The 230,686-nt window shown below is 38.5% G+C and carries 187 protein-coding genes and 1 tRNA gene (2 of these 188 only partly in view); 117 read left to right on the top strand and 71 right to left on the bottom strand.

Annotation, left to right across the window (positions count from 1 at the left end; genetic code table 11):
• Both P0Y49_17390 and P0Y49_17385 read right to left on the bottom strand, forming a co-directional pair.
• Nucleotides 1-1,752 carry the 5' portion of a BamA/TamA family outer membrane protein gene (locus tag P0Y49_17390; protein ID WEK18566.1) on the bottom strand. 570 nt of this gene lie to the left of the window's left edge, so 1,752 of the gene's 2,322 nt are visible here — the first part of the coding sequence; it begins with the start codon at nt 1,750-1,752; its stop codon lies off the left edge, out of view.
• On the bottom strand, nt 1,736-6,850 hold the full coding sequence (locus P0Y49_17385; protein ID WEK18565.1) for a translocation/assembly module TamB: 5,115 nt from the start codon (nt 6,848-6,850) through the stop codon (nt 1,736-1,738). The genes P0Y49_17390 and P0Y49_17385 overlap by 17 nt, the downstream gene beginning before the upstream one ends.
• A gap of 269 nt (nt 6,851-7,119) precedes the next feature.
• On the opposite strand from P0Y49_17385, the gene P0Y49_17380 reads away from it, so the two are divergent.
• Entirely contained in the window at nt 7,120-10,155 is a 3,036-nt protein-coding gene (locus P0Y49_17380; GenBank protein WEK18564.1) for a DNA gyrase/topoisomerase IV subunit A, read from the top strand.
• Between the two features lie 340 nt (nt 10,156-10,495).
• Here the strand turns inward: P0Y49_17380 and P0Y49_17375 are convergent, their stop codons facing one another.
• Nucleotides 10,496-12,823 carry a M1 family metallopeptidase gene (locus P0Y49_17375; GenBank protein WEK18563.1) on the bottom strand — a complete coding sequence of 776 codons (2,328 nt, stop codon included), beginning with the start codon at nt 12,821-12,823 and terminating at the stop codon, nt 10,496-10,498.
• A 24-nt stretch (nt 12,824-12,847) separates the two neighbouring features.
• The gene (locus tag P0Y49_17370; protein WEK18562.1) at nt 12,848-13,435 is read right to left on the bottom strand and encodes a HupE/UreJ family protein; all 588 of its coding nucleotides are present in this window, start codon (nt 13,433-13,435) and stop codon (nt 12,848-12,850) included.
• 65 nt (nt 13,436-13,500) lie between these two features.
• On the opposite strand from P0Y49_17370, the gene P0Y49_17365 reads away from it, so the two are divergent.
• Nucleotides 13,501-13,977 (top strand): hypothetical protein, encoded by a 477-nt coding sequence (locus P0Y49_17365; GenBank protein WEK18561.1) that lies wholly within the window; start codon nt 13,501-13,503, stop codon nt 13,975-13,977.
• Nucleotides 13,978-14,144: 167 nt separating this feature from the next.
• On the opposite strand, the gene P0Y49_17360 is transcribed toward P0Y49_17365, so the two are convergent.
• From P0Y49_17360 to P0Y49_17345, 4 genes are all read right to left on the bottom strand, one after another.
• Nucleotides 14,145-15,194 carry a hypothetical protein gene (locus P0Y49_17360; GenBank protein ID WEK18560.1) on the bottom strand — a complete coding sequence of 350 codons (1,050 nt, stop codon included), beginning with the start codon at nt 15,192-15,194 and terminating at the stop codon, nt 14,145-14,147.
• A gap of 372 nt (nt 15,195-15,566) precedes the next feature.
• Entirely contained in the window at nt 15,567-16,451 is an 885-nt protein-coding gene (locus P0Y49_17355; GenBank protein WEK18559.1) for a class I SAM-dependent methyltransferase, read from the bottom strand.
• 12 nt (nt 16,452-16,463) lie between these two features.
• Entirely contained in the window at nt 16,464-17,216 is a 753-nt protein-coding gene (locus tag P0Y49_17350) for an ABC transporter ATP-binding protein (GenBank protein ID WEK18558.1), read from the bottom strand.
• Nucleotides 17,213-17,947 carry an ABC transporter permease gene (locus tag P0Y49_17345; protein WEK18557.1) on the bottom strand — a complete coding sequence of 245 codons (735 nt, stop codon included), beginning with the start codon at nt 17,945-17,947 and terminating at the stop codon, nt 17,213-17,215. Before P0Y49_17345 ends, P0Y49_17350 begins: the two co-directional genes overlap by 4 nt.
• Nucleotides 17,948-18,126: 179 nt before the next feature.
• On the opposite strand from P0Y49_17345, the gene P0Y49_17340 reads away from it, so the two are divergent.
• From P0Y49_17340 to ispG, 5 genes are read left to right on the top strand one after another with little or no spacing between them, the layout of a single operon-like run.
• On the top strand, nt 18,127-18,816 hold the full coding sequence (locus tag P0Y49_17340) for an SDR family NAD(P)-dependent oxidoreductase (protein WEK18556.1): 690 nt from the start codon (nt 18,127-18,129) through the stop codon (nt 18,814-18,816).
• A gap of 21 nt (nt 18,817-18,837) precedes the next feature.
• Nucleotides 18,838-19,569, top strand: coding sequence for a PspC domain-containing protein (locus tag P0Y49_17335; GenBank protein WEK18555.1), 732 nt, complete (start codon nt 18,838-18,840; stop codon nt 19,567-19,569).
• Between the two features lie 2 nt (nt 19,570-19,571).
• Nucleotides 19,572-20,516 (top strand): DUF5668 domain-containing protein, encoded by a 945-nt coding sequence (locus tag P0Y49_17330; protein WEK18554.1) that lies wholly within the window; start codon nt 19,572-19,574, stop codon nt 20,514-20,516.
• A gap of 10 nt (nt 20,517-20,526) precedes the next feature.
• Nucleotides 20,527-21,144, top strand: a complete 618-nt coding sequence (locus tag P0Y49_17325; GenBank protein WEK18553.1) for an RDD family protein — start codon at nt 20,527-20,529, stop codon at nt 21,142-21,144.
• 49 nt (nt 21,145-21,193) lie between these two features.
• Complete coding sequence (gene ispG, locus P0Y49_17320; protein WEK21807.1) at nt 21,194-23,185, top strand: (E)-4-hydroxy-3-methylbut-2-enyl-diphosphate synthase; 1,992 nt, start codon at nt 21,194-21,196, stop codon at nt 23,183-23,185.
• 6 nt (nt 23,186-23,191) lie between these two features.
• Here ispG and P0Y49_17315 read toward each other — a convergent pair whose 3' ends face one another.
• Nucleotides 23,192-24,208: a DUF2219 family protein gene (locus P0Y49_17315; GenBank protein ID WEK18552.1), complete on the bottom strand. Its 1,017-nt coding sequence runs from the start codon at nt 24,206-24,208 to the stop codon at nt 23,192-23,194.
• 133 nt (nt 24,209-24,341) lie between these two features.
• Between P0Y49_17315 and P0Y49_17310 the strand changes: the two genes are divergently transcribed.
• The 4 genes from P0Y49_17310 to P0Y49_17295 all read left to right on the top strand — a co-directional run bounded on the left by P0Y49_17310 (nt 24,342) and on the right by P0Y49_17295 (nt 27,182).
• Nucleotides 24,342-24,932, top strand: coding sequence for a TetR/AcrR family transcriptional regulator (locus tag P0Y49_17310; GenBank protein WEK18551.1), 591 nt, complete (start codon nt 24,342-24,344; stop codon nt 24,930-24,932).
• 43 nt (nt 24,933-24,975) lie between these two features.
• Complete coding sequence (locus tag P0Y49_17305; protein WEK18550.1) at nt 24,976-25,200, top strand: hypothetical protein; 225 nt, start codon at nt 24,976-24,978, stop codon at nt 25,198-25,200.
• A gap of 34 nt (nt 25,201-25,234) precedes the next feature.
• A complete protein-coding gene (locus P0Y49_17300) occupies nt 25,235-26,467 on the top strand; it encodes an MFS transporter (GenBank protein ID WEK18549.1) in 1,233 nt (410 codons plus the stop codon).
• A gap of 70 nt (nt 26,468-26,537) precedes the next feature.
• Nucleotides 26,538-27,182 (top strand): hypothetical protein, encoded by a 645-nt coding sequence (locus tag P0Y49_17295; protein WEK18548.1) that lies wholly within the window; start codon nt 26,538-26,540, stop codon nt 27,180-27,182.
• On the opposite strand, the gene P0Y49_17290 is transcribed toward P0Y49_17295, so the two are convergent.
• Entirely contained in the window at nt 27,157-27,999 is an 843-nt protein-coding gene (locus P0Y49_17290) for an alpha/beta hydrolase (GenBank protein WEK18547.1), read from the bottom strand. The genes P0Y49_17295 and P0Y49_17290 overlap by 26 nt on opposite strands.
• 173 nt (nt 28,000-28,172) lie before the next feature.
• Here P0Y49_17290 and hemA point away from each other — a divergent pair, with 173 nt between their 5' ends.
• The 14 genes from hemA to P0Y49_17220 all read left to right on the top strand — a co-directional run bounded on the left by hemA (nt 28,173) and on the right by P0Y49_17220 (nt 43,193).
• Complete coding sequence (hemA, locus tag P0Y49_17285) at nt 28,173-29,399, top strand: glutamyl-tRNA reductase (GenBank protein WEK18546.1); 1,227 nt, start codon at nt 28,173-28,175, stop codon at nt 29,397-29,399.
• Nucleotides 29,400-29,424: 25 nt separating this feature from the next.
• Nucleotides 29,425-31,002 (top strand): hydroxymethylbilane synthase, encoded by a 1,578-nt coding sequence (gene hemC / locus P0Y49_17280; GenBank protein WEK18545.1) that lies wholly within the window; start codon nt 29,425-29,427, stop codon nt 31,000-31,002.
• A gap of 33 nt (nt 31,003-31,035) precedes the next feature.
• On the top strand, nt 31,036-32,004 hold the full coding sequence (gene hemB, locus P0Y49_17275; protein WEK18544.1) for a porphobilinogen synthase: 969 nt from the start codon (nt 31,036-31,038) through the stop codon (nt 32,002-32,004).
• A 48-nt stretch (nt 32,005-32,052) separates the two neighbouring features.
• On the top strand, nt 32,053-33,426 hold the full coding sequence (gene hemL, locus P0Y49_17270; protein ID WEK18543.1) for a glutamate-1-semialdehyde 2,1-aminomutase: 1,374 nt from the start codon (nt 32,053-32,055) through the stop codon (nt 33,424-33,426).
• A 35-nt stretch (nt 33,427-33,461) separates the two neighbouring features.
• A complete protein-coding gene (locus tag P0Y49_17265; protein WEK18542.1) occupies nt 33,462-34,328 on the top strand; it encodes a HAMP domain-containing sensor histidine kinase in 867 nt (288 codons plus the stop codon).
• A 2-nt stretch (nt 34,329-34,330) separates the two neighbouring features.
• Entirely contained in the window at nt 34,331-35,035 is a 705-nt protein-coding gene (locus P0Y49_17260; GenBank protein ID WEK18541.1) for a response regulator transcription factor, read from the top strand.
• The gene (locus tag P0Y49_17255) at nt 35,035-35,550 is read left to right on the top strand and encodes a hypothetical protein (GenBank protein WEK18540.1); all 516 of its coding nucleotides are present in this window, start codon (nt 35,035-35,037) and stop codon (nt 35,548-35,550) included. Before P0Y49_17260 ends, P0Y49_17255 begins: the two co-directional genes overlap by 1 nt.
• A gap of 27 nt (nt 35,551-35,577) precedes the next feature.
• Nucleotides 35,578-36,600: a uroporphyrinogen decarboxylase gene (gene hemE, locus P0Y49_17250; protein ID WEK18539.1), complete on the top strand. Its 1,023-nt coding sequence runs from the start codon at nt 35,578-35,580 to the stop codon at nt 36,598-36,600.
• A gap of 5 nt (nt 36,601-36,605) precedes the next feature.
• Nucleotides 36,606-37,154 carry a protoporphyrinogen oxidase HemJ gene (gene hemJ / locus P0Y49_17245; GenBank protein WEK18538.1) on the top strand — a complete coding sequence of 183 codons (549 nt, stop codon included), beginning with the start codon at nt 36,606-36,608 and terminating at the stop codon, nt 37,152-37,154.
• Between the two features lie 117 nt (nt 37,155-37,271).
• Complete coding sequence (locus P0Y49_17240; GenBank protein ID WEK18537.1) at nt 37,272-37,838, top strand: RNA polymerase sigma factor; 567 nt, start codon at nt 37,272-37,274, stop codon at nt 37,836-37,838.
• The gene (locus P0Y49_17235) at nt 37,828-38,535 is read left to right on the top strand and encodes a hypothetical protein (GenBank protein WEK18536.1); all 708 of its coding nucleotides are present in this window, start codon (nt 37,828-37,830) and stop codon (nt 38,533-38,535) included. Before P0Y49_17240 ends, P0Y49_17235 begins: the two co-directional genes overlap by 11 nt.
• A gap of 10 nt (nt 38,536-38,545) precedes the next feature.
• A complete protein-coding gene (locus P0Y49_17230; GenBank protein WEK18535.1) occupies nt 38,546-39,349 on the top strand; it encodes an outer membrane beta-barrel protein in 804 nt (267 codons plus the stop codon).
• 117 nt (nt 39,350-39,466) lie between these two features.
• The gene (locus tag P0Y49_17225) at nt 39,467-40,459 is read left to right on the top strand and encodes an ABC transporter ATP-binding protein (protein ID WEK18534.1); all 993 of its coding nucleotides are present in this window, start codon (nt 39,467-39,469) and stop codon (nt 40,457-40,459) included.
• Between the two features lie 163 nt (nt 40,460-40,622).
• Nucleotides 40,623-43,193, top strand: a complete 2,571-nt coding sequence (locus tag P0Y49_17220) for a DUF5686 family protein (protein ID WEK18533.1) — start codon at nt 40,623-40,625, stop codon at nt 43,191-43,193.
• A 63-nt stretch (nt 43,194-43,256) separates the two neighbouring features.
• Here the strand turns inward: P0Y49_17220 and P0Y49_17215 are convergent, their stop codons facing one another.
• The 5 genes from P0Y49_17215 to P0Y49_17195 form a co-directional block, all read right to left on the bottom strand.
• On the bottom strand, nt 43,257-43,958 hold the full coding sequence (locus tag P0Y49_17215) for a hypothetical protein (GenBank protein ID WEK18532.1): 702 nt from the start codon (nt 43,956-43,958) through the stop codon (nt 43,257-43,259).
• Nucleotides 43,959-43,990: 32 nt separating this feature from the next.
• Complete coding sequence (locus tag P0Y49_17210) at nt 43,991-44,467, bottom strand: DUF4625 domain-containing protein (GenBank protein ID WEK18531.1); 477 nt, start codon at nt 44,465-44,467, stop codon at nt 43,991-43,993.
• Nucleotides 44,468-44,478: 11 nt separating this feature from the next.
• Entirely contained in the window at nt 44,479-44,901 is a 423-nt protein-coding gene (locus tag P0Y49_17205) for a DUF4625 domain-containing protein (GenBank protein WEK18530.1), read from the bottom strand.
• Between the two features lie 62 nt (nt 44,902-44,963).
• Complete coding sequence (locus P0Y49_17200) at nt 44,964-47,195, bottom strand: TonB-dependent receptor (GenBank protein WEK18529.1); 2,232 nt, start codon at nt 47,193-47,195, stop codon at nt 44,964-44,966.
• Between the two features lie 98 nt (nt 47,196-47,293).
• Nucleotides 47,294-47,638 (bottom strand): hypothetical protein, encoded by a 345-nt coding sequence (locus P0Y49_17195; GenBank protein ID WEK18528.1) that lies wholly within the window; start codon nt 47,636-47,638, stop codon nt 47,294-47,296.
• A gap of 162 nt (nt 47,639-47,800) precedes the next feature.
• On the opposite strand from P0Y49_17195, the gene P0Y49_17190 reads away from it, so the two are divergent.
• The 6 genes from P0Y49_17190 to P0Y49_17165 all read left to right on the top strand — a co-directional run bounded on the left by P0Y49_17190 (nt 47,801) and on the right by P0Y49_17165 (nt 51,814).
• Nucleotides 47,801-48,109 carry a GNAT family N-acetyltransferase gene (locus P0Y49_17190; protein WEK18527.1) on the top strand — a complete coding sequence of 103 codons (309 nt, stop codon included), beginning with the start codon at nt 47,801-47,803 and terminating at the stop codon, nt 48,107-48,109.
• Between the two features lie 51 nt (nt 48,110-48,160).
• Nucleotides 48,161-48,916: a hypothetical protein gene (locus P0Y49_17185; protein WEK18526.1), complete on the top strand. Its 756-nt coding sequence runs from the start codon at nt 48,161-48,163 to the stop codon at nt 48,914-48,916.
• Between the two features lie 52 nt (nt 48,917-48,968).
• Nucleotides 48,969-49,247, top strand: coding sequence for a transposase (locus P0Y49_17180; protein ID WEK18525.1), 279 nt, complete (start codon nt 48,969-48,971; stop codon nt 49,245-49,247).
• On the top strand, nt 49,244-50,095 hold the full coding sequence (locus P0Y49_17175; GenBank protein ID WEK18524.1) for an IS3 family transposase: 852 nt from the start codon (nt 49,244-49,246) through the stop codon (nt 50,093-50,095). The genes P0Y49_17180 and P0Y49_17175 overlap by 4 nt, the downstream gene beginning before the upstream one ends.
• A gap of 456 nt (nt 50,096-50,551) precedes the next feature.
• The gene (locus P0Y49_17170; protein WEK18523.1) at nt 50,552-51,322 is read left to right on the top strand and encodes a hypothetical protein; all 771 of its coding nucleotides are present in this window, start codon (nt 50,552-50,554) and stop codon (nt 51,320-51,322) included.
• Nucleotides 51,323-51,475: 153 nt separating this feature from the next.
• Entirely contained in the window at nt 51,476-51,814 is a 339-nt protein-coding gene (locus P0Y49_17165; protein WEK18522.1) for a hypothetical protein, read from the top strand.
• Between the two features lie 46 nt (nt 51,815-51,860).
• Here P0Y49_17165 and P0Y49_17160 read toward each other — a convergent pair whose 3' ends face one another.
• Together P0Y49_17160 and P0Y49_17155 are read right to left on the bottom strand one after the other, a co-directional pair.
• Nucleotides 51,861-52,712: an IS3 family transposase gene (locus P0Y49_17160; protein WEK18521.1), complete on the bottom strand. Its 852-nt coding sequence runs from the start codon at nt 52,710-52,712 to the stop codon at nt 51,861-51,863.
• Entirely contained in the window at nt 52,709-52,987 is a 279-nt protein-coding gene (locus P0Y49_17155; protein ID WEK18520.1) for a transposase, read from the bottom strand. The genes P0Y49_17160 and P0Y49_17155 overlap by 4 nt, the downstream gene beginning before the upstream one ends.
• 57 nt (nt 52,988-53,044) lie before the next feature.
• On the opposite strand from P0Y49_17155, the gene P0Y49_17150 reads away from it, so the two are divergent.
• Nucleotides 53,045-53,623 carry a hypothetical protein gene (locus tag P0Y49_17150; protein WEK18519.1) on the top strand — a complete coding sequence of 193 codons (579 nt, stop codon included), beginning with the start codon at nt 53,045-53,047 and terminating at the stop codon, nt 53,621-53,623.
• Nucleotides 53,624-53,856: 233 nt separating this feature from the next.
• Here P0Y49_17150 and P0Y49_17145 read toward each other — a convergent pair whose 3' ends face one another.
• The 17 genes from P0Y49_17145 to atpD all read right to left on the bottom strand — a co-directional run bounded on the left by P0Y49_17145 (nt 53,857) and on the right by atpD (nt 73,431).
• Complete coding sequence (locus P0Y49_17145; protein ID WEK18518.1) at nt 53,857-54,657, bottom strand: methyltransferase domain-containing protein; 801 nt, start codon at nt 54,655-54,657, stop codon at nt 53,857-53,859.
• Between the two features lie 32 nt (nt 54,658-54,689).
• Nucleotides 54,690-55,106 carry a hypothetical protein gene (locus P0Y49_17140; protein ID WEK18517.1) on the bottom strand — a complete coding sequence of 139 codons (417 nt, stop codon included), beginning with the start codon at nt 55,104-55,106 and terminating at the stop codon, nt 54,690-54,692.
• A gap of 58 nt (nt 55,107-55,164) precedes the next feature.
• Nucleotides 55,165-56,412: a threonine ammonia-lyase IlvA gene (gene ilvA / locus P0Y49_17135; GenBank protein WEK18516.1), complete on the bottom strand. Its 1,248-nt coding sequence runs from the start codon at nt 56,410-56,412 to the stop codon at nt 55,165-55,167.
• Nucleotides 56,413-56,495: 83 nt separating this feature from the next.
• Nucleotides 56,496-57,554: a 3-isopropylmalate dehydrogenase gene (gene leuB / locus P0Y49_17130; protein WEK18515.1), complete on the bottom strand. Its 1,059-nt coding sequence runs from the start codon at nt 57,552-57,554 to the stop codon at nt 56,496-56,498.
• 54 nt (nt 57,555-57,608) lie between these two features.
• Nucleotides 57,609-59,126 (bottom strand): alpha-isopropylmalate synthase regulatory domain-containing protein, encoded by a 1,518-nt coding sequence (locus P0Y49_17125; GenBank protein ID WEK18514.1) that lies wholly within the window; start codon nt 59,124-59,126, stop codon nt 57,609-57,611.
• 22 nt (nt 59,127-59,148) lie between these two features.
• Nucleotides 59,149-59,745, bottom strand: a complete 597-nt coding sequence (gene leuD / locus P0Y49_17120; protein WEK18513.1) for a 3-isopropylmalate dehydratase small subunit — start codon at nt 59,743-59,745, stop codon at nt 59,149-59,151.
• Nucleotides 59,746-59,762: 17 nt separating this feature from the next.
• Nucleotides 59,763-61,190 carry a 3-isopropylmalate dehydratase large subunit gene (gene leuC, locus P0Y49_17115; protein WEK18512.1) on the bottom strand — a complete coding sequence of 476 codons (1,428 nt, stop codon included), beginning with the start codon at nt 61,188-61,190 and terminating at the stop codon, nt 59,763-59,765.
• 43 nt (nt 61,191-61,233) lie between these two features.
• Complete coding sequence (locus P0Y49_17110) at nt 61,234-62,397, bottom strand: 2-isopropylmalate synthase (GenBank protein ID WEK18511.1); 1,164 nt, start codon at nt 62,395-62,397, stop codon at nt 61,234-61,236.
• A gap of 16 nt (nt 62,398-62,413) precedes the next feature.
• On the bottom strand, nt 62,414-63,922 hold the full coding sequence (locus P0Y49_17105) for an ATP-binding cassette domain-containing protein (GenBank protein ID WEK18510.1): 1,509 nt from the start codon (nt 63,920-63,922) through the stop codon (nt 62,414-62,416).
• A 60-nt stretch (nt 63,923-63,982) separates the two neighbouring features.
• A complete protein-coding gene (gene ilvC / locus P0Y49_17100) occupies nt 63,983-65,464 on the bottom strand; it encodes a ketol-acid reductoisomerase (GenBank protein WEK18509.1) in 1,482 nt (493 codons plus the stop codon).
• Nucleotides 65,465-65,504: 40 nt separating this feature from the next.
• On the bottom strand, nt 65,505-65,972 hold the full coding sequence (locus P0Y49_17095) for a DinB family protein (GenBank protein ID WEK18508.1): 468 nt from the start codon (nt 65,970-65,972) through the stop codon (nt 65,505-65,507).
• Between the two features lie 12 nt (nt 65,973-65,984).
• Nucleotides 65,985-66,602 (bottom strand): acetolactate synthase small subunit, encoded by a 618-nt coding sequence (gene ilvN / locus P0Y49_17090; protein ID WEK18507.1) that lies wholly within the window; start codon nt 66,600-66,602, stop codon nt 65,985-65,987.
• A gap of 9 nt (nt 66,603-66,611) precedes the next feature.
• Nucleotides 66,612-68,351 carry a biosynthetic-type acetolactate synthase large subunit gene (ilvB, locus tag P0Y49_17085; GenBank protein WEK18506.1) on the bottom strand — a complete coding sequence of 580 codons (1,740 nt, stop codon included), beginning with the start codon at nt 68,349-68,351 and terminating at the stop codon, nt 66,612-66,614.
• A gap of 35 nt (nt 68,352-68,386) precedes the next feature.
• The gene (gene ilvD / locus P0Y49_17080; protein ID WEK18505.1) at nt 68,387-70,084 is read right to left on the bottom strand and encodes a dihydroxy-acid dehydratase; all 1,698 of its coding nucleotides are present in this window, start codon (nt 70,082-70,084) and stop codon (nt 68,387-68,389) included.
• Between the two features lie 118 nt (nt 70,085-70,202).
• Entirely contained in the window at nt 70,203-71,093 is an 891-nt protein-coding gene (locus tag P0Y49_17075) for a branched-chain amino acid transaminase (GenBank protein WEK18504.1), read from the bottom strand.
• 523 nt (nt 71,094-71,616) lie between these two features.
• Complete coding sequence (gene atpC, locus P0Y49_17070) at nt 71,617-71,859, bottom strand: ATP synthase F1 subunit epsilon (GenBank protein WEK18503.1); 243 nt, start codon at nt 71,857-71,859, stop codon at nt 71,617-71,619.
• A gap of 66 nt (nt 71,860-71,925) precedes the next feature.
• Nucleotides 71,926-73,431, bottom strand: a complete 1,506-nt coding sequence (atpD, locus tag P0Y49_17065) for a F0F1 ATP synthase subunit beta (protein WEK18502.1) — start codon at nt 73,429-73,431, stop codon at nt 71,926-71,928.
• 217 nt (nt 73,432-73,648) lie between these two features.
• Between atpD and P0Y49_17060 the strand changes: the two genes are divergently transcribed.
• From P0Y49_17060 to P0Y49_17050, 3 genes are all read left to right on the top strand, one after another.
• Nucleotides 73,649-74,554 carry an SDR family oxidoreductase gene (locus P0Y49_17060; protein ID WEK18501.1) on the top strand — a complete coding sequence of 302 codons (906 nt, stop codon included), beginning with the start codon at nt 73,649-73,651 and terminating at the stop codon, nt 74,552-74,554.
• Between the two features lie 187 nt (nt 74,555-74,741).
• Complete coding sequence (locus P0Y49_17055; protein WEK18500.1) at nt 74,742-75,206, top strand: redoxin domain-containing protein; 465 nt, start codon at nt 74,742-74,744, stop codon at nt 75,204-75,206.
• 99 nt (nt 75,207-75,305) lie between these two features.
• Nucleotides 75,306-75,382: transfer RNA gene (locus P0Y49_17050), tRNA-Arg, on the top strand.
• 436 nt (nt 75,383-75,818) lie between these two features.
• On the opposite strand, the gene P0Y49_17045 is transcribed toward P0Y49_17050, so the two are convergent.
• Nucleotides 75,819-76,022, bottom strand: coding sequence for a hypothetical protein (locus tag P0Y49_17045; protein ID WEK18499.1), 204 nt, complete (start codon nt 76,020-76,022; stop codon nt 75,819-75,821).
• Between the two features lie 160 nt (nt 76,023-76,182).
• On the opposite strand from P0Y49_17045, the gene P0Y49_17040 reads away from it, so the two are divergent.
• The 25 genes from P0Y49_17040 to P0Y49_16920 all read left to right on the top strand — a co-directional run bounded on the left by P0Y49_17040 (nt 76,183) and on the right by P0Y49_16920 (nt 118,797).
• Nucleotides 76,183-76,695 carry a hypothetical protein gene (locus P0Y49_17040; protein ID WEK18498.1) on the top strand — a complete coding sequence of 171 codons (513 nt, stop codon included), beginning with the start codon at nt 76,183-76,185 and terminating at the stop codon, nt 76,693-76,695.
• Nucleotides 76,619-77,374: a nucleotidyl transferase AbiEii/AbiGii toxin family protein gene (locus tag P0Y49_17035; GenBank protein ID WEK18497.1), complete on the top strand. Its 756-nt coding sequence runs from the start codon at nt 76,619-76,621 to the stop codon at nt 77,372-77,374. The genes P0Y49_17040 and P0Y49_17035 overlap by 77 nt, the downstream gene beginning before the upstream one ends.
• Before the next feature lie 107 nt (nt 77,375-77,481).
• Complete coding sequence (locus tag P0Y49_17030) at nt 77,482-80,382, top strand: DEAD/DEAH box helicase family protein (protein ID WEK18496.1); 2,901 nt, start codon at nt 77,482-77,484, stop codon at nt 80,380-80,382.
• A gap of 485 nt (nt 80,383-80,867) precedes the next feature.
• Nucleotides 80,868-82,040, top strand: coding sequence for a metallophosphoesterase (locus tag P0Y49_17025; GenBank protein WEK18495.1), 1,173 nt, complete (start codon nt 80,868-80,870; stop codon nt 82,038-82,040).
• A gap of 78 nt (nt 82,041-82,118) precedes the next feature.
• Nucleotides 82,119-83,363 (top strand): crosslink repair DNA glycosylase YcaQ family protein, encoded by a 1,245-nt coding sequence (locus P0Y49_17020; GenBank protein WEK18494.1) that lies wholly within the window; start codon nt 82,119-82,121, stop codon nt 83,361-83,363.
• A 241-nt stretch (nt 83,364-83,604) separates the two neighbouring features.
• On the top strand, nt 83,605-88,032 hold the full coding sequence (locus P0Y49_17015) for a two-component regulator propeller domain-containing protein (GenBank protein ID WEK18493.1): 4,428 nt from the start codon (nt 83,605-83,607) through the stop codon (nt 88,030-88,032).
• Nucleotides 88,033-88,246: 214 nt separating this feature from the next.
• Nucleotides 88,247-89,893, top strand: a complete 1,647-nt coding sequence (locus tag P0Y49_17010; protein ID WEK18492.1) for a glycoside hydrolase family 28 protein — start codon at nt 88,247-88,249, stop codon at nt 89,891-89,893.
• Between the two features lie 47 nt (nt 89,894-89,940).
• Complete coding sequence (locus tag P0Y49_17005) at nt 89,941-90,729, top strand: rhamnogalacturonan acetylesterase (GenBank protein WEK18491.1); 789 nt, start codon at nt 89,941-89,943, stop codon at nt 90,727-90,729.
• A gap of 61 nt (nt 90,730-90,790) precedes the next feature.
• A complete protein-coding gene (locus P0Y49_17000) occupies nt 90,791-94,063 on the top strand; it encodes a TonB-dependent receptor (protein ID WEK18490.1) in 3,273 nt (1,090 codons plus the stop codon).
• Nucleotides 94,064-94,081: 18 nt separating this feature from the next.
• Nucleotides 94,082-95,974 (top strand): RagB/SusD family nutrient uptake outer membrane protein, encoded by a 1,893-nt coding sequence (locus P0Y49_16995; protein WEK18489.1) that lies wholly within the window; start codon nt 94,082-94,084, stop codon nt 95,972-95,974.
• A 29-nt stretch (nt 95,975-96,003) separates the two neighbouring features.
• The gene (locus P0Y49_16990; protein WEK18488.1) at nt 96,004-97,689 is read left to right on the top strand and encodes a DUF4957 domain-containing protein; all 1,686 of its coding nucleotides are present in this window, start codon (nt 96,004-96,006) and stop codon (nt 97,687-97,689) included.
• Nucleotides 97,690-97,715: 26 nt separating this feature from the next.
• A complete protein-coding gene (locus tag P0Y49_16985; GenBank protein WEK18487.1) occupies nt 97,716-100,253 on the top strand; it encodes a glycoside hydrolase family 95 protein in 2,538 nt (845 codons plus the stop codon).
• Between the two features lie 48 nt (nt 100,254-100,301).
• Nucleotides 100,302-101,384, top strand: coding sequence for a pectinesterase family protein (locus P0Y49_16980; GenBank protein ID WEK18486.1), 1,083 nt, complete (start codon nt 100,302-100,304; stop codon nt 101,382-101,384).
• A gap of 48 nt (nt 101,385-101,432) precedes the next feature.
• Nucleotides 101,433-102,641 carry a glycosyl hydrolase family 28 protein gene (locus P0Y49_16975; GenBank protein ID WEK18485.1) on the top strand — a complete coding sequence of 403 codons (1,209 nt, stop codon included), beginning with the start codon at nt 101,433-101,435 and terminating at the stop codon, nt 102,639-102,641.
• Nucleotides 102,642-103,023: 382 nt separating this feature from the next.
• Complete coding sequence (locus P0Y49_16970) at nt 103,024-103,425, top strand: hypothetical protein (GenBank protein ID WEK18484.1); 402 nt, start codon at nt 103,024-103,026, stop codon at nt 103,423-103,425.
• A 213-nt stretch (nt 103,426-103,638) separates the two neighbouring features.
• A complete protein-coding gene (locus P0Y49_16965) occupies nt 103,639-104,196 on the top strand; it encodes an RNA polymerase sigma-70 factor (protein WEK18483.1) in 558 nt (185 codons plus the stop codon).
• Between the two features lie 54 nt (nt 104,197-104,250).
• Nucleotides 104,251-105,429, top strand: coding sequence for a FecR domain-containing protein (locus P0Y49_16960; GenBank protein WEK18482.1), 1,179 nt, complete (start codon nt 104,251-104,253; stop codon nt 105,427-105,429).
• A 106-nt stretch (nt 105,430-105,535) separates the two neighbouring features.
• Complete coding sequence (locus P0Y49_16955; GenBank protein ID WEK18481.1) at nt 105,536-108,874, top strand: SusC/RagA family TonB-linked outer membrane protein; 3,339 nt, start codon at nt 105,536-105,538, stop codon at nt 108,872-108,874.
• Nucleotides 108,875-108,902: 28 nt separating this feature from the next.
• Entirely contained in the window at nt 108,903-110,324 is a 1,422-nt protein-coding gene (locus P0Y49_16950) for a RagB/SusD family nutrient uptake outer membrane protein (protein WEK18480.1), read from the top strand.
• Between the two features lie 45 nt (nt 110,325-110,369).
• On the top strand, nt 110,370-111,113 hold the full coding sequence (locus tag P0Y49_16945; GenBank protein ID WEK18479.1) for a DUF4843 domain-containing protein: 744 nt from the start codon (nt 110,370-110,372) through the stop codon (nt 111,111-111,113).
• A 30-nt stretch (nt 111,114-111,143) separates the two neighbouring features.
• Nucleotides 111,144-112,679: a PKD-like family lipoprotein gene (locus P0Y49_16940; protein WEK18478.1), complete on the top strand. Its 1,536-nt coding sequence runs from the start codon at nt 111,144-111,146 to the stop codon at nt 112,677-112,679.
• 92 nt (nt 112,680-112,771) lie between these two features.
• Nucleotides 112,772-113,881: a TlpA disulfide reductase family protein gene (locus P0Y49_16935; GenBank protein ID WEK18477.1), complete on the top strand. Its 1,110-nt coding sequence runs from the start codon at nt 112,772-112,774 to the stop codon at nt 113,879-113,881.
• A 31-nt stretch (nt 113,882-113,912) separates the two neighbouring features.
• Complete coding sequence (locus tag P0Y49_16930; GenBank protein ID WEK18476.1) at nt 113,913-116,054, top strand: S46 family peptidase; 2,142 nt, start codon at nt 113,913-113,915, stop codon at nt 116,052-116,054.
• A gap of 5 nt (nt 116,055-116,059) precedes the next feature.
• The gene (locus P0Y49_16925; GenBank protein WEK18475.1) at nt 116,060-117,442 is read left to right on the top strand and encodes a TlpA disulfide reductase family protein; all 1,383 of its coding nucleotides are present in this window, start codon (nt 116,060-116,062) and stop codon (nt 117,440-117,442) included.
• Nucleotides 117,439-118,797 carry a TlpA disulfide reductase family protein gene (locus tag P0Y49_16920; protein WEK18474.1) on the top strand — a complete coding sequence of 453 codons (1,359 nt, stop codon included), beginning with the start codon at nt 117,439-117,441 and terminating at the stop codon, nt 118,795-118,797. Before P0Y49_16925 ends, P0Y49_16920 begins: the two co-directional genes overlap by 4 nt.
• Before the next feature lie 88 nt (nt 118,798-118,885).
• On the opposite strand, the gene P0Y49_16915 is transcribed toward P0Y49_16920, so the two are convergent.
• Nucleotides 118,886-119,320 (bottom strand): VOC family protein, encoded by a 435-nt coding sequence (locus tag P0Y49_16915; GenBank protein WEK18473.1) that lies wholly within the window; start codon nt 119,318-119,320, stop codon nt 118,886-118,888.
• Nucleotides 119,321-119,432: 112 nt separating this feature from the next.
• Between P0Y49_16915 and P0Y49_16910 the strand changes: the two genes are divergently transcribed.
• Together P0Y49_16910 and P0Y49_16905 are read left to right on the top strand one after the other, a co-directional pair.
• Nucleotides 119,433-120,290 carry an NAD(P)-dependent oxidoreductase gene (locus P0Y49_16910; GenBank protein ID WEK18472.1) on the top strand — a complete coding sequence of 286 codons (858 nt, stop codon included), beginning with the start codon at nt 119,433-119,435 and terminating at the stop codon, nt 120,288-120,290.
• 77 nt (nt 120,291-120,367) lie between these two features.
• Nucleotides 120,368-121,279, top strand: a complete 912-nt coding sequence (locus P0Y49_16905; GenBank protein WEK18471.1) for a DUF6263 family protein — start codon at nt 120,368-120,370, stop codon at nt 121,277-121,279.
• A gap of 17 nt (nt 121,280-121,296) precedes the next feature.
• On the opposite strand, the gene P0Y49_16900 is transcribed toward P0Y49_16905, so the two are convergent.
• Both P0Y49_16900 and P0Y49_16895 read right to left on the bottom strand, forming a co-directional pair.
• A complete protein-coding gene (locus tag P0Y49_16900) occupies nt 121,297-121,767 on the bottom strand; it encodes a DUF6265 family protein (GenBank protein ID WEK18470.1) in 471 nt (156 codons plus the stop codon).
• Between the two features lie 68 nt (nt 121,768-121,835).
• On the bottom strand, nt 121,836-122,633 hold the full coding sequence (locus P0Y49_16895) for a helix-turn-helix domain-containing protein (protein WEK18469.1): 798 nt from the start codon (nt 122,631-122,633) through the stop codon (nt 121,836-121,838).
• Nucleotides 122,634-122,751: 118 nt separating this feature from the next.
• On the opposite strand from P0Y49_16895, the gene P0Y49_16890 reads away from it, so the two are divergent.
• Entirely contained in the window at nt 122,752-123,390 is a 639-nt protein-coding gene (locus tag P0Y49_16890) for a hypothetical protein (protein WEK18468.1), read from the top strand.
• Between the two features lie 84 nt (nt 123,391-123,474).
• Nucleotides 123,475-124,155, top strand: a complete 681-nt coding sequence (locus P0Y49_16885) for a peptidylprolyl isomerase (protein WEK18467.1) — start codon at nt 123,475-123,477, stop codon at nt 124,153-124,155.
• A 40-nt stretch (nt 124,156-124,195) separates the two neighbouring features.
• On the opposite strand, the gene P0Y49_16880 is transcribed toward P0Y49_16885, so the two are convergent.
• The 5 genes from P0Y49_16880 to P0Y49_16860 form a co-directional block, all read right to left on the bottom strand.
• Nucleotides 124,196-124,723 carry a TlpA disulfide reductase family protein gene (locus P0Y49_16880; GenBank protein ID WEK18466.1) on the bottom strand — a complete coding sequence of 176 codons (528 nt, stop codon included), beginning with the start codon at nt 124,721-124,723 and terminating at the stop codon, nt 124,196-124,198.
• A 9-nt stretch (nt 124,724-124,732) separates the two neighbouring features.
• A complete protein-coding gene (locus P0Y49_16875; GenBank protein ID WEK18465.1) occupies nt 124,733-126,277 on the bottom strand; it encodes a SusD/RagB family nutrient-binding outer membrane lipoprotein in 1,545 nt (514 codons plus the stop codon).
• Nucleotides 126,278-126,294: 17 nt separating this feature from the next.
• Nucleotides 126,295-129,798: a SusC/RagA family TonB-linked outer membrane protein gene (locus P0Y49_16870; GenBank protein ID WEK18464.1), complete on the bottom strand. Its 3,504-nt coding sequence runs from the start codon at nt 129,796-129,798 to the stop codon at nt 126,295-126,297.
• 142 nt (nt 129,799-129,940) lie between these two features.
• Nucleotides 129,941-131,053: a FecR domain-containing protein gene (locus P0Y49_16865; GenBank protein ID WEK18463.1), complete on the bottom strand. Its 1,113-nt coding sequence runs from the start codon at nt 131,051-131,053 to the stop codon at nt 129,941-129,943.
• A 77-nt stretch (nt 131,054-131,130) separates the two neighbouring features.
• Nucleotides 131,131-131,709 (bottom strand): RNA polymerase sigma-70 factor, encoded by a 579-nt coding sequence (locus P0Y49_16860; protein ID WEK18462.1) that lies wholly within the window; start codon nt 131,707-131,709, stop codon nt 131,131-131,133.
• Nucleotides 131,710-132,055: 346 nt separating this feature from the next.
• On the opposite strand from P0Y49_16860, the gene P0Y49_16855 reads away from it, so the two are divergent.
• Entirely contained in the window at nt 132,056-132,625 is a 570-nt protein-coding gene (locus P0Y49_16855; GenBank protein ID WEK18461.1) for an adenylate kinase, read from the top strand.
• 74 nt (nt 132,626-132,699) lie between these two features.
• Nucleotides 132,700-133,707 (top strand): GTPase ObgE, encoded by a 1,008-nt coding sequence (gene obgE, locus P0Y49_16850; GenBank protein WEK18460.1) that lies wholly within the window; start codon nt 132,700-132,702, stop codon nt 133,705-133,707.
• Nucleotides 133,708-133,763: 56 nt separating this feature from the next.
• On the opposite strand, the gene P0Y49_16845 is transcribed toward obgE, so the two are convergent.
• The 4 genes from P0Y49_16845 to P0Y49_16830 all read right to left on the bottom strand — a co-directional run bounded on the left by P0Y49_16845 (nt 133,764) and on the right by P0Y49_16830 (nt 137,933).
• The gene (locus tag P0Y49_16845) at nt 133,764-134,192 is read right to left on the bottom strand and encodes an SRPBCC domain-containing protein (protein ID WEK18459.1); all 429 of its coding nucleotides are present in this window, start codon (nt 134,190-134,192) and stop codon (nt 133,764-133,766) included.
• Nucleotides 134,193-134,286: 94 nt separating this feature from the next.
• Nucleotides 134,287-136,452: a peptidase domain-containing ABC transporter gene (locus P0Y49_16840; GenBank protein ID WEK18458.1), complete on the bottom strand. Its 2,166-nt coding sequence runs from the start codon at nt 136,450-136,452 to the stop codon at nt 134,287-134,289.
• Nucleotides 136,453-136,459: 7 nt separating this feature from the next.
• Entirely contained in the window at nt 136,460-137,629 is a 1,170-nt protein-coding gene (locus P0Y49_16835) for an HlyD family efflux transporter periplasmic adaptor subunit (GenBank protein ID WEK18457.1), read from the bottom strand.
• A gap of 67 nt (nt 137,630-137,696) precedes the next feature.
• Entirely contained in the window at nt 137,697-137,933 is a 237-nt protein-coding gene (locus tag P0Y49_16830; protein ID WEK18456.1) for a hypothetical protein, read from the bottom strand.
• Nucleotides 137,934-138,325: 392 nt separating this feature from the next.
• Between P0Y49_16830 and P0Y49_16825 the strand changes: the two genes are divergently transcribed.
• Entirely contained in the window at nt 138,326-141,130 is a 2,805-nt protein-coding gene (locus P0Y49_16825; protein WEK18455.1) for an FAD-binding and (Fe-S)-binding domain-containing protein, read from the top strand.
• A 21-nt stretch (nt 141,131-141,151) separates the two neighbouring features.
• A complete protein-coding gene (locus tag P0Y49_16820; protein ID WEK18454.1) occupies nt 141,152-143,059 on the top strand; it encodes an AAA domain-containing protein in 1,908 nt (635 codons plus the stop codon).
• Here the strand turns inward: P0Y49_16820 and P0Y49_16815 are convergent.
• On the bottom strand, nt 143,029-143,229 hold the full coding sequence (locus P0Y49_16815; protein ID WEK18453.1) for a hypothetical protein: 201 nt from the start codon (nt 143,227-143,229) through the stop codon (nt 143,029-143,031). The genes P0Y49_16820 and P0Y49_16815 overlap by 31 nt on opposite strands.
• A gap of 100 nt (nt 143,230-143,329) precedes the next feature.
• Here P0Y49_16815 and P0Y49_16810 point away from each other — a divergent pair, with 100 nt between their 5' ends.
• Nucleotides 143,330-144,910: a M1 family metallopeptidase gene (locus P0Y49_16810; protein ID WEK18452.1), complete on the top strand. Its 1,581-nt coding sequence runs from the start codon at nt 143,330-143,332 to the stop codon at nt 144,908-144,910.
• 187 nt (nt 144,911-145,097) lie between these two features.
• On the opposite strand, the gene P0Y49_16805 is transcribed toward P0Y49_16810, so the two are convergent.
• Nucleotides 145,098-145,634 carry a hypothetical protein gene (locus tag P0Y49_16805; protein WEK18451.1) on the bottom strand — a complete coding sequence of 179 codons (537 nt, stop codon included), beginning with the start codon at nt 145,632-145,634 and terminating at the stop codon, nt 145,098-145,100.
• A 128-nt stretch (nt 145,635-145,762) separates the two neighbouring features.
• Between P0Y49_16805 and P0Y49_16800 the strand changes: the two genes are divergently transcribed.
• The 19 genes from P0Y49_16800 (at nt 145,763) to P0Y49_16710 (ending at nt 166,836) form a co-directional block, all read left to right on the top strand.
• On the top strand, nt 145,763-146,368 hold the full coding sequence (locus tag P0Y49_16800) for a DUF1269 domain-containing protein (GenBank protein ID WEK18450.1): 606 nt from the start codon (nt 145,763-145,765) through the stop codon (nt 146,366-146,368).
• 56 nt (nt 146,369-146,424) lie between these two features.
• Nucleotides 146,425-147,420 (top strand): type I glyceraldehyde-3-phosphate dehydrogenase, encoded by a 996-nt coding sequence (gap, locus tag P0Y49_16795; GenBank protein WEK18449.1) that lies wholly within the window; start codon nt 146,425-146,427, stop codon nt 147,418-147,420.
• The gene (locus tag P0Y49_16790) at nt 147,413-147,844 is read left to right on the top strand and encodes a GNAT family N-acetyltransferase (GenBank protein WEK18448.1); all 432 of its coding nucleotides are present in this window, start codon (nt 147,413-147,415) and stop codon (nt 147,842-147,844) included. The genes gap (P0Y49_16795) and P0Y49_16790 overlap by 8 nt, the downstream gene beginning before the upstream one ends.
• 44 nt (nt 147,845-147,888) lie before the next feature.
• A complete protein-coding gene (locus P0Y49_16785) occupies nt 147,889-149,082 on the top strand; it encodes a phosphoglycerate kinase (protein ID WEK18447.1) in 1,194 nt (397 codons plus the stop codon).
• 201 nt (nt 149,083-149,283) lie between these two features.
• Nucleotides 149,284-149,757 (top strand): division/cell wall cluster transcriptional repressor MraZ, encoded by a 474-nt coding sequence (mraZ, locus tag P0Y49_16780; protein ID WEK18446.1) that lies wholly within the window; start codon nt 149,284-149,286, stop codon nt 149,755-149,757.
• Entirely contained in the window at nt 149,747-150,652 is a 906-nt protein-coding gene (rsmH, locus tag P0Y49_16775; protein WEK18445.1) for a 16S rRNA (cytosine(1402)-N(4))-methyltransferase RsmH, read from the top strand. The genes mraZ and rsmH overlap by 11 nt, the downstream gene beginning before the upstream one ends.
• Nucleotides 150,649-151,071 (top strand): FtsL-like putative cell division protein, encoded by a 423-nt coding sequence (locus P0Y49_16770; GenBank protein ID WEK18444.1) that lies wholly within the window; start codon nt 150,649-150,651, stop codon nt 151,069-151,071. The genes rsmH and P0Y49_16770 overlap by 4 nt, the downstream gene beginning before the upstream one ends.
• The gene (locus P0Y49_16765) at nt 151,061-153,163 is read left to right on the top strand and encodes a penicillin-binding protein (GenBank protein WEK18443.1); all 2,103 of its coding nucleotides are present in this window, start codon (nt 151,061-151,063) and stop codon (nt 153,161-153,163) included. The genes P0Y49_16770 and P0Y49_16765 overlap by 11 nt, the downstream gene beginning before the upstream one ends.
• Before the next feature lies 1 nt (nt 153,164).
• Nucleotides 153,165-154,619: a UDP-N-acetylmuramoyl-L-alanyl-D-glutamate--2,6-diaminopimelate ligase gene (locus P0Y49_16760; protein WEK18442.1), complete on the top strand. Its 1,455-nt coding sequence runs from the start codon at nt 153,165-153,167 to the stop codon at nt 154,617-154,619.
• The gene (gene mraY, locus P0Y49_16755) at nt 154,619-155,869 is read left to right on the top strand and encodes a phospho-N-acetylmuramoyl-pentapeptide-transferase (GenBank protein ID WEK18441.1); all 1,251 of its coding nucleotides are present in this window, start codon (nt 154,619-154,621) and stop codon (nt 155,867-155,869) included. Before P0Y49_16760 ends, mraY begins: the two co-directional genes overlap by 1 nt.
• Nucleotides 155,869-157,212, top strand: coding sequence for a UDP-N-acetylmuramoyl-L-alanine--D-glutamate ligase (gene murD, locus P0Y49_16750; GenBank protein WEK18440.1), 1,344 nt, complete (start codon nt 155,869-155,871; stop codon nt 157,210-157,212). Before mraY ends, murD begins: the two co-directional genes overlap by 1 nt.
• Nucleotides 157,213-157,214: 2 nt before the next feature.
• Nucleotides 157,215-158,381, top strand: a complete 1,167-nt coding sequence (locus P0Y49_16745) for an FtsW/RodA/SpoVE family cell cycle protein (protein ID WEK18439.1) — start codon at nt 157,215-157,217, stop codon at nt 158,379-158,381.
• 55 nt (nt 158,382-158,436) lie between these two features.
• On the top strand, nt 158,437-159,552 hold the full coding sequence (gene murG, locus P0Y49_16740) for an undecaprenyldiphospho-muramoylpentapeptide beta-N-acetylglucosaminyltransferase (GenBank protein WEK18438.1): 1,116 nt from the start codon (nt 158,437-158,439) through the stop codon (nt 159,550-159,552).
• Entirely contained in the window at nt 159,552-160,907 is a 1,356-nt protein-coding gene (gene murC, locus P0Y49_16735) for a UDP-N-acetylmuramate--L-alanine ligase (protein WEK18437.1), read from the top strand. The genes murG and murC overlap by 1 nt, the downstream gene beginning before the upstream one ends.
• The gene (locus P0Y49_16730; GenBank protein ID WEK18436.1) at nt 160,900-161,841 is read left to right on the top strand and encodes a cell division protein FtsQ; all 942 of its coding nucleotides are present in this window, start codon (nt 160,900-160,902) and stop codon (nt 161,839-161,841) included. Before murC ends, P0Y49_16730 begins: the two co-directional genes overlap by 8 nt.
• Before the next feature lie 24 nt (nt 161,842-161,865).
• Nucleotides 161,866-163,227 carry a cell division protein FtsA gene (ftsA, locus tag P0Y49_16725; GenBank protein WEK18435.1) on the top strand — a complete coding sequence of 454 codons (1,362 nt, stop codon included), beginning with the start codon at nt 161,866-161,868 and terminating at the stop codon, nt 163,225-163,227.
• 129 nt (nt 163,228-163,356) lie between these two features.
• Nucleotides 163,357-164,991, top strand: a complete 1,635-nt coding sequence (gene ftsZ, locus P0Y49_16720; protein WEK18434.1) for a cell division protein FtsZ — start codon at nt 163,357-163,359, stop codon at nt 164,989-164,991.
• Nucleotides 164,992-165,158: 167 nt separating this feature from the next.
• Nucleotides 165,159-166,400: an aminotransferase class I/II-fold pyridoxal phosphate-dependent enzyme gene (locus P0Y49_16715; GenBank protein ID WEK18433.1), complete on the top strand. Its 1,242-nt coding sequence runs from the start codon at nt 165,159-165,161 to the stop codon at nt 166,398-166,400.
• Nucleotides 166,401-166,659: 259 nt separating this feature from the next.
• Nucleotides 166,660-166,836: a histone H1 gene (locus P0Y49_16710; protein WEK18432.1), complete on the top strand. Its 177-nt coding sequence runs from the start codon at nt 166,660-166,662 to the stop codon at nt 166,834-166,836.
• 54 nt (nt 166,837-166,890) lie between these two features.
• On the opposite strand, the gene dapA is transcribed toward P0Y49_16710, so the two are convergent.
• The 3 genes from dapA to P0Y49_16695 are packed head-to-tail and all read right to left on the bottom strand — an operon-like array spanning nt 166,891 to nt 170,530.
• Nucleotides 166,891-167,772 carry a 4-hydroxy-tetrahydrodipicolinate synthase gene (gene dapA / locus P0Y49_16705; protein WEK18431.1) on the bottom strand — a complete coding sequence of 294 codons (882 nt, stop codon included), beginning with the start codon at nt 167,770-167,772 and terminating at the stop codon, nt 166,891-166,893.
• A gap of 10 nt (nt 167,773-167,782) precedes the next feature.
• Nucleotides 167,783-169,795, bottom strand: a complete 2,013-nt coding sequence (gene ligA, locus P0Y49_16700; GenBank protein ID WEK18430.1) for an NAD-dependent DNA ligase LigA — start codon at nt 169,793-169,795, stop codon at nt 167,783-167,785.
• A 54-nt stretch (nt 169,796-169,849) separates the two neighbouring features.
• Nucleotides 169,850-170,530: an ACP phosphodiesterase gene (locus P0Y49_16695; GenBank protein ID WEK18429.1), complete on the bottom strand. Its 681-nt coding sequence runs from the start codon at nt 170,528-170,530 to the stop codon at nt 169,850-169,852.
• A gap of 103 nt (nt 170,531-170,633) precedes the next feature.
• On the opposite strand from P0Y49_16695, the gene tyrS reads away from it, so the two are divergent.
• The 3 genes from tyrS to P0Y49_16680 all read left to right on the top strand — a co-directional run bounded on the left by tyrS (nt 170,634) and on the right by P0Y49_16680 (nt 172,951).
• Nucleotides 170,634-171,923 carry a tyrosine--tRNA ligase gene (gene tyrS, locus P0Y49_16690; GenBank protein WEK18428.1) on the top strand — a complete coding sequence of 430 codons (1,290 nt, stop codon included), beginning with the start codon at nt 170,634-170,636 and terminating at the stop codon, nt 171,921-171,923.
• 96 nt (nt 171,924-172,019) lie between these two features.
• Nucleotides 172,020-172,499 carry a DUF2384 domain-containing protein gene (locus P0Y49_16685; protein WEK18427.1) on the top strand — a complete coding sequence of 160 codons (480 nt, stop codon included), beginning with the start codon at nt 172,020-172,022 and terminating at the stop codon, nt 172,497-172,499.
• Nucleotides 172,499-172,951: an RES family NAD+ phosphorylase gene (locus tag P0Y49_16680; GenBank protein WEK18426.1), complete on the top strand. Its 453-nt coding sequence runs from the start codon at nt 172,499-172,501 to the stop codon at nt 172,949-172,951. The genes P0Y49_16685 and P0Y49_16680 overlap by 1 nt, the downstream gene beginning before the upstream one ends.
• On the opposite strand, the gene P0Y49_16675 is transcribed toward P0Y49_16680, so the two are convergent.
• The 3 genes from P0Y49_16675 to P0Y49_16665 are packed head-to-tail and all read right to left on the bottom strand — an operon-like array spanning nt 172,948 to nt 176,752.
• The gene (locus P0Y49_16675; GenBank protein WEK18425.1) at nt 172,948-173,931 is read right to left on the bottom strand and encodes an acyl transferase; all 984 of its coding nucleotides are present in this window, start codon (nt 173,929-173,931) and stop codon (nt 172,948-172,950) included. The two genes, P0Y49_16680 and P0Y49_16675, sit on opposite strands and share 4 nt — an antisense overlap.
• A gap of 27 nt (nt 173,932-173,958) precedes the next feature.
• On the bottom strand, nt 173,959-174,309 hold the full coding sequence (locus P0Y49_16670) for a hypothetical protein (protein WEK18424.1): 351 nt from the start codon (nt 174,307-174,309) through the stop codon (nt 173,959-173,961).
• Between the two features lie 4 nt (nt 174,310-174,313).
• Nucleotides 174,314-176,752, bottom strand: a complete 2,439-nt coding sequence (locus P0Y49_16665; GenBank protein ID WEK18423.1) for a penicillin acylase family protein — start codon at nt 176,750-176,752, stop codon at nt 174,314-174,316.
• Between the two features lie 190 nt (nt 176,753-176,942).
• On the opposite strand from P0Y49_16665, the gene P0Y49_16660 reads away from it, so the two are divergent.
• The 4 genes from P0Y49_16660 (at nt 176,943) to P0Y49_16645 (ending at nt 185,068) form a co-directional block, all read left to right on the top strand.
• Nucleotides 176,943-179,816 (top strand): TonB-dependent receptor, encoded by a 2,874-nt coding sequence (locus P0Y49_16660; GenBank protein ID WEK18422.1) that lies wholly within the window; start codon nt 176,943-176,945, stop codon nt 179,814-179,816.
• 166 nt (nt 179,817-179,982) lie between these two features.
• Nucleotides 179,983-182,451, top strand: coding sequence for a glycoside hydrolase family 31 protein (locus P0Y49_16655; GenBank protein WEK18421.1), 2,469 nt, complete (start codon nt 179,983-179,985; stop codon nt 182,449-182,451).
• Entirely contained in the window at nt 182,452-184,362 is a 1,911-nt protein-coding gene (glgB, locus tag P0Y49_16650; protein ID WEK18420.1) for a 1,4-alpha-glucan branching protein GlgB, read from the top strand.
• A 52-nt stretch (nt 184,363-184,414) separates the two neighbouring features.
• Nucleotides 184,415-185,068: a Pr6Pr family membrane protein gene (locus P0Y49_16645; protein WEK18419.1), complete on the top strand. Its 654-nt coding sequence runs from the start codon at nt 184,415-184,417 to the stop codon at nt 185,066-185,068.
• A 55-nt stretch (nt 185,069-185,123) separates the two neighbouring features.
• Here the strand turns inward: P0Y49_16645 and dcp are convergent, their stop codons facing one another.
• Nucleotides 185,124-187,268 (bottom strand): peptidyl-dipeptidase Dcp, encoded by a 2,145-nt coding sequence (gene dcp, locus P0Y49_16640; protein WEK18418.1) that lies wholly within the window; start codon nt 187,266-187,268, stop codon nt 185,124-185,126.
• Nucleotides 187,269-187,353: 85 nt separating this feature from the next.
• Complete coding sequence (locus P0Y49_16635; GenBank protein WEK18417.1) at nt 187,354-188,154, bottom strand: hypothetical protein; 801 nt, start codon at nt 188,152-188,154, stop codon at nt 187,354-187,356.
• A gap of 212 nt (nt 188,155-188,366) precedes the next feature.
• On the opposite strand from P0Y49_16635, the gene P0Y49_16630 reads away from it, so the two are divergent.
• From P0Y49_16630 to P0Y49_16600, 7 genes are all read left to right on the top strand, one after another.
• Nucleotides 188,367-188,927, top strand: a complete 561-nt coding sequence (locus tag P0Y49_16630) for an RNA polymerase sigma-70 factor (protein WEK18416.1) — start codon at nt 188,367-188,369, stop codon at nt 188,925-188,927.
• Nucleotides 188,928-189,009: 82 nt separating this feature from the next.
• Nucleotides 189,010-190,251 carry a FecR family protein gene (locus P0Y49_16625; protein WEK18415.1) on the top strand — a complete coding sequence of 414 codons (1,242 nt, stop codon included), beginning with the start codon at nt 189,010-189,012 and terminating at the stop codon, nt 190,249-190,251.
• A gap of 46 nt (nt 190,252-190,297) precedes the next feature.
• The gene (locus P0Y49_16620; GenBank protein ID WEK18414.1) at nt 190,298-191,431 is read left to right on the top strand and encodes a redoxin family protein; all 1,134 of its coding nucleotides are present in this window, start codon (nt 190,298-190,300) and stop codon (nt 191,429-191,431) included.
• Nucleotides 191,432-191,604: 173 nt separating this feature from the next.
• Nucleotides 191,605-195,192: a SusC/RagA family TonB-linked outer membrane protein gene (locus P0Y49_16615; GenBank protein ID WEK18413.1), complete on the top strand. Its 3,588-nt coding sequence runs from the start codon at nt 191,605-191,607 to the stop codon at nt 195,190-195,192.
• A gap of 11 nt (nt 195,193-195,203) precedes the next feature.
• The gene (locus tag P0Y49_16610) at nt 195,204-196,763 is read left to right on the top strand and encodes a RagB/SusD family nutrient uptake outer membrane protein (GenBank protein WEK18412.1); all 1,560 of its coding nucleotides are present in this window, start codon (nt 195,204-195,206) and stop codon (nt 196,761-196,763) included.
• A gap of 193 nt (nt 196,764-196,956) precedes the next feature.
• Nucleotides 196,957-197,136 (top strand): type II toxin-antitoxin system YoeB family toxin, encoded by a 180-nt coding sequence (locus P0Y49_16605; GenBank protein ID WEK18411.1) that lies wholly within the window; start codon nt 196,957-196,959, stop codon nt 197,134-197,136.
• A 101-nt stretch (nt 197,137-197,237) separates the two neighbouring features.
• Nucleotides 197,238-198,014 carry a hypothetical protein gene (locus P0Y49_16600; GenBank protein ID WEK18410.1) on the top strand — a complete coding sequence of 259 codons (777 nt, stop codon included), beginning with the start codon at nt 197,238-197,240 and terminating at the stop codon, nt 198,012-198,014.
• Between the two features lie 213 nt (nt 198,015-198,227).
• Here P0Y49_16600 and gap (P0Y49_16595) read toward each other — a convergent pair whose 3' ends face one another.
• From gap (P0Y49_16595) to P0Y49_16580, 4 genes are all read right to left on the bottom strand, one after another.
• Nucleotides 198,228-199,229 (bottom strand): type I glyceraldehyde-3-phosphate dehydrogenase, encoded by a 1,002-nt coding sequence (gene gap, locus P0Y49_16595; GenBank protein ID WEK18409.1) that lies wholly within the window; start codon nt 199,227-199,229, stop codon nt 198,228-198,230.
• 4 nt (nt 199,230-199,233) lie between these two features.
• Nucleotides 199,234-200,076: a hypothetical protein gene (locus P0Y49_16590; protein WEK18408.1), complete on the bottom strand. Its 843-nt coding sequence runs from the start codon at nt 200,074-200,076 to the stop codon at nt 199,234-199,236.
• A 1-nt stretch (nt 200,077) separates the two neighbouring features.
• The gene (gene pfkA / locus P0Y49_16585) at nt 200,078-201,064 is read right to left on the bottom strand and encodes a 6-phosphofructokinase (protein WEK21806.1); all 987 of its coding nucleotides are present in this window, start codon (nt 201,062-201,064) and stop codon (nt 200,078-200,080) included.
• Nucleotides 201,065-201,220: 156 nt separating this feature from the next.
• The gene (locus tag P0Y49_16580; GenBank protein ID WEK18407.1) at nt 201,221-201,430 is read right to left on the bottom strand and encodes a hypothetical protein; all 210 of its coding nucleotides are present in this window, start codon (nt 201,428-201,430) and stop codon (nt 201,221-201,223) included.
• Nucleotides 201,431-201,652: 222 nt separating this feature from the next.
• Here P0Y49_16580 and P0Y49_16575 point away from each other — a divergent pair, with 222 nt between their 5' ends.
• The 6 genes from P0Y49_16575 (at nt 201,653) to P0Y49_16550 (ending at nt 211,655) form a co-directional block, all read left to right on the top strand.
• Nucleotides 201,653-202,342, top strand: a complete 690-nt coding sequence (locus P0Y49_16575; protein WEK18406.1) for an NUDIX domain-containing protein — start codon at nt 201,653-201,655, stop codon at nt 202,340-202,342.
• Between the two features lie 615 nt (nt 202,343-202,957).
• A complete protein-coding gene (locus tag P0Y49_16570; GenBank protein WEK18405.1) occupies nt 202,958-203,515 on the top strand; it encodes an RNA polymerase sigma-70 factor in 558 nt (185 codons plus the stop codon).
• A 107-nt stretch (nt 203,516-203,622) separates the two neighbouring features.
• Entirely contained in the window at nt 203,623-204,855 is a 1,233-nt protein-coding gene (locus P0Y49_16565) for a DUF4974 domain-containing protein (GenBank protein WEK18404.1), read from the top strand.
• A gap of 264 nt (nt 204,856-205,119) precedes the next feature.
• Nucleotides 205,120-208,701: a SusC/RagA family TonB-linked outer membrane protein gene (locus P0Y49_16560; GenBank protein ID WEK18403.1), complete on the top strand. Its 3,582-nt coding sequence runs from the start codon at nt 205,120-205,122 to the stop codon at nt 208,699-208,701.
• 26 nt (nt 208,702-208,727) lie between these two features.
• A complete protein-coding gene (locus tag P0Y49_16555) occupies nt 208,728-210,077 on the top strand; it encodes a RagB/SusD family nutrient uptake outer membrane protein (GenBank protein ID WEK18402.1) in 1,350 nt (449 codons plus the stop codon).
• 9 nt (nt 210,078-210,086) lie between these two features.
• Entirely contained in the window at nt 210,087-211,655 is a 1,569-nt protein-coding gene (locus P0Y49_16550; GenBank protein ID WEK18401.1) for a TlpA disulfide reductase family protein, read from the top strand.
• A gap of 36 nt (nt 211,656-211,691) precedes the next feature.
• Here P0Y49_16550 and P0Y49_16545 read toward each other — a convergent pair whose 3' ends face one another.
• The 5 genes from P0Y49_16545 to P0Y49_16525 all read right to left on the bottom strand — a co-directional run bounded on the left by P0Y49_16545 (nt 211,692) and on the right by P0Y49_16525 (nt 215,996).
• On the bottom strand, nt 211,692-212,003 hold the full coding sequence (locus tag P0Y49_16545; GenBank protein WEK18400.1) for a hypothetical protein: 312 nt from the start codon (nt 212,001-212,003) through the stop codon (nt 211,692-211,694).
• A 72-nt stretch (nt 212,004-212,075) separates the two neighbouring features.
• On the bottom strand, nt 212,076-212,381 hold the full coding sequence (locus P0Y49_16540) for a hypothetical protein (GenBank protein ID WEK18399.1): 306 nt from the start codon (nt 212,379-212,381) through the stop codon (nt 212,076-212,078).
• Between the two features lie 780 nt (nt 212,382-213,161).
• Nucleotides 213,162-213,632, bottom strand: coding sequence for a hypothetical protein (locus tag P0Y49_16535; GenBank protein WEK18398.1), 471 nt, complete (start codon nt 213,630-213,632; stop codon nt 213,162-213,164).
• Nucleotides 213,633-213,768: 136 nt separating this feature from the next.
• Entirely contained in the window at nt 213,769-214,749 is a 981-nt protein-coding gene (locus P0Y49_16530) for a helix-turn-helix transcriptional regulator (protein ID WEK18397.1), read from the bottom strand.
• A 389-nt stretch (nt 214,750-215,138) separates the two neighbouring features.
• The gene (locus tag P0Y49_16525; GenBank protein ID WEK18396.1) at nt 215,139-215,996 is read right to left on the bottom strand and encodes an N-acetylglucosamine kinase; all 858 of its coding nucleotides are present in this window, start codon (nt 215,994-215,996) and stop codon (nt 215,139-215,141) included.
• A 335-nt stretch (nt 215,997-216,331) separates the two neighbouring features.
• Between P0Y49_16525 and P0Y49_16520 the strand changes: the two genes are divergently transcribed.
• Genes P0Y49_16520 through P0Y49_16510 form a run of 3 tightly spaced genes read left to right on the top strand, consistent with a single transcriptional unit; the run spans nt 216,332 to nt 219,460 of the window.
• A complete protein-coding gene (locus tag P0Y49_16520; protein ID WEK18395.1) occupies nt 216,332-217,366 on the top strand; it encodes a GntG family PLP-dependent aldolase in 1,035 nt (344 codons plus the stop codon).
• A gap of 14 nt (nt 217,367-217,380) precedes the next feature.
• Nucleotides 217,381-218,865 carry an acetyl-CoA carboxylase biotin carboxylase subunit gene (gene accC / locus P0Y49_16515; protein WEK18394.1) on the top strand — a complete coding sequence of 495 codons (1,485 nt, stop codon included), beginning with the start codon at nt 217,381-217,383 and terminating at the stop codon, nt 218,863-218,865.
• A gap of 10 nt (nt 218,866-218,875) precedes the next feature.
• The gene (locus tag P0Y49_16510; GenBank protein ID WEK18393.1) at nt 218,876-219,460 is read left to right on the top strand and encodes a riboflavin synthase; all 585 of its coding nucleotides are present in this window, start codon (nt 218,876-218,878) and stop codon (nt 219,458-219,460) included.
• Here P0Y49_16510 and P0Y49_16505 read toward each other — a convergent pair whose 3' ends face one another.
• The gene (locus tag P0Y49_16505; GenBank protein WEK18392.1) at nt 219,461-220,405 is read right to left on the bottom strand and encodes a tetratricopeptide repeat protein; all 945 of its coding nucleotides are present in this window, start codon (nt 220,403-220,405) and stop codon (nt 219,461-219,463) included.
• Nucleotides 220,406-220,517: 112 nt separating this feature from the next.
• Here P0Y49_16505 and P0Y49_16500 point away from each other — a divergent pair, with 112 nt between their 5' ends.
• Nucleotides 220,518-220,808, top strand: coding sequence for a hypothetical protein (locus P0Y49_16500; GenBank protein ID WEK18391.1), 291 nt, complete (start codon nt 220,518-220,520; stop codon nt 220,806-220,808).
• Here the strand turns inward: P0Y49_16500 and P0Y49_16495 are convergent.
• The gene (locus tag P0Y49_16495; GenBank protein ID WEK18390.1) at nt 220,792-222,558 is read right to left on the bottom strand and encodes a histidine kinase N-terminal 7TM domain-containing protein; all 1,767 of its coding nucleotides are present in this window, start codon (nt 222,556-222,558) and stop codon (nt 220,792-220,794) included. The genes P0Y49_16500 and P0Y49_16495 overlap by 17 nt on opposite strands.
• A 143-nt stretch (nt 222,559-222,701) precedes the next feature.
• On the opposite strand from P0Y49_16495, the gene P0Y49_16490 reads away from it, so the two are divergent.
• Nucleotides 222,702-223,289: a porin family protein gene (locus P0Y49_16490; protein ID WEK18389.1), complete on the top strand. Its 588-nt coding sequence runs from the start codon at nt 222,702-222,704 to the stop codon at nt 223,287-223,289.
• Between the two features lie 168 nt (nt 223,290-223,457).
• Nucleotides 223,458-223,730: a hypothetical protein gene (locus P0Y49_16485; GenBank protein WEK18388.1), complete on the top strand. Its 273-nt coding sequence runs from the start codon at nt 223,458-223,460 to the stop codon at nt 223,728-223,730.
• Nucleotides 223,731-223,739: 9 nt separating this feature from the next.
• Here the strand turns inward: P0Y49_16485 and P0Y49_16480 are convergent, their stop codons facing one another.
• The 3 genes from P0Y49_16480 to P0Y49_16470 all read right to left on the bottom strand — a co-directional run bounded on the left by P0Y49_16480 (nt 223,740) and on the right by P0Y49_16470 (nt 227,283).
• Nucleotides 223,740-224,660, bottom strand: coding sequence for a YihY/virulence factor BrkB family protein (locus P0Y49_16480; protein WEK18387.1), 921 nt, complete (start codon nt 224,658-224,660; stop codon nt 223,740-223,742).
• Nucleotides 224,661-224,782: 122 nt separating this feature from the next.
• Nucleotides 224,783-225,913 (bottom strand): 4-hydroxyphenylpyruvate dioxygenase, encoded by a 1,131-nt coding sequence (gene hppD, locus P0Y49_16475; protein ID WEK18386.1) that lies wholly within the window; start codon nt 225,911-225,913, stop codon nt 224,783-224,785.
• A gap of 203 nt (nt 225,914-226,116) precedes the next feature.
• On the bottom strand, nt 226,117-227,283 hold the full coding sequence (locus P0Y49_16470) for a homogentisate 1,2-dioxygenase (protein ID WEK18385.1): 1,167 nt from the start codon (nt 227,281-227,283) through the stop codon (nt 226,117-226,119).
• Nucleotides 227,284-227,657: 374 nt separating this feature from the next.
• Here P0Y49_16470 and P0Y49_16465 point away from each other — a divergent pair, with 374 nt between their 5' ends.
• The 3 genes from P0Y49_16465 to P0Y49_16455 form a co-directional block, all read left to right on the top strand.
• Nucleotides 227,658-228,989, top strand: a complete 1,332-nt coding sequence (locus tag P0Y49_16465) for an anaerobic C4-dicarboxylate transporter (protein WEK18384.1) — start codon at nt 227,658-227,660, stop codon at nt 228,987-228,989.
• 78 nt (nt 228,990-229,067) lie between these two features.
• On the top strand, nt 229,068-230,063 hold the full coding sequence (locus P0Y49_16460) for a fumarylacetoacetate hydrolase family protein (protein ID WEK18383.1): 996 nt from the start codon (nt 229,068-229,070) through the stop codon (nt 230,061-230,063).
• A gap of 3 nt (nt 230,064-230,066) precedes the next feature.
• On the top strand, nt 230,067-230,686 hold the 5' portion of the coding sequence (locus P0Y49_16455) for a flavin reductase family protein (protein ID WEK18382.1). The gene runs 268 nt beyond the window's last position; only the first 620 of its 888 coding nucleotides appear in the window; its start codon is at nt 230,067-230,069; the stop codon falls past the right edge of the window.

Here is a 230,686-nt window from a genome sequence, read left to right as displayed (position 1 = left end):
ATAATCCCTGAAATCGGCTTCTAAACGTATAAATTGGTTCAGCTCTAAACCGGCAATGACTTTAGCTCCATTAGCATTTTTACCGGCAAATAACCCCCATAGGTTTCCGCCTGTTTCCAGCGTTCCATTAAAATAAATGTTGTTTCTTTTGAAGTCTTCAAATTGATTGTTATAGGTAAAACTATAAGTACTTCCAATAATAAACTGCTTTTCCAGTACATTGATTAGAGCTGGTGTTACCTTTAAAATACTGTCTCTTGTAGCGGAATCTGTTGTTAAGAGTGAAGAAGTCACATAATTGATTGATATTGGGTTAAAAGCATGTTCTTTATATTTGTTTTCATTCCACTTGTAACCATATTGCGTTTTGAAGGAGTTAATGTCATATAATGAACCTCTGTGCAATAGTTGGTATGAAAGTGAGGCTACTGTTTTGGGAATAAAAGCATTGGTGGTATTGATCCCTTTAAAAGGGGTAATAAACCTTGGGAAGGTGAGTTTACTTTCCAGCGTAAAAGAATAAGAGTTTAAAGCGCTGGTTTGCCCACCTACTTGACTTTCAAAACCACCACTTGCACTTATATCCAGCTGTTCTGCTCCTCTGAACACGTTACGGGTAGTTTGGGTAAGCTTCACTTCAGAACCAACGAAGTTTGTTGATTTACTGGTCCCAGTTACTGAGAAAGTAAGGGAATGTTTCTTTAAAGGCGTCAGGTAAATATTTAAATCCAGCTGATCATTTTTAAAGCTGTCGAGTGGTATAAACTCAGCCTTTACAGCCTGAAATGCACCAATGTTAACCATTCGGTTTAGTGATTGATTATGGTCTTTTCTGTTGTACAGCTCACCTTTTTTAAAGAATACCAGGCGATTAAAGAGTGGCGCTTTAAAAGTGTGCTTGGGGTCGTAAATTTTAAAATCCTTATAAATCTCCGGAGTGGATTTTCTTAAAGCACTGTCTCTTCTTAAGGTGTAATTTGGAAAAATATTGATATTATTAATGGTGTATGGTTTTAAACCCGCGTTGGGAGCAACCTCTTTAACCCCCAAACGGATGTCAACCCTGTTTTTACCAATGGTACTGTCGACCTGCAAAATCAAATAATCCTGACTAAAATAAAAATAGCCTTCTTCTTTTAGATCGTTGTCAATGCGAATGCGTTCGTTTTTGAAAACTTCCAGATCGTAATAATTCCCAATTTTTAGTAAGCTTTTACTTTTATTTTTATCGATAATAGTTGCAAGTCCTGCGCTATCTTTAGGAAAAGCAACGCTATTGATTTTGTATCTGTGGCCCGTATTTGCGGTATAAACTACTTTGCCTTTTTTTCCTTTAATCAAGGTGTCGCCGGTGACTTCAGATTGTAAGTACCCCTGACTTACCAGGAAGCTTTTTAATATGGCATTATTGGAAGGGATTTTTACTTCGCTCAATAATACCGGTGGCTCACCCATTTTGGTGCGCAGCCAGTGCCTAAACCCCTTTTTTTTGGTTGTTTCTCCCGCGAGGTTGTAAAACCCCAATTTGTATTTTATACCGAGAAATGATTTATTGGGCTGAGGCCTCGTTTTATCCAGTAGCGCAGCTTTTACTTCGCTTTGGTGATCAATTTTTGTTGTCGAACCAGGATTGATTTTTATTGCTGCCCCCGTATATAGAATCTGCCCCCGCTTCAACCTTTTTGTTGTGCTGCAGGAAGCCCAAATTAAACAGGCAAGTATAAATAAGCAGAGTTTAATTAGTCTTGTCATCTTTAGGCTTTTCTTCTTGTCTTAATCTTTTCTTTTTGGAAAAATTCTGGAATACCTCCCTAAATTTATTGTAATCCACTACCAAGGCAAAACCAATACCGGTTTCTATAATTTGGCCCTCAACTACACCTTCATCCTGATTACGTCTGTATGCCCTTAACCTGTATTTTCCATCTTTAGAGATCAGGTATTCAATATTTATATTACCCGCAATGTTGGTGGTGTTCTGTTGTGCTGTTTGCCCTTCTAACCCAAATGAGCTACCTACGGTTACAATTAACCGATCACTTAATAGCTTTTTGGATAGGCCTATTTCTAGATCGGTCTTGTTTTGGAGTTGTCCGGTAGAATAATCCTCTGTTGAATTAATTCCGAATTTAATATCTACACCCTTTATCAAGTCAGAAGCTAACTTGTTCAACTGATCAGCAAGCAGGTTGCTTACGCTGGAACGTGCAAAATTAGTAACAAGGCCATTACCGCTACCAGCTAGACTTTGGAAAGGATTATCGGCAATAAAACGCTCTAATACCAATAAAGCAAATACCTGCTTATTGAGCTCTCCTTCATCACTATTAACCGATTGAAGCTTGCCATAAACATCCCCGCTCAATGTCCCTCTTTCATTTTCAGGTAAGTCGATTTTGAATTTAATAATTGGCTTTAGCAATTCACCGGTCATCATCAGGTATACCTGGAAGGGCAATTTTGTTTTTGCCTGCGTTCTGGTTGGATCGCCAAGCAGATCTATTGGTGCCGCGTTTATCTCAATCATGGCTGTTAAATCTACATTGGCACTTGTTGGTTCACCAGTCCATACGATGTTGCTGCCTTGTTGAAGTTTAAATTCCCTTTTTACAGGACCCACTGATAGATTATAGCTCCCGCTTGATACATTGTACCTGCCGGTTAAGCTGGTTTTTCCGCTGGGGTCCATCGTAGCAGCAAGCGTTGCTTCACCTTTAACCTTTAAGTTATCCCCATTTTGTGGATCCACTACAACATTCAATTCTGCTCCTGGATCTATAGTAATTGTAGCGCTTAGATTAATTCCTTTGATCGGCGCTTTACTAATTGAATCTGTTACAGTAAGCGTTTTTTTTGCAGGGGGAGCGTTAAAATTAACGAACTGTACAATTCCTTCCTGATTAATAATTGTAGGGTCATCAGGCGGCATGGCGAAGAAGAATTTTGTTTTATCTTCCACCTTTACGGTCATATTTACATCCGGCTGATTTAAGTCACCGCGTACCTTAATTGTACTGGTTAAATAAACAGTGCCATAGATCATGTCGTTGTCTTTGGAGGTCGAATTTAGGGCTCTGAAGTTATTGGTTCTGATGTCCATGTTAAACTTAAAGTTCCGGTAGTTGGTGGTTAGAATTCCACCCGTAATTACAGCTTTCTGGTTTAGCGAATCCAGAATGGTAAACTTATTAAAGTCAATGCCTGTATTGGTAAAACTAATGGTTTCAGCAGGCATCCGGAAGTAAGAGTTCACATAAGCTACATTAAAGCCGGCCTGGTTAAACTTCAAATCACCAAGTACTTTAGGGGCATCAAAAGTGCCCTTAATAGAGAGTTCCCCATTTACTGTCCCGGTTCCGTTTTTAATTTGGCCCATCGATAGGCTTTGAATGGCTTTAAGGTCTATCTTATCGATATTTAAAGTCATATCGAGCGCGCTCTGTGGAGCTGTATAATAAAAGCCACTGACTCTTAGCTCATGTGTTCCCGATAAGGCAATGTTGGTTTCGTAGGCATTTTCTGTATTGTTGTTTACCGCAATACGTAAAGTCCCCAGCATATCTTTTTGATAGCGCAGCCGATCTACAGTTAAGTTGGCTTCAAATTTAGGAGTACCGGTGAGGTCCTTTACATTGACTGTTCCGTTGATAGCTCCACCCACTAAAGCGCTATCTGCTTCAGCAAACCTGGTAAGTGTTTCTATCCTGAAATCTTTAAACTCTACTTTAAGCGGTGCATTAGGTGTATTACTTTCGCTGTTAACGCTAAGTAATTGTCCACCATTGCTCAGGTTAAATTGATTGGCAAGTATCCCGGATGCTCCAAATTGCAAGTAATTTTCAGGAGATACTGCCCATTTTTCGTAGTTCAGGACTACTTTTTGGGGATCAAAGCTAAACCTGAAATCCTTATCAATAGATTTGAAAAGACCACCGAGTATATATTTATCTTTATGCTTACTATCGCGTAAATAAATGTTCAGACTGAGGTCATTGTTTACTGCTGCACCACTAATTTCATTGTTAAAGCAGGATAAGGATGGACTTTGTAAGCTTTTAATAGTGAGTTTATAATTCAGCTTCTGATCGGTATTGTTGATGTTTAAACGTGTGCTGTCTACACGGTAACTGCCATAAACTATTTGTGGAAATACAGCATTCATCACTAAACTATCCTTTTTCGTGTCTAGTAAGCCATTCATGCGGGAAGGGGCAAAGTTGCTCAATCCCGGTACAAGTTTATTTAAGACCTTTGGGTTGTAGAAGTTTACATAAAATCTAAACCTCTGATCAGGAATTTTAGTGACAGTACCAAATTGATAGTATTTATTGATCTGGTTGATCACTGCACTAGCCAAATTGGTGAGCTGGTATTGACCATCTATCTTTGCCCTCAGAAATTCTGATTTTAACGTAAGTAGGTTATGGTCTGCAGAAGCCTCAGCGTGTAAAATGATGGTGTCCACATTGAAACTTTGACCGTCTTTGACCAATTGCAGGCCATTTACTGTAATGTCGCCATTCAGATAATCCGGATCGGCCGTTTGTATATCGGCCTTAATTAAACCCGCCAGTTTAAGTTCTGTAGCACTGAAGTTGAGTTTTTGTAAATCTATCTGTTTCAGATCCACATTGGTTTTTATGGCAGGGTATTTACCCGAGATATCCACATGAGCTGTTAACTCAAAATTGGCGTTACTGTCAGCCATATTGCTTTTCAAATCCAGTTTTTGCTGTTTATAAGTACCGCTTAGGTTTAAATTTCTGTAGGTGTAGTTGTTGTAGTAAGCACTTACCACTTGCCCATTTACTGTAGCGGAAGCCTTTTTAGCATCCAAACCTGTTCCTTTAATATTAGCTTTTACCGTGATCTTACCTAGCTGAGGCTCCATTTTTAACAGGCGTCCTACATTAAAATCGTTTAGATCAATGTCGGCAGTATAACTTTCTTGTCCTTTTGGACCTTTCATATTGGCCAGTAATTTGGCCGACCCCATGTCAGTATTGATGTTGAACCCGGTGTTGAAGTTTGTCATGGAGCCTGTAAACTTACCTGTCGCATCAATCGAATTTGGTAAACTAATGTTAGCAGGTAATGCTTTTTTAGGTATAACAACAAGCAGGTCGCTCTTGGTCAAAGAGAAGCGTTTGATATTCAGGTCAAGCACAGTTTTGTTTACATCAGGTAGGCCTTTTGCCGTTCCGCTTACATCAATATGGGTGCTTTTCAAACCATCCATCTGTAATTTTGGAATGACCAGATTATTCATGTATCCATGAGCCTGGGCATTTATTTTGATCTTTTCATTGCGATAGTTTTCGGGTATTGCATCACTAAAATATGCTGCGTCTTTTAAACCTATGGTCGTATTTTTTACCTGCATATAGATTTTTACCCTTTCAGGATGTTTGGTGAGATCCTCCATCGTGGTATAATCCAGCTGAGTATTGTTTTCAATACTGGTATTGGGTGTCTTCAATACCAGGTTGTTAACTTTTGTCTGCTTTTGGGTATAAGCAACATCGCCTTGTAATTTCGACAATTCGAAACCACTCTTCTCTTTAAAGCTAGCAGACTTTACCTTAACCAGAATGCCGGCATCACTATAGGAAAGCTTTTCTGTTTGGATGCCCAGATTCTTTATATTGAGATGGTTAAAGTCCATTCCTTTAGCGGGCTTTTCAGCCAGGTTATCAAACTTTACATTGTTTTCGGCAAGGCTTAGGTGCTGTGCGATAATGGAAATTCCGGGAGTTGCCGGAGCCGTTCCTGTTTTTCGAGGTGTTTTAACAGGAGGAGCCGGTTTAAATGCAAATGCTATAGCTGATCGATTCAATTTTGCCTCATCTAACTGGTATTTGTTGTGGTTTACATCCGCGATTAGCTGTGTTACGGAGAATTCTTTCAGGTTAACTTGAGCCTGCATATCAGAACCCGCAGTTTTAAAATCAACTTTACTGTCATTGATTTTTGCGTCTTCAATCTGATACTTGTTGTTGGTAAGATCTATAAATAATTTAGTTAGTGCGAGTTGATTTAAGTCGAGGTTTGCACTGGTTTTCGAGATCTTGTCATCAAAGCTTACTTTAACCTTATTGAACGCGAAATCTTGTATTTCAACAAGTGGCAATTTACCCGATTTAGTTTTTGAAGTATCAATGCTGTTTGCGATTTGTGTCTGCAACTGTGTCAATGGTTTTTGCTGCAGGTATTTAACTGAAGTGTTGTTTAGAGAAAGCGTTTTGATTAAATAGTGCTGGTTGTTCAGATCAAAATCTTTAATGTTGGCTTTAAATTCTCCAAGGTTCAGATTCATGTCATTACCGGCAACATCATCACGGTAAACAATGCCAATATCTTCCAGGTTAATTTTACTGACAGAAAATTTTAGGGTTGAGGTGGTGTCTTTTTTAACTTTGGCCTCCGGTTTTGCCTGTTCTGATACGAAAGCGTCTACTAAAAAGGAAAAATTAAATGTTGTATCCGGATTTATACGGGTCACATTTGCTCGTATTTTTTGCAAACCGATATAGTTTATTTCAACTTTGTTATTGAATAGTTCAAATAAGCTAATGTCGACTGCTAGTTTTTGTGCATAGAGTAGGGTGTCGCCTTTTTTATCTTCAATATAAAATTGGTTAAGTACAATGTCGTTAGGCAAGCCTAACTCGACACTTCCTAACCTGATTTCAGTTTTAGTCTTGCCCTTAAGGTAGTTGATGGCTATATCTTTAACAAAATTTTGTACAGCCGGAATTTTTAGGGAAACCATAATCAGTACGAGCAGTAAAAGAATGCTCGCGATAATCCACAGTAAAATTCTAAGACCTTTTTGTATATATTTATTCAATTGAGCTGGATTGAAAGTTTATATTATCCTCAATAATCACCAAAACCATGCCATCAGAGGGAAGTTCAGTGTTGTCGTTATATACTACAATCTATCGAATTAATTGTTCAAAAGTATAAACAAAGTTGTATGTTTTATAACTTTGTAGCCGAAAACAGGTAATTATTCTTCTTTGAGCAAGAATAATATGCCAACTAAGAACTGTTAAAAACTCAGTGCTTAAAATCCCGTTTTCAACCCTTATATTTACAGCAAACAATCCTTTTTTGATGAGCGAAGAAATAGAAAACAACATAAACGAAGAAAACAAACATACCGTAATTCCCATTAATGGACTTTACGAAAACTGGTTCCTCGATTATGCTTCTTATGTAATTCTGGATCGCGCAGTACCACACATCAATGATGGCTTGAAGCCGGTACAGCGACGTATTATGCACTCTCTGAAAGAGATGGATGATGGACGTTTTAATAAAGCAGCCAACGTAATTGGGAACACGATGAAGTACCACCCTCATGGTGATGCCTCTATTGGTGATGCGATGGTGCAAATCGGTCAGAAGGATTTATTGATAGATTGTCAGGGTAACTGGGGAGACCCAATTACAGGCGATAATGCTGCAGCTCCCCGTTATATTGAAGCCCGGTTGTCTAAATTCGCTAACGAAGTAGTATTTAATGGCGATACAACCATCTGGCAATTGAGCTACGATGGTCGTAATAATGAACCGGTTACCTTACCTGTTAAGTTCCCTTTGCTGTTGGCTCAGGGTGCAGAAGGTATTGCCGTGGGTTTGGCTACTAAGGTAATGCCCCACAATTTTGTGGAATTGCTGGATGCTTCTATAGAAGTTTTGCAAGGACAACGTCCTAATATTTTACCCGACTTCTTTACCGGCGGTATGGCCGATTTTTCAGCTTATAACGAGGGTATGCGCGGTGGTCGGATCAGGGTAAGGGCAAAGATTACAGAAAAGGATAAGAAAACATTGGTCATTACCGAAATCCCTTATAGTACAACTACCGGGTCGGTTATCGATAGTATTCTATCTGCCAATGATAAAGGTAAAATTAAGATCAAGAAGATAGAAGACAATACTGCTGCACATGTAGAAATTGTTATCCAGCTTGCTCCCGGTATTTCTCCGGATGTAACTATTGATGCTTTGTATGCTTTTACTTCATGCGAAGTTTCTATCTCTCCAAATACTTGTATCATTAAAGATGAAAAGCCTCAGTTTTTAAGTGTCAATGATATTCTAACCCAGAATGCTTTACACACCAAGGCTTTATTGAAGAAAGAACTGGAAATCAAACTGCATGAACTGCAGGAAAAAATATTCTTTAGTTCTTTGCTAAAGATCTTCATTCAGGAAGGGATGTACAAAAATGCCGAATACGAGAATTCAGCTAATTTTGATACTGTTGTTGAAGTCTTAAACGTATTGTTTGACCCATTTAAGCCGGATCTATATAGAGAGATATTACCTGAAGATTTTAAAAAGCTGATTGATAAACCAATGAGCAGCATTACCCGCTTTGACGTTAAAAAGGCGGATGAGCAGATGAAAGCTTTGTCTGATGAGATTAAAGTAGTTAAGAACCACTTACGTCATCTTACTGAATATACCATTGCCTGGTTTCAGAAATTGAAAGATAAATATGGCAAGGGAAGGGAACGTAAAACAGAAATCCGTTTGTTTGATCGTGTGGAGGCTTCTAAAGTAGCCCTGGCCAATGTGAAGTTATACCTGAATCGTGAAGATGGTTTTATTGGGACAGGTCTCCGTAAAGATGAATTTGTTGCAGATTGCTCTGATATAGATGAGATCATTGTTTTTAGGGAAGACGGAAAGTGTATCATTACCAAAATAGCTGATAAGACCTTTGTGGGTAAAGGAATATTACATGCTCAGGTATTTAAAAAGGGTGATGAACGTACTGTTTACAACATGATCTATAAAGATGGTGCGAGTGGGATTTCTTATATCAAGCGTTTTGCCGTAGTAGGTGTTACACGTGATAAGGAATACGATTTAACAAAAGGCAGTAAAGGCTCTAAAGTGTTGTATTTCACAGCTAATCCGAATGGAGAAGCCGAAGTCGTAACCGTACAGCTTAAACCTCATACCAAATTAAAGAAATTACAGTTCGACCTGGATTTTGCTGAAATTGCAATTAAAGGACGTGGCTCTCAGGGAAATATAGTGTCCAAATATCCGGTTAAAAAGATTTTGCTGAAAAGTAAAGGTGTATCTACTTTATCAGGATTGAAAATCTGGTATGATGACCTGTTGAGAAGACTTAATGTGGATGGCAGAGGTAAATATCTTGGTGAATTTGACGGGGATGATAAGATTTTACAGGTACATAGAGATGGCTGGTATGAACTGAGCACCTTTGAATTGAGCAACCACTTTGATGCAGACTTGATATTGATCCAGAAATTTGATCCGGAAAGACCTTTTGCTGTGGTGCAGTATGAAGGCAAGGCGAAAAATTATTTTATAAAGAGGTTTGTTTTCGAAGCCATTGGGGTTGGTAAAAAACTAAGTCTGATTAGCGAGGAGAATGGTTCCAAATTCTTATACCTGACAAGTAACCCGGCTGCTGTGCTAAGAGTTGATGTGTTGAAGGGTAAAACTCAGATCCCGGAGACGCTTGAGGTTGTACTGTCGGAGTTTATTGACGTGAAGGGAATTAAGGCAAATGGAAACAGGCTTACAGCCCATGATGTTAAAAATATTACCATTTCTAATCATGAAGAGATAGAATTGGAAGCAGATGTAAAAGCAGTTTCTGTAACCTCCGAAGAAGCTACTGATGAATCAGGTGAGGATTCAGGTCAGGATAGTGAAAGTGTAGTTGAGGGAGCTAATGAGGAAATAGAACTCGTTGATCCGGCATTAAGTAAAGATGCGGATGAAGAAGAGCTTCCATTGCCTGAGGCTGAAGGGGAGTCGGCATCTGTTAATGAAGCCCCTGCATTAAAACCTAAGAAGGTTTTTGAAAGTAAGACTCCGGTTAAAACTCATGTCGAAACAGCTGCAACACCAGAGGAAAGTATCGAAGGGTCGGAACAGCCTATAGCCGAAAAACAGGTTCCTGCAGAAGAGGAAAAAACTCCTGCTCCTGCACCGGAGAAACCGAAAAAAGCATGGGGTAGTCCGGTGGCTAAACCAAAAGCTGAACCAAAAAAGGAAGAGCCTGAAAAAGAAGATAAACCTGCAAAGAAAGTGGATTTTGAAATTACCAATCCTGATGATATCAAGATTGATGATAAAGGTCAGTTAGGCTTCTTTTAAATGAATTAGCACTGGGCGGGTTATAGGATAAGATTTGATAATATACCAAAACATTCCTGTTTTGGTATATTATATTTTCTCTTCAAATATACTTAAGTTTCTTAGCGATAATAGTGTCTTACTGGATAGTGATGATGACGGTAATGCACATGGTGGACATGTCTTCTAACTGGTCGGTGGTATACATGGCCTGATCCTATTTTTGCTTTAACGATAACTTGTGCATCGGCGTTGCTAAAACTGCTGGCAGCTACAACAATTAGTGTAATTACTGCAAATTTGAATATTTTCATAACGCATTATATTTAATCATTTATAATACGCACGATAATCGTGCCAGCTAATGTTGTCTGGATTGTTGCATAGGGTTTGGTCCTGTTGATGAACCACGCGGCAGTTGCTGTTGCTTAAACAATTCAAACTTTGATGGCTGGCTTTTTCTTGGCCATGAATTATTGCTTTCATCAATATCCGCAGTTTCACGATAAGGGTCTAGCTGCACCGAAACTACTTCTTTATCTTTAGCAAAAACTTTAGTAACCTTATGCTCATCTTTTCTCCAGATATAAGCAGGGATGCGGTCTACCTCTTTGCTGCCGTCTTTAAAAGTCCATTCAATGATAATAGGCATTACCAGTCCACCTTCATTGGAAAAGTCCAGTTCGTAAAAGTTCTTCTTGCTTTCATAGAGTTTTCGTTCATCAGGAGTTAGGCTGCTTAAGTAATTTTGAAACTCCTGATCAGCAGATTTACTGACATCAAAACGATTAAATTTGTTGTAAAAATCCAACAGGCTGGTATCTTGTTCTACAGCGAATTTAATTCCTTCTTTACGATTGCGTTCTCTTCCAATATTATATAAGTCTTTTTCGTATGCTTTTTTCTTTTCACTATTTTCAGTCTCCTGGTTCATGGTATTCATACGGTAATAACGCACGTCATTAAGCGCAATATCTACCGGATCAGTTCCAAAGAACCAGCCTCTCCAGAACCAATCCAGGTCTACTGCCGAAGCATCCTCAAGCGTTCTGAACAAATCGGCTGGCGTAGGGTGTTTAAAGGCCCATCTTTTTGCATATTCTTTAAATGCATAATCAAAAAGCTCCCTGCCCATTATGGTTTCTCTTAATATGTTTAAAGCGGTAGCCGGTTTAGCATAGGCATTGGGGCCAAAGTTGATGATGTTTTCAGAATTGGTCATGATAGGCTCTAACTGATCCTTTGGCAGCTTCATATAATCCACGATTTTATGTGCCGGTCCACGTTGAGAAGGATAATTATTATCCCATGCCTGTTCAGCCATGTATTGGCAGAAAGTGTTTAGTCCTTCATCCATCCATGACCATTGACGTTCATCAGAATTTACAATCATCGGGAAAAAGTTGTGCCCTACTTCGTGGATGATGACCCCGATCATGCCGTATTTAATGGCTTCCGTATAAGTACCGTCTTTTTCTGCACGGCCATAATTGAAGCAAATCATTGGGTACTCCATTCCGTTGGCAGCTTCTACAGAAATGGCTACGGGGTAGGGGTAAGGAATGGTGTGTTTAGAATATTCTTTTAAAGTATGGGCTACTACTTTAGTGGAGTACTTGTTGTACAACGGATATGCCTCTGGTCCATAATAAGACATAGCCATAATTTTTTTGCCATTGATAGTAGTCGCCATAGCATCCCAAACCAATCTGCGGGATGATACCCAGGCAAAATCCCTAACATTTTCAGCAGAATAAGTCCATGTTTTTTTAGCAGGTGATTTTTTGCTCATTGCTGATTTTACTTCAGCCAGATTTACAATTTCTACAGGTGTCTTTGCGGTTTGCGCAGCATTCCATCTTTTTAAGCTAGCTGGACTTAATACCTGGGTGTAATTCTGACATTCGCCAGTAGCCCCTACAACGTGATCTGCGGGAACCGTCATGTTTACTTTGTAATTACCAAATGCAAGGGCAAATTCGCCACGACCTTCAAACTGTTTGTTCTGCCATCCCTGGAAGTCAGAATAAACTGCCATACGTGGAAACCATTGTGTAATGGTAAAGAGGTAATTGTCATCTTCTGGAAAATACTCATAGCCACCTCTGCCTCCATCAACCATTCGGTTCGCGATCTTATAATTCCAGGTTATTTTAAGCTTATATTTTTGTTTGGGTTGTAATACAAATGGAAGATCGATACGCATCATGGTATTGTTGATGGTATAAGGTATCGCTGTTCCCTTCTCGTCCGTTACTTTTAATATCTGTACACCAAGATCATTCTTTGCGTTGATGATGTCAGACAGATCTTTATAATTCATCTGCGCTGTCATTTTGCTTCTTTCAGTAAGCTTGTTGTCGCTGGTTGCTTTATGTTGGTTCTCATCCAGCTGCACCCATAAATAACTTAAAGGATCAGGGGAGTTGTTGTAATAGGTAATGGTCTCAGCACCATTTAAACGGAGGTTCTTTTCATCAAGATCCGCATTAATTTCATAATCGGCACGTTGTTGCCAATATGCAGGGCCCGGAGCGCCTGATGCAGAACGGTACATATTTGGATCAGATAAGATGGTACCCAATTGTTCAAACTTGTTTCCATGGTTGGAACCAGGGTTGTTTAGATACTGACTGAAGGCATTTGTGCTGAATATAATGGCAATAAAAAACAAGAAGATCTTATTCATTGGGAGTTTGGTGTTTCAAGTTAGTTACGGAAGTAATGCAGGAAGCCTTTCGGCTGCCATTACAAACGATATTCCAAATATAGCCGATGAAAGAAAGAAATTGTAATCCCATCGCTTTATTTTTACAATCCAGATGAGAATAAAGGATACGATTAGAATTCCGATAACGATAATGACCTGACCAAATTCCAATCCGACATTAAAGGCGAACAATTCTGCTGTTATACTAGTACTTTTGCCCAATAGACTTTTTAGGTAATTGGAGAAACCTAATCCATGAATCAAGCCAAAAAGCAACGCCATAGTGTATTTAAACTTTTGACCTTTGGGTTTTTGTCTTTTGCTCACAATGTTTGATATTGCAGTGATCAGAATGGTAACAGGGATCAGAAATTCAATTAAAGGCGTGTTTACACTAATAACTTTAAATATACTTAAAGCCAGCGTGATGCTATGCCCAATGGTAAATGCCGTAACAAGGATCAGGACTTTTTTCCAGTCGGCTAACATATAAGTCCCGCAGAGTGCCATTACAAACAAAATGTGATCATATCCCTGCCAATCTAAAATATGTTGCCAACCTAATTGAAAATAAAGAGGGAAGTCCTGCATCGAATAAATTTGTAAATTAGCTAATTATTATAGCAATATCCTTATTTAGATTAAGAAAAACAACTATGTGGCAATTGTTAATGGTTTTTTGGTTAAATATATTCCACCCTTTTTATGTTAGCGTAACTGAAATTGTGCACAATAAGAATACTGGAACTGTACAGGTTAGCGTCAGAATTTTCTTTGATGATTTTGAAAAAGCGCTGGAAAAAAGGTATAAAACGAAGGTGAATATTTTTAAGCCTGCTGATAAGGAAGAAGTTAATGTATGGGTTGCAGCTTACATCAAAGACCATTTAAAAATCAGTGTTAATGATAAGGCGGTGGATTTAAAATTTCTGGGCTATGAAATAGAAGAGGATGCTGCCTGGTGTTATTTCGAAACGGCACAAGTACCAGTGATTAAGCAGCTTTATGTTAAAGATGATATACTCTTTGAACAGCATACCTCGCAAAGCAATATGATCCACGTTATTGTAGATGGAAAGCGAAAAAGTACCAAGCTGGATAATCCGAAAAGTGAAGCTTTGTTTACCTACTAACCTCTTTGCCATGGAGAGCTTTATCAGGTATTGCTGGGGCATTGCTAATGCCAGGGCCCCAGCAATACCTGATAAAGCTCTCCAGTAAGGCCCCGGCAAGGCCCCCCCAATTATGGGCTATAAAAAGAAACGGCTTCCAATTCAATTTGGAAGCCGTTTCTTTTTCACTATTGGTACTGAATGTAAATCGGTACCGGTTTTAATTTCATTAGATCTTCAGGTGTCATTAATTTGTTTGGCACTTTCTTCAAATCGTTTTTATAGAATAATTTGAATCCTGTAAACTGAACCGGTTCAGAATAGATAAAGTGACGGTACGTACCCATTTTAAGTTCAGGTTCACCCCATCCATCCATGTGCATTACAATTTGAACTTCCGGACGAAGTTTAATATTTTGGTAATTGGTAACCATTTTTTTAGTGAAGCGGTGTACAACAAATACTTTAGGAGGCAGGTTGTATTGCTTTACGATATCAGCCAGGTGCTGAGAAACAAAGTTGATGTCTGCCGCATCGTATGTGCCAATTTTTTTGCCCGGTAGGGTGCCATCTTTCATAGAGAACTCCGGATCAATACCCAAGTGTACAAAAGGAAGGTGTAAGTATTTTTCTATATGAGGTAGCTCGGATTTAATGTTACTTAGCGCAACTTGCAAGTCTAAAAATACAATGGTATTAGGGTGCATTTTAGCAATGGCTAATACCGAATCAATCTGACTGTTGGCCATTCTGTTGATGTATTTCCCATCCTTACCCGGTGTACCACTCGCTACAGCAGCAATATAGTGAAGACCTGCCTGTACGGGTGTAGATGGATCTACCTTCTCCCAATGCTTAATTTCAGTATTTAGCTTACTCCACATTTCTTTAGGAGGATATTCGCCCAAAGCACCCATTTTTTTGGAATGTAAGTTTCCATAAAAAACAACAATACGTTTAAATGGCAGAATTGCACCTGCCAATGGATAAGGTTGGTTTTTTACCGGCCATTTGCCGGTTGTGTCGCCATTAGCTAATTTCAATAATAAGGCGTTATATTTAGCGGTATCAACCGGTTTACGAGTATCCACTTCTTCTGTTTCCACTGCTACAGTATCTCCGGCTGCGGTGATCTTTGTTTTTCCGCTCACTTTTTTTGCGTCGGATGCACAGCTGGTAAATAAAGCCATTGTAGCTGTGCTAATTAAAATAATGCCTGCCAGATGAGGTATTTTCATAGATATGATGTTAGTGTAATAAAAATTATACAAGTATAACAGTATTAAAAGGAATAAAAAAACGGCTGACGGCGTATTCATTAAAATTACTTTAATATTATTTGGAATTATTATAAATAAGTCACTATACTTGCAGTGATGTTTAAAATCATTCTAAATAAGAGAGGCGGCAATAAAAATACAAGGATACTATTTGGTTTAGTTTAGTTGATAAGGATAAGCTTCCGGAGCCTTCCGGAAGCTCCTTTTTTGACAAGAAGCTTAAACCAATAAAAGAAGCTTGACCAGTAAGGGTGTTATTGGGTTTGAGTGTGTTTAAAGAAAGGTGCCGGTTTGAGTATCCGGCACCTTGTTTATATAACTATGCGCTCATTATTTAAAAGAGTTGAACTTGCCAAAAACACCTAGTGGTAATTTAATACCGGAAGTGGCTTGAAGGTAAAGTTCTCCGGTTTCCAGATTTTTAACTTGTGGAAAAGAAGTTTTAATCAGGTTTTCTACAATTACAGATGAGAAGCCTAATGAGTAGGTATTTAAGATTAAAAAATGCTCCTGCTCATCCAGCAATTGTACCACCTCCATCATCATCTCTTGAATATGATCTTCCAGTTTCCATTTTTCTCCATTGGGACCATGTCCAAATGCAGGTGGATCTAAGATGATACCATTGTATTTCTTACCGCGTTTCAATTCTCTTTTTACAAACTTCAAGGCGTCTTCAACTACCCATCTTACATCTTTCAGTTTTGAAAGCTCTTGATTTTCGTTGGCCCAGTTTACAACTTGTTTAATAGAATCTACGTGGGTAGTATCTGCTCCGGCGGCTTTAGCGATTAAAGATGCTGCACCGGTATAGGCAAATAAATTTAATACTTTCGGAACCGGAGTTTTGAACTTTTTGATGGAAGAAGAAATGTAATCCCAGTTTACTGCTTGCTCCGGAAATACCCCAACATGTTTAAAAGAGGTTAGGCCCAGACGCAAATTGATGGTTACCTCATCATTGGTATACTGAACATTCCATCTGTCTGGCAGATTTGCAGAACTCTTGACCCAATCGCCGGAAGTCGCCGAACGACCTTTAAATTTGATATGAGTTTGTTTTTTCCATTCCTGATCTGATAATGTCTTTTTCCAGACAGCCTGTGGCTCTGGTCTGGACAAAATCAAATTGCCAAAACGTTCTAATTTTTCAAAATCACCACAATCAATTAACTCATAATCTTTCCAGTGAGTGGGGGTTAACAGGCTTATCATAAAATGGATATATTAAAATTTTTCTTTTGCAGCCTTCATAAATCGACTGGCAAAAACAAAGTCATTTAGTTCTTGAACATCTGTGTGGGCAATTTCTTTATTTGAACCTTCCCAGAATTTTTTGCCATCGTGAAGGAAAAGTATGTAGTCACCAATACCCATTACCGAGTTCATATCGTGGGTAACTACAACGGTTGTCGTATGATATTCTTCGGTTATTTCCTTTATCAACTCATCAATTACGATGGATGTTTTAGGATCAAGTCCCGAATTTGGTTCATCAACAAATAAATATTTCGGGTTCATGGCAATGGCGCGGGCGATACCCACACGTTTCTTCATCCCTCCCGAAAGTTCGGCCGGAAAAAGGTTGTTCTTACCTTTCAGATTTACTCTTTCCAGACAGAAATTTACCCTTTCCAATTTTTCTTTGCGACTTTGTTCCGTGAACATATTTAAAGGAAACATGATATTCTCCTCAACGGTCATAGAGTCAAACAATGCAGAACCCTGGAAAAGCATTCCGATCTCTTTTCTGATCTGTATCTTTTCTTCGAAATTCATCAGGGTAAAATCCCGGCCATCGTATTCTACACTTCCTTGCTCGGGATGGTGCAGGCCAATCATACACTTTAGCAGCGTAGTTTTCCCTGAACCGGAACCTCCAATAATTAAGTTGGTAACCCCAGCTTCAAATTTACCGGATATGCCTTTAAGGACGTCATTATCACCAAATGATTTGTAGATGTTTTTAATTTCGATCATAGCAATAATTGGGTTACAATGTAATCACATGCTAAAATGGATATACAGCTTATTACAACAGCCCTTGTACTTGCCTGAGCCACTTCCAGGGCCCCACCTTTTACATAAAAACCTTCATAAGCAGGTACCGAAGTAATGATAAAACCGAATACGAATGCTTTAACCAAAGCTACTGTAATGGTATAGGGGTTAAAGTCAGTAGTAATGCCCTGCATATAGTCGGCAGGAGTCACGGCACCGGATAAAGTTCCACCAATATAACCGCCGGTAATACTTAAGAACATAGATATGATTACCAATAGAGGAACCATAGTAATGCCGGCAATAATTTTAGGAAGAATAAGATAGCCTGGAGAATTGATGCCCATAATTTCTAAAGCATCAATTTGCTCGCTTACGCGCATGGTGCCAATTTCTGAAGAAATTGCAGAGCCAATTTTACCCGCCAACACAATCGCACTAATGGTTGGACTAAGCTCTAATATCGTAGAGTCACGATTTACCGAACCTATAATCGTTTTTGGAATAAAGTCACTAACCAACTGGAATGCGATCTGCAATGTCATTACTGCACCAATAAAAGTAGATATGATGGCAATTAACCCTAGTGAGCCAACCCCAATAAAATCCATTTGTTTAAAGATGGCTTGCAGATATATTTTAAATTTTTCAGGTCTTCTAAATACAGCCTTTAATAAAAGGAGATATCTGCCAAAATTGGTGAAATTCATGCAATGAAAAATTAGCTATAGTATTTACGCAATATTAATACAAAGAAACAATAAAAAGTTGAAACCTCATGGGGTTGCTTTTAGAAACCGGCCGAATGGGCTTTTAAGTAAAACTTTTCCCCAAAGTTTTGCTGTGCAGGCCTTTTTTATAATATTGCGGTTTATTAATAGGTATAACAATGAATGCAATCATAACCGGAGGTACCAAAGGTATTGGAAAAGCCATAGCGATTAACCTGGCAGAACATGGATATAACCTTGCAATTTGCGCGAGAAATTCCCAGGAATTGGAGCGATTTGCTGAAGAGCTCAAGTACACTGGAGCAGACATGTTTACTTATCAGGCCGATTGTAGTATAAAAGATGATGTGTATGCATTTTGTAATGCAGTGAAAGAAAAGATGGGCAGGGTAGATGTTTTAGTGAACAATGCGGGGACCTATTTGCCTGGTAGTTTATTGGATGAGACGGATGATATACTTGAAAAACAGCTGAATTTAAATCTGAAAGCGGCCTATTATGTATCGAAGTATTTCGGTAAAATCATGCGGGAACAGCAATCAGGGCATATTTTTAACATTTGTTCTATAGCTGCCAAACAGGTAGTAGAAAATGGAGGTAGTTATTCTGTAACTAAATCGGCCTTGCTTAGTCTTAATGATGTATTGAGGCAGGAACTATCGATACACAATGTAAAGGTAACCGCAATATTGCCGGGGTCTACATTAACATCATCATGGGAAGGAACACAAATTCCAGCTGAACGTTTTGTACAACCAGAGGATATTGCAAAAACTTTATACACCATTTTAAATTTAAGTAAGGGTGTAAACGTTGATGAGGTAGTTTTAAAGCCGCTGCGATTTTAAATTTACAGGAGGGAAATTATCATGGAAAAGAGATTATTTAGAAATGAGCACGACAAGGTGTTGGCAGGCGTATCGTCTGGGATTGCTGAATATATGGAGGTGGATGTCACTATAATCAGGCTGCTTTTTGTGCTTTCGACTATCTTTTTGATGGGGACAGGTATATTGGTTTATATCATTATGTGGATTGTAGTGCCGGTAAACGTTGATCCGAAAGCACGGTTTTCAAAATTTAACGATTATTTTAAAGATCAGAACAACGCATTTCAATCTACAAAACCGTTTGGTGATTCAAAGAGTGGTACAGAAAACGCGGGTCCTTTTCAAAACTGGACATCATCAACAGTAAAGGATGATAGTTTTGAGACCTGGAAGAAATCAGGTGAATTTAAACCATACAAAAAAAATAATGAAACGGGACGTACCGTTGCAGGTTTATTTTTGCTTGTAATTGGTATGTATTTTTTGATGGACGAGTTTAATCTGATTCCTTATGGATTTAGGTTGACTAAATTATGGCCACTGGTTTTTGTAGCGATAGGTGCCAGCTTTATTATTAAAGCAAAAAATAATAACGCCTGGGAAAGCTGGAAAAATCAGAATTATCAAGATCCGATGAATTCGGAACAACCTCCGGTTACACCTGAAAAGCCTGTTGCTCCGGCAAGTCCGATTACTCCTGATGTTACACCGGAACAGAATGCTGGTACAGCAACTGAAAGTAATGATCCATTTACCAAAAAAGACATATAGTTATGAGGCTGGATAGAATAATGTGGGGTATTGTTCTGCTTTTTATTGGCGGCGTACTTCTTTTGGAAAACTTTAATGTAATACATTTTTACTGGCGTAGTATATGGCGTTTCTGGCCAATATTTTTAATCATTGCTGGTGTTAACATCCTTTTTAATAAGAATAAATCGCAGGTGGGCGGAGTGGTGTCTATTGCTATTCTGGTTGCTACTTTGATTTTGTTGTTTTTTAAGGGACAAGAGCCATCTGGCCGGAGAATAACAATTATTGATCATTTTGAAGAGACTAATTCCGATAATAGTGACGATGATGAGGGAACTACCAGTGGGCAACATTTGTTTTTGCCGTATGTTGCTGACTCAATGACTAAAAAGACAGTCTTGAATATTTCGGGTGGAGCAACAACATTTGAACTTAAAGGGCAGACAGATAGCTTGATTTCTGCTGATATAAATAGCAAACGAAATGCTTTTCTGTTAATAAAGAATGAAAGTAGTGACAGTGTTAGTACTTTGAATTTAAAAATGAGAGGTAAGGGTAATTGGAATGCTGGTGGTAATCACGTAGGTGTGAAGCTGAATACCAATCCTGTCTGGGAAGTTCATATGAGTATGGGGGCGGGAGAAGCTGATTTTGACATGTCAGATTATAAAGTAAGGACGTTTAATTTTGATGGTGGTGCTGCTGCTCTGGACGTTAAGTTAGGTGCTTTATTGCCGGTTACTGATGTAAATGTTAAAACAGGTATGGCAGAAGTTAAGGTAGCGATTCCTACAGCTTCTGGTTGTAGAATCAAAGCTAAAACGGGCCTTTCTTCTAAAGAGTTTACGGGTTTCATCAAACTAGATAATAACATTTATGAAACACCGAATTTTAAAACTTCAGCAAACAAGATATTTATCAATTTTGATGGTGGATTGAGTAGCTTTGAAGTGAATAGATACTAGGTTTTTAAGAATGCTTAACGAAAATGTTGAATATACTGTAGTCATTAACGGAAAACCTGAGGGACCATATCAGTTAGAACAGTTAAAAACATTACATATCGAAGCCGGAACTTTTGTTAGAAAGCCGGGGATGGATGATTATAAAGAAGCTCACGAGTTACCTGAACTCCGTGAGCTTTTTGGTTTTACCCATCAGGTTACTGCACCACAATATTTTGCTGCTTTTGATCAGCGTTTGCTGGCCTCGGCGATAGATTATTTCTTTCTGACATTGGCCTACGTTGTTCTGGTGTTGCTGACCTTTATTTTCGTATCCGAAAAATCACAGCGCGTAATGCTCGCGCTTTCCGGTTTACCGCTTATTCCGATAGCTAAATTTATTTATGGGAGCATTGCTGAGGCCTCCGAAAAACAGGGTACGATTGGTAAGCGATTGTTAAATATTAAAGTAACTGATATTTTCGGAAGCAGGATTAGTCTGAAGAATTCATTTGGCCGAAATGCAGCAAAGTTTTTTTCGGTAGCGACTTTGTTTTTTGGCTATTTGTATAGCTTTCTGAATAAAAAACAGCAATGTTTGCACGATGTGCTGGCAAATACATTAGTAATAAAAGACCGGCTGATCTGACATTACAGTTATAAACTTAATCTTTATCTTTGTATCAGATTTACAAATGATGGAAGAAGTAATAGGTCAACATACATTAATAAGTGCTTTAAATGGTGGGTATTGTAATAGTTTAACACAATACTCGAGGTTTTTGACCCGTGAGGTTACCATTGGTGATGTTCCCATGGGTGGCTTAAACCCAATACGTATTCAATCTATGACTACTACAGATACCATGGATACCTTGGGGACTGTAGCGCAAACCATCAGAATGGTAAATTCTGGTTGCGAATATGTGCGCATTACAGCGCCAAGTATGAAAGAGGCAGAAAATCTGGCTAATATTAAAAAGGAGCTTAGATTACGCGGTTATACTGTTCCATTGGTCGCCGATATTCATTTTACACCAAATGCTGCAGAGGCTGCAGCTCGTATTGTTGAAAAGGTAAGGGTAAATCCAGGCAACTATGCCGATAAAAAACGTTTTGAAAATATAGACTATACCCAACAGGCTTACCAGGCTGAACTGGAACGCATATACAAGAAATTTACACCTCTGGTAAAAATCTGTAAAGAGTATGGTACAGCCATGCGTATTGGTACCAATCACGGTTCCTTGTCAGATCGCATCATGAGTCATTATGGTGATACACCTTGTGGGATGGTTGAATCGGCAATGGAGTTTATCCGTATGTGTGAAGATCTTAACTATTATAATCTGGTTATCTCTATGAAGGCGAGCAATACGCAGGTCATGGTGCAGGCTTATCGCTTACTTGTCGAAACCATGGTGAAAGAAGGGATGAATTATCCTTTGCATTTGGGGGTAACAGAGGCTGGTGATGGCGAAGATGGTCGCATTAAATCTGCTGTGGGTATTGGGACTTTGCTGGAAGATGGTTTGGGAGATACCATTCGGGTATCCTTAACAGAAGATCCTGAATTTGAAGCTCCTGTAGCAAAAGCGCTGGCTTTACGTTATGAGAAAAGAACAATTGAGCCGAAGCAAAGTGAACGTCTTAACCCGGAGACAGAAATCTGCTTTGCAGCATTACCTTATAGTCCTTACGAATACAATAGAAGGCAAACTACTGCAGTGCAACATATCGGTGGACATCACCATCCTATAGTGATGCTGGATGTAAGTGCTGAGAACTTAAAAGATCCTTATTTTTTAACTGCTGTAGGTTATAAATATAGTGCCGGACTGGATAAATATAACCTTGCTGATCAGGCTTGTGATTTGGTTTATCTGGGAGACAAGCTACCTTCTTTCTCTTTTCCAGGGAATTTAAAACAGGTATATAACTACAATACCTGGCTTTCTTTGAAGGATAAGCACAATTGTCACCCACTTTTGTCATTAGAAGAATATAAGACTGTAACGCTTAAGGATGAGCAGTTGAATCTGGTTAAAGTGGATGCAGCGGAAGTAACAGAAAATGATCTTTCTATTTTAAAAGATAATGTTGTACTGGTTTTGGAGACTTCTGCGGTACATGGAATGGCTGCACAAAGAAGCTTTTTCATTTTGCTGATGAAACTGAACCTTCAGGTTCCGGTTATTATCAAAAGGACCTATCCGGGAGTAAAAGCCGACGATCTGATGTTATATGCTGCGACTGATATAGGAGCGTTATTTACTGATGGATTGGGGGATGGTATTTGGATAGATGCTGATGCTTCAGTAGGTTTATCTTTAATGAATGCAACTGGTTTTGGGATTCTTCAGGCTACACGCACACGTATTTCCAAAACAGAGTATATTTCTTGCCCAAGTTGTGGGCGTACCTTGTTTGATTTACAGGAAACTACCCAGCTGATCCGTTCTCGGACAGATCATTTAAAAGGTATTAAAATAGGTATTATGGGCTGTATTGTAAATGGCCCCGGGGAAATGGCTGACGCTGATTATGGGTATGTTGGCACTGGACCAGATAAAATTACTTTGTACCGTGGTAAAGAGGTGGTAAAGAAAAATGTGAACACTGCACGAGCATTGGATGACCTGATTGACCTGATTAAAGAAGATGGCAATTGGGTTGATGTAATGGTTTAATAAGTTTTAAAAAACATAATTGAAGGTAAGGTTGCCCCAGGTGATACTATACAAGCCTTTCATCCATGGGGTCGTTGTGGTCTGAAGTGAAGAGATGCTGAAACGGTTGAGCACTAGAACTGGTCCATAAGCATAGCTGGCTATGAAATTGCTGATGGGGTGATAGTATTGCAGGGTAGGAGGTCCTCCATTGTTCCCCGGAACAAGGATGGGGGCCGGGCGGGAGGCATTGAGACCTCCCTGTAATATAGCATTACTAAGCACCAACTGTACTCTGGGTTTGATCACTAAATAAAACTGTATTTTGCTTCTTGTTGCCGAGCGACCGTATTGTGTCATTAACCCTTGGAAATAGGGATTCATTTTTCCAATCCGGATAATGGAATATGCTGAAGCAGCGTTTATTCCTGTTCCTACCTGCACCTGTCCACCTCCAATCACTTCCAGAAAGTTGCCATAGTGCAATAATTGTTTCTCTGCTGTGAAATTCAGGTTCAGTATCAGGCTATTCCCGAATTGATACTTCCATCCCTGTGGTTGTTCATCATCGATGAGATGGTGAATCATTTCCTGAGCTTGGCGGGCCAATGAAGCAGGTCCATTAACGCCAAGAACCAATTCTGTCTGGAAATCATACTTCTGCTTTTCGTTATATGAATAAAGGCTGTGTGTGATAAATGCGCTTCCAGACCATGGATAATCATTTGGTTGGAAATTTGGGTTGATTATCTTATCAGGGGTAAAAATTACTTGTGCCAACCCAAGGCCAAATACATTTAGGCTGCTGTCTCCTGCTTTGGGCATTAAGCGGTCAATGATAAAACGGGAAGGCTTCTTTTTTGTGTAAAAATAGGTAAAACGGGTGCCATCAGTATAAGCTCTGTCGGTACCATGACCATAAAAGTTTATAAAATCATCATCCCAGTAAACTTGCACCATATGCCGAGGGGTTTCTTGCTGTGCAAAGGAGATGTTGACAGCATTAAACCAGAAGAAGAATAGCATGCAAAGAAGCTTTTTCATAAACCGGAGTATTGAAAACTGAACTTATAACCATTGCCTGTTGAAATAGTTTGCTAATGATAAATTATTATTTACAAATAAGTTAAATAAGTGAATGAATATTCATTTATATTTGTTGGGTTATTAAAGTGATATGCGGGTAAGAGATGTAAATAAAGTTGAGCTGGTAAAGCAAAAGGCTATTGAGCTTTTGGTTGAGGTTGGTTTTGAGGGTTTTACTATGAATAAGCTGGCCAGAGCCTGCGGAATTTCTGTAGCTACACTTTACATTTATTATAAGGATAAGGACGATTTGATTTTTAAAATAGGTATAGAAGAGGTGCATCGAATGGGTGCTATTATGCTGGAAGATTTTGATTCTGAAAGTTCTTTTGCTGAGGGGTTGAGACAGCAGTGGAAAAACCGAGCAAAGTGTGTCCTCGAAAATCCATTAACTGCCCAGATGATAGAACAATTGCGTAGTTCTACTTATCAGGAAAAGATTTTTGAAACTTTTGGAGAGATTTTTAAGGAACCTCTCGGAAAGTTTATGCACAATGCGATTGAGAGGGGGGAGATTGCCGCTATGCCTTTGGAAGCTTATTGGAGTGTAGCCTTTGGACCTTTATATAGCCTGCTTCGTTTTCACACTGAAGGAAAAACCTTGAGCGGAAAGCCATTTGTTTTAACAGATGAGGTGCTTTGGAGTGCTTTTGATTTGGTGCTTAAGGGTTTGAAAAAATAAAGGGAGTTTGTTTGTGAACTCATCATAACTAAAACTTAAAACTATGGACATTAATATTGAGGATATCCTGCTTTTTAAAACCAATATACAAACAGAAGATGATAAAAGGTATGTCGGTAAAATTATGGAAGAACATGGGATTGGGCAATGGACAGTAGATGTACATGATGTAGATTGTGTATTACGTATTGTATCTTCACCACTAACACTTGAAGAGGTCATTGCTCTGGTCATGAAAAATGGATATCACTGTGAGGTATTAACTTAAACCAACAATAGGAACTGATTTATCATATTTAATAATGGAACAAACTACAAAAACTACAGCCGAACCTTTCAGTTCTTATCAAATCCTGGTAATTGCTTTGCTGGCTTTATTACAATTTACTATAGTGCTGGATTTTATGGTACTAGCGCCGCTTGGCGATTTTTTAATGAAATCTTTATCCATGACTCCTAAGGGATTTGGATTAGTGGTTTCTTCCTATGCTTTTAGCGCAGGGGCATCAGGTATTCTGGCGGCTGGTTTTGCCGATAAGTTTGACCGTAAAAAGTTGCTTTTATTTTTTTATACGGGATTTATCGTCGGTACGTTGTGCTGTGCCCTATCTACCAGTTATGAGATGCTTTTAGGGGCAAGGATTATAACCGGGCTATTTGGTGGGGTAATTGGCGCGATATCGATGACCATTATTACTGATATTTTTGCTGTTCATCAGCGTGGCAGGGTGATGGGTGTTGTGCAAATGGGATTTGCAGCGAGTCAGGTTTTGGGTATTCCCATAGGCCTTTATCTAGCCAATATATGGGGTTGGCATTCGTCATTTTTAATGATTGTGATTCTGTCTATTATGATTGGGATAACGATTTTGTTTACGGTGAAGCCTATTGACAAGCATCTTGCTTTACAGTCGGATAAGAATCCATTTTTACACTTGTGGCATGCGCTTTCCAATCGTTCTTACCAAACAGGCTTTATTGCGACTGCTTTTATGAGTGTTGGTGGTTTTATGTTAATGCCTTTTGGTAGTGCTTACTTAATCAATAATATTAACATTACACAGCAAGAGCTACCTATGGTATTTATGTTTACCGGTTTGGCTTCTATCGTTATTATGCCTTTAGTCGGGAAATTAAGTGATAAAGTAGATAAGTTTATGTTGTTTACCGGAGGTTCCGTATTAGCTATTATACTTATTTTAATCTATACAAACCTTAGTCCTGTTCCATTATGGGAGGTGGTAGTAATTAATATGGTGTTATTTATGGGGATTATGAGTCGGATGATTCCAGCTACGACACTCACTATGAGTGTTCCTGATGTAAAAGATCGTGGTGCATTTATGAGTGTAAATGCTTCATTACAACAAATGGCAGGCGGGGTAGCTGCATTAAGTGCTGGTTTAATTGTGACACAAGAAACTAAAAGCAGTCCATTGGCGAATTACGATATTTTAGGCATAGTGGTTTCAGTAATGATTGTGGTATGTATATTCTTTGTTTATAGGGTGAGTGAACTTGTAAAGGCGAAGTAATCAAGATATAAGCTTAATAAAACAGAAACATTTTTTGTGGAAAAATGTTATAAGCTTAAAAATCTAGATTATGAAAAAAGTAAATTTTTTTGCTATTCTGCTGATAAGTGGAATACTGTGGTCTTGCAGCCCGGCAACAAGAGTAACCGGATCATGGGTTAGTTCTTCTGCAAGAGGAACAATGTTGAGCGGAAGGACCGTCTTTATCGCTTCGCTGACCAGAAACATGGAAGTCAGGACTAAACTGGAAAATGCGTGGGCATCGCAAGCTGCGGTAAAAGGCGTTAAGGTGGTAAAGAGTACCGAATATTTTAGTCCTGATTATTACCAGAAGTTGCCATCAGAAAGAGAGTTGTTATCCAGAATTCAGAACTCTGGGGCTAACTACATTCTTACGATATCATTGATAAACAAGGAAAGTGAAACCAGATATGTTCCAGGATCGATGGGTTATGCCCCTTATCCGTATTATGGATGGTATGGAGGATTTTATAGCTACTATAACTACTGGCGCCCTATGTTTTATGATCCGGGATATTATGTAACTGATAAAAAGTATTTCCTGGAGACCAATTTGTATAGCATGGATGATAATAAGCTGGTTTGGTCTGCGCAGACAGAAACGGTTAATCCTGCATCAATTGATAACTTTGCAAATAGCTATCCTAAAATCTTGATTAACCAAATGGTTAAAGATGGTCTATTGCCGATGTAGATCGTAAAAATGCCAGGCTTTTTTCAGCAACATCATATAAATGAGGGGGTAATTGATCTGATGTATATGGGTGCGATGCACCATATACATGATTTGCCCCCTCAATCTTTTGAATCTTAGCGTTCAGTTGATTTTGTGCTAATTCTTGTGCTACACTAAACTTAACATTAACGTCGTCGTCGCCATGCAAAATTAACCAGGGGATATGTACACGCTTTGCAGCATTTATGATGTTAAAATGTGTTTTGTGTTTATTGAAGTCCTCCAGTAATGTATTATTTAAAGGCATTTTTTCTTTTGTACGGGCATTCTCTACAAAGATTTTGCCTGTTTGAATCCACTCCTTTTCCTGCTCTTTTTTCCAAAGGCTGGAGAAATCGGAAATGGCAGACCAGGTAATGAGTTTACTGATCCTGTGATCTTTTGCTGCCTGAATAATTGCCAGACCACCGCCTCTGCTATGCCCTATCAGGTAAATGGAAGTAGATGGAAAGGTGGTGTCGACATAATCGATTACTGTTTCCAGATCTGAAAGCTCTTTACTGATGGTATTGCTGGCAAAAGCATCCATATCGGTTACGTCATTTTGATTTTGCGGGGTAACTCCGCTGTGAGACAGGTTGAATTTGAGGTATCTATACCCATTGGAAGCGAAAAATGCCGCTGTTAAGTTGTGTGCCCCCCAATCTTTAAAGCCCTTAAAGCCGTGAATGAAAATTATAGTGTCGGGATTTGTGTTTTTATCGTCATAAGTCCAATCGCCAAGAATCGTTTTTCCTGATGCGCCGCTTAGTGTAAAGTGTTCCTTTTTAATCATATATAGCTACCTGTATGGTGTTTAGACAATATAACAAAATTAAAATATGGATGTTTAGCTACTTGTATTTATTTAAAATCTTTCTAAATAGCTCTTAATTACAGCATAATGACAGTGGAACAGCCTTGTCTTGTTACTTTTGTTTCGCTAAAAACAAACAGGATACTATTATTTTGGAATATTTAAAGATCATTGCTTTCACGCATAAACAGATTGACCTAAAGTCCTTAGGCAAATTGGTAATATGTGAGCAAACATTGGACGATAGGTTGAGAAACATTCAATCAGAGTTAGGTGTTAAGGAAATATTCTATGTAGGAACGTGCAATAGAGTTGAATTTGTATTCACTGCTTCAGATAATTTAGATAAAGATTTTATTCTTCGTTTTTTAACTGTACTGGATATGGGCTTGCCACCACAGTATATGGAGCAGTTTGTTGAAAATGTATCTGTATATGAACAGTTAGAAGCTTTTAATCATCTGTTACGTACTTCTTGCTCATTAGAAAGCTTGGTTGTAGGCGAAAAGGAGATTCTTGCCCAGATTCGTAAGGCTTATGAAGCCTGCCGCATTGCAGGATTTACCGGAGATTATATGCGGATGATTATGAACAGAGTTGTGAAAACAGCGAAGGAAGTTTATACACATACCAATATTTCTAAAAATCCAGTTTCAGTTGTTTCTTTGGCTTACCGTAAGCTGCGTGATCTTAAGATGTGCGCCAACTCGAGGTTACTGATCATTGGTGCGGGTGAAACAAATAAGAATTTAGCTCAATATCTTAAAAAGCATAAGTACTCTAACTTCTCGGTTTTTAACAGAACACTTGAAAATGCAGAAGTACTGGCTAAAGAACTGAATGGTACAGCTTATCCGCTTACAGCGCTTGAAAATTATGATCAGGGATTTGACGTGATTATTACTTGTACAGGAGCTACCGAACCTATTGTTACTGAAGCGCTTTATAGAAAACTGCTGAATGGGGATACCGCTAAAAAGGTAATCGTTGATTTGGCCATTCCTAATGACACCGCTGCTGAAGTGGTTAAAAACTTCCCAATACACTACATCGAGGTTGAATCTTTAAAAGAGACTGCCCGTAAAAATATTCAGGAACGCTATGATGAGCTGGTAAATGCCGAGCACATTATCGATGAAAATATCAAAGATTTTGAATTGGTATTGCGTCAGCGCAAAATTGAAATCGCTATGAGCTGCGTTCCGGAGAAAATTAAGGAAATTAAGCATACTGCTATCAATGGGATCTTTGCCGAGGAGATCAATAATCTGGATGAAAATTCAAGATTAGTATTGGAAAAAGTGATGAATTACATGGAAAAAAAATACATCAGCGTTCCAATGGTAATGGCAAAGGAGATATTGGTAAAGAATAGCTAAATTTGCCAAAAAAATAGCAATCAACGTGAAAAGACTTATTATAGGTACAAGAGGTAGCGACCTGGCTTTATGGCAGGCCAATTTCATTAAAGATAAATTAGCAGCTATCGGTGTTGAGGCTGAATTGAAGATCATTAAAACTCAGGGCGACAAGATTTTAAATCTTAGGTTGGATAAACTTGAGGGTAAAGGTTTCTTTACTAAAGAGCTGGAAGAAGAGCTTTTAGGTGGTACCATCGATATTGCGGTACACTCACATAAAGATTTACCTACCGTACATCCTGCCGGATTAACTATTGCTGCGGTAACTGAGCGCGAAGATCCATCTGAGTTGTTACTGATCCTTAAGGATTGCGTAAACATCACCCATAAATTTTCTTTAAAAACGGGAGCAATGGTTGGAACTTCATCGAACAGACGTAAAGCTCAATTGCTTGCACTTCGCCCGGATTTAAATATTGAAGATTTAAGAGGTAACGTACCTACCCGTATTCAAAAATTAAGGGATGAGGATTATGATGCCATCATGATCGCTAAAGCTGGAGTGAACCGCTTAAACATTGATCTTTCTGAATTTCATGTTGAGGTGATAGATCCTACTGATGTGGTTCCAGCTCCTGCACAAGGTGCGCTTGCGATCCAAATCAGGGAAAATGATAATGAATTGTTCGATACGCTTCAAAAAATACACCATCAGGAAACGGCGGATGAGATTGCTGTAGAACGTAAGGTGTTAAACCTTTTTGAAGGCGGTTGTCACATGCCTTTGGGCTGTTATTGTAAAAAGGAAGAGGGACAATATGAGGTCTGGACTTCAAAGGCAGAGACTGATGAAGACTTCCCTGATCGTTTGTTTTATCGGGTAGGAAATCTGGATGGACTGGCCGAAAAAATTGTAACTAAGTTTAGTGCAGATAGGAAGCTTCCGGCTAAGGTTTTTATTTCCAGAGAAGTTGGCGAGCATAATTATTTTAGAAAAGCACTTGCAAAGCACAATATAGAAATAGATGCGAGATCGTTGATCCGTACTTTTCCAATTGTAACCGTTTTAGATCCGTTTTACTTAAAACATATAGAATGGATCTTCTTTAGCAGTAGAAATAGTGTAGACTATTTCTTTCAGCTGAAACCAATGCTACCTAAGCATGTAAAGTTTGGTGTAGCAGGTAAGGGATCTGAAGATTCATTAAGAAGAATGGGTCATGTGGCTGATTATGTTGGTGAAGGTGGTGATATAGATGAGGTTGCTGAATTGTTTGCTGAGGCTGTTGCGGGAAAAACAGTATTGTTCCCAAGAGCGCAGGATTCATTATTGAGCATTCAAAAAGCGTTAAAGCCAGATACAAAAGTAGTTGATCTGCCGATTTACGAAACGGTTATTGAAGAAAATATAGCTCAGACTTATGCTGAGGTGCTCATATTTACAAGTCCATCAAATGTGGAGGCGTATTTTGTGGATAACCTATTGGATCCAGGGCAAAAGGTAATTGCGATTGGCAATTCTACCGCTAAAAAGTTTGAAGAAATGGGAGTGAAGGTGATTTTACCTTATTCTCCTGATGAAATCGGCTTAGCTGAAGCCGTTTTTGGAATTGATTTGTAAGAAAACAAGGAACAAAGATTAAAGAGTAAAGATATGTTACACCGTCCGCGTAGATTAAGGAAAAATCCTGTTGTGAGAGAGATGATAGCCGAAACACGGTTATCTAAAGACATGTTCATTTATCCATACTTTGTTGTTCCGGGAAAAGACGTTGTTCATCCGTTAGATGCAATGCCGGGTATCAGTCATTTTTCGGAAGATACATTGGTAAGGGATGTAGAGAAGGGATTAAAACTGGGCGTAAACAAGATTATGCTTTTTGGTGTGGGGGATGAGAAAAGTGAAAATGCTGCATCTGCCTATCATGATCATTCTCTGGTTCCTTCAGCTGTACGTTTATTGAAGAAAAACTTTGGTGATGACCTTTATATTGTAACTGATGTTTGTGTGTGTTCTTATACCACACATGGACATTGCGGTATATTAAAGGATGATTACGTTCAAAATGATGAAACTGTTGAGGTTATCGCTAAAATGGCACTTACTCATGTGCAAGCAGGAGCAGATATGTTGGCTCCATCTGATATGATGGATGGACGTGTAGCTGCAATAAGGAGTGTATTGGACGGAGCAGGTCATGCAAATGCTGCGATTATGTCGCATGCTACCAAATTTGCATCAGCTTACTACGGACCATTCAGGGAAGCTGCAGACTGTGCGCCAAGTAAAGGTGACAGAAAGGCTTACCAGATGGATTTTAGAAATGGTAATGAGGCCTTAAGAGAAGCTTTGCTAGACGAAAGTGAAGGTGCTGATGTATTAATGGTAAAACCTGCCTTGGCTTACCTTGATGTTATGCATAACCTAAAGCAGCATACTGATGTGCCGATTGCCTGCTATAATGTATCCGGAGAATATTCGATGGTTAAAGCAGCAGCACAAAGAGGCTGGATAGACGAACAAAAAGTAGTAATGGAAACCATGCATGCTTTTGCGCGTGCAGGGGCAAGCATCATCACGACTTACCACATCAGGGATATTGTAGAAAAGAATTGGATGTAAGTTGTGCTTTGTTGGAAACAATAGGACACACAGAATTGAAATAAGCATATGTTAGAATCTTTAAAAAAAATGTTTTCAGGAAATGAAGGCGATGTACCTGTAAACACAGGTAGTAAGCCGGATATTTCCAGAGAAAAGTCTGCAGAATTATACGAAAAGGCGAAAAACTATTTCCCGGGAGGTGTAAACTCTCCGGTTAGGGCTTTTAAGTCGGTTTATGGCACTCCACTTTTTATTCAAAAAGGGGACGGCTGCTTTGTATGGGATGCAGATGGCAATCAATTTATAGATTTTTGCGGTAGCTGGGGACCATTAATCCTGGGACATAACCATGCAAAGGTAAGGGAAAAGGTTACTGAGGTAATGCAGAATGGCATGAGCTTCGGTGCGCCAACTGCTTTGGAAAATGAACTGGCGGAGCTGATTATTAAAAACAACAAGTTTGTTGAAAAAATACGTTTTACCAGCTCTGGTACAGAAGCCGTAATGTCAGCCATTAGATTGGCACGTGGATATACCGGTAGAGATAAGATTATTAAGTTTGAAGGTTGCTACCACGGTCATAGTGATTCATTATTGGTAAAAGCAGGTTCAGGTTTGGTTACTTTCGGTGAAACTTCATCTGCTGGTGTACCTAAGGCTTTTGCACAGGAAACCATCGTACTACCTTTAAACGATACTGAGGCTTTGAAACAAGCTTTTGATCAGTTTAAGGATCAGGTTGCAGCAGTAATTATTGAAGGTATCCCGGCAAATAATGGTTTATTGATGCAGGATGCTGCTTATATAACCTTCTTACAAGGTATTTGTAAGGAAAATGGAGCTTTATTGATATTTGATGAGGTAATTACCGGTTTTAGGTTAGGTTTTGAAGGTGCTGCGGCTTATTATGGTGTGAAACCTGATATTGTTACTTATGGTAAAATTATCGGTGGTGGTTTGCCTGTAGGTATGTATGGTGCTTCTGCCGAAATTATGGGACATATTTCTCCTGATGGAGGGGTTTACCAGGCGGGAACACTTTCTGGTAACCCTGTAGCCATGGCTGCCGGTATTGCTCAACTGACAGAATTGCTGCGTTCAGGGTTTTATAAAGATCTGAACAATAAAGCTGGCGAATTTGCAGAGAGTATACAGCGTTTTGCAACAGCCAGAAATTACAAAGTAAAGGTGTTTTATGTGGGTTCTATTTTTTGGATTGCTTTTACGGATAAGGACAAGATTCAGACTGCAGATGATATTGACCACAATAGCATGGAGAAATTTAAGATAATGCATAGGGAATTGCTGAACAGGGGCATTTATTTAGGCCCTTCAGGCTATGAGGTAGGTTTTGTTTCTGCTGCACATACAAAAATTGAACTTGAAAAAGCAAAAAGAGCCATTTTTGATAGTCTTGATGTTGTTTTCAGGAACAAGTAAATAATGGTATATTTATACAGTAAATACAGGTAATCTTGAAGAAATCGATCATTATATTTTATTTCATGTTGCTTTATGCAATGGTGCAGCTCATCTCTTGGGGCACATTGGTGGTAAGGCTGGAACCTGCCAGAATGGCAATGGTCATGGGAGAAGGATCGGTATTTTTATTTTTACTATGTATTGGTGCCTATTTTTTACATCAGTCTATTAAAAAAGAAGAGCGTTTACGCGAACAGCAGCAAAACTTTTTATTGTCTGTAACACATGAGCTAAAATCGCCGTTAGCGGCTATAAAGTTATCTATACAAACGATCGTGAAACGTGATCTGGATAAAGCAAGGCAGACTTCTTTGCTGAGTAATTCATTAAAAGATATTGAGCGTTTGGATGATCTGGTGGAGAATATGTTGCTGGCTACCAAGATAGAAAACCGCTCTTATTCCTTCCCTAAGGAGGAATTTGACTTTTCTGAACTGGTAACTAAGATTACAGACAGGCTGCAGGTGCATTCGTGTGGATGTGAGCAGTTGATCACTCCGGTAATTAAACCGGGAATTAAAGTGATGGGCGATCAGTTTGCACTTTCTTCGGTAGTGACGAACCTTGTTGAGAATGCAGTGAAGTATTCTGGACCTTGTGCAGATGTATCTGTTGAATTGATGGAGAAAGATGGTCATCCTTTTTTAAGGGTATCTGACAAAGGGCCAGGTATTCCTGATGCAGAAAAGATGCTTATTTTCGATAAATTTTACCGTGTTGGTGATGAGAATGTCAGAAAATCAAAAGGAACAGGTTTAGGCCTGTTTATTGTTAAGGAAGTATTACAAAGCCACGACGCTGATATCAGCGTTAGAGATAACGTACCGCAAGGTGCTATTTTTGAAATAACATTTAGTTGATTATGCAACAGAAATTAAGAATACTGCTGGTTGAAGATGAAGACCATTTATTAGATGCGATAAAATTAAACCTTGAGCTTGAAGGTTATAAAGTACATGCTGTAAAAGATGGTAAAACGGCCTTAAAGGTTTTTAAGGAAGAGCGTTTTAACCTAATTATCCTGGATGTAATGCTTCCGGAAATGGACGGTTTCCAGGTGTGTGAAACCATCAGATTAGAAAATACTGAAGTACCTATTCTTTTCTTAACTGCTAAAAATACCAGCGAAGATAGAGTAATGGGACTTAAAAAGGGAGCCGATGATTATTTGGTAAAACCTTTTAACCTGGAAGAACTGATCTTAAGAGTAGGCATTCTGGTAAAACGCAGCATGAAAGCTGACGATTTAAAAGAAATAAACTCTTATAAAATTGGTGATAAAACCATTTATTTTAACTCGTTTGAGTTGAAACAGGATGATGGTGTGATTGTGCCTTTAACCAAAAAGGAAACTATGCTTTTGAAATTGCTGATAGAGCGTAAAAATGAAGCTGTATCACGCGAACAGATTTTGGAAACAGTTTGGAATTATGACGTTTATCCATCTACAAGAACGATAGATAACTTCATCTTGACTTTCCGAAAGTATTTTGAGCCAGATCAGAAAAACCCGGTTTATTTTCATTCGATCAGAGGTGTAGGCTATAAATTCACGGATATTCATTAATGTATAATTCAAAAGGCAGGTATGCCCTGATGGCAGTTTTTGCTATCGCGATCCTGGTATGCCTTTTTTATGATCAATATCAGCTGGCAGCTATTGCCGGCTTTTTGTTTGCCTTTGTTTTGTGGAGCCACTTTAAGCACAGTTCTATATTGCTGGCCTCAAAACATTTTAAAAATGGCGACCATGCGCGTGCAGAGCAATTGCTAAATGAGGTGCCTAATGCTGATCGGTTAGCTAAAAACAGACGTGGTTATTACGAGTTTATGCGGGCCAATATTGCTTTAAAAAAGGAGGATTATGAGGCTGCAGAATTTCACTTTCAAATAGCCAGTCGTTTTCCTTTAGGTGGAAAGAATGATAAAGCTTTTGTGATGATTCATTTGGCTAATCTGGCCCTAAGGAAGAAAGATAAAGTACGTAGTGCTGCCTACCTTGAAAAAGCAAAAGAGCTTGCGGTAACACCTAAAGCATTAGATATAATTAGTAAGATAGAGAAAGAAGTAAACAGTTTATAAAAGAAATAGAGGAGAAATTTAGAACAGATGAACACGTTATTTTTAGATGCAGCATTTTCAAAGCAAACAGAACGTCCACCAGTATGGATGATGCGTCAGGCAGGTCGTTTTATGCCAGAGTATTGGGAGATTAAAAATAAATACTCCTTTCTTGAAATGTGCAAAACACCTGAGATTGCTGCTGATGTAACGATGTTGCCGGTTGATTTGTTGAGTATTGATGCTGCTATTTTATTTTCAGATATCCTGGTTACCGGAGAGGCTATGGGTGGAGACCTGAGCTTTACACAAGGCGTTGGGCCAAAGTTTGCAAATCCTGTGCGTACACTGAAAGATGTGGATGCTTTGGAGGTAGATGTATTGGATAGGCTACAATATGTTGCAGATGCAATTAAAGTGATACAGCAACGTTTAAATGGAAGTATTCCACTAATCGGTTTTGCCGGTGCACCGTTTACCGTAATGAGTTACCTGGTTGAGGGTGGTTCATCAAAGGACTTTAAATTAACTAAATTGTTGATGCATAACGAGCCAGAGATTGCGCATAAACTATTGGCTAAAATTGCAAAGGTTACTGCCGATTATTTGAATCTGCAGATTGCTGCCGGTGTTAATGCTATTCAGATTTTTGATAGTTGGGCTTTAGCGCTATCATGGAATGATTATCAGGAATTCTCTCACCGTTACATTCAGGAAATTATTGCCAATCTAAATAGAAAAGACATTCCTGTAATTTCTTTCTGTAAAGGAAGTTCCGTTTTTGCTCCAATTATGGCAACTGCCAAACCGGATGTAATTTCGGTAGACTGGAACGCAGATCTTTTAAATATTAAAAAGAGCCTACCTGCTGGTATTGCTGTGCAGGGAAATCTTGATCCACATATTTTATATGCCAACAAACCTGTCATCAAAAAAGAGATACTTAGATTGTTTGAGCGTATGCGCGGTGAGAATGGCTTTATCTTTAACCTTGGTCATGGTATTATGCCTGATATTCCTTTTGATAACGTAAAATACGCTATAGAGGTAATTAAGGAATTTAAATACTAAGCTTAATGGAGAAATACTATTTATACGTCATGGCTGTTCATATCATCTTTGTGGTAAGTTGGATGGCAGGATTGTTTTATAGTGTGCGTTTATTCATTTATCATACTGAGGCGAATGACAGACCTGAAATTGAACGCAATATCCTTCAAAAGGAATATGAAAAAATAGAGCGTAAGCTCTGGAACATCATTACTACACCTGCTATGCTACTAACCGTACTTGCAGGAGTAGGGATGGTTTGTATACGGCCCTGGTTGTTAACTATGCCCTGGTTCCATGTAAAGCTAGGTTTTGTAGCTGCTTTATTGGTGTATCATTTTATTTGCCAGAATATCATGAGACAGCTAAAGCATGGTAAATGTAAAATTAGTTCTTTTCAACTTCGTTTATGGAATGAGGTAGCTACTATTTTGCTGGTTGCAATTGTATTTACTGTAGTTTTAAAAAGTGCGGTCGACTGGGTTTATGGTCTTATTGGTTTAATTGTTTTTGCGGTTGTGATTATGATGGCTGTAAAATGGTATAAGCATTACCGTAAAAAGCATGATTCCTAAGTAAATCCCAAAATATTATGATAGCTCCTGTTAAGGAGCTATTTTTATTTATAGCTATTTTTTTAACCTCATGCAACCTTTTCAATAATTCCTTCATCTTCTATACATCAAACACAAATGGAATTGACGCAATATAGAATAGATGAACTGCTAAATGGATGCAAAGCCGGTAACCGGCAGATGCAGGAAGCGCTTTATAAACAGACGGCTGCTAAAATGCTGGCTATTTGTATGCGCTATACCAAAGATAAAATGGAGGCTGAAGATGTATTGCAGTTGGCTTATATTAAAGTGTTCGAAAAGATAAAAGAGTATCGAGGTGAGGGTGCTTTTGAAGGATGGATCAGGAGGATTATGGTTAATACGGCAATCGAAAGTTATAGAAAGAATCTGAAAAATATGAACCTGGTACAGATTGAAGAAGCACATGAACAACCTTCTACTAACTTTGATTTTAGCAGGCTTGGCCTTCAAGATCTCATGAGAATTATTCAAAAGCTATCTGATGGCTATCGTATTGTTTTTAATATGTATGCAATTGAAGGTTATACACATAAAGAAATTGCAGCAACGCTTGGTATTTCAGAAGGGGCTAGTAAGTCTCAGTTGTCTAGAGCCAGAGCAATTTTAAGGGAAGAAATTATTAGAATGGAAGACATAAATCATACAGCATATGCGGGATAAAGAAATGGATCAGCTGTTTAAGGATCGGTTTGAAAATGCAGAAATTGAACCTTCTGCTGGGCTTTGGACAAGTATTGAAAAACATCTGGAAATTAAACCTGTTAAAAGGAAGTTTCCTTTATATTGGTTTGCAGCAGCGGCAGCAGTTGCTATTGTTATTATGAGCTTATTGCTTACTAAAGAGGAGAAGATTCAGTTGTATGCGCTGGATCATTTTATTCCCCCTTTAGTGGAAAAGGCCGCACCAATTTCAATTCAGAAAGAATCGGGCACCCAATCTCCACATAGAACTGCCTCAACCAAGCTTACTGTGAAAAATAAAATAGCTGTAGTTAAGGCAATTGATACAGTTCGGGCAACAAATATTAAAAAAGATTTAATGGTGATGCAACCAATAAAGGAGGATATGCATCTTCATGCTGTGGTAGAGAGGTTACAGCCAGTCGTAAATTCAAATACTCTGGTGCTGGCATCTGATCAATCGCTGGTAACGGGTATTGATGAGGTGATCAATGAGAATGATCAGGTTGAGAAAAAAGGGATTAGAAATGTTGGTGACCTGATTAATTTTGTTGTGGATAAACTGGACAAAAGGGAGGAGAAGCTCTTGCAATTTAAAACTGATGACGATGATAATTCTTCACTTATTGCGATTAACATCGGATTTATAAAATTCAATTCAAAGAAACACAAATAAACCAAACAATATGAATAGAATACTTTTTGCAGCACTTTTGGTGAGCGGGCTTACCTGTGCAATGACTGGTAAGGCAATAGCTCAGCAAGACAGCACTTCAAAGAAAAAGATGAAACGTTTTGACATGAGATACGGTATCGGTGTAAGTGTAGGTAAAAAGGATACGGCAAGTACTCCTAATGCTTCTAAAGGACGTTTTATGGGTGGGATTACAATTACCAGGGTAGATTGGGGATTCTCCAGGCTGATTGATAACGGAAGCTTCACTTTGTCACCTAAAAATGATTTTTTGAGTTACAGAGGATCTAAAACCAGTACTTTTTCTTTTGATGTGATTCAATTTGGTTACCGATTTAATCCGAATTTTAAGTTGTATGTGGCAGGTGGTTTCGACTGGACTATGATCCGTTTAAGAAAAGATATTACAATCCAAAGAGGGCAACCGGAGTTAACTTATGTAAATGATGACATTCATTATAGCAAAAATAGATTCTCCAATAGTTATGTACATATTCCTTTGAATTTCGAATTCCGCACGAATGAGAAGCATGGTAGCAAACGCTTTTATTTTGTAGCCGGCCCAGAAGTGAGTTTCCTTTTAAATGGAAAAGTAAAACAAATTAGCGATGAGCATGGTAAGGTTAAAATAAGAGATGATTATCATTTTCAATCTTTCCGTTACGGTGGTACTGCTCGTATTGGCTATGGCAGTATTGGTTTATTCACCAAATATTATTTTAATGATATGTTTGATAGCCCAGAGCAAAAAGGATTGAAGAATATGTCCTTCGGTATTACATTCGGACTACATTAAAACATACACAACCAAATAAACCTAACAGGGTATAAAATACTTTTATGCCCTGTTTTTATAGTCAATAGAGAACTTGATGCAACCTCTTTTTGTACCAAAATATCTATCTTTGCATCTGTGGAAGAACCTATCATTAGCGTTAAAAACTTAACCAAGCAGTACCAAACCGAACAATCATCAGGCGTAAGTCAGGTCAGTTTCGACATCAAAAAAGGAAACATTCTAGCTATTCTTGGCGAAAGTGGAAGTGGAAAGTCGACCCTTTTGAAATGTATTTATGGCTTACTGAAAGTAGATGAGGGGGAGGTTACTTTTAAAGGTAAACGCATTTTTGGGCCTGATGAGCAGCTTATACCCGGGCATAAGGAAATGAAAATGGTTACTCAGGACTTTTCCTTAAACATATATGCCAAGGTATATGACAATATTGCATCCATGCTTTCCAATACCAACGTGCAGGTTAAGCAGGAAAAGACGATGAAGATGATGCAACACTTGCATATTGAACATCTTAAGGATAAGAAAATTACACAATTAAGTGGGGGAGAGCAGCAGCGTGTAGCTATAGCAAAAGCTATGGTAAGTGATACTACCGTATTGTTATTGGACGAGCCCTTTAGTCAGGTTGATGCTTTGCTGAAAAACCAATTACGGGCCGATATCAAAAAAATAGCTGCGGAAACCGGAGTTACCGTCGTTATGGTGTCACATGATCCGGCTGATGGGTTGTTCCTTGCTGATGAGTTACTTATTCTAAAGGATGGCAAGCTGCTACAATTGGGAGACCCCGCTTATATATATAATCATCCTGATCACATTTACACTGCCCAGCTACTGGGTAATGCTGTTGTTTTAAATGCAGCCGATGCTGAGCGACTAGGTTTAGAAGTAAAAAGCGGTAATGCTGTTTTTTATCCGGAATGGGTCGAGTTAAAAAGCTCCTGGAACAGCAAACGTTTTGAGGTTAAAGACGTGTATTACAAAGGTTTTTACGAAGAACTGCTGCTGGAACGTAATGGTGTAGTGATAAGGGCTATCCAGTTAAACCGGGGTGAGCATAAAAAGAACGATCATGTTCAGGCGAATATTACTCGTTTTTTGACTTTGTAAATCAATAAAAATCAGTCTGGTAAAACCTCATTATTCATTTTCGTGTCATAACATTTACTTATAAGCTGTTTCCTGACTTTCTTACTAAAATATTCAGAAGTTGAGTATTAACTTTGCGGCGCTTAATCAGTTTTAAGCGATAAATATTAAAAGTAAAAAGCAGATGTATCAGAAACATCCTCAATCCATAATAGTAAAGTTCATTTTTTCGCTCATTTTAGCTTTGTCTAGCTTACCGGCATTTGCACAAGAAACCTCTGTAAAAGGAACTGTTACCGATGCTACTACTAAAGAAACCATTCCTTATGCATCATTTATTGTTGTGGGGAGCGGTAAAGGGGGACGTACTGATGCCGATGGTAAATACAATATTACAATTGATGGTAATTATACTCAGCTTAAATTTAGTTATGTAGGTTATAAAGCGCAGGTAAAAACGATTAAGCCAAATACTGCTCAGACCATTAATATTCAATTGCAAAGCGAGGCAATGCAAATGAATGAGGTGGTGATAAAGGCAGGTAAAAAGCCAAAATATCGCAATAAAGAGAATCCTGCTGTAGAATTGATTCGTAAGGTAATTGCCAACAAGTCGAAAAACCGCATGGAAAGCTACGACTATGTGACTTACCAAAAGTACGAAAGGATGTTGTTCTCTATGAGCAACCTTTCAGATAAATTTAAGAGTAAAAAGATGTTCCGTAATTACCAGTTCCTATTCCAGGAACAGGACTCAGCTAAAATTGGGGGTAAAAATCTTCTACCTGTTTTTCAACAAGAAAAGCTTTCTGACAATTACTTCCGTAAAAATCCAGAGAAGCTGAAAACGGTTGTGATTGCCGATAAACAGGTTAACTTTGACGAGCGTTTTATTGATAACCAGGGCTTGAGTTCTTATTTCGATAGGATGTATCAGGATATCGATATTTACAATAATAATATTTCTGTTGTGAGTAACCTGTTGTTAAGTCCAATAGCGGATGGTGCTCCTGGTTTCTATAAATTCTTTATTACAGATACAATCAAAACTCATCAACCTCAATTGATAGAGCTTTCATTTACGCCAAGAGGTAAAATGGATCAGTTATTTGAGGGGAAGCTGTATATAACCATGGATGGGAATTATGCTGTTCAAAATGCATATCTTACTGTTAATAAAAACATCAACCTGAATTTTGTAAGGGGACTTGAGGCCAAGCTTGAGTTTGATCAGAATCCTGACAAGCGATATCACCTGAAGAAAAGTAACCTGATAGTTGATTTCGCAATTACTAAAAACAGTAGTTCAGGGTTTACTGGAGAACGTACGGTGACCTATAAGGACTATAAAATCAACATACCACCTGCTGATGATGTTTATAAAGGTGCATCGACTTTGGTAATCGCTCCGGATGCGGCTAATAAGTCTGACGACTTTTGGGTGAACAATAGACCCGAAGCACTAAGCCTTAACAGTGCCAAGGTGTATCGGAATTTAGATACTTTGCAAACTATTCCTTCTTTTAAGCGAACAATGGATATTGTAACACTCTTTTTTGCGGGATATAAAGATTTTGGACCTTTTGAAATGGGACCTGTAAATACTTTTTACAGTTTTAATGGTGTAGAAGGTTTTCGCTTACGTTTAGGGGGGAGAACGACACCAGCTTTAAGTAAAAGATATTATTTTGAAACTTATGCCGCTTATGGGTTTGATGATCAAAAGTGGAAGTATTTCCTGAGTGGAACTTATTCACTAAACAATAAGTCAATCTATGCTTTCCCACAAAATTACCTGAGAGCAAGTTTTCAGCGAGATACAAAGATTCCGGGACAGGAGTTAGAGTTTGTTCAGGAAGACAATTTCCTTTTGTCATTTAAAAGAGGGGATAACAATATGATGTTGTATAATGATTTTTACAGATTGGATTATGTTCATGAATATGAGAATCATTTCTCTTATAGCTTAGGTTTACGCAAATGGAAGCAGAGTCCGGCTGGAGGCCTATATTTTAACAACTCGGACCAAACTCTTTTTTCAAGAACTAATGAGATCAATACTTCTGAGGTTACAATAGGATTGCGGTATGCGCCTCATGAGAAGTTTTATCAGGGAAAAATCTATCGCACACCTTTTGTAGATAAATATCCGATATTTAACCTACGCTATACCGCAGGCTTGAAGGGCGTTTTAGGTGGTGAATACAATTACCATAATTTTATGGCTAGTGCCGAAAAGCGTTTTTATTTGTCGCAATTGGGCTATACAGATGTTACTCTGGAAGGTGGATATAATGTAGGTAAGCTGCCTTTTCCACTATTGTCTATTCATCGCGCCAATCAAACTTATGCTTATCAGTTACAATCCTATAACCTGATGAACTTCCTTGAGTTTGTGAGTGATCATTATGGAAGCATCAACATCGATCAGAATTTTAATGGATTCTTTTTTAACAAGATCCCATTGCTTCAGCAGTTAAAATTAAGAGAGGTGATGTCATTTAAAGCATTGTATGGTGGTTTACGTAATGAGAACAATCCGGATAAAAACCCGGATGCTATGCAGTTTGTGCGTAACCAGGATGGGGTGCCAATTACGCATGGCTTAAGCAGTGTGCCTTATATAGAAGGAAGTGTTGGAGTTGGAAATATTTTTAAAGTACTTAGGGTTGATGCGGTAAAGCGCTTCAATTATTTGGATTACCCTGGTGTTTCCAGCTGGGGATTCCGTGCCAGAGTAAAATTTGATTTTTAATTGTTGTAAAGCAGGGTGGTTAGGTAAAGCTTAACTACCCTGCTTTTTTATGTTAAAATCGGCCTAGTGGCCATGTCCTTCTTCTACATGGATCTCGAACTTTAGTTTCAACAGGTCCTGACCCGCAAACTTTGTTGCGTAGTCATTATGATTCCAGTCGCTTCGGGTAATTGTTGCTTTAACATCTTTATTTAGTTTTCTGAGTATATAGGTGATTTCTTTGGTGGGTCCTTGATTATCATGACCTATAGTGAGATAACTTAGTATTCCTGTAGTTTCATACTGGCCGGTTACTATAGAACCATCTGCATAGTTCTGTTCTTTTGGCTGGAAGACCGCTCCGCTTTCCGTTTTAGAGTCCTTATTCAGGATCAAGTTGCCGCCCACCAGGAATGCTTTGAATTGGTCTGCAGTCGCTTTATCCTGGATAAACTGATTTTGCACTTCCTTCCCGGTATAATCCCAGGCCTTCAGCTCCATTTTATATACTGCATTAGCCTCAAGGTGTAGGTGTCCGTTGGCGGTGGCAATACCTTTTTCATTGAATTTAATCACAACAGGCGCTCCGGCAGTCAGGTCTGTAAGTCCGTGGAAGTGATCTCCGTGCGCTTCAATCGCGGCTCCGGTAACTTCGGTCAGGATGATTTCTGATCGTTCAATACCTTCTTTTACTACCGGGATATCATTGTTTTTTTTACATGAACTTACAAAAAGTACAGCTGCTGTCATCAATGCGATTGCCAGGGATTTAAATTGATTTGTCATCTTTTGAGTTTGATTTTAATGATTAATTATTGTTATTGAATTTTAATGCTTAGGCCTTTGATGATCTGCCAGCCGGCCTTATCAGTCAGTCTGATTAGAAAATGGTAATCACCCGGATCTATATCTGTGGGGACGGTAATTTCTTCTGCGATCACGTAACTTTTTAATCCTGCTGGGATGGTAAAGCTCTTGATCAGTAGAAATGGCTTTACGGGTGTTTTTATGGGGTCAGACTGGCAGTCATTTACCTCAGTGCTATGGCTGTGGTGATCGAAATTATGATGGATGTCAACACTTACTGAGCCCAGTTCTACATTGTCATTAAGACTGGCGCAAAAGATAAATTTTTCACCCCGTTTCACAGAGCTGCATTGCTGAGGAAAACCATTGCTGGTATTAAGATTTATTGTTGGGTATTCCGTATCGATGGTTACTGCGTTCTCTTTCTTACAGCCATTGAACAATAGGAGCACTGCGACAAAGACATAACTTGTTTGAATAAGTTTCATAGGAGGGCTTTTTAATTAGTGATGGTTAGGTCCTCTCTGATTTCAAGCTTAGTCCCGTTTTCATCCAACACCACAAAATAGAAGTCATATTTGCCTTCCGGGGCTTCTGCTGGAATGGTAAAATGCTTGTGTACATTGGTGTTTTTAGTACCACTATATTCTGTCCACACTAATTCAAATTTCCAGTAGCGGGCATATACCTCACCGTTTTTCTGTAAGATTTTTACCTGAACTTCTTTTATTTTATCTGAAGCAATTACATCTGCATTGAAGTGAAAATCTCTTCCTCTTAATGCGAGCTTGTTTCCGGAACCGATTTCTATGTTTGTCGCAGTAGGAATAGCTTTTTCGGGTTCTGCTTCCTTATCTTTTTTACATGCCTGAAAAGCGGTGCCAAAAAGCAGTAAAGCCACTATAATCTTTTTTGTTTTCATGTTTAGTAAAGTGTTTTTGTGTGAAGTTTTAATTGTGTCCATTTGATGATGTTATTATAGATTTATAAGTTTTTGTTCTTTAAAGGAGTGTTAAAAGGGATCTTTAAGGATAGGATAATGTTCCTTCCTTGCTCAGGTAATTCAATAAGCCTATAAAAACTGGTGTGATTGAGGTATCGGGTATTCAGCAGGTTTTGCATTTGCAAACTGAACATCAGCTGCTGATTATAGATACTGATCCTGGTGCCTGCCTGGAGGTTGATGAGGCTATAACCTGGTGTTTTCTTTTCGGGAGGGACAATGTTATTTTGTCTCGCAGTGATCCGGTAGTCTATAGAAAAATAGGAATGTTTAAGAAAGGAATCTGACTCCGGTGACCAGGTTAGATTAAACAAAGCTGAAGCCGGTGGAGAGAAAGGAAGTGTATAACCTTTCTTGTCTCCTGATAGCTGTCTTGCATATAAATATTCGTACAGAAATTCTGTACTAAGGCTTTTCAATACCTTATATTTTACCTGTAACTCACCACCGTATCTAATGACTTTACTTTGAGCATATTGAAAAATCTGATTACCCGCACCATAGTAAAAATCATGGTGAGCTGTAGGATTCAGGTAGATGTAATTTGGAAAATAGTTGTAAAAAGGACTGATTAGCATCGACCAGTGGCCTTCGTTCCAGCCAATACTTAGGTCAAGTTGGTACGACTGCTCAGGCGAAAGCGTAGGATCTCCCTTTTCGTAACTGAAATAGTGATAATTCACCCCATTTGCACCCAGCTCTTTGGCAATTGGCATTCTGAAACTTTTGCCGATATTGGCCTTCAATAGCAATTTCTGACAGTTGTAATTTATACCGGCTGACCATACTATGCTGTTAAAAGAACGGTTCAAATCATCAGCTCTAACCAGCATTTCTGAGGTTGTTGTACCATCTTTTGTCACATCAGAATTAAACCAGTCTGTATATTTAAACATTCTGATCTTTCCATAATCATACCTCAATGCTGCATTTAACAAAACCTGCTCGTTGATTTTGTACTTATCATACACGAATAGTCCTGCAGTGGCCTGGTTGAAAGAAGGAACTAAAAATGTCCAACCGTCAATGGCATTGTCCTGATATTCGGAATTAATGCCTGCAATAAAATGATGTTTTCCAATGATTATTCTATCTTTCAGATTCAGTGTATATACCTGCTTATCAAATTCTCGTTCCAGTTCAGGAGAAATAGATAAATGATCAGGATAAACAGGAGGCATATAGCCATGATTTACATACTGACTTAATTCCTGACGAAAATTTCGTTGGTATCCAACCTCTATCTCCATGTTATGTCCATTTGCCTGATAACTACTGCGATTAATGAGCTTAAAATGGTTTACCTGCTGACTAGGCGTCTGGATATCCCTTGCAGACACATCATGTAATTCGGTGTCTACTCTTCTTGGTTCCAGGCCATGTGCATTGGCGAAAAAACCACTCTTACTATAAATGTTACTGAAGTAAAATACTGATCTGAAATGCTCCTTCATGTAACCAGTACTCAGGTGTAATCCTGTTTCCATGCCGGCAGTATTACGCAAATGCCGTTTGTGTAATCTAACTGCATAATCATAAACGAATACCGTATCCGTGGGTACACTGTAGTCTCCGTAATTCTGATAGGTTATGCGGGAGTCAAAGAACCAGTTTTCTTTTCTTCCAAAGAGATTAACAGAACTTCCATATAGTTTATTATTGCTTTTCCCCAACAGATCAACTGAACCGCCCAGGGTATTTTTCGGTGGGGCATTAGCTGGTTTAACATCAACTACCCCTGCTATAGCATCAGAACCATAGATAAAGGAAGCTGCACCTTTTATCAACTCGATCTCTTCAGCGGCGAACTGATCAATCTCCAGGCCATGATCCGCTCCCCATTGCTGGCCTTCATGTTTTACCCCCTTGTCAGTTACCACTACTCTGTTGAATCCCAATCCACGGATTAGTGGTTTAGATTGACCGGAACCAATGCCTATTGTTTTAATACCTGGCAAACGTTCTAGGGTTTTCATTAAACTTCCGCCCAGGTTGCGTTGTATAAAATCACTGTTAACCGTTACTACATTTAAAGACTCCTCTTCTAGACGTAGCTGCAGCCGTTTGTCTTTAACCACTACTTCTTTTAATTGATGAACGGATGGGGCAGATCTGGTTTTTGATGTCGAATCAGGTACAGAATTTAGAACTTGTCCAAAGGCTGCTTGAAGATTGATCAACAGAAAAAGGAATAATGTATAGAATCTCTTCATTAAATTTTGTAGTTGGGTTTACAGTAATAAATAGGCATAGGAATGCTTGCCCGCTTAAAGCAGGGGTAAATAAGGAAATAGAAAAAGGGAGTTTAAGGTTAGTGGGGTGGGCCTTTGTTTGCGGTGACTTGCGGGGTAAAATCGTAAAACCCTGTCAATACTCGGGTATTGAGTGTGATTGCTTCAGGGCTTGTTATGGTAAGCACTTGTGAATGGGACAAAAGTATCTGCTGTCCCTGAACATGATGGGAATAATCGCAAACAGTACATTTATCTGAGAGCTGGATACGTTCGTTATCTCCGTATAATGCCTCTTGATTTTCATGTACATCGATATGCAGGTGAAAAAGCTGTGCAATTGAAATAAACAGAAATAATGCAATTAACAGATAGGAACCGATCTGCTGCAGTTTTGTCCATAATTGTTTTGCACTTGTGTTCATTATTGCATCAAAGTTGCATTTATATTTTGTGATATGCAATTTTAAATGCAATTAAGTTGCTTTTTTTTGATTAGGGATGGTATGAAGCTTTATTAGCTCCTTTTTTTTATGATTTTATTGAGGTAAATTAGTGCATATAATTAACCCTTAAAACCAGCTGCTATGAATGAGGAATATCTAAAGCTACCATTGCTTAAAAATCAGGTTGATATGCGTTTTGAATTAAAAATAGGTGACTATACCGCATTTATAGATTTTAAAGAGCATGGTAAAAAGATCTGGTTGATCCATACTGAAGCTCCTGAAGAATTAAAAGGCAAAGGGGCTGCAACAGCTATCATAGTGAAAACATTGTCATATATTGAAGATAAAGGTTATAAACTTATTCCTTTATGTCCATTTGTAGCCGCCTATTTGAAAAGGCATCCTGAATGGGAAAGAATTTTAGATGAAAGTGCAAGGCCGTTTTAAAAGAGGATAGGGTAGCCCTGTTAAACTAAGTGAAAGTAGGCCAGACAAATTTTGTTAATTTTAAGTGCTGGATCTTCTGGGTATGTCCATGTCGCAATATATGAAGGCAATGGAATATATTCCATTAAAAATGGAATGGGTTCGGGTGTAGAAGGTTTAAAAATGAATATGAACACAAAAATTATTTTTATAATTTTCATAGGAATATTAAGCATGAAACATGCAGCAAAAAGTCAATCTAAAATAGAGCGTGATTCTAAAAAGGCAAGGGAAATTTTGCTCGACAGTGTAATTAAACATTCTGTCTCATCAGTGATTTTAAAAGAAAAGTACAATGCAGACAGAAAAATATGGCTAGAAACTTCTTTCCCAGAAGAAAAAATTATTTTGAAAAATAACTCGGAGGCAACTTTTCGAACAAGTAACAATGACAAAATAAAGTCCCTTTTAGCAGGTCTTTTTTCAATATCACCAACGGAATTTTTGTTAGGTATGAGAGGGATTGAAGGTGTGATAACAATTAAGGTTGAAAAAGTTTTATGGGTGAAAAAAGATGATATTCCAGAGTTAATTAGACTTGTAAATATTAATATAGTCACTCCGCAAATAAAACAATATAGCTCTATGGAAAGTAGTGGAGACAATGGTTCAAGATATATTAAAACCCCATTAGGAATTAACGCTTTGAATTTGATCCATAATTATTTAAATGGATTATTCCCTTCAGGGGGCACTCCTTCTTATAAATCTATTGTAGATTGGTATAAAAGCGGAAAACCTAAAGAAGAATACAAGTATGAACTATAATACTCCCCAAATATTGGACAGCTGATTAAATTCATAAATTTAACAGTTGAAAATGAAAAAAGAGCGTAGAAAATTCAGTTCTGTTTTCAAGACCAAAGTGGTGCTTGAAGCAATTAAGGAAAGTAGTACCATGCAAGAACTTGCGTCCAAATACAGTCTCCATCCCACACAGATCACCGCGTGGAAGCGTGAATTTCTTGAGAAAGCCGATACGGTGTTTGGTTCAGAGAAACCAGATGAAAAGGAAGAATCTAAAGAGAAGGAACTGTACTCCAAGATTGGCGAACTTCAGATCCAGGTTGATTTCCTAAAAAAAGTCTTGGGGAAATGAGTATGATTGAAAGGCGTAGCCTTATTTCCCCGGAGCACCAGGCGCTGAGTATTGCCAGTCAGTGCAAGCTACTGAACTTGCAGCGCAGCTGCTATTATTTCAAGCCTAAAGGCGAGTCGCTGTTCAACCAGTCGATAATGAATTTGATTGACCGTAAGTTTCTTGACTGCCCGTTTTACGGCGTGGACCGGATGACTGCGTATCTTAACAAAGATTTGGGATGTCATGTGAATAACAAGCGTATACGTCGTCTTTATCGTGTGATGAACCTGCGGACAATTTATCCTAAAAAGAACCTGAGCAAGGCTAATGCGGCACACCATAAATATCCATATTTGCTGAAAGGCTTGAAAATAGATCGGCCGGGCCAGGTTTGGCAGGCTGATATCACTTATATTCCCATGTTCAGAGGCTTCATGTATATGTTTGCCATTATTGATGTGTACAGCCGAAAGATTGTCGGATGGAGCATTTCAAATACCATGACCGTAGAATGGTGCAGAGATGTACTGCTTGAAACCATTGAAGAACATGGTACACCTGGTATATTTAATACGGATCAAGGCTCACAGTTCACCAGTCCGATCTTCACTAAAGCACTTAAAGACAGTAATGTAAGTATATCTATGGATGGCAAGGGAAGAGCCTTGGATAATGTGTTCATTGAGCGATTCTGGAGATCTTTGAAACAGGAGTATATTTATCTTAACCCACCTAACGGTGGTATGGAATTATTCCAGGGTATAAAACGGTATGTGGAATTTTATAACAATGAACGAAGGCATCGGTCAATGGACGATCTTACGCCAAATGAGGTATTCTATCAAAATAATAAAAAAGTGTCCTAAATAATCTTAAGTTTGACCTATAGCTGTCCAGCAAACCGGGAGTACTTCAGAACTATATACCCCGATTACCGGTACGGCGCCATTAATTAGAAAAGATTTTAAGAAAAACTAGGTAACTTCTTATTATATTATTGAGAGGACTAAACTATGTAGTTAAGTATATAACTTCGACATAGTTTAGAAGATAAGTGCTATGTAAGAGCTCGTATTCAATTCTTCAAATATTGAACAACGGATTAAAATCATAAATTTAATACAAAAAAAAGTCAAAATGGTTATGGAGGGATGGTTGGAGCAAGTGGCTACACAGGAAATTCAGGTAGTGGAAGTAGTGCTATTTCTATAATTTATATTTCTCCTTTGGTGATGATCGATGGACATAATCCAGATGGGATTCTAGCAGAGATGGGGCATGAATTAGTTCATGTATATTTAGCCCCATGTAATTAGATAATCATGAAAAAAATACTAATAACATTGTTTTTTAGCATATCGATGTCCTTTATATATGCTCAGGACACCAATCTACCTGTAGAAATCCGTTTGAAATTAATTGAAGAAAATAATGACAAGGGAGTAAAGGAACTCTCTCTTAGTGTTTCTATTATTAATCATTCTGGATTAGATATTTATATTCCAAATTTTAAACTTTATGCAATAGGAGCAGGTATTCATTTTTATCAAAAGGAGGGCGGACTGTGGCGGGAAATTGATATAAATACTCAAAATTATTACAAACCCATTGTTCCACATAGACAAATTGTTGGGAAGGATACGATTATGAGTTATCATGGTAATGGACCAGTTTATTCTGTCAATAATAGTATTACAAAAAAGTATATGAAATATACTTATCAGTTGTCCAGGAATCAGGATAGCATTATCCAGAGTTTTTACAATTCAGCACCAGACCATCATCAGATCGACAAAATATATACCGAAGATAAAAAACCTTTATTTCTTAAGGCAAAGGAAACGCTTAATAATTATTATGTGCGAAATGTGGATTATCTCTTAACAAAAAAGATGGCATATAAGATTGCTTTTAATTCAGAACTCAGGGATAGTCTTAGGTACTTTAGAGAGCCTAGGGTATATTCAGATCGAATAAAAAAGTATGTGGAGCTTAATTTTCCCGAATACATTTATGAGTATAAGCTTTTTTATCCGAAGGAAATTAAATCTAATATAATATATTATACAAATAAAGAGGTTGTAGATAAGTAGACACTTAAGTATTCCCTGCCAGTTAAATATATTTAGAGATTCTACCTAACTTAATAATATAATGAAGATACAGGTCTATCCAGTTGGCGGTCATAGCATAAATCTTCCTACATCGGATTATATCGTAAATGGAGTAAACTGTAACTTATTAACATGAAAAAAATACTATTAATATTCTTTATTGCAGGTAATATATTTACTTTCTGCAAATCCTTCAGTCAGATACCTGTTGAAGCAAAAAAGGTCGAAGAATTAAAAAATGGATGCATAATTGACACCATAATAATCAGGAAGAAGGAAGTCTCTTTTGCAAAGAAAAATAATAATAACTACAAAAGAGATGAACGTGTGATTTTAGCAATGTCCCCTGATTTTGTTAAGGATATTATCAACCCTACAAATATTAAAAGCAAGCGTTATAAAGTTCAGGAAATTCAGGCAAATGTTGCACTGGATACTATCAAGGCAGATATTTTAAAAAAGGTTATGTGAAGTACTCCCGGTTTGCTGGACAGCTATAGGTCAAACTTAAGATTATTTAGGACACTTTTTTATTATTTTGATAGAATACCTCATTTGGCGTAAGATCGTCCATTGACCGATGCCTTCGTTCATTGTTATAAAATTCCACATACCGTTTTATACCCTGGAATAATTCCATACCACCGTTAGGTGGGTTAAGATAAATATACTCCTGTTTCAAAGATCTCCAGAATCGCTCAATGAACACATTATCCAAGGCTCTTCCCTTGCCATCCATAGATATACTTACATTACTGTCTTTAAGTGCTTTAGTGAAGATCGGACTGGTGAACTGTGAGCCTTGATCCGTATTAAATATACCAGGTGTACCATGTTCTTCAATGGTTTCAAGCAGTACATCTCTGCACCATTCTACGGTCATGGTATTTGAAATGCTCCATCCGACAATCTTTCGGCTGTACACATCAATAATGGCAAACATATACATGAAGCCTCTGAACATGGGAATATAAGTGATATCAGCCTGCCAAACCTGGCCCGGCCGATCTATTTTCAAGCCTTTCAGCAAATATGGATATTTATGGTGTGCCGCATTAGCCTTGCTCAGGTTCTTTTTAGGATAAATTGTCCGCAGGTTCATCACACGATAAAGACGACGTATACGCTTGTTATTCACATGACATCCCAAATCTTTGTTAAGATACGCAGTCATCCGGTCCACGCCGTAAAACGGGCAGTCAAGAAACTTACGGTCAATCAAATTCATTATCGACTGGTTGAACAGCGACTCGCCTTTAGGCTTGAAATAATAGCAGCTGCGCTGCAAGTTCAGTAGCTTGCACTGACTGGCAATACTCAGCGCCTGGTGCTCCGGGGAAATAAGGCTACGCCTTTCAATTATACTCATTTCCCCAAGACTTTTTTTAGGAAATCAACCTGGATCTGAAGTTCGCCAATCTTGGAGTACAGTTCCTTCTCTTTAGATTCTTCCTTTTCATCTGGTTTCTCTGAACCAAACACCGTATCGGCTTTCTCAAGAAATTCACGCTTCCACGCGGTGATCTGTGTGGGATGGAGACTGTATTTGGACGCAAGTTCTTGCATGGTACTACTTTCCTTAATTGCTTCAAGCACCACTTTGGTCTTGAAAACAGAACTGAATTTTCTACGCTCTTTTTTCATTTTCAACTGTTAAATTTATGAATTTAATCAGCTGTCCAATATTTGGGGAGTATTATAATGGCCAAGGAAAGCTGGAAAAAGAAACTTCTTAAACATTCCGGAGGAGATTCCCTAAATCTAAAAAAGTATACAATTGTTCACCTTCCAGTATATTATCTGACACCTAATATCGCATTATTTAAAGATGGAGAAAATATTGCAAAATATTATAACCTTGAAACGGGGCGCCTTAAATATGCGATAGTAAAGAATGGGACTTTGTTTGGTTTGATCGATTATTATAATGGTGAAACCAAATTAATTCCAGTTAGTAAAGCTGATTCAATCGGATATAGTGAAATTATAAAATTGGAAAAAACTCCAATTGCATTCAAAAATTTTATTGCCAAGGATCCAAATAATGTTGGTGGGAAGATCGAAATGTTTGGTTATTTATTGGATGATCATATTATATTTTCCATGTACTATGAGCAGGAACGTGGGCAAGAGTTGCCTGAAAAGGTCGATAAAACCACTTTTATAAAAACATATAGAATGGAATTGGCGGAATCTTTTTATTCCAGTGAAAAAGAGTATCCAATTATAAAACAATTCATAGACTCTTCTTATGAGAGCCTGAGGCACTTTAAAAACTGATTTTATCTTGTAAAATCATCTGTTTGTTTTGGTTGTAAATAGATCTTGTATATTAATACTATTAATGTTTTTATGAAATGTATAGTCGTATAAAAAATTATTGTTAATTAAATCTAGGAATTGTCTCATTGTCCATTTGTAGCCGCCTATTTGAAAAGGCATCCTGAATGGGAAAGAATTTTAGATGAAAGCGCAATGCCGTTTTAAAAGAGGATAGGGTAGTTCCATTAAATCTAACCGAAAGTGGCCACCATCAATGTTCGCTTAAATGGATAGAATACTGGCGATTCCTGGAAACGTGTAGCTAATTGTGCTTTATAAACAGTTGTGAAATCAGCTTTTAATCCTTCAGGTAATTTTTCAAGATAAGGGATCAAGGCAGTGCCGGATACCCAATCAAACAAAGCTTCTGCATCTTTTAAAACATGGGGGTAAACCTTTTCAAAAACGGTGACTTCTGAGCCTCCCTGATCGAATAATAGTTTTGCGTAAGCCTCTATGCCCAATACCGGTGATGTCCTTACCCATCCCTTTAGTGCCGTAAAATAGGGCTCTTTAGTTGCAAGTAATTGTAGTGATTCATGGGTGAAATGATGATGATTGGAAGGAACCTGAACCACTAGTTGGCCTCCGGGATTGATCATGGAAATAATTGCGGGCAGCAGAACCTCATGGTGATCAAGCCACTGTAACGCAGCATTTGAAAAAATCAGATCATATTTTAAACCCTGTTTAACTACCTGTTCAATGGTTCGGTGTTCAAAGCGTAATTGTTCGTTTTTAAAAGCTTTAGCTTCTTTTAACATTTCGGCCGAAGCATCAATTCCTAATACCTGTCCTCCGGGTAAATGGTCTGCGAGGTTTCTACTCAGCTCTCCCGTTCCACATCCCAGATCAATGGCGGTTAGATTAGGCTTAACCTTTATCAACGCCAGCAGGTCATAAAATGGAGCAAAGCGTTCCTGCTTAAATTTGTTATATACTTCCGGATTCCAAGGCATAATACGTTTATTATTAATAAGTAGTCGTATCATTTTCTTGAATAACACGACTACTTTTAGCCTGTTTAATTTAAATGCGAAGTGACAATAACTACCCTTACACCAATCGGAGCTGTTGGTCTTGAGGGCCTTAGATTTATGTCTCCACTGGTTTGAATGTCAAAAGTTATAGAGCCTTGTCTGGCAGTATAAGTGTAAGAAACGGCGTCATATACATAAGGTAATTGCTTGTATTCATTTACACTATTGTTTGGATAAAAATATACTGATATACCGTCGTTTTTGAATGTTTGATAATCAATTTCAGGAAAGTTAAGTGTCGTAGTTAACCTTGTTCCATTGTCAACAGATACCCATTGACTAGCATTGATTACAGTTTCTATGGTTTGATTTGGCAGACCTGCATCAATGATGGTGTCCTTCTTGCACGATGCCAGACCAAGCGTGGCTGTGCATAGTAATAATAATATAAGTTTTCTCATGTATTTGTGTGTTTACTATTCTTCTAGCAAATTTATTGCCATAAAATACTGGTTAGCTTTACACCAAATACTCAAACAACATCTGATCGTTATTTAACTCAATAATTTCAAACTTAAATTCCTTCATTCTTTGCACTAAGGCATCATAATCAGCACGATTGGCCAGTTCAATACCTACTAAAGCAGGACCGTTTTCTTTATTCGTTTTTTTAATGAATTCAAACCGTGTAATGTCATCATGAGGTCCTAATATATTATTTACAAATAATTTTAATGCACCTGGTCTTTGCGGAAAACGAACAATAAAATAATGTTTTAGTCCTTCATACAACAAGGATTTCTCCTTGATTTCCTGCATGCGTTCGATATCGTTGTTACCTCCACTGATCACACAAACTACCTTTTTGCCCTTAATTTTATCTCTGTAGGCATCAAGAACAGTTACCGATAATGCACCTGCCGGTTCAACAACAATAGCATCTTCATTGTATAATTTTAATATGGTCGTGCAAACCTTTCCTTCAGGAACCAACAATACATCGTCAAGTGCCTGTGTACAAATTTCATAAGTCAGTTTACCCACGCATTTAACAGAAGCACCATCAACAAAACGATTTATTTCAGGTAAAGTTACAGGGCCACCATGTTCAAATGCTTTTAACATCGATGGAGCACCTTCAGGCTCAACGCCTGCCAATAGTATGTTTGGGTTCTTGCCTTTTAAATAATTTCCTACACCGGCAGAAAGGCCACCACCACCAATAGGCATAATCACCACTTCAACGCCCGGCAAGTCTTCCAATATCTCTACCCCAACAGTGCCTTGCCCTTCAATAATGCTGTAATTGTCAAAAGGAGGGATAAAGGTCATGTTGTGTTTTTGGGTATAAGCCAATGCTTCCTTCAGGCAATCGTCAAAAGTATCACCAACCAACACAAGTTCAACATTACCATTACCAAACATTTCTGTTTGTTTCACCTTTTGCTTTGGGGTAATCTCCGGCATAAATATGACACCTTTTGTGCCTAGTTTATCACAAGAAAAAGCAACACCTTGTGCGTGGTTTCCGGCACTTGCACAAACAATACCCCGACTTAATTCTTCAGGTGTTAGTTGGCTGATCATATTATAAGCTCCACGCAATTTGTAAGAGCGTACAACCTGCAGGTCCTCACGTTTCAGGTATATTTCGCAACCATATTCTTCAGATAATTTGGGATTATAGATAAGGGGAGTATGCTTTACAACATTTGCCAATCGTTTCGAGGCGGCTTCGGAATCTAGTTTTAGATTAATCTGTGTCATTTTTTCTGAAAAATATAACCGCCACCTGTTTCGCAGATGGCGGCTTAAGTTGGTTTATCCAAATATAGGATAAATCAAAAATTTTATATGTTTTTAGCTAACCAATCGCCTACTTCGCTAGCTTTGTAAGCTTTGTTTTTACCCGCTAAATCTTCTGTTACAATACCCTCAGCAAGAGATTTGTTCACAACAGCTCTGATCAATTCAGCCTCTTCTTTTAATCCGAAAGCATCTTCAAACATCATCGCGGCAGACAATACAGTCGCTAAAGGATTAGCAATGTCTTTACCAGCTGCTTGTGGATAAGAACCATGAATTGGCTCAAACAATGAAGTATGAACACCAATAGAAGCAGATGGCATAAGACCCATAGAACCTGAAATCACAGATGCCTCATCAGTTAAAATATCACCAAATAAGTTTTCAGTGATCAATACATCATAAGAATTTGGCCATTGTACCAAACGCATTGCAACTGCATCAACAAACTCATAACTTACCTCAACCTCAGGGAAATCTTTCTCCATGTCCTGTACAGTCTCTCTCCACAAACGTGAAGTTTCCAATACGTTTGCTTTATCTACACAGCAAAGTCTTTTGCTGCGTGCCATCGCCATTTCGAAGCCTAATTTAGCCAAACGCTGAACCTCTGCTCTGGTGTAAGTACAAGTATCAAAAGCAGTGTTGCCATCGTCTTTTCTACCTCTTTCACCGAAATAGATACCACCGGTTAACTCACGAAGAATAATAAGGTCAGTACCTTCAATACGCTCTCTTTTTAATGGAGAATTGTCAATTAAAGATGGGAAAGTAAAGGTTGGACGAACGTTTGCAAATAAACCTAGTTTTTGACGCATTTTCAAAAGACCTTGTTCAGGACGAACAGTAGCTTTAGGATCATTGTCAAAACGAGGATGCCCGATAGCGCCGAAAAGAACAGCATCAGCAGCCATACATATTTCGTGTGTCGAATCCGGGTAAGGCTCGCCAACCGCATCAATTGCAGCTGCACCGGTTATGCCCTCTGTCCAGGTAATTTCGTGGTTAAATTTTTTTGCTACTGCATTTGAGACTTTAACAGCCTGATCAATAACTTCTGGGCCAATTCCATCTCCTGCTAAAAGAGCAATATTAAGTTTCATATTTTTTTAATTATTTTTAATTCTTTTGATAATATTCAGTTGGTCAATTTACCCTTAAATAATGTTCAACATTTTCTGGGTAGCTTTAATGGCACAAACGGTTTGGTCTGAGTCCAGTCCTCTGGTAATAAATATTTTATGGTCGGTTTCCCAGGTGATAATCGTTTCGCACAAGGCATCAGAATTACTTCCGGGAGCGATTCTTACAGCATAATCAACCAGTTTAGGTAATGATCTTTTCTTCTTAGCATAAACCTTGGTAAGAGCGTTCATAAAGGCATTAAACTGCCCGTCACCTTGTGCGTTCTCTTCAAACTTCTCTCCGTCAATTAAAACGGAAATTGTTGCAGATGGACGTAAACCCATCGAATTCATCAATACATAGGATTCAACGATAACCTTTTCCTCATAAAGACTACTGTCCAATACATCCGAAATGATATAAGGCAAATCCTCCTTAGTAACCGTTTCTTTCTTGTCGCCCAATTCAATAACCCGTTGGGTAACTTTCTTCAGGTCTGCATCGTTTAATTTTAGACCTAATTCCTGCAGGTTTTTTTCGATGTTAGCTTTACCCGATGTTTTGCCTAAAGCATAACTGCGTTTTCTACCAAAACGCTCAGGTAGCAGATCATTAAAATATAAATTATTTTTATTGTCTCCGTCAGCATGGATGCCTGCAGTTTGCGTAAACACATGGTCGCCAACAATAGGTTTGTTTGAAGGGATTCTAACACCCGAAAACGTTTCTACCAGCTTGCTTACCTTATAAATAGAAGATTCTTTTAGCTGTACTTCAACCTCAGGTGCAAAATCTTTAATTACAGCAATAGCACTAGCCATTGCAGCATTTCCAGCTCTTTCGCCCATTCCATTTACGGTCAAGTGCAAACCACTTATTCCGGCTTTTATCGCTTCCAATACATTTGCAGTACCCAGGTCATAATCATTATGGGCATGAAAATCAAAATGGATATCCGGATATTTTGATTGCAGATCCGCCACAAACTTAAAGGTTTCACCAGGTGTTAAAATACCCAACGTATCCGGTAGCAATACCCGTTTTACAGGTTGTGTTGCCAGAAAGTCAAGCATCTGAAAAACATATTCCGGAGAATTACGCATTCCATTACTCCAGTCTTCTAAATAAACATTGGTAGCAATATTATGTGTACCAGCCAGATCAACAACATGTTTGATTTCTGCAAAATGTTGTTCTGGTGTTTTTTTAAGCTGATGAGTCAAGTGATTCAGTGAACCTTTGGTTAATAGGTTCTGAACTTTAACACCTGCATTTAACATCCAGTCTACAGAAACACCATTGTCCACAAAAGACAATACTTCTATACGATCTGCATATCCATTGGTTTCTGCCCAGTTTAAAATGGATTTTACAGCCTGGAATTCTCCATCTGATACGCGTGCAGAAGCAATCTCAACTCTATCAACATGGAGTTCTTCCAATAATAACTGGGTTATAGTTAATTTTTCTGAAATGGAAAATGACACGCCCGATGTTTGTTCTCCATCGCGCAGTGTCGTGTCCATTATCTCTATTTTCCTTCTTTCCATGTATAGGTTTTGGTTTGGTTGATTAAAGAGGAAGATGTAAGGCGAATTCCTGAATTTCTGGTTTTATACTTTGCAGATAATCGATGTCATCAAAGCCATTTAACATATTGTCTTTTTTGTAAGCACTGATTTCGAAAGTTTCTTTTTCACCTGTGGCTAAAAGTGTAATGGTTTGCTCAGGTAAGTTTATTTCCAATTCTGTGTTAGGATCAGCTTGAATTGCCGCAAAGATTTTTTCAGAAAACTCTGGACTTACCTGTACCGGTAATACACCAATGTTTAAACAGTTGTTTTTAAAAATATCAGCAAAGAAGCTAGATACAACACATCTGAATCCGTAGTCATAAACCGCCCATGCAGCATGTTCCCTTGATGAACCTGAGCCGAAGTTTTTACCACCAACCAGTATTTTACCACTGTAGATAGGGTTGTTTAATACGAAATCTTTTTTTGGTGTATTGTCCGGATTGTATCTCCAATCGCGGAATAGATTGTCACCAAATCCAACGCGCTCTGTAGCTTTCAAAAAGCGTGCAGGAATCAATTGGTCGGTATCCACGTTTTCGATAGGAAGTGGAACCGCAGTGCTTTTTAGTATATTAAATTTATCGTAAGCCATTTTTAATCTTTTTTGTGTTAGACAAGTACTTCATTAACGCTCTCAACATTCTCAATTAGTGTTCTAGGATCTGTAACCACACCAGTAACAGCAGCTGCGGCAGCAACTAGCGGACTAGCCAGCATAGTTCTTGAACCAGGACCTTGTCTTCCTTCAAAGTTTCTGTTCGAAGTACTTACTGCATATTTACCAGCAGGAACTTTATCGTCGTTCATGGCTAAACAAGCAGAACAACCTGGTTGACGTAAAGTAAAGCCAGCTTCAGTTAAAATATCCAGTAAACCTTCTTCTTTAATTTGTGCCTCAACAATGTGTGATCCCGGAACCAACCAGGCCGTTACATTATCAGCTTTATGACGACCTTTTACCAAGGATGTAAATGCTCTGAAATCTTCAATACGGCCATTTGTACAGCTACCCACAAAAACGAAATCTACTTGCTTGCCGATCATAGAATCACCTTCCGAGAAGCCCATGTAACTTAATGATTTAGCATAAGTTGCAGCACCACCTTCTACCTGGTCGGCATTAGGAATCTCATGAGAAATACCGATACCCATTCCAGGGTTAGTACCATAAGTGATCATTGGCTCAATGCTAGATCCATCAAAAGTCAATTCTTTATCAAATACAGCATCAGCATCAGTTTTTAAGGTTTTGTAATAAGCCAATGCTTTATCCCATGCTTCACCTTTAGGACTAAACTCACGACCTTTTACATAATTGATGGTTGTCTCATCTGGAGCGATCATACCGCCACGTGCACCCATTTCAATACTCAAATTACAAACCGTCATACGGCCTTCCATAGTCATGTTTTCGAAAACATCACCTGCATATTCCACAAAATATCCGGTCGCACCAGAAGTGGTAAGCTGAGAGATAATGAATAGGGCAACATCTTTAGGCGTAACACCTGCACCTAATTTGCCGTTCACATTGATACGCATTTTTTTAGGTTTTGGCTGCATGATACACTGCGTAGAAAGTACCATTTCTACCTCAGAAGTACCAATACCAAAAGCGATAGCACCAAAAGCACCATGCGTAGAAGTATGTGAATCACCGCAAACGATAGTGGCACCAGGTTGGGTGATACCATATTCCGGACCTACAACGTGAACAATACCATTCTTTTGGTGACCTAATCCCCAGTGACTGATACCATACTCATTAGAGTTTGACTCCAATGCTTTTAACTGGTTGGCAGAAAGTGGATCTGCAACCGGCAAATGCTGGTTAATTGTTGGCGTGTTATGATCTGCCGTAGCAAATGTACGCTCTGGGTATAATACTTTAATTCCTCTGCTTTTTAAACCTAAAAAGGCAACAGGGCTGGTCACTTCGTGGATAAGATGGCGATCTATAAAAAGCACATCAGGACCACCTTCTATTTTACGTACAACGTGAGTGTCCCACACCTTATCAAATAATGTCTTGCTCATTTTTTTCTTTTTTATTATAAATTCATGATTGTAAAATGATTGGCTATGCTAATTGTTGCTTGCCCATCATTAACAAAAGATCTTGATCATTAATATCTAATTTATTATCTGCTACAGTAAGAAATTTGTGGTATACATCGCCCAATTCCTCTTTGCTTAAGTTAAAGCCTAAGCGCTCTAAGTGGAATTTTAAAGCATGTCTGCCGCTACGGGCGGTAAGCACAATACTTGCATCCGGAAAACCAACGTCCTCAGGACGAATGATCTCGTAGTTCTCACGGTTCTTTAAGAAACCATCCTGATGGATACCTGAGCTATGTGCAAATGCATTGCTACCTACAATCGCTTTATTAGGCTGTACCGGCATACGCATTTGTGAGCTCACCATACGGCTTAATTCGTAAAAGTTTCTAGTGTTGATATTGGTATGCAAACCTAAAGCAGTGTGCGTTTTTAAAATCATGACAACTTCTTCAATCGACGTATTTCCTGCACGCTCGCCAATACCATTAATGGTACCTTCGATTTGGCGTGCACCATTTTGCAAACCTGCAATTGAGTTCGCTGTTGCTAAGCCTAAATCGTTATGGCAGTGTACAGAGATGATTGCCTGATCAATATTTTTTACGTTCTCTTTCAAAAACTTGATCTTGCTTCCATACTGATCAGGTAAACAATAACCATTTGTATCCGGTATGTTTACCACAGTAGCTCCGGCTGCAATAACTGCCTCTACCATTTGGGCAAGGAAGCGAACATCAGCACGGCCGGCATCTTCTGCATAAAACTCAATATCTTCTACAGATTTCTTGGCATATTTAACGGCTTCAACTGCACGTTCAAGTATCTCTTCTCTTGTACTGTTAAATTTATGTTTAATGTGCATGTCAGACGAACCGATACCGGTGTGGATACGCGGGCGTTTGGCAAATTGTAATGCAGCAACTGCCGAATCAATGTCACCTTTATTTGCACGGGTAAGTGCACAGATGATAGGCTCAGATACAGCTTTCGAAAGCTCTACAACACTTTGGAAATCGCCTGGACTAGAAATAGGAAAACCTGCTTCGATAATGTCAACTCCTAGCGCCTCAAGTTCCTTCGCAATCTCTATTTTCTCTGGGGTTGTCAATTGGCAACCTGGCACTTGCTCACCATCACGTAAGGTGGTGTCAAACACATAAACTCTATTCGGATCGTGTAACATAATTCTTAGTGTTTAGTTAGTACTCAAAATTTTTAATGCGTTCAACGTGTTCAACGTTTTCAACGCGCTCTAATATGTTTTCTACGGATTTTACTTCACCGTTTTCTAATAAAATTCTTTTTTCAATACAGGCTGGCAATTGCGATTCAAAATGGCCGACATAAATTAATGTGGTTCCATTTTTACATAATCCATCTATTAGTCTGTTAAAATGTTTTGTTTGTTGCTGGTCCAAACCTTGACAAGGTTCATCCAGTATCAATAATTCCGGGTTTTTTACAATCGTTCTGGCCAACAAAGCCAGTCGTTGTTTGCCCAGAGGAAGCTCGTTCATCAATGTGTTTTTGTACTCATTGAGCCCCAAATAACCGATCAGTTCGTCTGTTTGTATTTTTTTAGTATATCCCGGATCACAAAACAAACCTGAGCTATTGTAAAATCCGGAGAGAATGCTTTGTGAAACTGTTGCTGAAGGATCGAAGTACCAATGTAATTCAGGAGATATTAAACCGATACGTTCTTTAATCTCCCAGATGCTTTCTCCGCTACCTCTTTTATTTCCAAACAAATGGAAATTATTGGCATAGGCCTGCGGGTGATCTCCACAAATTAAACTCAACAAAGTTGATTTGCCCGAACCATTATGGCCTTGCAATACCCATTTTTCACCGGCTTTAACTTCCCAGTTGATATTTTTTAATACTCGTTTATCACCATAACTGATATTTACATCAATCATTTTGATGATCTCTGCTGAAGAGGGATTAACAATTGTTTCAGTCAAAAAAGCAGGAACAGGATGGTCTAATGTTTCAAGCTCATTCCAGCTCCGTTCATCTGCCGAAATTTCAACAAGCTTACCTTCCTCAATCACTGCAAAACGATCTATGCACGAAGGCAACTCGGTATCGTTGCTGATTAAAATCAACTGTGTTCCGGCTTCAGAAATTTCTTCCAACAAGGAATTTAAGTTTTTGCGGGAAAGTGCATCCAACCCATTGTAGGGAAGGTCTAATATGAGCAGTTGCGGTTTTAACCATAAGGCTTTAACCAACTGTAATTTTTTATGTTCTCCGCTGGATAATTGGATCAGGGTGGAGTATCTCAATTCCGAAAACCCCAATGCAGCTAAGATTCTGTCTACTTCATTAAACTGAAGTGCATTTTTTTTGCCAAAGCTTTCCAACTCAGCATTTACAGTCGCGGTAGTTTCTGTTGACTGCTTATTGTAACGTTGTTGATAATAGAAGTTAGATTGGCCTTCTAAATCTTTAAACTGAAACCAGTTTGCTACATAATATACAGTTGCCGGTAAATTGCTTTGAGGATTAAACTCAATTTTAATGTTACCGTAACTATGGGTTACACCGGCAATAGCCTTTGCCAATGTAGTTTTACCACTTCCGCTTGTTCCACATAATAACCAATTCTCATATCTATTTATGGTCCAATTCAAATCCTGTAACACAGGTTTGTGCTGGTACTTTAAGCTGAGATTGGCGATATGGACGACGGGTTGTGACATTGTGTATTTTTTATAGGAGTAGCTGCATCTGTAAAAATGATGCAGCTACTTATTTTATAATTATGCTGTTTTTATAGATTTCATGGCAGTCATTGCTTTTCTCAATTCAGCACCAACAGTTTCAACCTGATGTGAACGAAGTGCTTCGTTTACTGCAATCAGTGCTCTGTTGTCTATACCAGCATCCTTACCTTCATTAAAGTTTTTACCAACCAGGTCAGTATCAACCTTAGTCATAAAATCAGCTAATAATGGTTTACAAGCCTGGTCAAATAAATAACAGCCATATTCAGCAGTATCAGAAATTACACGGTTCATTTCAAATAATTTCTTGCGTGCGATGGTATTTGCGATCAATGGAGTTTCGTGCAATGACTCATAGTATGCAGACTCAGGTTTGATGCCTGCCTGTACCATGGTTTCGAAAGCCAATTCTACTCCAGCTCTAACAAAAGCTACCATTAAAGTATAGTTATCAAAATATTCTTGTTCCGCAATTTTTACATCACCTGCAGGCGTTTTTTCGAATGCAGTTTCACCGGTTTCTGCACGCCAGGCCAATAGGTTTTTATCACCAGCAGCCCAGTCAGCCATCATGGTGCTGCTAAACTCACCGCTCATGATATCGTCCTGATGTTTTTGGAACAACGGGCGCATGATGTTTTTCAATTCTTCCGAGATTTCAAAAGCTTTAATTTTAGCAGGGTTACTTAACCTGTCCATCATACCGGTTACACCGCCATGTTTAAGGGCTTCAGTAATTACCTCAACACCATATTGAACCAGTTTAGACGCATAACCAGCATCGATACCTTTTTCAACCATTTTGTCAAAAGAAAGGATCGAACCTGTTTGCAATAAACCACATAGAATGGTTTGCTCGCCCATTAAATCAGATTTTACTTCAGCAACAAAAGAAGATCTTAAAACACCGGCTCTATGGCCACCTGTTCCAACACAATAAGCTTTTGCTTGTGCCAAACCTTTTCCTTCAGGATCATTCTCAGGGTGTACAGCAATTAAAGTAGGTACACCAAATCCTCTTACATATTCAGCTCTAACCTCACTTCCCGGACATTTTGGCGCAACCATGATTACGGTAATGTCTTTACGGATTTGCATACCTTCTTCAACAATGTTGAAACCATGAGAGTACAATAAAGTAGCACCTTTTTTCATCAAAGGCATTACTGCAGTTACTACCGCAGTGTGTTGTTTATCCGGAGTAAGGTTAATTACTACATCGGCATTTGGAATTAATTCTTCATAAGTACCTACAGTAAAGTTGTTGTCTGTAGCATTTTTCCATGAATCTCTTTTGCCTTCAATGGCCGCTGCGCGTAAAGCATAAGAAACATCTAAACCACTATCTCTTAAATTTAAACCCTGGTTTAAGCCTTGTGCGCCACAGCCTACAATTACCAGCTTTTTTCCTTTCAATACATTTACGCCATCTAGAAATTCAGCGCTGTCCATGAAATCGCAAACGCCCAATTGGTTAAGTTGTTCTCTAAGAGGTAATGTGTTAAAGTAATTTGACATCTTTTTTATTGTTTTAGATTTTTTTAAGGTTCGTTTATTTTTATTTTTTGGTATTGATCACTTTTTTAATTGCTGAAGCAATTCCATAATGCAGGGCATCATGTACGACAAAGAATTGAACAGCTTCGGCATTGCTTTTTACTTTTACACCATAATCGGTCTTGAAAGCATTATAGTCTACAAACTTGTTACTGTTCAGGTCTTCCTCCAATTGATCGATGGTACTACGCATCAATTCCTTCAGGGTATTTATTTCTTCAGCACCAATGAACTTTTCAGGTTTGGTTCCTTTTGTGTAAGGCAATATATATTGCTTGTCAATTACAGGCGTAACATTTGCCAGTCGGTAGCACAAACCCTGCTGACTGGAAACGATATGACCGAAGTTCCAGATGATGTTATTGTTAAAACCTGCCGGAATTTCGTTCAGTTCCTCAACAGTTGATGTTTCGATCAACCTGATGAAGTTCTCGCGTGTTTTTCTGGTAATATTTAAAAGGTATTTCATCTGATCAAGCGTTTACATGCTAAATACATTCTTTTCTTTATCCAGGAACTCGTTTTCAATCACTTCCTGTCCTGGTTCTCTGCGTTCAAATTCTCTCAATTTAGCATTAAAGCCCTCACTGTCTTTGATAATTGCTACTCTTGCACTCCTTACAAATTCTATCAGCCCATAAGGTTGTAAAACTTCGATCAGTTTATCGGTTTCTTCTCTGTGTCCTGTAGCTTCGAACACGGTATAATCCTTACGGATCACTACCGCACGAGCACCAAACGCCCGAAGCAATCGCTCCACCGGAGCACGTTCAGCAACGATATCTGTTGGTACTTTGTAAAGTGCAAGTTCCTGCCAGATGATGTCTTCGTTGGTATTGTAATACACCTTCAAAACCTCTACTTGTTTTTCTATCTGACGACAAAGCTTACGTACTACTTCTTCAGTTTCGTGAATCACGATATTGAAGCGGTGAATGTGCTCAATCTCAGAAGGGGAGGTGTTTAAGCTTTCAATATTTATTTTTCTTCTTGAAAATATAATGGCAATACGATTTAATATACCGATCTGATTTTCGGTATATGCAGTGATCGTAAATTCCTGCTTTCCATTTAATTCTATATCCTGCGAATTGCTCATGGTCTTTAATTATTTAAGTCTGATTTCACTAACACTGCTACCTTGGGGAACCATTGGGAACACATTGTGTTCCTGGGCAACCATTACTTCTAAAAGGTAGGAGCCTTTATGGTTTAGCATGTCTGTTAAAGCGCTAACCAAGTCATCACGCTCAGAGATTTTTCTGCCGGCGATGTAATAAGAATCGGCCAGCTTTACAAAATCCGGACTGGCGATGTCTACAAACGAATAACGCTTGTCGTGGAATAACTGTTGCCACTGACGAACCATACCTAGGAACCTATTGTTCAGGATCATGATCTTTACATCTATACCACTTTGCATAATGGTACCTAATTCCTGTAAGGTCATCTGAAAACCACCGTCACCAATTACTGCAACAACAGTACGGTCAGGCGCACCAAACTTAGCACCTATAGCCGCAGGTAAGCCAAATCCCATAGTTCCCAATCCACCACTGGTAATGTTGCTGCGGGTATGGTTAAACTTAGCATAACGACAAGCCACCATCTGGTGCTGGCCTACATCAGTTACAATTACCGCTTCACCTTTGGTTAACTCATTCAGTTGGTTGATTACTTCGCCCATGGTCATTTCTCCTGTTCCAGGGTTTAATTCTTTCTGAATGACTGTTTCTTGTTCAGTTTTATCAAAAGCCCTGAATTCAGCCAGCCATTCTGTATGTTGCTTTTCTTCAATCAATGCAGTTAAAAGCGGTAAAGTTTCTTTACAATCTCCCCAAACCGGAACATCAGCTTTTACGTTTTTATCAATTTCTGCAGGGTCAATATCTAAGTGGATTACCTTGGCTTGCTTAGCATATTTGTCTAAACGGCCAGTTACACGGTCGTCAAAACGCATACCTACAGCAATCAATACATCGCAGGCATTGGTTTGTACGTTAGGACCATAGTTACCATGCATGCCCAACATACCAACATTTAAAGGATGATCTGTTGAGATCGCGCCGGCACCTAAAATTGTCCATGCCGCAGGAATGCCACTTTTCTCTACGAAAGTTTTGAACTCTTGCTCTGCATTTCCTAAAGAAACACCTTGTCCGAACAATATAAAAGGCTTTTTGGCTGAATTGATCAATTCGGCGGCCTGCTCAATATATTCTTTTCTGATTAGTGGTTTCGGACGGTAGCTACGTACATGATCGCAAGGGGTATAGCCTTCATAATCGAACATTTGCAACTGCGCATTTTTAGTGATGTCGATCAAGACAGGTCCAGGTCTGCCGCTACGCGCAATGTAGAATGCTTTAGCCAACACACCAGGGATTTCTGTCGCATCTGTAATCTGGTAATTCCATTTGGTTACCGGCGTGGTGATATTGATCACGTCAGTTTCCTGGAAAGCATCAGTACCCAATAAGTGTGCATAAACCTGTCCGGTAATACATACCATAGGTGTACTGTCTATCTGTGCATCTGCCAAACCTGTAACCAGGTTGGTTGCACCCGGACCGCTGGTACCGAATACTACACCAACTTTTCCGGAGGTACGTGCGTAACCTTGACCGGCGTGTGTGCCACCTTGTTCGTGACGTACCAGGATATGTTTTAATTTATCTTTATAATCGTATAATGCATCATAAATTGGCATAATTGCGCCACCGGGATAACCAAAAATGGTATCGGTGCCTTCGGCAATTAATCCTTCCAATAAAGCTACCGAACCTGAAACGTTTACGGTCTTCTTAGGCTCGGTTAAGGTGGTTGCTTCCTCTTGTGCTGTATCCATTGTTTTATTATTAGGTAATGAGGTTTTAAATTAGGTTAATCAGTGTAGGCATCGGTAACACAGCCTTCACTGGCATTGCTTACTTGCTTAATGTATTTGTAGAGTACTCCTTTGGTGACGGGTGGAGGTAACTGTGTCCAGACTACCCGGCGTGTAGCCAGTTGCTCATCTGTCAGGTGAACATTTATTGTATTGTTTACTGCGTCAATGGTAATGATGTCATCATCATGAACCAGGGCTATGTTTCCACCGTCCCATGCTTCAGGGGTGATATGACCTACCACAAAACCGTGCGTTCCACCAGAGAAACGTCCGTCGGTAATCAATGCTACCGATTTACCTAAACCTGCGCCAATAATCAATGAAGTAGGTTTCAGCATCTCCGGCATACCAGGTGCACCTTTAGGACCAACCTGTCTGATCACGACCACATCTCCACTTTTTACTCTTCCGCTCTGGATACCAACCATAAGAGATTTTTCTCCGTCAAAAACACGCGCAGGACCTGTAAATTTCTCTCCCTCTTTGCCGCTGATCTTAGCTACCGAACCTTTAGTTGCAAGGTTTCCATATAACATTTGCAGGTGACCCGTTTCTTTGATTGGATTTTCTATCGGGAAGATGATTTTCTGGGTGTCAAAATCCAGGTCAGCAGCTTCAGCAACGTTTTCTGCTAAAGTTTTACCGGTAACTGTTAAACAATCACCATGTACCAATCCTACTTTTAATAAATATTTTAATACTGCAGGTACACCACCAATTTCGTGCAGGTCTTCCATTAAGTAAGTTCCACTCGGTTTTAAGTCGCCCAATACCGGGGTACTGTCACTAATTCTCTGGAAATCTTCTAATTTTAAATTCAACCCGACAGATTTAGCCATTGCAATTAAGTGCAATACTGCATTGGTAGAACCACCTAAGACCATAACAGTTACAATTGCATTGTGGAATGCCTTTTCAGTCATGATATCAGCAGGAAGGATATTTTGTTCTAACAGAATGCGGATATATTTTCCGGCATCTGTACATTCTTTCTTTTTCTCGTCGCTCGTTGCAGGATAAGAGGAACTGTAAGGCAAACTCATTCCCAAAGCCTCAATTGCCGAAGCCATCGTATTTGCCGTATACATACCACCACATGCACCTGCTCCAGGACAAGCATTTTTGATTACGCCCTGAAAATCTTCTTCTTCTAAATTGCCTGCTAATTTTTGTCCTAAAGCCTCAAATGCAGATACGATATTTAATGAGGCACCTTTATATTTTCCAGAGTGGATACTTCCTCCGTAAACCATAATAGATGGGCGGTTTAAACGTCCCATTGCCATGATTGATCCGGGCATGTTTTTATCACAGCCGGGAATGGTGATCAAACCATCATAATATTGGCCGCCACAAATGGTTTCAATAGAATCTGCAATCACATCTCTTGATACCAGCGAGTAACGCATACCGTCTGTACCATTAGACATACCGTCACTTACGCCAATGGTACCAAAGGTTAAACCCACCATGTCATTGTTCCAGACACCTTTTTTTACAATTTGAGCCAGATCGTTTAAGTGCATATTGCAGGTATTTCCATCATAACCCATGCTGGCAATACCGACTTGCGCTTTATCCATATCTGCTTTGGTCAATCCAATTCCATACAACATCGCCTGTGCTGCTGGTTGTGTCGGGTCTTGTGTAAACGTCTTACTGTATCGGTTAATTTCTGGTGTCTGTGACATATTTTTAGTTCGGTATATTAGGTTCTTATATTTTTATTTGTCTTAGCTCTTTTATCTTTAATCCTTGTTCCTGGCTCCTTAATCTTTGCTCCTTGTTCCTGGCTCTTTTATCCTGGTTCTAAATAATCACTTCGTAGTTCTGTTTTTCTAATACCAGGCATTTATAAGTGCGCTGTATGGTTGCACCAATCGAATCAATCCATCTGACCGGAAACTTATATTCATCAATTGAAGCTATTCCTGCAATTTCAGAAGCTGTACCGCAGAAAAATGCACTATCAGCATGTTTCAGGTCGGTTACAGTTAAGTGCTTTTCTATCACCTCAATATCAAGGACCCGGCATAATTCGATTACCGTTGCGCGAGTTATACCTGGTAAGATGTTACCTAGTGGAGGGGTAAACAATTTTCCATTCTTTTCAATGAAGATATTTGCCCCTGGAGCTTCCGCAATCTTTTGGTTCATGTCCAGCAATAATGCTTCGTCAAAACCTTTGCTCTTTGCTTCGGTTGTAGCTAGTATGGAGTTTACATAATTGCCACTTACTTTAGCTTCTATTTGTGTCGATTTAGGATTGGGTCTTTCGTAACTCGAAATACAAACTTTTAATTGTTCGTGTCCAAGGTAAGCGCCCCATTCCCATGCACAGATCATAATGGATGGTTTTGTTCCACCGATTAATGACATGTTAGGTGCGCAATAAATTAGGGGGCGGATGTAAGCGTTTTTCAAATTATTGATTTCCAATAATTTGTAGGTCTGCTTGATTAGGTCTTTTACATCCCATGGAAAGGGGATATGCATCAATTCTGCAGAGCGCTTTAAGCGTTCATAATGTTCTCTGGCTTTAAAAACCCGGGTTCCATTATGGGTATTGTATGCTCTTATTCCTTCAAATACAGCATAGCCATAGTGTAATGACTGCCCGTAAATATCTGCAGTCGTGTCAGTTGCTTTTTGGAACTGGCCATTTAAGTAAAGCACTGTATTTGAGTTAAAGTATTGCATTTGGTTATAGCTATGTTTTGGTATGATATTGTTTCATTAAAAAAGCGCCACTTTTGGGGGGCGCTTGCGTATATTTTTTTTATTAAATATTCATTTACAGCGCCTTGTCCTTCTGAAGAATCAGAAGAATAATAAGGTTAATAATGACATTAAATAATGCTGTAATTGAAAGGTTCATTTTATTATTTATTTGTTATTGCTTTATAAATCCAATTTAGTTCTTGCTATTTAAACTATCAATAGCTGGGTGAAAATAATTGAAAAAAAATATAATTCTTTTGTTTTAAATAAAGTCAGATTTTAATTTGTTGATATTGCTATTTTTGGTATGTTAATTGGATGCTACTATACCAAATATGATTTCGGTATTCGGTATGGTTGTTATGCGAGCATTGTATTTTTTGTGATTTTCTTCCTAAAACCGAGTGGTCTACCAAAAAAGTTGATGAAAATCATATTTTATTGGATACAAAAAAAGCCCTTTGAAATTTCAAAGGGCTTTACAATATTGTATGATAAAATATTAAGCAACCCCTTCGGCCAAAACAATAATCTTGTTTTTTAAGACCTCAACCACACCACCTTTAATAATAAAGGTATTATCGCCGGTTTTGCTTTTAATAATTACGGGGCCATCCTCCAAAGTAGAAATAATAGGAGCATGGTCGTGCAAAATCTGGAACGAGCCCATTGTTCCCGGTACGGTAACAGCAGTTACCTCTCCTTCAAAAACTTTCTTGTCTGGTGTTAATATTTCTAATGTCATTTGCTTTTAGATAGGAGCGGCGAGGTTTGAATCATTCAGCTCAAACCTCGCCGCTATTTATCAATATTAGTTATTTGCTTCCGCTAATAGTTTTTTACCTTTTTCAATAGCTTCTTCAATGCTACCTACAAGGTTAAATGCTGCTTCTGGATACTCATCAACTTCACCATCCATGATCATGTTAAATCCTTTGATGGTATCTTTAATGTCAACCAATACACCTTTTAATCCTGTAAATTGCTCAGCAACGTGGAAAGGTTGAGATAAGAAACGTTGAACACGGCGTGCGCGTGATACGATTAATTTATCTTCCTCAGATAACTCGTCCATACCTAAGATGGCGATGATATCCTGAAGTTCTTTATAACGTTGTAAAGTTTCTTTTACGCGTTGAGCAGTATTGTAGTGTTCGTCACCTAAAACAGCAGGAGAAAGGATACGTGAAGTAGAATCCAATGGATCCACTGCAGGATAGATACCTAACTCAGCAATTTTACGAGACAATACAGTTGTTGCATCTAAGTGGGCAAATGTTGTAGCCGGAGCAGGGTCAGTTAAATCATCCGCAGGTACATATACAGCTTGTACAGATGTAATTGAACCACGTTTAGTTGAGGTAATACGCTCTTGCATTAAACCCATCTCAGTAGCCAGGGTTGGTTGGTAACCTACCGCAGAAGGCATACGACCTAATAGTGCAGATACCTCAGAACCAGCTTGAGTGAAACGGAAGATATTATCAACGAAGAAAAGGATATCTTTTCCAGCGCCTTCACCTTCACCATCACGGAAATATTCAGCAACTGTTAATCCAGATAATGCTACACGAGCACGTGCACCTGGAGGCTCGTTCATTTGACCGAACACCAATGTTGCTTTAGACTCTTTTAATTTGTCTGTATCAACTTTACTCAAGTCCCATCCACCTTTTTCCATTGAATGCAAGAAATCATCACCATAGTTGATTACCCCAGATTCGATAAACTCACGTAAAAGGTCATTACCTTCACGTGTACGCTCACCCACACCAGCAAATACAGATAAACCAGCATATGCTTTCGCAATGTTGTTTACCAATTCCATGATCAATACGGTTTTACCTACACCCGCACCGCCGAACAAACCGATTTTACCACCTTTAGCATAAGGCTCTAATAAATCGATTACTTTGATACCTGTAAAAAGTACTTCAGTTTCAGTTGATAAATCTTCAAATTTAGGAGGGGCATTGTGAATTGGCCTGCCATCTACTTTATCAACTGCGTTGATACCGTCAATAGCTTCACCAACAACATTGAATAAACGACCTTTAATTTGGTCACCAACAGGCATTTTGATAGGAGATCCAGTATCTAGTACTTTCATTCCGCGAACTAAACCGTCGGTCGAGTCCATAGCGATTGCACGTATGCGGTCTTCACCAAGATGTTGTTGAACTTCTAAAACGACCTTCTGTCCGTTTTCTTTTTCAATCTCTAATGCAGAGAAAATTTGAGGTAAATGAGCATCGTCAGCAAAACTCACGTCAACTACCGGTCCTATAATCTGCGCTATTTTTCCAATGTTAGGCATATATTGTTTTGGGTAAAATTATAAATATCAATTTGTTAAAGGCCCTTTTATAAGCCTACAATTTGGTTTGCAAAGTTAAAATTTTTATACAAGAATTGCATATATAAATAAAAAGTTTTTCAACAGTTTTTAAAATGGTATTTTAGCGAGTACATAAGCAGCATAAAATCGAGGGTTTAGGGCCTTGTATGACTGTTAATTAAGAAATTATAAGCTCATGAAGACAATACTGGTAACAGGTAGTAATGGCCTTTTAGGACAGAAAATAACACAGCGATTACTGGAAACGAACCAGTTTAATCTCATTGCAACTTCAAAAGGGGTTAATCGTTTTCCTGTTAAAGTAGGGTACACTTATGCCGAAATGGATATTCTTGATCCTAAAAATGTTAAGGCAGTTGTAGAAAAATATCAGCCGGATGCAATTATTAACACTGCTGCTATGACCAATGTGGATACTTGTGAGTCTGAAAAGGTATTGGCGCATCAGCTAAATGTTGGAGCTGTGAAAACATTGGTGTCGCTTTGCGAAGAACATAATATTCAGTTGGTGCATTTATCAACGGATTTTATATTTGATGGTGCTAATGGCCCATATGATGAAGTGGCTCCTCCGAATCCTTTAAGCTATTATGGAATTACCAAACTGGAAGCGGAAGAGGTTATCAAAAATTCTACCTGCCGTTGGGCAATCCTTCGTACCATTATAGTATATGGTATTGTGAGTGATATGAGTAGAAGCAATATTGTACTATGGGCTAAGGGGGCGCTTGAAAAGGGTAATCCTATTAATGTGGTTAATGATCAGTGGCGGATGCCAACTCTGGCCGAAGATTTGGCAGATTGTTGCTTACTTGCAGTGGAAAAAGATGCCCGCGGCGTTTACAATGCTTCGGGAAAAGATATGATGAGCATTTCTGAATTGGTTGCCCGTGTAGCCGATTATTGGCATCTGGATAAAACCCTGATTAATGAGGTTAGTGCCGAGACTTTAAATCAAACTGCAAAAAGACCTGCAAGAACAGGTTTCATATTAGATAAGACCATTTCGGAACTGGGCTATAAGCCTCGGAGTTTTGAGGAAGGTTTGGCAATAATTGACCGGCAGCTAAACAGGAGTTAAGGACTGCTCCTCACATGATCCACACATTAGACACACTTCCTTCACAAAAAGGTACCTTTTTGTGGGTTTGGTGTGAAGGAGGTGTGAACAAGGTGTGAAGAAACCTTAATCTTGTGAAGGATCTTTATCAGACTAATTATTATCAGCATACATTTAAAAAATATACTACTAATAAAAATAAACTAATATGGCATTACAAGTTGGCGACAAAGCCCCAGATTTTACATTATTAAATACTGATTTGAAAGAAGTATCTCTGTCAGATTATAAAGGGAAGAAATTGGTTGTACACTTTTTTCCTTTGGCATTTACAGGAGTTTGCACAGCACAACTATGTACAATGAGAGATAGCTTTGGTTATTACCAGGGAATGAATGCTGATGTTGTAGGAATTTCAGTTGATTCTCCTTTTACATTGGCTAAGTTTAAAGAAGAACAGGCTTACCAGTTCCCTTTATTGTCAGATTTCAACAAAGAAATATCACAAGCTTACAGCTCATTTTATGAAGATTTTGTTCTTAATTTAAAGGGAGTATCAAAAAGAGCAGCTTTTGTAATCGATGAAGAAGGAAAAATTATCCATTCGGAGGTTTTAGAGGAGGCGGGTAATATGCCTGATTTTGATGCAATTAAGGAAGTGGTTGAAGCTTAACCTTAATTTTTTAAAGGTAATGCTTAGATTTTTTTGCAAAAAAAGTTTGTAAAATCAATTTGAAGCATTACTTTTGCAGTCCGTTAACGAAACGGAAATGCATTTGTAGCTCAATTGGATAGAGCATCTCACTACGGATGAGAAGGTTTGGGGTTCGAATCCCTACAAGTGCACCACAGAAAGAGGGAATTTCAGCAATGAGATTCCTTCTTTTTTTTATCGATATATCTAGTAATCAGCAATTTGAGAATTTTCTGATTTTTCCAGATTTTGACTGATAAAATTGGGCGAAAATTACAGATTTTTCGGTTAACTTTATCTCAAGTTATTGATTAATAGTGATTTGATGTCTTGCTTGAGTTCAGATAAGCAAGTAATGGTTCGAATTTCTGGGAAGATATGTTAAATGAATTCGAACCAGAAGAAACAATACCTGCATGGTACCTATTTAATCCAAAAAAATGCCTTAAAAATTAGTTGTATTTTCGAAGCTCACGATCTTCTGATAAAATAAAAGTCTAATAAATAGTAGAGATGAGCATATCAAGAATACATGATTATGAACGGTTTGACAGGGTTTTGATTATTTATCTATACTACGGTAATTTTTATTTAGCCTGCAATTACTAGTTCGGCAAAACTCTCTAGTAGGGTCGTGATGTTTTGTGCGTCTATCGGATCAATATTTTGATAATTATCACGTCCAAATTGTAATATTTTCTCATATTCCTTTATATAATTGATTTCAGCGGGTAGATTATTGGAAATCAATTGAGTTTCTGAATGATCCGGAGTGGAGAAATTCTCAAGTTGCAAATTGAAAATAAACTTAACGAGTATCGAAGTAATTATAATGCTTATAGTACAGTAAAGTTGCTCTGAGGATAATTAATGCTAAACTTAAATATCAAATTCTCTTTAACAACATTTTTTAATTCATGATTCATGAATCATGAATTGTTTGTATCTTTATATTATGGTACACAATGGAATGCGGCCTCAAGACTTAGCTGTGCTGATTAAAGTAAGTATTTCGGACAATAATTGGCTCAACAAAGATGTTGCGAAAGCTTTATATATCAGTCCTGCAGAAGTAAGTTATTCATTGCAGAGGTCTGCTATCGCAGGGTTAATAGACCCAAGCAAAAGAAAAGTTATGAAATTGGCATTATTGGAATTTATACAGTATGGACTTCCATATGTTTTTCCGGCTATAAAAGGACCGATTACGGTAGGTATTCCGACAGCATGGTCATCTCCTTATATGTCAAATAAGATAATTTCAAAAGAGCATTTGGTTTGGCCTTATGCAAAGGGTACTGTGCGTGGAGGAAGTATTTTACCATTATATCCTGGTGCTATAGATGCAGCACAATCCGATGAGATCTTATACCATGTATTGACTCTTTTAGATGTTATGCGGATCGGGAAAGTCAGGGAAAAAGAAGTTGCTATACAAGAACTGGAAAGGATTATCAAAAATGCATGAACATATTATCAGAATTAAAGACGTAGCAAAACTATTGGAAGGTCTCGATCGTCCTTTTGTGTTTGTAGGAGGAGCAACTGTAGGATTATATGCGACCTACCCGGATAGGACTGAGGATATAAGGCCTACAGAAGATGTCGATGTCGTTGTCGAACTAATTAGCTACTCAGGATATGCAGAGATTAGTGAGAAAATGATAGCATTGGGTTTTAGTAATGATATAGAATCAGGTGTAATTTGCCGGTTTAAGATTCATGGCCTGACGGTAGATATTATGCCTACTGATCCGAATGTGATTGGCTTTAGTAATCGTTGGTATCCAGATGGATTCAAATTTGCTGAAACGGTAGAACTTGATAGCCAAACAAGGGTTAGTATTTTCAGTGTGCCTTACTTTTTAGCATCAAAATGGGAGGCATTTAAATCACGTGGCAAAAGCAATTTTAGAGCGAGCCACGATTTTGAGGATATGGTCTTTGTTTTTGAACATTGCCATGATCTGGAATTAAAGTTAGTCGATGCACCTCAAGACGTACTTGAATATCTACGCATAGAAGTCGGAAGTATGCTACATAATGATGATTTTATTGAAGGGATTGGTTGCCATATGCAAAATTCATATTATGGTTCGGAGGCTTCTGAGATTATCGATAAACTACGTTCTGTTTTACTAAGATAAATTTGGGTTATTCAATCAAATATAAACAATCTCTATATAGCTCTTTATTTAAAGGTCGGGAAGATGTTTTCGCAATTCACTGGTCAAAAGGAACCAAAAGTGGTTATATGCCTGCTAAGTTATATGATCCCTACTTCAACAAAATTTATAAGAAAAGCACAACGTCAGCTGGTTCAGAAACAATAAATTATCTCCCTCTGACTGATGACCAGATTCAGAGACATCTTGAAGGTGGACAGTTAATAGGATTGTATCCACTTTTACAAGATAATACTTCTTGGTTGATTGCCGCGGATTTTGATAAAAATAGTTGGCTGGAAGACTGTAGAAGTTTCATAGCCATATGTGCAAGCTACAATATCCCTGCCTATCTGGAACGTTCGCGTAGCGGCAAAGGTGGGCATGTTTGGATGTTTTTTACCCAACCATATCCGGCTTTTAAGAGCAGAATAATTGTACTTACTTTATTAGAGAGAGCAGGGATAGTCTCTATTTTTGACAAAAATTCTAGTTTCGACAGGCTTTTCCCCAATCAGGATAAACATTCCGGCAAAGGTTTTGGGAACCTGATTGCTTTGCCTTTGTATAAGAACGCATTGGAATTTGGTAACAGTTGCTTCATTGTGCCTGAAACAGCAATCCCTTATGCAGATCAATGGGAGTTTCTAAGTAACATTAGTCGGATTTCTACTAATGATTTAGACCAAATATTTCTATTACTGACCAACTCCAAAAGTGAAAGTGTAGTTGAACCTGGAAAGCTTGTAATTAAGTTATCAAATACTATTGAAATCAATCGAAATGGAATGAGTACTGCCTTGGCATCTTTCCTGAGGGATGAACTTAATTTTTTTAATGCAGACTTCATCATTAAAAAGAATAGCGGCAGGAATACATTTGGGACAAAGCGATATTTTAAATTTATTGAGGAGGTAAATGAATACGCTATTATTCCAAAAGGTTTTATTAAGAAGTTGTTAGTTTATTGCATTAAAAACAATATTCAATATCAGCTAGATGATCATCGGAAGTTACTTGCTCCTACAAGTTTTTCATTCCATGCTTCTTTACGAGAATATCAGTTACCTGCGGTAGAGGCTGCATCCAAAAAAGATATAGGTATAATAGTTGCACCACCTGGTTCGGGGAAAACTGTTGTTGGGCTTAAAATCATTGCGGATAAACAGCAACCCGCGTTAATAATTGTTCACCGTAATCAACTGGCAGATCAATGGGCAGAGAGAATTGAAGCTTTCCTTGGAATTCCAAAGCAGGATATTGGCCGGATAGGACAAAGTAAAACAAAAATAGGGAAACAGATTACCATTGCAATGATACAAAGCTTAGGTAAAGAATTGCAAAAGCCTGAAGCTGACCAATTGGTTCGCGCCTTCGGAATTATTATTATTGATGAATGTCATCATATTGCTGCGGAGACATTTAAAAATGCGGTATCACTTTTCTATTCTTATTATTTATATGGTCTTACTGCTACACCTTTTCGAAAAAACAGTGATGACAGACTGATTTCAGTACATTTAGGAGAAGTAATTTCAGAAATGAAATCCAGCGACAGGGGAGCATCAGGACAACCTGAGATTATCATAAGGAATACAGCTTTGAACGTAGCATACAATGCCAAAACAGATCGCTTCGAAACACTATCAAATATACTTATTCATGATTCCGAAAGAAATAAGCTGATTTTAAAGGATGTAACTTTTCAATTGAGTACGGGAAAACGAGTGGTTATACTTACCGAGAGAAAAGAGCATATTGAAACCTTACAGCAATATTTAAAACAATCTTTTGAGACAGTTACATTAAGTGGCGACGATTCGGAATCCAGTCGTAATGCTAAATGGAAGATCTTAAAGGCAGGGAATTACCAGGTACTCATTACAACTGGACAATTTTTTGGAGAAGGGTCTGATCTTCATAATGCCCAATGTTTATTTTTAGTCTATCCGTTTTCTTTTGAAGGTAAACTGATCCAATACATTGGTCGGGTTCAGCGTTCTGAACTAACTCCAGTGATTTATGACTATAGAGACATTAAGATTGATTATTTAAATGCGATGTTCCTTAAAAGGAACGTATATTACAAAAAACTGATAAGACATAGAACATTATTTGATGATGTTATTGAGGTAGATGAAGAGGTAAAACCAGTAAGTAATTTAGTAAATCCTTTCAACGATCAAATTATTGAGCGGAATATTAAAGTTGCCATTGAATCACTTGACTTTTTATATGGTGGGGTTGTCTTTTGTGAATTTATAAAGGAGATAGAACAAGAGGTTTCATTTGGTATTGAGAATCTCCATATGCGCCCGGAATTCGATGTGCTGAAGTCGTACTTTGAGAAATTTTTGAATGCCAAAACGATTATCATAGCAATTTGTATAGTTATTGAGGATGGTATTATTGTAGGGAAATCGGCAACATGCGATGATATAAAAAAACTGGATCGTGAGGTTGTAGACAGTGTGCGTTTTCGTTTTGCTGAAAAGAATTTATTTAGGAAGGGTAATCTTCTAGGTAAAAATATTGAAGTATCCCTGCTTAATGCCGGAGATGCTAGCCAGACATTATATGATTCAGGAAACGAATTATTAAATGATGTATTGACCCGGGGAAATTATCGACATAAAATACAGTTAAGATATCTATCAGAACTACATTTAGGTAATGTATTGAAAATAAGATTTGTGTTGAGTCCGTTTGCTTTTGTTTTTTTGATAGCTGGAAAGGAGCACTATCATATCGTTATGGAGACACTCGATACAGATGAGGCTACTTATTTGTGGCATGCACCAAAAGAAATTTCAGAACTCAAAAATATGCTTTATAGTATTGATAAGGATCTTCATAAAATTCGAAATGAGGGTCGATTTGCATTTTTAGAATCAGCCCCAATAAATTTCAGCCGCGTTTTACATGATTACTCTGATGAACGCAAAGGGTTTGTAACATGGAAAGATGACTTAGAGCAACATTTGACTTAATCAAAATATTTTATCACTACTATAGAGACAAATGTCCATAGTAGTGATAAACCGAAGATCGACCATCTCTAGTAGGGATGAGCTTCTAGTTTTATCACTAGTAAAATCATCCCATTAAGATAATATTGAAATTTTAGCAGATCAATCAGTCTTGTATTTCGTAAACCTATTTTTCGCCCAGATTTGTTATAAATTACACTGTTTACTTTCGGTGATGTAAAATGACTGTGAAGTTTTTATGAACATTTAAACTCCGAGCAATTTCCTGCATGTTTTAATCTTTCTTTGTGTACGATTTAGATATATGCAAAAACCTTCACTCATATTTTTATTCTTCTCCATCTATTGTTTTTCTACTAGCGACCCATCTACATACGCTATAAAAGGTATGGTATTGGATGTCGAAAGCAAGAGCAGAGACCAAGAAATATCTAGGGGACATTTCTGCCAATCATTTTATCAAAGAAATTAAAGCCAATTAGCATATGAATAACAAACTATTACTTTCTCTATCTTTTGCCGTAATAACGATCATTTCGGCATGTCATAAAAAAACTGATGAAGTGGCGAAAGAAGACCTTTCCCCGGTGCAGTTTATCCTTACCTCCGATGCACATTATGGAATTACCAGGGCGTCTTTTCGCGGAGCTACAAATGTGGATGCACATGTGGTTAATGCAGCTATGATAACAAAAATGAACACATTGGCAGGTGTTACATTACCTAATGATGGTGGGGTAAATGCAGGCCAGCCTATCGGTGCTGTTGATTATGTGCTGGAGGCGGGAGATATTGCTAACCGTATGGAGACCAGTGCATCGGTACAAACTGCTGCGCAATCATGGGAGCAGTTCCGGATTGATTATCTGACCAATCTTACTTTAAAAAATAAGAAAAACGAAAAGGCAGAGTTGTTTATGGTTCCGGGTAATCATGATGTATCTAATACAATTGGATATTATGCAACCATGGCACCTTTAAAAGATGCGAGTTCTATGGCCCAGATTTATAACCTAATGGTTAAACCCGGTACCCTAAGAACAGCTGCTACATTCAGTTATGCCAATGACCGCATCAATTACTCAAAAGAGATTGCAGGAACACATTTTTGTTTTATCCAAATGTGGCCGGATTCTGCGGTAAGGATTTGGCTGAATAAAGATTTACAAAGTATAGCTAGTACAACTCCTGTAATCATTGTAGCACACGATCAACCTGCTGTGGTATCTAATCACTTTACAAATCCGAACGGAGATCATAGTATTAACAATATAGATAAATTTGATAATGTACTGGATGAACATTTTAAGGATGGGAAATCTGCTTCAAGTGCTGGCTTAATTGAACAACGTGCTTTTGCAACCTTCTTAAAACAACATCCAAATGTTAAGGCTTATTTACATGGTCATGTTCATGAAAGTAAATACTATACCTGGACTGGTCCCGATAATGATGTACAGTTAAGTGCTGTAAGTACGGATTCTCCAATGAAGGGCTTAGCATCTGGACCTGATGAAACTAAACTGAGTTTTCATTTCTGTGCCTTAGACCCTAAGACAGGAATGCTAACCGTTAGAGAATGTATGTGGAATCCAGAACCGGCAAATCCTTCTGCTTCTGTTAAGTGGGGTAGTTCGGTGACCATAAAGCTCAAATAATTTTACTCCGTACTATATTCATTGCTTAGTTTTCTATTTTGTTAATTTTAAATATTAATTCTGAGTATTTTTGTTTTAATGTTGCAACCAACTAACACAGAAGATTTAGTATATGGCAAAACCATAGAATGGGAGAGTCTTACGAAACCGCAAGCGCGGAAGATTATTATTGACGCCGCCGGACTTGCCCGGAAAGCACAGTTCGGGACGGGGATCGAGGCAGTTTATCGAGTGATCGACCATCTTGGGTTTGTGCAGCTGGATACAAATTACGTTGTGGAGCGTGCTCATCACCATGTCATGGCTGCGCGCATACCAGATTATCAAACAGAATGGCTGGCTAACCTTTGCGAAGATGGCCACATTTATGAGTACCTCACTTCGGATGCAGGCTATCTTCCTATGCGCGATTTCCGGTTTTCACTGCCTGTAAAAAAAGCTTTTGAAACGCAAGGCAAACCGCTTACCAGACCGGAAATTAATCTAATGAAGCAGATTCTGGATCGGGTGGAACGGGAAGGCCCTCTTATGGTTGGGGATTTTGAGAACGACCGTTTGGAAGCCAGCTCAGGTTGGTGGGATTGGAGACCCGCCAAGGTTGCACTCGAAAGGCTTTACCTCGACGGAAACCTGATGATCAGTCGCACCAAAGCTTTCCAGAAAGTCTACGACCTGCCGCTCAACCTGGTGCCGCAGGAAACAGACTTAACTATGCCTACAGATGAAGAATATGCCCGTTTCGTTATCCTCCGCACCTTAGCTGCACTCGGTATTGCCTCCGCCAAGGAAATGACCTGGCGCGCCCGTCGAGTGAAAGGCAACTTGGTTAAAAAGGAACTGGAAAAAATGGCTCAGACTGGCAAAGTAAAAATGGTAATCGTCGATGGTCTGAAAGGTCCGTTTTATATGCTCCCAAATCAGGAAATTAACATTAAACTATCCAATGAAGTCTTCATCCTTTCACCTTTCGATATCCTCAATGTGTTCCGTCACCGCTTAAAGGATTTCTTCAATTTTGATTACCAGATCGAATGCTTTGTGCCTGCCCCCAAACGGCAATACGGTTATTTTTCACTACCCGTACTCGCAGGGGAAACTTTTATCGCAAGGATGGACGCCAAAGCCGACCGCAAACAAAAAGTACTGATTGTCCATAACATCCATTTTGAGCCCATTGATATCGAGCAAATCATTCTTGAAAAGTTTGTTCAGGCCTTAAAAGCATTTGTACAATTTAACCAATGCAGGGATATCATCTTCAAGCGATCCAATAATGAAGCTCACCTGGAAGCGATCAGCAAAAGTTTTTCCGGATTAGACTAACCAGGGACCAATATGTAGGAACCCTGCTAATTTATCATGCTTCCACAGTGTCTGGATAGTGCTTGGATGGCTACATCGGAGTTGCTATGTATCATATAGCTAATGTGTTTATATACAGCCTGTTTTTGGGTTTGTCCGAAAACGATTGCACAACTTTAATTGGCCATATCCTTTTTTTATTAATTCATAGTATTTATTCTTGCCGCTTTACCGGATATAATTATATATGTGTCAAGTTCATATGACGCTTAAAGGAAAGGAGCTTTATTGGTTCATTCTATTACTGTTCTTAGCAGTAAGCAGCAGAGCTCAGGTCAAATGTAAAATAGAGCATTATTCAACAGAAGATGGTCTGTCACATGATGGAGTAAGAGTTATAATGAAAGATCGTGATGGTTTTATGTGGTTTGGCACATGGGATGGCATCAACAGGTTTGACGGGCAAAACTTTGTTACCTATAAAACACGCCCGGGTGATAGCTCTAATTTAAAATTAAATAGGATTGACAACATTGTAGAGGACCATGAAGGTTATCTGTGGCTTGAAGTTTACGATAATCAGGTGTATCGGTTTGATAAACGCAATAAAAAGTTCCTTTCTGTGGCGAATATTCTGGCAGAAAAAAAAATAAATAATATCTTATTCAATGGTATTGTAGTTGCAGAAAATGGTTATATATGCCTTACAACAATCAATCAAGATGTATTTGTAGTGAAAAGTACAAATGGAGGTAAGCTCGAGATCAATAGATATGGATCTGACCTGGCACAAGACTTTCAACTTCCTTCAAACCGGATTAATTTTTTACATACTGACCAGCAGCAACATTTGTGGATCGGTACGGAAAATGGCCTGGGTTTACTCCATCTAGATCAATCCGGGACTTATCGGAGTAGCCTCCCTAATGTCGGTTTTGTTAAAGCAGGAGCATATACTTGTATCGCTGAGGATAAACTTCACATCTGGATCGGCACAAATGATGGGTATCTGATCCGTTATGATAAATCATCACGCCAGTTTTCAAAACAAAAAATATCGCAAAACAGATTGAATGAAATGCAAATCGCGAGAAGTGGTAAGCACATTTATATAACTTCAACTAATACTGTGATTACCGCAGATTTGTCAGGTCGGTCAATTTCTAAAGCAACAATGTCTGATGCCGGATTGATGCGATCCATTTATGAAGATAAGTCCGGTTTGTTATGGATTGAACCAGAGAAAAATGGTTTGATCAAATATGCCCCACTCAAGAACACATTTAAATATTTTTTTCAGGAAAATGATGCGAATTTTTTCAATAGCGCAAAAGATTACAAGGTTTTTGAGGACCATACGGGACGGGTTTGGATGTCTATGAAGGGAGGGGGCTTTGGTTATTATAATCCTGTTACTGATGTGGTCGAATATTTTTATAATAAGCCCCGCTCTTCGGATCACAAGTTTTCAAATATTGTTGGCAATAGTTATTTTGACCCTGCAGGTATCCTCTGGCTTAGTACCAGAGACAGGGGAGTGGAAAAGATCATTTTTCAGAAGAATGATTTTAAACATCAGCTGTTGGCAGAAAATACATCAAATAAATCTGACAATGAAGTCCGGGGCGTTTATAGCGATCGGAACAAGCGCCTTTGGATCAGTGTCAAATCTGGCCGTTTACATGTTTATGAACAAGGCAAACAATTAAAAAATATTTTCATCAATGCACCCTCTGGTGGATTTGGTTTAATATATACCTTTTTAGAGGACCGCAATGGTGTAATGTGGCTGGGAACTAAAGGTAATGGACTATTTAGGGCAGTGCCAACAGATAAGGCTGCACTTAAATATAAGCTTACACATTACCGTGCTGATAAAAAAGATATCAATAGCCTGAGCAGTGATTTGATTTATGCTCTGTTGGAAGATAAAGCAGGAAGAATATGGGTAGCTACGTATGAGCACGGAATTAACCTGATCCGTGATGCAGGAGAAAGAGTCCACTTTGTAAATGGTTTCAATTCATTTAAAAACTACCCATCCGGTTCCTTGAAAGTCAGACATTTGGCAGAGGATAAAGCAGGACATATCTTGTTAGCCACAACCAATGGTCTGGTAATTTTTAATCCCGATGGTAAAAAGACAAATGATTATATTTTTAGAACATACGGTAAAATACCTGGCGATCACGAAAGTCTAGGTAACAATGATGTTCAGTACATTTACAGAGACACTAAAAACAGGATATGGCTGGCCACCTCAGGTGGAGGGTTGAATAAGGTTATTGCTTTGTCAGACAGAGGTTTGAAGGTTAAGGTTTTTACCAAAGAAAGCGGACTGCCGAGCGATTATGTATTGAGTATTGTGGAAGACAATGCCCATGACCTATGGCTTGGAACGGAAAATGGTATTTCCAGATTAAACCCTGAGCATCAACGGTTCAGAAACTATGACTCTTATGATGGTCTTCCGGCAACCGGACTGTCGGAAGCTGCCGGTTTAAAACTCCCTAATGGTGACTTGTTTTTTGGTTGCATCAATGGGTACATTACCTTTAATCCTGCTGCTGTTACTGATCAGAAGATTAGCGCAAAAATGGCCCTAACCAATTTTCAGATTAATAATAAGGAAATCAGTCCAAATGAAAAGAGACCCAATTTAAATATTGATATTAATGAGGTTAAGGCAATTGACCTGAAATACAATGAGAATATCATCAGTATTGATTTTACCGTGCTGGATTATCGTTCCAGTAATAAACCGGAATACGCTTACCGCTTAAACGGATTTGATACGGAATGGCAAAGTGTTAAAAAACAGCATAGGGCCACATACACTAATTTGCCTCCGGGGAATTACATGTTTGAAGTAAAAAGCACCAATTCTGATCTGTACAAAAGTATACCTGTTAAAACCCTCGCAATAAATATTGCTCCGCCACCATGGCGAACGGTATGGGCTTATATTTTGTACGTAGTTTTATTCGGGATTTTAATAGGAGTAGCGCGCAGAATCACATTTACAGTGATCAGCTTGCGTAACAAGATTGCATTAGAACAGCGCCTTACGGAACTTAAACTGAACTTCTTTACCAATATTTCTCATGAGCTTAGAACACCTTTAGCCTTGATTGTGAATCCAATTGAAGAGATTTCTCAGCAGGAGAATTTATCTGTAAAAGGACAGGAATACATCCATGTGGTTAAGCGTAATGCGAACCGTATGGTGCGTTTCATTAATCAGTTGTTGTATTTTAGAAAAACGCAAAGCGGGAAGATGAACCTGAAAGTAAGCTATACAGATATCATTGGCTTAGTCAATCATATTGTGGGTTATTTTTCAGAATTAGCAAGAGAAAAGCAAGTTGAGTTACTGGTAAACGCAAAGTTTAAGGAATTATATGCCTGGGTTGATACTGAAAAAATTGATATTGTAATTTATAACCTATTGGCAAATGCGCTCAAATTTACAGCTAAAAATACGGAAGTAAAGATTGAAATTGATCATGACCCTGTTCAATGTCTTTTTACGCTCCAAATTATGGACCAGGGGCCTGGCGTTCCAAATGATAAACTCAAGGATATCTTTGAACTTTACTATGAACTGGACAAAGATCCGGGTAATAATCTGGAGGGTACAGGTATTGGTCTGGCAATTTGTAAAGAGATCGTTGGCCTTCACCATGGTAGAATTGAAGCTTATAATAATCCTGATCGGGGTCTAAGTGTTATGGTGACGCTTAAATCAGGAAAGGAACACTTTAAGAACGGAGAAAATATCGTTGATGGCATTTCTGATCATATAAAAACGTCCTTCCTTAAACCAATGACAGCAGGACCAGTAATTAGCCATTCCGTAAATCAGGGCGATGTAAACCGTCCGGTAGTGCTGGTTGTTGATGATAATGGCGAGCTGAGGAAGTTTCTGGCGGATCAGTTGAACGAGTTTTACCAGGTCCTGGAAGCCAGTGATGGTCAGCAGGGTTTGAATATGGCCTTGAAATTGATTCCGGATCTCATATTGAGTGATGTGATGATGCCAGTGATGGACGGTATACAAATGCTTGACCATTTAAAGATTAATGAAAGCACTAGCCATATTCCAGTGATATTACTAACGGCAAAATCTTCTGTTGAAAACCAAATAGAAGGCCTTAGGTACGGTGCCGATTATTATATCACTAAACCCTTTCAAACGGCATTTATATTGGCTTCAATAGAGAACCTGTTAAAGCAACGTCAAAAGATCTTTGAATCTTTACTGGCTAATAAAAAAACAATTGAATTGAGTCCGGGTGAAATTTTCATCACTTCAAAGGATGAGGTATTCTTAAAGGATATTATAGAAATTGTAGAAAAGGGTATGATTGATCCTGATTTTAGTATAGAGCTTGTTGCAGAATCGATAGGAATGGGGAGAACCACATTCTATAAGAAGTTTAAAAGTCTGACCAATATGGCTCCAATAGAATTTGTCCGTCAGATGCGACTTAAAAGAGCAAAACAACTTTTAGATACTGGTGAACATAACATCTCAGAAATCGCTTATGCTGTTGGCTTCAATAACGCTAAATATTTCAGTAGATGCTTTAAAGAGGACTATGGAATTTCTCCGTCTGAATATTTGAAAGGCAATAAAAATATAAATAAGACGGTTAAAATTGGCTTAAAATCAGGTATTAATGCCTAATTGCGCCAAAAAACAAAATTTACTCCTATTTAGTCAATTTTTACTCCCCCGAATGATGTGGGTTCTCTAGGTTTGTTTTAACGAATAACCAAATACTAAACCATTCGAATGTTTCCTGACCGGGCTGCTGCTCTTTAGATAAAGGCTCGTAAACAATACTGAAATAACATGATGAATTGTGTATTTGGTTAATGAAAAGAAACTAAATAACAGAATGAAATTAATCAGCTTACAATTTTTGTTCACTGTCGTTTTGTTTAACGCCTGCACATTAAGTGCAATCGCACAAACAAAGGTGAACTCTTGGGATAACCTTCCAAAAATCAAACGGCCCGTTTTCAAAACCGATACTTTTAACATTGTCAAGTTTGGCGCAATTGCCGATGGTTATACTTTAAATACCAAAAGTATCAATCAGGCAATTGTTACCTGTAGCAATAAAGGTGGTGGAGTGGTTTTAATTCCATCTGGTTATTGGCTTACCGGGCCTGTTGAATTAAAAAGCAATGTAAACCTGCATTTGGAAAAGAATGCCTTGTTGCAATTTTCCAGTGATTTTAATCAATACCAAATTATAGCCGGGAACTATGAAGGTAAACCTTCAGCGCGAAACCAATCACCAATTATGGGAATCAACCTGGAAAATGTAGCCATAACAGGAGCTGGTACAATTGATGGAAATGGTGACGCCTGGAGAATGGTAGGAAGAGATAAACTCACGGAAGGAGAATGGAAAAAGAAAATAGGATCAGGAGGCTTAATTAGTGGAGATGGAAAAAAATGGTTTCCCAGCGAAAAAACAAAAAAGGCCGATCTGGAGAAACGTTCTGTTGTATTGGAAGCAGGAAAAAGGCTATCCGATTTCGAAGACATTAAAGATTATCTGAGACCCAATCTCATCGTATTTACCAATTGCAGTAAAGTGCTTTTGGAGGGAGTAACTTTTCAGAACTCGCCAGCCTGGAATATACACCCATTGCTATGTACTGATCTCACTTTAAGGAATATCGTAGTGAAAAATCCTGATTATGCACAGAATGGAGATGGAGTGGATGTGGAGTCTTGTAAAAATGTATTGATCGAAGGTTCTGTATTTGATGTTGGGGATGATGCAATCTGTATCAAATCAGGTAAAGATGAAGAGGGAAGAAAAAGAAATATACCTACTGAAAATGTAATTATTCGCAACAATAAAGTATATGCCGGACACGGTGGATTTGTGGTAGGTAGTGAAATGTCTGGGGGAGCCAGAAATATATTTATTTCCGATTGCTCATTCATGGGAACTGACAAAGGCATCCGTTTTAAAACTACCCGAGGGCGTGGTGGTATCGTAGAAAAAATCTACATCAGGAATCTCAACATGGTTAATATCGTAGACGAAGCCATATTTTTCGATATGTATTACTGGACCAAGCCACCAGAAGCCAATCAGAAGCAGGAAGTTCCAAAAGTTAGTATTGAAACCCCTCAGTTTAGAGATATATTTATTGATAATGTCATTTGCAACGGTGCCAATATTGGCGTTTTTATCCGCGGTCTTCCTGAAATGGCAGTGAGAAATATTAAAATGCAAAACCTATTTCTGAATGCCCGTAAAGCCATAGAAATTAAAGATGCAAGCGATATTGAAATCACAAATTCGGTGATCCTGACTAAAGAAAAAATGCCTTTGGTTTACGTAGAAAGTAGCAAAAATATCAGCCTGGATGGCGTTAAGTTTAATCCGGGTGCTGGAGTTTTATTTGATATTAATGGAGATTCTGCAAGCAACATTCAGATCAAAAACTCAGGTCTGGCAAAAGAAGCAATTAAAGCCGTGTTTATGCACGGAGCCAATGAAATATCCTTTAAAAAATAGGAGGCTGAACATCATGATAAAGATTTTCAATATAAATAAATATAAATATGAGCACAACTAAAGTTTTTAAAGGATGCATTTGTTTTGCGTTTTTACTTCTAGCTATAACTGCGTTTAAACCGGCAGAGAGACCTGTACTTTACATCATTGGTGATTCAACTGTGCAAAATAGTGATGGTAATGGAAGAAATGAGTATTGGGGATGGGGAAGTCTGCTGTATCCATATCTGGATTCTAACAGGTTGGCAATCCGTAACCATGCCAAAGCAGGAACAAGTACCCGGACTTTTATTTTGGACGGCCGATGGGATAACATTTTAGTCAGGTTGAAAAAGGGCGATTTTGTAATCATGCAATTTGGGCATAATGATCATGCTGGCGTAGAGGATAGCACCAGACAGAAGGGGTCTTTGCTGGGTGTTGGAGCTGAGACTAAAGAGATTATGAGCATACGGACGCATCAGAAAGAGATTGTACATACCTATGGCTGGTACCTTAGCAAATTTGTAAAAGAAGCAAAGCAAAAAGGAGCCATTCCTGTGATTTGCTCGCTTGTGCCACGCAATAAATGGGAAAATGGCCAGGTGGTAAAGGAAGCTGAATACCCGGAATGGGCAGAATCCGTTGCTAAAAAGGAAGGTGCTTATTTTATCAATCTGAATAAAATTGTGGCAAAACATTGGGTGGATATGGGGGCTAAAGAGGTGAAGTCATTTTTCCCGGTTGATGGCACACATACGAATCTGAAAGGCGCAGAACTGAATGCCAAATGCGTGATTGAAGGATTACGGGAAATAAAAGACTGCCCATTGAACAGTTATCTGAAAAGGAATTGAGTACAGATAAATAGGGTAGACACACTATTAAAAGACAAATCATTAATCAAATAAACCAAATATGAAGAGAATTATACTACTACAATTTCTTTTTCTGCTGTTCTGCATCGATAGTGAGGCACAAAGCCCAAAGCTTCAGATCACAGGAAAAGTACTGGATAACGATACCAAACAAACAATGGTAGGGGTAAGTGTTGCTTTGAAGGGTACTAAGAGCGCAACGATGACTGATAATAATGGTGTTTTTAAGTTAAACATAGCCACCGGTGCCCAGGTTCTTGTTTTTAAATATATTGGCTATGAAACTAAAGAGGTAAACATAAACGGGAGCAGTTCAATTACTGTTCAGTTGTCTCCATCCAGCAATGCCTTGCAGGAAGTTGTGGTTAATGTAGGTTATGGCAAATCGATTTCGAGGGACAAGCTGGCTTCTGCAGTATCAAGTGTGAGCGCCAAGGATCTTGCCGATTTTCCGGTAGGTACTGCTGCTGAAGCCCTTGCAGGCAAACTGGCAGGAGTTTCTGTGAAGGCTACAGAGGGAGCTCCTGGTTCGGATATTCAGATTGTTGTACGTGGCGGAACTTCTCTTACCCAAGACAATGCACCTTTGTACATTGTGGATGGTGTTCCACTGGAAAGAGCATTGTCAATTATTTCACCGAACGAAATAGAAACCATAGACGTGTTAAAAGATGTAGCATCTACTGCAATTTATGGGGCAAGGGGTGCAAACGGTGTGGTGTTGATTACAACTAAATCAGGTAGGAAGGGCCGTACAATCATTTCTTTTGATGCTTTTGCAGGTTCAAGGAATCTGGTAAATGAACTTAAGGTTTTGAGACCTTATGATTTTGTCAATTATCAATATGAGTTGTCTCATCGTCATTATAATGGGTTTGCCATTACAGATACAGCCGCATTAAATGGTTTCGATAGGAATTATGGAAAATGGTCCGATCTGGAAATTTACAAAAGTTTTCCGATGGTAAACTGGCAGGATAAAATCTTTGGAAGAAATGCGCTGTCGAATACACAAATCCTGAATTTAACCGGTGGAACGGATGCTACAACCTATAATTTTACATTAAATAATACAAGTGAGCAGGGGGTAATGTTGAATTCGGGTTTAAAAAGAACTTTTGCTTCGTTTCGTTTTGACAACAAGATTTCAAGTAAGCTAAGGTTAGGATTAAATGTGCGTTATAGCAGGCAAAGAGTTGATGGTGCAGGTACCTCAAATACAGGGAGTTCGTCAAATAACAGGCTGAAGTATTCAGTTCGTTTCCAGCCCTATGAAGGTACCATCAGCTTTGAGGAATATGATCCTAATGCCATTTTTGACAATACCATCAATTTAAGTAATCCTTTAACCTCTGCATTAACAGATGTCAGGAATGCCTATTCAAATGCGCTGATTACAAGTGGACAGGTTGTGTATAGTCCTATACAGCGATTAACCATCAGAAGTGTGGTCGGTTATACTGTTAATGACTCCAAAAATGATAACTTTTCTGGAGTTGCAAACTATTCTGTATCCAGCAGAAATTCATCCAGTCAATATGCAAGTCAACCCTATATCAGTTTGAGTACAAATAACGGGGTGAATATTAGTAACAGCAATACATTAAGTTTTAACCCCAGAATAAATAAAAATAATACTTTAGATATTTTGCTGGGGCAGGAGATTAATCAAAATAATTCCAGATCATTTAATCAAACCATTAAGTATTTTCCTGCGGCAGTTACTGCCGAACAGGCATTTGCAAATATTCAACAGGCAAATCCTCCCGCAGGGGCAATTCAGCCTTCGCCAACTACGGATATAGGTGGTGATCGCTTATTCTCATTTTTTGGACGGATGATGTACTCTTATAAAAGTAAATACAATCTAAACCTCATGTTAAGACGGGACGGATCGTCTAAATTTGGTCCGGAGCATCGTTGGGGAACTTTCCCATCTGCTCAATTCGCCTGGAGAATGTCCGAAGAACAGTTCATGAAAAAGCTTAACCTGTCCTGGCTTGATAACCTTAAATTTAGGGCAAGTTATGGTACTGCCGGAAACAATAGGGTAAGTAGTGATCGTTTATTTGCAACAATTTTTACGACCAGTGCTACCTCAGCGGGTTATGCAGCAACAGACAATTCGCAAACTGCAGGTTTATATTCAGCAAACTTAGCCAATGCAGATCTCAAATGGGAAACCACCATATCCAGAAATATTGGGCTCGATTTTAGTTTGTTTAAGGGGAGGTTTACCACATCAGTTGATGCTTACGTGAATCGCACGAATGACCTCCTTTTGCAGGCTAATGTGCCCCAGTCTATAGGGTACATTCAGCAGTACAAAAATGTCGGTTCTACCCGGAATAAAGGTGTTGAAGTTCAGCTAAGTGGAGTTGTTATAAATCGTAAAAGCTTCACTTATAACAGTAGCTTCAATATTTCAATGAATAAAAATACGATACTCTCTTTACAGGATGGAAGTAAAGGTTATGCAGTATCATCCGGCTGGGGACAAAGTGGAGAAGATTTCTATGTAGAGGTCGGAAAACCTGTGGGACAGTTCTATGGTTATGTGACGGATGGGTTCTATACCCTTGATGATTTCGACCGGGCCAAATCAAATCCTGTGGGCAATAAATGGGTTCTGAAGCCTGGTGTTGCTGATGCCGGAGCCATACTTGGCCAAAGTATTTACCCTGGTGTAATTAAGTTTAAAAAGACAACTGTAGGAGGAGACTCTGTCATTACCACAAAAGATAAAACTGTTTTGGGTAATGTTCAGCCTTTATTTTATGGTGGCTGGAACAACCAGTTTTCTTATAAGGGGTTTGATATGAGTGTGTTTGTGAACTTTTCTTATGGAAACAAAACCTACAATGCAAACACTATAGAATTTAGTTCGGCATATCAGGCGAATGGGAATAACTTACTTGCGAAATTTAAAGACCGATGGAAGTCCTTTGATGATAATGGAGTTTTGATGACTGATTGGGATCAAATTGCTGAGGTAAATAAGAATGCTAAAATTTATATGCCTACCCGAGGCTCATATCAGGTCAATTCAGATGCTATTGAAGACGCTTCCTTTCTAAGAATTTCTAATGTAACCTTAGGCTATTCTATGCCGGCGAGCATTATGCAACGCATCAGGACGATTTCAAAATTAAGGGTATTTGCAACAGTTAACAACTTGCACACTTTTACCAGATATAGTGGTTTTGATCCTGAGGCAAACACGCGAAGAAATAATCCCCTGACACCTGGAGTGGATTACTCAGCTTATCCTAGAAATAGATATATCCTGGCTGGAATCAACCTTATTTTTTGATAATAAATCGTTTAGATCATGAAAAATAATTTTAAAAATATATTGATATTGTTAGCAGCAACCTTGTCGCTAACCTTGTCCTCGTGTAAAAAATATCTCGATTACAACTCACCTTCTAAATTAAATCTGGAGCAAACCTTTGAAGATGTAAATTATACGAACAGTGTAATTATAGGAATTTATACCAAGCTTGCTGGAAGTAATGCTTATGGTAATCAACTTTCGGCTTATTTTGGTCTGGGTGCTGATGATTTCATGTACCGTGGCAATTCAGGTTTTGACGGCGGTGCAGATTATGCCGTTGCTAATTATGGGGTTATTCCGACCAATAACCCTATGTACAATGTTTATACACAAATGTATGATGGTATAGAGCGGGCCAATATTGCTTGTAAATACATACCTGGCTCAAATCTTTATAAAAATGGTTCAGCCGCTGATAAAGCCAAGTTGAAACGTTATTATGGTGAGGCCTTGGCTTTAAGAGCGCAATATTATTACGAATTGATCAGAAATTGGGGTGATGTGCCCGGTACTTTTGTGCCGGCCGCAGATTTGAAAACTCAATATTTAGGAAATACAGACCGCGACAGTACCTATGACCATATCATTAATGATCTTAAGATCGCTGCCGAATTTGTGCCATGGCGTGATGAGTTGCCAGACTATGTAGATTTTCGTTTTACCAAAGGAGCAATTAAAGCATTGAGAGCCAGAATTGCATTAGCCAGAGGCGGTTATTCACTTAGAAATGATAGCAGAATCATGGAGCGCCGTCCTGATTATCAAAAATACTATCAAATTGCATTTGAAGAGTGCAGAGACATTATTGACTCCAAAAAACATGCTTTAAATCCTGTGTACGAGAATATTTTCAAAACATTGCACACTTCACCAGCCAGGTATGATGATCAACATGAACTGATGTTGGAGGTAGCCATGTGGGGTCAGATAAATGACAGTAATATTGGCAGTGCTTTTGGTCTTAATTTTTCAGATTCTCCTTCCTGGGGTAGTGCTGGTGGTCGTAGTATAGCAGTCATGACGTATTTTTATGAATTTGAAAATGGGAAGGATGTAAGAAGAGATGTTACCATGTCTACTTACAAAGTGATAGGTGATGCAGCGACCGGTTTTGCAGTTGATCGTAAAGACCCCATTAGTGCGATCAACATGAATATTGCCAAATTTAGAAAATCCTGGACTGCCTTTAATGGTACAGTAACAGGGACCTATGGTGTTAACTGGCCACTTATTCGCTATGCAGACGTATTGTTGATGTATGCGGAGGCAGGAAATGAACTGGGACTTAGTGGCAATATCACGCCAATGGAAGCCTTGCAACAGGTACAAAAGAGGGCCTATGGTACCAATGCAATTCCAGTAACACCAAGCGATAAAACTGGATTTTTTGAAGCGATCGTGAAGGAACGTTTGCTGGAATTTGGCGGGGAGGGCATCAGGAAGTACGACCTGATCAGGTGGAATATGCTGGCAAGCAAAATAGCAGAAACAAGAGCAAAGATTGCTCAATTTGCTTCCAAAGCCCCTACGGCAAATAATCCTTACAATAATGCACCTGAATATATCTATTCTAATAAAACAACGTTTACGAACGGAAATCTTAACACTGAAGCTGCTTCTATAAGTCTTTATGGTGGCGTACCCAATGTGGTTTATTTTACACCAACCTCGGTTACTACGGCCCCATCAAGTCATCCGGACAGAAAGTATTGGCGCCAGGAGGCAGGTTCTTATGATGCCTCAGGTGTGCTGACCTCAACATTTCTGAACGATCCTAATACCGGATACGTTTGTAAATTTAAGGCGAATAGTAAAGAATTACTCCCTTACTCAGATCGTGTGATTTCCGAACACAGGGGTGCTATAGTTCAGAATTTTGGTTATTAACAGAACAGTTAACTATTTATTCAATTGTGATGAATTTTATATCTAAATACAAAAAAATAGCCCAATGGTCAGTGCTGTTATTGGTGATTTGTTTTACGGCTTGTAAAAAGCCGATGGGCGGGATCGAAGATCCGTCTTTAAACCGTGCATTTACGCCTTCAGGTCTCAGCGTAAGGGCAGTCAAAGACTCTGCTATATTTAAGTGGAATATGCCGGTGTATGGAAGTGGAAAAGCTTTGAAATATACGCTGGAATTGGCTAAAGATTCTTTATTCTCCAATATTGATTACAGTGTGGTTACCGATACCACTGGAGCTGTAATATTAGATCCGGAAATTGCGCTTAACACCCGTTATTTTTACCGGATCAAGGTCAACGAATATAAGGGGACGGCACCATCCATGTACCTGAGTTCTTTAACTGCTTTCCGTTTAACGGGACAGCAGTATTTCCGGGTGATCCGGGATTTCGAAATCACAGAAAATACAGCGTTATTTCACTGGTATCAAAATGCAAATACTGCTGGTTTGACTAAAATAGTGCTCACGCCAGGACTCACAAATCCCAGCCCAATTACAACGGAAATTACAAGTACTGATATTGCCGCCGGAATGAAAACCATTACTGGACTTAGCCCGGATACAAAATATACGGTACAGCTTTTCGCTGGGAACAAGAGTAAAGGTATTTTAAATATTACAACTGCTAAACCAGTCACTTTTACCACAATACTTTCCCCGACTGATAATTTAGCAACAGCCATAACCGCGGCCGCAAATGGAGATGTGATTGGATTAAACCCGGGAACATATAACCTTACCGGTATTACTTATATTACTCAAAAGTCTATTACTATCCGGTCGGTAGCAAATAATCCTGCAACCACAATAATCAAATCACGTGAAATCAATCTTGTTGGAGACTCGGCTGGAGTTTCTTTGGCAGGTATTGAATTTGACGGGAATTATTCAGGAACTACTTATGGAACAGCATTTATGCAACTCATGGGAACTCAGGCTACGACTGGTGCAAAAGCTGCATTCAAAGCTGTTAAAATTGAAAATTGTGTGATTCACGATTATCTGAGGTGTATATTTAGAGGTAATTACGGTACAGCAGCCAATGATCAAAAAATTGAAAGTGTATCGATAAATAACTCCAGAATTTACAATGTCGATCAGACCAATGTTCAGGGGTACTATATGTTCTCTCTTGAAAAGCTCTTAATCAGTAAACTGAGTTTTACCAAGTCAACATTCTATAATTTAGGGCAGGGAATGATCAATATGGGGACGAACCTGACCAGTACGGTTGTCCCGGCGATTAGCTTGGATTATTGTACTTTTAACAATTTTGGAGGTAACAGTAAGTATGCTTTTATTGATGCCAATGCAAATAAAATCGTATTTACTTTCAATAATAGTATTGTAGCCAATACGCCATTATCAGGTAGTATCCAGGCTGCTGCCTTTAGGGCCAGTGCTACTGGTAATGTCTTAACATTTTCCAATAACAATTATTTTAACCTGAGATTAACAGCAGGAGGTCCGACAATAACTTTAACAGGGCTCACCCAAGCCAATGACATCAGTATTGATCTGGGATGGACGGCCGCTACCACTAACTTTAAACTGGTAGAGTTACCTGAATTTAACAAAGTGTTTTCAGCCAGTTCTAACGGTAGTACTGTTGGTGATCCCCGTTGGGCCTATTAATTTTTAACCATATTAACGGATACTTTATGTACAAAAAACATTTTACGGCACTATTATTTGTATTTAACATATATTTCTCAGTGTATGCTCAAAATGATCTTAAGCTTTGGTATGACAAGCCTTCAAAATCATGGACAGATGCCTTACCACTTGGGAACGGTCGTTTGGGTGCCATGGTTTATGGTATTCCGCAATCGGATACTATACAAGTTAATGAGGATACTTTTTGGTCTGGTAGTCCTTATCAAAACACAAATCCAAATGCCAAAACTAAGCTGAAAGAAATTCAGAAATTTATTGATGGAGGAAATTATATAGCGGCTCAAAAGCTTTCCTTAGAGAATATTATTGCCGATCGTAAAATTACATCTCATGGACAAGTTTATCAATCCATTGGTAATTTGGTACTAACCTTTCCAGGTCATGAAAATTACACTAAATATTATCGGGAACTGGATTTGAATACCGCGATTGCAACGACACAATATACTGTGGATGGTGTTGAATATAAACGGGAAACCTTCACTTCTTTAGTGGATCAATTGATTATCATACGGCTTACTGCTAATAAGAGTGGTAGTATTAGCTTTAATACATCATTTGTCGGGCCTTTGAAAAAAAATATGGTGCAAACAGTTAGCATGGTTCCTAAAGAAGGGAGCAATGTCATGATTGTTACCGGGAAATGTGCAAGGGAAAAGGAAGAAAATATACCAAATCTGTTAAATTTCAATAGTCAGATTAAAGTAGTTAACGATGGAGGTTCACTGGCAACCACAAGTAATTCTATTGTAATTAGCAAAGCAAATACCGTGACAATATATATATCCGTAGCGACCAATTTTGAGAATTATAAGGATATATCCGGGAACGCTGCTGAAAAAGCGAAAAGCTATTTTAATAAGTTCTCAAAGAGTTATGAAAAAGCAAAGTCAGATCATATTGCAGCTTATCAAAAACAATTTCAGCGTGTTCAGCTCTATTTAGGGCAAACTAAGCAAATTATGAAGCCAACTGATCAGCGCATTATGGATTTCTCTACTACTGATGATCCCTCTTTGGCTGCTCTGTATTTTCAATTTGGCAGATACCTGCTCATTTCTTCTTCTCAGCCAGGTACACAACCTGCCAATCTACAGGGAATATGGAATCCAAATGCAGGTCAATATCCAGCCTGGGACAGTAAATACACTACTAACATCAATGTAGAAATGAATTATTGGCCTGCGGAAGTGACCAACTTAAGTGAATGCCACGAACCTTTTATTCAGCTGATCAAAGATGTGAGTGAAACAGGCAAAAGATCTGCCTCTGAAATGTATGGGGCAAGGGGATGGACGCTTCATCACAATACAGACTTATGGAGAATGACCGGGGCAGTGGATGCCACTGCAGGAATTTGGCCAACATGTAACGCTTGGTTTGCTGCACATTTGTGGGAAAAATACTTGTTTTCGGGGGATAAAGCCTATTTAAAAGAAATTTACCCCATCTTAAAGAGTGCCTGTGAATTCTACCAGGATTTCCTGGTCAAAGATACTAAAACCGGATATATGGTCGTGTCTCCATCTATATCACCGGAACATACTCCAGGCAGGGAGACGTATGAGTATACTAAACCTGATGGGTCGATTGCTAAAGAACGTACTTTGACTTTCTCTGGTATTACAATGGATAATCAAATGATTTTTGATTTGTTGAGCAATACCATTGATGCAGCTAAAGTGTTAAATATGGACAATGAATTCAGCGCTAGTTTATCAAAATTACGTGCTCAGCTTCCACCAATGCAAATTGGACAATACACGCAATTACAGGAATGGCTGGAGGATTGGGATAAAAAAACAGATGCGCATCGGCACGTATCCCACCTTTGGGGTGTGTATCCGGGCCGTGAAATTTCTCCTTATGCAAATCCCGAATTGTTTGAAGCTTCCAGAAATTCATTGATTGGCCGTGGAGATGCTAGCCGCGGTTGGTCCATGGGATGGAAAGTATGCTTATGGGCGAGGTTTCTTGATGGAAACCATGCGTATAAATTGATCCAGAATCAGTTAAAACTCAAGCCAGCCTCTGCTACACTTAAAGATCCGGATGGTGGTACTTATACCAATATGTTTGATGCCCATCCGCCATTCCAGATCGATGGTAATTTCGGGTGTACCGCTGGAATTGCTGAAATGCTTCTTCAAAGTCACGATGGGGCAGTTAGTTTATTGCCTGCCCTGCCGGATGCCTGGGCAAATGGCAGTATAAAAGGCCTTCGGGCGAGAGGCGGTTTTGAAGTCGAAAATATGGAATGGAAAGATGGCAAGCTATCCTCAGTTACAATCAAATCAACCCTCGGTGGTAAATTGCGTTTGCGTAGCAATAACAAACTTAGCGCTAATGATTTGAAATTGGTTCAGGGAGAGAACTCAAACCCATTCTTTAAACGTCAGCCGGCTGTGAAACCTTTAATTTCCGGTAAAGCATCATTAAAAGGTCCTCATATTAAGGAGGTGTTTGAGTATGATTTGAATACAACTATTGGGGGAATTTATACATTTCGGAATGTTAACTGATGTAAGTTATAAATTAAATGACTAGATAAAATAATAATGAATTATAACATGAAGCAATTGCGAAGTAATAAATTAAGCGTTTTGGTTTTTATTGGCCTTTTTATTAGTGTTCAGGTCAAAGCCACACAGAAATTGCCTAAAGCTGATATCGTTGTGGCTCTGGATGGGAGTGGGCAGTATAAATCCATTCAGGAAGCAATTAATGCGGTGCCTGACAATAGCACAAAAAGAACTATAATGCTTATTAAAAATGGAATTTACAACACGGAGAAGCTAATCGTTCCAGCCAGTAAGGTTAACCTTACGATTTTGGGGGAGTCTCGCGAAAAGACAGTAGTAAGTTATCATCTTTATGACTGTAAGAGTGAGGAATCTGGGAATAAATGTCCTGCCGAGGCCTGGGCATTGTGGAAAGATAATAAGGAGCTGATTCGGACTTCTGCTACATTAACTGTATTAGCCAACAATTTTATAGCGGAGAACCTTACGATATCAAATACTGCTGGTCCGGTTGGACAAGCTCTGGCATTAACCTTACGTGGAGACCGACTGATCTTTAACAATTGTAATATCCTTGGTTATCAGGATACAATTTTACTGGGCAAAGACGGTATGCTGAATTATTTTGTTGGGTGTCTTATTCTGGGCCGTACTGACTACATTTATGGCGGGGGTATTGGTTATTTTCAGTCATGCGAAATTCGTAGTTATGGCGGAGGATGGGTTACAGCACCTTCTACACCAGAAAATCAGTTTTACGGATATATTTTTAATCAATGTAATTTTACATACGCTGCCAATAGTCCAAGGAAAGGAGACGACGGTGCTAAAATCGCAATCGGTCGTCCGTGGCACAATTATCCCAAGGTAGCGATCCTGAACTCAGAAATGTGTGAACAAATGCATCCGGAGGGTTGGCCGACTACATGGAATATGGCCTATGCTGCCACTAGCGATAAACTTCATTTGTACGAATATAATAACACTGGGAAAGGTGCTGATATGAGCGCAAGGGTAAAATGGGCTGGACTTCGAAGTATGACTGCTGAGGAGCCTAAAAATTATTCAATGGAATCTGTCTTCGGGGGATGGAATCCAATCCAGAGTATTACGGTAAAAATCAAGAAATAATTTAGGATGAAAAATATCTTTTTAATCATATTTTTATTGACATATGCTATGGCAAAAGGTCAATATAACCAGTTGCCAGTTATACCTTCTATAGTCTATAATGTAAAAGATTTGGGAGCAGTTGGTGACAACAAAACGTTGAATACAATCGCTATTCAAAAGGCATTAGATAAAGCTAGGGAAACGGGTGGAAAAGTACTGATCCCTACTGGAGTGTATTTATGTGGACCATTGAGCATGTATGGCAAAACTGAGCTTGAAATAGCCAGGGGTGCTGTACTTAGGTTAAGAAATGACGTAGATGATTTTCCTGTTAGTGATGGACGATATCAGAATTTGATAACCATTGCCAAAGCTACAGATGTAAAAATATCAGGTGCTGGAACTATTGATGGGCAAGGCAAAATCTGGTGGGATAAAACCATCTCAAAAGCACTGACATTAAGACGACCGCAAATGTTATTTATTGAAGGTACTCAACGAATTGAGATAACAGGTGTTACATTTTTAAACTCTCCTAATACTCATGTTTCCATTAAAGGATGTACCAATGTATTTATCCATGACATTGTTGTACAGGCCCCGGAAAACTCAAAAAATACAGACGGCATTAATATTTCGGCAAAAAATTGTACGATCGAACATTGCATCATCAATACTGGCGATGATAATATCGCGATTAATTTTGGCAACAGACAACAAGCACAAGGAGATCCGGAAGTTAAAAATATGGTCATCAGGAACTGTACGTTTGGTTACGGACATGGCTTATCCATTGGAAGTTTTACTTCCGGCGGTTTAAGCAATTTGCAGGTCAGTAACTGTACATTTGATGGGACAACCTCAGGCATACGGATCAAAACAGCACGTCTCCGCGGTGGGGTAATTGATCAGATTAGTTATGAAAATATCAAAATAAAGAACTCAAAATATCCAATCTTCATTTCCGAATATTATCCAAAAGAACCTGCCAGCCCCGCTGCAGATCTTATAACCGAAGTCGGCGAATATAACCCGGTGTATAAAAACATCCGGTTAAAAAATATTGAGATCAGTAATGCACAGGAGGGACTGATCCTCTGGGGCATTCCCGAATCGCCTATTCAAAATGTTGAATTTGAAAACGTAACGATTTCTGCAAAGCATGGAGCACAAATCTATAATGCAAAAGGGATTACATTTACAAAATCGTCCCTAACAATTGAGAATGGGGAACGTATCCGCGTTTATAATGCCGAGTTCAAGGGACTTAAATAGTTCAATATACTTTGTTGTTTTTTACTACACTGTTGTCTTATCCGCCTGAGTTGGACAAGTTTTAGGTAAGCGTTGAATAAGGGTTGGTTAAGCCTGGGGGTATACCAAGGCTTAACCAACCCTTACCCAATGCATACCCAAAGGTTAAGGAACGTCGAATGGGCAGGGTGTCTTATCCGTAGTTTCAAGGTCAGCGCATTTAAATTCGGTTAAATTGTCCTTTTTAAGCACGCCTTTGGGACCATGATCAAGTTGCTTTTGGGACCGGTGAATTCAAAAGTTGATTAGAATTTAGTACCTTTGGCAGCATTGGATTAAAGCCTTAGAGAGATCTAAGGCTTTTTTGCTTTCAAACGATTTTGTGAGTTTTTTAAATACAATTATGATTAAATTATTTGTAGTGGGTTATCCATTAGATATAAAAGAAGCCGAGCTAAGGGATATATTTAGTATTCATGGTGCGGTACACAGCATAGAGTTGCTGACTGATAAAGTGACACACAGACATAAAGGTTTTGGTTTTGTCGAAATGGAAGAACAAGCAGATGCTGACAGAGCTATTGCTGCTGTAAATGGTATGGTGTTAAGAGGCCGGAAAATTCGTGTTAAACTAGCTGATGAGGATAGAGCAGAGCGACCAAGAACGTTTAAAACCAATCACTTCTCTTCTCAAGAATTACAAGGAAATGCAAGTGTTTCCGAACCATTTAAAAGTAAGCGTCCTAGAAAGTTAGTGTCAAATACATTCAGAGCTGAGGATTATTCTTCTATGAAAGCTAAATAGGTCTTTCATTCCCGCGAAGATGCCTTGCTTAACCGTTTATCTATGTAGGTTTGGTATGCTTATTAAGCAGTTTGTTTAGTTTGCATAATAGTAAGTTTTTTGTTCAAAAAACAGGAGCTGGTTTCGCTTTTTTGGAATGTTTTTCTTTCAAACTGCTAAAATATTGTTATCATTGGTTTTCGGAGTACCAACTCTAACCGACTATACCAATTCATGGACCACGATAGCCTTCAAATAGAAGTCCCAGATATTGAAAAATTTGAGGGATTATTTAATAGTAACCATCAGTTTCTGTGTATGGTTGCGCATAAAATAGTCCAGGATGATTTTGTGGCTGAGGATCTGGTTCAGGAATTCTTTATGAAATATTGGGAAGCACGGGATAGTATCCATTTTACAACAAGTTTTGGAGCTTTTGCTTATAGGTCAGTTAAGAATAGCTGCATTGATTATTTGCGTAAGCAAAATGTGGCCGACAAGCGTTTTGCTCAGATTCCTATAGAAGATTTTGAAGAAGAATCAACGGATCAAGAAATACCGGAAAAAGATAAACGGCTACAGCGAATTTTGCAGTTGCTGGATAAACTGCCTGCAGAACGGAGAAAAGTATTTGAACTTCATGCATTAGAGGGGTTAAGTTATAAACAGATTGCTGATAGGCTAGGTATTTCTGTTAATACCGTTAAAACACAATTAAGAAGAGCATATTCAACTTTGCGCGGGAAAGCAATTTTAGCTGTCGTTTTGGGTCATTTGCTGAAAAATTTATAATAATTTAATAATTCTGTCACCCATATTTAATGCGCTTACGTCATAGCGTTGAATATGGATCAAAATAATAAACATATCAATTGGGATGATTTACTGACTGACCTTGAAAATGATCAATCAGATGGGAAATTATTGACATCCGAAGAACAAGAATTATTGACTGAACTTTTGGCTATTAAAGCCGAGGCTTCTGATGTACTTGAAAATTATAAGGATTATCATACTAAGGAGCATTGGCAAGAAATGAAAATGCGAATTGATGCCCAGGAGTACCAAAGAATCCATAGAAAGCGCTTTAAACTTTGGCTACGTATTGCAGCGGCCGCAGTGATCTTATTGGTTTTGGGCGTTGGAATGTTTTACTTTAATAAACCTCAACAGGAGGAACCAATCTTAGCTGCTCTTAACGATACTACGTTAATTAAGCAGGGAGCTACACTTACATTAGCAAATGGTAAGAAAATAAAGCTATCAAGTGAGACAGCAGGCGAATTGGCCAAAGAAGCGGGTGTTACCATTACCAAAACTGAAGATGGGCAACTGAATTATGAGATCCAAAACTCTGGATCAGACAATAACAGAATCAATACCCTGTCAACCTCACGTGGTGAAACTTATATTGTTACTTTACCAGATAAATCAAAAGTATGGCTTAATGCCGCATCTAGCTTAACATATTCAGTCTCCTTAAATGATAATGGCAAACGTTTGGTTAAGCTTAAAGGCGAAGCGTATTTTGAGGTTTCAAAGGATAAAGCACATCCTTTTATCGTGAAAACGGATAAGCAAGAAGTAGAGGTATTAGGGACTTCATTTAATATTAATGCTTATTCGAGCAAAATTCAGACTACGCTTGTAGCGGGGAGAGTTAGTGTGGATATAGAGGGGGAAGGAAAACAATTGATATTGATCCCTGGACAACAGGCCAATTTTGACAAAATAGGAGGTAGTCTTGAAAAAAGGGAGGTAGATGTTTTTCCTTATGTAGCCTGGAAAGACGGACTATTTGTTTATCAAAATGTAAAAATGGTAGAATTGATGGACGACTTAGGAAGGCAATACGATTATGAAATTGTATTTAAAAATCAAAGTCTTAAGGATTTACATTTCACAGGTAGGGCAGATAAATCAGAATCTATACAAAGTATACTAGATATCATAGCAATAACATCAGACTTAAAATTTACAATTAAAGGAAGGAGCATTATAGTAGAAAGATCGACTCAAAGATAAAAAATTACGGGTGATGTGCGACCACCCCCCGTTTTAGGTAAGTTTTCATAAATCATTGCTTCAGCCAAGCATCTGGGATTTATTATGTCCAACCAAACCAAAACTAATGAAAAATAATTACGAAAAAGTAACCAGAATAAAAAATAAATTAATAGGTGTTTTCAGGGAAATAGGGTTAAGTATTTTATTTTTAGCCTTTTCAATAAACGCTATAGCGCAATCAACGCCGAAAGTAAATTTGAACGTTAAGAATGTTGAAATTTCTAAAGCCTTCGATGCCCTTCAAAAACAGGTAAAGCTCCATATATTTTACAACCATGAGCATCTAAATGCTTTAGCTAAAGTTTCTTTAACGGTAGTAGACCAGCCGCTAGATAAAGTGCTCGGACAGTTACTGGATAACACAGGTTTAACATTTGTCTTTCGTGACAATACAGTAGTTATCGGTCCTAAAGATGAAAAGGCAGGTAATGCTAACTCAAAAACGAAATTAATATCCGGTGAAATTACCGATGATCGTAAACAACCTTTGCCTGGAGTTACAGTAAAAGACCTCAGTTCAGGTAAAGGGACTAATACTGATGAGCGCGGTCAATTTAAATTGAATGTGGCCGATAATGCGGTGCTAATGATCAGCAGCATCGGTATGGAACCTCAACGTATTGCTGTTGCGGGAAAAACTTTCTTAAAAGTTGTGATGGAGGAAAGTAACAATACGATTAATGAAGTCGTAGTAACGGGTATACCTTTTACCCGTAAAGCAGAAAGCTTTACGGGATCATTTACAACATTTACGGCAAAGGAGTTGCAAAGGGTAGGTTCACAGAATATTTTTCAGAGTTTGAAAAATCTTGAACCTTCTTTGAATCTTATCACAGATTTCGCTAATGGTTCCGATCCGAACAGATTACCTGATATGCAGATCAGAGGATCGTCCTCATTTCCAGATTTAAAAGGTGAATATGCTACAAGGCCAAATCAACCACTATTTATTGTGGATGGTTTTGAAATGACTATAGATAAAATTTCAGATTTACCCTTGGTAAGGATAGCGTCTGTGACCATTTTAAAAGATGCATCAGCTAAAGCTTTGTATGGATCAAGAGCGGCAAATGGTGTGATTGTGATCGAAATGGTAAAAGCTAAGCCGGGAGAACTAAGAATCAATTATACTGGAACTTTTGGTATAGAAAATCCTGACTTGAGTAGTTATAACTTATCAAACGCATTTGAAAAATTGTCTTTAGAAAAACAGTTAGGCGCTTATGATCGTCTTCAACCGATTGTTGGTTTAATAGCTGATAGCTTATACTATAACAACTTAAAAGAAGTACAAAGTGGCGTCAATACAGATTGGTTAGCACAACCTGTGCAAGTGGGCAGGACAAGTAAACATGCACTAAGTTTGGATGCAGGAGATGAACGTTTAATGGTTGCGCTTTCGTTCTTTACGAATAACACTCAAGGTGTGATGAAGGGAAGTGAAAGAAATAATTATGGGGGCTCATTCTCTTTGACTTATCGCTATAAAAATGTCCTTTTCAGAAATCAGTTTCAGTTAAACAATGTAAAAGCTATAAATTCTCCATATGGCAGTTTTTCTGACTATGCTAAATTGAATCCGTATTGGAGACCTTATAATGAAGACGGTTCAGTGCGTAAATTTTTAGGGATAGGACCGGTTTCATCCGAAATGGTTTACAACCCAATGTATAATGCTACATTCAATTCCAAAAATACTACTGAGTATACCAATTTCACTAATAATACACATATAGAATGGGCAGCGACCAAGGACATTAAGGTGATTGGTAGGGTAGGAGTAAGTAGTACCGTAAATGGTTCTGAGCTTTTTTATCCAGGAGGTAATACTAAGTTTATCAGTCTTACTGGAGACAATGCATTTTTAAAAGGAACCTATGATAAAGGGAATGGTAAGGCATCTATGGTATCTGGTGACTTAAATATAAACTATTCTAAAGTATGGGGTCTCCATTCGTTATTTACGAATATTGGTGCAATTCTTAGAGAAGACAATTCTGAAAATTATCTTTATTCGGCCATTGGTTTTCCTAATGATAGAATGAATAATATCATTTTTGCCAAACAATATGCCTTAAATAGTAAGCCTTTTGGGAGTGAGTCTCTCAGTAGAGAATTGGGCACTTTAGCTGCTGTTAACTATTCTTATGATGGTAGGTACGCTGCAGATTTATCAATTCGTTACGGTACTTCATCTCAATTTGGAACCAACAGCCGTTGGGGTGCTTTCTGGTCAGCGGGTGCGGCATGGAACATCTATAAAGAAAAATTCTTTGATGTAGAATGGATCAACTTATTAAAATTAAGGGGTTCATTAGGAAATACAGGTTCGCAGAACTTCAATTCGTATCAGGCCATGTTGTTGTACAATTACTTTGTAGACAACTCTTATCAAGGAATGCTTGGTGCTTATTTGAATGGATTGGCTAATAATGATTTGAAATGGCAGCAACGTATGGACTACAATATAGGTATTGAGTCTGAACTGATGAATCATTTATCCTTACGTTTTGAAGTTTATAAAGGAATAACAAATAATCTTTTAACGGATATTACTACACCACCATCACTTGGTTTTGGTACTTACAAGGCTAATCTAGGTCAGCTGGTTAATCAAGGTTTCGAATTTAGAGTGAATTACAAAATGTTTGCAAATAGTGGTAATAGACAATCACTGAATCTATTTGCTACAGGTGCATCTAATACCAACAAAATTGTTAAAATTTCGAACTCGCTTCAAAGTTTAACAAATGAACAGGATCAACTATCGAAAACTAGTAATAAACCATTGGTTAGATTTGAGGAAGGTCAGTCATTAGATGCAATTTGGGCGGTACGCTCAAATGGTATTGATCCCGCCACAGGAAAAGAGATTTTTGTGAAGAAAAATGGTACGCTTACGGATATCTGGGATGCAAATGACAAAGTTGTTGTTGGTATTAATCAGCCTAAAATTACTGGAACCCTTGGGGCCAACTTTGATTATAAAGGATTTAGTGTAGGGGTAGTTGGCCTTTATAGGATGGGTGGCCAAGTTTACAACCAAACCTTGGTTGATAAAGTGGAAAATGCCTTGTTAAATTTCAATGTTGATAAGCGTGCCTATTATGATAGCTGGAAAAAACCGGGTGATAATGCATTGTATAAAAACATTGGAGTAAGAAATGCGGCTACTCTTGCCACTTCACGCTTTGTACAAGACCTAAGTGAATTCAGCATTTCATCTGTAAGTGTAGGATACGATTTTTATCGTTACGCATTTGTTAAAAAGTTAAAACTACAGAGTTTACAGGTTATGCTTAACCTAAACGACGTTTATCAGTTCAGCACAGTACGTATTGAGCGTGGTACAACTTATCCGTTTGCCCGTTATGGTACATTAACCTTAAATGCGAACTTTTAATAGATTGATTAACCTAAAAGAATTTGAAATGAGAAACAAAATATATGCAAGCTTATTGATGCTTTTCGTAATGATTGCTTGCACTTCTTGTAAAAAATGGCTTGATGTACAACCGCGTACAAAAATAAAATCAGAAGTGTTATTGGAAACGGAACAAGGGTACAAAGATGCATTAATAGGCTGTTATTCGATCATGAAAACTGAACCACTTTATGGTCGCGAATTGACTTTTGGTTTTATGGATGCAACAGCGGCACAGTATGACTTATTTAATAACACCAGGTATAAGGATTTGTCGACAACCAACTTTACTTATCAACCGATAACACTACGTCCAATAGTGGATAATATGTGGAACACCATGTACAATGTGATTGCAAATGTGAATAACATTTTAGATCATATTGATGAAAGTAAAGCTTTGTTTACCGATAACAATTATGGGATCATTAAAGGAGAAGCATTGGCAATGAGGGCATTTATCCATCTTGATTTGATGCGACTTTTTGCATCAACTGATTTAACTAGAACGGCAATTCCTTATTTGAAAACACTTTCTACTAATGTTAGACCACGTTTAACGGGTAATGAGGTGATGGATTTAATTTTGCAGGATTTAAATGACGCAGCAATTAATCTTAATGTAGACCCAATTAAGAAGGGCTTAAAAAATTCAACCGATGAGTTTCTGAACAAACGTCACCAGCGTTTAAATTATTTTGCTGTAAAAGGAATTGCTGCAAGAGCTTACTTGTGGAAGGGCGATAAAATAAATGCCTTGGCTAATGCAATGGAGGTAATCAATAAAGGTGATCAGATTTTCCCTTGGATAAAAACTGCAAATATCACGGCTAGCTTAGAAAAGGACAGAGATTATACCTTCTCAACTGAAAACCTTTTTGCGCTCAATGTATATGATTTAAAGACGATTGGTAATACCTGGATATATGCAGCCTTCCCTTTTAATCAACTTCAAAAAAGCTCCTTCAATTACAGCAATATGTTTGAAAGTGCTACCGTAGGGGCTAATGATATCCGTTATTTGTATACTTCAAAATTGGTAGCTGGAAATTATTATATCAATAAATTTTATCAGCCTGATGGGTATAATGTCGCTTACGCTGCGATGATTCCATTGGTTCGTCGCTCTGAAATGAATTATATCGCGGCTGAATGTAATATTGGTATTGACAATAACGCTGCAATAGACTTCTTAAATCTGGTTAGAACCAAACGGGGGATTAGCACAGCATTGGTATATACCTTAACACCTGCACAGATTCAGGCAGAAATATTAAAAGAGTATAGGAAAGAATTCCAGGGGGAAGGACAGTTGTTTGCCTATTGTAAAAGACTGAAACTTCCTACATTCCCAAATGCATTTACGACTTTAACTGATAAGCAGTTGATTCTACCATTACCAGATGCTGAAATTGAATTTGGTAAGTAATTGGGTTTTTATTTCAAATTGTTAAACTATTTAAAAAATATTCAAATGAAAGCAATAGTTAAAGTTTGCTCCTTGGTTTTTTCATTGGGTTTTCTTTTAAGCTCCTGTTCTGAAAAAAATATAGCGGGTTATGAGAATGACCCAAGGATCTTTTTTCAGATACCTGGAACGGGGAGTGTGGCCTTACGTGATTCTATTATTTACTCTTTTCCGGCACATCCTACTGTTAAAGATCAGGATACGCTGTGGTTCAATGCCTGCATTATGGGTAATGCCGCTGCGGTAGATCGTCAAGTTGGGATTAAAATAAATACAGATAAGTCGACCGCAGTAGAAGGTTTGAACTTTAAAATTGACAGCAAAATAATGCCTGCCAATGCATTTAAAGTACGTATCCCAATTGTAATTTATAGAACCGGTTTGCTTAATAAATCGGTTCGTCTTCAAGTAGAGGTACAAGAAAGTAAGGATTTCAAAATAGGTTATGAACGTTATAATAAAGCAGTTTTTATCTGGGGGGATAAGTTCTTAAAACCAGATATCTGGGACACTTCGAATTATAGATCCGCATTTGGCACTTTTACTGAAACCAGATATGCATTTATCCTGAAAGCTTGTAACACCGTAGAACTTCCTGATCCAATGAATTTGGTGATGCTCGGCTATTATAACGCCTTGGTTAGACAAGCATTAATTGATTACAACAATACACCTGGTAATACACCATTAACTGATGAACTTGGAACTGTAGGGTTTGCAATATGGACCGGAGTTGGTGGTGCGGGATAATTGTTTTTAGTACTTTAATCTGAAATTGATATGAAAAGATATTATAATTTTTTACCGATTTTAATTGCCTTTATGCTGTTTTTAGCTGGTTGTGCTAAAGACGAAGGTAATTATGTATATGATAAGCTGAATAGCTATTTTATTGATACGACATCATTCGCTAGTAAATTTGTGGTGAGTCAAAACGATGTAGTTAACGTTAATCCTACTGATGCGGCAGGGAGTTCTACTCAGAACTTAACCTACGAATGGCGCCTTGTTCAAGTTAGTTATGCAGCTAATCCGGCTACAGGAACGTATGTAGACAAGCAGCTGTCAACAACTAAAAACCTATCATTTAAAGTGGTTGATTTACCCGGAGATTATGTTTTGGTTTTAATTGTAAAGGATAATGCTAATGGCGGAATCTCGCAGTTGATCAAAAAACCGATGACCATTAGGTCGTATGCCTCACCAGGATGGATGGTGCTGCATGGGAATGCAAGCAGCAGTGACATTAGTATTGTGGTGAATAATAAGGTGAGTACCATTATGCCAGTTGGCACAGACTACATTCAATCCAACGTTTTCTCCGAAACCAATGGCACAAAAATGCAAGCCGAAGGTGCTGGAGTTTCTTTTCAGCCAAATGGTTCTGTAGGTATTTTTACAAAGGCGAATTTAGGCGGATATAGACTGAATGGTAACGACCTCCGCATAATGGACAATTACAGCAACATGTTTTTGAGCCCTATGGCGTCTAGCGAAATTCAATTTGAGGCCTATAATTACTGGAGTTATAATGAATTGTTAATAAACAAAGGAGACCTATATTTTAATCCTCAGGCTTCAGCAAATATCTGGAATAAAATAGGAGTAAAATGTTTTGGAAATGGAATAAATTATGTGGCGGCACCATATATAGCAACGTTTATGCGCAGTTCGTATTACGGAGTAATTTACGATAAGCTAAATAAACGTTTCTTGTATATTAATGGCAATAGAGAGGTTAAAGAATTTTTGACAGCAGGAACTGCAGCGAAGTTTGATCTGAAAAATACAGGTAAAGAAATGGTATATGCAGAACATGGTTTTAATAATCGTTGGAATTGCATAATGCAAAGCCCCAATGATCCAAATACCAGAGAGTTATTCCAATGTGATTTTAGTATAGCAGACGATGGAAATAGAGGTGTTGCACGGATTGATATCCGAACAATTACTGAGTTCAATATTGCAAAGTATTTTGCATTTGGGAACAAGGCCGATATCATGTATTATGCTACGGATACTAAAATTTATCAGGAAAACTATACCAGTACTAATCCTTCAGCTATGCTGTATGATGTAGCTGCTACTTACCCTGGCAATGTGATTACAAGTATGAAGTTGTTAAAAATTGCTGCGATTTCTGGTTCTGTGCATCCTAATGAGAGTAAGCTTTTATATGTAGCATTATACAATCCATCTACACAAGCTGGTACACTTTTACAGATTGATGTAAATGAGGTTAGCGGTGCTTTTGGTACCATAAAAGCCTATATGGGCTTTGGTAAAATTGCATCAATGGCTTATAAAGCCTTGTAATTTTTGAGCTAATATTAATGGAATTCATTGTGTTATAAAAGCCTGATGAATTCCATTTATCAATCCCCTTTAATATAAAAATTTGATATAAAATGAAAATTAACAAAATTAAGTTGATGGTATCAACTATTGGCCTTTCTCTTTTGCAGTTGCAGAGTTTTGCCGCTAAGAATGATTGTGTAGTGAAAGGTAAGATCGTAGGCATCGACGAAAAAACCACATTAGTCGTGCTAAAAAGAACTGGTGAATTTACAGTAGATACAGTAGCTTCAGCCAAATTTAATGCGAATGGTGAATTTAAGTTTACTGTTCCTGCAAAAGAATTTAATGAACTATTGGATGTGCGACTCAGCACAATTAGATCTTCCTTCTCTTTTATTGCCGAACCGGGGATTATAGAAGTATTGGCTGATAAAAATACCATGTATACAGCCGAAATTAAAGGTACTAAAGAAAATGTACGCTGGAATCTATATAAGAATTATGTTATTTCGCTTTCGCAAGAGCGTAATAAGTTGAGTGTGGAGGCCAAAGATATGCCGAAGGAAGAAAAAAAGGTGCAATATGCTGCAATAGACAAGCGACAAAAGCACTACGTCGACTCTCTAATTCAAAATTATCCGAATTCAATCGTTTCATTGTACCTGGCAAAAGTTCCTTTGCCGATGCTTAAACATGATGAGATTGAATCGTTATTAACGAGGTTTCAGCCTTATTTCGCTAAACACCGTTATTACCAAGAGATGAAGGAAAGATTTGATATCCTTAGGAAGATTTCTGTTGGGATGATGGCGCCAGATTTTAAAGCTGTACGTGAGGATGGTAAAACGGAAATTACGTTGTCGCAATTCAAAGGTAAATATGTGTTGTTAGACTTCTGGGCTTCATGGTGTGTGCCTTGTCGTGCTGAAAACAAGCATACAAAAGAGCTTTATGAAAAATACCATCCGCTAGGTTTAGAGGCGATTTCTTTCTCCTTGGATGATAACCTTAAAACTTGGCAAGAAGCCATTAAAAAAGATGGTTTGGTTTGGAATAATGCATCGGATCTTAAAGTTGGGAAACTTTCTCCTGTGGCTAAGCTATATGGTATTGATGGCATACCTGCAATATGGATCATAGATCCTTCAGGAAAAGTAATTGGAGATAACATTAGGGGCGAAGAGCTTAAAAAGTTCTTAGCAGATTTGTTTGTTAAGTAGTTAGTGACCATACCTTTTTTTAGAAATTTATATGTATAAAAAAAATCTTTTTAAATGGTCGTTACTTACGACTTTCCTATTGTCTTTTATTCCAAAAGTACATGCCGATGAAGGTATGTGGCTCTTAGCCTTATTGGAACAAAATGCTAAAGAAATGCAAGCAATGGGGTTAAACATCCCGATAGAGAAAATAACTGGTCAGGATGGTGCGCTGAGTGAGTCGGTTATTGGATTTGGTTCGGGATGCACTGGCTCTATTGTTTCTGGTTCGGGGTTAATTCTAACCAATTACCATTGCGCTTATGGTGCAATTCTGCAATATGTTACCCCCACAAATGATATTTTTCAAAATGGTTATTGGGCCAATACCGTAGCACAAGAACTTCCAGTAAAGGATCTGGTAATTACAGTCAATAAAAAGATATTGAATGTCTCTGATGAAGTAAAGTCGCAGCTCCAGAGTGATGCTTCGGGTACGGATAATGTGAAAAATGCAATAGGGCTTGTTATCAAGAAATATCAACAAAAATATCCAAAATATAGAGTGCAGATTAGATCCTATAAGAATGATGCGTTCTTTGTGCTTTTTCTACAATTACAATACAAAGATGTACGTCTGGTTGGTGTAGCACCTAAAAATGTGACAAAATTTGGTGGAGAAACCGATAACTGGATGTGGCCTAGATACAGTGCCGATTTTGCTTATTTTAGGGTTTATGCAGATAAAGATGGTGCTCCGGCTGCTTATTCTAAAACAAATATTCCACTGGGCATTAAAAACTATTTGCATATTTCTACAACCGGCTATAAAAGAGGTGATTTTGCAATGTCGATGGGCTATCCCTCGACGTCTGACCGTGATGCTACATCGTATAAGATTAAGGAAAAAACTCAAGTACTCAATCCCCCGATGATCGCTGTACGTGGGCTTCGTCAATCAATTTGGGAAGAGGAGATGGACAAAAGCCCCCTAATTAAACAGGGGTACGCAGAGGAATATGCTAATTCTGCGAACTATTATAAGAATGCTGTTGGAATGAACTTCTGGGTAAATAAGCTCAATATTATCCAAAGTAAAGAGAAATATGAAAAGGAATGGGAAAAATGGGTATTGAAGGATGAAGCAAGTCGCCTTAAATATGGTTCTGTTTTGGCCGGCATGGAAAAGGAGACCACAGAGAATGCAAAGTACAAACGTGCTTTAACTTATTACAATGAATGTTTTTCTACTGAAGGGATAATAAGGTTTGTTTCCTCTTTTGGACTATCTTTCCTCAATTATACTGAAAATTTAAAACAGCGTCCCTCCCTAAGAATTGACCTCGCAAGTACAACTAAACAACATTATAGAAATCTTAATCATGATGTAGATAAGCGAGTTACAAAAGCACTGTTCAAACTATTAATTGATAGTTTACCTGCAGATTTGCAACCTGAAATTTTTGCAGTAAAAAAACTCAATTCAGCTGCTTCCATTGATAAATATATTGATGAAGTATATAAAAATTCAGTTTTTGCAGATGGGGTGAAAATACAAGAATGGCTAAATAAGCCCTCAATTGATTTAAAAGATGACCCAATGGTGCTATTGAGTCAGTCTATCGAAAAAAAGCAAAGAGAAATCAGTACACAAGCGTCATCAAACTCTGCTAAAGCATTTAAATATACTGCTGCATATACGCATAGCCTGGTTGATTTTAAAGGGGGTAGGTATTATCCGGATGCAGATAGAACAATCCGACTTTCTTATGGAACAGTTACTGATCTTGAAATGGATGGAAAAATCACGCCATTTCAGACCACACTGAATGGCTTGATGGCTAAAACGGTCAATACAACCAATAAGGATTATTTCCTGAATAAGAAATTGGAAAGCATTTGGCAGGGAAAATTGTATGGAAAGTACGGGGTAAATGCTGAAATGCCTGTTTGTTTTGTTACTAACGGAGATGTTACCGGTGGAAACTCGGGAAGTCCGATGTTAAATGCCGATGGAAGCATCATTGGATTGGTGTTCGATTGTAACTGGGAATCTATGACAAGGGAGTTTAATTTCAATAAGGACCTGCATAGGGTAATTTGCGTAGATATTCGCTATGTATTGTTGATCACTGAGAAGTTTTCAGGCAGTGATAGGATAATTAAAGAAATTGAAAAAGCGAATCAAGGTTAGTGAATATGCGCATCATAAAAAAAATACATAAACAAGTAATTCTGCTCTTTTGCGGGGTGTTGTTCGCTTTTCAAGGATTTGCTACAGCCGGTATAGTAACTGGGATAAAGGGTAGTTTTAAAGGATTGGAAGGGACAAAACTGGTCATATACAATCGCGAATCGCCTCGTACCATTAAAGGTTCGGATGCTGTTACTTCGAATGGACTGTTTAATTTCTCTCTTAACCTGGATATGGCTGGGTTTTATGTGATCTCCAGTAATTCAGAGCCGTTGAATAAGCTGGAAATGTACCTTAAACCGGGTGATCAGCTTACCATAAATTTGCTGAATGGTCAATTTACATTTAGTGGTAAGGGGAGCTTGTTGAATCAGTTTTTATACGAGAACAGCAAAGATAATCCTTATCAACAAGCTGGCAATATTACGCTTGCTCAAACCTATATCAACCGGGTAAATGCGATTAATATATCAACCAATGTAGAGGTAATTCGCAATAAGGCACTTTTATTAGGCAACGAACAAGGCTTGTACCTCGATCAGGTATTTGGACCAATTATCGAATCAAAATATCATGGAAGTAGCAATGATATTTTAGTAGCCGATATGAATGATTTGAATATCAGTTTAGTTCCGGAAATGATGGTTTATCCAAATTGGTGGCAAACACTTACTGAATTGATGTATGCTAGAATGAATGCCGGGCAATTGAAGATTAAAAATATCAATACCTGGGTTGCAGATTTCGGCAATGCAATTGAAAATCAAAAATTACGTGAAGCCTTTATGTTGGTTTTGCTTGATAATTCTGTTAACATGGGTGATTTTAGAAATATTCAAGCCGAGATGAACGCGGCCCTGCCCTTGATTAAAAATCCGGGAAATATGGCTAAAGTTACTGCGATGAAAGCCAAGGAGGAGAGAAATATGAAGATATTTGAATATGCACCGGCTAAAACAGATATGAGTGCATTTACTTTTCAGGATTTGAAGGGTAAACAAGTATCTATTGCTGATTTTAAAGGCAAATTAATATATGTCGACATTTGGAATACGGGATGTAAACCTTGCATTGCCGAAATGCCCTTTTTAAATAAGCTTGAGCACGAGATGGATGGAAAGGATATTGTATTTCTTTCCATCTCATGTGATTATAGTATTGATCTATGGAAGAAATCTCTTCAAAAAAGAAATGTGGGCAGCGATCATCATTTAATTATGGATAGTAAAAAAGATACTTTCTTTGATAAAATTGGCAAATCCGGAATTCCGCGTTTTGTGATTTTAGATCAGGAAGGTAAAGTACTTGACAATAATGCTTGCAAGCGTCCATCTAACCCATTGCTTAAAATTTACCTTACAGAACTAATAACCAACCTTAACAAATGAAACGATCAGCTGCATTTTTAGCAATTATATTAGGCTCTATCTTTACAACGCAAGCACAATTCACGGAAATTACAGGGCTGTCTAAAAAGTCGAAGGTCAGCAAAGTCAAGCTTTTTAAAGTTGAGCATGGCCGTGTTGAGGAAATAGCCGAAAGAATACCAGGAACCAGCGGCAGTTTTAACTTTAAGTTTCAACCTGTGTATAAAGGATACTACCTTGTTGGCTTTGGAGATGCAAATCAAGGCCTTCAAGATAAATTCAAGCTTTATGTTAAAGGCAATGATAAGATTAATCTTATCCTAACCGACTCTACTTACGTCCTTACTGGAAAAAACAATAAAGAAAATCAAGTATTGGAGCAGTGGTATAAATTCAACTATAAACTGGAACGGAAAACCGTTTATTTTAATCGTGGACGCAGAGGCTTTACGGACTTTTTTCCACTTTTAGATCAAGTCACTAGCAAGGCTCAAGACTGGTTGATTGGTAAAGAAACAGGAAATGCAAACTTTGATCAATTGATGAAAAGTACGGTTAATTATGACCCTGCTTATTATGCTTTAACACTATTATTGGTTCCTACGGCCTCTAAACCTAGTGAAGAGGATTATACCAATTATGTTAAGAATTTTGATGCCAATCAGTTTCTTCAAAATGATGAATTGTTGAAGTTTCCATATGGAGTAAACATGCTCGATAACCTAGTTGCATTTAAGAATAAAGGATTAGGCTCTGATTTTGATAGAAATGTGATGTCTATTGCTGGTGACAAACTAAAAGGCGAGTATGCATTGAAGTATGCCGGTCTTGCAAAATCGTACATTAAATACAAGGATATTGTAGACAAATACGGTAAGTATTTCATTTCAGATGATCAAAAAATGCGTGCTGAAGGAATCGCTAAAAAGATGGATGTCTATAAACCTGGAGCTAAAGCTATCGATTTTACTTACCCTGATGTTTCTGGCAAGCAAGTTTCTTTAAGTGATTTTAAAGGGAAAGTTGTATTGGTAGATGTATGGGCAACTTGGTGCGGTCCTTGTGTAAAGGAAATTCCTTACCTGAAAGCATTGGAAAAGGAGTTTCATGGCAAAGATGTCGTATTTATGAGTGTTTCTGTTGATGAAGAGAAGGATAAGGACAAATGGAAAAAGTATGTTGCCGAAGAACAATTGGTTGGTGTACAGCTGATGGCTAGTGGATGGTCAAAAATTGCAAAAGATTATAAAATTAATGGTATCCCTAGATTTATGGTGTTTGATAAAAATGGAAACATCGTGGATATAGATTCAGCTCGTCCAAGTGATCCAAAGTTGAAAGCGCTGTTAAACGAATACCTGAATAAAGCTTATTAAAATGATCAAACATTCCTTAGTACTTGGTACTAGGGAATGTTTAGTTATGAGATTAATTTCCCCATATTTCTTTTTGGTGTGTAATATTTTACTTTGTTGGGAAATTAAACATCCAACGAATTCCGTACTTATCTAAACAGCAGCCCCAAAGCGCGCCCCAGAACTGGTCTTGCAAAGGAGCGATCTCTGTAGCTCCATCTGATAATAACTTAAACAGCCTTTCTGTTTCTTCCCTGGTGTCGGGTTGAAGGCTAATTGTAGTGTTGTTTCCAATTACAGTATGGTGTCCCATACTTTCCAATGTGTCAGTACCCATAATTTCAACACCGGCAAGAATAGGTAATGCAACGTGCATAACTTTGTTTTTGTCCTTCTGAGAAAGTGGCGGCATATCATCTTGAGTTGGTATACTATCCATCCTCATTATAGGTGAACTCCACTCGGTTTTAAAAACTGATTTGTAAAAATTGAAGGCTTCTTCGGTACTGCCGGGAAAGTTTAGATAAATTGATACTTTTGCCATTTTATTTATTTTTTAAGTTGTCAAATGTAAGATAATATGACTCGATAACAATTCAGCATTATCATGTGTTTGATGTATTTTGATGAGAAATATTATTGTAACTTTATCAGCTATGAACAAATTGAAGATAGGCTGGGCCGGGTTGGGCAATATGGGTACTCCAATGGCTTTAAATATACTTAAAGCCGGATACGAACTGATGGTTTTTAACCGTAGTAAGGCCAAAGAAGAGGAATTGATTGCAGCAGGGGCGGAGTCAGCAAAAAGCCTTCAGGAGCTGGCATCGCATTGCGATGTAGTCTTTACAATGCTTGCAGATGATCTAGCGGTGAAATCTGTTTACAATGAAGCTGATGGCTTGCTTTCCGGATCAAAACCAGGAACACTGCTGATAGACATGAGTACGGTTGCTCCGGAAACCTCTCGCTATCTTTCTGCACTTTGCAAAAACAAGCAAGTGTCGTTTTTGGAAGCGCCTGTTTCGGGTAGCGTACAGCCTGCCAGGGATGGTAAACTGATCATTCTGGTGGGGGGTGATACACAAGATTTTGAAAGAGCTAAACCGATTTTAGATGTACTTGGGAAACTTACTTTGTATCTAGGGACTGCAGGAGCAGGAAGCTCAGCTAAGCTGGCTATCAATTACTTGTTAGGGGTCAATATTCAGGCATTAGCTGAAACTGTTCTTTTTGCCGAACAAAATGGCATAAGCAAAGAAAATATGTTAACCATTATCAATGAGGGAGCTTGTGGAAATGGAATTATTAAATTGAAAACTCCTTCTGTATTAACAGATAGTTTTCCTCCGGCATTTGCTTTAAAATACATAGTTAAAGATTTAAGGCTGGCAAAAGGAGCAGGGTTAAATTCACCACTTTCCGTCCCATTATTAAATACATTTGAAGCTGCGGCTGCAGGTGGTCTCGGAGAAGAAGATTTGATGGCGGTAATTAAATATTTAAGGAAGTAGTTAATTAATGTAAACGTGTTTGTCTTGTTGTAATTTTCGGTATCTTAACCGTATAATTATAACCAACATAACGCTTTATGAAAAAAACCTTATGGCTTTTCCTTGCAGCTGTCAGTCTGTTAACTTGTAAATCTGAATCTGGTAGAATATTGATCAAATTGACCAAGGGCCAGAAATATACACAACATATGATCACCAGAACTTCCACTACCCAAACCATTATGGGTAAGGAAATGATAAGTTCGAGTATTTCCGATATGGTAAACAAATACGAGGTTGTCAATGTGAGCGATAGTATTTATACGTTTAAGGTAACGTATGAGTCTATGTCGACGAAGGTGATAAAAGACGGAGATTCCAGTATTGTTGCTAAAAGTTTAATGTGGTCGATACTCAATGCCTTAAAAGGTAAATCATATGAGGTGAAGATTTCAAATGCCGGCCGCGTCATAGCAACCATTGGGACTGATTCTATATTCTCCGATTTAATTAGGGATCTGCCGGGTTTCCCTGCAACTTTTAGGACAGCAATGGCTAAACAGCTAGTTGATTCCTATGGTGATAAAGCCATCAAACAGAAGGTTGAGCTAGGGATGAATGTGTATCCTCAAAAATCTGTAAAGGAGGGGGATAGCTGGACTGTTGCACGCTTAGGCGGAGATAATGTGATGGCGCCGCAAATTGATGCAGTTTACAAATTGGATAAAATCACAGGATCGGAGTACCTGATCAGTGGAAAGTCTAAACTTAGGGTAGGAAGTAGCAATAGTAGCCAACTTAGCAGTGTACCAATACGATATGATCTATCCGGAACGATGAATTCTACTAATAAAATAGATAAACAAACAGGTCTGATAACCGAAGCAAAAATTGATCAGGACATCACCGGTACTTTAAAAATAAAAGAGGGGACACCAGCTCTTGGCGGGACGACGATACCCATGCATGTCAAAAGTGAGATTGTGATTACGAATAGTTTAAACAAATAAAAAAAAGAGGAAAGATCTTATTGCTCGCCTGCTACAAAATTATAATCCATACTTTGTCCATTGCCTGAAATAATGGCTTTAACATATTTGCCGTTTCGCTGGTAAGCTATTTTTTTAGGGAAGTCATGTTCGGGATTTTCACAAGTAAAGCCATTTGCATTTAACGCCGTGAGCTTAAAATAAACCGGACTTTTTTCACCTGTAATCATCACAGAATAGAAAATATCATTCCCTTTTACGATAAATTCAAGGTTCTCTAAAAAAATAGTTTCCTTCCCTCTTAGTGTAACACCTTCCCCGGTAAGCTTCAAGTCTGTTACTTTTGTCCAGGTTTCATAACCGGATTGTCCTGCTTTTGGATTGGTTCTGATCCATTTTCCAACAAGCCATTGCAATTTTTTAAATTTCTCTTTATTGCTTTCTTGTCCATAAACTGTAGACATTAGTAGAATGAGTGGAATAATAAGCGCTAGTTTTTTGACTTTCATAATTTTTTTTTAACCAAATATAACTATGGTTGCTTCAGTGGTATTGTACAAAACCGACCTGGTTAATTTTACTTGTTTAAGAAAAAATTGGCCATATTTTTCTCTTCAAAAAAATAGGAGGAAGGGTCTTCCCCTGTAAAAGCTTTGAAGTTGCGGATAAAATGCGATTGGTCGTAATAACCGGATTGAAAAACGATCTCCGTCCAGCTGCTTTTTTTTAATTTGATCAGTTGAAAGATATAATTGAACTGAATGATCCGGGCATAGTATTTGGGCGAAAGCCCGATGTATTTTTTAAACAGGCGCTCCAACTGTCGCTCACCAACTCCTGCAACTGAAGCCATCTCTCTAACAGAGGACCTCCCGTTTGAGTCAAAGATGAGGTTTAACGTATCTTTTATCGGGTTTTCTGATACGTTTTTGCTTAGTTCAATGAAATGATTATCTAAAACCGATTTAAGGTGATGCTCATTTTGGAATGGAAGTACTTTTTCTTTCAAGGTTGAGAGCTGTTGATTAGGGAAAGTATCCAGGTCAACGATTTTATCCAGATAATGATCCATGCTTAAGTTAAATAGCTGGGTTAATGCTGCCGGTTTTAGCTTGATGGCAAAAGAACCTGTAGGTCCGGTATTTTCCAGGTAGAAATAGCTGCTGATTTGTCCAGCTAATAAGTTCGGACTTTGTACATGCCATTCCTTATTTATTTTTGCTTTATAAACACTCCCATAATTGAAGATCAACTCTGTAAAACCATCGGGGATAATCTTTTCTATCCTGGGCGTAGGATCATCACTTTGCATCATCCAATAGCATTCAACGAGTTGTGTTAGACTAGAATGAGGAGCTATTTTGATGAATTTCATACTGCAAATTATGAAAATCAATTCACACTAAAAAAATAGAGAACGTCCCGAAGATTAACTGAAAATATAGTTTTATAGTTAATAACGAGATTTGTATATTCGGATAATACGAAATGCTATGACAGAAATCACATTTATTATCGTAACCTGCTTATCAGTTATCTTGTTTTACCTGGGCACAGGAAAACAGAACAAGGGCTTTTTATTGTATGTAGGTTGGATATTGGTTGTAGCCTTGCTTTCCTGGTTAGGTTTCTTTAAAAATACAACTGCGATGCCTCCAAGGATATTATTGGTTATTGTGCCGGCTATCATTTTTGTGATCTATTCCTTTAAGAAAATACAACTGATTGGGCTACGACGCAATTACTTGATTGGTATACATATTTTAAGGATACCGGTAGAGCTGGTATTGTTTCAATTATACATTCAAGGCAAGATCCCCGTGATCATGACCTTTGCGGGCTGGAACTTCGATATCTTAATGGGGATCTCAGCTGCGCTGATGTTGGGCTGGACAATAGTGACCGAAATGGAAGTTGGTCAAACCCGATTTAGAGTATGGAATATCGTTGGAATAGTATTTTTAGCCATAATTGTCGGTATAGCGATCTTGTCTGCACCCTCGCCTATACAGCAACTGGCATTTGATAGGCCAAATCTAGCCATTCTGCAATTCCCTTATACTTTGTTACCCGCTATTGTAGTGCCTCTCGTATTATTGTCGCATTTGCTCTGTTTAAAAAAAATAGGATAATTCTTTTTCCAATTTAAACTCACAGATGTAGATTGGAAACTTTTTTGTGGCAATAATTGTATCTTGGCAAGGCTAACACCTATCATGAAAAAACTATTTCTTTCTTTATCTCTGATTCTGCTTGTTGCTTTAACAAAAGCGCAATCTACATTTGTACGTTTTGTAACCAATAAAGGTAACATCACCATTATGCTGTACGATGAAACGCCAAAGCACAGAGACATGTTTTTAAACGGTATTAAAACCGGCTTGTATAAAAATGCCGAATTTAATCGGGTTATAAAATCCTTTGTAAGTCAAGGAGGCGAATTGGACGATACCATTTTGAATAGAGAGCATAGGCACCCTGAGCTTGGCGCCAAGCGATTCCCTGCTGAAATAAAGCCTTCATTATTTCATAAGAAGGGCGCTTTGGGGGCAGGTAGGGATGACAACGCTGCTAAAGGATCGTACTTCACACAGATTTATCTGGTAGCCGGCAAGAAACAGACTGATGCACAGTTGGATGCTGTAGAGCATAAGAAGAACAGAAAGATTCCGCCGGCGCAAAGGGAAGTGTATAAAACAATAGGAGGTACGCCAAATCTGGATCAGGATTATACCGTTTTTGGAGAAATAGTGGCCGGTATGGATGTGGCAGATGCAATTAATGAAGTGGCTACCGATAAAAATGATATGCCACTTCAAGCTGTAGTTTTTAATCCTGTTGTGCTTTCTAAAGCAGAAGCTGCAAAACTTAAGCTGCAATTGAAAAGAAAAGACTAAGGATACACGTACCTTAGCCTTTCATTTTTATTGGGATGTTTTATGATTTAAGCAATTTATCAATTGCAGCGAGCATACCTTTAAATTCTTCTTCATTATACAACCGAGTCAGGTAGGCAATTTTGCCATGCTTATCGATCACCACATTTCTGGTTACACCGCTTTTTTTATCTGCAAATTGAGCAAAAATATCTGCGCCCGGATCGAGTGCCAGTGGGTAGGTGATTTTCATGTCCTTTGCAAATTTTTGAACTACTTTTAAGGGCTCATCACGATCTACACCAATCAGCATTAAACCTTTATCCTTATAAGCTTGCCAGACATCTTTTTCCAGATGAGGCATTTCTTCGCGACATACTTCGCACCAGCTGGCCGTAAATTGCAATACGACTACCTTGCCTTTTAATTTAGAGAGGGTTGTTGTTGTGCCATTGGCTAAAACCAATTTAAAATCACTTGGGGCCTGATCACCCACTTTTACTTTATACCCGCGATCATCAGGTTTGCTGTCCTGGGCCATTAACATGACCGGAAATAAGCAGATCAGGTAAATTAATAGTGTTTTCATAATTCTAATTTATTTATTCCACCAAAGCGGAGTTGTAATTACATCATCTCCCTGAGCAGCAAGTGCCTGTTGATAATTGGTTTTGTTTACACTTTGTTCTTTTACAGGATAATAGATACGCTTAGGTATGCCATTTCCGAAAACTGGTTTGAAGACATAATTAAATGTTTCTGTAGGCGTAACCCTTGTCCATACTACATCATTTGGTTTAACCAAAAAGTTAGGGAATCCAGTACGGCGAATTTCCGTCCAGGATTCTAGTCCCTGGGTATAAAGTGCAAAGTACTTTTGTGTTAGGACTCTTTCTTTAGTTGCTGCAGGTAGATTGTTTGCATAGGTCTGTGCTGTTGCCTCTGCAACACCCCAACGGGTTAGGGAGGCTACAACTCCTTTTTTGTATTCGCTATCGCTCCAGTTTTGGTATTCAGAAATTAAAAATGCAACCTCTGCATATTCCTGAAGTACTTCGCTAAAATCTGCAGCATTCACCAATGTACCCGGTAGGCTGATGTCGGCAGGCTTATTAATCCCGGCAGCTTCCAATGGTAAACCATAAGGTTGACCAACATACTCATTGTTTTTATTAGGCCTTGCGTAGATCGGTAAACGGGGATCTAAAGTGTTAAAAGGTCCTAATGCTCCTTTTAAGGAATTGATAAGAATGTGTGATACCGCAAAGTCCTGGCGGTTAGCGGTAACTGTTGCTCTGTAAAGAGGAGCCTCATTTGGCGCCGATATACTGTATTTAAAAGCCGCAGTCTGAGCATTGGATGTAAATACCCCTTGAGCCAGTGCTTCGACAAAATGTTGTTGTGAAAGCGTAGGTAATTTAGCCCGGATTCTGGTGGCCAGACGCAGGCGTAGTGAATTGGCAAATCTCGCCCAGTTTTCATTATTGCCTTTGTATATCACATCTGAAATACCAAAAGTATTGGCAGTTGGATATTTCCATAAAGTATCAGCCGCCTGTTTTAGTTCATTTAGGATGTCCGTATAAATTTTTTCCTGTGTGGCATACTTTGGAGTATAGTTATCAGGATTTTGTTGCAATGCTTGAAATGATGGATCTGCGTTAGCGTACGATTGGTATGGAATATCACCAAATGCATCACTCAGGGAATGAAAAGTAAAAGCCTTTAACACACGGCAGATCGCAATCTGGTTGGCATTTGTACCTGCAGTACCGGCGGTAGCAATGGCTTTAGTGGCAGGATTAGTGTTTAGCTTAATGATCTCATTTAAGTTGTTCAAAGCTTTAAATCCATCTGCCCAGTAGCGATCTGAGGTGCTACGTGCAATATCATAACGACTTTGATCCGTATAAATATTCTGACTGTAATACTGTGCAAATAGCATGGTGCCGTTCAATGAAACATCCAGATTTCTCACATTGTCCATAATTTGTTTCTCCGCAGACAAAATAAGGGTAGGCGTAGGCACATTGCCCGGTCTGTTCGGATCTGTATTGATTTCTGCCAGTTTATCATCACTGCATGAAACAAATGCAGTAAGGGACAATAAGGCAATGGCTGATATTTTGTTATAAAAGTTCATCTCAGTAATTTTTTGGGTTAAAACTTAACACTTACATTTAAACCATAGGTGATAGGAACGGGAATGTTACCGCCCTCTATACCTTGTACGTTTCCGCCACTATTAGTGAATTCCGGATCAATGTATTTACTCTTGGTATAAATGTTCCAAAGGTTTCTTCCATATGCAGTCAGACCAAGAGAACGAATGGCACTGTTCTTTTTAAGGTCGAAAGTGTAACCTAGGGTAAGCTCTCTTAATTTAATGTAGGAAGCATCGAACACACTAAAAGTGGTTGGTCCGTTGTATTCATTCCTTGCCCAGGCTAGTGCCGAAATGTTCGTGTCGTTTTTACGGGTATTGGTTACTGTGTACGTGCCATCAGGATGGAACGCAACATCGGCTTTTACGCCATCTACAACAATGCCGGTTTCCCTGATGTTGTTTGCGGCAGTTTTATCTAATATCCCGGCGTACATTCCTACTTTATAGGTCTGAGAGAAGAAACTTCCACCCATTCTTCCATCGATAAGGAAGCTCAGTCGCATTTTTTTATAATTAAAGGTATTTTGGAAACCAAACAAATAGTTAGGAAGTACACTTCCTAATGCCACTTGTTGTGAGGTTTTAAGGTAAGTACCATCAGCCTGTACCACGCGTTGTCCATCTGGGGCATACACAAAATCATTCCCCATAATTTGTCCGTAAGGTTTGCCTTCCTGCGCTACCAGGCTAACCAACAGACCGCTGAGTTCTAACGTGTTTACACCTTCATCCAGCGAAATCACCTTATTTCGGTTTCTTGACCAGTTAAGCGTGCTGTTCCATTCAAAATTGCCACTTTTTATTGGTGTGCCATTTAAGGTAACCTCTATACCTTTGTTGTTTATTTTTCCTGCGTTTAGCACTTTGTTTTCATATCCAAAGGCTGCAGAGATAGGTACTGGAAGGATTTGATTGCGACTGTTGTTATTGTAATAGGTTACATCAAATCCTAAACGGTTTTTAAACATTTGTACATTTATCCCTGTTTCAACAGAACTTGTGATCTCAGGTTTTAACAAAGGATTATTTAATGTAATTGGCAAACGATAATTAGCTGTTCCATTAAATGCTTGCTGTGCTTCGAAAACAGGTAACAGTTGGTACGGCTCAGTATCATTACCTACCTGTGCCCAGCCTAAGCGTACTTTGGCAAAATCAAGCCATTCTTGTTTTTTTAAACCTGCAAGTTCGCTAAACACAAAACTTCCGGTAAGAGATGGGTAAATGAATGAATTGTTTTCTACAGGAAGGGTCGATGACCAGTCGTTGCGTAAAGTTCCATCCAGGTAAAGTAGCCCTTTCCATCCGGCGGAGAAGCTGCCATATAATGAGTATACCTGTTTGTGGAAAAAGTTGTTGTTATTTAAGACAATAGGTGCATTTTTAAGATTGTAGTATTGCGGGATAATTAGTCCTCCCTGAGTTAAACCATCACTTATGCGGCGCTTTTGATCTCTGATGTTTCCTCCAATATTACCTGAGAGGGAGAAATCCGCCCAGTTTTTCTTTGCTGAAGCCAGGAATTCGTAATTGAATTCGTTAAAATGATGGGTGTAGTCCTGATACTGTGATTGAGAACGTGAATATACTGCTATGCGATCCTGGTACTCGGAAGTATACACATCAGCATGTACTTTTCCGGTTAGTTTAAGCCAGGTATTGGCATCAACCGTGAAGCCTATATTTCCATAAATTCTATCGCGATTTTCCTCCATATAGCTTTCGTAAGCAGACCAATATGGGTTGTCGATAAATCGGGTTGCTTTGTCAGTAGCTGTATTCTGGTATCCTGTTCTGTTCCATGGGCGCGGAGTGCCGTCAGGTCTTTTGTATTCGCTTAGTTTTTTGTAATCCACCTGTACGCCGCCCCATTGGAAGGCTTCGAGCATAATGTTCCGGTTAGAAGCGCCTGTCCACGGTCTGCCTAGCGTGTTGTTTTTAACATAGTTCAGGTTGCTGAATACATTTACAATGCCCAGCTGTGTAGAACCTGAGAAGTTTACAGCATTACGTCCTAAACTGGAATTTGGAACTGTACCGCGAACATTTTTATTGGTATAGGACAAACGGTAATTGGTTTGACCACTAGATCCGCTAACCGCAATGTTATTCGTATTGGCAATACCTGTCCGGAAAAAGTAATTGACATCATGCTCAGGATAAATCCATGGCTGGGGCTTTAGGTAGTCGGCTGGATATTCCGGGTCCAGGTTATACCAATGCAATACTGGTGTGCCATCCAATTTTGGTCCCCAGCTCTCATCAGCAGCATAATCTACAATATTATATTCTTTCCCGTTAATTGTGGCCTTAGCAAAGGTGTTGGCGTAGCCTTGACCATATAAATGCTGTCTTTTAGGCAGACGGACAATGTTCTCGAAATCAATTCCAGTATTTAGGGTAATGTCGAATTTCTCTTTCTTACTTCCTTTTTTAGTGGTGACCAAAATTACACCATTTGCAGCTCTCGATCCATATAATGCAGCAGCAGAAGGGCCTTTTAGGACTGAGATGTTTTCTATATCATCGGGATTCAGATCCTGTATCAGGTTACCTACGTCTTTACCTGCACTTCCGTTTATGGTAGAAGAAGTGTTAAGGTCTGAGTTATCTATCGGTGTGCCATCTATTACATACAAAGGTTGGTTATTGCCTGTTATAGAATTGATACCACGCAGTAACACACGTGTCGAACCACCCATATTACCCCCTGAGGAGATGACTTGCAGACCAGATACTTTTCCAGAAATGGCACTCAAAGCATTAGTTGGACGAGTAGTCAGCTCTTCAGATTTTACTTCCTGTACTGCATAACCCAGTGCTTTTTTCTCTCTGGATATGCCCATGGCGGTTACAACAACTTCATTTAATCCTGATTGTGCAATTTGTAAAATAATCTTGCCGATGTTGGCTGTAGCTTTTATTTCCCGGGTTGTAAAACCCAAATAGGAAATTTCAAGGATCGAATTTTCTTTCACATCCTTTAAAACAAATGTACCGTTGGCATCTGTTATGGTAACTTTGGTGCTGCCTTTTACTCTTACTGTAGCACCAGGTAGGGGCAGTCCAGTGGTATCAACCACCTTTCCGGTGATAGGCTCTTGTACAACCGCTACCTGCGCTGGCATTTTTGTTTCTTTTTCCATAATGATTACCATTTTGTCGGTAATCCGGTAGGTAAATGTTTGATTTGCAAAACACTTTTGAAGCGCTTCGTCGAGCGATACATTTTTTACATGAATGGATACTGGTCGTGCCTTTACAATAAGTGCATTGTTATAAAAGAAATCATATCCGCTTTGCGTACGGATCTCTTTTATCACTTTATTTAAGCTGGTATTAGTCCTGTCCAGTGTAATTTTTTGTGCGAATGCATCTTTGGCCGATACTTGAATCATGGCCAGTAAGATGAAAAATATGGATAAGTTGATCCGCATGATGAGTTTTCGTATAATACTGTGGCTTCCACCACGTTTAACGTTTAGGTAAAAAATCATACATTTGATAGTTAGGGTTTAGATAATTGTCAATTCAATAGTAATTCCGCTTAAGCCGCGGTTTTTTAGAGCCCTTACAATTTGGCCGGGGGTGGGTCCAATCATTCCCGGCTTCTTTTTAAGGTCATCTTTATGTGTAGTTTTATGGCATAACGATGATCCTCCTTCCTTCAATTTTAAAGTTTACATTTCCGGTTAGTTCCATCACTTTTAGCAAAACAGAGACATTTCTGGATTTGGAGACTTCACCCGAAAAAGTTTGGTTTAAATCTACACCCGGTTTATATACGACATCTATATCATACCAACGGGCAATTTTATTCATGATGCCTTTAATGTCTTCATTAAACTTGAAATACCCATTTTTCCAGGAAATGACTTCTTCTAAGTCTATATGGTCGGCAATAGCAATGTGCTGACCGGTTACCTGAGCCTGTTGCCCCGGAGTAAGGTATTTAGAAGCGGTATTGTTGCTCACTTTTACAGATCCTTCCAGTAAGGTTGTTGTTATGGCATGCTCATTTTCGTAAGCCATGACATTAAAGTGTGTGCCTAGTACTTCTATGGTTTGACCTTTGCTCATCACTTTAAAAGGCATGGCCTTATTGTGTGCGACTTCAAAATAAGCTTCGCCCGTTATTTCTACTTTCCTTTCTTTACCTGCAAAGCGGGTAGGGTAGCTTAATGATGACGCTGCATTAAGCCAAACTTTAGTGCCATCCTGCAAAATGATTTGATATTGTCCGCCTACAGGGGTAGTGATGGTATTACGTTCTATAATTTCAGCATTAAGCTCATTAGTTTTAATTTGTGTCCCATCATTGTAAGCCAGTTCGCCGGCTTTAATGACAATGCCTTTTTTATCACTGCTTAAATTAATGGTTTGGCCATTTGCGAGCGTAAGTACCGCTTTATTGCCACCTGGCTGCACATCGGCCTTTGCTATCGTTGTGCCATGCTGTATAGACTTATTTTTAGCGAGGTAAGTATACAGTCCAAAGCTGATGAGCGCAAATATTACAGCCGCTACACCCGCCATTTTTGGCCAGAGCATATTTCGTTTTGCAGGTGCAATGGTTTGTTGAAGTGCAGCAAGTATTTGTTGCTTGTCTTCTAAACGCTCCTCAATACTCATATCCGGGTAGGCATCCGGGCTATGCTGAAGATACCATGATTCCAGAAGCGCTTTTTCTGCTTCAGTACAATTACCGGCTGCATATTTTTGAAACAGTGCTTGTGCCTTTTTTTCTTCCATGTTTGTTGAGACAGTTAATGCTTTATAAAGAGGTACAGTTGAGGAGGATGGAGGGGGTAAATAAAAATGAAAAAAAATTAAAGGCTCATGAAAAAGGATAACATCAGAAAGATGCCGATTTTGAAACGCAAGATCTTTAAGGCATGTTGAACGTGTTTCCTGACGGTTAATTCGGAGATGTTCAGCTGGCCTGCAATCGCCTTATGGCTTAAATTCTCTTTTCTGCTTAACTGAAAAACCTCACGCATTTTTCCGGGCATACCTGCAATTTCATTTTCAATGATCTCTGTCAATTGCTTTTCCCTAATCAGGTGATCTGTAATGCAGTTGTCTTCATTGGTAAAATGATCTAGCTTGGTTAGGTAAGCTGATTCAATGCGTTTATGAGATAAGAGGTTAAAGATACGATTTCTTACTGCGGCAGAGAGGTAGCTGAGCAGGCTGGGCTCAAAAGATAAAGTTTCCCGTTTTTCCCAAAGGGACAAAAAAAGCTCATGGATGATGTCCTTGGTTTCTTCTCTGTTGCGCATCCATTTATAAGCATGGGCATGAAGTGACAAAAAATATCTGTCATAAATTTCAGTAAAAGCATCACGATCACCATCCTTTAAAAGGGTGGTTAACTCGTAATCACTTAGTTTACTGTGTGTTGACATTATTTGTATATATTATCTATGGCGAAGGTAGATATTTTTGTTTTAACTGGAGTATTTTGCAAAAAAATAAATATAGTAAATTAATAATTATATATTTGCAACCTCAAAAGTAGCCTCCTCATTTTTCTTATTCTGTGATTTAATGAATTGAAAATGGATGGGTTATAATGATTGGATTGAATAGGTAAAATTAAAATATTTTCAATGGTTAAGTCACAGTTTGTAACAATAGGTTTGATTAAATCCTCCTTAAGTTGCATGGTGTCCTTAACTCTGAAAGCTTAAATAACAAACAAAAGCCTTTTGCCGTCAGGCATGAGGCTTTTTAACTTTAAAGACAACCCAAATGCTGAATTTTGTTCTCTTTGGCCCACCGGGTGCAGGCAAAGGCACCCAATCTGAAAAATTGATTGAAAAATATCAATTGATCCACATCTCAACAGGCGATCTTTTCAGGGCACATATTAAAAATCAATCGCCACTTGGACAGCGGGTGAGTGCTTTAATTGCTGATGGACAATTGGTCCCTGATGAAATTACCATCGCCATGCTGGAAGAGGAAGTGGATAAAAATCCGCAGGCCAAAGGATTTATATTTGATGGTTTTCCACGCACTGTGCCTCAGGCTCAGGCATTAGATGAGTTTTTAATAAGCAAAGGCAGTGGTATTGCTGGTGTGATTGCACTTGATGTTGATCAGGATGAACTGACTAAACGGATTGCTCAACGTCAGCTTGAGACGGGTCGTGTTGACGATCAGGCAGATAAACTGCAAAAACGCATAGAAGAATATTTTAACAAAACGATTCACGTTTTGCCTTATTACGAAGCACAAAACAAATTGAGCAAAGTAAATGGTATCGGTAAAATCGATGATATCTTTGCAGATTTAAGTGCAGTAATAGATCAGTACTAGTACAAAAACATCATTGATAGCGGGACAGAACTTAATGCTGCCCGCTATTGTTATTTATAAAAAAAACAGAAATTATGTCGCAAGGTTCGAATTTTGTAGATTATGTTAAAATATGCTGCCGTTCTGGTAAAGGGGGGGCAGGTTCTGCACATTTGCACCGTGATGTAAGAACGGCTACCGGAGGTCCGGATGGAGGTGATGGTGGGCGTGGTGGTCATATCATCCTTAGGGGTAATTCTCAGTTTTGGACATTACTCCATTTAAAATATCGCAAGCATATTATTGCTCCTGATGGTTTGCCTGGTTCTAGTGGAACATCAACAGGTAAATCAGGTAAAGATGAAATTCTTGATGTACCGTTGGGTACTATTGCTAAAAATGCAGAAACTGGGGAAGTGCTGTTTGAAATTACCGAAGATGGTGAAACAAAAATTTTAACAGCAGGTGGACGTGGTGGATTGGGGAACTGGCACTTTAAAAGCCCAACGCTGCAAACACCTCGTTTTGCTCAACCAGGTGAGGCGGGAAAAGAAGAGTGGATTGTGCTGGAACTTAAGGTACTTGCCGATGTGGGCTTAGTAGGCTTCCCTAATGCAGGTAAATCGACATTGCTGTCGGTGCTTTCTGCGGCTAAACCAGAAATTGCTGATTATCCTTTTACTACTTTGGTACCAAACCTGGGTATTGTATCGTACCGTGATAGTAAGTCGTTTGTAATGGCGGATATTCCGGGTATTATAGAAGGTGCATCTAAGGGTAAGGGATTGGGTTATCGTTTCCTACGTCATATTGAGCGTAACTCGGTATTGCTGTTTATGGTTCCCGCGGATACACACAGGAGCATAACGGAGGAATATGAGATCTTAAAATCTGAACTTAAAGATTATAATTCTGAATTGATGCAAAAGCCACATTTGCTGGCTATAACAAAATCTGATATGTTGGATGAGGAATTAATGGCGGAAATGAAAAAGGAACTTCCTAAAAATGTTCCGGCCATATTTATCTCATCTGTAGCCCAAAAGGGATTGGTACAGTTAAAAGATATGCTTTGGGAAGCTATAAATGCTCACCAGGATTAATTGATATACTATTCGTATTGTCAAGTTGAACTTATTTTTGACCTGACAATACGATATTATTGCTCTACGAAATTTTTGAGGTTAGTGCCTATGATTTGTGTCCATCCGGCTGCAAAACTTTCCCTGGCAAAATTTGGGTCGTCTTTGCTCGGGAAGCTATCTAAGCCGCTATGTGTTAGCTTTAACCGGGTGTTTGTACCAGCTTCAAATAGCTCAAATTTAACCCATGACTGTCCCGGATAATTATCATAGCACCAGGAATAGGTTAACTTTTTACCTTCTTCTATTTCAGTAACCTTGCATATGTGCAAGTACTGCTTCTTTTCACTGCCTGCGAGGAATTGGAATTTAAAGCCTACTTCGGGTTTAAATGCTTCAATGTTAAAATACCATTGCTTCATTTTTTTTGTATCTGTTAAGGCTTCCCATACTTTGTCCGGAGGTGCACTAAAGGTTCTTTCTATTACAAATGGATCGTTTTTCATTAGCTCTAGTTTATTTTTATAGAAAACGGTTTACTTATGCTAAAACTACCGGGAATGGCAAACGGTTTTTAATATTATCATAAAGCCTTATTTTTTACTGCCTGGTTAGTAATTCCGGCATTTGCAGTTTCCATAAATTAGTATAGGCTGAATTTACATTGAATAACAATTCATTGTGCGTCCCTTGTTCTAATACCTGGCCCTTATCCAACACAATTATCTTATCGGCATGATGCAAAGTGCTCATACGGTGCGCAATTACAATCACCGTTTTATGATTGGCTTTTAAAAGCTCGATTGCTTTTTGTACGTACTGTTCGGAGGCAGAATCCAGTGAAGAGGTTGCCTCATCAAGAATAAGGATCTCTGGTTTGCGGTATAGCGCCCGTGCAATGGCAATACGTTGCCTTTGTCCTCCGGAAAGTGCAGTTCCATTCTCGCCAAGGTAGGTTTGAAATCCTTGAGGTAAGGTTTCTATAAAATCGATGATGCCAAGCTGCTCTGCTATATCTAAGATTCGCTGCATATCCGGTTCATAATCTCCAATGGCAATGTTGTCGATAACATTGCCGGCAAATAAATCAATTTTCTGGGGTACAACAGATACAGCGCGACGGAGGGAGGCCATTTGGATGTACTTTAAATCGTATTTACCGATGCTTATATTGCCCTTTTGTATTGGGTAAATGTTTTGGAGAATGGCCATCAGTGTTGATTTTCCAGACCCACTTTCACCAACAATTGCGGTGAATTTTCCTCGGGGGATAGTTAGGTTTAAATCTTCAAATACAGGAGCTCTGGTTCCATAACGGAAGGAAACATGCTCAAAATGTATATTGCCAATCTTGTCAGTTGTGAGTTCAATCTGATTTTCATCGTTCTCACGTTCCAGGTCCATGATTTCGAAAAGCCGGTCGGCAGCGATAACTGCATCCTGTACGGTTTTGTTCATGCCTATTAAGGAGGATACCGGTCCGGTAAAATAACCAATAAGGGTATAAAACGATAATAACTCACCGGGAGTAATATTATTGTCGAGCACAAAACCGGCGCCAACCCAAAGTAGAACTATGGTAAGTAGTCTTGAAATTAACTCTGATGATGTAGCAGAGAATACGGAGTTTATGTTGGACGTAAAGCCGGTTTGTAATAGTTTTACAAATCTGGTTTCGGTTTTTTCATTTGCATGGTCTTCTAATCCAAAGCGTTTAATTGTACCTATGGCATTTAGGCTTTCAACGAGCTGTGATTCCAGCTCGGCCGAGTCTTCCATTAGTTTTCGCTGTGCTTTTTTGTTCAGCTTGTTGGTTACCGTGTAAACCAAAAAATAAACAGGTACAACGGTAAGCATCAGTAAGGCAAGTTTCCAGTAATAGGTAAACATGACGATAAATGAGAAGAAGACGATGAAAATGTTGACGAGGAAGTTAATGCTTACGTCATTTAAGAATGTTCTGATCTTTACGGCATCATTAATTCTTGAAATAATTTCGCCGACACGCATGGTGTCGAAAAATTGCTGAGGCAGTTTGAGCAGGTGTTTATAATAACCTAATATGAGCTGGGCATCTATCATTTGCCCTGTTTTTAATGTGAAAATGGTTTTTGCTGTACCAATAAAGAGCTGTACAGTCAGGATAATTACCATGGACATACTCATGAGGTTAAGTAAATTCCTGTTCCCATCTACCAATACAAAGTCGACTAGTTTTTGTACAAAAATGGAGGTGGATAAACCTAAAATGGTATATACAATTGCCCCAAACAAGGCTTGAATTAAGATGCTTTTATGTGGTTTTATGAGATTCCAGAAACGAGTATGAACGGAGATTTTTGCGTTTGCCGGTTCAAAGCCCTCTGTCGGTAATAGGAGTAGCAAGGTACCGGTCCATTCTTTCTTGAACTCTTCGTGGGTTTTACGATGCATTAGCCCATCAATGGGGTCCATAAGCTGGATAAACTTACGGTTAACTTTGTAAATGACCACATAGTGTTGTAAAATCTGGTCTATAATGACATGGGCTATGGCTGGGGTAGGTATCTTAAACAGGCTTTCGAATGGGCTTTTAACACCTTTAGCTTCAAAGCCTAATTTTTGGGCAGCTTCTACAAGACCTAATATGGTAGTGCCTTTTTTATCGGTGCCTGCCAGCTGTCTGATACGGGCAACAGGTAGGTTTAATTTATAGTGGCTGGCAACGGAAGCCAGACATGCAGCTCCGCAATCTGTAATGTCACGCTGTTTTACTTTAATGCTCATAGCCTTTTTATATCTTTCCGCTTACATTAGGATTTACCCAGTCATCTACTTTATCATACAGCAATTGGTATAAACTGCGTTTGGCAACGGTAAAACGGGCGGTAAAGGTCATACCTTTTTTTAAGTACCCTTTGTAGCCTGTTTTTAATTCCAGATAGCCTTTTGTTAAACCGCATTTTACTTTAAATACAGGTTGATCGTTGATGACAATGATGTCGTCCGAAATATCGAGTACCTTGCCTGTTGCCAGTCCCCATTGGTTGTAGTTAAAAGCATCAACCTGAAAACGGACATCCTGCCCTTTTTTGAGGAGCCCTATGTCGGCCGGTTTAACATAACAGAATGCGGTTATCGCAGCGTTTGGTGATATTTCACCTATCTTTTGATTAGCAAAAACATAAGCCCCCACCTGAAGTCCGGTTAAGTTTTGTATAGAACCATCAATTGGGGCTTTTAAGGTATACTGTTTTTTTTGCTCGTTTAATTCAACCTGTTGTCCACTGAGCTGCTGCAGTTCGGTGCGAAGGGTATTGGCCTCGGTTTGCCATTGCGTCTTGTAGCGGTTGATGATCATTTTATAGGCAGATTGCGACTGTTCAAATTCGAACTTATAGCGTTCGTACTCTGATTCTGTAATTGCCTTATTCTGGAAGAGTTTATTGTAACGGCTGTAAGTGTTTTCTGCCTGGTTTTTAGCGATGCGGGCATTTTCCAGTTCCTGTGCAAATTGCTGCCATGAAGCGGTGTATTGTCCGGTTTGCAGTGGTGGATAGCTAAAACCATTGCGATTGATGTATACAAGCAATGTGCGTATGTCTTGTAAAAAGGCAGCGGTTTGACTCTGCCGATTTTGTACGATGCTGCCTTGTTGTTTGGCTAATGCAGCATCTATGATCATCAGGGTTTCTCCCTGTTTAACTTTTTTGTTATCTGTTAATTGCAGTTTTATCAAACGGCCATTCACCGGTACGGTAAGTTCTGTTTTTTCAATGGATGATTGGAGCAATCCGTTGCTCTTTACACTAATGGGTATTTTAATAAAAGGTAGGGCTGCAATGGTAAGCAGGATAGTGAGTACGGTTACCAGGTAAATAATTTGGGTAGTCCTATTTATTTTGGATCGGTAAACAAGGGCGGTACTGGAAATGGCTTCTGAAGAATAAGTGAATAGGGACATGTAAGGGGGATATGAAATAGCCGTTAACCTGGAGGGTAGTTAACGGCTATTTGTTCGTTTTTTAGTTTTATAAACCGCCAAATGCTCCTAAAACAGTTTTTAATTGTTTGTTAACAAATGCAAAAGTGTCATTTAATACACAATTTACAGCTGATGTTACAGGCGCTAATGCACCGGTTAAATTGCCTAAACCTAATCCGTTAAGGATACCAAGTCCGCTTAGCAGACCGCCACCTTCTACTTTTGTCATTTCAACGCTGTTCAGTTCCTGAACACCAAGGTTGTTTAAATTTAATTTTTTCATGGTTTTAAAATTGTTTTAAGGAATGATGTTTGTCCTTTGTTCTCTTTTCCTTACTCATCTAAGGCTTTTCAGGGTACGCCTATGTTGGCCAACATGAAACGAATGTAATAAATGGTGGGACTGATGGCTTCGTTCAGTTTGTTCATTTAATTCGTTTATGTTTAATGAATTAGTAAATAATGTGCATGTTTTTTAGGGTGTTTTGTCACACTTTTTCATTGAATTTTGTCTTGTTTTCAGTTAAATCATTAAAAAAGGAATTATGATAAGCGTTAAAGTAATTGCGTATTAAATCGATAAGAAAATACTGGAATTTATGATTTTTTAATGGTTTCTTTGTTTAAAATCAGGTATGCGTAATGGATTCGTTTGCCTGGATAAACATTTTTTAAATGGAAATAGGGAAACTTTTAGAAGATATTTTACCGAAGGAACGTATTAAAGTACGGTTGATTGACCTGGTTGCTTATGCATCGGATGCAGGATTTTACTATTTACGGCCAAAAGCTGTAGTGCAGCCAGTAGCCGAATCGGAGATTATTGCGTTGTTCAGATTTTCACATCAGCATCAGGTGCCTTTGACCTTTAGAACGGGAGGGACGAGTCTTTCCGGTCAGGCGATTACCGACGGAATCCTTGTGGATTTGAGTCAGTATTGGAACAGAGTGCTGATTGAAGATGATGGGGCCTTGGTAAGAGTACAGCCTGGGATTACCGGAAGCATAGTAAATGGTCATTTAAAAAGGTATAAAAGAAAGATCGGGCCAGATCCATCTAGTATTGATGCGGCCATGATGGGCGGCATCTTATCCAACAATTCGAGTGGGATGTGCTGTGGTGTGAAGCTAAATTCTTATCATACAACTAAGCATATCCGTTTCATTTTACCTGATGGCAAAACCTTTACCACTGAGCATGTTGATGATTATGCCAGGTTTGAAAAGGAGTGCAGCCGGATTTATAATGCGATTAAGGGGATGCAGGAACAGCTAAAAAGCAATACTGCACTTTATGAGCTGATTCGCAGAAAATATGAAACTAAAAATACAGTAGGATATTCATTAAATGCCTTTATTGATCATGAACATCCATTGGATGTGTTGGCGCATCTTTTAATAGGTGCCGAAGGAACACTTGGGTTTATTGCTGAGGCGGTAATGAAAACCGTTCCGGATTATCCTTATAAAACTACTGCCTTTTTATATTTTCCGGATATATATGCAGCTTGTCAGGCCATTATTCCTTTAACCGTTTCTGGTGCAGAGGCGGTTGAGCTGATGGATAGGGCCTCTTTAAGGTCTATTGACAGTTTAAAGGGAGTGCCGGAAAGGTTAAAGACTTTGCCGGAAACGGCTGCGGCATTGCTGGTTGAATTTCAAGCAAATAGTTTGGATGAATTGCACGCTAAGAAAAAAGTATTTCTTTCTTCAGCTTCTTCCTTATCCATGCTAGAGGTGCCTTTGTTTACGGAAGATGTGAAAGAACAAGCTTTTTTTTGGAAGCTTAGAAAGGGGATGTTCCCTGCAGTTGGTGCTGTACGGGCTAGCGGTACAACGGTGATACTGGAGGATATTGCTTTCCCGGTAGCAAAACTTGGTGATGCTATTCTTGATCTTCAACAATTGTTTAAAAAGTACGCGTACCATGAAGCCATCATTTTTGGTCATGCTAAAGATGGGAATATCCATTTTGTAGTCACTCAGGCTTTTCATACGGCTGCTGAAATTGAGCGTTATGACCTGTTTATGCAGGATGTAGTGAAACTGGTGGTAGAAACCTATGATGGTACTTTAAAAGCAGAGCATGGTACTGGTCGTAATATGGCTCCTTTTATTGAGACCGAATGGGGTGGTGAGGCTTATCAGCTCATGAAACAACTGAAGTCTGTCATTGATCCGCAGAATTTGCTTAACCCCGGAGTCATCATCAATGAAAATAAAAAAGCACATATAGCCAATTTAAAACCTTTGCCTTCGGTAGAACAGGAGGTTGATAAATGCATTGAATGTGGTTATTGTGAACATAAATGCCCTAGTCGCAACATTACCCTTACGCCTAGACAAAGGATTGTGGTGCGTAGGGAGCTGGCTGGATTAAAATCAAAAGGCAATAAGCAGGATTTTGATCAGCTGGTAAAGGAATATCAATATGATGGATTGGATACTTGTGCTGTAGATGGTTTATGCGCTACAGCTTGTCCGGTTGATATCAACACTGGCGATTTGGTGAAGCGTTTGAGGAGAGAGAGTCATAGTAAAACAGCTAATGGGCTTGCTTTAATTGTGGCAAAGAACTTTGGTGCCACGGCATTTACAGTTGGAATGGCGGTAAAGGCTGGTGGTGGTATGAACCGGATTTTTGGTGAATCTACCATGAGAAATATTACGGGGGGGCTGAAAAAGGTGATTCCTGCTGTTCCACTATGGAGCAATCAACTGCAAGCTACTAAAGGTAAAATTGAAGGAAGCAGCAATGGTTCTGTGGTGTATTTTCCTACTTGCATCAACCGGATGATGGGTGGTGCGAAGGACAATAAAAAGAGTGTACCACAAACCTTTATGAGTGTTTCTGCCAAAGTGGGTATTGAGATTCTGGTTCCTGATGATATTAATAATACTTGCTGTGGCCAGTTGTTCTCGTCTAAAGGCTATAATGCTGCTTATGTTTATACTTCAAACGAAACTGTCAGGAAGCTTTGGAAATGGACACAAGGGGGGGAATTACCTGTAGTGCTGGATGTAAGTTCTTGTACGCATACGCTACAGCATTGTCGTACCGTGCTTACAGATGAAAATAAAGCTTATTTTGATCAGTTGAGCATTATTGACAGTATTGATTATTTGCATGATCACGTGCTGCCTAAGTTGAAAGTGGTACATAAAAAAGATAGTATCATTTTACATCCTGTTTGCACGCTAAAGAAAATGGGGCTGGAAGGGAAGTTGTTTCAGGTTGCAGACCGGTTTGCGCATGAAGTTGAGGTGCCGTTAATGGTAGGGTGTTGTGGAATGGCTGGAGATAGAGGCTTTCTTTTTCCAGAGTTAACAGCTGCTGCTACAGCCCCGGAAGCCGCTGAAGTGAAAAGTGCCGAGTATTCGGGGTATTATTCTACTGCAAAAACCTGCGAAATGGCTATGTCTGATGCAGTGAGCAAAAATTATGAGTCTATTTTATATTTGGCTGACGAGTGTTTGTAAATGCGATAGCTATCTTTGCGGATGCCTTATTTTAAAAAACTACTTGATCTGCTTAAAACTGAGCGGGAAGAAGATTTACGAGCTTATATAAAGCAAAAGGAAACCCTTTCTGTAGCAGAACGTAGAGCAAATGGTTTAACCTGGTACCCTATTGCGATCCGAGGATCGGAAATGAGTAGAGGCGATTACCTGACAGTTGAGGTGGAACGAACAACGCACCAGGATTTGAACCATCAATTGAGATTTGGTATGCCTGCAGTATTGTTCTCGAACCATGATCCAAAAAATGATCGAGTAGAGGGTGTGATTGCTTATCAGGGTGGTAACCGATTAAAGATTACTTTGCGGACAGACGAATTACCTGATTGGGGCAGGGATGGTAAATTGGGTATTGATGTACTCTTTGATGATCATAGCTATGATGAAATGCAGGGAGCGGTTAAACGCGCTTCATTACGGAATGAGCAGGGTGATGATCATCACTTGATAAAAGTGTTAACAGGGGATGAAGCGCCTTCGTTTGCAGCAGATATTTTTCATTACCCCATTGCTAAGTTAAATGAAATACAGCAAAATGCTGTAAACCGGATTGTTGCTGCACAGCACCTGGCTATTGTTCATGGGCCACCAGGAACCGGTAAAACGACTACGCTCGTGCAGGCTATTAAGGCATTGATCAAGCAGCATGGGAAACAGATTTTGGTAGTTGCGCCAAGTAATACTGCGGTTGATTTATTGAGCGAGAAGTTAGCTGATGAAGGGTTGAATGTTTTGCGCATTGGCAATCCGGCCAGAGTATCAGATAAGCTGTTCTCTTTAACTTTGGACAGCAAGGTGGCAGGTCATGCCAGCATAAAAGAGGTCAAAGACTTGAAAAAGCAGGCCGCGGAGTATAAAAACATGGCCCACAAATACAAAAGAAATTTTGGAAGGGCAGAAAAGGAGCAGCGTAAAGCACTTTTTGATGAGGCGCATAAGATTATGAAATCTGTCGCTAATACGGAGCAGTATATTATGGACGATCTGATCGAAAAGGCACAGGTGATTACCGCAACATTGGTTGGTGCAAGTCATTATACCGTTAGGGATCGCAAATTTGATACGGTAGTTATTGATGAGGCCGGACAGGCTTTGGAGCCTGCTTGCTGGATTCCCATATTGAAAGCGCAAAAAGTTATTTTGGCAGGTGATCATTGCCAGTTGTCGCCGACCATAAAATCTAATGAGGCTGCCAAGGCTGGTTTAAGTACTACTTTACTGGAAAAATGTGTAGCATTGCATCCGGAGGCTGTTGTTTTGCTGGAAGAACAATACCGCATGAACGAAAAGATCATGAATTATGCTTCTTCCGTGTTTTATGGTGGAAAGCTAAAGGCTCATGGTTCTGTTGCTAGTCATTTGCTGTTTGCTGAGGATACACCATTGGCCTTTATTGATACCGCAGGTTGTGGATTTGAAGAGAAAACAGAAGGTACGAGTACCTATAATCCGGAAGAGGCTGTATTTTTATTGAAACACTTGGCGCAGTTATTCGACCAGTTGAGCGGTGTTTATAAGGTTGAGGATTTTCCTACAGTGGCTGTAATTTCACCTTATAAACAACAGATTCATGTGTTGAAAGAGTTGTTGCTTAATCATCCTGATTTACAGAAGTATGCGGCTAAAATTTCTATAAATACAATTGACAGTTTTCAGGGACAGGAACGTGATATCGTTTATATTGGGATGACCAGGAGTAATGATGAAGGGGCGATAGGCTTTTTGTCGGATATCCGTCGGATGAATGTAGCCATGACCAGGGCAAGGAAAAAGCTTGTTGTAATTGGAGATAGTGCAACTTTATCTAGGTTGCCTTTTTATGCTGATTTTATTACTTACGCAGAACAGATTGATGCTTATCAAAGTGCATGGGAGTTTTCATCCGACTGATCTCCACTTCCATATTTTTCTGTGTAATCTCTGGCATTTTCGTCGGCTAATGAATTGCCTTCTCTTTCGCTTTCCAGATTGCGATCTAAGCGCTCATTCCATTTGTCTAATCCATCTGGATGGTTATGTTTTTTAATGAGGTTAGCGTTTTCTTTTTTAGGGGCTTTCATTAGCGTAAGTTTATCTTAATAAACAGCGTCCGTGCAGAATAGGTTTTTGAAAAACCATCATAAAAATTATTATCTTTCGAACAAAAAACAACATTTATCGATGAAGAGAGGCCTTACCATTGTTCTTATTTTTTTTAGCTCCTTTGTTTTTTCACAGGAAAAATATTGGCAGCAGCATGTGAGCTACAAAATAGATGTAGCGTTAAATGATCAAGAGAAATCATTAAAAGGTTTTGAAACGATTGTGTATAAAAACAATTCGCCTTCGACGCTTAATTTTATCTGGTTTCATATCTGGCCAAATGCTTATAAAAATGAAAATACGGCCTTGTTTCAGCAACTAAAAAATGATACCTCCAGGGCTGCTAAGCTGGAAAAGTATACTTATGGAAGTATAGAAGGTTTGAATTTTAAGGTGAATGGAAAAGTTGCTGCTACTGAAGCGCATCCAAATCCACAGTATATTGATGTAATTAAGCTGAAGTTGCCGACTGCTTTAAAGCCTGGTGATTCTGTAAGTATTACTACTGATTTTAAAGTGAAATTGCCTTCTTATTTCTCCAGATCGGGTTTTGCAGATGGTGAATTTATGGTTTGTCAATGGTATCCGAAGCCAGCAGTATTTGATAAAAAGGGTTGGCATGAGTTCCCTTACCTGGATATGGGTGAGTTTTATAGTGATTATGCTTCTTTTAATGTAAATATTACGGTACCCTCTGATTATGTAGTAGGGGCGACGGGTACTTTGCAGAACGCAGACGAGCTGGCTGCTTATAAAAAGGTTGGCGCTAAGAATGTTGCCGATCGCAGTGCCAAGCCTGCGCTTTATGTGGCAAAAAATAAAAACGGTGTTAAAAAGCTGAATTATAAGATGAATAATGTACCTGATTTTGCCTGGTTTGCGGATAAGGATTTTGTGATTCAATATGATACGCTAAAGCTGGAATCGGGTAAAGTGATTGATGCATTTACTTATTATCACAATAAGGACAGCACTTTATGGAACTATAGCATTGATTATGCAAAGGATGCGGTTAGGCATTACAGTAAGTGGATCGGAGAATATGAATATCCTGTGGTACAGGTAGTGGAAGGGCCTAAAAATAATTCGAGTGGTGGGATGGAATATCCAACAATCACGCTGATCACTAGTCCTGATGCCAAAAAGGAATCATTGGATGGGGTGATTGCGCATGAGGTTGGACACAACTGGTTTATGAGTATGTTGGGTAGTAATGAAAGGGAACATGCCTGGCAGGATGAGGGGTTGAATACTTATTTTCAGTTTAGATATGAGGCTGAAAAATATAGGACAAATTCTGTATTTGGTGATGCCATACCTGTGGAAGTTCAGGCATTGCCGGTTAAAGATTTTTTAGCTGCGATTTATGGTGCTTTGAGCGGAATGCCTATGACCTCAGCTATTGATATACCTTCGGATAAATTTCACTCCTCTGATGAATATAGTACAGCATCTTATTTAAAAACTGCTTTATGGTTGTATATATTAGAAGATGGCGTAGGAAGAGAAAGGATAGATAATGCTTTTAAGCTTTATTTTAATTTGTGGAAAGGAAAGCATCCACAGCCGGAAGACTTAAAGGCTGCTTTTGAACAGTCGTTAGGTATCAATTTAGATAAGTATTTTGAACTGTTGCATAAAGAGGGTAAATTCCAATAATGCCGGGTATCTTAGCGGTACACTAGCAGCTATTTGGTGGGGCATTGTGGAGGGGATAGGCCCCAGCAAGGCCCCGCCAACGCCCCGTTAAGGCCCCAGCAACGCCCCGACAACTATAGGCTGTTTTTTGAATCCGGTTTCGATTTTTTTAGGACTTGATCGCTATTGTTTTGGTGGTTAGGTTGTCTCAGGATTTGAGCCATTTGTAGCTTATGGATAGAATTGCAATATACAAAAACGCATTGAAAATATCATGATGGTTGACGGAAAGTATGGTTGTTTGCGGGTTGTAAAATAAAGCGATCATTATCAGGCGACATAGATTTAAGCTCAAAATAAGGCTTAGTCCGACGGAAAGAAACTTAAGGCGAGACTGGAGCGGTTTTGGAAAGGAAAGTACAAAGGCCGAGAAACAGCTGATTATGCCATAACCGAGGCAGGAGTAGACGAGCCTGAATCCTGAATATCCCTGGACTTTTAAACTGATGTCAGTTGTGTAAACCACGTGGCCCATAAGTTCCAGTATTTTTGCTGCTGTAGAAATATAAAGGTTGCGCCATAACGCTATATAGTTGAAATGCTGATCTAAAAATGGGGAGTATAGTCCGCCAGGGCTTGTGATTCCAATATACCCTATGTTAAAACCATAGAAGGTGGCAAAGAGTACCAGGAAACTTATTAAAAACCGTGCTGCATCGGGCATATATTTGTGCAATTTTAGCATATTATTAAATGTTTATTTTTTAGTAAAGTTTATTTTTATAAACAGATTAAAAAAACTTTTAAGGCTTTGTATACGCAAAACAAAGTTTCTCTCTATTTGTCTTATATAGTAATAGATAGACAAAACGTATGGAAAAGATAATTCAGGCAGTATTTGATAATGAGGCTGATGCATTTGCGGGTTTAAAGGCTTTACAGGAATTAGATTTGATCCATGATTTATCTTTGGGAGAGTCGTATTTGTTGACCAAAAGTGAGACTGGTGAAACATCAATCAAATCGGCAAAGGATAAAGCTGTAGGTTCCGGAGTGGCTGGGGGAGCTTTAGTTGGTGGATTGGTTGGCCTTTTGGCTGGACCACTAGGATTTATTGTTGGTGTAGCTGGTGGGATGATTGTGGGTTCTGCCGGGGAAACCTTAAGGGCAGAAGATCGGGCTGACTACTTTGATGTTGTATTAAAGCAAATTCCGAACGGAAAATCAGTGCTCATTGCTCACATTTGGGAAGACTGGCAGGTCCCCGTTGATAATGCGTTGGAACCTATAGCTAAAATGATTACTCGTTTTGAAGTGCATAATAAGGTATTTGATGTTGATTATCAGGCTAAACAATATGAAGTTTGGATAAATAATAGTGAGCGTACTGGCCGGATGTCTGATGAAGAAAAACAAAAGAGAATTGACCATAGGGTAAAAAGCCAGAAAAAAAGACTAACTGAAGTCAAAAAACAATAAAACTACCATCAGGTTAAAGAATATAGGTACTTTTGCGCTCATATTTATACGAGCAAATGAAATTAGCGATTAACGGTTTTGGAAGAATTGGACGTGTTTTTTTACGCACTGCAATAGAGAGAAACATCCATGTTGTTGCCATAAATGATCTTGGCGATCCTGCTACTTTAGCTCACCTTTTTAAGTACGATACCGTTCATCGGGGATTTAAAGGAAAGGTAAGTCATGATAGCGATGGGTTGATCATTGATGGAAAGAAAATTCTGGTATATAATATGAAGAAACCAGAAGATTTGCCTTGGGCTGCTTTGGGGATTGACCTGGTTTTGGAGTCGACCGGCAAGTTTACCACAAAGGCAGGTGCCGAACTTCATTTGAAAGCCGGAGCGAAACAGGTGTTGATATCTGCCCCGTCAGCTGATAAAGAAGTGCCAATGGTGGTGTTGGGGGTGAACGATGCTGAAATAGATTTGAGTTCGCCTATACTGTCAAATGCATCCTGTACAACGAATAATGTCGCGCCGATGGTAAAAATACTGGACGACAATTGGGGGATCCTGGATGGGTATATTACTACGGTGCATTCCATGACTGGTGATCAGAACCTGCATGATTCGCCACATAAAGATTTAAGAAGAGCTCGTGCAGCTTCTGCTTCTATCATTCCTACAAGTACTGGTGCTGCGAAAGCCATTACCAATATCTTTCCGCATTTGGAAGGTAAGTTAGGTGGTGCGGGTATAAGGGTTCCGGTACTAAATGGATCGTTAACCGATTTTACCTGTATTTTGAAATCACCTACAACAAAAGAAGAGATCAATGCTGCATTTAAAAAGGCTTCTGAAAATGAATTGAGTGCAATTGTGGAGTATACTGAAGATCCGATTGTTTCGGTGGATATTTTGGATAATCCACATTCCTGCATTTTTGATGCGCAGCTGACTTCTATTGTTGGCGATCTGGTAAAAGTTGTGGGTTGGTACGACAATGAGTCCGGTTATTCTGCCAGATTGGTTGATTTAGTCCAAAAAATTGAAAAGCATCATGATTAAATATATTACAACAGCGGAAACACTCGCTTTGAGGAGTCTTGTGTTGAGAAATAATGCTGGGCCGGAGAAATGTGTTTTCCCAACAGACGAAACTCAGGGCAATTTTCATTTGGGGTGTTTTGTGGAGGGTAAATTAGCCTCGATAGCCACTTTTTTCCCTGAAGATTGCGAAGGAAGGGGTGCTGGAGGTTTCAGGTTACGTGGTATGGCAACTGATCCTGTCTTTTCGGGCAAAGGTTGTGGTTCGGATCTTATAAAATTTGCAATTAATGAGCTGAGATCTGGTAATGCTTCTTATATTTGGTGTCATGCGCGGAGTTCTGCTGTTGGTTTTTATAAAAAACTGGGGTTTGAGGTGATTTCGGATGAATTTGAGGTGCCGGGAATTGGTCCTCATTTTAATATGATTAAAGCCATTCCATAAAATAAACGTACAACCAAACCATAATAGAAAACAAAACAATTAAGATGAAAACAATCGATCAATGCAATTTTAATGATAAGAAGGCTTTAGTTAGAGTAGATTTTAATGTCCCTTTAGATAGTGATTTTAATATTACGGATGATAAAAGGATGCGTGCTGCGTTGCCAACTATTCAGAAAATATTGAATGATGGTGGTGCGGTAATTTTGATGTCTCATTTGGGTAGACCTAAAGGTGGGCCAGATGATAAATATTCTTTAAAGCATATTTTAGGTGATCTTTCGAGAATGCTTGATTTGCAGGTGAAGTTTGCTAATGATTGTATAGGCACTGATGCAGTAGAAAAAGCAAAGAATTTAGTACCAGGTGAGGTGTTGCTTTTGGAGAATTTACGTTTTCATAAAGAAGAAGAGAAAGGTGACCGTGACTTTGCAGAGAAATTAGCAAAGTTAGGGGATGTATATGTAAATGATGCTTTCGGAACAGCACACCGTGCGCATGCTTCGACGGCGATTGTTGCTGAATTTTTTCCGAATGATAAATACTTCGGTTATTTGATGGCAGAAGAATTGAAGAACGCTGAAAAGGTAAATGACGGTGCTGATAAACCTTTTACTGCAATTATGGGTGGTGCGAAAGTGTCGGATAAAATTTTACTGATTGAGAGTTTGCTGAATAAGGTAGATAACTTGATTATTGGTGGTGGTATGGCGTATACTTTTGCAAAGGCGCAAGGTGGTGAAATCGGTACTTCATTGTTGGAAGCTGATAGAATGGCTTTGTGTTTAGAATTGATGGAGAAGGCTAAGGCAAAAGGTGTTAATTTATATTTGCCATTAGATACGGTTATTGCTGATAAGTTTGATAATGAAGCGAATAAGGGAACGGTGGATACCGGACGGATTCCTGCAGACTGGATGGGATTGGATATTGGTCCAAAGACAGTTGCTTTGTTTTCTGAGGTGATTGCTAACTCTAAGACGTTATTGTGGAATGGGCCAATGGGTGTATTTGAAATGGCTAATTTTGAGCAGGGTACACGTGCTGTTGCGGATGCTGTGGTGGCTGCAACACAGAAAAATGGTGCTTTCTCCTTAATAGGCGGGGGGGACTCGGCTGCGGCTATTGCTAAATTCGGTTTAGAAGATAAAGTAAGCTATGTATCTACCGGAGGCGGTGCATTACTTGAATATATGGAAGGAAAGGAATTGCCTGGTGTTAAGGCGATTAATGATTAATCATAAGACTTAATTTTAGGACAGGCGTTTCGTTTTTACGAAACGCCTGTTTTTGTTTACCACCATGTTTTCTGCGTTTTTGATAGTTTAAACGCAGAAAAATATTGGTATGAAATATGTTGATAATTTTTTGTGGTAGAATGTGGTAAAAAGTGGTAGAAATATCTATTTTTACACTACATAAAAAGTGCACATATAGAAATGGTACAACTATTAGGAGAGTTTGATTGTAAATTGGATGCGAAAGGCCGCTTGATGGTCCCTTCGAATCTGAAAAAACAATTGCCTAATGTTGAGGATGAGGGGCTTGTGATTAACCGTGGCTTCGAGAAGCACTTGGTGATTTATCCCAAGAAAGTGTGGGAAAGCATGGTGGAAGAGATGAGTAAGTTGAACCAGTACGAACCAAAAACCAGAGCATTTATTCGTTATTTCACGCGCGGCGCGACGTCTTTGACGTTGGATGCTGCCGGAAGAGTGAATTTGCCTAAGTCTTTATTGGAGTCGGTGGGCATTGAAATTAGTGATGACCTCGTTTTGGCTTGTCAGTTTGATAAGGTGGAAGTTTGGTCTAAAAAGGCTTATGAGGCTTTGTTTGATGAAGAGCCTGAGAATTTTGCTTTTCTTGCTCAGGAAGTGATGGGAAATAAAAACAGGGGGGAAGATGGAAAATAATTATCATGTTCCTGTTTTGTTAAAGGAGTGTATGGATGGCTTAAATATTAAGCCGGATGGAGTGTATGTGGATGTGACTTTTGGTGGCGGTGGACACTCGCGTGAGATCCTTAAAAAATTAGGTAAAGACGGTGTTTTGATTGCGTTTGATCAGGATCCTGATGCGCAAAGAAATAAGATCGATGATCCCCGTTTTCATTTTGTTGATCAAAATTTTGCTTTTCTTAAAAATAACCTTCGTTTGCTGGGTTATAAAACTGTGGATGGTATTTTGGCTGATTTGGGGGTTTCTTCGCATCAGTTTAATGAGCCTGAAAGAGGTTTTTCTACGCGGTTTGATGCGGCGTTAGATATGCGTATGGATAAGCAAGGTAAGTTAACTGCTGCGGATGTTTTGAATACGTATACTGAAGATCAGTTGCATAAAATTTTTGGTATTTACGGTGAGGTTAAAAATGCAAAATCTTTAGCTCGGGTTATTGTTACGGGGCGTGTTGATCGTCCGGTTTTAACGTTGGCTGATTTTAAAGCGATTGCTGCTGCTCATATTCCTAAGGGTAAAGAGCATAAATATATGGCGCAGGTTTTTCAGGCTTTGCGCATTGAGGTGAATGCCGAAATGAAAGTGCTGGAGGATTTTCTGCTACAAACGGCTGATGTTCTAAAGCCGGGTGGGCGTCTGGTGGTAATGTCTTACCATTCGTTGGAAGATAGGCCGGTTAAAAATTTCCTCGCCAAAGGAAAGTTTAGGGGTGAGGTGGATAAAGATTTTTTTGGTAATGAACAGAAGCCTTTTAAGGTGATAACCAGAAAAGCGATTGTGGCTGATGAACTTGAGTTGCAGCAGAACAGTCGTTCGAGAAGTGCGAAATTAAGAGTGGGGGAGAAGATATGAGTAATCGGTTTAGGGAACATCTTGATGAAGAGCCGGAATTAGAAGAAGAGATTGATGTTAAGGTTAAATCTAAACCTAAACGAAAAGAGCCTGAAAGTAGTAACACTTTTTTTAAAAAGTTATTCACTGAGGGGGTGGTAAGTAAAGAAGCTGCAACGGAGATGTTGCCGTTTTTGATATTTCTTTCGGTTTTATGTATGCTTTACATAGCCAATAGCCATATGGCTGTTAAGAATATCAGGAGTATTGATAAATTAAATAAAGAAGTAAAAGAGCTGAGTTGGGAATATAAGTCGCTTAAAGCTGATCTGATGTTTAAGAGTAAACTGACGGAAGTGGCTAAAAAAGTAGATACGTTAGGAATTAAAGAACTAACTGAGCCGCCTAAAAAAATTGTAATAAACAGTAATGAATATTAGAGATAACATATTATTGCGTGTTTATCTGTCCTTCGGACTGATTGTACTGCTTGCCGTGGCGGTATTGGTCAGACTATGCGATGTACAGTTTGTGGAGGGACATAAATGGCGTGCCATGGCCGACAGTCTCTCTACAAAGTATATCAATATTGAAGCCGCAAGGGGTAATATTTATTCTGTAGATGGTAGTTTGCTGGCGACTTCAATTCCTGAATATGAACTGAGAATGGATTTGTTTGCCGGTGGGATTCAGGATAATGATATTTTTAATGAAAAAGTTGATTCATTAGCATTTAAGTTGTCGGAGTTTTTTAATGATAAGTCACCTAAAGAATACTCGCGTTATCTGCGTGCTGCCCGTAGGGATAGTGTGCGTTATTTGCTGATTAAGCGTAAGGTTGGGTATCAGGAGTTGAAAACCATTAGAACTTTCCCTTTGTTTAATATCGGGAAATACAAAGGTGGTTTGATTGCTGTTCAACAAAATAAAAGAATAAGGCCGTTTAAGTTTTTAGCTGCCAGAACTATTGGCTATAAGAATGAGAATGTGGCAAATGGTGTTGGTTTAGAGGGGGCATATGGGAACTATATTAATGGTGAAAGTGGTAAGCGGCTAGTACAGCGTATTTCTGGTGGGGTTTGGATGCCGGTTAATGATGAAGCTGAGGTAGCACCAAAAGAAGGAGCTGATATTATATCTACGATTGATATCAATATGCAGGATCTTGTGCAAACTGCACTGGAGAAACAATTGAAAATAAGTGATGCTGATCATGGTACTGTTATTTTGATGGAAGTAAATACCGGAGAGGTGAGGGCTGTTGCCAATTATACTCGGGTAAGTGAGGGTGTTTATGAAGAGAAATTTAATTATGCCATTGGTGGTAGTCAGGATCCTGGTTCTACTTTTAAGTTGGCCTCATATATGGCCTTGCTTGAAGATAAAAAAGTAGATACAAATACTCTGGTATCTACAGGTGATGGTACTTACAAGATACCTGGACATACAATTAAAGATTCTCACGGTGGAATAGGTACAGTTACGGTAATGAAGGCTTTTGAGCAATCGGCTAATACGGCGGTTGCTAAGTTGGTAAATATGCACTATCAGGATAATCCGTCTCAGTTTACGGATCATTTGTATGATATACATATGAATGAGCGGTTGGGATTGCAGATTCCGGGTGAAACTACGCCGGTGATAAAGAATCCAAAGTCTAAAAGTTGGAACAAGAATATGACCTTGCCGCAAATGGCTTATGGTTACGAAATGCAGATTACGCCATTGCAAATGCTGACATTTTACAATGCAGTTGCTAATGATGGAAAGTATATCGCGCCAATTTTTGTGAAAGAGATCAGGCGTTTGGGTAATCCGATAGAGCAGTTCCATGCAAGGGTGATTTCTGATCGTATATGTTCAGAAAAAACACTTAAAAAGTTGCAGGCAATGCTGGAGTCTGTTGTGACTAAGGGGACTGGTAAGTTGATGGGGTCTCCATTGTATAGGGTTGCAGGAAAAACAGGTACAGCTCAGGTGGCTGACGGAAGTAAGGGGTATAAAAATAATCGCAGTTACCAGGCTTCGTTTTGTGGATATTTTCCAGCCGATAAACCAAAGTATTCTATTATAGTATCTATCAACGGACCTAAGAATGGTTATTACGGTGCAACGGTTGCTGGTCCGGTATTTAAAGAAATTGCTGACCGTATTTATGCAAGTGATATGGAAATGTACAATACAATTTCTGAGCACTTAGTTGGCAATACCATTAGTCCGGAAGCTAAATCTGGTCAGAGTAAGGCGGTTAAAAGAGTATATAATGCTTTAGGTGTTAAAGCCCTGTATGCTGCTAAATCGGATTATTTTAATAGTGTTGATACCAGTAATGGTGTTGTTTACGAAGAATATAACTTGATAAAAGGAGTGATGCCTGATGTGAATGGGATGGGTTTAAAAGATGCTTTATATCTTTTAGGGAATGCGGGCTTAAAGGCCAGAGTGAAAGGCAGTGGAAAGGTTGTGAATCAATCTATCGCTGCGGGGAGTAAAATAGGAAAAGGTTTATCAGTACAAATAGATTTACAATAAGATGCAGCTGCAGGAAATTTTATATGGAATAACAATAACTAACCTGGTTGGGCAGACCAACAGGGAGGTGAGTGCTTTGGTATTTGATTCTCGTCAGGTGACTAAAGATGATGTGTTTTTTGCAATCAAAGGTACTTTGTCTGATGGACATGCTTACATTCGTAATGTAGTCAGTGCAGGTGTTTCAGTGGTGGTTTGTGAAGATATGCCGGAGGAAAAGATTGCTGATGTAACTTACATTCAGGTGGCCAACAGTTCGGTGGCGCTTGGTAAAATGGCTGCTAATTTTTATGGCAACCCATCGGCGAAACTACAACTAGTTGGTATTACAGGTACCAATGGCAAGACAACCATTGCAACGTTATTGTTTAAATTGTTTCGTGAGCTGGGCTATAAAGTTGGCCTGATTTCAACTGTTGATAATCACATTAATGAGCGGGTTATTCCGGCAACTCATACGACTCCAAATCCTATTGCATTAAATATGCTTTTGCAGGATATGGTTAATGCGGGTTGTGATTATTGCTTTATGGAAGTGAGTTCTCATGCTGTTGTTCAACATAGAATAGAAGGCTTAAGTTTTGCCGGTGGTGTGTTTTCGAATATTACGCATGACCACCTTGATTTTCATAAAACGTTTGATAATTATATCAAAGCGAAAAAAGCTTTTTTTGATGTGTTGCCGGCTTCTGCTTTTGCTTTAACCAATCTTGATGATAAGAATGGGATGGTTATGTTGCAGAACACTAAGGCTGTAAAAAAGACTTATGCATTAAAGCAGCTTGCTGATTTTAAAGCAAATATTATTGAAAATAGTTTTAATGGTTTGCATCTGAATATTGATCATGCTGATGTTTTCTTTAAGCTGGTTGGATCATTTAACGCCTATAATTTACTGGCGGTTTATGGTACTGCAATGTTGCTTGATCAGGATCAACTGACGGTATTAACTACCTTAACTAATTTAACTGGGGCTGAGGGTAGGTTTGATTATATGATCTCCAGAGGGATTATTGGAATTGTGGATTATGCACATACACCCGATGCCGTTCAGAATGTATTGAGTACAATACATGATATTAGAAAGGGAACGGAGCAGGTGATTACTATAATAGGTTGTGGAGGCGATAGGGATAAAACCAAACGTCCGATTATGGCTCAGGTGGCTTGTGATTGGAGTGATAAGGTAATTCTGACTTCGGACAACCCAAGGACTGAAAACCCGCAAACGATAGTAGAGGAGATGGAAAAGGGGGTTTCTCCAACAAATAGGCGCAAAACTTTGAGTATAGTAGATAGAAGAGAAGCAATTAAAACCGCTTGTCATTTGGCAAAGCCTGGGGATATTATTTTGCTTGCAGGTAAAGGACATGAGAAGTACCAGGAGATAAATGGGGTTAGGTATCATTTTGATGATAAAGAAGTGTTAATGGAACAATTAAACTTGATCAGCTAATGTTATATTATTTATTTGAATATCTGAGTCGACATTACGATTTTCCGGGATTGAGATTGTTTCAATACATCACTTTCCGTACCTCTCTGGCGGTTATTATTTCGCTTATCATAACTACTGTTTACGGCAGAAGACTTATCAATTATTTGCAGAAAATGCAGGTTGGTGAGACCGTAAGGAATCTGGGATTAGAGGGGCAAATGCAGAAACAAGGTACGCCAACGATGGGTGGTATCATGATTTTGCTTGGTATTTTAGTGCCAACCTTGTTGCTTGCCAACTTGACGAATGTGTATGTGATTTTGATGATCATCACCACCATCTGGATGGGGGCTGTAGGTTTCTTAGATGACTACATTAAGGTATTTAAGAAAAATAAAGAAGGATTAGCCGGCAGATTTAAAATTGTTGGACAGGTTGGACTTGGGTTAATTATTGGTTGTACCATGTACTATAATCCAAACATTGTGGTTAGGCAAACGGTTGACGAAGCTGGTATTTCTAAAGTTGCTACAGCTCCTATGGTTTTAAGACAAAAAGGAGAAAGCTTTTATTATACTCAGGATGTGAAATCTACTTTGACGAACGTTCCTTTTTATAAGAACAATGAATTTGACTATGCCAAAGTGCTTAAGTTTTTAGGTGATGGTTATGAAAAATATGCGGCATTGGTTTTTATTATTATCACTGTCATCATTATTACAGCAGTCTCTAATGGTGCAAATATTACCGACGGGATTGATGGTTTGGCAACGGGTACATCTGCGATTATAGGGATTACGCTTGGTTTACTGGCTTATGTGTCTGGTAACACAGTGATAGCTGATTACCTCAATATTATGTATATCCCGAATTCGGGTGAGTTGATGATTTTTGCGGGTGCTTTTGTTGGTGCTTGTGTAGGATTTTTATGGTACAATTCTTATCCGGCCCAGGTTTTTATGGGCGATACAGGAAGCCTGGCTATTGGTGGGATCATTGCGGCATTTGCCATTATGATCAGGAAGGAATTGCTGATCCCTGTTTTATGTGGAGTTTTCCTGATAGAGATTTTATCTGTAATGATTCAGGTATCTTATTTTAAATATACCAAGAAACGGTTTGGTGAAGGTAGGAGGATTTTTCTAATGTCTCCTTTGCATCATCACTATCAGAAAAAAGGGTACCATGAGGCTAAGATCGTAACCAGGTTTTGGATCATCAGCATATTACTTGCGATCATTACTATCATCACTTTAAAATTAAGATAATGGAAAAGCAAAGGATCGTAATTTTAGGTGGTGGTGAAAGTGGTGTAGGGGCAGCAATGCTTGCGCAGAAGAAAGGATTTGATGTCTTTTTGTCTGATTTTGGTGCAATTCCTACTCAGTATAAGGAAAAGTTGCAGGAGTTGAATGTTGCTTTTGAAGAGAACGTACATACACATGCAGAAATTCTCAAGGCGGTTGAGGTAATTAAAAGTCCGGGAATACCTCATACTGCAGGTATTATTAAAGAAATTAAAGCGAAGAAGATCCCGGTAATATCTGAAATTGAATTTGCCAAGCGCTATACCAATGCAAAAACAATTTGTATTACAGGTTCCAATGGTAAGACAACGACTACAATGTTGACTTATCATATTTTAAAGAATGCAGGGTTAAATGTTGGACTAGCCGGCAATATTGGGAATAGCTTTGCTGCTCTGGTAGCTACATCTGATTTTGATTGGTATGTATTGGAAATTTCCAGTTTCATGCTCGACGATATGCATGATTTTAAAGCTGATATAGCTGTCTTATTGAACATAACACCTGATCATTTAGATCGCTATGATTATAAATTGAGTAATTATGCTGCATCAAAAATGCGGATAACTCAAAACCAGACCAGTGGTGACATTTTTATCTACTGTGCTGATGATGATGAAACTTTAAAAGTATTGAAAAGTACTAAAGTGAATTCAAAGAAATATCCTTTTTCAATCAGGAAGAAAATTGAGGAGGGCGCGTACCTTGAAAGTGACAACATACACATCAATATAAACCTAAACGATCCATTAACCATGTCTATTACAGAATTAGCCCTGCAGGGAAAGCACAATATTTATAACTCTATGGCATCGGGCATAGTAGCTAAGGTATTAGATATTAGAAATAGTTCTATACGAGAAAGTATGGGCGATTTTAAAAATATTGAACATAGGTTAGAGCATGTGGCAAAGATTTCCGGGGTAGATTATATCAACGATTCTAAGGCTACCAATGTGAACTCTACCTGGTATGCATTGGAAAGTGTGAGTACTGATGTGATCTTAATCATGGGTGGAGTTGATAAAGGGAACGATTATGATATGCTAAAAGATATGGTGCGTCAAAAGGTTAGAGCCATAGTATGTTTAGGTAAAGATAACAAACGTATCCATGAGGCTTTTGAAGATGATGTAGAAATTATTGTAAATACATTTTCTGCTCATGAGGCGGTTCAGGTAGCTTATCATTTGGCTAAAAAAGGAAATACGGTATTGTTGTCTCCTGCATGTGCCAGTTTTGATTTGTTTAAGAACTACGAAGACCGTGGTAACCAATTTAAGGCAGCTGTTAAAGAATTGTAATTATGTTCGCAGTAAATAAGCTTTTAGATAAAACAAAAGGAGATCGCTGGATATGGCTGATCATTATACTTTTGTCGCTGATTTCCATACTTACCGTTTACAGTGCAACCGGAACTTATGCCTATAAGACGGGTAAAACTGTAGAAAAGATCTTGTTAACCAAGCACTTGATTTTTGTGGTAATGGGGATTGGTATGATCTATATTGCGCATTTGCTGGATTATAAATATTATGCAGGGATTTCTAAGGTGTTAATGATCATTACGATTCCCTTGTTGTTTTATACTGCTATTTTTGGTGCTAATATTAATGATGCATCGCGTTGGGTGAAGATTCCTTTAATTGGCTTAACGTTTCAGACTTCAGATTTAGCCAAAATTGCCTTGATTACTTTTTTGGCCAGGATGCTGACCAAAAAGCAAGAGAATATTAAAGATGTTAGGAAAGCATTTATACCTATCATGGGGTCTGTGTGTGTGGTGTTTGTGCTTATTGCCTGGGCCAACTTATCTACAGCAATCATGCTGTTTGGAGTAAGTATTTTGTTGCTGATTATTGGAAGGATCAGTATTAAACAGATTGGAATGGTGTGCGCAGGTGGAACGATATTGTTGCTGTTTATTGTGTTTTTAGGTCCCAGGGCGGCTACCTATAAATCGAGGGTGAATTCGTTTTTACATCCTGAGAAACAACATTCTGATAAGACTTATCAGGCAGATCAATCAAAAATTGCATTAGCAACCGGTGGTGTATTTGGCAAGGGGCCTGGGAATAGTACACAGCGTAACTTTTTACCACACCCTTACTCGGATTTTATTTTTGCAATTATAGTGGAAGAGTATGGATTGATGGGGGCTATGACAGTGATGTTATTGTATCTCGTGTTGCTCTACCGATGTGTGCGGATTGTAACTCAAAGTCCTAAGGCCTTTGGGGCTTTGCTGGCTGCAGGGCTAAGTTTTAGTCTTACCATACAGGCCTTTGCCAATATGGCTGTAGCTGTAGGTTTAGGACCTGTAACTGGTGTTCCATTGCCATTGGTAAGTATGGGTGGAACTTCGATGATATTTACAAGTATAGCTTTTGGTATTATATTGAGCGTAAGCAGAGATGTAGAAGAGCAGGGAAGCAAAAAGGTGATTGTAGGAGAAATTCCTGCTATGGCATAAGTGGATAAGGGATAAAAGAGCAAGGATAAAGGAGCAAGGATTAAAGAATAAAATAATGAGACCAACAAGGATAATTATTTCAGGAGGCGGTACTGGTGGACATATATTTCCAGCCATATCCATAGCTAATGCGCTTAGGCGTATGGAGCCTGGCTGTGAAATTTTATTTGTTGGAGCTACCGGTCGGATGGAAATGGAAAAAGTTCCAGCCGCAGGATATAAAATTATTGGTTTAAACATCAGCGGTATACAAAGAGGCTCTATTGCCAAGAATTTAAGTCTGCCATTTAAACTACTTGGTAGTGTACGCAAAGCCTTGGAGTTGATTGCTGATTTTAAACCTGATGTGGTTGTTGGAGTTGGTGGATATGCATCTGGTCCAATTCTGTTTGCGGCGTCGTTAAAGAAAGTTCCTTATTTGATTCAGGAGCAAAATTCTTATGCTGGTATTACCAATAAATGGCTGGGTAAAAAAGCAGCTAAGGTTTGCGTTGCATTTGATGGAATGGAGCAGTTTTTTCCTGCTGAAAGTTTGCTTAAAACAGGTAATCCGGTGCGGAAGGATGTAGTCGATATTTTGAATAAGCATCATGCAGGTGCTGAATTGTTAAAGCTTGACCCATTAAAGAAAACGATATTGGTAACCGGTGGAAGTTTAGGTGCCGGAACACTAAATAAGAGCATTGAAAAGCATATTCTTGATATTTTAGATGCAGATGTACAGTTGATCTGGCAGACCGGTAAATATTATTATAAAGGGATTGTTGAGCGTTTGGGGCTTGATTTTAATCCTAATGTCAGGATTCTTGAGTTTTTGAATAAAATGGATCTGGCCTATGCTGCTGCTGACGTAATTATTTCAAGAGCAGGTGCGGGAACGATAGCTGAATTGTGTCTGATTAAAAAGCCGGTTATACTGGTTCCTTCACCAAATGTGGCGGAAGATCATCAGACAAAGAATGCATTGGCATTGGTGAAAAATAATGCTGCGTTGATGATTGTGGATCAATCGGCAGAAGATACACTCGTAAAAGAGGCTTTAAGTTTATTGAACGATAAAGACAGAAGTTCGATTTACTCGGAAAATATAGGTAAGATGGCTTTGCCTGATGCTGATGAAGTAATTGCGAAGCAGGTGATGTTACTTGCAGGAAAGGAGGGCAACAGCTGATGGAATTGAGTAATATACAGCGTGTCTATTTTGTAGGTATTGGTGGTATTGGCATGAGTGCTATTGCCCGTTATTTTGCTAAACGCAAATGTGTGGTTTGCGGATATGATAAAACGCGTACTCAGCTGACTATTGCATTGGAGCAAGAGGGTATTTTAGTATCGTACATGGATGATGAAGCGGTATTACCGGTTTCTTTTCATGATAAGAATGAGGATACGTTAATTGTGTATACGCCTGCGATTCCAAAAGATGCTCAAATCTTAAATTATTTTAAGCAGAATGGTTTTGTTTTAAAGAAGCGTTCGGAGGTGTTGGGAATTATTAGTAAGGGGCAGTTTTGTATTGCAGTTGCTGGTACACATGGTAAAACAACTACTTCATCAATTGTAGCACATGTTTTAATATCAAGTGGTTACGGTTGTACCGCCTTTTTAGGAGGCATAGCTTCAAATTATAATACTAATTTCCTTCTCGGAGAGAACAATGTAGTCGTTGTAGAAGCTGATGAATATGATCGTTCTTTCTTAACGCTTCATCCGGATATATCGGTGGTTACCTCAATGGACGCTGATCATTTGGATATTTATGGCGATGCAAGTCACTTGCAGGAGTCGTTCAGGATGTTTGCCGCGCAATTGAAGCCGGGTGGGACATTATTTGTTAAGAATGGTCTTCCTTTATCAAATGGCATAAGCTATAGTGTTGGTTTGCCTTCTCAAGTGAAAGGACAAAATATAAGGGTTGAAGGTTCGAGATTTGTGTTTGATTATGTTGATTCGAATATTACCATAAGTAACATACATCTGATGTTACCAGGAAAGCATAATGTAGAAAATGCGGTAGCTGCAATTGCAGTTGCACTAAAACTGGGAATAGATCCGGAAAAAATTGTAGCAGCGATAGGTTCTTTTAAAGGGGTTAAAAGAAGATTTGAATATATAGTAAATACGCCGGAGCACATTTATATTGATGACTATGCGCATCATCCTGAAGAGCTTCGGGCATGCTTTGATGCTGTTAGACAATTGTATCCGGATAAAAAATTAACAGTCATCTTCCAGCCTCACTTGTTTACACGTACTCGTGATTTTGTGGATGAGTTTGCAAGAGTTTTAAGCACGGTTGATCATTTGCTGTTGCTGGAGATTTATCCTGCCCGGGAATTGCCTCTTCCGGGGGTGAATGCACAGTTATTGCTGGATAAAATCTCTCTGAGGGACAAAGAAATATGTCGGAAAGATTTGGTGCCGGAGTACATAAAAAACAATAAGCCAGAGTTACTTTTAACTGTTGGGGCTGGAGATATAGATACATTGATACAACCACTTAAAGCCATTTTGACTCATGCTTAAAAGGATCAATTGGAAACCGGTTTTTAAATGTTTTGCCTGGATTGTTTGTCTGAGCGGATTAGTTGTGTTGATGAGTTTTGTTGACGGCAAAAAGAAAAAACTGGTTTGTACCAATGTTAAAATTCTGATTCCGGGTGCTGATAATTTTATAGAACGGGAAGAGATTGATGCTATTTTAAAACAGAGTCAAGGTTCATTAATCGGTCAGAATTTGGCTGGTATTAATCTTCAGCGCATTGAGAAAAATATTATAGCTAATCCATATATCGCTTATGCTACGGTATATGCAGATATGAATGGGATAATCCAGATAGAAATTAAACAAAGGCAGCCTATTTTAAGAATGATTAATCTGGCAGGTCAGGACTACTATATAGATAGCAACGGATTAAAAATGCCCGTTTCACCTAATTTTACGGCAAATGTTTTGGCTGCAAATGGGGATATTATGGAACGTTTTAGTGGTAGAGTAGATACACTGAGTACTCAACTGGCTATAGATTTATATAAGGTAGCCTTATATGTTAAAAGGGATACGCTATGGGATGCACAAATTGAGCAGTTGTATATAAATAGTGCAAAAGATATAGAGTTGATTCCAAGGGTAGGAAATCAGCGCATCATTTTGGGTACAGCAGATTCATTGGAAACCAAGATGAGAAATCTACTTGCTTTTTATAAGAAAGCGATACCAAAGGTTGGCTGGAATACTTATAAAACCATTAATGTAAAATATACCAATCAAATTGTTTGTGAAAAGAATAAAATAGATTCTATAACCGGAGAGGTGATTAAGGATCGCATAATAGATACTGCAAAACAGAGCAGAAAACTCGTTGATTCTGTTGTCCGCAAACAAATTGTGGCAGACATACAGCAGGATGCGGGTAGTAAGAAAGAAAAAATTAAAACTGATACCAGGAAAAACAATTAATAAACTCAACAAATCAATATAGTTATGGGCAAAGAAAAATCTACCATTCAATCTCCAATAGTAGTCGGATTAGACATCGGTACTACTAAGATCTGTGTGATCGTTGGTCGCAGAACACAGCACGGAAAAATAGAAGTCTTAGGGATAGGGAAAGCGGAATCAGCAGGAGTTACCCGTGGGGTTGTTTCAAATATTCAGAAAACAGTACAAGGGATATCACAAGCTGTTGAATTGGCGAGTGGACAATCAAATGTTGAAATCCGCGTTGTGAATGTAGGTATTGCCGGACAGCATATCAAGAGTTTGCAGCATAGAGGTATTTTAACCCGACGTGAACTAAATAGTGAGATCGGGAAAAAAGATATCGATAAATTAATTGATGATATGTTTAAACTGGTTATGCCCCCAGGAGAAGAAATCATCCATGTTTTACCGCAGGAGTTTACAATCGACAATGAGCCGGGCGTGAAAGACCCGATTGGTATGGCTGGTGTACGCCTTGAAGCTAACTTTCATATCATTTCCGGTCAGGTAACTGCTGTAAAAAACATCATGAGGTGTGTAACCAATGCCGGGTTACAAACTCAGGAATTAATATTAGAACCCCTGGCTTCTTCAGAATCGGTGTTGAGCGACGAAGAAAAAGAAGCTGGTATTGCCCTGGTTGACATTGGTGGTGGTACCACAGATATTGCTATTTTCCATGAAGGTATCATCCGTCATACGGCCGTTATTCCGTTTGGTGGTAATAGTGTTACAGAGGATATCCGTGAAGGCTGTTCTGTAATGAGAAATCAGGCTGAACTATTAAAGACCCGCTTTGGATCGGCACTGGCTGAAGAAAATAAAGAAAATGAAATCATTTGTGTTCCCGGATTAAGAGGAAGGGAGCCTAAAGAGATTTCTGTTAAAAACCTTGCTTATGTAATCCAGGCCCGTATGGAAGAAATCATTGAGCATGTGTATTATGAAATCAAATCATCAGGTTACGAGAAAAAACTGATAGGTGGAGTGGTGATTACCGGTGGTGGTGCATTATTGAAACACCTTTCTCAACTGGTAGAGTATGTAACCGGTTTAGATTGCCGTGTAGGTTATCCAAATGAGCATTTGTCTAAATATGAAGACATGCCGAAAACCATTTATGATGATTTGAAAAGCCCTATGTATGCTACCAGTGTTGGTTTGTTGATTAAAGGTATCCAGAAGGCAGAAGAATTATTAGAAGAAATGAAACAGCCGGGTGTTTTTGTTGAAAAAGCCAAAGAGGTGAAAGAAAAGACCAAGCGTTCGGGCGGTGGATTATTTGATAAACTTCTTGCTAAAACAAAGGATTTCATCAAAGATGACATGAATGTGAGTGACGAAGATTATATAAAACCGTAATATTTTTCCACAATGAGTGATTTTTCCACATTGTCAACATTTGTGGAAAACGCCTGTTAAAAAAGTGTTAATATTACATAGAGAGATGAACAGGTAAAACGAATTTTTAAATAACTGATTCATAAAGATATGCAGTTCGAAATGTTAAAAGATAAGTCATCAATCATCAAGGTAATTGGTGTTGGTGGCGGTGGTGGTAATGCGGTAAACCATATGTACCGTCAAGGAATTACTGGTGTAGACTTTATTATTTGTAATACAGATGCCCAGGCTTTGGAGTTTAGTCCTATTCCTAATAAGGTTCAGTTGGGTGCCAGTCTTACCGAAGGTATGGGGGCAGGCTCAATTCCTGAAGTTGGGAAAAATTCGGCTATTGAGAATATAGACGACATCAAGCAGATGCTTGGAAGCACAACAAAAATGTTATTCATAACTGCGGGTATGGGTGGTGGAACCGGAACGGGTGCCAGTCCTATTATTGCCAAAGCAGCTAAAGAACTTGACATTTTAACAGTTGCCATAGTAACTACGCCTTTTGCTTTTGAAGGTAAGAGACGTAAGATGCAGGCAAATGATGGTTTGGATGAGCTGAAAAAATATGTTGATTCGTACTTAGTTATTTCTAATGATCGGTTGCGTGAAATTTTCGGTAACCTTACTTTAGGGTCTGCATTTTCTCAAGCTGATGATATTTTAACTACTGCCGCCAAAGGCATTGCAGAAATCATTACTGTTCCGGGATACATCAATGTGGATTTTAAAGATGTGCGTACTGTTATGAAAGATAGCGGTGTATCTATAATGGGTAGTTTTGCTTGTGATGGTGAGAACAGGGCACTGAATGCAGTTGAAGGTGCATTGGCGTCGCCATTATTAAAAGACAATGAAATAGAGGGAGCAAGATATATCTTGTTAAATATAAGTTCAGGTATACGTGAAGTAACGATGGACGAGGTAACTATTATTACAGATTACATTCAGGAAAAGGCAGGTCTTTCTGCTGATCTGATCTGGGGTAACTGTATTGATGAAAGCCTGGAAGACAAATTATCTGTTACTATTATAGCAACAGGTTTCCAAACCACTGAGCAGCGTGATGAAGAGAAAAAGAATGTAAAAAAGATTTCTTTGCTTACTCCTGAAGAAGCTCCATTGGTAAGACCAGTAGAACCTGTAAATTCATTTATAGAACCTAAAGCTCCGGTTTATTCGAACGAACCGGTGATGAAGGTCAAAGAAGAAATTAAACAATCAGATCTTTTTGCAGATTTGTTTAATCCAAACAAAAACAGGAATGCGGAAGAACCGGCAAATGTGATTGTTAGGCATACTTTACTTGAAGAGGAAACTCCAATCGAAGAAACCCCAAAGGATTCAGGATTTGAATTTGAAATTAAAGTTGCGGAAACTGATTTTGTGTTCGAAACCCCTGCAAAAGTATTTAACAATGACATCGTTCCACAAAGAGAAGAAATTCTTGAATCAGGAGCTGATGATGATAAAAATGATGAGTCGATTGAAGATCAATTAAAAAAATCTAAAGAAAGAATTCTTAGATTGAAAGATCTGAGCATGAAGCTTCGTACCAGTAATGGTTTGCAGGAACTTGAAAACGAGCCTGCATATAAACGTAAGCAAATGCAATTGCAGCAGGTTCAACATTCTTCAGAGTCTCAGGTTTCAAGATTTACCCTGAGTAATGATGAAGATGGATCTACTGAGATCAGACCAAATAACTCTTTCCTTCACGATAATGTTGATTAATTTAACCTAATCGGAATTGCAAAAAGCCTTAGCAAAAACTGCTAAGGCTTTTTGGTATCAATATATTATGCTTGTGTAAGTAATGCGTCATAGAATGTCAATTATTTTATATCAGGTATATTAAACATAACTTTGTAAAAAAATAATAACTTAAAATACATATAACATTGGATATTTTTGAAAAGATAGCGAAACACATGGGGCCGATTGGACAACATCACAAATGGTCGCATGGATATTTCTCATTTCCTAAATTAGAAGGCGATATAGCTCCCCACATGAATTTCCGTGGTAAAGAGCATTTGGTTTGGAGTTTGAATAATTATTTGGGTTTAGCCAATCACCCAGAGGTAAGAAAGGCAGATGCACAGGGTGCAGCAGATTTTGGTATGGCTTATCCTATGGGCGCCAGAATGATGTCTGGTAACTCTAAATACCACGAGCAATTAGAGCAGGAGCTTGCAGCTTTTGTAGGTAAGCCGGATGCATTTCTTTTAAACTTTGGTTATCAAGGTATGGTTTCTATTATCGATAGTTTGGTAGATAGAAACGATGTAATTGTATATGATGCGGAGTCGCATGCTTGTATTATAGATGGTTTACGTTTGCATATGGGTAAACGTTTTGTATATAAGCACAATGATATAGATAGTGCCCGTAAACAGCTGGAAAGAGCAACTAAGCTGGTAGAGCAAAGTGGCGGCGGTATACTGTTGATCACCGAAGGTGTTTTTGGAATGTCGGGTGCTCAAGGAAAGCTGAAAGAACTTGTTGATTTAAAAAAGGACTTCAATTTTCGCCTGTTAATTGATGATGCGCATGGCTTTGGTACTATGGGACCTACGGGTGCCGGTACACACGAAGCGCAGAACTGTATTGATGGGGTAGATGTTTATTTTGGTACTTTTGCAAAGTCAATGGCTGGGGTAGGTGCTTTCGTTGCTTCAACTGAAGAAATGACTAATTTTTTCAGGTATAACATGCGTTCTCAGACCTTTGCTAAGGCATTGCCAATGCCAATGGTTGTTGGGTTGTTGAAGCGTCTGGAATTGCTTAAAAATAATACTGAATTAAGAGAAAAATTATGGAATGTAGCTACTACTCTGCAAAAGGGGTTAAGAGACCGTGGTTTTGATTTGGGAGTTACTGACACAATGGTTACACCTGTTTTCTTAAAAGGTGAGTTGTTGGAAGCTACAGCATTGACTATGGATTTGCGTGAAAACTATGGTATATTCTGCTCGATTGTAGTTTATCCAGTGATCCCTAAGGGATTAATCGAATTGAGATTGATTCCTACTGCAGTTCACACTATGGAAGATGTACAGCGCACGCTGGATGCTTTCAGTGAAGTCTCTGAAAAATTGAAAAGCGGATATTATAAAGAAAATCAATTTTCTATAGCATAATATTTAATAAAACAAAAAACCTCCTTAATGAGTCATTAAGGAGGTTTTTTGTTTTATTTGTTTTTTAATTGCCTGTAAATGAGTCGTTTGATTTGTTTTTGCTTATGGTGATTGTTTATAAACCCGCATAATGTGGAAAAAAAGAGGGTTTTGGAACGTTTATTTGTTATTGTAAAAATTTTTTTATTAAAATAAACATCTTACTTTAGTAACAGAGTATTAATCAAAACCTTAATAAACTAAAAGAAGCAAATTAACGATGAAAAAATTTAATGAAGTAAAGGAACTTGTTGCAACCTTAGAGGCTGACGCAGACAAATTCTACAACAAAGCAAACAGTGCTGCAGGAACTCGTGTACGTAAAGGTATGCAAGATCTTAAAAACCTAGCTCAAGCTATCCGCTTAGAGGTTCAGGAGACTAAAAACAAGGGCTAACTAGCTTTAATTGTTTTGATGAAAAAGTGTCTCGAAAATATCGAGACACTTTTTTTATGCGGTAAGCTCATTTGTTTCAGCTATAATTGCTTTTCTAAGCGTATCAGAGACCTTTACAAGCGGTAAACGAAGATGGTCATCACAAATACCCAGATGTTTTAATGCAGCTTTTACGCCTGCAGGATTCCCTTCCGCAAACATCATCCTTGTAAATTCAATTAAACTTAAGTGTTTTGGCTGAGCTGCAGCATAATCACCTTTAAGTGATAACCTGATCATATCAGATAATTGTTTAGGCAAAGCATTTCCAATTACAGAAATAACCCCAACAGCTCCTAATGAGATCATAGGCATTGCAACAGGATCATCCCCAGAGATCAATAGGAAATCGGCCGGTTTATCGCGCATGATTTGGTTAAACTGATCAAAATTACCGGAAGCTTCTTTAGTTCCAATGATGTTTTTAAAGTCATTAGCTAACCTGCATGTGGTTTCCGGACTTACATTGCTTGCTGTACGTCCAGGTACATTGTAAAGAAAAACGGGCAGGGAACTACTTTCGCTAATCGCTTTATAATGTTGATATATTCCTTCTTGTGTAGGTTTGTTGTAATATGGGCTGGCGGATAATATGGCATCGTAACCATTTACCTCAAAGGTTTTAATGCTATCTGCTACTTCAACAGTATCATTCCCTCCAATACCGGCAACCAATGGCAAGCGACCATTGTTAACTTCGGCAGTAAATTCCCATATCTTCTTCTTATCTTCTTTATTTAGTGTCGAAGCTTCTCCTGTTGTACCTAATGATACCAGATATTCAACCTCTCCTTCAATTAAATGGTTGATGAGTCTTTTTAGACCTTCGTAGTCTACCGTCCCATCTGCATTAAAAGGCGTAACTAATGCTACTCCTGTTCCGTGAAATTTGTTCATTTTTTATTCTTTACTTCAATAGCTCTAACAAATCATCCTCTGAAATAAGCGGGACATTCAATTTTTTCGCTTTTTCCAATTTAGATGGTCCCATATTATCTCCGGCAACAAGATAATTAAGTTTCGCAGAAATGCCACTTAAAATCTTACCGCCATTACTTTCAATCATGTTTTTGAGCTCTTCTCTACTGTAGTTCCCAAAAACGCCTGAAATTACGAATGTTTTTCCAGTTAACTTATCACTTTGTAATGTAATTTCATTTTCTACGGCTTCAAACTGCAAACCATAAGCTTTTAAGAGCTTTATTTGTGCCATGTGCTCGGGGTTGCTAAAGTATTCAATGATACTTTCTGCAATTCTTTGACCTATTTCGTCAATGCTCGTCAACTCTTCCAAGCTGGCCGAGGCTAATTGATCGATGGTTTTTGTACCAAAAGCAAGTTTCTTTGCAACAGTTTCACCTACGTATCTGATACCAAGTCCGAATAGTACTTTCTCAAAGGGCATCAGTTTGGAAAGTTCGATACCATTTAACATATTGTCAATGGACTTTTCACCAAAGCGTTCCAATGTTTTTAAATCCTCAGCTTTCTCATGTAAGGTATACAGATCACTGATGTGGGTAACCAGACCACGTTGAAAGAATGTTTCTATCGTCTCATCGCCTAATCCATCAATATTCATAGCTTTTCTGCTGATGAAATGTTGAATTTTACCAACTATTTGCGGCGGACAAGCCTCATCGTTTGGGCAATAAAAGGCTACTTCCCCTTCTTTTCTAATCAAAGGCGTGCCACACTCCGGACAAACTGATGGGTAAATTATAGGAGTAGCACCTGGTTTACGCTTGTCGAGGTTTACATTAATGATCTTAGGAATAATTTCTCCCCCCTTTTCAACAAAAACACTATCACCTTCGTACAAATCCAGTCGCTCTATCTCATTGGCATTGTGCAAGGTTGCCCTTTTTACCGTTGTTCCGGCAAGTTGCACTGGTTTCAGGTTGGCCACAGGTGTTACTGCTCCGGTTCGGCCCACCTGGTAGGTAACTTTTTCCAGAATTGTTTCTACTTCCTGAGCTTTATATTTATAGGAAATGGCCCATCTAGGAGATTTGGCCGTAAAGCCCAACTCTTGTTGTTGCGCGTAACTATTTACTTTAATTACTATTCCGTCGATGTCATACGACAACTTGAAGCGTTCATTTTCCCAATGCTTGATAAACAACAATACCTCGTCAATATTATTTGTTAATTTGGTATGTTCACATACATTAAAACCCCATTTTTTTAAAGTTTGTAAACTTTCCCAATGCGTCTTAAAGTAGTCTTTGTCTGTGTTAAGTGAATATAGAAAGCAATCCAGCGGACGTTTGGCGACTTCTTTTGAATCCTGCATTTTAACAGTGCCTGCTGCAAAATTTCTAGGGTTGGCATATTGTACTTCTCCCAGCTCTTCACGGTCTTTGTTCAGTCGCTCAAAAGCAGCACGGTGCATAAATATTTCACCCCTGATTTCAAACAAAGGCGGAACATCATCGGCTTTTAATTGATGTGGAATAGTGTGTATCGTTTTAACATTGGTTGTTACATCATCTCCTTTGGTGCCGTCACCACGTGTAACTGCTCTTACCAGTTTCGAGCCGTCGTAAGTTAAACTGATGGATAGTCCATCAAACTTTAGTTCACATACGTACTCAAAGTTTTCACCTATGGCTTTTTTTATGCGCTCGTCAAAATCTCTTAAATCCTGCTCGTTATAGGTATTTCCTAACGAGAGCATAGGCCATTTATGCTTTACGGTAGTAAAGGTTTTTGTAATTTCCCCACCCACTTTTTGTGTTGGCGAGTTAGGATCGGCAAACTCCGGATGTGCCAGTTCAAGCTGATGCAGTTCTTCTAATTTTTGATCGAAAGTATAATCTGCAATGGTAGGCATGGCCAATACATAATAATTGTAACTGTGCTGGTTAAGCTCCTTAACCAACGCATCCATTTTGTCTTTTACCTCAAATAGTGACATAGCTGCGAAGATACAAATTAGCTATAGTAGCTGATTTAGATTTGTATGAATTTTTTACTTCTTATTTAACTCAGTTTCAATATACCCAAAAATGGATAGATAATCATCTTTAATGGTGTCTTTAAATTTATCAAGCTGTTCTGTTAATGCTGATAGTTGTGGATCCGTAAACGGGTTGTCCCATAGTCGCTTACAAATCTGATTGAGTGCATAAGCAATATTTTCAATTTTTTGATAACTAAGAAGATATCTGCTGGAAATGAATCTGTTAAGGAATTTAAAAAATACTTCGGTGTTTTCCAATGAAGAAGTACGTAAAAAGCTGTTTAAGGCAGTTTTATCAGCACCAGCCAGCTGGTGGTAAAAGGTATTGATGTTGATAAGTCTATCTACAATTAATAAATGATCCAAAACCAATTCTAAGCCTATATGTGCTAGAAAGAATGGTTTAACCGGGCTATTTTCACAAGATGGAAGTATCAGCTGTTTCAATTCATTTGTGTACTCCTGGAAAAAATTAGAAGAATGGAAAATCTGGTCAACCTCTATATGTCTCTTCCAGCCATTGAGGATGGAAATTTGATGCGGTTCCTCTTCAAAAAGATGTTTGATTTTAAGGGGGTAGAGGTTGTAATCTTTTTGAGCATTCTTTATAAAATCAGGCAAAACAACTCCCAGTACCATATTTTCATCTGGATTATTTCTTTCAAAATAAAAATGGGATAAGAAGTTCATGGAGCTAAAAATAGCGATTATTGTTCAATAAGCCATTTTAAGCCAGTATCAAATTTAAGGATAACCTAGCTTTTCCTATATTTGCGGGTAAAAGTAGATTATAATGACCAATTTCGTTGAAGAGTTACGCTGGAGAGGCATGTTACAGGATATAATGCCTGGTACTGAAGAAAAGTTAAGTGAAGGAATGATATCTGGCTATATAGGTTTTGATCCAACTGCAGATTCTCTGCATATAGGACATCTTACGCAGATTATGACACTTATTCATTTCCAACGTGCCGGACATAAACCTTATGCTTTGGTAGGTGGGGCTACTGGAATGGTTGGTGATCCTTCAGGAAAATCTGATGAACGAAATCTTCAAACGGAAGAGATTATAGACCTCTATCTTGCCGGAATGAAACGCCAGCTTTCTAAGTTCCTCAACTTTTCTGAGGATGGCAATGGTGCTGTAATGGTCAATAATGCTGATTGGTTTAAAGATATGAACCTATTTACCTTTATCAGGGATGTTGGTAAGCACATCACAGTCAACTATATGATGGCAAAGGATAGTGTGAAAAGACGTCTTGAAGGTGATTCAGGGCTTTCCTTTACTGAATTTTGCTATCAATTGATTCAGGGATATGATTTCTATTATTTATGGAAAAATATGAACTGTCTTGTTCAAATGGGAGGCTCAGACCAATGGGGTAATATTGTTACCGGTACAGAGTTGATCAGACGTAAGGATGCAGGGACAGCTTTTGCAATCACTACTCAATTGATTAAAAAAGCAGATGGTACTAAGTTTGGTAAAACTGAAAGTGGTGCAGTATGGTTAGATCCTAAAAAAACATCGCCATATAAATTCTACCAGTTTTGGTTAAATGCTTCTGATGAGGATACCAAAAAATGGATCAGAATTTTTACTTTAAAATCGAAAGAGGAAATTGAAGCGCTTGAAGTTGAACATGATGCAGCTCCTCATCTTCGTGTTTTGCAAAAAGCTTTGGCAGAAGATATTACCATCAGGACTCATTCTGAAGAAGCTTTAGAAACAGCTGTAAAAACTTCTGAGTTCTTATTTGGAAACGGTTCGTTGGAATTTTTTAAAACGCTATCGGAAGCTCAGGTTTTAGAAATATTTGAGGGTATTCCACAATTTTCAATTTCAAAAACTGAACTAACAGAAGGGATCGATGCAGCTACTTTACTTGCCGAAAAATCAAGTGTGTTTGCGTCAAAAGGAGAAGCAAAGAAATTAATACAAGGTGGTGGGGTATCTGTAAACAAAGAGAAGTTGAAAGACCCGACGGATAAATTGACAATAAATGACCTTTTAAACGATCGATTTATCATTGTCCAAAAAGGGAAGAAGAATTACTATTTGCTAATTGCCAATTCGTAATTGGTTGAATTAGGTAAGGTTATGTTGTTTTATTGTTCGTGATGTGTTGGTAAATCGGACAAAAAGAATTATATTTGTGTATAATGTCTGATGGATATGAAAAGGAAAGCAGAAACCAATACCGAATTATCAGAACCGGCTGTAGCCTATGGTGCGCTAAATCAAACCTCATTATTGGGGTTATTAGGTAGTAATTATGCAGTATCAACAGATTTCGATTTGCTAAATCTTGCTCGTAAGGGAGTTTCTAAAAAGGCATTGGTAAGCCTTGTAAAAAGAATTTCCCTTACCATCCAGGAGGTAGCTGGTATTATGCATATCTCCGAGCGTACGCTACAGCGATACACTCCTTCTACACTTATAAAAACCGAACATGCCGAAAAGGCTATAGAATTGGCCAGGTTGTATCAGCGTGGTACAGAGGTTTTTGGTACATTGGATAATTTCAATGATTGGATGAAAACTCCAAATTATACTTTAAATGGAGAAACACCTTTAAGTCTCCTGGATACTTCTATAGGCTTCGAATTAATATTACAAACACTTGGCCGTATAGAATACGGCGTTTTTAGCTAATGTTGCTTTATCGGATTTCGCTCTGTAAGAGAGCCAGAGATATGAGTGGTGAAGGTGCCAGGTTATTTGGCGGACGCTGGAACAGTGTAGGTGTTTCTATGTTATATCTTGCAAGTAGCAGAGCGTTGGCCGCACTTGAAGTATTGGCACATTTAACGAACATACAAGATCCGGAAAGTTTTTGCATTACTGTTTTTGATGTTCCGGAGAACAGTGTCGAAGAAGTGGAAAGACACTTATTGCCTAAAGATTGGAACAGTTATCCTTCGCCATCCTTATTAAAGAAAAAGGGAGATGCCTTTGTAAAAAATAATGATGCTTTGCTTTTAAAAGTACCATCGGCAATTGTCGAAGATGAATATAACTACATTTTAAATGTAAACCATCCTTTTTTAGCTAATGTGAAGATCATCGATAGCAAGCCTTTTTTGTTTGATAAGCGATTGCATTAACCTACCAGTAGGTTGCAACCTCTGATATCAGCATTGTCAAAACGACCTAACACTTCAAATGAACCATCTGGAAAAAGTTTTCCAAGATCTTGTGTTGCGATAAAAGCACAGGAGTTGATGTTGGCCAGGTCTATAACATTAATTCCTCCTGTTCTGTTGTTAGGTGTTAAACTCAAAGGGTCGTTGGTATCACGAAGATAAATCTTCATCCAGGGTGGACAGTTAAATACACCAACTCCGGTAGAGTAAGCTTGCGACAACAATTCGGTCATACCATATTCACTATGAATGGCATTTACCCCAAAGCCCTCCTGCAAAAGCTGATGGAGTTCTTCACGCACCATTTCTTTTCTTTTGCCTTTCATCCCTCCGGTTTCCATCACGATTAGGTTGGGAAATTGCAGCTTATGGTGTTCAATAAAATCAAGTAAGGCATAAGTAACGCCTATTAATATCGTTTTTTGATTGGTGGCCTGTAGTTTTTGAAGCTTGTGATATAAGTCATCGTGATTATGAAGGAAATAGCCACTATCAGGATGCTTACTTTGCTTTAACAGGGCATCAACCATGTAAATCAGTGATGAGCCATCTCGTTCAAGATAAGAAGGTAGTAAGGCTAGTAAACAAGTGTTTTCAATCTTTCCATAATACTGCTCAAAAGCAGTATTAAAGCTCTGTTCATATATATTGACAGCAGTAACCAGATGCCGGCTTTGTATCATACCTGTAGTACCCGAGCTGCTAAATACAATTTCGGGAGTGTCAGTAGAGCTGAGTACTTCATGGGTTTTAAAAAAACTAATAGGTAGAAATGGAATCTGTGAAGAACTGATTATATCCTCAGGATTTATTCTTAGATGAGAGATATATTCTTTATAAACCTGGCAATTTTTGGCCTGGTGGTTAAATATAGCAAGGCAGGTTTGTTCAAACTCCTGCGCATTGCTGATAGAAAAGATTTGCTTTGTCAGATCGGTCACACTGCAAAAATACGCAAGAATTTTTAATTAAGGGTTTGTTTTAGGTACAAGTACGGCTTTTCTGAAGTGGTATCCGCAAAAACCACTTATGCCAGCTGTAAAAGCACCAAGTAAAGCAGTCAGGATTAAAATAAGTATCCAGGACTGTACACCAAACATTTCGGCAACCCTCATAGCCAGTATATTATTGTTGGGCAGACTTTTAAAAAGTGCCATCACTGTCCATAGCAATAAAATAGCAAAAAAAGGAGCCCATAAGGCTATTTTACCTGTTTTTCCAATCAACCCGCAGGTAACGAAAGAAATGATAATGATGATCCACCATGGCAATACCATCTGGAATAAAAAGGAGAGGATGATGATCACTATAAATACCATATAGTTACTTTTTAAATATTTTTAATTGAGAGATTATTCTTGCGGAAGTGTCGCTGGCAGACTGCATGAAAAACAGGTTGTACAGTTTTCCGTTAGCCCATTTGTCGATCATGTTATCATAAAAAGGACTGCCGGGATTGCCCGATTGCCCCCCCGGGTATACGCCATGTCCTTTTGGCATTTTGCCCAATTCTACTACCATACGCCATGAAGGACCATTACCTTCATTTAAGGCATTTATGGTCATTTTACCGCCGCCAGTCAGGAGTACTTTAGAGCCAAATCCGGGTATTTTTGCCAGATGCTGAATGGTAGTATGTTTTACATTGGCCCATTCCCATGACTTTCCAATAGGACCGTACTTTCTTTCCAGGGTATCGCAGCTGTACTTAAATGCTTCGTTTACCAGATCTGCCAGCGTTTCTTTTTCAGGAGTATTTACATTGTCTATCCATTTAGAGTTGGGTTCATGCAAAATAAGTTGGACAGTTCGGTCTCTTGATGGATAACGCATTGGAATGCCGGCAACGGTAAATTCATCGTCCCAAATGTCGAATTGAAGTCGTTTGGTCCAGAAATCAAATATGCTGGCCCCCAGTGAATTTGCCTCGTAATATTTATTCCATGAGGAAACAATGCGGAATGCTTCTTTTTGTGTCGCATTGAGTTTACTTCTGTCTACCATAACCAGAATAGCGGGAAGGATATTTTGCGCATGGATGCTATAACTGTCAGTTTGCATATTTATCATACTGTCGGCTGTAGCTTTATTCATTACAGTTAGTCTATCATTTATTCGCTTACCTCGTTCGTAAGGACTAAATTCCCAGTTGATGTAGTAAGGATAAGTTTTGTCTGTAGGGGATTGGTTTGCAGAGCTTACAAAACCCCGGGGTGGATTTTTAACAGTAGGGTTTTGTGAAGCAGGAATCCATCCTTGCCAGTCATACTTAGGGTCGGTTCCATCTAAGATAAATTTGCCCTGATCTTTCCATTTAAGTGGAAATTTTCCATTTGCTGTGATGGCGATGTCATTTTCTGCCGATGCAAAAATAAAGTTTTGTGCCGGTGCCGTATAATAAGTTAGTGCATCGCGATAATCATTGTAGTTTTTCCCCCTGTTTAAAAGGTAAAATGTTTTTAGCTCATTAGAATTTTCATGCGCAATCCACCGTAAGGCATTCCCTATAGGGATATTTTTTGCTTTAGAGAAATCTTTTACCTTTTGCAAATATACTACCGGCCCGTGATGAGTATAAAATACAGTGTCTTTAATGGTTTTATCACCTCTGATGACAATGGTTTCAAGTCGAGTACTGGTATTTTTCCATTGATTGTTGTACCAATAGCTTTTATGGGTGTTGTCTTTAAATTTAATCTGGTAAAAATCAAGTACGTCAGCTGCTACATTTGTTACACCCCATGCAATATCTTTATTAAAACCAATAATGATACCTGGAGCTCCAGGAAGGGATACGCCATAAGCATTTAGGCCTGGTGCATGTAGTTGAATCTGGTACCAGATAGAGGGAAGAGATAGATCAAGATGCGGATCATTTGCCAATATAGGTAAACCGGAAACTGTTTTAGAACCGGAAACAGCCCAGTTGTTACTGCCAATTCCTTCTTCTTTTTGTTTTGTTTTTATGATGTTGGTAGCCACCTCATTATAAGATGAAGGAACTTCAGGTATAGGAAGAGGATCGAAATTCCATTTTGTACCAATAGGAATAATTGGATCTTCTTTAAAAGGGTAATCAGGGAAGAGGTCTTTTACTACTTCTGGGCCAAATTTGTTTCTGATATTGGTCATGTAAAACTCGTCGGAACCCATGGCTAAAACGGCCGACATTTGCTTCAGTAACAGTGCACATTTAATTGGAGTCCAGTCTTCCGGTTTAAAATCCAATATTTTGTATTCGATTGGCAATTGAGATTTTGATAAGGAGTGGATGTAGGCATTGACACCTGCAGTATAAGCTAGTATCATCTCTTTGGATTTAGGATCGGCCATCATTCCTTGCAAAGATCGTTCAGCGCCGTAAACCATACCCATTCGGCGTTGGTATTTATCCAGTTCAATAGCTTTTTTGCCTACTACTTCTGATATTCTGCCGGCGGCAAATCTCGTTTGAAAATCCATTTGCCATAAACGGTGCATGGCTGTAACATATCCCTGAGCATAATAGACATCGTGATCATTTTTTGCAAAAATATGTGGGATCATGCGGTCGTCAAATGCGATATCAACATTTTGATGTGTGCCTTTTAAAATTATATTGCGATTTGGTTTTACGGTTGTAGATTCGGCATTTTGCCAGAAGCCAGTAAAGGGATTCAGGAATTTTAAAATGGGGGGAATATTGCCAAACTTGGTATTAAAGGTATATGCCAGTAATAAAGGGACTATAATGCAAATGAACGCTCTTACTTTATTCTTCATGACCTGTTTTTAAAGTATTATCCTAAAAATTTATTAGCCAGATGTTATGCAATGGCAATTTAACATAAAACTTAATTGAAATGCAATGAATAATGAGATTTTGTCTTTCGAAATATTTAGTTCAATATTATTTGTTAATGTCAAAAAAATTATTAAGTTTATGTTAAGATTTAACGAATAAAAATAAAGTATGAGGAAAATGTTTACAAAGGCAATTTTTACGCTTTTGCTATGTATTGCCGTGTTAACGGTACATGCACAAAGTGTTGTAATTAGTGGTTCGGTCATCGATAAGCTCACTAAACAACCAATACCAGGTGTTGGAGTTACAGTAAAGGGCACAACGAGCGGTACTGCTACTGATTCTAATGGAAGCTATTCATTTAGTACAAGTCAAAGAGTTCCGTTTACCCTGGTTATTTCTTTTCTAGGATATACATCTGTAGAGCGGGTCATCACGGGCAAGACTTCGGGTTTAATTACCGAGCTTGAGCCTAATGCAATTTTAGGTCAAGAGGTCGTTATTTCTGCATCACGAACGCCAGAGCGAATCCTTGAATCTCCGGTTTCTGTTGAGCGAATGGGGCAAAGCACAATTAAAGAGCTTTCTGCCCCTTCTTTTTATGATGCGTTAAACAACATGAAAGGAGTAGAGGTCAGCACACAGAGTTTAACTTTTAAGTCTGTCAATACCAGAGGTTTTAACTCAAATGGTAATACCCGTTTCAATCAGTTTGTAGATGGAATGGATAATCAGGCTCCAGGTTTGAACTTTTCTGTCGGTAATATCATTGGACTTTCAGATCTTGATGTAGACAATGTGGAGTTATTGCCAGGAGCATCTTCAGCATTATATGGTGCCGGGGGAATTAATGGAACAATGTTAATGACCTCAAAAAATCCATTTGCCTATCAGGGTGCGAGTTTTTCTTTTAAAACAGGTATCAATCATGTGAATGATGATCATATTGGAATTCAGCAGTTTAATCAGTTGGATGTACGTATGGCAAAGGCTTTAAATAATAAGTTTGCGGTAAAAGCAACTTTCTCATTTATACAGGCCAAGGATTGGCAGGCTGATAACTATAGTGATTTTGATCGCATAACGCGCATGTTTAAACCGGGCAATAGAGCTTCTGATCCTAATTATGATGGTATAAACGTGTATGGTGATGAAGTTAATGCAAATTTACTTTTAGCTGCCAGAAGTCTGGCTTCCGGGTTTGCCACTGCCTCTCCGGCAGGATATGCACAAATCAATGGGTTGATCAATGCAAATGTCCCTTTTAATACCATCCAAGCTGGCCTTGCCGGTAGTCCGGCACTTCCTTTTTTGGGTATATTGTATGGCCTAAATAAAGGCACTATTGCGAGTCAGAGTGTCTCCAGGACAGGTTACAATGAAGTTGACCTTGTTGACTATAATACCCGCTCATTAAAGGCTTCAGGGGATTTACATTATAAGCTTACACCAACTATAGAAGCAATTGCACATGCAGCCTGGGGTTCAGGAACATCTGTATATACGGGGGCTGATCGTTATTCTTTACGTAATTTTAGCATTGGTCAGTTTAAATTAGAATTAAAAGGGCAGGATTTCTTTTTAAGAGGTTATACAACCCAGGAACGTTCTGGCGATTCTTATATATCTTCTATAGTTGGATCATTTATTAACGAAGCTTATCGTCCAAGTAGTGCTCCTGCACCTAATGAAACCTCTGGCTGGTTTGCACAATATGCATTGGCTTATGCAAACGCTCTTGGCGGTGGAGCTAGCAGTGATGCAGCTCATGCGGTGGCCAGAGGGGTAGCGGATCAGGGACGTTTCATGCCGGGCACACCGCAGTTTGAAACCACGAAGAACAGTATTATCAACAATACTATTTCATCCGGGTTAGGTGCGAAATTTGATGATAAAACAAATCTTTATCATTACGAAGGACTGTACAACTTTTCAAATGCATTAAATGATGTGGTAGAGTTACAGGTTGGAGGTTCATATCGGATTTACCAGCTTCGTTCAGGCGGAACTATTTTTGATGACCTTCATCATAAAATAAATATTGATGAATATGGTGCTTTTGCTCAGATAGCTAAGAAGCTTTTTAACGATAAGTTTAAATTGTCATTATCCGGAAGATATGATAAAAGCACCAATTTTGATGGACGATTTACTCCCCGGATTTCCGGTGTACTTACGGTAGCTCCAAATAATAATATTCGCATGTCTTACCAAACAGGTTATCGTAATCCAACATCGCAAAATCAGTATATCGACTTGTCGGTAGCCGGAGGTAGACAGCGTTTAATTGGTGGGATACCTGAGATGCTGAATAAATATGGGATGCTTACCACTAATAAACCATATACTGATGCCAGCTATCGTGCCTATGATGCTTCGCTGGCATCAGGAACACCAAATCCGGCATTGTTAAAAGTTTATGAGTTTGATCCACGTGGTATTCGTCCGGAAAGTGTTCAATCTTATGAAGTTGGTTATAAAGGCTTATTAGGGCCTAAATTTTTAATCGATGCCTATGCTTATTACAATAAGTATAAAGATTTTATTACCGGTGTAGATGTTTACCAGGCACAAGGTTCTACTTATCCCTTCCCTAAATTTGGGGTTCCTGTAAATGCCGCCGGAAAAGTGACCTCTTATGGCGCTGCTTTGGGAGTTGATTATTTACTGGGCAAAAACTATAACTTAAGTGGCAACGTTTCGTATAATAAGATAGGCGACCTTCCTGCCGATTATATCAATGATTTCAATACCCCTAAATTCCGTTATAACCTTGGACTGGGAAATAAAGAAATCATCAAGAACATTGGATTTAATGTAAATTACCGCTGGCAAGGTGAATTTTTCTGGAATTCATCATTTGCTTCAGGGATTGTTCCTGCATTCAGTACGGTGGATGCACAGGTTAATTTAAAGGTTCCGTCAGTAAACTCAATGATTAAAGTGGGTGGTTCAAATATTTTAAATAAATATTATATCACTTCATATGGTAACCCGGCGGTGGGTGCGCTGTATTATGTTTCGTATACATTTAATCCGTAAAATATTCTTTTTTTTAGGCTTAAGGCCCTGATGTTCACGTCAGGGCCTTTTTGTTGAGCTAATTTTATCTCATAATAATCCTTTGGTTTTAATGGAAATTTTAACACCTTAGTTGTATAAAGTACACGAAGTAAATTCGTTCTTTTTTTTAATCAGGAGGGTTTTCATGGAAGAGCTAAATAAACAGGAGCAAAAAGTAAACGAAAATATAAATAGTGGATCTGAGGTTGAGGAAACGGTACAACATTTAAATAATCCGGTTTCCGGACCAAAGCCCATTGTGAAAAAATACCTTGGTGCCGTACAACAAGTACAGGCAGAGGGGAATAAGTTTTATTTTTCGGATGGTGATGCCCGCGTTGAAATCAGGGTAGTTAGTGATGAGATAATTAGAGTTAGATTGGCACCTCATGGCGTTTTTCTCGCCGATTTTTCTTACGCTGTGCCTGTGGTAGATCAAAAGGTTACTACTTTTAAAATGGAGGAACGCGAAGAATATTATGCTATCGCTACCAACACCATTACCTGTAAAATCAGGAAAAGTGACTTCCATGTATCTTTTGTCGAAAATATAAGCCAAATGGTGATGAGCGAAGACGACTCACCAATGCATTGGGAGGAGAATGTAGAGTTTGGTGGTTATTATGTCTATGCAACAAAAAAATGTCTTCCTGAAGAGAACTTCTTTGGCCTTGGTGATAAATCCGGGAATATGAATTTAAGAGGGCGCCATTTCCAAAACTGGAATACCGATGCCTATTCTTTCGGCTGGGATCAAGACCCTTTGTACCGTACCATTCCTTTTTATACTGGTGTGCATCATCAGGCTGCATATGGGATATTTTTTGACAATACTTTCCGTTCGTATTTTGACTTTGGTAAAGAAGATTATTTAAAAACCAGTTTTTGGGCAGACGGCGGAGAACTACAATATTATTACATCCATGGTCCACATTTAATGGATGTGGTAAAAAGGTACCAAAGCCTGACCGGTACTCATCCGATGCCACCAAAATGGGCATTGGGCTATCATCAGTGTAGATGGAGCTATTATCCGGAAAAAAAGGTTAAGGAAATAGCTGCGGGCTTCAGGTCAAGGAGTATCCCTTGTGACGCCATTTATCTTGATATAGACTACATGGATGGATACCGCTGTTTTACCTGGAATAAAAACCATTTTCCGGATCCAAAACGGATGATTAAGGAATTGGCTAACGATGGTTTTAAAACTGTCGTAATGATAGATCCGGGGATTAAAGTAGATGATAACTACTGGGTTTTTAAAGAAGGTAAAGAAAATAACTATTTCTGCCGTCGGAGCGACGATTACTTTATGGAGGGACATGTATGGCCTGGACGGTGCCAGTTCCCTGATTTTACCAATCCTGTTGTTAGAGAATGGTGGGGTAAATTGTATAAAGAACTGGTTGATATTGGTGTTGCCGGGGTATGGAATGATATGAATGAGCCTGCCGTATTTGGCTCAGGCACTTTTCCCAACGATGTAAGGCACAACTACGAAGGCTACAGAGGTTCGCATCGCAAAGCGCATAATGTTTACGGTATGCAGATGGTGCGCTCAACTTATGATGGCCTTAAAAAATTAATGCGTAACAAACGTCCCTTTACCATAACCCGTGCGGGATATTCCGGTATGCAGCGTTATGGTTGTGTATGGACAGGCGATAACGTAGCCACCTGGGAACATTTAAAAATTGGTAACATCCAATGTCAGCGAATGTCGATTTCCGGAGTGCCATTTTGCGGAACAGATATTGGCGGTTTTAGTGGAGAGCCTGATGGTGAATTGTTTACCCGCTGGATTCAATTAGGTACTTTCTCACCATTTATGCGTGCCCATTCGGCTGGAGATACTGCAGAACGGGAGCCCTGGAGTTTTGGAGAACCTTATACCAGCATCAACAGAACTTATATCGAATTGAGGTACCGGTTGATGCCTTATTTATATTCCGTGTTTTGGGAACATCACCGTTATGGATTCCCTATTCTCAGGCCATTGGTAATGTTAGAGCAGGAAAATGCAAGTACCAGCTTCCGCCAGGATGAGTTTACCTTTGGTGATAAGCTATTGGTATGCCCGGTATTGGAACAAGGAGCTACATCACGAATGGTTTACCTTCCTAAAGGTAAGTGGTATAACTTCTGGACACACGAGGTGTTAACAGGTGAAAGTGAACATAATGTAAATGCACCTTTAGAAAATATGCCACTATTTGTAAGGGCCGGATCGGTAATTCCCGAATATCCGGTGATGCAGTATGTTGGCGAAAGGAATATTGATGAGGTATTACTGAATGTATATTATACCAATTACGAAGTAAACTCTTTCTTGTTTGAAGATCATGGAGATACCTTTGCTTATGAACAGGATATCTATTCTGAGAAAAAGTTTAGCGTTAACGGAACTGAATACTTGCTAACCATTGAGCAAAGTGTAGATGGTTTATATACACCCAATTACGAGTTATATAATTATAAAATTATTGGCTTGCCATTTAACGTGAACAAGATTACAGTTGATGAGAAGGATGTTGCAGACTATCACATCGACGAGAACAATTGCCTGCGTTTCAAATCAAATAAGAATTTCACCAGTATAAAAATATATAACTAAATGAAGGAAGTGCTTGCCCATAGTTTATTCAGTGATTTTGACATTTCATTATTTGTATCCGGTAAGCATTTTCGGTTGTACGAAAAGTTTGGAGCCCACCTGATTAGTGTTGATGATGTAGCGGGAACCTATTTTTCAGTTTGGGCCCCAAACGCACAGGCCGTTCATCTCATTGCAGATTTTAACGAATGGAATAGGTTTTCACATCCTTTAAATAAACGGTTAGATACTTCAGGCATCTGGGAAGGTTTTATCCCTGGTGTGGGTAAAGGCGAAATCTATAAATTTCTGATCAAAGGATTTGGGGGAGAAGAAGTAGAAAAAGGAGATCCTTATGCAAAAAGGTGGGAACATCCACCTAAAACGGCTTCTATTGTTTGGGATAATGATTTCAAATGGAAGGATAAAGGCTGGCTAAGCAAGCGACCTAAATTAAATGCTTTAAATAAACCTATGTCGGTTTATGAAGTGCACCTTGGTTCCTGGCAACGTGACCCTGGTGAACCTGATCGCATTCTAACCTATGTGGAGATTGCCAACAGCCTGGTGCCTTATTTACTGGATATGGGTTTTACCCATGTAGAGTTGATGCCTGTAATGGAGTATCCCTATTTTCCATCATGGGGCTATCAGATTACCGGTTATTTTGCAGCCAGTTCCAGACATGGAACTCCGCAGGAGCTTATGTATTTGATTAATGAGCTTCATAAAAATGATATAGCAGTTATTTTAGACTGGGTGCCTTCACATTTTCCAGGTGATGCACATGGACTTTATCATTTTGATGGTACACATTTATATGAGCATGCGGATATGCGGAAAGGCTTTCATCCCGATTGGAAGTCTTACATCTTTAATTATGATAGAAATGAAGTACGTTCATTTTTAATCAGCAACGCCCTGTATTGGCTGGATAAGTTTCATGCTGATGGTTTAAGAGTAGATGCTGTGGCCTCTATGCTCTACTTCAATTTTTCACGAAAGGCAGAAGATGCTGCTACCAACGAATTTGGTGGAAGCGAGAATTTAGGGGCTATTCAGTTTCTTAAAGATCTGAATATTGCCGTATATGGTAACTATGAAGGGGTGCATACTATAGCCGAAGAAAGCAGTACTTATCCTTTGGTTACGCGTCCGGTATATAGTGGTGGATTAGGTTTTGGTATGAAATGGATGATGGGCTGGATGAATGATACCTTAAGATATTTTAAAAACGATCCTATAAACAGAAGATATCATCATTATCAGCTTACTTTTAGCACTACTTATGCTTTTAGTGAGAATTTTATGCTTCCCTTTTCACATGATGAGGTCGTACATGGTAAATCGTCGATGATCTATAAAATGCCAGGTGATGAATGGCAGAAATTTGCAAACTTAAGGGTGTTGTATGCTTACATGTATACGCATCCTGGAACTAAACTATTGTTTATGGGCAATGAGTTTGCACAAACTCATGAATGGGATTTTAAAAGCTCGCTCGATTGGCATTTACTGGAACATGCCCCCCATTTGGGTATGCAGAAAGCAGTTAGAGCCATCAATAAATTGTATACTTCAGAACCTGCCTTATATGAATATAGTTTTTCTGCTGAAGGGTTTGAGTGGCTCAATGCTGATGATGCCAGACATTCAATCTATACCTATATCAGAAAAGGGAAAAAGGCAAAAGACACATTGATTGTAATCTTAAACTTAACACCTGTATATAGAGAGAATTATAGGGTAGGATTGCCATTTAAAGCCAATTGGGTAGAGATATTTAATACCGATGCCAAGGAGTTTTTTGGTAGTGGAAAGTTGAATACTAAAGTAATTCAACCCGAAAGGGTAGCTTGCCATAACCGTGGGTATTCCATTCTACTGAATGTCCCTCCATTGGCAGTCACAGTCCTCAAACAAGAGAAATAGCTTAGATTTTCGTATAATTGGCTATATTCAATAGCTAATTATAGAATACTGTATGGATAAAAAGTACGCAAACGCGAATAAATTGTTTTTGATAACCGGAACTTTTTTGGGCTGGTTTGCATTAATCACACAATTGTATCTCATTATTGCCAACAATGAAGTTCCAGCATTGGAGTCAGTAACCAGGTATTTCAGTTATTTCACCATTCTTACCAATATTATGGTAGTATTGTGTTTTACATTGCTGCTACTTAATTTCAGTAAAAAAGAGGAAAGCTTTTTTTCAAAACCAAAGGTTTTGGCAGGTGTAGCAGTTTACATCAGTGTAGTTGGAATTGTTTACAATTTAATACTACGGTTTACATGGCAGCCAAAAGGATTGCAGCTTGTTGTAGATGAGCTGCTTCATGCAATTATACCTGTTTTGTTTGTGGTCTATTGGTTGATTTTTGCACCTAAAAGAGCCTTGAAATGGGCTGATGCATTTGCATGGTTGATTTATCCATTTGTGTATTTAATATTTGTACTGGCAAGAGGGGAGCTCTCTGCGTATTATCCATACCCATTTGTAGACGTTGGTGCATTGGGATATAGTAAGGTGATACTAAATAGTTTTTATCTTTTAATTGTATTTCTGGTTTTATCGTTGAGCATTGTTGGGCTTGGGAAGCTAATTGCTGGCGATAAGAATAAGTTAAGGTCTTAAACTAAAAAGGCTGTATCTTTTAAAATTTGATACAACCTTCAGTTCGTTTCGAAGCTTATTTTTGTGGTAAGCCTCTATATTTTTGCATGGCTTTAATATTAGGATCATGGCCACGGAAATCGCGGAACATTTTTCCATAATCTTCTGTATTGCCGCGGGAAAGAATCATGTCACGGAAGCGTTGACCATTGGCTCTGGTTAATCCACCATTTTCTTCAAACCAGGAGAAAGCATCATGATCCAGCATTTCTGTCCACAGGTAAGCATAATAACCTGCCGCATATCCATTGCTCCAGATGTGTAAAAAGTAGCTGGAGCGATAGCGTGGTGGAACATAAGATAAGTTTAAACCTGTTTTTTGTAGTGCTGCAGTTTCAAATTTATCGGCATCCTGTAATGGCGCACTTGCCGAAAGTTTATGCCATTCCATATCTAATGCAGCAGCAGCAAGCACCTCAGTTAAAGCATAACCCTGATTAAAATTAGCAGCTTTTTTTATTTTATCAACCAATATCTGCGGCATTGGCTGCCCGGTGCTATAGTGAATAGCATAGTTTTTAAATACCAGTGGATTTAAAGCCCAGTGCTCATTAAACTGAGATGGAAACTCTACAAAGTCTCTGGCAACATTGGTGCCCGAAAGAACAGGATATTCCTGATTGGCAAAAAAGCCATGCAAAGCATGTCCGAATTCATGGAACATGGTAGTTACATCATCAAAGCTGATTAAGGCAGGTTGTCCACCGGCAGGCTTAGTAAAGTTACATACATTGAAAATAACAGGTTTGGTGCCCATTAATTTCGACTGGCCGACTAAATTGTCCATCCATGCACCGCCGGATTTATTATCACGTTTAAAGTAGTCACAGTAGAATAAGCCGATGGTACTATTGTCTTTATCAAACAATTCAAACACTTTAACATCCTTATTGTAAACGGGCAGATCTGTACGTTCTTTAAAAGTTATGCCATACAGTTGTGTTGCGGCATAGAATACTCCATTTTTAAGTACATTATTCAGTTCAAAGTAAGGCTTAATTTCATTCTCATTTAAGTCATATTTAGCCTTTCGTACCTGTTCAGCATAGTAGTTCCAATCATAAGGTTCTAGTTTAAAACCTCCTTTTTGATTGTCTATTACTGTTTGAAGTTCAGCCGCTTCAGTATTGGCTTTTGCTGTTGCTGAGGGTACTAACTTGGCAAAAAATGCTTCAACGGCAGCTGGTGTTTTAGCCATTTGATCCTGCAATTTCCACGCAGCATAATTAGGGAAACCCATTAATTTTGCCTTCTCCGCACGTATTTTAGCAATCTCTACGATCGTTTTACGGGTGTCATTGCTGTCGCTTTTCTCAGCACGATTCCAGGAAGCTTCAAATAGTTTCTGACGAGTAGCCCGGTTAGACAGCATTTGTAAAGAAGGTTGCTGTGTTGTATTCTGAAGTGGGATTAACCATTTGCCATCCATTTTAGCAGTTTTTGTCGCCTGTGCTGCTGCATTGAGCTCACCTGTCGACAAACCTTCCAGGTCTGATACTTTATCAGTTACCAAAGCGCCGGCTTTTGCTGCAGCAAGCAGGTGATTTGAAAATTTTACACCTAAGGAAGCTTCCTCCTCATTCAGTTTTTTAAGGTTGGTTTTTGAAGCGTCAGAGAGTTTGGCTCCGGCTAACACAAATTTTTGATAATAATATTCAACCAATTTGTTGGATTCAGCATCCAATTTAAGTTCTGCCCTTGTATTGTATATAGCTTCAATACGTTTAAATAATTTGGTGTTCAGGTAAATGGCATCCTGATGGGCGGCTTGTTTAGGAGCAACTTCTTCTTGTATTTTTTGTAGACCATCATTCGTGTTGGCTCCGGTTAGCAAATCGAAAACATGATTTACCCGACTCAACATTTGCCCACTTTTTTCCATCGCTACCAGCGTGTTCTCAAATGTGGGAGCTTCTTTGTTGTCCGCAATTTTATTGATCTCGTCTAAATGGATCTTCATCCCCTCCTCAATAGCCGGTTTAAAATCACTGTCTTTTATGTGATTGAAATCGGGCACCTGATAAGGTAATGTGCTTTCTTTAAGGAAAGGATTTGATGATGAAATACTTGAATTAACCGATGCCGACTTTTTACTACTGTTTTCGCAGGAGGCAAAAATGGCCAGCATAGCCACTAAGGGTAACTTTAAAGATGTTTTCATTAGGATATTGGTTTTCTTTTGATCTAATGTACAAAATTTTGTGCCGATTAGTTCTTTATAAGACCAATATCCCTAATGTGATACGCTATCGAAATTCTCTAATGTCAACAATTCTGTTGCTGTCGCTAAATTTTAAAAAAGTGATGCCTTTTTTATTCTTTGTCCAGCTATAGTTATTCTTAATCCAATCCGATATTTCGGTAGGTGTTTGAGGAGCTTGTTTTGTCAATTTCTCATTAAATACCTCATCACTTGGGTAATGAACCTGGTATAAAGATGAAGGGGTAAGAAATACTAAAGTAGCTTTATCCGGCGAATTTAAAATGAATTCTCCTTGTATCCTTTCTTCAGGATTTTGTCTTTTAATCAAATAAACATGTGCATTAACATTGGTGATGAAAAAATCATTGTTAACCAGGTAGCCAGCTCTTCCTAATTTGTTTAAGCCGGTGGTATATTTGGTGTCCTCTTTTCCTGTTGATGGTCTGTAAAAGCTTACTACATCCAGTTTGCCATTTTTTAAGGCTAATAAATAGGATGGAGCAGCTAAGCCCGAATTATCAGCCAGCTGAACAAGGAGTGCAGTTTTTTGGGTGTTTACAAATTGAACAGACGCAAATTTATCAGTTGCTGAATTTAGATCGGCCTTGTTGATCTGGATTTTTACAAGCGTGTCTTTAAATTTTACATTAAATTCTTCTTTGATCTCACTTGTATTTTGATCTTTCTTTTGAAGAATGGTAAATACGCTGTCTTTTCCATCATAGGATTCATTAAATTTTTCATTTGCAGTTAATACTCTTGGAGTATAGTTAGCGGTAATTTCCTGTTGTTTACAGCTAAATAAAAGAACTGACAAGCCGAGGGCGTAGAATATGTTTTTCATAATGTTGGTTAGAATGTTTTTTGCAAAAATAAACTTTGAAAAGGAATATCCAATAGTTGTGCTGCCTGTATAAGATGTTTGTTTATTGTATAACAATTGTTTTACACTTGATATTCAAAGGAGTAGGTTTTACTGCAGCTCCACCAACAGTTTTTAGTTGTTTTAATATTAAAATGTATATTCGCTTGCTATAATTAAACCTTGCTGTGAAAATGGAAACAGCCTCAATAACAAACGGATTACCCATTAATATGGGGAAAGAAGACGCGTTTGAAGAAATGTACAGAAGTTATTTTGCGCCATTGTGTTTTTTTGCTCAAAAATACATCGATCAGGAAGATGCAGAAGATGTTATTAATAACTTATTTCTTAAACTCTGGCGTCAAAAGGAGTTGTTTGAGAGCATTCAGCACGCACAATCATCTTTATATGTCGCCACCCGAAATTCTTGTCTGGATTTTTTGAAAATTGCTAAGCGGGCAGAAGATAGACACACTTTTATCGCGAATGGACTCTCATCAGACAAAAATTTCATAGAAGAAATGATCCGTACCGAAGTATGGGCCGAAATTTATCGTGAAATCAATAAACTTCCTGTACAATGTTCAAAGGTCATCAGCTTAAGTTTTTTGGAAGGCTTAAAAAATGATGAGATAGCCAAAGCACTCGATATCTCTATCCAGACTGTTAAAAATCAAAAAAGTATGGGTGTAAAACTACTTAAACAGAAACTTTCCAAAAGTGGATTTTTATTGCTTTGCATGTATATGTAGGCCAAAAGAGACCCATTAAAAATATAAATTAATTTTTCGGTACTTTTTCTGATCGATGTCGTATTGTATTTAAATGAGATTTATGAATCGAACTGAAATTGAAAAGGCGCAGCGGGTAATCTACTTGATCACGAGTTATCGAAATTCTTCCATTTCCGAACCGGAAAGGGAAGAGCTGGAAGCATGGCTGAATTTAAGCTCAGAAAATTTGGATCTGTTTAATGAGTTAAAAAGCGAGGATCAAAAAGACAAAGCTTTGGCGCTCATGAATGCATATCGCGTTGATGCATCTTTTGAAAGCATAAAGACAAGAATAGCGGAGGAAAATAAACATAGTATAAGAAAAAGGAACTATTCATGGATGGCAGCCGCCGCGGTCTTAGCTATGATCTCCATTGGGATCTATTTTTATAATCCAGCTCCTGATAGGGAGAAAATTATCAACAGTTTAACCGCAACAAACGACGTTCCTCCAGGCAGTAATAAGGCTATATTGACACTCGCAGATGGCAGAACGGTTGAATTAAGTGGCGATAAACAGAGTGTCATTACCAAAGCGAATGAATTAACTTATAATGATGGTACAAAAATTATAAGCAAAGGAAAGATTAAGAATCAACAGGTTGTATTGACAACACCAAGGGGCGGGCAATATCAGATTGTACTCTCCGATGGAACGAAGGTGTGGTTAAATGCAGCATCAACGCTTAAATATCCTGCTGTATTTGAAGGGAATGAACGGGTTGTGCAGCTAAGTGGTGAAGCTTATTTTGAAGTGACTAAGCTCCACAAATCTCCAACTAAAAAAATGCCTTTTATTGTAAAAACAGCAACGCAACAAGTAGAAGTTCTGGGTACACATTTCAATATAAATAATTACCCCGACGAAGCAGCGGTAAAGACAACTTTAATTGAAGGCGCTGTCCTTGTTTCTGTCACCTCTACCAATTTCAGACCTAAAAATGAACAGCAGGTCAAACCTAACTCCCAGCTTTTAAAGCCTAATCAACAAAGTATAATTGCAAAAAATAGTGAAAGCATTAAGGTTGTCGAGGTAAATCCAGCCACTGTTCTGGATTGGAAAAATGGCGATTTTATATTTGACACAGATATCAAAACCATTATGCGCCAGATTTCCCGGTGGTATAACGTAGACATTGTTTACAAGGGGAATATTACAGAAGAGGAATTGGCTGGAACGATTTCAAGGTCTAAAAATCTAACAGAAGTCTTAAAAGTACTTCAGGAAACAAATAAAGTTCATTTTAAGCTTGAGGATGCAGTATCTCCTGGTTCAGAAAAAAGGCTGATCGTTATGCCTTAACCTAAAATGGAATAATCAACTAACAATTATATATAAAACCTAAACAATGAACCATTTTTTCAAATCAAAAACTTCAGCGTTTTTAATCATCGTTACGCTCGGTTTATCAAATGCTTATGCGCAATCAGGCGCACCTGCCAGCAAGAATCCGCAAAGACCGCCTATTACCTTAAAGGTTGGTGACGCAGCACCTGCAATAGTGGCCGAGAAATGGATCAAAGGGAAGCCGATTACCAAATTTGAACAGGGAAGGGTGTATGTGGTAGAGTTTTGGGCCACCTGGTGTGGGCCATGTAGAGCGAGTATGCCGCATCTCTCTGAAATTGCACGTAAATACAAAAAGAATGCAGATGTAATCAGTTTTAATGTAAAGGAATTGATTGCTGCTAAAAATAAGAACGGAGATTATATCAGCAAAGTTGAGCGCTTTGTAAAACGTTTAGGAGATGGAATGGATTATACCGTAGCAGCCGATGTACGTGACAATGTGATGTGGGATACCTGGTTGGCAGCTTCAGGAAGATTTGGAATTCCTGTTGCATACATTATTGACCAGACGGGCAAAGTTGCCTGGATTGGACATCCCGGATCCCTGGAAGACCCACTGGAAATGGTTATCGAAGGGACTTACAATGAGGAAGGAAAAGCAAAATTGGCACAGAAAATAAATGACCGTGATGTGCAGTCGAAAGCTTTGAACGAGGCGCTTACAGCAGCTGAAAAGGCAAAAGATTATAAAAAGGCGGTAGAAATAGTAGACCAGTTGATGCCACTTTCTCCTTTTGGTGCAAGTAGTCTGGCGGCAAAGAAGTATAAGTATTTAGCGCAAAGCGATGTTAAGAAAGCACATGCATATGCATTGGAAGCGATGAAAATATATGAAAATGATCCGCTAACTCTTCAATCTGTCTCCATGGAAATCAGTACTGATTACAAATTGGCATTAAAGCTCATGGAAAAGGTAGCGGCTAAATGTGATAGTGAAGATCCTTCTGCTGTAGCCAATCTGGCAAAGGCTTATTACAAAGCCGGAGACTCGAAAAAAGCAATTGAAACTCAGCAAAGGGTGATCGATATCTTGAACGACACTTCGCTGGTGGAACAAAAACAGGAAGTCAAAGATGGCGCACAAGAAGCAATGAAAATTTATAAAAGCGGTGGAAAACTACCAAATAGCTAAAACTTTATCGTAAGGAAGAAAGGAGGGCGTTCTATGGCTTAATTAACAGCCTAATTTATCTTAATGAAGGAGAATGATATAAAAAATCGAAGGCGTTGGCGCGCCTCCGATTATAATCAGGTTTCCTTGAAACATGCTAGTAACATATTTATCAACTAAAACCAGAATTGCAAATGTATAAACTTTACTACAACTACAATGTAGGAAACCATACTGTGCTCAATACTTGTGCTTTAAATAGACAAGAGCAGCCAGGTTTACTACAAAGAACCGAATTTAAAAAATGGCTTATGCGGATTAATTTTACCTGTATTTTGTTGTTTTTTGCCTTTATGCAATCAGCCTTAGCTACCAGAGCTCAAAAGATTAGTCTTTCGCATAAAAATGTATCTATCGAAACCGTTTTTGAAGATATCCGTAAACAAAGTGGTTATGATTTCATTTATCCAAAAAACTTAGTTAAAAATTCTAAACTGATCTCTATTCAGGCCAATAATGAAGAATTAAGAGATGTGCTGATTCAGCTGTTTCAAAATCAGTCCTTCACTTATGCGCTGGAAAATAGAACCATCGTTGTTAAAGAAAGGGAGAAGACGATGACGGAAAGGATCAGGGCTTATTTTTTACAACCTATCGATGTAAAAGGAAAAGTGCTGGGACAGGATGGTGAGCCTTTAGCCGGAGCAAGTATTCAGGTTAAAGGCCACAAAATTATGTCGCTAACTGATAGAAAAGGTGAGTTCAATTTAAAAAACCTCCCTGAAAATTCAATATTGGTGATTTCTTATGTGGGCTATGTATCCAAAGAAATAAAAATAGGGACGCGTGCCATAGATTTAGGAGCGATCACGCTGGTGATGTCCATGTCAGAATTGTCGGAGGTAGCTCTAGTGATCAACACAGGTTACCAGACGATATCGCAAGAGCGTGTAACGGGGTCGTATGGGGTTGTAACAGGCAAAAAGCTGGAGGCCAGATTGGCCACAAACCTGAAATCGGCTTTAGAGGGACAATTGACCGGCGTTGTATTGGATAAAAAGGGGAATATAGAGATTAGAGGGGTATCTACATTTGGAGCCGAAAAGAATCCACTTGTAGTTGTAGATGGATACCCTATTGAAGGCGGGATTGAAAATGTAAATCCACTCAATATCAGTAGTGTAACTGTACTTAAAGATGGTGTTTCCGCTTCAATATACGGATCACGTGCTGCGAATGGTGTAATCGTTATTGCTACGAAAGCGGGGATAAATGGGGGACCCAGGTTGACGTATAATGGATTAGTTAATTTTGTTTCAAAACCGAACCTTCGCGACTTGAATCGTTCTTCAACTTCAGATTATATTGATGCAGAGTTAGATTTGTTTAGGCAAGATCCAAATGATGCTTCTACAGTTGATAAAGGGAACATGAGCAGGGTGACTTATCTGATGATGCAGGTAAGAGAAAATAAAATTTCTGAGGCTGATGCCATGGCAGAAATTAACCGCTTGCGTAATGTTGATGGTCTTCAGCAGTTTGAAGATCAATTTTTCCGTCCCGAAATTAGCAATCAGCATAACTTTAATATCTCCGGAGCGACTGAAAAAAATAGTTATAACGTAGCACTTAACTTATTAAATAGAAGGGAGAATTTTATCCAGAGTAACAGTAATCGCCTTATCCTCGATGTTAAGAATGATTGGAAGCCTTTTAAGTTTTTGACAGCAGGTGTAACAGTTAATGTCGTGTATAACAATCGACTTACGCCATATAATGATTATACTTCCATGATCAATTATAACTCAGCTTCTATTCTGCAACCCTATACAAATCTTGTAGATGAGAATGGAAATCCAGCAGCAGTATGGGGATTGAGCCAATATAAAGTGGACACTTACAAGAAAACTCCAGGCATGAAGGGCTGGACGAACATTCCTTTAAATGATCTTTCGATGATGACCAGAAGGACCCAGGATTTTCAAACACGACTTGGCGGTTTTTTAAGAGCCAATATCGTTGAAGGGCTTACGGCAGAGTTTGGGGGGAGCTGGCAACGTGGTAGTATGCAGGTAAAAGAATTGCGTGATGTAGATTCGTATGCAGTACGAATTGCCTATAATGATGCCACTTCTCTGAAAAATACCGCAAATCATTATTTACCGGACGGTAGTATTATTGATGAAAGCAGAAATATCAATGAAAATTGGACCATTAGATCCCAACTGAATTATAATCACAGTTTTAATAACTATAAGCACCGTATTACCGCATTGGTCGGAAATGAAGTGCGTAAGCTTACTTTCGATAACAATAGGATAGAGACACGCGTGGGGTATAATTCAACTGCCGGTTCTTTTGTTCCGATGAATTTAAAGGATTACAATGCAGGGGTATATACTGCTGATATGCTGATGGGTAGACAGATCTCGTTGAATGCCGGAAAGTATGAATATAGAGACAATCGATTTGTTTCCTGGTACGGGAATGCATCTTACGAATACGACAACCGTTTTATTTTAAGCGGTAGTATTCGCATGGACCTGACAAATTTCTTTGGAACAGATCCTAAATATAGATACCGCCCATTATGGTCGGTTGGGGGAACCTATAAACTGGCCGAAGAACCTTTTCTCAAAAACGATTGGATGAGCAGGTTAAACCTCAGGGCTTCTTATGGTGTTAGCGGTAACATTTCACTAAACCAGGGACCTTTCCTTATTTTATCTACCGGGTCATTTAACAATACTACGGGTGGAGTTTCATACGGGGTAGCTTCTCCTCCCAATAATCAATTGCGTTGGGAAAGAACCAATATAGTTAATTTTGGGATTGACTTTGCCGGCTGGAATAACAGGTTTAATGCCAGTATTGATTATTATACTAAAAATAGCACTGATCTATTGGCGGCTGAGGCGGCAGATCCGACTTCAGGTTTTGCTACGGTTACCAAGAATGCAGGTGAAATGTCTAACAGTGGTGTTGAGCTGGCATTGAATGTGGATCTGATCAGAAGTAACAACTTCCGTTGGAACATGGGACCTAACATTTCTTATAATTACAACAAAGTAAAGACCTATAATGTTGTGCGGAATTATGCCAGCAGTTATGCCGGAGCAAATGGTATTTTGGTTGCAGGCTATCCTGCTGACGGCCTTTGGGGTTATCGTTTTGCCGGGTTGAGCAATTTAGGTGAGACTCAGATTTACAATGCCGCTAATAAGGTGATTAAACCTGGGGATGCAGTTACTGCTGATGTCGCTTACTTAGGAACATTGCGTCCAAAGTTTGACCTCTCGCTTAACAATACTTTTACTTATAAGAATTGGGATTTGACGATGTTGTTTATCTCGAAATTGGGTCATAAGTATCGTAAAGATAATTTCAGTGGTTCTAACTATTTAAACAGACATGTGGCCGAGCGCTGGCAGAAACCAGGGGATGAGAACAATACCATTTATCCGGTACTGAATTCATGGAATATGGACATGTTCTACTTCCCGTATGTAGATGCATTGATCGGTAATGCCAGTTACGTAAAGCTTAGGGATCTGACTTTGTCTTACAATTTCGAAAAATTCGCGAAGAAGCTTAAAATGAGTAATGCGAAGGTGTTTGTTCAGGGGCGCAACTTGTTTAGGATTACGGCTAAAGGGACTGATATAGATCCTGAAACTGCTGAGGTGAATACCACTGGAGGTACAGGAGCTGCAACGGAGCAAGGGTTTACCTCTCTGCCTTTACCGCGTGAACTCTTTTTTGGTGTGACTTTCTCATTTTAAAAAAATCAATTATGCAATCAAAATATTTAAATACGGTACTATTGGCAGTCTTGGTATTGCTGGTATCCTCATGCAAAAAGTTTCTTGATGTTAAGCCTGTCGGAAAGTTGATCCCTACAAAGGCCGAAGAATTGGAGAACCTTTTAAACAACAGTAATACATTGGATTATCATTTTATTGATAATAATCGTGGCAGTTACTATGCACTTCTGGGGGATAATTTCAAGATCAGTGAAAATCAGGCGAAGTATCAATACGTTAGCACGCATCCAAATATTGACCGTTATGCTGCTTATACTTTCTATTTACCTTACGAAAACCCTAATAAACCTCAGTATGCCTGGGATTGGGGGATCTATCGTGCGCTTGGCTTATTTAACAATGTAATTGAAGGGGTGAAAGAATTGCCGGGCGCTTCAGCGTCTGAACTGGGAAAATTGATTACAGCTCAGGCTAAAGCAGGTCGTGCCTGGTCGATGATGGTCGGTACAATTGGCTACGGCCCCATGTTTGATCCTAATGGGCCAAATGACACCAAGGTTCTTCCTTACCGAACTTCGGCAAATCCTAATACTCCCAATCCGGATTTGTCTACCACCGCAGGAGCATTTGCGCTTATAGAGCAGGATTTAAAGGATGCCTTAGCGGCTACTCCTAATAATGTTGCTAATCCAAGTCGTGCTAATCTTTCAGCTGTTCACGCATTAATGGCTCAACTCTATATGTATAAAAGAGATTGGCCAAAAATGCTGGAGCATGCTAAGGAAGCCTGGACTCGCTCGCTCGCTGTAAAGGGGGGAGTGGACAACATGATTTATAATTTTAATACTTTTTACTATAAACCGAACCCCAATGCTTCGCCTTCACCAGGAACGGATGTTGAGGTAGCCTTAGAATTGCAAGGCCCGGATTTATTATTGAATCAAAGTGATAACCGGGAAAATCTATTTTTCAGGTTGTCTCCTTCGGGGACCAGTCATTATCCTTCACAGGAGTTTTTGGATTTGTTTGATAAAGCGACCGATAGAAGATACCAATTATTTGCCTTGAAGACGCTAGGTTACTCTACGACCGTTGCCAATGTAAAATATGATGATGGCGTGGTGACTAAGTATTATCGTGATTCAAAAATGTTGGGTAGCCAGGGGATTACTTATCCTGAATTGTTATTGATGAAGGCCGAGGCTAGTGCCCGTTTAAATGATTTGGGTACAGCCCTTACAGATTTGAACCTGCTTCGTAAATACCGTTATTCAGGAGCGAATACAGATCTTGCCAATGGTGCTGCCTTGAGTCAGGATAATCTGCTTTTTGAAATTTTAAAAGAGCGTCGTCGAGAAATGCCAATTGGAACTTTTCAGCGCGTTTTTGATATTAAGCGTTATGTTTTGGATGCAGGTAAACCCTGGAGTAAGACAAGCATTACGCACAATGTTGGTACGAAAGTTTACACGGGTGCAATTAATAATGCTAATTATTCAATGAGGATTTCCAATAATGTTATCCTTTTAAATCCGCAATGGGGTTTAACCCCTTGGTCGGGTACTTACGATCCTACTTCTAATAGGTAGGATTGATATTCCATTGAAGAAACGGCAGTGTCGAAAGGCACTGCGGTTTTTTACGTTTTCTAGTAACAAGAGATAGGAGGGCTATTGCAGAATACTGGAAGAAATCCGGTAATAAAATCATGTAAAAGAGAATTCAAGAGCTCATTTTGCTATTTAGAAAAACCCATATGGAGGAATTGGTAAACCTGAGGAATTGAAGCATAAATTATCGGGTGCCTGGTCTCGCAGAATAAATCAGGAACATCGAATAGTTTACGAGATTAATGAGAGAAATGAAATTTTAATTCTTGATGTTTTATCACTAAAGGACCATTACTTATCATTAAATGTATATATTTGGATTGTTAGCAATGAAAAATCCAAAACCAGATAAAAAGTATTAGGGACTGGACTATTGAAGAGTTCAGTTAATCAGTCTCTTAAAAAATCAAGGATGTCAGTATTTGCGCGCATCCTTTTTACTATTAAACACAAATGAAAAAATCAATTTTAATGCTCTCAGCGCTATGTTTGCTGATCGTAGTTTCATGTAAGAAAAACAATAAAACCGATGATCAAGTCTCAGACTGCCTATTAACTGAAAACACCTATGTTGATGATGCGTTCGGTGTTGAAAATGTAAGCACCTTGTATAGTTACGATGCCAATGGGAGAATGATAGGTATGAAGTTTAGAATAGGAGGTGTTACTGAAAATGATGAATGCTTATTTACTTACTCTACAACTCAAATTGTAAAAGTTCAAAAGGAAGGAGGAGATTTATTTACAACAATTTATAAACTTAATGATAAAGGACAAATTATAAGTGAGCAGTATGATAATGATAGTTCTGTTGGAACATATATTTATAATGCTGATGGTTATTTGGTTGAAGTTAAATATGGAAATATGATCAGTAGAAAATATAGATATACAAATGGTAACTTGACGCGAGTAGATAATACTAATGGTAGCTATGTTGATTACACTTATAATACAGAACTTGCTGCTAATACAGGACTTTTTTCTAAATATCACTTTAATGAAGCTCGATATACACTTGACAGTCCATTAAAAAAATATCTTGGTAAGCAATCGAAAAATCTGGTATCAAAAGTTAGATATAATTCCACATTACATGATATTGGTGACGATGCATATGCAGAAACTTTTACTTACGAAAAAGATGCTAAAGGAAATATTATCAAGATTAGGGTAGTGGTGAATCAGAATTATAAATACACTGTTAGCTCTAAGTATAGTTGCAAGTGAGTGTATTAATCATGCCACAAAGGTAAGCTATAGAAAATACGGGGACGAGAATTAAGTTTGAAGCGGAATAAATAACAGATTAACAAACAATTTGTAACTGCAATCTGCTCTAATAGGTTCAAAACAACGTTTAGATAACTTGGACAAAAGAAAAGGACGCTCCATCCAGACGCGTCCTTTTTCTAACCAAATATAAACCTGTATGAACGGGTTTTACTTTAAGTTTCCGTAGTACTCTACGAATTTAGCTAATGCAGAAGAATAGCCCCATTCGTTATCATACCATGAAACTACTTTTACGAAGTTATCATTCAATGAAATACCTGCTTTTGCATCAAAGATCGAAGCGTGATCATCTCCGATAAAATCAGAAGAAACCACTTCTTCATCAGTATAAGCAAGTACACCTTTTAACTCGCCTTCAGAGGCAGCTTTCATTGCAGCTTTAATTTGCTCATAAGTAGCTGGTTTTTCAAGGCGTGCAGTTAAATCAACAACAGAAACATCAGCCACAGGAACGCGGAATGACATACCGGTTAATTTACCTTTCAATTCAGGTAATACCATACCCACTGCTTTAGCAGCACCTGTCGATGAAGGGATGATGTTAGAGAAACCACCGCGGCCACCTCTCCAGTCTTTAGCAGAAGGACCATCAACAGTTTTCTGAGTTGCAGTAACAGCGTGGATTGTACTCATCAAACCTTCTACAATACCAAAGTTATCGTTTAATACTTTAGCAATAGGAGCTAAACAGTTTGTAGTACAAGAAGCATTCGAAACAATAGTTTGGTCTGCAGTTAATTTATGGTGGTTCACACCCATTACATAAGTAGGGATATCAGCATCTTTTGCAGGAGCAGAGAATACTACTCTTTTTGCACCGGCAGCGATGTGTTTTTCAGCATCAGCGCGAGTTAAGAACAAACCTGTTGATTCAATAACAGTTTCAACACCAACTTCATTCCATTTTAAGTTAGCCGGATCTTTTTCAGCTGTAATGCGGATTGTTTTTCCATTTACTACAAGGTGACCATTTTCTACAGCAATGGTACCATCAAAACGACCATGAGTAGAGTCGTATTTTAACATATAAGCCATGTAATCCGGCTCAACAAGGTCATTAATTGCAACAATATCTAATCCTCTTTTTAAAGCAGCTCTAAAAACCAGTCTGCCGATACGGCCAAAGCCGTTAATTCCAATTTTGCTCATTTTATTAATTTGAATAGTAGTTTAATAAATTATATATAGGTTCCTTAGTAATCGTTGTAATAGAGAGCCCATGTTTTTTTGCAATTGCACGTAATTGATCCTGAAAATTTCCGGCAACAATACCTACAAAATGTATTTCTTTTCCAGGGTGAAGTTTAACTACCGGCAATAAATAGGTTTGAACATACAGTTCAAAAGCATCATCTATAATTTCCAGTATATATTTATGCTCCCTGTTTTCAAGGAAAAAGTCAAAGAAAGAACTCAAAAACTGTTGCGCCATTGGCTTTTTGTACACCCTTTCCAGTATCTGTGGCCTGTCGAGGTTGTATTTCAATTCAAACTTTTTTTGCAAATCCTCAGGAAGTTTATTTTGAATAAAACGTTTCAAAATCACTTTTCCTAGGTAGTTGGCCGAGCCCTCATCTCCAAAAACGTAGCCAAGCCCAAAATTGTTCTTCTCCAGTTTTTTACCGTCAAAATAAGCGCAGTTAGTTCCACTACCCAAAATGGCTACAACGCCACTGTTGTTAAAGCAGGCCGAAATCGCAGCGCCGTAAAGATCATCCTTAACCATTATTTTGCTGTGTTTAAAAAACATACCCAATGTATTTGCAAGTTCTTCTCTTCTTTCATCAGATGAAGCACCGGCAGCAAAAACATAAATCTTCTTTATGCTTTCGGCATGATTGATCAGTATTGCTTTTTTATTCAGGTACTGAAGTATGGTTTTTTGGTCATTAAAGCAGGGATTAATTCCCGGCATACTGCATTCGGCAATAGTCTTGCCATCCCTGGCAATCTTCCAGAACGCTGTTTTCGATCCGCTGTATACTATTGCTATCATGTTATATGGATAAAACTTTAGTCATTTCCAATAAATCACTCTCCAGTTTAAAAGTATGTCTGGTAAGTGCTTCTTCTATACTTGTTGTTTTAATTTCATTACCTCTAAGGCCAACCATTTGCATGGTGTTTCCTCTTAGCAATTCGTTAACTGCTGCAAAGCCAAGTCTGCTGCCCAGAATTCTATCAAAGCTGCTTGGACTGCCCCCACGCTGAAGGTGACCTAAGATGGTGACTTTGGTGTCATAATGGTTAAATCGCTCTTTAACCTTTTTGGCTACATCATAAGCTCCGCCATCCTTATGACCTTCTGATACAATTACTATACTCGAAGTTTTTTTGGTAGATGCACCGGTTTCCAGTTGAGTGATCAATTCATTTAAACTAGTCTCTCTTTCCGGTAAAAGCACCGCTTCTGCACCACTGGAAATGGCACTTCTTAAGGCGATACAACCAGAGTCGCGGCCCATTACTTCAATAAAAAACAGACGATCGTGAGAATCTGCAGTGTCGCGAATCTTGTCTATGGCTTCAATAACCGTGTTAATGGCGGTGTCGTATCCCAGGGTAAAATCAGAACCATAAAGGTCGTTGTCAATCGTTCCCGGAACACCCATTACACGGACGCCGAATTTCTCCCCAAAACGTTTGGCCCCGGTAAAAGTTCCATCACCTCCAATTACTACAAGTCCATCTATATCATGAGCCTGCAGGTTTTTGTAGGCCAATTCCATTCCTTCATCTGTTTTAAACTCCAGACAACGCGCTGTTTTTAGAATCGTACCACCCAGGTGAATGATATTACTTACCGATCTTGCATCCATTGGATTAATGTTATTATTGATTAATCCCTGGTATCCTTGCATCACGCCAAACATATTGATACCATTGTATATTCCGGTTCTAACTACTGCTCTGATGCAGGCATTCATCCCGGGAGCATCTCCTCCAGATGTTAATACGGCGATATTTTTAATATTTGGTCTCATCATTTATAATTACGAATATAGCGTGTATTTTTTACACTAAGTAATTTATTTTTTATTTCCCTAAGTTAACAGGAAACATGAGTAATTTATTGTCTTTTTTTTGTGATAAAAAGGTAAAATACTCTTGATATGATGAATTTTTCTTTTTTTTTAATGTTAAAAGGAGTTCCTTTTTCCATCTAATTCCATATGCTCAATCAATTTTTCAATGGATGCAATACTCTCTTTTTTACACTTAATGAAGTTTTCAAGGAGGAAAAATGATTGGAAATCATTGTTAATTACAGAATCCAGAGCGGTTTTTAGATTTTTTGCTTTTAATTGGCAGTCGAATTTTAGTTCTTCTTTTTTGGTTTTGTGGTTCATACGAGCAGTTAATAATAGGATGAATCAAATATACAATTTTCAATAATTGCTTGTTTACTTAAAATATGAGTAGTTTTTTCGGTATGAATAAAAAATTGTTTTTTTGCAGTATCAAAAGTTATTTGCATTTTGGTGTCAAAATGATCCTGTTGAAACATAACATGTGAAAACATGGAAAATTTTAAAAGGTCAGGGAATAATTAATATCTAACAATTAATGTTTTGAAAGAAATTTTGCCAAAATTTAATTCCACTTTCTCGATTGATTGTGTGCTTTTCGGATTCGATGAAGGAGAATTGAAAATTCTTTTAATCGAAAGGAATGAAGAACCCTTTAAGGATTGGTGGGCCTTGCCAGGTAACCTGGTTGAAGAGGATGAAAGTTTAGACCAATCAGCTACCAGGATCTTGCACGAGCTTACCGGCTTAAGCGATATCTATATGGAGCAGTATTATACCTTTGGTGATGTAAACAGGCACCCGCAAGGTAGAGTAGTGAGTATAGCTTACTATGCACTTTTAAGATTGGGGGGCGATAAAGTCGTTAAACCATTAAGTAATTATGCCAAGCAGGCATACTGGAGAAATGTCAAAGACTTGCCTAAACTGGCTTTTGATCATCAGCAGATCTTTGAAAAAGGAATGGAGAAAATCAAAAGGCGGATTAAACATCAACCTATTGCATTTGAGCTATTACCTGAGAAATTTACTTTAACCCAGCTTCAAAATGTTTATGAAGTGATTTTGAATAAAAAACTGGACAAAAGGAATTTCAGGAAAAAGATGCTGAGTTTCGGTGTGCTGAAAGATTTGCATGAAAAACAATACGGAGTTTCATTCAGGGCAGCAACACTATATAAGTTTGATAAAAGGAAATACGCCAAACTATTTAGTAAAGAGATTTCTTTTTAGATCAATAGAATGGATCTGAATTAAAACGCAAGAGGCCGCCTCCTAATCAGGAGGTGGCCTCTTGCATTAAAGAGTTATGTTTTTTAAATTTTATTTGTCGATTGGTTAAATTTATTTTGCCTTTTTGTGACTAAATCGATATATTTGTTTCTCTAGTCAACATGTACCATAATCCGGTATATAGGTTCCTCTTTCTAAGTCTATTGCTTAATACAAGAAACCTCGAAATCATAAAAGCTTACGTGCTAAATCTTCATCCCTTAAGACAGTCTTACCTGCTGCTTTAAGGGATTGTTGTATCCGTAAAACCAACGACTCTTTTTATTCGTAAATCTACCCGAAGGGTAGATTTTAGTTGAAGAAGGGGACCTCCCGATTTTTTGACGAAAAGGCGGGATAAATAAATATTTAATCCTATGAAAAATATGAAATTTTACCTAAAAAAACTGAATGGATTTAGTATCTCAGAAATTAAATCTAAAACTACGTTAACCCGTCTTAAAAGGCTGATACTCGTGAAAAGAGCGCCGAATGAATGGAATGAACAGGAGGTTGGGCAGCCTGTTTTTTTATGTTTATTTCGATTAAATATTAGTTCATTTAATCGTGGGACTTATGAACAATTATAGAGATTTTTCAGACGCTGAACTTGTTGTTCAGTTGAAGGCAGGCGACCATGAAGCGTATTCAGAGATTTACAACCGGTACAAATATATACTTACAGCTCATGCTTATAGAAAGTTACAAGACATCGAAGAAGCAAAAGATATTGTTCAAGAACTTTTCACAAATATTTGGTCTAAAAAGGATAACTTAAATATTCACTCCCGACTCGACGCCTATCTTTATGGGACCCTACGGAATCAGGTTTTACATTTTATGGCCCACCAAAAAGTCATCACTAAATACACAGACTCGTTAAATAATTATTTAGAAAGAGGCGGCGGAGGCCATGATAGTAAAATGGTAGAAAGGGAACTGCTTGATATGTTTGAGAGAGAATTAGCTGCGCTTCCGGCAAAAATGAGAGTGGTATTTGAATTGAGCCGGGGTGAAGGACTTTCCCATAAACAAATTGCTGAGCAGCTTGATATTTCTGATAAAACAGTAAAGAAGCAGATTCATAATGCTACAAAACTCTTTCTGGAGAGAATAAGATTTACATTATTTTAACATAAATCTACTACCAAATTAACATTTAACGTACTTATTGTTATAACGGATATTAAATGCCACTTGCAATAATGTTTTCTATAAAGTTACCTTAATAAATCAAACAAATGAATGATCCACGAACTTCTGAGCTTTTAGAAAAATACAGAAATAATACCCTTACAGAACAAGAAAGACTGGATTTGTATAGCTGGTATTCAGAAGATCGTGAGTCACAAGATTTTTTCCCCGATATAGATATTTTAGAAAAGGGAGTACTGGGTCTTGATAATGAACTTTCTTTGGGAGCATTTTCACCTATGCAAAAAAAAATGGCTAAAAACCGAAGGAATTGGTTTGGCATGATAGCGATAGCAGCAGCAGTTGCGATTGTAATGGGTGTTACAACTTTGCTTACGTTAAAGGAAGTGCCTTTACCTAAAAATTATGCTAATGATGTTAAGCCGGGATCAAATAAAGCCACCCTTACATTAGCAAATGGTAAAACAATTAATTTAAGCGATGCAAAAAATGGGGAATTGGCCCAGGATCAAGGTGTGAAAATCGTAAAAGCTGCGGATGGACAATTATTATTCGAATTTAAACCAGATGCCATTAAAGCGACATCTCCTCAACAAACGGACTCCTTTTCAGGACTGGTCTCTGAGGCTAGTCGAGTGAAAGACGCACCTGGTTTAAATTGTGTTGTTACACCACGTGGCGGGCAATACCATATTGCTTTACCTGATGGGACCAATGTGTGGATCAATTCCGGATCAACGCTCAGATTCCCTTCTACTTTTTGGGAAACACCTGAACGAAGAGTGTATCTAAAGGGAGAAGCGTATTTTGAAGTTAAGCAGGTGAAATCTCTTCTTAATGAAAAACGCAGAGCGAGAAAAATACCATTCATTATACAAACCGATAAGCAAGAAGTTACCGTATTGGGTACCCATTTCAATATCAATAGTTATGATGATGAACCAAACATTAAAACGACTCTCTTAGAAGGATTGGTTAAAGTCTCCTCTGCTGGTGGAGGAGACGCAATTCTTAAAGCTGGGCAGCAGGCCGTTAATAATGGGAGTTCGATACAAGTAGCCACTGTTGATACTGAGATGGCTGTAGCATGGAAAAATGGCGAGTTTATGTTTAGAAATGAAACGTTAGCTAGCATTATGAGAAAAATAGCGCGTTGGTATGACGTAGAGATTATCTTCGAAAATAAACAAATAGGGAATGAGCTATTCGGAGGTACCATAACTAAATATGGGAAGCTTTCACAGGTATTGTGTGTATTGGAAAGCACCAGCGATATAAAGTTTAAAATACAAAACAAGAAGGTCATTGTTCTTAAATAGGGAAAATTCACTGGTTTTCATATAAAAAACAATTAAACGGGGCAAACTTACCTCGGAAAGTGAAGACAAGAGAAAAATATAAAATCAATATATTATAATATACTAAACAGTAAAGGGATTGCCATGAAACGATTTTTACGAACGAGGAGTTAAGCATAAAGCTTATAGGAGCAGGAAAAAAAGGCCAGAAGTGTTCGTAGCACTGCTGGCCGATATCTGCCACATAGAAAATAGGGATTACTATAAACTAGAACAGTTAAACAAATGTATAAAAATTATATCAACAAACCTGATATACTCAAGTGGTATGTCTATAAAATCCTGCTTATAATGCGCCTAACCATCGTTATCATTATAGCCACCATGTTGCAGGTAAGTGCTTCTACCTATGGGCAAAAAATAACGTATGTAAAAAAGAATGTTACTTTGGTGGAGCTTTTAAAAGTGATAAAAATAAAAACCGGTTATGCTTCCAGTTGGGCAGAAAGCTCCTTTGATGCTAACCACACTATAAATGCCAATTTTAAAAATGCTACACTTACTGAAGTTCTGGATAAGGCATTAGAAGGTATGCCTGTAACTTATACCATCATCAATAATAGTACTAGTATTGGTGGTGCTATAGGTATTAGAGTAAAGAATCCCGATATTAATCCTATAGTCAATTCTATTACTGTACGGGGTAGATTAGTGGACGAAAACAATAAGCCTCTTGAAGGAGCTGTAGTAAAAGTAAAGGGAACCAGCAATGCCATAGCAACAGATAGCAATGGGGAGTTTGTACTCAAGAATATGACCCAAGATGCAGTCTTGATAATTTCTTTTTTAGGATATGAAACACAGGAGATTAAAGCGCGTGAAAATCTGGGGACAATAAGAATGGTTTTAAGCTCAGATAAGCTGCAAGAGGTTGGGATTGTAAGCACCGGTTATCAGAATATTCCTAAAGAGCGATTAACCGGTAGTTTTGCCCAGCCTAACAAAGAGATGTTTGATAGTAGAGTGAGCACTGATGTCATTAGTAAGTTGGACGGAATAACAAGTGGTTTGGTTTTTAACAGTCCAGGTATAACAGGTAGTAAAACGCCCAAAATTTCAATAAGGGGAAGAAGTACAATTTATGCCAATGATGATCCTTTAATTGTGGTGGATAATTTTCCTTATGATGGTGATATTAATAATATTAATCCAAATGACGTTGAAAGTGTTACAATTCTGAAAGATGCAGCAGCGGCGTCAATATGGGGTGTACAGGCTGGAAATGGTGTAATAGTAATCACAACCAAAAAAGGCCGCCTAAATCAACCATTAAAAATTCAATTAAATAGTAATCTTACGATTAGTGATAAACCGAATTTATTTTATGACCGAAATTATTTGGATGCTAATAATTTTATTGATTTGGAAAAATTTCTATTTGCCAAAGGAAGATATAATGCTGATATTTTACAGAACAACCCATCTGTAAACTCTTCTATTTATACTCCGCTTTCCCCAGTAGTGGTATTACTTAACCAAGTATCTACCAGTAATGGAGCATTTTCACAAGCACAGGCCGATCAACAAATTGACAAATTGCGAAATAATGATGTTCGAAATGATTTAAGTAAGTTCTTTTATCAGAGAATAGTAAATCATCAATACAGTTTAAATCTACGTGGAGGAGGTCCCCGAAATAGCTATTTTGTTTCAGCAGGATATGACAAAAATGAGAAAATTGTCGTGGGAAATCCTTATGATCGTTTAACCTTGAACGCAGATAATGCCTTCAACCCAATTCCTAATCTGGAACTAACTTTAGGATTGAATTATGTACAAAGCAATATAAAAACTGACAATACATTATCTCAAATTGCTCCATTAGGACCAAATGGTACTGTTATTTATCCATATACCCAATTGGCCGACGATCAAAATAATCCCCTTGCGATTGTGCGGCAATATTCTTCTGCTTTTGTACAAAATGCCCCATCCAAGGGGTTTTTAAATTGGCAATTTTTTCCTTTAAAGGAATTGCAAAATGGATATAACACTGGAAATACTACACTTACAGATATTAGATTAAATACGGGATTAAAGTTTACAATAATTCCAGGCTTTAGTGCAGCTGTTAAGTATCAATATGAACGCAGTATGCGTACCGATAGAAATATCGCTACTCTGGATAGTTATGCCACAAGAAGTTCTATTAATAGATATGCCACAGTAAATACTAATGGTTTGGTGACAGTATTTAACCAACCAATTGGAGGAGTGTTGAGAGGGGCGGGGCTTATACAAAACTCAAACCGTCTCAGAACTCAATTAAGTTTTGATAAAGTATTTAATAGAAATAGCATTACAGCAATTGCAGGTTACGAATTTAGTCAGGTTAAGGCTGATGGGAACGGTTATACATTATTTGGCTATGATGATGATTTAGCAACATCTAAAGGCGTAGATCCTAATACAAATTATCTTTTAAACCCAGGAAGAATTTCAATAGCTACGATTGGGGAAGCACCGCGTTCTTCTGGCTCTATTAATCGTTTTCTTAACTATTTTGTAAATGCAGCTTATACCTATAATGATAAATATACTGTATCAGCGAGTGGAAGAATAGATGCAAGTAATTATTTTGGAGTTAATACCAATCAAAAATCAGTTCCACTATGGTCCACTGGGATTAGGTGGGCTATAGACAAAGAAGATTTCTATAAATTAACTTGGTTACCTCAACTAAAAATTAGAGCCTCTTATGGATTTCAAGGTAATCTAGACAAGACCTTAACTGCAGTAACTACATTTCGATACTTAACATCTGCAAAATATACAAATGCAAATTACGCTTCGATATCAAATTATGGTAACCCAGATCTTCGTTGGGAAAAAACTAGGATGATAAATGTTGGAATAGATTTCGGTCTATTGAGAGATATTTTAACTGGTTCACTCGAATACTACACCAAGAAAGGTATTGATCTTATAGGTTTTACTACTCTTGCACCTACAAGTGGGCTAACAGATCTAAAAGGTAATTATGCAGGCACAAGCGGTAAAGGAATGGACATTCAGCTAAACTCTAAAAATATTGATAAAGCTCTGAAATGGACTACAAGTTGCTTGTTTAGTTGGACAACGGATAAAGTAACCTCCTATAAAGGTACTAATATTACACCAAGTGGATTGGCAGGAAGTGCGTTAAACATATCACCTGTAGTTGGTAAACCAGTATTTGGGGTTTATGCACTTAAATCAGCTGGCCTAGATCCTCAAACGGGAGATCCTAGAGGCTATGATCAATCTGGCAACATTAGTAAGGATTATAGCGCCTTTATTAACCCGCTTACTCTTGACCAACTAATATTTAAAGGGAATGCACGTCCAGTCTTCTACGGAGGGATTAATAATAGATTTACATACAAACAATTCAGTTTATCTGTTAATGTGAGCTACAAATTGGGTTATTATTTTATACGTAGTGGGCTTAATTATGATGTTCTTTTTAGATCTGGTTTAGGAAACGATGAGTATTATAAACGCTGGCAGAAGCCAGGTGATGAGGCTATTACAAATGTTCCTTCATTGGTATACCCTGCCAATTCAAATCGTGAGACTTTTTATACTAAATCTGAAGCATTAGTTGAAAGGGGAGATCATATTAGGTTACAGGATGTAAGTCTAAGTTATGATTTTGACAAACGGAATTTACGTTATTTATCTGTTAACCATATTCAAATTTATTTATATGCTAATAATCTTGGACTATTATGGACTGCAAATAAAGAACGTCTTGATCCTGATTACCCTACTGGTGGTATTCCAAATCCGAAAATGTGGTCATTAGGAGTTAAGGTAGGTCTTTAATTTTATTACAATTAACAATAGAAAACATGAATTTACTTAAATGCACAAATTCTATATATGTATTAATCCTATTGGCCTGTTTTGGAATAATATCCTGTAAACGGGAATGGTTGGATGCTAAGCCTGATAAATCCTTAGTTGTACCAAAAACAATTGCTGACTATCAAGCATTTTTAGATAATACGGCCTTTTTCACAAATCAAGCATGTTCGTTTGCAGAAATGTCAACGGATGATTACTATGTTTCATATGCTGACTGGTTGGCGGCAGATATGCAGGGGAAAAATGTCTATGTCTGGGCAAAATATCAGCTAGAAGGGACTGCTAACTCTGATTGGAATAGATGCTATGCGAGACTTTTAGCAAATAATATAGTACTTGAAGGAATTAGTAAAATTACTCCAATTGATATTGCATATAATAATGTTAAAGGTACTGCATTGTTTAATAGGGCTTATGATACATATATCTTGGCACAAGAGTTTTGTAAACCTTATGATGCAAGCACTTCTGAAAATGATCTTGGGGTTGCTTTAAGATTAACTGGCAACTTAAACGATAAATTAATACGATCAACAGTCGCTAAAACTTATCGTCAAATTATTGAGGATCTTAAAGCGGCTAGAAATTTATTGCCGGTTACCCCCTTGTATAAATCAAGACCCTCATTGCCGGCGGCATACGCAATGTTGGCAAGAATATATACTACAATGGAAGATTATCCAAATGCAAAAAAATATGCAGACTCATGTTTACAGATTTATAACACTTTATTGGATTATAATACTCTAAATACTAGTGCATCTAGGCCTATTCCATTATTTAACAATGAAGTTATTTTGAATTGGGATAATGGAGTAAATCTTATTATATTATCGGGTTTAGTTGATCCAACTTTATATAGCTCTTATGACGATAATGACTTAAGAAAAAGCGCATTTTTCAATTCAACTACAAAAATATTCAAAGGATCTTATAATGGATCAGCCATCCATTTTAATGGTCTTGCTGTTGATGAAGTATACTTAATCCGAGCGGAATGTCAAGCAAGAACTGGAAAGACTATTGCTGCATTAGAGGATCTAAACACTCTTCTATTAAAGCGTTTTGCAACTGGGACTTTCGTGCCTATAGCTGCTGTTGACGAAATAGATGCATTAAGGAAAATTTTAATAGAAAGGAGAAAAGAGCTTTGTTATAGGGGATTGCGATGGACAGATTTACGTCGTTTAAATAAAGACCCAAGATTTGCAATAACCCTTACAAGGAATTTAAACGGCGAGATTTACACATTACCTCCTAATGATCTCAGATATACCTTTGAAATTCCTCAAAATGAAATATTAATAACTGGATTAGAACAAAATCAACGATAAATCATCGGTATGAAAAATCAAAAATATTTAACTGTTGGAATTATTGGATTTGTAATAATATTACCTCAATTACTTAAAGCTCAGCCCAAAAAACAGTTGATTAATAAGGGGGTTGTCTGTATATCAGGAATATACGATTCAATTGGGGAAGCTGATACTTTAACTCTAACAATATGGGAGCATACGGTTTCAAACAAAATTCGAAAATTTACTTCCACTGGGAGGGTAGTATCTGTTGTGAAAAATAAAAGGTTTAGATTTTTGTTAGACTCTTTAGAAGAACCGTTTTATTTTACACTCACTAAAATAACGAATAATGTTCAAATAAATCTTTTGGAATATCAGATTTGCTGTCCAGGAGATAATATTGAAATAAAGATAATCGAGGCCCACAAGTTTCCCCAAAAAAGTGGGTTCGGAAATAATTCTATTACATTTAGCTTTAATGGAAAAGGTTCAGAGAAACTTAAATGCCTACAGGACTTAAACAATGCAAATGAAATATTAGATAAGAATTATTTACAACAGGTTGATTATGGTAGTGTTATAAGGTTGAATAACGGTGTGGTGCCTATTGCCGATAGTTTTAGTTTTAGCTATGGCAGAATGGAGAACCTATTATCTGGACAGCTAAAAATACTTGAAAGGTATAAATATCAATTGCCAATTGATATTTATCAACTCATGAAAGCTGATTTAGTTGGGAAATATGTAGTTAATTTTTTTGTACCCTTTCTTATAAAATTTAACTATCCTTTTTTTAATGGGAAATCAATAATGTCCAAACAGGATAAAACCGATTTTGTAAAACTTTTCCAGTCGAAAGTTCCATCCTTTGAAAAGTTTTTGTCTTTCCCAATTAAAGCTCAGGTTCAATCTTTCTGGTATGCTGATGCATTACTATATATGACATATTTTGAAGGTTATATTGTTCCAGATAAAAGCCTGTATGATAAGTTAAAGACCCAATATGACGGATTATTGCGAGAACGGTTAATAACAAATTACCTTTTAAATAATGCAAATAAGAGAGATGCAGACAGTTTAGTTAATGATGCACTAACATTTGTTAAAGAAAAAATTTATTATAACACTTTAGCGAAACTATTAAAAGAACAACAGGTTGGAACAGAAGCTTACAATTTTACGTTAGAAGATGATTTAGGTAAGATTGTCAAGCTTTCTGATTTTAGAGGGAAGGTGGTTTTTATAGATTTTTGGTTCACGGGGTGTGGTGGATGTTCTTATTATTTTAAAAATGTATTGTCAAAGGTTGAAAATATATTTAAGAACAATCCCAATATTGTATTTATAAGTATTAGCGTTGATTCCAATAAAGAAAAATGGCTTCGCGGCTTAAACAGTCAATTGTATACATCTCCATCTGTAATTAATCTTTATACTGCTAATAAAGAAGCAGAACATCCTATAATAAAGCAGATGAATGTGATAGGTTATCCTCATCCACTTTTAATAGATCGAAACGGTAAGATTTTTTGTAATGATCAAGGCCAATTGAAAGATGATGGCGTTGATGGATTGGTCTCTGCAATTAAAAAAGCGGCTGTCTCTTTATAAGTTGATAAGGGTTATATTTAATTGATAACTTTTAGATCATGGATAAATAGAATAACCTGTTGCGCTTGCTTCAATATATGTGCCAGTCGGATGACTACCTAATGCAGGCAAAATATCGGTTGGTTCTAGCCATACTGCCTCACAGATGGCATTCAGGCTGGTACTACAACCTGCTAACGGTAGGTATTGATAATCAACTGCATAGGTTGAGTAAGGAGCGAGCATGTTAACATTTGTAAATACATAGTAAGCACCAAATTGTTTATTTATTAATTTACTTGAATTTGTAAATGCACTTGAGCTTAAGGCAACTACCATTGCAATGATGCCAAATATTAAATTTTTCATGATCATATTTTTAAATGAACGTTTAGATTTTAATTTAGACCACCTTAATAAAAGGTGGTCTAAATTAAGGTTTTAAGGAAGGATTCTAACTCCTTCTTCACTTTTTGAAGTGAAAGAGCCAGTTGGGTTACTTCCTACAATTGGTGTGGTTGCATCTGGTTGTAACCAAAGTGCTTTACAAGTTACGCTTGTTGCAGTACTACAACCTGCTGAAGGAAGATATTGATAGTCGCTTGGATTAGTAGAATTTGGAGCACTTAGATTAATATTTGTGTACTCGAATTCAGTTGGGTCACCACTTAATTTAGATGCATTGGTAAATGCACTTGTGCTTAAAGCCAATCCTACGGCTAAAACACCAAACATTAGATTTTTCATGTTGTTTTTGTTAATGGTTCAATTAATGCTGTATTTTCTTGGAGGAACAGCTTCAACCTCACTTGCGCGAAAGTATTTTTAGTATTTTAAGATAACTGATCTAAAGCAGTTCTTTTAAAGTTGTTATTATTAGATTTTTTCTTTTTGACGGTTAGGTAAATGGCTATTTGTGCCATTAAAATAAACATAATGTTAAACCATATATGCTGTACCCAAGTTAAACGACTAATTGCTCCTCCACAATGGCATGGTACATGTTCAGCTGTTAATTTCATGTATATTAGGTAACTTGTAAATATTGCCATAATGCATAATGATGCTATAAGTCCATTTAGTCTTGTATACGGAAATAGTAGCAATAATGAGATCAGGATTTCTGATAATGGTATTGCCCATGCTATGTATACTCCTACAACACTCATCGAATCTAGCAGACTAATAAATTGTTTGAATTCGGGAAAATTTAAGAGCTTATCACTTGCTGTATACATAAACAAGAAAATATATGAAAAGGATACGAAAGAGATGAACGTTTGCTTTGTTTTATCATTTAGAGTAAAATGTGTTCGTTTATTCATTGTAGTTTCCATTTTAATAATTTTAGTCATATAATTATTATAATTAACCTTAACCAGACTGCGTACTTGAAAAAAGACCGGGGTCAACCTTATCGGGCAACCCACGGCCCTTTTTAGATTTAAAAACAATAATAAAGTACTTATATAATGGGACTGTGTATTCAGTTAATTTTCAGGTTTTAAGTACAGGTAAATACTTGCATTAATGTTCTAAAGCGTTAACAACCTTTCCTCGTTGTTTTTCCCAGGCAGCTTGCCATTCTCCTTGTGCTATTACAGCATCTCTCACTATTTTTACCCTTTCAACGGCAACTCGTTTATCCATTGCAAACAAATGCATATTGAATACCCCTTCATCTATGTTTTGGCCATTGCAAAAAACAACTTCAAACTTTTCTGCGTATGCATCATCAGCTTCATCAATTGAGCTCGCTATATAAAATACCAAAGGCTCCGGGTCAGTTTTTCCAATGCTTATAAAATATGGATCCATGCTTTTATTACTATTGTAATTAGGGTTAAGGTCTAATTCAATTACATCATAATCTGCTACAGTTTTAAACCTATTAATAAAGGCTTCAACGTTATCCTCAGTATCAAAACAGCCATATATACTTGCTGTAGAATGATGACCTTTTGGAATGACTAAATAAATTTGACTAGCGCAATTCATAGTATAGTTTTTATAGATGTTTCGTTTTGCTTATTCAAATTTGGGGACTAATTTCTTCTGTTCCAATGGATTTTCTGATCAAAAAAAAACGATTTTAAAGTCTTAAAATGTAAGTAAAGTCCACCTGTTTTTTAACTTATACTGCGCAGCTGCGTATTACATTAGGTGAGAGCCCAAACTGTTTTTTAAAGGCCCTGCTAAAGTAATGTGGATCCTCGTAGCCAATGTTAGTCGCAATTTCCTGAATAGTCTTTTTCGTTGATAAAAGCATCTTTAAACTATTTAGCATACGCAGCTCTATAACTTGTTTATGCAAAGGTTTCCCAAAGTGACGCTTCGCCAATCTGGTTAAGGTAATTTTAGAGGTCATAAAATGTTTGGCCAATGCATCCTCATCATCTACTATTTTATTCGAAAAATTTTGCATGATAAAATCACCAATTTCTTTTGCTTTATTTACTTGATATTCAGTATTACTAATCTTTGTCTGTAATTTATGATGGTATTTACTGATGCAATCCTTGATAAAAATATGCATATCAATATCTATGTCTCTTCCTTCAATCCCTACATTCAATTTACCAAGTGCATTAAATAATTGTTGGCCTATGTTAAAGCCTGGCAGACAAAAACTTTGATGGTTGCCCTGGTTATAACAATTTACAAGTTCCTGCAGCTCTTGCAACGCACCATACTTTTTAATTAGCCATTCCGGTTTGATAGTGAGTAACAATATCTGGTGTTCACCACTTATGAGGCTGCGCTGATATTTCCCGGCATCTAAATAAATCAGCTTGCAGGAATTATCTGAAACTTCAGCTATTGTTTCTCCAGCTTCATTATACAATACAAAACAACCTTCTAGCATGGCCATCATAAAAAAGGAAGGCTCAGTAACTTCCATATCATGAATGCTATGGTTATCCATTTTATATTCATATAAATGAATCCGGGCCAGGTAATGATCTATGGATTGCACCAGCACAATACCTTCCGGTAAAGTGATGTAATTGGCTTCGGCCATTTTTAAAGAAAACCTGCTAAAGTCGCATAGTTCGTCAAGCGACTGATTTGCATGTGATGAAGATGGTAAAGGTAATTCGGTAAGAGAACGCATAAGCCTTTTGTTTTGAAAAATTTAATAATAAACCATTATAAATATGTTATTCAAAAAAAACTGGATGCCTTTTGAAAGCTGAATAAAGTTCAACACTTTGTTTGAAAAATTATGACCCCAATTTTAAGATTTTTGTTGAAGTCAATTTTCCAATGATATTCCGACGTAGATGGGAGTAGGATACAGACTAATGGTTCCTGTGTGGTTCCTTAGTGCTTCCTATGTGATAGGAGCCCTGAAAGGGAGGTACGACGGTGTTGCGTCGGTATTGAGAAAGTGTTGACTTGGTTTATGAACCGAGCCAACACCCTTTTTGCTAAGTAGCAACCCTGCGGTAGGTATTCATGCATTATAGAAGCACTATGGAAGCATGATCAACTCAAGTGTGCTTACTTATTCGCGATATGCAAGTGATAATCAACAAGGTCATCTATAGGAGAACGGATAATCTTTCCGATGCCCATTTCATACCTGTCTGCTACTACGCTCAATACATCTCTGAAGCTATAGCCTACAGAGCCAACGCAGTTTAATTTGTAATCCTTGTAGTTAGGATAATGCGTAACCAGGTTATCAAAAAATGCAGTAAAAGCATAGTTTATGGTATTGAAAGTATAGTCTTCGTAGCTGTCCTTATAATCGTATAAAAACTTGCTGAATCCTGCGCAAAAACGATTAGGAAGCGGTCGGTTGTAGATATGATCAAAGATATCCTCGTTGGTTAAAGCATAATTGTCATAGAAACTCTCTCTAAGGCCTTTAGGCATATAACCTTTCATGTAATCGCTCAATATCTTTTTTCCGATAAAGCATCCGCTGCCTTCATCCCCTAAAAAATAACCTAACGAATCGATGTTTAAGGTAATGTCTTTACCATCGTAAAGGCAAGAATTTGTACCGGTACCTAGGATTGCCGCAAAACCCGGTTCGTTGGCCAATAAAGCCCTGCAAGAAGCCAAAAGGTCATGACCAATGTTGATCTTTGCATTTGGAAAAACCTGTTGCATAGCATCAGATACGATTTTTCTATTGCCTTCTGTAGAACAGCCGGCACCGTAATAGTTTACTTCGGTCAGTTTCTCGGTTTCTAAATGATCCGGAAGAGACTTTTTTAAAGACTGAACAATGTATTCAGTTTTGGAAAAATAAGGATTGTAACCCTCCGTATTGAAAAGAATTTTTCTACCGGCCTCATTAATTAAACACCAATTGGTTTTGGTCGAACCACCATCTGCAATAACTATCATCTTAATTCGTTTTTTTCGGGATAAAAGTAAATAATCCTGCCATTTTTGTACACGTTTTACTCATAAATTTAATTTTTTTGGTTTTGGTTGTTTAATTTTTTTTCTGCCTTTAAATGGTAACTAAGCAGGTTTTTTCGCTTTTTTATTTGTGTTTTTAGGTTAAGATATTGTTAAATAAACACTAAGCTAAATTACGCTTGTTATTTTAAAATCCAAATTTAAAATTCTAGGCCGGAAAGCGGGTCAAAAACGGCCGGCATAAACTGTAAGTTTTATGCTTATATTGATGATAATTTGAAAGCGCTTCAGTAATATTGTATAGAAAATTTATGGCGATGAAAATAGACCTGAGAAGTGATACCGTAACGGTGCCGGATAGTGGTATGCTAGAGGCAATGATGACCGCAAAAGTTGGCGATGATGTATATGGTGAAGATGAAACCGTAAAAGCGCTGGAACATAAATTGGCTGAAATGTTCGATATGGAAGCAGGATTGTTTTGCCCGTCAGGAACAATGACCAACCAAATCGCCATTAAGTGTTTTACGAAACCCATGGATGAAGTGATTTGCGATCAGGGCTCGCATGTATATCGCTATGAAAGAGGAGGCATAGCCTATCACTCTCTGGCATCCGTAAGATTAATAAATGGAATAAGAGGTATCCTTACCCCCGAATTGATCGAGCCCGAAGTAAACGAGGAAAACATTCATTATCCGAATTCCAGTTTAGTGGTATTGGAAAATACAGTGAATAAGGGCGGTGGCGCTTGTTATAAGCTGTCGCAAATAGAACCTATCCATACCCTATGTAACATCAAAGAAATGAAACTGCATTTGGATGGCGCACGGATATTCAATGCCTTAACCGCAACAGGCGATGAGGCCGCAGATTATGGAAGATATTTTGATGGCATATCGGTTTGCCTGTCCAAAGGACTTGGCGCTCCCGTAGGTTCAGTATTACTGGGCTCAAAGGAAACTATTAAGGAAGCCATTAAGATCAGGAAAGCCTTTGGCGGTGGTATGCGTCAGGCGGGCTTTTTGGCAGCGGCCGGTATTTATGCCTTAGACCATAACATTCCTAAGTTAGCCATAGATCATAAACATGCTAAAGCATTGGGCGATGCGCTGTCTAAGGCAAGTTACGTTTCATCAGTACTTCCTGTCGAAACCAATATTGTGCTGTTTGAAGTGGCCGAAGGCATTAAAGCCGAAAGTGTGGTCCACCACCTGGCCGAAAACGGAGTGCTGTGTAATGCTACAGGACCAAAAACGGTAAGAATGGTGACACATTTAAATATTTCTGAAGAAATGATAGATAGGACCATCGAAAACATAATACATTTGCACATATCAGCTCATAAATAACTTTCATCCATCTAATGAAGAAAATTCTTATAGCCAATCGGGGCGAAATCGCATTGCGTATCATGCGTTCAGCCAGAGAAATGGGAATAAAAACCGTTGCCGTATATTCAGAAGCAGATCGACAATCTTTACATGTATTGTATGCCGATGAAGCAGTATGTATTGGCCCGGCACCCTCTAACCAATCTTACCTGGTTGGTGAAAAGATTATTGAGGCCTGCAAACTTACTGGAGCAGAAGCCATCCATCCCGGCTATGGCTTCTTATCAGAAAATGCAGGTTTTGCAAGATTGGTAAAAGCATCCGGACTGATATTGATAGGCCCTACACCAGAAGCAATGGAGATCATGGGCAATAAGCTCTCGGCCAAAGCTGCAGCACTAAAATATAAAATTCCGATGGTTCCGGGTACGGAAGAAGCTATTACAGATATAGAAGAAGCCAAGTTAAGAGCGGTAGAAGTTGGATTCCCGATCTTAATTAAAGCTGCTGCCGGTGGTGGGGGTAAGGGAATGCGGGTGGTAGAACAGGTAGCCGATTTTGAAGAGCAAATGCAATTGGCAGTAAGCGAAGCGCAGTCTGCCTTTGGCGATGGCTCCGTTTTTATAGAACGCTATGTTTCTTCACCACGACACATAGAAATACAGGTACTTGGAGATACCCACGGAAATATCGTTCACCTTTTTGAACGTGAATGCTCCATCCAGCGGAGGCACCAGAAAGTAATTGAAGAAGCTCCTTCTAGCATTTTGACGGCCGAAATCCGAAACAAAATGGGCAAATGCGCAGTGGATGTGGCCAGATCTGTAAATTATGTGGGAGCAGGAACGGTAGAGTTTATCCTCGATGAAAACCTCGATTTTTTCTTCCTGGAGATGAATACCCGCTTGCAGGTAGAACACCCGGTAACGGAAATGATTACGGGCCTGGACCTGGTAAAAGAACAGATTAAAATTGCCCGTGGCGAAAAGCTTGCTTATCAGCAGGAAGACCTGGAAATTAAGGGACATGCCATAGAATTGCGGGTATATGCAGAAGATCCTGAAAATAATTTCCTTCCCGATATCGGTACTTTGCAGACTTATAAAACGCCTAAAGGTAATGGGGTTAGGGTTGACGATGGTTTTGAACAAGGCATGGAAATCCCAATCTATTACGATCCGATGATTGCCAAGTTAATTACTTATGGTAAGGATAGGGAAGAGGCCATGGAACGCATGGTTCGTGCAATTGATGAATACCAGATCACCGGCATACAAACTACCCTGAGCTTTGGTAAATTTGTAATGCAACATGAGGCTTTTAAAACAGGTAAATTTGATACGCACTTCGTGACCAAATACTTTAATGCAAACAGCCTGAAAGTTGAAAATGAGGAGGAAGCTTTGATGGTCGCAATTTTTGGAGCCCTGTCATTTAAAAAACAAGGCGTAACGAAGCAGCAACAAGTCTTGCCGCAAAGTGCAGGCAACTGGAGAAAAAACAGGTTAAATAAATAGTGAAATTGATATGTTTACAGGGATAATAGAAACACTTGGGGAAGTTAAAAATATAAAAAAAGACGGTACGAATTTACATTTTACCATTCAATCGGCAATTAGCAACGAATTGAAAATAGACCAGAGTGTAGCACACAACGGGGTTTGTTTAACCGTAGTTGCACTAACAGAAGGTACACATACGGTTACCGCGATTCAGGAAACATTGGAAAAGAGCAATATGCAATACCTGAAAGTGGGTAGCAAAGTTAACCTGGAACGGTGCATGTTGATGAATGGCAGGTTAGACGGCCATATTGTTCAGGGCCATGTAGATCAAACCGCTATATGTGTTAAAATAGCAGAACTGGATGGCAGTTGGGAATACCGTTTTAAATACGATGCAACTAATGGCAATGTTACGGTAGAGAAAGGCTCCGTATGTATCAACGGAATTAGTTTAACCGTTGTAGGCTCCGAAAAAGACGAGTTTTCAGTTTTCATCATTCCCTATACGCATGAACACACCAATTTACATGAGGTAAATGTTGGAGATACGGTGAACATTGAATTTGATATTATTGGTAAATACGTAGCCAGACTCGTCAACCGCTAATTACCTTTTTAATTCTTCAATCTTATTTTTGATGTAGGCAACATGGCGTCTTTGTTTCTCAGGATCTTTGATACTGTTTAAATATTGCGTGTAATAGCCGATGGCATTCTTTTTATCGTTCAGCTTGTCCTCGTAAAGCAAGGCAATGTTGTAATATAAGCTGCCATTGTTTTCGAATAAAAGACCTTTTTTGTAGACTTCAAGTGCTTCTTTATTTTGGTTTAGGTTTTCATACGAATCACCTAATAGCCCATAATAAGAAGCTATCTTTGGCGAAATGCCTTCTTTTATGGCCCTCTGTAAATAAGTAGTGGCAGTTTTATAATCCCTGGCACCACGATAAGACAATGCCATCTGGAAAAGTAGATTTTCAGTTGGGCCATTGGTTGCAGCCAGCAGTTGTTTTCCTGCTTTTATTGCTTCAGGGTATTTTTTCAAGGCCATGCTGACCGGCATTTTTGCATTTAACAACAGGAGGTTAGTACTGTCGGCCGACAGGGCCAGGTTCAAGGTTTCTTCGGCTTTATTAAATTGATTGCTTTTAAAATACAGGTCGGCCAGTTGTATGGCCACTTCGGCATCCTGTGGATTTAATCCATTTGCCTTTAACAGGTATGCTTTTTTTGAAGGGCTTTGAAGGTTGCTTTCCAGTTTTGCCAATTGTTTATAAGCATTGAAATTGTTGCTGTCTGTTTTTAACACTTTCAGATAAAATCCTGAAGCTTCAGGTAGTTTGCCTGCCATAAGGTTGGCATAGGCCAGTTGTTTTAATTTACTTACATCTGTGCTGTCAGTATAAGTGTCTTGAAGGTATTGAGCCGCTTCGGCATATTGTTGTGCCTGGTAGTAATTTAGCAGTTTTTCAGGATCTAAATGATCCGCTGTTTGTGCCTGCGTCAATTGATAAATGAGGCACAGAAAAAATAAAAAGAAAAGCTTCTTCATAGGTCGGAAAATTAGCAAAAACAACAGGTACTACCAAAAATTAAAACATATTGATAGGATAATTGGTTCATTAACTAGTAAATAGAAGGTTGGTTTTAAAAGGAAATGAGCTATGGATACTTTGAAGAAGTTTGAATTAATGGAGAAGATTGTGAGAGAGTTGGGCGATTTACAACACTCGCAACAGGCAATTATTCAGAAAATAGGGAAAATTGAAGTCGACAATATAGAGCTGGGGGATAAAAGATTGGATAAGGATCTTTCCGATATGCACCAAAGGGTAGCAGACAACCTGGATACCATTGGGTCAATCCTGGAATATTTTGAAGATAAAACCAATAATTTTGGGGATAAGAACAATGTAGATGCCCTGAAAGAGCAGGCGGCTATGAAGGGTCAATAGGCAGAAAAAGCTGGAATTTGGTGCCTTTACCAATTTCGCTGCTGACTTCCATTTTCCCGTTGTTTCGTTCCATAAAATCTTTACAGATGACCAAACCAAGACCGGTACCCTTTTCATTCATGGTGCCCCTTGTAGAAACACTCGTGCCGTTAAAGAGCATTTTTAGTGCTTCTTTAGACATACCCATTCCATTGTCTTCAATAGATAGCATCATTTTATGTTGTTCACTATAAACTGCGGTAATGTGTATTTCGCAGTCTTCATTACAAAATTTAATAGAGTTGTTTAAAATATTTCGAACCACAATCTGTATCATGAGCATATCTGCATAGACAATCATACCCGGAAATACATCATCCAGGATTTGAATGCGTTTTATCGCAGCCGAAGGTAAATGGTAGTTCACTTCATTGATGATCATATTCCTCAATTCGAAATGCGTTTTGTTAATCCCATAGCCTTTGAGCTGGCTTCTCGACCAATGTAAAATATTCTCTAAAAGATCCGTGGTGTAAAGAATATCCCGGCTCAGTTTTGGCGAAAGCGCTTTGAACTCCTCAACGGTGATCATATCTGTATCGATCATTTTTAACACTTCAGACAGGTTTACAAGTGGCCCTCTAAGGTCGTGTGCAATGATCGAAAATATCCTGTCTTTTAACTGATTTAGCTTTTTAAGTTCTTCCGTTTGCTGTTTCGATTTTAAAGCCTCCTCCCTTATCGCGGTCAGGTCTTGAAATTTGATAACTGTAGCTTCATTACCCAGTTGGTTGTGGTTCAGATACATGATGTCTGCCTCCAGGTCGAATGTAGCCTTTCGAGTCTGGACTTTTATTTCGATTTTTCCTGAATGTCGATTTTTCAGGAAGTTGAGCAGCTCATCTTGTTGCGGAAACAAGGACCCGATTTGTTCCCCAATGATCTTATCTTGTTTATCCTTGGGAAGATATTTTTTGAAAGCCATGTTGCAATCAATTACCCTGTTTTTGCCATCTAAAACCAGGTATCCATCATGAATCAGGTCCAGTACTTTTTCTCTGGCAACAGGGATAACATCGAATAATTTAAATCGATAAATAGCCATGGAAATCAAAGAGATGGCTACAATAAATGCAAAAGGAGTAAGGTCGAGATTATCAAATGGACGAAGACCCAGTAAGTAAGCAAGGTTAACCAACCAGGGAATTAAGGCCGCAAAAAATATAGTATAGTTTTGTCTTCTGTAAATAGGGTCTGCTTTTCGAAAGGTAGAAAGAATGAGGTAACTCCCTGCCGCCATAAGCAGGTAGAAATAAACCGTAAAACACCTGTACCAAATGCCAGGTACTATGACCAGCGTAGGGAATGGGCCGGTACGGTCGATAGTCAGGCTTCGGTATTGTAAATGATGATAATCATTTGTCCAGACCAATAAAACGGTGATGACAGATATACTGAGTAAGGCTGCCAGGTTTACCGGCTTTTTGTACCAGCAATCTTTACCCGCCAATTGCAGACAAAATAAAAACCAGTTTACCGGTAAGGTCGTAATTCCGAGGTACTCCACATCGATGAAAAAACGGATCTGACTCAATGAACTGCTGGCGAGTTCAAAGCCATAGCCCAATGACCAAATGGCATTAGACAGTAGCATGAGACCAAACAAGCGGACCGTTTCACCTTTTTTTCCAAATAAATGGTAAGAAAGAAAAAGAGTAATAATACCGCAAAAAATTAACGTAATGGCGTACGAATTAAAATTGAAATCCATTCAAATTGATAAACATGGTGACCCTCGCTGAAAGTAATTGGAGCATTATAATTGGTGTAAATATAAAACTACGTAATTTACTTTTCAATTGGAAAATATTCTTAGTTTTACATAGAAAATTTAATCATAAACTTATCCCTGATATGAAAAAAATAATTTTATCCGCGTTGTTGATCTCATTAAATCTGGCCGCATTTAGTCAGGTATTGCCAAGCTTCCAGTTTGGACTTAAGGCAGGAACTAACCTTTCTAAATTAAGTACAGAAAGTACTTTTAGCAGTGATAACAGAGCCGGTTATTATGGTGGTTTCTGGGCACGTATCGGTGCAGCAGGCATTCATTTGCAGCCGGAGTTATATTTGAGCGGTAAGAATACTACCTTGAAAGACAACTCGGGTGCAGAAAATAAAGTAAACTTTACCAGTCTGGATGTACCGGTATTGGTAGGAACAAAAATAGGTGCTGCAGGTGTAGGTATTCGTTTAAACACAGGACCAGTTGCATCATTTGTTTTAAGTGATGATCAGTCTTTTAGCAATGCAGCAAGCAACGTATTTAAGGGACGTTTTAAAGGACAAAACTTTGCCTGGCAGTTTGGCGCAGGTCTGGATATAGGTAAAATTGGTTTTGATTTGAGATATGAAGCAGGCCTTTCAAAAATAGGAAAAGACGGCTACAACGATACGAAACTTAACTTATTTACATTTGGCCTGGCTTACAAGCTGTTCTAACAAGAAAAAGTTTTCAACATTATGTGTAAAAGGGTAAATAGTAGCTATTTACCCTTTCTTTTTGGCGCTATAATTGATGTCCTATTGCTCCTTACTTAATTATGGGCTGCTATGAAACCATCATGTGAATGATAGCTTCATAACCAATTATAAACAAATAATACAGCTATGAAAATTAAAGAGTTGCTTTTAAATGGAAAAAGCTTTTCGGAGCTCCTGAAACAGTTTTCAATTGATGCTGCGGATGTGACCATACAGGATGAAGAGACAATACTTTCAGAACAGTATTTAAAACACAAGGAGATTGTAAAAGAAAGTATTTGTATTGAGGGTAAGAATAAAGATGGCATTGTCAACTTTTTCGGGACCTTACATTACAACCTGCTCAATAAGTTGGCCGTATTTGAAATGCATGGTTTTGAACAGATTGCATTCCGGTAATCAGCTGCTTCAGGTATTTCTTATGACTTCCTTGATCTCGTAATTAAATGCGCCTTTAATAGGTCGTATGGGAGTCTCTTTTTCGTCACTCAGGATTTTCACATAGCAGGCGCCGAAGTAAAATATAAAGGAAGAATAAAAGACAAACAGCATAATCAATACGATAGAACCCGAAGTACCGTAAACATTGCCAATTCCACTTAATGGAAGCAGTACACGCAAGATGTATTTTCCTATGGTAAATAAGATACCTGTTAGTACACCCCCACCAATAGCAGCACTCCAGGTAGGCCTTCCATTGGTTAGAAATTTGAAAAGGACAGAAAACCAGGTGGTAACGATTGCAATAAATAAAAGCTGATTCAGTGCAGATAAGAACATCTTTCCAAAGGTGGGCGAAGCGGTGTTTACATAAGTACTGATAAAGCCTTGCACACTGTCTGTCAGTAAACCCACAACAAACAGGATTCCAGCCAGTAATATAATCACCATAGAGCGGCCCCGTAGTTTCATTTTAAACATAAAGCCCGAATGCTCCTTAATGCCAATCGACCAGATCTGGTCCATAGAGTTTTTAATGACATTAAATAGGGTGGTGGCTACAAAAAGGAAAAAGGCAAAACTCAAAAAGGTAGCATACCAATGCTGATCTATACCCCTTATGTTTTTTAGCGTTTGCCGGATTTGTAAGGTACTGCTATCGTCTAAAATATTCGCTAATCGCTCGAAAATACGTCTTGCCAGTACTTTTCTGTCAATAAAAAAGCCGAATAAGCGGATCAGAATTAAGAGAATCGGAGGGAGGGCGAAATTGGTAAAGAAGGCCGTAGCACCCGCCAAACGCAGGGGATCATTTTTTTGGAATAGCTTAAAAGCGTCGCCAAAACGGATGAAAAAAAGCTTAGATCTGTTAAGTATGTTGATTTCCATTCCCCGCATATTGCCTAAAGGTTCGAAAATAACTATTTTTTTTAAATCATCGATGTGGAACAAATAAAAAACGGACAACCTTATAAAGATTGCCCGCTCAGTTTTTAAATGAAAAAGAGGTTTTATAAGTTCCCTCTTAGTTCCTGTTCGCGTTCTAAAGACTCAAATAAGGCTTTAAAATTACCGGCGCCGAATGATTGGGCACCCTTGCGCTGAATGATTTCGAAAAACAAGGTTGGGCGATCTTCAACAGGTTTTGTGAAAATCTGCAATAAATAACCCTCTTCGTCACAATCTACCAATATACCCAGCTCCTTAAGCTGATCAATTTGTTCATCAATTTCGCCAACTCTTTCTGGCATCATATTGTAATAGGCTTCAGGGGGTGCACTTAAAAACTCAACCCCTCGAGCTTTTAATTCCTTTACTGTAGTCAAAATATCTTTTGTAGCTACAGCAATGTGTTGCACCCCTTCGCCTTCGTAAAATTCTAAGTATTCTTCAATCTGCGATTTCTTTTTCCCCTCGGCCGGCTCATTAATAGGAAATTTTGAGAAGCCATTTCCATTGCTCATTACCTTACTCATCAATGCCGAATATTCCGTGTTGATTTGCTTGTCATCAAATGAAAGGATATTCACAAAACCCATCACATCCTCATACCATTTCACCGTTTCATTCATCCTGTTCCAGCCCACATTACCCACACAATGGTCTATGTATAATAATCCGGTTTCAGTAGGGTTATAATCACTTGTCCAATCCCTATAGCCCGGTAAAAAAGAACCTTTATAATTCTTGCGCTCAATAAACATATGTACCGTTTCACCATAGGTGTAAATGCCCGACATGCGAACTTCACCATGCTCATCACTCAGCGTAACAGGCTCCATATAAGGCCTTCCACCACGTTTCGTAGTTTCCTCAAATGCACTATAAGCATCATCTACCCAAAGTGCCAGGATCTTAACTCCATCACCATGTAATTTTACATGCTCAGCAATTGGGCTATCAGATTTTAATGCAGTGGTCAATACTAACCTGATCTTTCCCTGTTTCAATACATAAGAAGCACGGTCGCGCACCCCGGTTTCCGGACCTGCATAAGCGAGCGACCGGAAACCAAAGGCTGTTTTGTAATAGTGGGCAGCCTGCTTGGCATTACCCACATAAAATTCGATATAATCTGTTCCATTTATCGGAAGAAAATCCTGCGCTTTGGCAATCTTTTCGGCAAATGTTTGTGTTGACATTTTAATTCTCTATAATAATAAGTTAGTTAGTTCTCTTTCGTCTCTCTGCACCTAATCACTCTACTATTTTCTCTGCTCTGCTTTTTGTTACTTACTGCTTTCTGTCGTGTACCGTAAAAAATTCAGTGCTATGAGCTGACATGCAAAATTTTTGCCCTTCCGCAAAAAGTTTGAGGAAGCGAATAGCATCTGTATTTTTTCCCTTACTCGACATTCTCCTGCCAGCTCTTATGATAGCTTTCATCCTCAATACTTACCGCATCTTCCGTTAACATCAACGGGCGGAAAGGGTCAATCATTACGGCCAGCTCCTCAGTGCTTTCCTTTCCAATCGATTTCTCTACCGTTCCCGGATGCGGTCCATGCGGTATACCTCCCGGATGCAATGTGATCTGTCCTTTTACCACACTTTTTCTGCTCATAAAATCACCATCAACATAATACAATACCTCATCACTATCTACATTGCTATGGTTATAAGGAGCAGGGATAGACAGTGGGTGATAATCATATTTGCGTGGTACAAATGAACAGATTACAAAGTTATGTCCTTCAAAAGTCTGGTGAACCGGAGGAGGCTGATGTAACCTGCCGGTAATGGGTTCAAAATCATGGATAGAAAATGCCCATGGATAATGAAAACCATCCCATCCCACAAAATCAAAAGGATGCGTACCATAAGTATAAGGATACATGATGCCTTGTTTTTTTATGAGGACTTTAAAATCACCGTATTCATCAATTGTTTCCAGGTCTTGCGGACGTCGGATGTCTCTTTCGCAAAATGGAGAATGCTCTTCTAATTGTCCAAAAGCATTTCTGTAACGTTTTGGTGTGCGTATCGGACTAAAGCTCTCTACAATGAATAACCTGTTTTTCTCATCGTTAAACTCCATCTGGTAAATGGTTCCCCTTGGAATCACCAGGTAATCACCATATTTAAAATAGATTTTCCCGAATCCTGTTTTTAGCGTTCCCGAACCCTCATGGATAAAGATCACCTCATCAGCCTGACTGTTCTTATAAAAATAATCAGTCATAGATTTTCTTGGCGCGGCCAATGAAATGTGGAGGTCGCTATTTACCAATACCGGTTTGCGACTTTTTAAATAATCATCTTCCGGCTTAATGTTGAAGCCGATCAGACTCGTATGTTTTAAATGCTTTTCCCTTGCTATTTTAGGCTCAACAGAATAAGGCTCGCCCAGGGCTTTCACAATGGTGGGCGGGTGACAATGGTAAACAAGAGAATATAAACTTGAAAACCCCTCTGTCGAAACCAGTTCTTCGGCGTATAGTTTTCCGTCCGGTTTACGAAAAACCGTATGGCGTTTAGGAGGGATAGATCCTAATGTATGATATATAGGCATAGCAACATGTCAGTTAATTGGTTAGAATAATAAGGTAATAACGATAAAACGACGAAAACGTTTTACCAAATGGCATTAAAAGAGAAAATGCTATAAGGAATACTGGGCGAAAATGATTTTAGAAAGCATAGCATACCTAAATGCAGCCAGGGCTTGCGTGGCTACTTGATTTTGATATGTGAAACAGCTGCTTATCATTTTCTATTATGCCTGCTAAATTAAGTATTTAATCCAGTATTAACCAAAATAATAAAGCAGATATTATTTTGAGAAATGTTATTTAGCTATAAATGTTACATGAATTGCTTTATTGAAATTAATTATATATTTAAGCCTTCTTAATAAGAATATTTAAAATATAAATAAATTATACCATGATTTGGATACAACTGGCAGTTTTAATTTTGCTGATATTGGTAGGTGCGCGAATGAAGGGGGTAGGGCTGGGCGTGATGGGTGCTGTAGGTTTACTGATATTTTCTTTAGGTTTTGGCTTAAAGCCAACTACACCGCCAATAGATGTGATGTTAATCATTCTGTCGGTAGTTACGGCTGCGGCAGCATTGCAGGCTGCAGGTGGAATGGATTATATGGTGAGCATCGCTGAAAAAATATTACGTAAAAATCCGAATCACATTACCTGGCTCGGACCATTGGTTACTTATACATTTACCCTTGTTGCAGGGACTGCACACATTATTTATTCCTTGCTTCCTATTATTGCGGAGGTAGCCACCAAGAAAAGAGTGCGACCGGAGCGACCGCTTAGTATTTCAGTAATTGCCGCCCATATGGCCATTACGGCAAGTCCGATTTCTGCCGCTACAGTAGCGCTCACTGCCTTATTGGCTCCGAAAGGTTACGAACTCACACATATACTTATTGTTGCTATTCCCGCAACCATCATTGGCGTACTTGCAGGGGCACTTGTGGCAAGCAGGCAGGGGAAAGATCTCATGAAAGACCCTGAGTTTCTGGAACGATTAAAAGATCCTGAATTTGTAAAGTTGCTGGATGGTGATCCGGCAGATCAAAAAACAGCGCGGATTTTTAGTACCGAAGCCAAAAGGTCGGTATATGTGTTTCTGCTTGCTGTATTGAGCGTTGTATTGTTTGCCGCAGTTCCTGCACTCCGCCCTTCTTTTCTTACTGATGGCAAGATGGAGACCATGCGAATGGTAGAAATGATAGAACTGCTGATGCTTGCAGCTGCCGCAGCAATTGTCTTTGTTTCAAAGATCCCGGCTACAAAGGTCTCTCAATCCAGTATTTTCAGGTCTGGAGGCGAGGCTGTAGTCTGCATATTTGGTGTGGCATGGATGAGTGATACTTATTTACAGGCGCATATGCCTTTCTTTGAAACACATTTAAGTGAATTTGTGACTCAACATCCCTGGACTTTTGCGATCGCGTTATTTGTAATGTCTATTCTTTTGTTTAGCCAGGCTGCCACAGTAAGGGCATTGATGCCATTGGGGATTGGCTTAGGTATCCCGGCGCCTGCATTAATTGCAATGTTTCCGGCGGTGAATGGTGATTTTGTAATCCCAAGCTACCCAACATTGGTAGCTGCCATGGGATTTGACAGGACTGGTACAACCAAGATAGGCCGGTTTTTAATCAATCACTCCTTTATGCCTGCAGGCTTAACTACAGTAACTGTAACTATTGCCGTAGGCTTTCTGATTGCTACCATTCTACTTTAACTTCGGTGATTATTATAGGGCATTTGTTTAATTTTATATAGCTTTGGACAACTACTTAAAAATAAAAAATACTGATATATGAAGCTGGTATCCTATAAAACAGAAGATAGAGAACACCTTGGTGTTTTTGTAGACGGACATATTTATAATCTAAACTCATGCGATAAGCAAATACCTGATGAAATGAATGCCTTTTTACAAGGTGGTGAGGTATTGATGGAGCGCGCAAAGAAAGTAGATGCACAAATTAAATCCAGAGAAATAGAAGCAAAAGAGGAAGCTTTTTTTGAACTACTGGCACCGGTTCCTCATCCTGCTTCTTGCCGCGATGGTTATGCCTTCCGCCAACATGTAGCTGCTGCACGTAGAAACCGTAAAGTAGATATGATTGCTGAGTTTGATCAATATCCTATTTTCTATTTTACCAATCACAATGCCATCCAGGGACCCGGTGAAATTGAGTGTATGCCCGACCATTTCCAAAAGCTTGATTTTGAATTGGAAGTAGCCGTAGTAATCGGTAAAAAAGGACGTAACATTACAGCTGCAGAGGCAGATAGCTACATTGCCGGGTATATGGTGATGAATGATATGAGCGCCAGGACACTTCAGATGGAAGAAATGCTTTTAAATCTCGGGCCTGCGAAAGGAAAAGATTTTTCTACCGTAATTGGACCATGGTTGGTTACTCCAGATGAATTGGAAGCTTATAAAACTACTGCCAAAGCAGGACATAAAGGAAATGCTTACGATTTAAAAATGACTTGTACGGTTAATGGTGTTCAGGTGTCGGCAGGTAATATGGCCGATATGGACTGGACATTTGCCGAAATTATTGAGCGTTGCGCTTATGGCGTAGATATTTTGCCTGGAGATGTAATCGGTTCGGGTACAGTAGGTACAGGCTGTTTCCTTGAATTAAATGGTACCGGCTTATTAAATGATGCCAATTTTAAACCGCAATGGTTACAGGATGGTGATGTGGTAGAAATGGAGATCACAGGCCTGGGGCATTTAAGCAATACCATTCGTAAAGCAGATACTGACTTTTCTATTCTTGCCTTAAAAAAATAGAGAATGTTGACCATAAATACGTCAGAATTAACTCCGGCGCAATTGCAGAATTATATGCAGTATGCCATTGCGCCAAGACCAATTTGTTTTGCTACAACCATAGATCAGGCCGGGAACATTAATCTAAGCCCATTCAGTTTTTTTAATATGTTTAGCACCAATCCGCCACTGTGTGTTTTTTCGCCGGCAAGGAGGGTGCGCGACAATACCACCAAACATACTTTAGAGAATGTACTGGAGGTTAAAGAATGTGTGATCAATATTGTTAATTATGCAATGGTACAGCAAACAAGTTTGGCAAGTACCGAATATGGAAAGGGTGTAAATGAGTTTGAAAAGGCAGGTTTCACCATGTTGCCTTCACAATTGGTTAAGCCGCCAAGGGTAGCCGAAGCGCCTGTACAGATGGAATGTGTGGTAAGGGAAGTGATCCATCTGGGTGAGAACCCCGGTGCAGGAAATTTGATCCTTGCTGAAGTTAAGCTCATTCACATCAATGAAGATATTTTAGATGAGGATGGAAAAATAGACCAGGCAAAGATAGACCTGGTAGCCCGTTTAGGTGGCGATTGGTATTGTCGGGTCACCGCAGAGAATTTATTCAAGGTAGCTAAGCCATTAAC

It is taken from the genome of Candidatus Pedobacter colombiensis (assembly GCA_029202485.1).
In the GTDB taxonomy this organism is placed as follows: domain Bacteria; phylum Bacteroidota; class Bacteroidia; order Sphingobacteriales; family Sphingobacteriaceae; genus Pedobacter; species Pedobacter colombiensis.
This window is presented reverse-complemented; position numbering and strand designations above follow the sequence as displayed.

What these genes read in the sequence shown, in the direction of transcription:
- P0Y49_16680 (WEK18426.1), top strand. Translation starts at nt 172,499, where the DNA reads ATGTTGCTTTATCGGATTTCGCTCTGTAAGAGAGCCAGAGATATGAGT.
- P0Y49_17025 (WEK18495.1), top strand. Translation starts at nt 80,868, where the DNA reads ATGAATAACAAACTATTACTTTCTCTATCTTTTGCCGTAATAACGATC.
- P0Y49_17360 (WEK18560.1), bottom strand. Translation starts at nt 15,194, where the DNA reads ATGAAAATACCTCATCTGGCAGGCATTATTTTAATTAGCACAGCTACA.
- P0Y49_16995 (WEK18489.1), top strand. Translation starts at nt 94,082, where the DNA reads ATGAAAAATAATTTTAAAAATATATTGATATTGTTAGCAGCAACCTTG.
- P0Y49_16670 (WEK18424.1), bottom strand. Translation starts at nt 174,309, where the DNA reads ATGGTATTTATAGTGATCATCATCCTCTCCTTTTTATTCCAGATGGTA.
- murC (WEK18437.1), top strand. Translation starts at nt 159,552, where the DNA reads ATGGAATTGAGTAATATACAGCGTGTCTATTTTGTAGGTATTGGTGGT.
- tyrS (WEK18428.1), top strand. Translation starts at nt 170,634, where the DNA reads ATGACCAATTTCGTTGAAGAGTTACGCTGGAGAGGCATGTTACAGGAT.
- P0Y49_16525 (WEK18396.1), bottom strand. Translation starts at nt 215,996, where the DNA reads ATGATAGTTATTGCAGATGGTGGTTCGACCAAAACCAATTGGTGTTTA.
- P0Y49_16490 (WEK18389.1), top strand. Translation starts at nt 222,702, where the DNA reads ATGAAAAAAATAATTTTATCCGCGTTGTTGATCTCATTAAATCTGGCC.
- P0Y49_16815 (WEK18453.1), bottom strand. Translation starts at nt 143,229, where the DNA reads ATGAAAGCCCCTAAAAAAGAAAACGCTAACCTCATTAAAAAACATAAC.
- P0Y49_16805 (WEK18451.1), bottom strand. Translation starts at nt 145,634, where the DNA reads ATGCTAAAATTGCACAAATATATGCCCGATGCAGCACGGTTTTTAATA.
- P0Y49_16835 (WEK18457.1), bottom strand. Translation starts at nt 137,629, where the DNA reads ATGTCCCTATTCACTTATTCTTCAGAAGCCATTTCCAGTACCGCCCTT.
- leuD (WEK18513.1), bottom strand. Translation starts at nt 59,745, where the DNA reads ATGGCTTACGATAAATTTAATATACTAAAAAGCACTGCGGTTCCACTT.
- P0Y49_17110 (WEK18511.1), bottom strand. Translation starts at nt 62,397, where the DNA reads ATGTTACACGATCCGAATAGAGTTTATGTGTTTGACACCACCTTACGT.
- P0Y49_16600 (WEK18410.1), top strand. Translation starts at nt 197,238, where the DNA reads ATGAAAAAATCAATTTTAATGCTCTCAGCGCTATGTTTGCTGATCGTA.
- P0Y49_16820 (WEK18454.1), top strand. Translation starts at nt 141,152, where the DNA reads ATGCCTTATTTTAAAAAACTACTTGATCTGCTTAAAACTGAGCGGGAA.
- P0Y49_17310 (WEK18551.1), top strand. Translation starts at nt 24,342, where the DNA reads ATGCGGGTAAGAGATGTAAATAAAGTTGAGCTGGTAAAGCAAAAGGCT.
- P0Y49_17165 (WEK18522.1), top strand. Translation starts at nt 51,476, where the DNA reads ATGAAAAAAATACTATTAATATTCTTTATTGCAGGTAATATATTTACT.
- P0Y49_16745 (WEK18439.1), top strand. Translation starts at nt 157,215, where the DNA reads ATGTTCGCAGTAAATAAGCTTTTAGATAAAACAAAAGGAGATCGCTGG.
- P0Y49_17170 (WEK18523.1), top strand. Translation starts at nt 50,552, where the DNA reads ATGAAAAAAATACTAATAACATTGTTTTTTAGCATATCGATGTCCTTT.
- P0Y49_16730 (WEK18436.1), top strand. Translation starts at nt 160,900, where the DNA reads ATGCTTAAAAGGATCAATTGGAAACCGGTTTTTAAATGTTTTGCCTGG.
- P0Y49_16765 (WEK18443.1), top strand. Translation starts at nt 151,061, where the DNA reads ATGAATATTAGAGATAACATATTATTGCGTGTTTATCTGTCCTTCGGA.
- P0Y49_16980 (WEK18486.1), top strand. Translation starts at nt 100,302, where the DNA reads ATGAAGCAATTGCGAAGTAATAAATTAAGCGTTTTGGTTTTTATTGGC.
- P0Y49_16665 (WEK18423.1), bottom strand. Translation starts at nt 176,752, where the DNA reads ATGAAGAATAAAGTAAGAGCGTTCATTTGCATTATAGTCCCTTTATTA.
- P0Y49_16565 (WEK18404.1), top strand. Translation starts at nt 203,623, where the DNA reads ATGAATGATCCACGAACTTCTGAGCTTTTAGAAAAATACAGAAATAAT.
- P0Y49_16910 (WEK18472.1), top strand. Translation starts at nt 119,433, where the DNA reads ATGAACAAATTGAAGATAGGCTGGGCCGGGTTGGGCAATATGGGTACT.
- P0Y49_17005 (WEK18491.1), top strand. Translation starts at nt 89,941, where the DNA reads ATGAGCACAACTAAAGTTTTTAAAGGATGCATTTGTTTTGCGTTTTTA.
- P0Y49_16535 (WEK18398.1), bottom strand. Translation starts at nt 213,632, where the DNA reads ATGAATTGCGCTAGTCAAATTTATTTAGTCATTCCAAAAGGTCATCAT.
- P0Y49_16620 (WEK18414.1), top strand. Translation starts at nt 190,298, where the DNA reads ATGAACCATTTTTTCAAATCAAAAACTTCAGCGTTTTTAATCATCGTT.
- P0Y49_16870 (WEK18464.1), bottom strand. Translation starts at nt 129,798, where the DNA reads ATGATTTTTTACCTAAACGTTAAACGTGGTGGAAGCCACAGTATTATA.
- P0Y49_16865 (WEK18463.1), bottom strand. Translation starts at nt 131,053, where the DNA reads ATGGAAGAAAAAAAGGCACAAGCACTGTTTCAAAAATATGCAGCCGGT.
- P0Y49_16660 (WEK18422.1), top strand. Translation starts at nt 176,943, where the DNA reads ATGAGGAAAATGTTTACAAAGGCAATTTTTACGCTTTTGCTATGTATT.
- P0Y49_17195 (WEK18528.1), bottom strand. Translation starts at nt 47,638, where the DNA reads ATGAACACAAGTGCAAAACAATTATGGACAAAACTGCAGCAGATCGGT.
- P0Y49_17335 (WEK18555.1), top strand. Translation starts at nt 18,838, where the DNA reads ATGGAAAAGAGATTATTTAGAAATGAGCACGACAAGGTGTTGGCAGGC.
- P0Y49_16800 (WEK18450.1), top strand. Translation starts at nt 145,763, where the DNA reads ATGGAAAAGATAATTCAGGCAGTATTTGATAATGAGGCTGATGCATTT.
- P0Y49_16885 (WEK18467.1), top strand. Translation starts at nt 123,475, where the DNA reads ATGAAAAAACTATTTCTTTCTTTATCTCTGATTCTGCTTGTTGCTTTA.
- P0Y49_16905 (WEK18471.1), top strand. Translation starts at nt 120,368, where the DNA reads ATGAAAAAAACCTTATGGCTTTTCCTTGCAGCTGTCAGTCTGTTAACT.
- P0Y49_16580 (WEK18407.1), bottom strand. Translation starts at nt 201,430, where the DNA reads ATGAACCACAAAACCAAAAAAGAAGAACTAAAATTCGACTGCCAATTA.
- P0Y49_17330 (WEK18554.1), top strand. Translation starts at nt 19,572, where the DNA reads ATGAGGCTGGATAGAATAATGTGGGGTATTGTTCTGCTTTTTATTGGC.
- P0Y49_17345 (WEK18557.1), bottom strand. Translation starts at nt 17,947, where the DNA reads ATGAATTTCACCAATTTTGGCAGATATCTCCTTTTATTAAAGGCTGTA.
- P0Y49_17255 (WEK18540.1), top strand. Translation starts at nt 35,035, where the DNA reads ATGTATAATTCAAAAGGCAGGTATGCCCTGATGGCAGTTTTTGCTATC.
- P0Y49_17315 (WEK18552.1), bottom strand. Translation starts at nt 24,208, where the DNA reads ATGAAAAAGCTTCTTTGCATGCTATTCTTCTTCTGGTTTAATGCTGTC.
- P0Y49_17160 (WEK18521.1), bottom strand. Translation starts at nt 52,712, where the DNA reads ATGAGTATAATTGAAAGGCGTAGCCTTATTTCCCCGGAGCACCAGGCG.
- P0Y49_16930 (WEK18476.1), top strand. Translation starts at nt 113,913, where the DNA reads ATGTATAAAAAAAATCTTTTTAAATGGTCGTTACTTACGACTTTCCTA.
- mraZ (WEK18446.1), top strand. Translation starts at nt 149,284, where the DNA reads ATGGTACAACTATTAGGAGAGTTTGATTGTAAATTGGATGCGAAAGGC.
- P0Y49_17150 (WEK18519.1), top strand. Translation starts at nt 53,045, where the DNA reads ATGGCCAAGGAAAGCTGGAAAAAGAAACTTCTTAAACATTCCGGAGGA.
- P0Y49_16485 (WEK18388.1), top strand. Translation starts at nt 223,458, where the DNA reads ATGAAAATTAAAGAGTTGCTTTTAAATGGAAAAAGCTTTTCGGAGCTC.
- P0Y49_17075 (WEK18504.1), bottom strand. Translation starts at nt 71,093, where the DNA reads ATGCAATACTTTAACTCAAATACAGTGCTTTACTTAAATGGCCAGTTC.
- P0Y49_16695 (WEK18429.1), bottom strand. Translation starts at nt 170,530, where the DNA reads ATGAACTTCTTATCCCATTTTTATTTTGAAAGAAATAATCCAGATGAA.
- obgE (WEK18460.1), top strand. Translation starts at nt 132,700, where the DNA reads ATGTCGCAAGGTTCGAATTTTGTAGATTATGTTAAAATATGCTGCCGT.
- P0Y49_17055 (WEK18500.1), top strand. Translation starts at nt 74,742, where the DNA reads ATGGCATTACAAGTTGGCGACAAAGCCCCAGATTTTACATTATTAAAT.
- P0Y49_17325 (WEK18553.1), top strand. Translation starts at nt 20,527, where the DNA reads ATGCTTAACGAAAATGTTGAATATACTGTAGTCATTAACGGAAAACCT.
- ligA (WEK18430.1), bottom strand. Translation starts at nt 169,795, where the DNA reads ATGTCACTATTTGAGGTAAAAGACAAAATGGATGCGTTGGTTAAGGAG.
- P0Y49_16630 (WEK18416.1), top strand. Translation starts at nt 188,367, where the DNA reads ATGGAAACAGCCTCAATAACAAACGGATTACCCATTAATATGGGGAAA.
- P0Y49_17200 (WEK18529.1), bottom strand. Translation starts at nt 47,195, where the DNA reads ATGAAGAGATTCTATACATTATTCCTTTTTCTGTTGATCAATCTTCAA.
- P0Y49_16945 (WEK18479.1), top strand. Translation starts at nt 110,370, where the DNA reads ATGAAAGCAATAGTTAAAGTTTGCTCCTTGGTTTTTTCATTGGGTTTT.
- P0Y49_16840 (WEK18458.1), bottom strand. Translation starts at nt 136,452, where the DNA reads ATGAGCATTAAAGTAAAACAGCGTGACATTACAGATTGCGGAGCTGCA.
- P0Y49_17260 (WEK18541.1), top strand. Translation starts at nt 34,331, where the DNA reads ATGCAACAGAAATTAAGAATACTGCTGGTTGAAGATGAAGACCATTTA.
- P0Y49_17180 (WEK18525.1), top strand. Translation starts at nt 48,969, where the DNA reads ATGAAAAAAGAGCGTAGAAAATTCAGTTCTGTTTTCAAGACCAAAGTG.
- P0Y49_16685 (WEK18427.1), top strand. Translation starts at nt 172,020, where the DNA reads ATGAAAAGGAAAGCAGAAACCAATACCGAATTATCAGAACCGGCTGTA.
- P0Y49_17290 (WEK18547.1), bottom strand. Translation starts at nt 27,999, where the DNA reads ATGATTAAAAAGGAACACTTTACACTAAGCGGCGCATCAGGAAAAACG.
- hppD (WEK18386.1), bottom strand. Translation starts at nt 225,913, where the DNA reads ATGTCAACACAAACATTTGCCGAAAAGATTGCCAAAGCGCAGGATTTT.
- P0Y49_16920 (WEK18474.1), top strand. Translation starts at nt 117,439, where the DNA reads ATGAAACGATCAGCTGCATTTTTAGCAATTATATTAGGCTCTATCTTT.
- P0Y49_16785 (WEK18447.1), top strand. Translation starts at nt 147,889, where the DNA reads ATGAAAACAATCGATCAATGCAATTTTAATGATAAGAAGGCTTTAGTT.
- dcp (WEK18418.1), bottom strand. Translation starts at nt 187,268, where the DNA reads ATGAAAACATCTTTAAAGTTACCCTTAGTGGCTATGCTGGCCATTTTT.
- P0Y49_16825 (WEK18455.1), top strand. Translation starts at nt 138,326, where the DNA reads ATGGAAATAGGGAAACTTTTAGAAGATATTTTACCGAAGGAACGTATT.
- P0Y49_17140 (WEK18517.1), bottom strand. Translation starts at nt 55,106, where the DNA reads ATGAGAAAACTTATATTATTATTACTATGCACAGCCACGCTTGGTCTG.
- P0Y49_16855 (WEK18461.1), top strand. Translation starts at nt 132,056, where the DNA reads ATGCTGAATTTTGTTCTCTTTGGCCCACCGGGTGCAGGCAAAGGCACC.
- gap (WEK18409.1), bottom strand. Translation starts at nt 199,229, where the DNA reads ATGAGCAAAATTGGAATTAACGGCTTTGGCCGTATCGGCAGACTGGTT.
- P0Y49_16955 (WEK18481.1), top strand. Translation starts at nt 105,536, where the DNA reads ATGAAAAATAATTACGAAAAAGTAACCAGAATAAAAAATAAATTAATA.
- P0Y49_16635 (WEK18417.1), bottom strand. Translation starts at nt 188,154, where the DNA reads ATGAAAAACATATTCTACGCCCTCGGCTTGTCAGTTCTTTTATTTAGC.
- P0Y49_16500 (WEK18391.1), top strand. Translation starts at nt 220,518, where the DNA reads ATGGATACTTTGAAGAAGTTTGAATTAATGGAGAAGATTGTGAGAGAG.
- murD (WEK18440.1), top strand. Translation starts at nt 155,869, where the DNA reads ATGGAAAAGCAAAGGATCGTAATTTTAGGTGGTGGTGAAAGTGGTGTA.
- P0Y49_17220 (WEK18533.1), top strand. Translation starts at nt 40,623, where the DNA reads ATGTATCAGAAACATCCTCAATCCATAATAGTAAAGTTCATTTTTTCG.
- P0Y49_16480 (WEK18387.1), bottom strand. Translation starts at nt 224,660, where the DNA reads ATGGAAATCAACATACTTAACAGATCTAAGCTTTTTTTCATCCGTTTT.
- ftsZ (WEK18434.1), top strand. Translation starts at nt 163,357, where the DNA reads ATGCAGTTCGAAATGTTAAAAGATAAGTCATCAATCATCAAGGTAATT.
- P0Y49_17010 (WEK18492.1), top strand. Translation starts at nt 88,247, where the DNA reads ATGAAATTAATCAGCTTACAATTTTTGTTCACTGTCGTTTTGTTTAAC.
- P0Y49_16875 (WEK18465.1), bottom strand. Translation starts at nt 126,277, where the DNA reads ATGAACTTTTATAACAAAATATCAGCCATTGCCTTATTGTCCCTTACT.
- P0Y49_16915 (WEK18473.1), bottom strand. Translation starts at nt 119,320, where the DNA reads ATGGCAAAAGTATCAATTTATCTAAACTTTCCCGGCAGTACCGAAGAA.
- P0Y49_17190 (WEK18527.1), top strand. Translation starts at nt 47,801, where the DNA reads ATGAATGAGGAATATCTAAAGCTACCATTGCTTAAAAATCAGGTTGAT.
- P0Y49_17215 (WEK18532.1), bottom strand. Translation starts at nt 43,958, where the DNA reads ATGACAAATCAATTTAAATCCCTGGCAATCGCATTGATGACAGCAGCT.
- P0Y49_17355 (WEK18559.1), bottom strand. Translation starts at nt 16,451, where the DNA reads ATGATAAGCCTGTTAACCCCCACTCACTGGAAAGATTATGAGTTAATT.
- P0Y49_16860 (WEK18462.1), bottom strand. Translation starts at nt 131,709, where the DNA reads ATGTCAACACACAGTAAACTAAGTGATTACGAGTTAACCACCCTTTTA.
- P0Y49_17205 (WEK18530.1), bottom strand. Translation starts at nt 44,901, where the DNA reads ATGAAAACAAAAAAGATTATAGTGGCTTTACTGCTTTTTGGCACCGCT.
- P0Y49_16615 (WEK18413.1), top strand. Translation starts at nt 191,605, where the DNA reads ATGTATAAACTTTACTACAACTACAATGTAGGAAACCATACTGTGCTC.
- dapA (WEK18431.1), bottom strand. Translation starts at nt 167,772, where the DNA reads ATGAACAAATTTCACGGAACAGGAGTAGCATTAGTTACGCCTTTTAAT.
- P0Y49_17095 (WEK18508.1), bottom strand. Translation starts at nt 65,972, where the DNA reads ATGAAATACCTTTTAAATATTACCAGAAAAACACGCGAGAACTTCATC.
- P0Y49_16830 (WEK18456.1), bottom strand. Translation starts at nt 137,933, where the DNA reads ATGAAAAAATTAAATTTAAACAACCTTGGTGTTCAGGAACTGAACAGC.
- ilvB (WEK18506.1), bottom strand. Translation starts at nt 68,351, where the DNA reads ATGGATACAGCACAAGAGGAAGCAACCACCTTAACCGAGCCTAAGAAG.
- P0Y49_17015 (WEK18493.1), top strand. Translation starts at nt 83,605, where the DNA reads ATGACGCTTAAAGGAAAGGAGCTTTATTGGTTCATTCTATTACTGTTC.
- P0Y49_16645 (WEK18419.1), top strand. Translation starts at nt 184,415, where the DNA reads ATGGATAAAAAGTACGCAAACGCGAATAAATTGTTTTTGATAACCGGA.
- P0Y49_17175 (WEK18524.1), top strand. Translation starts at nt 49,244, where the DNA reads ATGAGTATGATTGAAAGGCGTAGCCTTATTTCCCCGGAGCACCAGGCG.
- P0Y49_16940 (WEK18478.1), top strand. Translation starts at nt 111,144, where the DNA reads ATGAAAAGATATTATAATTTTTTACCGATTTTAATTGCCTTTATGCTG.
- murG (WEK18438.1), top strand. Translation starts at nt 158,437, where the DNA reads ATGAGACCAACAAGGATAATTATTTCAGGAGGCGGTACTGGTGGACAT.
- P0Y49_17305 (WEK18550.1), top strand. Translation starts at nt 24,976, where the DNA reads ATGGACATTAATATTGAGGATATCCTGCTTTTTAAAACCAATATACAA.
- ilvN (WEK18507.1), bottom strand. Translation starts at nt 66,602, where the DNA reads ATGAGCAATTCGCAGGATATAGAATTAAATGGAAAGCAGGAATTTACG.
- accC (WEK18394.1), top strand. Translation starts at nt 217,381, where the DNA reads ATGAAGAAAATTCTTATAGCCAATCGGGGCGAAATCGCATTGCGTATC.
- P0Y49_16655 (WEK18421.1), top strand. Translation starts at nt 179,983, where the DNA reads ATGGAAGAGCTAAATAAACAGGAGCAAAAAGTAAACGAAAATATAAAT.
- hemJ (WEK18538.1), top strand. Translation starts at nt 36,606, where the DNA reads ATGGAGAAATACTATTTATACGTCATGGCTGTTCATATCATCTTTGTG.
- P0Y49_16465 (WEK18384.1), top strand. Translation starts at nt 227,658, where the DNA reads ATGATTTGGATACAACTGGCAGTTTTAATTTTGCTGATATTGGTAGGT.
- P0Y49_16975 (WEK18485.1), top strand. Translation starts at nt 101,433, where the DNA reads ATGGCAAAAGGTCAATATAACCAGTTGCCAGTTATACCTTCTATAGTC.
- P0Y49_17235 (WEK18536.1), top strand. Translation starts at nt 37,828, where the DNA reads ATGCGGGATAAAGAAATGGATCAGCTGTTTAAGGATCGGTTTGAAAAT.
- P0Y49_17350 (WEK18558.1), bottom strand. Translation starts at nt 17,216, where the DNA reads ATGATCGAAATTAAAAACATCTACAAATCATTTGGTGATAATGACGTC.
- P0Y49_17125 (WEK18514.1), bottom strand. Translation starts at nt 59,126, where the DNA reads ATGGAAAGAAGGAAAATAGAGATAATGGACACGACACTGCGCGATGGA.
- P0Y49_17145 (WEK18518.1), bottom strand. Translation starts at nt 54,657, where the DNA reads ATGATACGACTACTTATTAATAATAAACGTATTATGCCTTGGAATCCG.
- P0Y49_17210 (WEK18531.1), bottom strand. Translation starts at nt 44,467, where the DNA reads ATGAAACTTATTCAAACAAGTTATGTCTTTGTCGCAGTGCTCCTATTG.
- P0Y49_16925 (WEK18475.1), top strand. Translation starts at nt 116,060, where the DNA reads ATGCGCATCATAAAAAAAATACATAAACAAGTAATTCTGCTCTTTTGC.
- P0Y49_16470 (WEK18385.1), bottom strand. Translation starts at nt 227,283, where the DNA reads ATGCCTATATATCATACATTAGGATCTATCCCTCCTAAACGCCATACG.
- P0Y49_16460 (WEK18383.1), top strand. Translation starts at nt 229,068, where the DNA reads ATGAAGCTGGTATCCTATAAAACAGAAGATAGAGAACACCTTGGTGTT.
- P0Y49_16610 (WEK18412.1), top strand. Translation starts at nt 195,204, where the DNA reads ATGCAATCAAAATATTTAAATACGGTACTATTGGCAGTCTTGGTATTG.
- P0Y49_16985 (WEK18487.1), top strand. Translation starts at nt 97,716, where the DNA reads ATGTACAAAAAACATTTTACGGCACTATTATTTGTATTTAACATATAT.
- P0Y49_16935 (WEK18477.1), top strand. Translation starts at nt 112,772, where the DNA reads ATGAAAATTAACAAAATTAAGTTGATGGTATCAACTATTGGCCTTTCT.
- P0Y49_16950 (WEK18480.1), top strand. Translation starts at nt 108,903, where the DNA reads ATGAGAAACAAAATATATGCAAGCTTATTGATGCTTTTCGTAATGATT.
- P0Y49_17020 (WEK18494.1), top strand. Translation starts at nt 82,119, where the DNA reads ATGTTGCAACCAACTAACACAGAAGATTTAGTATATGGCAAAACCATA.
- P0Y49_16625 (WEK18415.1), top strand. Translation starts at nt 189,010, where the DNA reads ATGAATCGAACTGAAATTGAAAAGGCGCAGCGGGTAATCTACTTGATC.
- P0Y49_16990 (WEK18488.1), top strand. Translation starts at nt 96,004, where the DNA reads ATGAATTTTATATCTAAATACAAAAAAATAGCCCAATGGTCAGTGCTG.
- P0Y49_17295 (WEK18548.1), top strand. Translation starts at nt 26,538, where the DNA reads ATGAAAAAAGTAAATTTTTTTGCTATTCTGCTGATAAGTGGAATACTG.
- P0Y49_17060 (WEK18501.1), top strand. Translation starts at nt 73,649, where the DNA reads ATGAAGACAATACTGGTAACAGGTAGTAATGGCCTTTTAGGACAGAAA.
- ftsA (WEK18435.1), top strand. Translation starts at nt 161,866, where the DNA reads ATGGGCAAAGAAAAATCTACCATTCAATCTCCAATAGTAGTCGGATTA.
- P0Y49_16570 (WEK18405.1), top strand. Translation starts at nt 202,958, where the DNA reads ATGAACAATTATAGAGATTTTTCAGACGCTGAACTTGTTGTTCAGTTG.
- P0Y49_17000 (WEK18490.1), top strand. Translation starts at nt 90,791, where the DNA reads ATGAAGAGAATTATACTACTACAATTTCTTTTTCTGCTGTTCTGCATC.
- P0Y49_16890 (WEK18468.1), top strand. Translation starts at nt 122,752, where the DNA reads ATGACAGAAATCACATTTATTATCGTAACCTGCTTATCAGTTATCTTG.
- P0Y49_17155 (WEK18520.1), bottom strand. Translation starts at nt 52,987, where the DNA reads ATGAAAAAAGAGCGTAGAAAATTCAGTTCTGTTTTCAAGACCAAAGTG.
- atpD (WEK18502.1), bottom strand. Translation starts at nt 73,431, where the DNA reads ATGCCTAACATTGGAAAAATAGCGCAGATTATAGGACCGGTAGTTGAC.
- P0Y49_17040 (WEK18498.1), top strand. Translation starts at nt 76,183, where the DNA reads ATGGTACACAATGGAATGCGGCCTCAAGACTTAGCTGTGCTGATTAAA.
- P0Y49_17375 (WEK18563.1), bottom strand. Translation starts at nt 12,823, where the DNA reads ATGAATAAGATCTTCTTGTTTTTTATTGCCATTATATTCAGCACAAAT.
- P0Y49_16900 (WEK18470.1), bottom strand. Translation starts at nt 121,767, where the DNA reads ATGAAAGTCAAAAAACTAGCGCTTATTATTCCACTCATTCTACTAATG.
- P0Y49_16505 (WEK18392.1), bottom strand. Translation starts at nt 220,405, where the DNA reads ATGAAGAAGCTTTTCTTTTTATTTTTTCTGTGCCTCATTTATCAATTG.
- hemB (WEK18544.1), top strand. Translation starts at nt 31,036, where the DNA reads ATGTTACACCGTCCGCGTAGATTAAGGAAAAATCCTGTTGTGAGAGAG.
- mraY (WEK18441.1), top strand. Translation starts at nt 154,619, where the DNA reads ATGTTATATTATTTATTTGAATATCTGAGTCGACATTACGATTTTCCG.
- P0Y49_17340 (WEK18556.1), top strand. Translation starts at nt 18,127, where the DNA reads ATGAATGCAATCATAACCGGAGGTACCAAAGGTATTGGAAAAGCCATA.
- P0Y49_16880 (WEK18466.1), bottom strand. Translation starts at nt 124,723, where the DNA reads ATGAAAACACTATTAATTTACCTGATCTGCTTATTTCCGGTCATGTTA.
- P0Y49_17300 (WEK18549.1), top strand. Translation starts at nt 25,235, where the DNA reads ATGGAACAAACTACAAAAACTACAGCCGAACCTTTCAGTTCTTATCAA.
- ilvA (WEK18516.1), bottom strand. Translation starts at nt 56,412, where the DNA reads ATGACACAGATTAATCTAAAACTAGATTCCGAAGCCGCCTCGAAACGA.
- P0Y49_16965 (WEK18483.1), top strand. Translation starts at nt 103,639, where the DNA reads ATGGACCACGATAGCCTTCAAATAGAAGTCCCAGATATTGAAAAATTT.
- ispG (WEK21807.1), top strand. Translation starts at nt 21,194, where the DNA reads ATGGAAGAAGTAATAGGTCAACATACATTAATAAGTGCTTTAAATGGT.
- P0Y49_17370 (WEK18562.1), bottom strand. Translation starts at nt 13,435, where the DNA reads ATGCAGGACTTCCCTCTTTATTTTCAATTAGGTTGGCAACATATTTTA.
- glgB (WEK18420.1), top strand. Translation starts at nt 182,452, where the DNA reads ATGAAGGAAGTGCTTGCCCATAGTTTATTCAGTGATTTTGACATTTCA.
- pfkA (WEK21806.1), bottom strand. Translation starts at nt 201,064, where the DNA reads ATGAGACCAAATATTAAAAATATCGCCGTATTAACATCTGGAGGAGAT.
- P0Y49_16845 (WEK18459.1), bottom strand. Translation starts at nt 134,192, where the DNA reads ATGAAAAACGATCCATTTGTAATAGAAAGAACCTTTAGTGCACCTCCG.
- P0Y49_16560 (WEK18403.1), top strand. Translation starts at nt 205,120, where the DNA reads ATGTATAAAAATTATATCAACAAACCTGATATACTCAAGTGGTATGTC.
- atpC (WEK18503.1), bottom strand. Translation starts at nt 71,859, where the DNA reads ATGACATTAGAAATATTAACACCAGACAAGAAAGTTTTTGAAGGAGAG.
- hemE (WEK18539.1), top strand. Translation starts at nt 35,578, where the DNA reads ATGAACACGTTATTTTTAGATGCAGCATTTTCAAAGCAAACAGAACGT.
- rsmH (WEK18445.1), top strand. Translation starts at nt 149,747, where the DNA reads ATGGAAAATAATTATCATGTTCCTGTTTTGTTAAAGGAGTGTATGGAT.
- P0Y49_16790 (WEK18448.1), top strand. Translation starts at nt 147,413, where the DNA reads ATGATTAAATATATTACAACAGCGGAAACACTCGCTTTGAGGAGTCTT.
- P0Y49_16540 (WEK18399.1), bottom strand. Translation starts at nt 212,381, where the DNA reads ATGAAAAATCTAATGTTTGGTGTTTTAGCCGTAGGATTGGCTTTAAGC.
- P0Y49_17230 (WEK18535.1), top strand. Translation starts at nt 38,546, where the DNA reads ATGAATAGAATACTTTTTGCAGCACTTTTGGTGAGCGGGCTTACCTGT.
- leuC (WEK18512.1), bottom strand. Translation starts at nt 61,190, where the DNA reads ATGAGCAAGACATTATTTGATAAGGTGTGGGACACTCACGTTGTACGT.
- leuB (WEK18515.1), bottom strand. Translation starts at nt 57,554, where the DNA reads ATGAAACTTAATATTGCTCTTTTAGCAGGAGATGGAATTGGCCCAGAA.
- P0Y49_16555 (WEK18402.1), top strand. Translation starts at nt 208,728, where the DNA reads ATGAATTTACTTAAATGCACAAATTCTATATATGTATTAATCCTATTG.
- P0Y49_16960 (WEK18482.1), top strand. Translation starts at nt 104,251, where the DNA reads ATGGATCAAAATAATAAACATATCAATTGGGATGATTTACTGACTGAC.
- P0Y49_17365 (WEK18561.1), top strand. Translation starts at nt 13,501, where the DNA reads ATGTGGCAATTGTTAATGGTTTTTTGGTTAAATATATTCCACCCTTTT.
- gap (WEK18449.1), top strand. Translation starts at nt 146,425, where the DNA reads ATGAAATTAGCGATTAACGGTTTTGGAAGAATTGGACGTGTTTTTTTA.
- P0Y49_17380 (WEK18564.1), top strand. Translation starts at nt 7,120, where the DNA reads ATGAGCGAAGAAATAGAAAACAACATAAACGAAGAAAACAAACATACC.
- P0Y49_16545 (WEK18400.1), bottom strand. Translation starts at nt 212,003, where the DNA reads ATGAAAAATTTAATATTTGGCATCATTGCAATGGTAGTTGCCTTAAGC.
- P0Y49_16760 (WEK18442.1), top strand. Translation starts at nt 153,165, where the DNA reads ATGCAGCTGCAGGAAATTTTATATGGAATAACAATAACTAACCTGGTT.
- P0Y49_16530 (WEK18397.1), bottom strand. Translation starts at nt 214,749, where the DNA reads ATGCGTTCTCTTACCGAATTACCTTTACCATCTTCATCACATGCAAAT.
- P0Y49_17105 (WEK18510.1), bottom strand. Translation starts at nt 63,922, where the DNA reads ATGTCACAACCCGTCGTCCATATCGCCAATCTCAGCTTAAAGTACCAG.
- P0Y49_16770 (WEK18444.1), top strand. Translation starts at nt 150,649, where the DNA reads ATGAGTAATCGGTTTAGGGAACATCTTGATGAAGAGCCGGAATTAGAA.
- P0Y49_17240 (WEK18537.1), top strand. Translation starts at nt 37,272, where the DNA reads ATGGAATTGACGCAATATAGAATAGATGAACTGCTAAATGGATGCAAA.
- P0Y49_16810 (WEK18452.1), top strand. Translation starts at nt 143,330, where the DNA reads ATGAAGAGAGGCCTTACCATTGTTCTTATTTTTTTTAGCTCCTTTGTT.
- P0Y49_16495 (WEK18390.1), bottom strand. Translation starts at nt 222,558, where the DNA reads ATGGATTTCAATTTTAATTCGTACGCCATTACGTTAATTTTTTGCGGT.
- P0Y49_16510 (WEK18393.1), top strand. Translation starts at nt 218,876, where the DNA reads ATGTTTACAGGGATAATAGAAACACTTGGGGAAGTTAAAAATATAAAA.
- ilvC (WEK18509.1), bottom strand. Translation starts at nt 65,464, where the DNA reads ATGTCAAATTACTTTAACACATTACCTCTTAGAGAACAACTTAACCAA.
- P0Y49_16970 (WEK18484.1), top strand. Translation starts at nt 103,024, where the DNA reads ATGATTAAATTATTTGTAGTGGGTTATCCATTAGATATAAAAGAAGCC.
- P0Y49_16710 (WEK18432.1), top strand. Translation starts at nt 166,660, where the DNA reads ATGAAAAAATTTAATGAAGTAAAGGAACTTGTTGCAACCTTAGAGGCT.
- P0Y49_16520 (WEK18395.1), top strand. Translation starts at nt 216,332, where the DNA reads ATGAAAATAGACCTGAGAAGTGATACCGTAACGGTGCCGGATAGTGGT.
- P0Y49_16590 (WEK18408.1), bottom strand. Translation starts at nt 200,076, where the DNA reads ATGATAGCAATAGTATACAGCGGATCGAAAACAGCGTTCTGGAAGATT.
- P0Y49_17035 (WEK18497.1), top strand. Translation starts at nt 76,619, where the DNA reads ATGTTATGCGGATCGGGAAAGTCAGGGAAAAAGAAGTTGCTATACAAG.
- P0Y49_16895 (WEK18469.1), bottom strand. Translation starts at nt 122,633, where the DNA reads ATGAAATTCATCAAAATAGCTCCTCATTCTAGTCTAACACAACTCGTT.
- hemL (WEK18543.1), top strand. Translation starts at nt 32,053, where the DNA reads ATGTTAGAATCTTTAAAAAAAATGTTTTCAGGAAATGAAGGCGATGTA.
- P0Y49_17030 (WEK18496.1), top strand. Translation starts at nt 77,482, where the DNA reads ATGCCTGCTAAGTTATATGATCCCTACTTCAACAAAATTTATAAGAAA.
- P0Y49_16550 (WEK18401.1), top strand. Translation starts at nt 210,087, where the DNA reads ATGAAAAATCAAAAATATTTAACTGTTGGAATTATTGGATTTGTAATA.
- ilvD (WEK18505.1), bottom strand. Translation starts at nt 70,084, where the DNA reads ATGTCACAGACACCAGAAATTAACCGATACAGTAAGACGTTTACACAA.